This window comes from Paenibacillus apis (genome assembly GCF_018333295.1).
GTDB classification, from domain to species: Bacteria; Bacillota; Bacilli; order Paenibacillales; family Paenibacillaceae; genus Fontibacillus; species Fontibacillus antibioticophila.
Window position 1 is genome coordinate 57,672 of sequence record NZ_BORS01000010.1, and the last position, 172,428, is coordinate 230,099.

A 172,428-nucleotide genomic window follows, 5' to 3' on the forward strand; every position below is an offset into this window, starting at 1 on the left:
TAGGCAGACCCTACATGAGTACCGGACTTCCAGGGTGAACGCAAGATTCGATGCCGAATTAACCACCTGAAACACTTCGTGATCAAAAGCCGACTTTTTGAACTACCTCTTAAAGTTAGTGTGTCAATTCGATTCCTTTTTATTCCTTTGCTCATTTCCCGATTATAAGACAGGAACTTGGGCTTCTCGAGAACATAAGATACAATAGATTTGAAGTATTTTTTTGAAAGGAGCTTTTGCACGGTATGAAAATTATCTTTATTGAACCTACCCCAAGCCCTAACTCCATGAAGCTCCATCTGGATAAGACGCTGGAGCCCGGGATCCGCAGAACATACACGACTGATAACATTCGTTCGGCTCCTCCCTGGATTGCCGACATGCTTCGCATTCCCGGAGTAAAGAGTGTCTTTCATACGGCGGATTTTATCGCTCTTGACCGTAAAGGCGGAGCGGATTGGGCCGCCATTCTTGCTGAGGTTGAGCGCCAGTTCGGCCAGGAGGGCATCTCTTCCGCTTGGGACCCTGAGGCGGCCGAAGCGGCCGGCTACGGCGAATCCGAGGTGCTGGTGCAGTTCTTCCGGGGCATCCCGATGCAGATCCGCGTCAAGTACGGGCAGCACGAGGAGCGAATCAGCCTCGGGGAGCGCTTCGTCTCGGCGGTGACCGAGGTGGCAAGCGCCACGCTCATCAAGGAGCGGAAGCTGACGGATTATGGCGTCCGCTATGGAGAGCCGGCCGAGATCGCCCGCGAGGTCGAGCAGGAATTGGAGGCCGCTTATCCGCCGGAGCGGCTGGAGACGATTAAGACGCAAGCCATCGCTCACGGGCGCAGCGAGGCGGAATTCGTCGAGCAGCGCCGCACGCTCGGGCTTGCGGAGGTCCGCGGGATGATGGAGCACGCGGACTGGCATGTGCGCTACGCAGGGCTCGAGGCGCTCCAGCAGCCGGGCCCCGAGGCACTGCCCTTGCTGGCGGAAGCGCTGCGCGATCCGCAGCTTCAGATCCGGCGCCTCGCGGTCGTGTACCTCGGCGACCTGAAGACGCCGGAGGCGGTGGAGCTGCTGTGTGAGGCGCTCCGCGACCGCTCGCCGGCCGTTCGGCGCACGGCCGGCGATACGCTGTCCGACATCGGCGATCCATCGGTGACACCGGCGATGATCGCTGCGCTGAAGGACAGCAGCAAGCTAGTGCGCTGGCGGGCAGCGCGCTTCCTCTATGAGGTGGGAACCGACGACGCGCTGGACGCGCTCATTGAAGCCGTCGATGACGTTGAATTCGAGGTCGGGCTCCAGGCCAGAATGGCGGTCGAACGAATTCAATCTGGAGAAGAGGCGGCGGGAACGGTCTGGCAGCAGATGGCCAAGCGCAAATAAACCTCAGATACAGTAAACTTCTATGCCATATAAAAGACCGCAGATCCCTCACAGGGCCTGCGGTCTTTCTGCATCTTTTTGCCTAAACGTAACAGCAGCTCTCTATGCTCTTTGCCGGAAAGGCAAGCCTACTGCTTTTTTCTGATGATTCCCAGGTACAAAGCCAATACGACTCCCAGGCCGGCATTACTTGCAACGTTAACGAGCAGCGTGCGGTTGCCTGTACCTGCAAAAAGCAGTCCGTTCACCAGCAAGGAAGCGGCACATAAAATCAGCAGCCATTTCAGTATGGTATTCAGCATCTCATTTCCTCCCCAGCGAGATTAAAGTACGTCGTCACGTTCAACATTACGAATGGAAAAGTAAGCGACAGCCGCACCGAGCAGCGCCATACTCACCGGGACGGCGACAATAGAAAAGAGGTTGAAGCCCTCAACGGTCTGGCAGACAATCGCCGCGACCAGGAACGACGAAACAATGGTTGCTGACACCGAATGCTTGCGCATGCCAACATACAAGGGGATCAGGCTTAAAAAGCTGGTCGCCAACGCACTCATGACGATCGTTGTCAACGTTCTGAACACCATCGACAAGGTCAGCGGCTCCGGGATGATTGAGATGAACTGGTTTAATATATAGATGCTTATGCCCACCGCCAGATTTGTCAGAATATAGGCCGAAAATATAAACACGACGATGACCAGCAGCTTGGCGGCAATAAGCTTTTTCCGGTTAATAGGGTACATAAACAGAACGTTAATAGATTTGCTCCGATACTCTTCTATTACAATCCTGGCGAGAAGCACGGCAGCGAATACGATGTAGGTCCCCCGGACGAGCACATCTAGAATAGTGAACAAATTTTCATAGTTCATTATGGGGAATACTTCTCTCATTTCCGCATTCAAGCTGAAGGTGCACATCAGGATAAAAATAACTGCAGTCGCAAGCAACGCAGCGTAAATATACGAGCTTAAGCGAAATTTACGCATTTCCAGCTTCATAAGCTTAAGCAATAGTGCCACCTCCATTCAGGATCGAAAGGAAGTAATCCTCCAGCGACCCTTTTTTCTGATGGACAGCCTCAAGCTCTACCTCATGCAGCACCAAGCCCTTCATTAGTTCACTTTGAGGAATGGGGCAGTCATAAATACGAAGCTCGGCATCTCCGGTTATCCGGATATTCGTGAGGTTCAAATAGTTCTCCAGCACATAAGCGGCTTTATGGGTTGAAGGGGTAGTGAGTTCGATATATTCCGCGGTCTGCTGAGCGATATGATCCATGGAAACCTCCTGAAGCAGCTTCCCTTCATTCATCACCGCAATCGTATCCGCGATCAGCTCAATTTCGGCAAGAATATGACTGGAAATAAGAATCGTGATTCCATACTGCTTGCACAGCATTTGGAATAAATCCCGAAATTCCTTGATCCCCACAGGATCGAGGCCATTAATGGGTTCGTCCAAAATAAGCAGCTCCGGCTTAGTCAAAATAGCCCTTGCGATGTTAAGGCGCTGCTTCATCCCCAGCGAAAAATCCTTAACAGGCTTCCCTTCAACTCCCTTCAGACTCACCAGCTCAAGCGCTTCAGCAATCGACTGTTTGTTGTAATAGCCCATGTATTCACAGTGAAGCTCCAAATTCTCACGGGCTGTTAATCTTTCGTAAAAAATCGGGTTTTCAATGATCGTACCCATTCGCCCTAACAGGTGGTATGAATGAGGGGTCAGCTTTTTCCCGAAAATTTCAATCTCCCCTGCTGTCGGTTTGACCAGATTGGTGAGCATTTTCATGACGGTTGTTTTTCCCGCTCCGTTGGGGCCGAGCAGCCCGTAGATTTCCCCCTGCCTGATGTTCAGATTTACATTGGAAACGGCCTCCTTGCCGTTATAAGCACGGGTAAGCTGTTTCGTTCTTACCGTATAAGTCATCCTTGGATCCCTCCTTTATTCCCTGCAAGATTTATTCTAAGGATTGGTCTTTCCTTTTTTCTTACTCGTTCCTTACGAATTTCTTACTTTGAAAAGGAGAGGCGTTTTAGCTGGACGGTGAAGACCGTTTTTTCATAGGGCTTGCTGTGGATGCGGATAACGCCTTCTTGCGCCTCCACCAGTCTTTTGGTAATGGTCAGTCCCAGACCGCTGCCTTGAAAAAATTTATTGCGTGAGTCCTCGAGGGTATACATTCGTTCAAACACCCGTTCCTGATGCAGCTCGCTAATTCCCTTGCCCCGGTCCCAAACCTCCATATACACAAAGTCATCATCGGCCCGCAAGGTTAAACCAAGCGTTTTTCCTTCTCCGCCATGCTGGATGGCATTGGAGATTAGATTATTCAGAATCCGCTCCAGCGCCTCCTCATTTCCCCATACGAGAAGCGGGTTGTCCGGAATTTCGATCAACACCTCAAATCCCTTGGCCGTAAGGGTGTCGTAAAAGGCTAATATGTTTTTTCGGGACACTTCATTGATGTCGACGGGCGAAAGCTCAATCCGCTTATCTCCGGACTCCAGTCTGGCCAGATCAAAAAATTTGTGAATCAGCTCCAGAACCTCGTTGGCCTTGGCGTACACTTTGCCCTGCAGCGCCTTCCGTTCCTCCTCGCTGATGTCCGGGTGCAGATCAAGCGTCTCCAGATAGCCAAGCACCACCGTGAGGGGAGTCTTTAAATCATGAGAAATGTTGGAGATCATTTTGCGCATCGCTTGCTCCATCTTCATAAAATCTGCGGCTCTCTGCTGATTATGCTCCAGCAGCCGGTTCATTTCGATCAGAACAGGAATCAAGGCTTGATCCGATGTAAACACGAGCAGCTTCTCGTTAGTCCCTTCCGTGATGATGCTGTTCAGTTGATTCTGAATGTGCTTCAGGTTAGCGCTTCTCACCCGATGGGCATAAAATTGAACCGCAGCAATGACCGCCAGGACAACAACAAGGACAACAAGAATAACTAGAGCAATCACCATGTTATTGACCATCCCATTTATAGCCGATGCCCCACAAGGTTTTTATATAACGGGGGTTAGAGGGCTCGTCCTCTATCTTCTCGCGCAGCCGGCGGATATGTACGTTTATGACATTCTCATCGCCATAATATTCATCGTTCCATATCCATCTGTAAATCTGTGCTTTCGTAAACACACGGTTAGGGTTAGTGGCAAACAGCTTGAGAATTTCAAATTCTTTAGCCGTCAGCTTGAGATCCATCTCGCTCTTCCTGGCTGAGTAATTATCTAAATCTATACATAGGTCACCGAAATTCAAAACCTTAAATTCAGGGGCCTGGTCTTGGAGGACCGAGGTCTCTGGATTGGAATACATGGTAGCCCTGCGGATCATCGCTTTAATCCGGGCCGATACTTCAATCAGGGAGAAGGGCTTCGCAATGTAATCATCCGCCCCGAAGCCGAGTCCAATCGCCTTTTCCACATCGCCGTCCTTGGCAGACATGATGATAACGGGGACAGCGCTTTGATTCCTTATTTGTTTAATGACCTCAATCCCGTCGAGTTGCGGCATCATAATATCCACGATCACCAGATCAAAATGATCCTGTCCAAATCGGATGAGCCCATCCACCCCATTCAGCGCAGCCGTAACGTCATAGCCTTCTTTTTCTAAATAACCTTGGAGCATTTCCACGATTTGTGTATCATCCTCAACCAATAGCACTTTATAAGCCATGAGATTCTCCCTCTTCTATATAAATAAACGTTCTCCTATATGAAAAAGAGGTGTCTCCAAAGTCACTGACTAAGGAACACCCTCTGACTATTATTTGTTTCCTTCGAATCAAAGCTCCCAGGAAATCCATACCTTCAGGTCACCCGTATCCTCGAACGGCTCGGACATATACGTGATCCGTTCGATGGGGAACTGATACAGCTCTGGCAGGTCCTCAAGCAATTGCTCCAGGGTTCCGGCATAACGAATCGTGATATTCATGCCGCCCTCCTTGAGCGTTGCCCCCACTGCATTTTTAAGCTGAGCCTTGGAAGTGATCACGTTCTCCGGCTTATACAAGTCATACCCCAACTCTACTTGAAGCTGCCGATAGAAAGCTGCCCGGTTATCCCCTTTGGATTCCAGCACCTTCAATGCATCCCGATACAGCGTTGAAGCTGCGGGCACACGGACACTCCAGCTATGATCCTTCCCGATCTGCTGATCATTGAGCAGGTAATACTTATAGCTGATGTCATCGGGAAGCGATCCGATCGGATCATCCCACGTCGTGTCCAGGTGGTACCATGCTCCATTGATCTGAACAAGGTTCCAGGCATGCCGCTGGCCTCCGGCCATTCCTTCCACAATTAAATTCTTCATTCCGGCTTGCTCCAGCAGCCTGTAGGTAAGAAGGGCATAGCCCTGACAGACCGCTTCGCCGGAATAGACGGCCTCATAAGCCGTATATTTTTTCATATGAGTGTCATATTTCATATTTTGAACGACATAATCATGTATTGCCTTCACTTTCTCATGCTCATTCATTCCGGCAACCAGAATTTGCTTGAGAATTTCTGCGGCACGTTTGTTCACATAATTGCTCTGGGCCGCATTTTCCCGATAAGTCACCTTTAACGTGATATTCACAATTCCGTTCTTGGTTCCTTCCCAGGAGTAGTTATAACGCTCCACTACATATTTCGTATAAGGGTCGCTTTCCAGGGCTGCATTCATCGCAGTCTGGAGCAGACTCCCCATTGATTTGGTGGAGCCCTTGTATTTGAAGCTGATCGAGGTTTGACGGGCCATCATGCCCGTGACGAACTCCTGCTGAATGCCTTGAGTTGTGGTCACATAAGCCTGCTTTGCTGCCGCTAACACGGTAACATTGTTCCAATTGGCCGGAATACTGCAAAGGAGCACTGTTCCTGCAATTCCCGCTGAAATCCAGAAGTGGCCTCGTCCTTGTCTCATGCTCGCTTCCTCCCTTGGAAAATTCCGCTATCTTTTTTATTGTAGCACAGGATTAGCCGCAAAGGTCTTCTAGTTTTGTCAGGAGGACTCGCTTTATGGAGGTTTCTGTGTTTCAGCCTCCGCAAATAAAACTGACGTCAAATTGACTTATTTTTCAAGCCTAGGCATCCAAAAATGAAATCAGGTTTGGTATAATAAAAAAACAGTTCGATACTGTGATATATGTCATTGCTTAATTCATTTTCAAAGTTGGGGAGCGGTTACTGCCATGACGATTGTTGACCTTTCGGATATTTCCATCGAATTATTTATCGCCGTGATGTTCTTTCTCTTGATTATCGCACCTTTAGTCAGCCTGGGAATTCTACGGTTATTTCAAGGAAAGAAAAAGGTTGGACTAAGCCTGATCGGCAGCGGCGTGATCGGATACTTTATGTTTCAACTGATCGTCGGCTTGCTCGTGTAAGTTACAGACTCGATGAATTCGGCATAAACAGGGCCGCACTCAAGAATCGGAAAATTCCACCTCTTGAGTGCGGCCTTTATTTTACCCCATCATGCTATTCTGAGCTACAGCTTGATGCTCCTGGCTCTCCAGAAATTTCTCGCAATCCAGCGCTGCCATGCATCCGCTGCCTGCTGCAGTAATCGCCTGCTTGTAGCGGGTATCCTGCACATCGCCGCATGCGAACACTCCTGGAATATTGGTCTGCGAAGTGCCTGGCGTAACCAGAATATATCCATTCTCGTCAGTCTCAATCTGACCTTCTAAAAAGGCGGTATTCGGATGATGGCCAATCGCGACAAAAACGCCGGATGCGGAAATGAATTCTTCTTCGTCAGTAGCATTATTGCGAACCTTGAGCCCGGTCACTACACCGTTCTCATTCACCACAACCTCCAGTGGAGTGCGGTTCAGCGCCCATTCCACTTTTTCATTTCGACGTACCCGGTCCTGCATAATCTTCGAGCCCCGCAGCTCATCCCGGCGGTGTACCAGCGTTACCTTGGAAGCAAAGCGCGTCAGGAAGCCGGCTTCCTCCAATGCGGAGTCTCCCCCGCCCACGACAATAATCTCTTTGTTCCGGAAGAAGAAGCCGTCACAGGTCGCACAGGTGCTCACGCCCCGCCCTACATTTTCCTGTTCGCCAGGAATGCCAAGGTACTTGGCTGTAGCACCTGTCGAGAGCACCAGACTCTCTGCGAGCAATTCGCCGATCCCTTCCACTTGCAGCTTAAATGGACGACGGCTCAAATCCACCTGATTGACCCAGCCTGTGCGGAACTCCGCACCAAACCGTTCAGCTTGCTTCCGCATATTGTCCATTAACTCCGGACCCATAATTCCGTCCGGGAATCCCGGAAAATTCTCAACCTCTGTAGTGGTTGTAAGCTGCCCGCCAGGCTGCGGTCCTTCAATCACCAGTGGATTCATATTGGCACGTGCCAGATAGATGGCGGCAGTCAGACCCGCAGGCCCGGTCCCGATAATAATGGATTTATACATGATAAATTCCTCCTCAGAAGCGAAATACGCTCATATACCCATGAATAGAATAAAATTAGCTGAAAAGCTGACTTTTTAAGCTTTCATTATAAGATTAATTATGTGGACTGTCTTCTGTAGTGTCAACAATTCCGGCTGTAAGGTTCGGTGAAGTTTGCATGAAGGAATGATGAACTGCGGTTATACCCCCCAGTTACCGCAGCAAGCGTAATCCGTTCAAGATCACAAGGATGGTACTCCCTTCATGTCCGATGACGCCGAGCGGGAGCGGAATATCCTGAATGAAGTTACTGGTAACAAGCAGCAGAATCACGGCTCCCGCAAAAATCAGGTTCTGCATAACGACGCTGCGGGCTCTTGCTGCCAGCTCCATCGTATCCGCAAGCTTGTCGAGCTTGCCGTTCATAAGCACGATATCTGCAACATCAAGTGCAGCACCGCTGCCTCCCTCACCCATTGCGATTCCGACCGAAGCCGTCGCCAGTGCAGGAGCATCATTAACGCCGTCACCGACCATCGCCACCTGGCCGATCCGCTGTCCCAGCTCTTTGACCCGCTCCAGTTTCTCCTCGGGAAGCAGATCACCATACACCTCATCGATTCCTGCTGCAGCCGCGATGAAGTCCGCCGTTACTTTCCGATCCCCGGTCAGCATGATTGTCTTGATCCCTAACCGATGCAGCCTCGAAATGGCTTCCCTTGCTTCCGGCCTGATTTCATCCCGGATTCCAAGAATAGCTGCATAGCTCCCATTACAGCTAATAGTGGATACCGTATTTCCTTGCTCCGTCAGACCCTGGATTACTCCCCTCAGCTGATCCGGGAACAGCAAATCCTGCTCATTTGCTTTTTCGATGATCCATGTTCTTCCGCCAATTCTGGCCTGAATCCCCCGCCCCGGAAGGGACTGGATATCTTCCGCCGCCGGCAGCTCCAAATTCTCCTTCTTGGCCTCCGCAAGAACGGCGCGGGCCAGCGGATGTCTTGACCATTGCTCTATCGCAGCGGCAGCAGCTAACACCTCGCTCTGCTCCCATCCCTCCAAGGTGATCATCTCCGTGACAACCGGATTGCCCAAGGTCAGCGTCCCCGTCTTATCAAAAGCGGCCACCTTGATCCCTGCCAGCCGATCCATTGAGGCAGCCGCCTTGAACAGCACGCCCCGGCGCGCGCTTCTGGACATGGCCGACAGCATGACCGGCATCACGGAGGAGACCAGAGCACATGGCGAAGCTACCACCAGGAACACCATGGATTTATAGAAGCTCTGCTCCCAGGGCCATCCCAATAATACTGGTGACAACAGCAGCAGAGCTGCTGTAACCGCAAGTACGGTTTTAGCATAAGTTCCTTCAAGCCGCTTAATAAACTGCTGCGTCTTTGGGGTTTCCTTTTCCGCTTGTTCAACCAGCCTGATGATTTTGGCAAAAAGCGTCCCTTCGGCCGGTGACCCGACGGTGACATAAAGCGCGCCATCCTCATTGAGCGTTCCGGCATAGACCTCATCCCCTCTTCCCTTGCGGACGGGAACGGACTCGCCGGTAATAGAGGCCTGGTTGACATAGGAATCCCCGTTTTGAATCACACCGTCTGCGGGAATCACTTCATCGGGTCTGATCAGCAACAGATCTCCAACCTCCAATTCCTCGACCCTTACCTCTCTCCTTACTCCATCCTCGATTTTTACAGCCACCTCTGGGCGAAGCGCCGCAAGCGCCGAGATGTCTTTTTTACTCTGTTCGCTGGCATAAGACTCCAAGGCACCGCTTAGGGCAAAGATAAAGATCAACATCGCTCCTTCATTCCAATAACCGATCGCGGCTGCTCCGGCGGCAGCGGCAATCATCAGCAGATTCACGTCCAAGTCCTTCTCGCGCAGCAATGTCGCGACACCGTCTCGCGCTTTCGTAAATCCGCCCAGCCCATAAGCAGCAATGTACATGCCGGTTGAGAACCATCCCGGGAGAGCCCACTGCCCCGCTATCCATCCGATCAGCATCATAACTCCGCTGCCCAGCGCCATCATCATTTCCCGATGACGCAGCAGCCGGGTGAACGATCTCCGATGCTTGCCCCCGGGATCAGGATTTCCTGAAGTTTTTGCCGCTGCTTCCTTCGGCTTTAGATATGCTTTTGCTTCCATTCTAATCTCCTCCTCGTTGTTCCCTCTGGCTAATTGATAATGAATACCATTGTTAACCCCCTAAAAATGGCACATGCCGCCCCGGAAACTCCGGAGCAGCATGTTATTGAGAATGATAATCATTTTTGTATTGATCCAATAAAATTGCGTGCGGGAAACTTTTAATTTAATTTTATTGTAATCCTAAGTCCCTGCAATGTAAACCATCAATATAGAAATAAATGAAAAAAGTAAGATTACGCCGTGCGTTGCGAAATAAGTGCCGAAAGGCATTAAAATTCCTGACATGGGGGTTCATGCGGCGAAATAAGTGCCGAAAGGCATTAAAATTTCTGGCGTGGGCGTTCATGCGGCGAAATAAGTGCCGAAAGGCATTAAAATTTCTGGCGTGGGCGTTCATGCGGCGAAATAAGTGCCAAAAGGCATTAAAATTTCTGGCGTGGGCGTTCATGCGGCGATTTTAATGCAGAATGTCACTAAAACTTCGAGGCTTGCCAAAACCAGTAAGCTTGGAAGTCGGGTGGATTTCCCTCGCCCATAATTTTGATCAAGCAGGTCGCAGTGGAACGCAAGAAACCAAGGCATCAAGCGCGAGAAGGCCGCTTTGCTCCTTGGTTTCTATATGAATATCACTCTATTTTGTTATTAAGAGGTAGTTTAGAAAGTTAGCTTTTGATCACGAAGTGTTTCAGGTGGTTGATTCAACATCGAATCTTGCGTTCACCCTCGAAGTCCGAGCGGATGCTTACGAGGCATGCTTTCTTTGGAAGCATTTTGCTAATGTAGGTACTGCCTACACTCCGTTCCTCCTTCTTCGGGTTCTCGCAACCTTCTCGGTGCTGAAAAGCCGACTTTTTGAACTTTGCACTTTAAGGCTGTACGGAATTATACTTCGGGACACCCTCTTAATTGTATTAGCTTTGGCTGGCAGCGATCGCCTGTTCCAAATCATAGAGAATATCGTCAATGGCTTCTGTCCCGACAGACAGGCGGATCAGCTCGGGATTGACTCCAGCCGCCTCCTGCTCCGCTTCGCTCAGCTGCTGGTGCGTTGTGCTTGCCGGGTGAATGATCAGGGACTTCGAGTCGCCGACATTGGCCAGATGGGAGAACAGCTTCACGCTTTCAATCAGCTTGCGTCCTGCTTCCAGGCCGCCTTTAATGCCAAAGGTAAGAATCGCTCCCTGACCCTTAGGCAGGTATTTCCGGGCCAATTCATAGGAAGGGTGGCTCGGAAGGCCGGCATAGCTTACCCATTCCACCGCTTCATGCTGCTCCAGGTACTTGGCCACCTTAAGCGCATTCTCGCTGTGACGCTCTACGCGAAGATGGAGAGTCTCCAGCCCTTGAATCAGCAGCCATGCATTGAATGGAGACAAAGAGGCTCCCAGGTCACGCTGCAGTTGAACCCGCGCTTTAATAATGTAGGCGAGCGGACCAACGGCTGCGGTATAGACAACGCCATGATAGCTCGGATCGGGCTGAGTCAGTCCCGGGAACTTATCATTCGCAGTCCAGTCGAACTTGCCGCTGTCGACAATGACACCGCCAATCGAAGTGCCGTGTCCTCCGATGAACTTGGTCGCGGAATGCACGACAATATCTGCCCCATAATCAATCGGCCGCAGCAGATACGGGCTCGGGAAAGTGTTATCCACGATCAGCGGAAGGCCGTTCTCATGAGCAATCGCCGCTACAGCTTCAATGTCGAGCACATCGCCCTTAGGGTTTCCAATCGTCTCTGCGTATACGGCCTTGGTCTTATCGGTTATTGCCGCACGGAAATTTTCCGGATTCGAGGCATCCACGAATTTCACGGTAATCCCCAGCTTCGCCAGAGTAATCGCGAACAGGTTATAAGTTCCGCCGTACAAGGTAGCTGAGGATACGATCTCATCCCCTGCCCCGGCTATATTCAGAATTGAGAAGGTAATCGCCGCTTGTCCGGAAGCTGTTGCCAAAGCACCGACTCCGCCCTCAAGCGCTGCAATGCGTTTCTCAAAGACATCATTCGTCGGGTTCATGATCCTGGAATAAATGTTGCCGAACTCCTTCAGACCAAACAAATTGGCAGCATGCTCAGTATCATTAAATACGTAGGAAGTGGTCTGATACAACGGAACTGCTCGTGAATTTGTTACGGGATCCGGCTCCTGCCCTGCATGAATAGCTAGGGTTTCAGGGGCAAATTGACGTTCTTCGGACATAGGGTAATCCTCCTTTTAATTTGGCTGTAATCGACCCGTCGGTCAAGTTGTTTTCACTATTCTCTCACAGAATGTTCAATTTGGAAATAGTAAATCCGATAATTTTTGTATGAATTAAAAATAAAAAAATGGAGCCGATGAGAATCCCCTGATTCCCGCCGGCTCCGGCCTTACAGTGCTATAAATTATTGATTCAGCGCGCCTGCCGCTGCGCTTTCGCCCCCGAGTCGTCCCGAAGTAAAGGCATATCCAAGTCCGACGCCATTTCCTACATACGTATCGTTGAAGAGGACGCCTTCGGATTCCAATCCTACGGCATACAGCCCCTTCACAGGAACCCGGCTATCATTAAGAACCTGGAATTTCGTATTCACGAGTAACCCGCCTACAGAGCCCAGGTTATTAATTTCAGCAACGACTGCATAGTAAGGGCCTTCATCGCCCATAGGTTCTAGATATTCCTTCGCCTTGCCAAACTCGCTGTCTACGCCGCTCTTCGTTGACTCCACATAATTATTGAACGCATCCTTGAAGACCTCCACATCCATACCCGCGTTAGTTGCAAGCTCTTCAATGGTATTTCCCTTAAAGCCGTCGCCGTTGGCCACCATAGCGTCAAATACTTGCTCCGCATTCGTCCATGGATTCTCCAACGTGAACTGCTCCGCGAAATCAGCATAGAATTCCGGCGGCATGCCCGGAAGCTTAGGCGCATTTACACCTGTCATCCCTTTCGCTGCCAGCGCATCCAGCTGGGACTTCGATACGATCACCAGATGATAGGCTCCATTAAAAGCACTTGTATTGGCAGCCGCAACTGCCTCCAGCGTAGATGCCTCATCCCGGAATCTTGCACCTGATGGTCCAACGTTCATAAAATTCGGCAAATAAGCCGTCATCAGCGGATAGCTGGCCTCATAAGAAGTAAATTCCTTTTTCAGATTGCCGGTTGCTCTTGCCAAGGTCTGGTGGAGCATTTGTCCACCGAAATTATCCGGCACCTTCGCGCCAGCCTCCCAGGACATTTGCAAGCCTTCGCCAATATTCTGACCCAGTCCCCCGTTAATTCCTTCGAAGCCAAAGCTTTCCTTCACCATTTCCTTGTTCCCTGCATAACCGCCTGTCGCCATAACCACGCTCTTGGCCGAGATTTCCAGTGTGGTTCCATCCTTCTTCTCTGCTACTACACCAGTAACAGCACCATCTGTGCCTGTCATTAGCTTCTTGGCTGTTGTCTCTGTCAGGACTTGTCCTCCATGCTGCTCAACCGACTCGGCCAGCATAGCCCGAAGCAAGGTTTCACGTGTCTCATAGGCAGGAAGCATGTGGAGCTGTTCACCGCCAAAATTAATAAAGGTTGTATTGTAGCCTTTTTCGTTCAGCCAATCATAGGTTTCTCCGGATTTAGTCACATACTGCCTAATTGCGGCCGCATCAACTCTCCAGTGATTATTAACGATCCAGTCGGCAATTTCTGTCTCAACCGCAACCTTCACACCATTTTCAAGCGCCACCGAGGAGTTGTAAAACTTCCCTGCCCACGACAGGTTACTTGCCCCTCCGATGACTGCTGTTTTCTCAATAATAATTACCTTGGCTCCCTTATCGGCTGCGCTCACTGCTGCCGAAACGCCCGAAGCACCCGCGCCCACGACAACAACGTCCGCTTCAAGCTGCTCGACCTTGCCTTCTCCGGCCTTAGCTACCGTCCCTGCCTTCAAAGCTGCCAGATCTCCGCCTGCTTGCTTAACCGCAGCTTCAACGGCAGCCAGCATCGCGTTACTTGTCTCACTCGCCCCGCTGATTGCGTCGATGGTCAGAGTCTGATGCGTCAAAATTTGCTCTTTGATCTGCTCGATCGCCGAATCGCCAAGACCCGCTGTCTCTGATTGGCTGACAATCTGAATATCCTTAATCTGATCAGCCTGGTCCATCGTAACCTCAACCTTGATGGTTCCTTCCTTCCCCTCGGCTTCCCCCGTGTAGGTTCCAGCCTTGAAGCCGGTCTCCTGCTGGTTTGATCCAGCTTCCTTATTTCCGTCATTTCCGTTCCCCTGACATCCGGCCAATAGCCCGATGAGCAGGATGAGGCACAGGCCAAGTGCCAGAACCGGTCTGAACCCTTTGCTGTTCCGAATAAACATACTCTCTCCCCCAAATCCTATAGTATGATGGCTACCAATGTGAAGTTTTTCACTTTATACGATGTGATTAAACCTTACTGACTCATTCACCCGGCAGCCTATATTCGGAGTATAAACCTTAGTCCAACACGAAGGTCAAGCGTGCAAAACGCTGTTAAATTGAAATGTTTACCTCCAGATAGGAGCGCTTCTTGCCCCTTTCCTGCTCATTCATAATAATTCTTCCTACGATATCGCCAGTCACCTGATAGCCCAGGGACGTCAATTCTTCAAACATAAACCCCAGCGTCTCCTTCGTAATCGGGCTGGACTGGGACTTTACGATGACTGCGGACAGACACTTGGTTGGGGGAATATATTCAACCTGGTCGTCGAACTCGATGCCGAGCTTCTGCACATCCTCTTCCATCAAGGTTAAGCCCCAGCTATGCTTCCAGTTCTTCAAGCTGTCTGTGAGCAGTTCCTCTTCTTCAATCCGGAAACTGAAAAAGGCGAACGGCAAACAGTCCATCCATTGATTGACCAACCGATTCATGCGCTCATTTTTTAGAAGCCGGTTATTCACCGTCTGCTTCAGTCTATACCATCCCGGCCGCTGCTTGATCCTGCATTGGAACAGCTCCGCATCCAAGGCGCCGATCTCCTGCTCTATCTGATTCATCTTATCAAGCAGCATCGTCTTTCTGCGAATCTCTTCCTCTAATTGCTCCCGGCTCCTCGCTATTTCATGGTTCACCCGCTCGACAGAGGCATGCTTCATAAGCTCAGCAACCTCGGGGAGCGGAATTCCCATGCTGCGGTACCATCGGCTCATCAGCAAATTTCTGGCGTCCAGATCATTATAATAACGATAGCTATTATGATCATCCTTCGCCGGCTCCACAATTTGATGCTTCTCATATAGCCTCAGCGTATCCTTCGTAATCCCCAGAATCGTTGAAAACTCACCTATGCAATATTTCATCTTCTTCCTCCTGGTTCATCTCATTCCTCCAATCATATCATTCTGGCTTCCAGACCAGGTATAACCTGCTTCACATCCCGCCCCGCCTTTTACCCAACTCCATGAAAAAAGCGCCTTCCCTTCATTAGCTGAGGGAACAGCGCTGCTTCATCCAAAATAGCTTCAATTAATAATCGCCCTTGCTCGCAAGCCCTTGGGCAATCGCCACACCGGCGCTCGTTCCAAGCCGGGTAGCCCCCGCCTCGATCATAGCCTGTGCATCCTCCAGACTGCGCACGCCTCCGGAAGCCTTGACGCCGAACTCAGGCCCAACGGTCTTCGCCATCAAAGCCACAGCCTCAATCGTTGCTCCGCCTGAAGAGAACCCTGTTGACGTCTTCACAAAATCAACGCCAGCCTCAACTGCCAGACGGCAAGCGCGAACAATCTCTTCTTCGTTCAGCAGGCAGGTCTCGAGGATGACCTTGACCAGCTTGCCCTGCGCGCTCTTCACAACGCCTGCCATGTCGGAACGCACCGCCTCATCGTCTCCATCCTTCAGCGCCCCGATGTTTATGACCATATCGATCTCACCCGCGCCATCGGCAACCGCTTGTGCGGTCTCGAAGGCCTTCGCTTCAGGAGCGGACGCGCCCAGCGGAAAACCGATTACCGTACACACCTTGACCTCGGAGCCCTTCAGCTGCTCTGCCGCCAGCTTCACCCAGTAAGGATTGACGCATACAGATGCAAAATTGTGCTCCTTCGCTTCCTCTACCAGCTTGAGAATCTCCTGCTTGCCGGCATTCGCCTTCAGAAGCGTATGATCGATCATACCCAGAATTGCTTTCGTGTCCATTCCAATTCCTCCAAAAAAAATATTTTCCATTATTAATATAGGCTGGAAATCTGTACTCCATCCGGCAGCTTGAATGGATGCTCCTTGTTAATCCGGTCATAGAACATGATTCCGTTCAAATGGTCCATCTCATGCTGCATCACAATCGCATCATATCCCTTGAAGCGAAGCTTCAATTCCTTGCCTTCCGCATCATGGGCCTTGATCTGAACCTTCTCGTAACGAGGCACGAAGCCTTGAATCGCCCGATCCACCGACAAGCAGCCCTCGCTTTCCGGCAAATAAGTCATCGCCGCCGAGTGGCTGATGATTTTCGGATTGAACAGGGCCACTTCACGGTCATTGCCCTCATCATCACTGAGCAGCGCGGCGAACATCCGCTTGTTCAGACCGATCTGATTCGCGGACAAGCCTACACCGGGGCGTAATTTGTATTTTTTAGAGAGCTCCGGATCCTGGCTGTTCTTCAAAAACTGCATCATAGCCGCCATCTCCTCGCGGTCTTCCTCGGTCGGAGGAATGCTGACCGGCTCGGTAACGGTTCGCAGAATCGGATCGCCTTCTCTAATAATATCGTCCATTAAAATGATATAGTCACGGTTAAATTTGCCCATGATATGAATCCTTCTTCCACCTTCATCTGAATTTCCAAGCGTTCTTTTTCAGCTTCAAAATACCAGCATCAGCGTAGCATGACGATAGTAAAAAGTCAAAGCCGGCGCACGATACGCCGGCTTCTTTGAAGGTGTTCACACCCAAGGAAATTCAGTTAAAAATTTATATTTTCTATTTGAACTTTTTCCAATCCATGCTGCTGTTTTTCAGCAGATGCTCGAAATCATTATCCAGCCTTTTCTGTTCTGCTTTCCGCGCTTGCTCCGCTTTAAGCCTTGCCTCTTCCTTGCGCTGATCCTCTTCTTGCTGCAGAGCGGCAGCCTGCTCCTTCAGCTTCGCAATCGTTGTCTCCCCAAGCAGATCCTTCAGTGTTGCCGGTTTGTCCGCCGCCGGGGCAGGACGTGTTCCCTGTGTCTTTTTCTTCGCCATCTCTTCATCACCTCGAATTCAAGTGTAAATTATCATGAGTCCCCTGGCTTGTCAACTCATAACCGGACCTTCGAATGAGAATGATGAGAATAAGAAAAAAAGAAGGCCTGCTTGTTTTAACAGCATAGAAATACGTGTAATTCAACATATATACGTCTAAGTCGATTTTGAATCAGGCGAGCCAGGAGGAGATCGATATGAATAAGGAACATGAGCATGGCGGGGCATTCAGGGCCTCTTCCGAGAAGAGAGAGCGTAATTCGCGGACGGAATATGCGAAAAAGCTGAAGACAAAGCAAATCTATGATTGGCTGCCTCTTCAGCTGGAAATGGCGCATCATTGGATTGAGCATGAGAAGACGCAGACAAAACGGAATATGGCAAGAGGAGCCGTACACTTTTGCCAGTTCGGGGAAAATATCGGGTGTGAACAAAATGAAGAGCGTCCTGTCGTGATTATTTCAAATAATACCGTGAATTCAACATCGGGCAATGTACTGGTCATTCCATTAACAAAGAACTTGAAAATCCGTACCTTTCCAAAAACAGGGCAGCCTATCCTGACAAAGGAGGGCAATCCGATTCCGCGATTTCAAAGCCATTATTTTCTGTTCAAAAATAAATATGATTTCCTCGCGTTTGACTCGGCAGCCAAAACGGAAGAAACCACATCGGTAAGTAAAATACGTCTTAAAGATCATTTAGGTTCGCTCGACGAAGAAGATATCAGCCGACTGGAAACCCGGCTTAAATGGTCATTTGGATTGTAGAAACTCCAGAATAAGGTTGACTTTTTCAAATCGACAGGGTAGAATGAATATAAATTGATTCATTACGTCATCCACCCCGTCGTGGATAAACTCACACGTGCCCGCGTGTCGTTGAGTCCGAGAAGGAGCCGAAAGGCTCCTTTTTTATATTTGTTTCACACTTTCTAAGCTTCTTCATCTCTGCGTTGGCATCTTTAAATTCCCTCTTGCTACCATTTACCCGCTGGAACGAACTTTAACCATTTATCCCACCTGTCTATTTTTGTTTTTGTGATACAAGCCTCTCCCGTCGAATAGGATGTACAAGTAACTCATGACGTTGGAGGTGCGGCTGTTGAATCAGATGCTTGGTTATATCGTACTCGGGCTGTCGTTGTCAGCCCCGATCGGTCCCGTCAATGCCGCCCAGCTGTCCAAGGGCATTCGGGGCGGCTTTATGTCAGCATGGCTGGTCGGACTCGGCGCAATGGCAGCGGATGTGATTTATATGCTGCTTGTGTTCTTTGGTGTAATTCATTTTTTGAATATTCCGTTTATGCAGACCTTCCTGTGGCTGTTCGGCGGCTTCCTGCTCATATATACGGGCATAGAAAGCCTTAAGGATGCGGGAAAGTTTCAAATGGCGGATATGCGGGGCCGGGAGCCGCTGCTGAAATCCTTCATGTCCGGCTTCTTTATGTCACTGGGCAACCCGCTGTCCATTCTGTTCTGGCTCGGCATTTACGGCTCCGTGCTTGCCCAGACGGCGGCCCAGTCCGGATTAGGGGATCTGATCCTGAACAGCTTCTCGATTATTCTTGGTCTGCTGATCTGGGATCTAACCATGGCAGGATTCGCCAGTATTTTCCGCAAATATGTGAGCGACCGCTTATTAAAGGGAGTCTCCGTGCTGTCCGGGTTGTTCCTGATCGGATTCGGCCTTTACTTTTTGTTTGAGGCTCTGCAACTGCTGCTGCAAAGGATATAGCCATCAATAAGGCTGGCCTCAGCTCTGTCCGCCCGCCTGCTGCTTGCTCCATACTTTGCGCTGCATGAACCAGGCGACGAGGGCGATTAGCGCCAAGAATCCGAGACTCCCCCAGAAACCCGGCCTTCCCGGCCCCCTTGCCATGGTGCCGAAGACAGCTATTATAATGAAGGCAAGACCGGTCATCCGCTTGATCCGCCCCGTGCTCCCTTCTTTCAGAACTCTGCCTGCGGAGAGCAAAATAAAAACCCAATTATAGAGCAGCAGCAGCCCGGCAGCTATCGTAATCGTCTCGTAGATCGTGCCGGGAATGAGAAGGGATAATACGATGGAAGCCGCGAGCCCGATGGCCGACATGCCCAGAGCATACATAGGTCGGTCTTTCATCGCGGTTCTGGAAAAAACCGCCGGCGCATCGTGTTCTTCCGAGAGGGTGACGAGCATGGTCACGACCGCATACAAGGAAGCAACCATCGTGGAGAAGCCCGCGATGATCAATACCGCGTTGAATACATGGGGGATAAAGGGCAGATGAAATTGGCTCAGCGCCGTGATCAGCGGACTTTCCTTCGGGTTCAGCTTATCCGGTGCGATCAGGGACAGCACCAGTCCGATGGTCAAGCCGTACAGAACCGTCAGGAGCAGCAGCATGACCTTGCCGGCCTTCGGCGCATCCTTGGGCTGCTTCATCCGGAAGGCCATCATGCCCATGACCTCAATTCCGCCAAAGGCATAGAAGGCGAAAATGAGACTGGACCAAGCGCCGATCCAGCCCCCAGGCAGCCAGTTGCGATAGGCCTCGAGCCCTCCCTTCGGCCGCTCCCCGTGGAGCCACCCCATCCAGGCCGCAGCGGCTATGATAATAAACATTACCGTTGCCGCCAGCTTGGCGACAGACAGAATATTCTCGGTCATATCAAATCCCCGGTTGCCCAGAAAAATGATCAGCAGAGCCAGGACCGCGAAGGCTGTCGCGCACATCCAAAGCGGCAGATTCGGCAACCAGAAGCGGGCAAACATGGATATTGCGGTCAGCTGGCTTCCCATGATGAGAATTTCCGATAACCAATAGACCCAGCCGCTGCTGAAGCCGGCCCAGCGTCCGAACGCCTGCTTGGCATAAGTCCGGAAGGATCCTTTCTCGGGCTGCTGGGCCGTCATTTTGGCCAGAGATTCGAATACGGTATAGGTAGCAAAGGAAGCGAGCAGCAGACCTGCTAAATAAGCCGGTCCTGCCGCCTTTAGCCCGATCGCCGAACCGAGGAAGAACCCGGTGCCAACGGTTGACGCAACCCCCAGCAAAGCCAATTGCCACCAGGCTAATCCGCCCTTCTCTTGATCCCCCTGTCTTCCTTTTTCCTTCACCCTTTACTCCTCCAATGATCTCGAAATTTTCCTGATACAGTCCTTAACTCTCTGGGTTTCTATAATTGCACTGGAATTTATATTGTTGGAGGAAATCGGAATTAAAATACGTACGTTTCCTATTGCTGCCGATAAACCGGATTTCTTCTTGTGCCCCGCAGTGGAGAAATCGAGGTTCTATCTTCCCTGGAGGCGACGGGCCCATCTCTTGAGCTCTGTTGCTGTGTTATAATGGCTTAATTAGAACGCTCAGCGGAGGTATAGCTATGGCTTTTGGCATCAGCAGACAAGAACTTAATCAATGGAAACAGGCGGTCTCCCGAGGGGAGATCGCCTATTTGACCCACTACTGGCTCGATCCGCGGTTCCCTGGCATCAAAACCGTGACCAAGGTAGGGTGCAATGATCTTGTGCGCCTGGAGGACTGGTGTCTGCGGCATGACCTAAGCCCGGATTACATTCACCACCGTCCGCCCTTCCCCCACTTCGATCTGCTTGGACACAAACAGCGGGAAATTCTGATTCAGGAACAGCTTTGGGAGCAATTGGAGCGATTCCGCCTTCTTTGATCAAATATATTTCTGAAGTGTCTCGGAGATGATGGTGCTCTTTAACGGCTTGCAAATATAATCATCCATCCCCGCCTGCAGACAAAGGTTCCGATCCTCATTCAACGCATTAGCGGTTACCGCAATAATGACGGGGCAAGCCCCAGGCGCCAGGGTCTCTTTCAATACTCTGGCAGCATCAAGGCCATTCATTTCAGGCATATGCACATCCATGAAAATAATATCAAAGGCTTCATATGCCACCGCTTGAATAACCTCGTATCCATTCGCCACTGTCTTGGTCGTATGCCCTTGCTGCTCTAGCATCTTCTGGAGCACAATCTGATTCACTTCGTTATCTTCAGCGATCAGTATGTGCAGCTTCCTCGCTCCCTGATACTGCTCCATACCCGGATCTTCATCCTCCTGCGGATAGACAGCGCCAAGCGTCACCTCGAATTTAAAGGTCACCCCCGGCCCCTGATGCTGCTCAACCCATATTTTCCCTTCCATCATCTCTACCAGCTTCTTCGTAATCGCAAGTCCTAATCCCGTACCTTCAAACCGCCGTGTCATGAATTGATCCAGCTGCGAGAACGGCTTAAAGAGCAAGGCCACCTTCTCCTCCGGAATCCCGATGCCGGTATCTTTGACGGCGAAGCAAAGACGAAGCTGCTGTGCGGCCTGGCTCAGACAGGAGACTTCAACCGTAATTCCACCGGAGTAAGTAAACTTCAAGGCATTTCCGATCAGATTCATTAAAATCTGCTTGAGCCTGTCCGCGTCTCCGATGACGAGCCCAGGAATTGCCGGATCGGCGTTAAAAGAAAGCGCAAGCCCTTTTTCGTTAGCCCGAACCTTCAGAATATCCAATGTCTCGGATACAGCCAGACGGAGATCAAATGTGCTTTCATGAAGCTCGCTTTTGCCGGCCTCGATTTTTGCGAAATCAAGAATATCATTAATGATGGCCAGCAGGGTATCGCCGCTCTTGCGGATAATCTCCAGATACTCCTTCTGGGTTTCCGATAATTCGTTCATCTCGATCATCAGATCGGTCATTCCGATGATGCCGTTCATCGGTGTCCGAATCTCATGACTCATCATCGCAAGAAATTCACTCTTGGCCCGGTTTGTTCGCTCGGCTGCCTCCTTGGCGATTAACAGCTGCTTCTGTTCCCGGATATCCTTCGCAATAATATAGAATCCGACGTTTTCGCCGCCGATAATGATCGGCGCAACCGTCGCCAGCACCTCTGCCTCCTGTCCATCCTTCTGACGGATACTGTTAATGCTCTTGTCGATTGCCGGCGTGGAGAAATTCGACTTCGCTGCAGATAAAATATCCCGCAGCTTGCTTTCGCCGATGAACATTGAAAAGCGCTGTCCGGTCATTTTCGAAATCTCGTAGCCCGTCAGTTTCTCGGCCATGGCGTTAGCATTGATCACATGGCCCCGCAGATCCAGTGAGAACACCGCGTCATGATTGTATTTTTTCAGGGAATTATACCTCTCTACCGTCTCCTGAAGCTTGCGCTCCACGCGTTTGCGGTCGGTAATATCCTGCACGGTCCCGCTCATTCTTACCGGGGTTCCGCTGTTGTCATAGCTTACGGTTCCCCGTAAATGCAAATACTCCATCTCTGTCTCCGGAATAGTATGCCTGAATTCAAAGTCGAAGACCCCGCTTTCAAGAGCCTCGCCAAGTGATTGGAGAAATCTTTCCCGTTCACGGGGCGAGAACTTGCTTAAGACCTCCTTCGACGTAACCGTATTGTTAGCTTGATCGAACCGGAGCATCCGGAACACATCCCCAAGCCAAATCACCCTGTCGTCAGGCAGACTCCATTCCCAGCTTCCGATCCGCGCCATGCCCATCGTCTCTTTCAGGATATCAATTTCACTTCCGGAGAGAGAGACCTCGCGTCCAACCGCAATGAACAAGGGCCCGTTATCTGCTTCCTCAGCAATCGAGAAGTGAAAATCGTAGGGCAGGTATGCCCCGTTCTTGTGCTTCAGGGTAAGCTGTAATTCTCCGCGCCCATTCCGCACGATGTCCTGCCAGCTGCGCGTCTCTTCCAGCAAGCCCCATTGCGAGAACGGGACACCGATGATTTCGTCCGGCGCATATCCAAGCTTCTTCTCTAAAGACGGCGAGCAATAGACTCCGATCCCTTGCAGGTCGCAGCAATACACCAAATCCTCCATATGCTTCAGAACCATCCGGCTCAAGTCTTCACCAATCGCATATTCCCGCTTGTTGTCCATATTCTGCCTCCGCCCTAGGTTAAATGGATGTAATGGTTCTATCTCTTAAATCATTATAATTCAACAGCTTAAAAGTAAAATTTATGTATATCTCATTTTTCCCTTTTCAATGTGACTTCGTCAAGCTATGATTACTCTGGGAGAAACCGTGTATAGAGATAAATTCATATTGAGGTGACGCATAATGGCTAATTCTGCTTCTGTTCAATCCGCCCCGGTAAGCTTGTTCAAGAACAAGTTCTATCAGACGATTCTGATCTCGAATATCTTTCTTCAAATCGGGATTTGGGTGCGTAATTTTGCAATTCTGATGTTTGTTACTGACCAGACCAACAGTGATCCGCTCGCGATATCCCTGATCTCGGTGGTCGAATTTGCGCCAATCTTTGTCTTCTCCTTCATCGGCGGCGCATTTGCTGACCGCTGGAGGCCCAAGCGAACGATGATCTGGTGCGATTTCTTATCCGCCGTTTCGGTCTTTGCAGTGCTTCTCACGCTTCTGTACGGCTCCTGGGAAAGCGTCTATCTGGCAACCTTTGTGTCCGCCATTCTGTCCCAGTTCTCACAGCCCTCGGTCATGAAGCTGTTCAAGCAGCATGTTCATCCTGATAAAGTACAACAAGGGATGGCGCTGTTCCAGTCTTTGATTGCTATCTTTATGGTGATGGGACCTTCGTTGGGCATATTCGCTTACCATCAATTCGGCATTCATTTGTCCATCGGGGTAATGGGCGTTGCTTTTCTTCTGTCCGCTCTGGTCTTGTTCCGGCTGCCTGCAGATGAAGAGGAGCATAACGCGTCAAAAGAAAAGAAAGGCTCCAGTATCCTTCAGGAGCTGCGTGACGGCTTCCGCTATGTTTGGCAAAGTCCGATTCTGAAGGTGCTCGGAGTAGCCTTTGCGATCGCAGGCTTTGCGATCGGCACCATTCAGACGCTCGGACTCTTCCTGGTAACAGAGCGTCTTGGTCAAGACAAGGAGTTCCTGCAATATCTCCTTATGGTGAACGGCGTAGCGATGTTAATAGGCGGCGGCGTGATCATGACGCTCTCCCGCAAGATTCGCCCGCAAATTCTCCTGGCCTTCGGCACGGCGGTCAGCGCGATATGTATTATAGGAATGGGATGGTCCAATAGCATATCATTAACCTTGTTTCTGCAGTTTCTAAACGGCTTGACCTTCCCATGCATTCAGATCGGAATCAATACGCTGATTCTGCAGTCCACCGAGCAAAGCTATGTAGGCCGGGTAAACGGCGTGCTTAGCCCGATGTTCATGGGCATGATGGTCATTATGATGTCTCTGGCCGGCGTAATGAAAAAGCTCTTTCCGCTGGTCGGCATTTATTCTATGGCCGGGATTGTGATGCTGGTTGGAGCGATTATTCTCATTCCAATCTTCAAATACAAGCCTGCAGCAACAGTGGATTCTTCGCACGGAGCAGCGGCTCCTCAGATACACTAGGCTCTCTAATCAGAAACCAGCTAATACCTTGTCAAGGGTGTCCCAGAAGTGATCATAAGATGAACTGAGGGGCGCCCTCTTTCATTTCGTCAAACATAAAGAAACCGCTCTCTGGAAAATGGAGGTACCACCCAACCCTAAACCAAAAGAAGACGGTTCTTTGTACATTCGAACATTCGATATAGCAGGGATCAACTCTGTTTCCCAATATAAGTAATGCGGTACATTTGGTCTAAGGAAGTAAACACTTGGTATAACGGACATTATGTCTCCTTACGGTCCGTCTTTGGATGAGCCAGAATTGTAACGGACATTTTGGCTGCTAAGAGAGTAGAATCGAGTGAACCAGAGTCGTTTGAGCGTCCTAAGCGCCCGAAATGTCCGTTACCCCTTCGAATCATAAGAACAAGTCTGCTAAGGATCTAAAATGTCCGTTAGGAGTTTAAAGTATCCGGCAGCGAGCAACAGATGGCTAATCAGAGAACCGGTTGCTCACAAATAGGTGTCTGATTAGGAGAAGCAAGCATCACAATGGATTTAGAAGAAGACATCCACGCAAACCACCTCGTCCGCGTAGTAAACACTGCTTGCAATCGTCTCGACGACGCCATCTTTGACGCAGCTTACCCCGGAGGTGGACGAGACATCATGTTCATGTGGATTGCAGTCAGACAAAGACCCGATTTCCGCACCACTAACCGTTTTCGCTCTGAGCGAATAATGACCGTATGGGAGACGGTGTTTACCGCAACAAGAAAGAGTCCTGACAACCCCATGCCTTTGCATGGGAGTTGCAGGACTCTTATTGCTGACTCTTTTATATGAGTTGAACCAACTTATACCGATCAACGTTGATTGAAAATATCGGTAAGAACAGGAACGATTTGAGATTTGCGGGATACAACGCCCTTCAGCACGGCGGTGTTGTTCTCCAGCTTCACCTGATAGGCTGCCTCAACAGCATCAGCTGCTTTTCCAAGTGCAAGCCCTACAGAATCATTGTTCAGAATGTCTGTCACAACGAACAGGAACAAATCCAGTCCCTTGCGGTCCACGATTGCATTCAAAGCCGCCTCAAGCTCGGCCTGGCGCGAGAGAACATCTTGAACGTCTACCGCATTAACCTGCGCGATCTCCACTTTGGAGCCGCCCATATCAAATTCCTTCGCATCCAGCGAAATGAGCTGCTCGATCGTCTTATCGCTGAGATCGGCACCTGCCTTCAGCATATCCAGTCCGTATTCCTCCGCATTTACCCCTGCGATTTCAGCAAGCTCGCGGGCAGCAGCTACATCCTGCTCGGTGCAGGTTGGGGATTTGAACAGCAGGGAATCGGAGATAATCGCAGATAGCATCAGTCCGGCAATATTCGCAGGAACGGAAATTCCGTTTTCCTTGTACAGCTTGTTCAGAATCGTCGCGGTGCAGCCTACGGGCTCGGCACGATAGTACAGAGGTCCGCTGGTCTCGAAATTCGCGATACGATGATGGTCGATAACCTCGACTACGGTAAGCTTCTCAATATCGGAGACGCTTTGCTGACGTTCGTTATGGTCGACCAGAATCACCTTCTTCACTTCATCTGAAGCCGATTCAATAACGCGCGGCGCCTGGAAGCCGAACTTGTCCAGCGCAAATTGAGTCTCGCCGTTCGGTGCGCCGAGAGCCACAGCTTCAGCATCCCAGCCGAGCTTCTTTTTCAGGTCCGCGTAGGCAATAGCAGAACAGATGGTATCCGTGTCCGGGTTCTTGTGTCCGAAAATCAATACTTTTTCCATTCGATTACTCTCCTTTATGATTTCGCTTAGAAAAGTATAGCTCACAACCAGATTTACAATCAAGACCTGTCCCCTGAGCGAAATGAATTTACAGCACCGGATAAACCATGTACCATCTAAGTAATCCGTGCTGCCGCAGGAGTTCGGCTATGAGTGCGTGTTCAAAAGATGACCTTCTGAACAACCTCGATAAGAGTTTCAGTTCCTGCTCAGGCGGCATTCAGCGGATGTTCAGCGATATCGGGCACAATAGAAGTACGAGTTCAAAAAGTCAGGTTTTCAGCACCGAGAAGGTTGCGAGAACCTGAAGAAGGAGGAACGGAGTGTAGGCAAAACCTACATGAGCGAAATGCTTCCAAAGGAAGCATACCTCGTAAGCATCCGCTCGGACTTCGAGGGTGAACGCAAGATTCGATGTCGAATCACTCCCTTGAAATTCTTCGTGATCAAAAGATGGCTTTTTGAACGACCTCTAAAAGTAATTATAGTTTGCGCTGCACTGGAGGCTAGTAACATGAAAAACATCAAGGGTGTCAAAATAATGCTCGTCGATGACGAGGCGCATATTACCCAGTTTCTTGAGCTCGGACTTGTGAATGAAGGCTTTGACATTCGGACTGCCTCCGATGGCATGACTGCGGTGAATCTGGCTGTTGAATACCAGCCTCATGTCGTTATCCTTGATGTGATGATGCCCGGGATGGACGGCTGGGAGGTCTGCCGGCTCCTGAAGAAGACGCTCCACAATGTTGCGATCATTATGCTAACCGCCAAAGACGAGGTGGAGGATCGGGTAAAGGGCCTTACGACCGGTGCGGATGATTATGTAGTGAAGCCGTTCAGCTTTGAGGAGCTGTTGGCCCGAATCGGAGCGCGCCTTCGCAATCAGTTCCCCGCCTTGTTCGGAGAAGTCAGCTTCGGGCCCTTTAAGCTCGATGACCGGCGGAAGGAGATTCAGTATAACGAGGCCGTGCTCGAACTGTCCCCAACAGAGTATGAGCTTTTGAAATATCTTGTCATCAATCACGGCATTGTTCTCAGCAAGAGCAAAATTCTGGAGCAGGTCTGGGGATATGATTTTGGCGGCGAGGAAAATATTGTTGAGGTCTACATCCGTTCCTTGCGCGAGAAGCTGAACGATAGGGAGCATCGGTTGATCCGGACACTCAGAGGCGCGGGGTACCGCGTAGACCTTCCATGAAGCCCGGCATCCGTCGGTGGTCCGGAAGGCTTCGGGACAGCTTTTCCCCCGCTTCTTTACGAACCCAGTTACTATCCAGATCACTCATTATTCTTGCTGTCCTGCTTCTGCTTATCGGTACCGTGCAATTTATTGTCATGAAAAATTTCCTGTACAGTAACCAGGCTGAGACATTGCAATCGCAGATCCGCGGCCTTCCGAAGGAGCTCTTGGGAGAGAACAGCTGGATTTTCCGGAACCGGTTCAAGAATGAGCCAGGTACGGCGCTTGTGCCGCCCTCTGCATCGCCTCCTTACGATACGTCCGAGGCCGGGGAGCGGAGGCCGTTCTTATTTCTGCCGGACACCTCGATTGCATTGATCAATGCAGAGAACGAACTGATTAACCCCTCCTTCAACGAATCCGGGCTTCCCGCCCCGCAGCTGACATCGGAACAATACAGCAAGATCCGGAAGGAATGGGACACCCGAAATATACGGGCTTATCAAATCGCGCATGATCAAAATGGAACTGAGCAGCTTCTTGTGTTCCGTCCTGCCGACGGGCCGCGAGGCTGGGATCTGTTGATTCAGATGGGTATCTCTACAGCGCCGTTGAAGGCTATTGCCTGGCGGCAGCTGACCATCTTCATCAGTCTGTCTCTCATCGCGCTCGGTGCCGGGCTGATGCTCTATCTGTCGATTCTACGCAAAACCTTGACTCCGCTGAATCAGATGGTGAAGACGGTTGAAGAGCTGGATGCCGGCAAGCTGGACCGCCGCTTTGATACCTCTCTCGGGCAGAGCGAGATCGACCGGTTAGCGGAATCGTTCAACGGGATGCTGGAGCGGCTGGAGGCTTCCTTTGAAAATGAGCGGGAGGCCAGGGAGCATATGCAGCGGTTTATTGCGGATGCCTCCCATGAGCTGCGGACACCGCTCACTTCGATTCACGGCTTCCTTGAGGTGCTGCTGCGCGGTGCTGCCGAGAAACCGGAACAGCTGAATGCGGCGCTTGGAAGCATGCTTGGCGAAGCCAAGCGGATGAAGAAGCTGGTCGAGGATTTGCTGATCCTTGCGAAGCTGGACCGAACTCCTGCTGTCAGCAGATCCGAGACTTCGCTGGATACATTGATTGAAGAGATGGAGCCGCAGCTGCGGATGCTGGCCGGAGAACGGAAGGTCATCTTCTCTCTGGCTCCGCATATCCGGGCTATGACGGATCGCGACGGAATCAAGCAGGTGATTCTGAATCTGTTCCACAATGCGGTACAGCACACAGACCCCGGGCTGGGAACCATTCATATTTCCCTGTCTGTCCTTGCAGGCAACTGGGCCGAACTCCGGGTGAAGGACAACGGTCCGGGGATTACACCGGAGCATCTCCCCCATGTGTTCGAACGCTTCTACAGAAGCGAGGTCTCCCGGGTCCGCAACCGTCAGGGCGGGGCAGGCCTGGGGCTTGCGATCACTCAATCGATTGTTGAGGTCCATGGCGGACAGATCGAGGTCGACAGCACGCCGGGTGATGGTGCGGCATTCATCGTGAAGCTGCCTATCCTGGCGGCGGACGCTCCCTCCCATTAATAACAGGGCCAGCCCGTTCCTCCACTTCGGAGGCACTGGGCTGGCCCTGTCTGTTGTTAGCAGATGTTACGCTTCAATCTCAATTGGCTCCACGACATAATGCTCGTATTTGCCATAATCACTCTGTCTGCATTCCAGGGCAAGCCGCGTGCCTTCCTCTTCATAGCTCGTATCCAGAATATTCGCATGCTCATTCAGATAAGAGACGACAGCGCCTTGATCATAAGGAATCAGCATGTCGCAACGGATGTAATCCTTGAAGACTTGCCGGGAGATCAAGCCCGCCAGCTCATCAATGCCGATCCGGCGTTTGGCCGAGAGGTAGATCCGATTGTCCAGCGTTTCGGGGATCGCCTGCTCGGTCAGGTCTGCTTTGTTATAGGCATAGATAACGGGGATATCCTTGATGCCGATGTCCTCCAGTGTCCTGTTCGTAATATCGATCATACGCTCATACTCCGGGTTGGCGTAATCCACGACATGGATCAGCAAATCCGCCTCCGCCACTTCCTCCAGGGTAGACCGGAACGCCTTGATCAGATGATGGGGCAGCTTGCTGACAAAGCCGACCGTATCGGTGAGCAGAAAAGTCTTGTTATCCTCAAGCGGAATACTGCGGACCGAGGTCTCCAGCGTAGCGAACAGCATATCCTTCTCCAGGACCTGCTTCTCCTGCTCCGGATTAAACCGCTCCAGCATCGCATTCATTATCGTGGATTTGCCTGCATTGGTGTAACCGACCAAAGAGACCACAGGAAAGTCGTTCTTCTTGCGCTGCTTCCGTTGCGTCTGCCGATGCAGTGTCAGCGTCTCCAGCTCCCGGCTTAACGCTGTAATCTTCTCTTCGATCCGCCGGCGGTCCAGCTCCAGCTTTGTCTCTCCGGCGCCGCGGTTTTTGGTGCCTACACCGCCGCCTTGACGGCCAAGTGATTCCCGCATCCCGACGAGGCGCGGCAGCATATACTTCAGATGGGCAACCTCTACCTGAAGCTGCGCCTCGCGTGTCCGCGCCCGCTGATCGAAAATGTCGAGAATGAGCACGGTTCGGTCAATAATTTTGCAGTCCAGATCGGCCTCCAGATTTCGAATCTGTGAAGGAGACAACTCATCGTTAAAAATAACGAGATTCCCGTCATTGGCTTCCAGGAGTGCTCGAACCTCTTCTATTTTCCCGGTGCCGATATAGTGGGATGAGTTAATCTTGAGCAGGTTCTGGGCGAGCGTCGCCACGACCTCAATGTCACAGGCTTCAGCCAGATTAGCAAGCTCCTCCATGGAGTATTCAAAATCCTTCTGATGATTCAGGTTCACGCCGACCAAAACGGCATTTTGTTTTAATTGTTCCATATCATATTCCTCCCTAGCGTTCATGAATAGGTTTAACCATTACGGTCATGTTCAATCGCGCGGGAATGTGCCCTGCATAACAAAAAACACAGGCAGCAGCCTGTGTCGGAACAAACGAAACTAAAGGTGAGAAGGCCATGGTCCGCGGCAAATAATGCGCGCTCCCGGCGGTTTCTCCTTTAGTCGGCATATTCTATTCAAAAGATGAGTCCCTTCGTCATAGCATACCAATCCCGTTTGCCCTGCACAGGTGCAGAGCCTTTGAGCACTATTCAATTAGCCGCGCAAAGTGGAAAAACGGAATTTAATATTAATCACGAGGAACCCTCCGTTCGCTTAAGATAGTTCTACTCTAACATAAAGCGGTTCGCCTGACAATTTGCGTGCCTTAAACTTCGATAATAGCTCCTTCTCTAAGCTTCTTCTAGAAATCGAGTATAGCAAGACCCCCATCCGTATCCAGCAATTCAAAGTGATTTTTGGTAAAACGAATTAGTCCATCCTCCGCCATACGCTGCAATTCCCGGGATAACGCGCTGCGGTCCACGTTCAGGTAATCCGCCAGATCGCTGCCGGAGAATGGAATGTCAAAGGCTAGAGCATTGCTCTTCCTGGCTTGCAGACTGAGGTAATGCAAGATTCGATCCCGCAGCGATTTGTGAGAGACGATGTCCAGCTTATGATACATGGAACGGTTATTCTTAACGCATGATATTGACGAGGCCTTGCTGCTGGGCAACGAAATTGTGATCCTCTCGGCAAAATCCCATACCATTACCCAGCGCATTTCCCTGGACTCGCCCCAAAGGGAGTGTTCGCTCAAGGACCTCGATTTAATGAAGGTGCGTGGCGATATTCTGAAGCAGCCCTGCCTGGCCTGATACAATCAGAACCCTCCCTGATCAAGATAAAGCCTGCATATAATCCTTAGCGAGCCTTGCCTTCATCATTAGAGGAAATGTTGTATCCTAATTTAGCTATTTACGGAGATAGAGTCGGCTGCTCTCCTCCCAGATCTCGCCGGGCTCAAGCCCGAACAAGCCGATCTCATCTGCTGCCAGGCCCGTGTTCGGAGCATTCACCAGATTGATCTGCGGCTCCGGACAGAAGAAGCCTTCACGGGCCCCGTTGTTCCAGATCATCCATTGCTTGTACGAGGTGCCTGCATCATAGACCAGTGTCAGCCCGCGGCTCTGGTCGGTGAGCTCCATCCGGCTTCTTCCGTTCTGTGCCGCAGCCGTATAATGATTATCCATGCTTTCGAAGAATGGATAGACGCCTTCGCCCTTCATCAGCTGTTCCTGCTCCGTAAGCGGCTGGAATTTGCCCGTTGGCAGCATCCGTTCATTCAGCTCCCAACGGTCCCCGATCGTCAGCTTCAGACGATAATCCTTAGCCGCGCTTCCCTCCGCGAACGGCGCATTGACCGAGGTATGGAAAGCGAGCAGGCAAGGCATCGCCTCCTCTCCGGTATTCAGCACCAGGACTTGCTGTGAAAGCCCCTGCTCTCCCAGACTGTAACGGAGCCGGATCTTGTATTTGTAGGGAAAGTATTGATAGGATTCATGCCGTTCATCCACGGAAATGGTTACCGATACGTAGCTTTCCGTTCCTGTAGTTCCGTAATCCTCTACCTGCCAAGGAATGTTATACAGAAAGCCGTGCAGATGGTTGCCGGTTGCACTCTCATTTACCGGAAACTGATGAACCTTCCCGTTCCATGGGAATTTGCCGTCCTCATAGCGATTGGGAGGGAACAGTACCGGAATGCCATGAACCATCGGTCTGGCCTTGAACGATTCCATCTCCTCGGCAGTCGGTTCATGCAGCAATTTAAGTCCCCGCTCGATATCACGGAATGCGATCAGGTTCCCGCCGATTTCGGGCAGCAGGGCGGCCTCGTAGTTTCCCGCCTTCAGCCAAATGGCTATCTCACCTTGATACTGTCCCTCGTAAGCCTTCAATTCCAATGCACACATATGCACCTCTCCTTTATCTTCTTCGATTCTATATAAGTTGAACTAATGATTATGCACTGGGGGCAACGTGTAAAGTGTTCTTACACGAATGCACGGGCAGACACGTAAACAAAACGTTCGCCGCGCGCCATCACATGGCATTTCTGCTCGGGATAGTGCTCGTACAAATAATCAACAAAATAACCCGGCTTCTCGCTGTTTCCGGCAAAAACATCATAATGCAGCGGAATCACGGTCTCCGCGCCGATTCGAACCGCTAATTCTGCGGCCTCACGGTAGTTCATATTGCCGATGATTCCTTTTTCTCTGCGGAAATAATCGCGCCCGTTAATCGGCAGCAACGCCACGTCGGGAGCAATCTCGGCAAGCCGCTCCGCCAGTCCGGGATAGATCACGGTGTCGCCGGCATGATAGAGTGTTACTCCATTCAACTCCAGCACATAACCAACGCTGCGTTCATATCCATTCTCATCCTGCTCAAGCTCTTCGTGTGCTGCCGGAATGACAGTCAGGCGCAGCTTGGAGAACAGCTCCCTTGCTTCCCTAGCATCCGCCGTCAGGATACTGGTGCCTTCTACACCCATCCGAAGCAATTCTTGCCGGCAGCACGCAGGCGCTATAATCGGAGCCTCCTTATTCTGGGCATGGAATACCGTCAACGTCCCCTCATCCATATGATCATCATGCTCATGGGTGATCAGGCACAGGTCAGCCCCGGTGATGTCCTCGGGAATGATCGGAGCCGGGTAGGAGCGGACAGGACCGTTCCGGTCCAAGAAGTCGGAGACATAAGGATCGATGTATACCGTAATCCCATCTCCCTTAATGATCACACTCTCCTGACCCAGGAACCAGATCGCCAAGGTGCCGTACGGAACCTCGGTGCTGCGCACCTCCTGGATTAATGCTGTTCCTTTTCTTGCAGATTTCATCTTCATCCTCCCTTCATGCCTATTGTAACAGTTACTGCTGTTAGTGAAGAAGGCCCTTTCGGGCCTTCGCTTCCTACTTGGTTGTCCCAGAGAAGAACAACGGTCTCAAATCGAAGAAATCAAGCTCTGCTTCTCCAGTTCCTTTTGCAAATCGAATCAGGTTGTCGCCGGCCTGCAATTGTACCTTTGCTGTAGATAGTCCCCAATTTTCCCACGCTTTGTGAACAACATACAGCTCATTTGCCCTGCCTTCATTCACGCTCAGCAAGAAGTGAGAGGTCTTTCCATCCATTGCGCCATTAGCTGTTCTGGCCAGTAGCGCATATTCACCCTCTTGATCAACTTTCACACTGAACTCCACATAGCTGTCTTCCTCACTGAAATGACCTGCTTTCTCGCCCCCGGAGCCAGTGCTGCTCTCCAAGGCAGCTGCTCCGCCGCCGAAGGTCCCCTTCTCGGCTTCAAAGCGGACTCTTGCAGGTTCGCCTGCCGGCAGGGAGATCGGCTGATTCGGGTTAACAGGCTCGCCCAAATGAGGGGTGTTATCCTCATTCCAGGTGAAGGTCTGCGCCCGAACCTCGCGGTTCCACCCGGCACCGTCATATTTAGCGGTATGGTAGACGATCCAGTCCTCCGACCCGTCAGGAGATGTTGTAAAGGAGTGATGCCCCGGTCCATGGATGCCGTTAGCCGACTTGAAGATCGGCTCATCCCGCTTCGTCCAGGAGGCCGGATCAAGCAGGTTGCTGCCCGCCTCTGCGGTTATTAACCCCAGGCAGTAGTCATTCGTCCAGCTTCCGCTTGCCGAATACACAAGATTAATGACTCCGTTGCGAATAATCACCTGCGGTCCCTCGTTGACATTCGGGGAATGATTCGTCTCCCAGCTCAGAACCGGTCTGGCAATTTCCACCCGTTCCGAATCGATCGTCCAGGGATCGCTCATATGCGCAATGTATAGAATTTGCCGGATATTAATGTCTTCCTCCCAACCGGACCATATAAAATAAAGCTCATCCTCCACCTGAAGCACGGTGCCGTCAATTGCCCAGCGGTTCGTCTCGTCTGTAATCTGACCCTTCTGCTTCCAGAAGCCCTGGGTCGGGTCCTCCGAGGTGTTCTCCATAACATACATCCGGTGGTTCACGTTGTCCCCGTCGTCCATAGCGTAATAAATGTACCAAGCCCCACGGATATAATGCAGCTCAGGCGCCCAGATGCCGTGTCCGCCCGTTGGGATTACCTTTTTGGCACCGGTATCGAGCGTAGTCAAGTTCGGGGATTTCCAGACTGTGACGTTATCTCCCGTTGTCTTCGTGAAGTAATAAAATCCGTCCGTATGTTTATATACCCAAGGGTCAGCCCCATCCTGCATGATCATATTGAAAAAAAGATTCGTGTTTTCCATCTTCTCCACCTTCCCGCAGCCGATCGGGATCAATAAAAACAGGCAGACCGCCGGCAGCAGTGCTTTTCTGATGATAAGCCTTCTCATGCCCTGCCTCGCTCCTTTCCGGTTTAATCCTCAATCGCTGCTTTTCGTGAGTTAATTTGGCGAATAACTTCCGGGTCGAACTTCGCCTTGCGAGCATAGGTGTACAGGCCGTTCACTTCCTGCTCGACATCATACAGCTGGGTGTAGCAGAAGCCAAACATCTTCGGATGGTCAAGCAAGGTGTCGGTTAAGCCGCGATAGCGCTCGATGAACTCCTCTTCGGATTTCGGCCGGTCTCCGTATCCCCACGATTTCTCATCCTTTTGATCCGGGTTCCACCAAATGCCCCCGTATTCGCTGACGAAGTAAGGCTGGCCTTTATACTTCTGTCGATCGGAAAACGTCACGAACACCTCTCCGTCCCGCTTCATCGGTTCATATCTGGCCTTGAAGGTTTCCGGATTTTGATCATAATCATGGATATCGAAAATATCTGTTACTACGTGGAAATTGCCGCTGGTATCAATAACCGGACGGGTCGGGTCCATCTGCTTCGATACTTCATATACAATTTTCAATACATCGTTATCCTGTTTCGTACCGTTACGATCCCATGTTTCATTGAACGGGCACCAGCCAATCAATGCGGGATGGTTGAAATCACGCCGCATGCCTTCAAGCCATTCCGGCAGGAAAGAGGAGAGGCCCGCCGGTGTCGTAATATCGAGACCCCAGTTGGCATGTTCTCCCCACACGAGATAGCCCATCCGGTCCGCCCAATACAGGAACCGCGGCTCAAACATTTTCTCATGAAGTCTGGCTCCATTAAAGCCCATCTCCAGCGAGAGCTCAATATCCTTCCGCAAGTCATCATCACTTGGAGCCGTGTAAATTCCGTCCGGATAGAAGCCCTGGTCCAGAACCAGACGCTGGAATACCGATTTGCCGTTAATGCGGACGGCCATACCATCAATCGTTATCGTCCGAAGTCCGAAATAAGCACTCACTCTGTCTTCTGATCCTCCATCATGACGAAGGGTCAGCTCAAGGTTGTACAGGCGGCCGTTGCCAACCTCCCATAAATGAACCTCCGAAAGAGGAAGCGTCAGGAAGGCATAGGTTCCCGTAACCGCTGCAGAGACCTCGCCAACAGCCTTTCCTTCAAAGGAAGCTGCCGCGGTAACTACAGCCCCTGCGCTCCCGCCCTTGATCTCCAGCTCCAGATGAGCACAGGCATTGTCCGGGTCAGCCACTAGCTTCATATTAGACAAATAGGTCTCCGGCACAAATTCCAACCAGACGGTCTGCCAGATTCCAGTGGTTCGTGTATAGTCGCAGCCGTGGGAATAAAATCTTTCGCTCTGCTTCCCCCGCGGCTGACGACCAGAACGGACGTCATCCTCGGCCAGAACGGTAACGATATTCTCACCGGCTGCAAGCTGCTCTGTAATATCGAAGCTGAAGGAGGAATAGCCACCGCGATTTGTCCCCACCGATACGCCATTCATCCAAACCTCTGTCTCGTAATCCACTGCACCGAAGTGCAGAAGGACTCTGCCGCCCGTCCAGGCTTCAGGGACTGTAAAGCCTCTTCTATACCAGACAGCAGCCATAAAATCCTTATACTCCACACCTGACAGCTTGCTCTCGGGGCAGAAAGGCACTGTGATTTCTCCTGCAAGATGATGATCCTTTTTGAAATATCCCCGTTCTTTTCCGCTCTTTCCATGATCCATCTCGAACTGCCATGAACCGTTCAGGTTAAGCCACTCGGACCGTTCCCAATGGGGCGCGGGATGCTCGGGACGAGGCTGCGTCGGGGGAAAATTCGCATTCGATAACTTCATATGTGTGCTCCTTTATTAATCTTTATATATCTTATCGTTGGGAAGCTCTATGGCCGACAGTGTAAAAACAGCCCCCGCCAATACTTAGGAGGGGGCATATAAACAAGGGGGAATTATAGATAGTATAAGGAAGCAAGATTAGCCTTTGATGGATCCGACATATACGCCCTTGACAAAATACTTCTGCAGGAACGGATATACCATCAGAATCGGCAAGGTAGATACGACAATGGCACAATATTTCACCAGCTCACGGAAGGCCGTAGAGCTCTCCGCACTATCGATCACAACACCCCCGGCACTGCCGATCGTTGTTGCTGTTGCATCGTTGGCAACGAGAATTTCCTTCATGAGCAATTGCAGCGGGAACAGGCTGCGGTCCTTCAACAGCACCATCGCATTAAACCAGGAGTTCCAGTTCCCTACGAGATAGTACAAGAAGATAACGGCCAGCGTTGCCTTTGAGAGCGGCAAGATCACTCGGATCAGAATGTTCGCCTGACTCGCTCCGTCAATGGTTGCCGCTTCTTCCAGCTCCAGCGGCAGAGCCTGGAAGCTTGTTCTCATAATGATGATATTCCACGTACTTAACGCTGTTGGCAAAATCATGGACCACAGATTGTTGTAAAGGCCGATGTCCTTCATCATGAGGAACCACGGGATCAAGCCGCCGCCGAAAAACATTGTGATGGTAATCAAGATCATAATGAAGTTCTTGAAATACAGATCACGGCGGGAAAGCACGTATGCCCCCATGATCGTCATCACCATGTTGACGAGCGTTCCCAGGCCCACATACACGATTGTATTTCTATAGCCGATAAGCAAGCTGCTATCCTTAAAGACCAGCTTATATCCATCTAGCGTGAAGCCTAACGGCTTGATCAGCGCACCTTTGTGAGCCACTAACTGCACCGGATCACTTACGGAAGCGAACAAAATATGCAACAACGGATATAAGCAAGCGATCGTCAAGGCAATCAGCAAGATGATATTCGTGACATCGAACACGCGGTCTCCGAAGGTGGCCGGCTTCAGTTTGCTTTTCTTGAATCGAACCTGTTGTAATTGCGACATAGCCATACTCCTTTCTACCAAAGACTAACTTCTGAGGTGCGCTTCGCAACCTTGTTGGTAATCCACAGAAGTCCGAAGTTGATAACCGCACTGAATAATCCTACAGCCGTCGAGAAGCTCAAGCTTGCTTCCCTCAGACCACGACGATACACGTAAGATGCAATAACATCGGCTGTATCGTAAGTCAGAGGGTTATAGAGGAGAATGATCTTCTCATGTCCAGAGGCCATGAGTCCTCCGATCGCGAAGATAAAGAGAATGACAATAGTCGGAGCAATCTGCGGCAGGGTAATATACCACATTTTCTTAATCCGCCCTACACCATCAATGTCAGCAGCCTCGTAAAGTGCAGGATCGATGGTGCTCATCGCAGCGAGATAGATAATACTATTCCAGCCTATACTTTGCCAGATTCCCGAGAAGGTATAGATGGGTCTAAAGAAAGAGGAATACCCGAGCAATGAGGTATACTCTTTACCTGTGATCAATTGAAGAATTTGCGTGATAACCCCTTCATCGGCAGTGAAAATATGAATAATACCGGCTACAACGACAAGGGAGATAAAGTGAGGCATGTACGTAATAGTCTGAACCGTCTTTTTAAACTTGCCGTCACGTATTTCATTCAGCATGAGTGCCAGAATAATTGGTGCAGTAAATCCGAAGACAATGCCCCATACGTTCAAGAGCAAGGTATTCTTAACGACCCGCCAGAAATAAGGTCCGGTAAAGAAATCGACAAAATGCTTCAATCCCACCCAATCACTCTCGGCAAAGCCGAGCAATGGCTTGAAATCCTTAAAGGCGATCATAACGCCCCACATTGGTCCATAGCAGAAAATGAGGTACCAGGCTACAACCGGTAAAACCAACAGATAGGCAAACCAGTTCTTCTTGAAGTCCTTTTGAAGGGTATACTTAAGGTTTTTGGACTTTCGAGCAGGGACGATTTTGTCAATGTTATTGTTGCTTGGTGTAATCTCCATTACCCTATCACCTACTTTTCTTATCCCGAGTCAGAATACAAGGATGACGAGGGGACGATTAGCTGCCGCTGAATCCCCCTCGTCATTGTCCTATGCATAAATCTCAGGCTGAATTGGTATTATCTGTTGTTGTAACGATCCAGTGCTGCCTGGTGGAGGCTAAGAAACTCATCCAGCCCCATCTTCTTCGCTTCAGTCAAGAACTTATCATAGCTCTCAACCGGTAATTCTCCCTTGATAATCTTCGCGAAGTATTCGCCGCGCAGCGTAGACAACTGGTTACCCAGTTCTGCTTCGCGTGAGGCCTCTTCTTGTGTAAATGTAATTGGAGGAATAGCCGGGCTGCTATCCATCTTTTCCGTCCAAAATTGACGAATGTCACCGGAATAGCTTCCTCTTGCCACAATGTTCGGGTTAGAGTTGTGCTCGTCGCGAATATTTGGCCAGCTATGTCTACGATATTTATTAAGCGCAACCGAGATCGGCTGACCATCAGGGTCGTTATACATATAACCGTCTTCAGGGAAATAAGGCTTGCCATTTCCGTCAATCAGATGCACTGTACCGTATTCGCCGTAGTTATAAACTTCCCATCCCTTTTTCGAGAAGGCAAAGTCAAGCCATGCCATTGCAGCTTCAACATCTTTGGCCTGTGTAGTAATCGCCGCTGATGTTCCTACTCTCATAAAGTTTTTATACGTCGTTGCCGATTGATCTCCAGGATTCAGAATCGGGTTCAAGGCACCAACGAAATCAATATTGTTCTGTGTCTTCCAATAGCTCCACATCGTGTCCGGGGAATCCATCATAACCGCAGTATCGCTTGAAACGGCACTTGCCATTCTTTGGTTGAAATCGGCTGTCGCCCAGTCAGGATTTAACAGACCTTCTTTGTTCCACTTTTGCATCGTAGCCAGATATTCCTTGGCCTTCGGTTGTGCCGGGCCCCATTGTACCTTGCCATTCTCATCAAGGAAGGTCCAGTCCCATACGCCATAGGCGCCATTAAGAATACCGGTGAAAATCTGACCATAGTTGGAGCCATAGTTCAATGGATGTTTATAGCCCACTTCCTGACATTTCTTGAGGAAGGCATACCATTCGTCGATCGTATTCGGAACTTCCATGCCTGTCTTGTCAAGCGCTTCCTGCTTGATCAGCAATCCGAACCACATCCACTCCGAATAAGGAGCGATACCGTGGAAGCCTAGCAGTCTCCCACTGTCCGTTACAGTCGTTTTTCTCCGCATATCGTCAGAGTTTCTCCAAGCTGTGTAGTTCGGAGCATTCTTCTCCATCAGATCTGTCAAATCCAGGTAAGCGCCATCATTCACGCCCGCTTCCAGACCACCCGGATAACGGCCCGGATCGATGATGATATCAGGCAGATCGCCGGAGGAGATCATCAAAGTAAAGGAGTCAGCCTCTTGTCCAAGCGGCGGTGTAATGAAGTTTACCTTGATTCCGGTCATCTTCTCCACCATCTTCTGAACGCCATGTGCATTTTGATCCGGAATATCGCTGTTAGCTGGCAGCCATACATCCAGCGTTACATCCCCTTTATAGGGGTAATTGGAATAATCACTCGGAATAACTGTATCGAAAATGTCGCCCAGATAAGTGTCATTCAGCGTTGAGTTCACCTGCTCGATTTGCTCCGCGCTAGGGTTCGCATTGCCGCGGATATCGGCACTGATGTCTGTAAAGGTCGTCTCATTGCCTTTGTTCGTCTCTGTAACATTTGTAGAGTTGTTACTAGCATTGTCCTTCGAAGCATTGTTATCAGCGCTTCCGCCGCAAGCAGTAATCGTTGTCATCAACAACACCGAAATTACTGTCAGGCTAACCATACGTTTCGTGAATTTCTTCATCTTCATCCTCCTTTTTTCTTCTCACAAGATCCAACAGCTAGTTGATACTGCCCTGCAAGAGCCATGTCCCCTTTTCCGTTTGTAATTATTAGATACAAACTAATTATGTGTTTTAATACAATTATTTTGTATCTTTATTAAAAGTATAAGTCATAGCTTTCTCCATGTCAACGCTTTCATTGCGATTATTTAATTAATATTTGGTTTGTTCTATGACAAAATTACATCCCTTCCAATTCTTTTGTAACTATTCTCCTGAAGGGAGATCGAGATTTTGCTCCAATCCTGCAGGAGCGCCAAAATCGGGGCTGCCATCCTCATTCCAGCTGATCTTCTGCATACGCGTGCTGCGTCTGGAGCCATCCGAACGTTTCATCTCGGATTCGGAATAGGAATAGGCATGGTAAACGATCCAATCTTCACGATCATCCGGAGAACCCGTAAAGCTGTTATGTCCCGGTGCATAGACACCCTCATCAGGATTTTTAACAAATACAGGGCCCGGATGCTTCTCCCAAGCTAACGGATCCAGCAAATCGCTGCCTTCAGCAATACTCGTCATTCCCAGACAGTAATCGTCAGACCAGGTGGCGCTTGCAGAAAAGATGAGGAATATCCTTCCATTACGACGTAAAAAGACAGGACCTTCATTGATCGCCATTCCGCCTTGCTTCTCCCAAGGCTCCGTAGGTGCAGAAATCAATGCATTTGTTCCGCTCAGGGTCCAGGGATTCTCCATTTTGGCTGCATAGATTGCGGAGCCATAATCCGGAAAGTGTCCATACCCCGAATAAAAGAAATAAAGCTCTCCTTGATGACTAATCACCGTTCCGTCAAGCCCCGGATATGCTGTATTGACAGTTCCCTTGAATACCCACTCGTCCTTCAGTGGATCCTGTCCCTCAAGCTCAAGGACACAGACTCTGCGCGTATCATCTCCTCCGCCGTCATTAGCCGTATAGTAGATATACCAGCGGCCGTCGATATTGTGAAGCTCCGGCGCCCACAGGTTATGAGAATAAGGTCCGGACGGCTCCGGCGTCCAGACCGTTACCGGCTCTGCTTCGGCCAATCCGGTCATGCTGTTGCTTTTCCAGAGTGCAATTCGGTTCCCCAAGGTTACGGTCAAATAATAGCTGCCATCCCTGTCCTTCACCATCCATGGGTCTGCCCCGTCAGGAAGGATCGGGTTTTGAAATTTACGCTGATCCATCATTGTTGCCTCCTTTACTGATCTCAAGATAGATTGATCTCTCGAATGACCTCAATCGGCACCTTCGGTTTGCGTTCTTCCGTTAACAGGCCGTTGATCTCTTGCTGTACATCCGTAATCTGTGTATAGCAGTAGCCTGCAATGTAATCGGTCTTCTTGATCGCCTCATGCAATCCCCGGAAACGGGAGATAAAGGCTTCTTCGGATGCTTCCTGCTTCCCGTATCCCCAGCCCGTATCGGATTGGAAAGCAATGCCTCCGAATTCACTGATGATAATCGGTTGGCCTTGATAAGAATAACCGTCGGCAAATGCATATTTGAAATGATTAAAGGATCTGTCATTGTTGACAATGGCATCCTTGTCCTCAAATCGCTTCAGCAATCCTTCTCCGGTCTCTACATAGTCATGCAGCGTCAGAATGTCCGAGATGGTATGCTCCCATCCGTCATTGGAAATGACCGGGCGATTAGGATCAAATGCCTTGGTCAAATGATAGACAGATTCGGTAAATTTCTGCTGGCGCTTATCCTTGAAGGTATGCATGACTCCCCAGGATTCATTGAATGGGACCCATGTAATAATGCTCGGATGATTATATTGCTGACGGACAACCTCCATCCACTGGTTCGCAAACTTTTGCACCGCATTATCATTAAATTCAAAGGTCGCTGCCATTTCGGACCACACCAGCAGCCCCTTAACATCGCACCAGTACAGGAACCGGGCATCCTCAACCTTCATATGCTTGCGGACGCCGTTATAACCCAACTGAAGCGTAAGGTCGATATCCTGGATGATCGCATCTTCGGATGGAGGTGTAAGATGGCTCTCGGACCAATATCCCTGATCCAGAATCAAGCGCTGGTAGAGCGGGACATTGTTCAATAGAACCTGACCCTTTTCAATCGAGATTTTCCGCATTCCGAAATAGGAATACACATGGTCGATTACCTCTTCACCCTGATACAGAATAAATTGCACATCATATAAGTTAGGATGGGCCGGGCTCCAATACCAGGATTTCCAAGGCCCGTTCGCCTCGTGAACGAGATCGACATCAAGTTGTAGCCAAGGCCGGTCTATCACCAAGCTTGCCTTCTTCACCTGTTGACCTTTCATGCGAATGATCGTTTCTACCCGGATATTGTTAGCCGTCAGATCCCCGTTCACCTGATATTCGAAACGAACGGAACGCGAATCAAGGTCAGGGGTCATCTTCACCGAATCAAGATGAGCCGGATGAACAGCCTCCAGCCAGACGGACTGCCAGATTCCGGTCGTTTGAACATAGAAGCACTCGAAGTTGTGCTCGACCCAACGCTGCTTTCCCCGAGGCTGTGTGGCATCCATACTATCCTCCACTTTTACTGTCAGACTGTTCTCACCCTCCAGATGAATGTATGGAGTGATATCAAAGGAAAACGCTGCGTAGCCGCCCTCATGATGACCGACGTATTGCCCGTTTACCCATACCTTGGCGATGTAGTCTACCGCTTGAAAATGCAGGATCACTCTCTTTCCTTCGTATTCCTTCGCAAGCTCCAGAGAGCGGTGATACCATACTGCAGGATGATGCTCTTCTCTTCCAATTCCACTGGCCTTGGTCTCGTATGTGAAAGGAACCTGGATGGTCAAATCCCCGCCAAATTGTTCATACCAACGCTCGCTCTCTCCTCTGTTATCATCATCGAACCCGAAGCTCCACGCACCATTTAAATTAGTCCAGGATGGTCTAACGAATTGAGGCCGCGGATAGTCTTTGATATACATCTCCGTTGTCATCCATTCCTACTCCTTTGTTTTGTTTCAATTATTTTGTTTATATACAAAATTCTAAAGGGAGAATGATTTTATGTCAACGCTTTCTTATATTTATTTTGTTTTAATACAAAAAAATAACCCTGGGAGCAATGATCCATCATTGTTTCCCAGGGCCTGCCATTTCAATAAGGTCTGATCCTCAATCGTATTCCAATCTCATAATGATCGCCTGCGCATAATCGCCGAATGATTTGCCGAACAGGTTCAGGCCGCCTTGATGCTTGGCGTCGGGCTTGACGCCGATCTTAAATGTGATAAATGGCTTCTGTTCCAGGCTCAAATCCAGAAGAGTCGTGTCCGAGCATTTCTCTTTATCGACGGTGCTCCGAGTATGATCTGTAGCCCAAGTCTTCAGCAAACCGTGCTGCGTGCTCCCGTCAAACCACCAGGAAGGATTCAGCTTGCCGCGATGATCTCCGAAGTCACCAGGGCTAATCCATGAGCCGATTTCAACATCATTGACCCACACCGTGATCTCTGACGGCCAATCGTTGTTATAGTTCGGCGCTTCAGAGCATAATTCGAGGGAGAACTCCAACGAGCGAACCCGTGCTCCAGCGGGAATCTTCTGAGGAAATCGATATTCAATCCAGCCCTTCCGGAACCAAATCAATTCAGCCGTCCTGCTGTCCGGGTGATAGAAGCTGACCGGGTCATCCTCCGGGAAGACCATGCCGAGTGTGTTGGCCATTCCACAGGTGGGAATGATATCGAAATTGCTGAAATGCCCGATCGGCATTTCTACTTCCTGAACCTTGCCCGGGTGCTGTTCATAGGCGCTTGGATTGAGAACCATGCGCACATCATCGAAGTTTCTGCTGCATACCTTCATAGCCCCTCTTGTTGCAGGCTGAAGCTCGGTAACAATCAGCTCCGCTTCCTCCAGCACTTTTACATTGTTTGCCGCTGTTGAGACCGGAATATCCAGCTTCTCGGCGATCTCCAGAATGTTCAGATTCGGATATTCCAGAAGAAGCTTGATAATACCGATTCTGGTATGCGTGCTTAACGCATGGGCTACTTTCACTAACCTGTCGGGGTCGTTTATGGTAAGGTCGAGCATAATTATTCACCTACTTTTCATTATAAACAAAAAAAATACTTAAATATTTGGTTTATATCCTTTTTTATTGTAACAAAACAATCATAGCACAAAATTTGGAATAGTAAAGAGATGAAAACGTCATTTTGGTAGCGTTTTCGAAAGGAAATGACAAAAAGGCCGACAGAAGTCGGCCAAGTAAATTGCTCACAAAGTGATCATTTTAATTAATATAAAATCAGCTGTATCTCACGGTAATATCCAACGGATAACGCCCGCTGTTTCTTCCATAAAGCGTGACGCCGCCTTCTTCAGCCTGAAGCTCCAGACAGAACGATCTGCTGCGATTGAGCTCCATGAGCAGCTGGACCGGAACTTCCAGCTTGCAGAGGTAGCCGTAGGAACCAGCATCATCGAGCTTGTTCGCCACAGGCTGATAGTGCCAGGACAGAACGCCTCTGGCGTCAGCCGGATCATCCGGCAACTCGAAGGAGCCGACCTGAATGCCGTCAATCAGGATATTCAGACGGGACGGATGCTTGCTTTCATCAGTCATATAGTACGTATTGGTGTTATACTCCACTTGCGCGTCTGCTCCATGCATTGCTCCGATTCCCATATCCGTCGATTTTGAGCCTTCTACGTTACGGGCAAGCACTCGTTTAGCGCCTGCTTCAAGCAGAATCTCAAGCTGGTTAATTAGCGGCTTCGTCTCCGCATCCGGTAATTGAATCTCATACACAAAGCTTCCCTTGCCCGCTCCGCTATGCTTAGCTCCTTGCAGCGAGGACCACTCATGCTGGAAGCTATGCTCTGAATAAGCGCCAGGTGCGACAGCAACCACGCCATTCGTATCGTTGCCGCGAACATCAAAGGCAATAAAGTTGCGCATAACCGGATGGCCTGCAGCGTCAGCCAGTGTTACAGCCAATACAGCGACTGCGTCATGCTTCGGCATCTTGACCTCTAGTACACCAAGGTCGGAGACACCATATCCGTTCCAATCCACTGAAATGCTTCCGCTGCTCTCAACCATAGTAGCGCCGAAACGGTCATAGCGAAGCTCCCACTGCACCTGCATTTGCTGACCATGATGCTGATCCGAGTAGCTGGAACCCAGCAACGGAACCTCTGCCACAGCTTCTGCATCCAGTGTCTGGCTAGGCGGAGCGTCCAGTACGATAAAGTCCGGCGAGTGCAGATCCGAAATTGTCATCCCTGGCACCAGATCACCGTACCCGAAATCCTTTCCCGTTCCATCCAAACGATAATAGCCATTAAATTCATTCGTTACATCCCGGAATTCCGTGAACACAAAGCCGCATAACTTATCATGCTTTCTGAACTCATTCATCATGTAGCGGTAATGCCAAGCCAGATCGCTGTCGCCGCCACCGCCGACGATCCCCCAGACATTGCCGCACTCACTGTTCATAAGCGGCGCATCGGATTGAACATGTCCGCCGATGTAGTTGAACGTGGAGCCTGGATAAGTCTTGGCATCCACCTCGTCCAGGTGCGCACGGACCTGCTCATACCCGTTAATATAGAAATGCCAGGTATTCAGATCACTTTCGACATGGTCATAATTGCACGGCGAATTGTCCTCCACAAGGCGCGTCGGATCGAGCTTTTTCGCCCAAAGATATTGTTCCCGCACCCACGCCTGCGTCTCCGGAAGGTAGCTGCTCTGCTGCTCCGCGCCGCCTGTTACATCCATGGTCGCAGGATCGGTCTTCAGACCCCAGGTTTCATTGAACATAACCCATGAGAAAATCGAAGGATGATTGTAATCCCGGTCGATAATCTCCAGCGCTTCGCTCTCATAAGCCTTGCGTGCCTGTTCATCCGGATTGCCCCAGAAGCAAGGCATATCCTCCATCACCAGAATCCCGAGCTTATCCGCCCAATAGAGCTTGCGAGGCTCCTCCGGCTTAATGTGGATCCGGACAAAGTTAAGACCCAGACGCTTCATCTGGTAAATTTCATCATGCATTTCCTCATCCGTAGGATACGTAAAGAAGCCTGTCTGATGGTAGGACTGATCGAGTGTACCGTTCAGGTAGACCGGTTTGCCATTCAAGGTAATCCAGCGATAACCGCGGTCCCCGAAGCGTGCGGTGCCAATCTCCCGGATGCCAAAGTACGTGCTGACCTCGTCACAGCCGGATGTGCTGCGCAGACGAAGCTTCCCTTCATACAGCTCCGGTGTCTCCGGGGTCCACAATCTCGGATGCTTGACTTCGAATGTCGTCGAGATCCGGTTATCTCCTGACTTCAACTCGACTACAATCTGATGCCGGACCTCTCCATCGGCAAAGTCAAGGCTAAGCTCGGCTTGCCCCGCTTGATCTGCATGGATTACTGCCTCAAGCTCTACTTTTCCATCTATAGAAGTTCTGAACTTGGATTGTCCGAGATATTGAGCAGGCCGTGCCTCAAGCCATACCGTCTGCCAAATCCCCCGGACCTCACCATAACCCTGCTTCCCGCGGGCCTGATAGTTATGATCCTGGTCTTCTGTTCTGATCACGATGAGATTCTCGCCTTCCAGCAGCCACTGACTGGTAATCTCAAATTCGAAGGAACCGTATCCGCCTTGATGCGAGCCAACATGTTCTCCATTCACCCATACATGGCATAAGTAATCCACAGCGCCGAAGCGCAGGAAGATCCGGCTGCCCGACTCGGCAGGAGCCCATGACACTATGCGGCGGTACCAGCCAATTCCCTTTACATCCTTGCCAATGCCCGACAACGGACTTGCCCAGGAGAAAGGCACCTTAATCTCGTCTTCAAAAGGAATGCTGCCGTTCTTGCTCCATTCTTGCTGAATTCCTTCATTATCTGTATCAAAACGGAAGGACCAAGCTCCGTTCAGATTATTCCAGTTCTCTCGCTGCCAATGGGGATGAGGAAATTCAGGACGGGGAATCAGTTCAGTTTCTGCGTTTTGAAGTGTTGTGCTCACGCTATACACGACCTCTCAGCTTATATTTGTGCTTAGTTTAGCACTTATATTGTGATAATACAATATATATTGCGATTTTACAATGAGAACGCTTCATTGTAGAATTAGAGTATTGTTAGATTTATGAAAAGGATGGTTTATGAATGAACGAACCCGTGCAAGACATCATCCGTTATCCAGCTTCACGTATTCTTGATGTGGCCAAGGCGCTGTCCGGGGACCTGCGCGTCCGGATTCTGGAGGCGCTTGGCGATAAATCGATGAGCGTCAGCCAGTTAGCGGAGGCACTTGGAGTGGCACAGCCAACCATTTCCATTAATGTGCAGACCCTGGAGCAGGCAGAACTGGTCACGTCCACGCAGGGCGCCAACAGAGAGAAAATCTGCTCCGTTACCTGCCGCTCGATCCAGCTTGAGCTTCCTGCCAAGCCGGGAGATGGCCTCCATGCTATTGAAGCCATCCACATGCCGATCGGCATGTATTCTCATTGCTCCGTCAGTCCGTCCTGCGGAATGGCGGCGAAGGACGGAGCTGTGATCGGTTCGCAGGATGATCCGCGCGTATTCTATATGCCTGAGCGGATTGACGCATCCCTGCTGTGGTTTGCCGGTACCGGATATATTGAATATTATTTCTCCAACCCGCTTCCTCCCGGTGTAGCACTGGATGAGATCCGCATTCGGGCCGAGCTGTGTTCTGAGGCTCCAGCCTGCAATATGGAGTGGGCGTCCGATATTTCCCTTACGGTTAATGGCCACCATGCGGGAACCTGGACCTGTCCTTCCGACTTCGGCGACCGCAAGGGCAAGCTGACACCGGAGCGCTGGAAGAGCGGTACGGAATACGGTATGCTGACTGAATGGCGCATTACGAACGACGGGAGCTTGGTGAACGGGTTTACTGCGGCGGATACTACAATTGATATGCTTCAGCTGTCCTTTAATCAGCCGATCGCGGTTCGTTTCGAGGTCAGGGAGGACACCGTTAACAAGCACGGCCTGAACCTGTTCGGAAGCCATTTCGGGGATCATCCTCAGGATATCGTATTGGAGTTTATTCGACGTGCAGACCAGGAGTAGATGAAACATTTTCTTCCTTCCTGCGTAGAATGATCAGGTTGCATTTTTAGCCTTTTTTTTGATCTGTCAGCTATGCTGTACATATAAGGGGAGGGATCATGGAATGGATTCTGGTTTTGGCTCGTTCAGCTCTGGCCCGGGGGCAGGCTTTGATTTTATGTTCACACTTGTTCCTGTGCTGATCGGGATTGTATTTGTCATCATCATTATTTCTCTGATAGGCAGCGGAGTCCGCTATGCGAAAAATGCCTCGTCGCCTAAAAACACCCATTACGCCCGGATCGTCTCGAAGCGTATGGATGTCAAGAACACCTCGCATAGTCATGGCAATGACAACATGATGCACAGCACCTCGTCGCGTACGTACTATTACATCACGCTGGAATTCGATAACGGGCACCGTCAAGAATACCTGGATGTGAAAAATCTGTACGGCTTGGTCGCGGAGGGGGATGAAGGGTACGCCGCTGTTCAAGGGGACTGGATCGTCGCCTTCGAGCGGAATGTCAATCAGGGACAGAGCTCTTTCCGATAATCGGTTCATGAAGGCGGGGCTGTCCTATAAGGCCACAAAATGATAACCACCCGTTAGGCGGGTGGTTATTTGTTTTGGGGTATAACCCCTTGTTGCCAAACTGGGACCTGCTAACGGACATTTTGAACCACTAGCCGAATTTTTTGCACATTTTTGGAGGGTAACGGACATTTTCGGCATTTAGGAGGCTCAAATGGGTCTAATTCACGCAACTCACCTATCTAAGCAGCCAAAATGTCCGTTACATTTCTGGATTCATCATAGTAGCCTTTAAGGAGACGTAATGTCCGTTGACCAAGCACTTCCCCTCTGAGCAAATGTATCGATTCCACTGCTTGCATGCTGTCTGCAAGGTGTTCCACCCAACAGTATCGTTGCCCTATTTCAACTACTTGGGATTGACTAACATTAACTGGTTTTCATAGCCTTGAGGAGAGGGTGCCCCTCATATCTGCTACTGCTTTCAGGACACCCCAGCTTTAGGCTTAGTTAAGGGGCAGACCAAGCCGTTTGGCATAATTGCCCCAATGAGGTCGTTGACCGTCCACATCGGTAAATCCATATTCGTCCGATAAATCCCAGCTGGTCAATGCTCTTCCTGCCTTCTCCCGCACCAAAGGGTCTGCGGCAAGCGCCGCCACGGCACGGCCGACGAGAAAAGGGGTCTCGGAGGCAATAAAGTGAGGCTCCTGCTTGGCAGCCTCCTGCCAGTTGTTCTCCGTAACTCCGAAGTGATCGAGCATCTGCTCTGAACGGAGAAAACCCGGCGTGACCGCGAGCGCCGTTACTCCATGGGGACCTAATTCCTCTGCCATAGCCTTTGCAAGGTGGATCGGAGATATTTTAGCCAGACTATAATATAGATTCCCTCTGTAGTTGTAAGTCGATCCATCTGTAATTTCGATTAGCAGACCTTCACGCCTTCTAATCATAAGCGGAGCGGCATAATAGCTGGTGATCAGATGAGCATGGACAGCCCGCTCCTGCATGAGCAGCCCGTCCTGCAGCGGTTGTTCCCAGAACGGTGTATCCCAATGCGTCAGATGTTCACCGCCCCAAATGTCGTTCACCAGTACGTCCAACCTGCCTTCTTGCTCCTGATTCACACGCTCAAACAGTGCCTCTACTTCCGTTTCCAAAGTATGATCTGTTCGAACAGCAATCCCCGTACCTCCCCGCGCCGTAACCATTTCTGCCGTATCCTCAATCGTCTCGCTCCGATTTAAATCCGAAGCACTTCCACGAACGCTCCGCCCAGTGCAGTATACGGTGGCTCCGGCTGCGCCAAGCTCAATAGCGATGGCCCTGCCTGCCCCTCGGGTTGCTCCTGCAACAACAGCCACTTTTCCCTTTAACGGTTGCTCCAAATCCTGTTCCTCCTCAGCAAATAAAATTATTGTTCCTGATCCTCAGTTTATCCTGTAAATAAGACATCCTATGTCTTATAAAGAATGATAAAATGCAAGTGAGATGCTCGAAAGGGGATATAGACATGCGTGCTGACCGTCTGCTAAGTATTATGCTGCTTCTCCAGAATGGCGGAAAATTGACCACCCGCGCCCTGGCAGCCAAGCTGGAGGTGTCGGAAAGAACGATCACCCGGGATATGGATGCCTTAAGCGCTGCAGGTATTCCCATCTATGCCGAGCGAGGACCTCTGGGGGGCTGGCGGCTCACGGAGTCTTACCGGACAACCTTGACCGGGCTGGGCAAAGAAGAGCTCCTCGCCTTACTGGTCAATAGTCAGAGCAAGCTGCTTCATGACCTTGGCATCCTGAAGACACATCAGGAAGCGGCCTATCAGAAAATTGTGGCTTCTTCTCCCGCTCCTTTAAAGCAATATATAGATACCCTGCAGGAGCGGATCCATATCGATGGAGCTCCCTGGCACACGCAAGAGGAGCGTTTTCCCTATTTAAGCCTGCTTCAAGAGGCCATTTGGACACAGCGAAAAATCGAAATGAGCTATAGAAAGACCGACGGAAGCGTCAATGAACGAATTGTCCAGCCGATTGGCCTGGTCGCCAAGGGGAGTGTGTGGTATCTCGTTGCAATGGATGGACAAGAACAAGCCGCCAATGACGATACCATGCGGAGCTTCCGCATCTCCCGTATTCTCGATGTGCAACGATTGGAAGAGGGCTTTGAGCGGCCGGAGAACTTTTCATTGGCCCAATACTGGGAACGCTCCACCGCCGAGTTTAAGGCCAGTCTTCCCTCCTTTCCCGCCCGTATATGCATCACTAAACAGCGGTTGACCCGCTTGAGCAGGAACCGCTATGTCAAAGTAATTCAAACTTTCTCATTACAGGAACAGATGGAAGGCTGGATCACCGCGGAAATCCAGTTCGACACGCTGGAATCAGCCCGCGAACTGCTGCTTGGGTGCGGCAGAGAAGCCAGGGTCATCAGCCCGCAGGAGCTCGCCGAAGCGGTGCAGGCTGAAGCCAAGGCAATAGAGGAGCTATACAATGATAAATAAAGATTAAATCTCGATCTCGGTATCCGGGGCAAGAGGTGCAGATGCTGCAAAATAGGCCTGCAATCTACGATTCATCCAGATGGAGGCGCCAATAAAGAGGACAACCCCCGCCAGCTTCAGCGGCTGCTCCATAAAATCGGTCATATTCGTTCCGATATACGAAACACAAAAGACCATAACGGCCTTGCCAAGCGCAACTGCCACTGCAAAGGACGTTATCTGCATTCGAGTCAGCCCCGCCGCCATATTCACCAGCACGAACGGCCCAACAGGCAGAATGCTGAGAAGAAACACGAAATTAAATCCGTTCTTTTGCGCCCAGTTCATCAGCTTCCGAACCTTTGGCTTATTAGCCCACCGCTGCATATATGGCGTCCCCGCCGCCCAGCGGAAGGACAGAAACGTAATCAGGCAGCCTGACACCAGGCCGATCCACGAATACAAAAAGCCGGCCCACATTCCGTAGATCGCGGCATTCGCACCGACAATCACTAGCGTCGGCAGCGGAGGAATAAAAGACTTCATAAAAGTTAACAGAATCCCCGGGAGCGGGCCCAAGGATCTGAAGGATTCAAGAAAGGCTTCCAGTTGCTGTTCCGTAAAATAATCCATCAGGCTAAGTTCTGTGCCTAACATCGCTTCACACCTCTCTGCACAGGGTCACACAATTATACTATAGAAATCCTGTGTTCCCAGCCAGCAATATCAACAAAGTTGGGAAGGAAATGAAATTTCCGCCGCATTACAATTTATATTTTAACCTCACAGTATTTAGTTCTGCTACTACTCTCCCCCTTTTAATCCTATCGATTTTCACTCAATGAATGATAAAAATATCACACTTTTTATTGTATTCTCTAAAATTTCGACATAAAATGACGATATATATTAACGCGAATGCTACTTACGCCCTATTTGCTATTCCTTTCCCCCCCCAATTTTGTCGAATGATATGTCTTTGAAAATTCCGATCAATAATTTCATATTGATCTTTATATATACATATGAATTGATAAAAGGAGCCCACCAATGACCAAAAGAACAAAGTCAAAAATACTTGCCGCACTACTATCCTCCTCAGTTCTTCTTTTTTCAGTCATGCCTATTCCTTGGGTTCCTTCCGCTCATGCAGCTGGAACCTTTAAGGAAGCAACGTCGGCTGCGGAACTCGTTAATGCATTAATTGCGCCAGATGCCGGGATTACGATCATAGGGGCTCCGGATTTTAAAGGAAGCTTGACGGCCGCCTCCACCTATTCTAGTCTTGACCTGGGTTCAATGGATGGGGTCTCCTATTCCTTGCCAGCCGGGATTCTTGTCACTACTGGGGATGGAACCCCTCCGGAGAGTAATACCAAGAATGATTATGGAATAGACCTTTCTTTGAGTGGTGATGCAGACGTAGAAGCTTTTGCAGGAGTATCCAATTCAAAAGATGCCTTTTCCCTAGAGTTTACGTTCACTGTACCTGAAGGTTACCCCTCCATTCAAATGGCGTTCATGTTCGGTTCTGACGAATACCCCGAATATTTGAATGATGTCGTTGATGGAGCAGCGATCATTGTTGATGGGGTCAATTACGCAAAATTTGCTGGGGACATTCCTCTTAAAGTAGTAAGTGAAGCTGAAATGTTGCCTAACAATGGACTTAACATTGAATATGACGGTATTTCCATGCCTAAAAAAATTAACGCTCTGCTGGACAGTACGCGAACAGAACACACTATAAAAATTGTTATTGCTGATACAACCGATGGTGCCTACGACACAGGCCTATTCCTCTCCACCTTGAAGCCAAGCAAGGCAACGACCGGCGGAATCGGTGAAGAAACTCCGGTTCTTAGTGATGTTGCCACAGTCACCTCGGATACTTATACCGTTAGCAAGAACGGGACAAGCCAGGAAACCATTACAGGCATCCCCGCAGGCACAACAAAAGAAGCCTTGCTGGCTGGCTTAAGCAAAGACGAAGAGCACCAGACCTGGAACACGGACGATCTGTCCGATCCAATTGAAACTGGCGATACCCTAATCGTCACAGCTCAAGATGGAGTTACCGTCGTGACTTATACCTTGAGCCTCAAAACCTCAGCGAGTCTAAGCAACATCGCTACCGTAACTTCCGACACTTATCAAGTAAGCACGAACGGGCCAAGTGAAGGTAAAATTACCGGAATCCCCTCCGGTACAACAAAGGAACAATTGCTGGCTGGCTTGACCAAAGGTGAAGAGCATCAAACCTGGAACACCGACGGACTTTCCGATCCTGTCAAAACCGGCGATACTCTGATTGTCACGGCGGAGGATGGGGTAACTGTATTTACTTACACGATTGTATTGAATTCCTCATCCACTACGGACCCGGGAAATACGGATTCCGGCTCGAGCCCCGGTTCGGGTTCAACTGCAACTCCGCGACCCCCGGGAAGCTCAACCGGTTCCCAAGATCAAAATAAAGGGACAATCGTTCTCGTTAATGGAGAAAGAAAAGAGGCCGGCAAGGAAACGGCAACCGTACAAGACGGAGTGAAATCCGTGGAGGTCCTGCTGAATTCCGATGCAATCGCTGCAAAGATTGAAGAGGTTCTGAATAACGAGAAGGAGACCGGCGTTACCGGCGAACATATCGTCGAGGTCCTCGTGTCTTCAGAGGATCCTGACCGCTTAAGCGTGATTTTGGACGGAGATATTGTAGACAATATGACGAAACATCAATTCGATCTCTCCGTGAACGCAGGAAATGTGAAGTATATCATTCCGGCTGAAGAAATTTCCGCCACAGCAGTCATGCATGGTCTTGGCATGAACGGCGGCAACATCAAGAGCTACTCTATTGATTTGAAAATAAACAAGGCCGATGCATCGGTTATTGAACGGATGCAAGGCCAGGCAAGCAGAAATGGGCAGCAACTTCTTTCCATTCCAACAGAATTCGATATTGTTGCAACGGTAACGTTGGACTCAGGAGAGGTTAAAGAGGTATCCCTGAGCAAATTTGCACAATATGTTCAAAGAGTCATGGAGATTCCCTCCACCATCGACCCTAACAAAATTACGACGGGGATTGTGTTCAATAAAGACGGTACCTTTTCCCATATACCAACCGAAGTCTTTAAACAAAATATTTTATACTATGCCAAGCTCAATTCCATGACCAATTCCGCCTATGCGGTCATTTGGAATCCGTTAGAAGTTGAAGCTGTCGAGAAGCATTGGTCCAAAACCGCGGTTAATGATATGGCATCCCGTCTGGTCGTTAAAAATCCGGAAACCTTTACCCCGGACGATGCGATTACAAGGGGAGAATTCGCCGAATATATCACTAAGGCGCTGGGCTTATTCCGCACAGATGTAGCAAATACCCGCCTCTACAGTGATGTAACGGAAGCGGGAGACCTGGCTGATGCAGCTACAATTGCAACCGCATATGGGATTATTACCGGATACCCGGATGGAACCTTCCGTCCGAACGGGAACATTAGCAGGGAAGAAGCAATGACCATGTATGCCCGGGCGATGGATGTCGTCCAGCTGCAAGAGGGCAACGGTACGCAAATGTCTGCGTTTAAAGATGCAGACCAGGTAGCCGGCTGGGCATATGCATCTGTGAAAAAGACAGTCAGTGCGGACATTTTCAACGGCCGTACCTTAACCACCCTCGCTCCTAAGGGAACACTTTCCTTCGCGGAAGCGGCAACGGCTGTAAGGAATCTTCTTCTTGCCTCCAAGCTTATCAATGATTCCTTTTAAATAATAGCCCTCACCAAACAACAAGAGGCTCTTCTCGGCAACCGTTCGGTTCCCGGAAAGAGCCTCTTTAATTTACAGATTAGCCTGCTCTACTTTCTTTGGCGCATCCAGCGGCACTTGTATTCCCTGCAACGATTTGGCTTTTAGGGAGAGCACGAAGCAAAGGATCAATACAATGGCAGCCGCCGCGTACGGATAATTGATATCAAGGTCAAACAAAGCCCCTGCGACGATCGGACCCGCAATATTCCCCAAGCTCGTATAAGCCGAGTTGAGACCTGCGACATACCCTTGCTGCTCACCGGCCATCTTGGATAATTGGGTACCCACCGCCGGACGGAGAATATCGATCGAGAGAAAGACAATAAAGGTAACGGTAACGATCAGCCAGTAGCTGGATACGAACAGAGTCAGTGTAACGAACAAGCCGGCAATGAGCAGACAGATCGCAATCACCCGTCTTTCGCCAAACCGATTCAGGATCCATCCGAAGATCGTCAACTGCACTACCGCGCCCGCAATTGACCCGAAGGTAATAATGAAGGCAATATCTGTTGGCGTAAATCCAAACTTATGATCCACGAACAATCCGAATACCGTCTCATAGTTGGCTAATCCGAATGCCAGCACAAAGACAATAATCAGGTTGAAGAAGTAGCGCTCCTTGCCTGAATTCAGCAGTTGAGTCAACAGACTTTGCTTCTTGGCCACAACTGCTCCGGCAGACGCACGTTGTTCTGCTGTACGGGATTCCGGCAAAATAAATAGAGTAATGACTGCCGCGACAGCCCCGGCAACCGCAGCTGCAAAGAACGGCACGCGAATGCCGAACTCCGCCAGATAGCCCCCGATTCCCGGTCCAATAATAAAGCCTGTCGTAATCGCTGCGTTGATCAGCCCCATGCCCTTGGCTCGTTCCTCATTGGTGGTTACATCAGCGGCATATGCCATAACGGCTGGCATAATCAAAGCGGCCCCCACGCCTCCCAGCATTCTTGCCAGGAAGAGCAATACCGGCGAAACGGCAATCCCGAATATCCATTCCGAGAGCGCGAATACGATCATACCTGCAACAATGATTTTCTTGCGCCCGAGGGAGTCGGACAATCTGCCGGCATAGGGGGAGAACAGTAATTGAGTCAGGGAAAAGGCCGCGACCAGCAGACCAACCGTACTCCCTGTAATGTGAAGCTCATTCATATAAGTCGGCATAATCGGAACAACCAGACCAATTCCTGTGAATACTAAAAAAATATTCAACATCAGCAGGAGCATCGTACCCCTGTTTCTTAATAATAATGACATAAAAATCCTCCTCGATTCTGTAAACCAATCAGCCCGGTGTGTGGGAGGTGGTTCCTGCAGAAATTCCGTATAAAAAAACTTTCATCGCCTGATGATATAATTCGAGCACCGCCTCAGGCTTACGATTGCGCGACATGTGACTCAGACCGAACAGCAGACTTTCAAGGACAACGGCATATTCATCCGCCTGCTCCGCACGATACTCTCCGCGGTCAATTCCTTCCTGGATCAACCGGCGGTTCCACTCCAGGTGTCTGTCCACCATCCCGGTAATTCGTTCTTCAATCTCGCTGGTCTTCTCTTCATTGAAAAATTCATCTGCAGCCTTGGTAAGCGGATGATTCAAATCATCATGCACCAGAACCTCCGCAAGTGCAAAAAGCTTCTCCGAGCTGGTCTTGAACTGGGACTCCCTCGCCTCCCATTTCTCCTCCCATTCCCGGTCCCACTCATCAAGTAGATACAGAAACAAACCCTCTTTGCTTTTAAAATGATAATAGAGGTTGCCTTTACTCGTTCCGGTTGCCGCAATAATGTCTTCGATAGAAGTGGCTTTATAGCCCTTTTGAGCAAACAGCATACGGGCGGCATCCACAATTCGCTTCCTCGTCTGTTCGCTTTGCAACTGCTTCTTATTCACACTTCACCGCTCCAATCCCACGATCAGACCATACATACTGAACGTTCGTTCTGTATCTTAACAGATAAAATTATTCTTTACAAGAGCCTATTTATGAGAGAAAAAAAGAGAGCGCAACCATTACGCGCTCCCCTAACATGCCTGTTATTAACGGACCGGCTCCAAAGGAGCAACCCGTCCATAAGTAGCCTTCGCTCCTTCGCCCTTGACCGCCCAGCGAACGCCATTCATGATCACGCGCTGCACCTCGGCTTGATGATAGACCGGGAAGGTCTCATGTCCGGGTCTGAAGTAGAATACTTTGCCCAGCCCCCGCTTATAGCAGCAGCCGCTTCGGAACACTTCGCCTCCCTCGAACCAGGAGATGAATACCAGCTCATCTGGAGCCGGGATTTCAAAACGCTCTCCATACATCTCTTCCTTCGGAATCTCGAAGTATTCTCCCAGTCCGGCGGCAATCGGATGGGCTGACTCAATGACCCAAACCCGTTCCTTCTCGCCGTCATCCCGCCACTTCAGCGAGCCGGTATTGGTTCCCATCAGAGCGCGGAAAATCTTCGAAGCATGTCCCGAGTGTAGCACAATCAGCCCCATTCCCTCCAGAACACGCTGTCGAACTCTCTCCACAATCTCATCTGCTACATCCTCATGAGCGACATGTCCCCACCAAATCAGAACATCCGTCTCTTGAAGCACCGCTTCTGTCAGCCCATGCTCCGGCTCGTCGAGCACGGCCGTCTGCGCCGTTATTCCTTCCTCTGCATTCAGGAACGATGCGATCGTCGCGTGGATTCCTTCCGGATAGATTGCTTTGACACGCTCATTATTTTTTTCATGCTGAAATTCGTTCCATACCGTTACTTTAATTGAAGACATGGCCCAGCCCCCTGCAGTAATAAATCCCTTACCTTACCTATTCTATGAATGATTCTACGACTAAAAACGGGAATTGTCATGTTGCTTGTTATCCTGTTATGTTATCCACAAAGTTATACAGAAATTATCCCAAGTTATCCACTTATTCAAAGGCTGTCCACAACGGTATTGTGGGTAATGTGTGCAAATCCGCGAAAAATCACTTTATCCCCAGGCCGAGAATTCGGAATTGCTGTCCGCTCAGCTTAAAGCCTGTGGATTGCGGCCCATGATCCGTCTCCAACTGGTGTCCTGTCCACAGGTCAACTACCGTTTTCCCGCTCCATGAAGCTGGCAGCTCAAATTCGGCGGGATGATCCCCCTTATTCAAGGCGACCAGAATCTCCTCATCCCCCGAGCTGCGGCGATAGATGACCAAGCCTTTAGCATCGTCAGTCTTCAGAAATTCCATACGGGCGTTATCTGTCAATGCCGGCGAAGCCTTGCGGATCGCAATCAGGCGCTTCACAAAGGCAAGCAGCTCCTGATTCTGCTTTTCAGGCTCCCATTCCATACATGCCCGATAATAAGCAAAATCATCCCCGTCTCCCGTCAGGCCAATCTCATCTCCGTAATAGATGCATGGGCTTCCCGGATACGTATAGAGCAGCAGGAACGCCAGCTTCAGCTTGTTCAGGTCGTCCCCGCATACCGTGAGGATACGCGGCGTATCATGGCTGCCGAGCAAATTGAACAGCACTCTGCTCACATTTTCAGGATAGAGCTGCAAGTGGCTGGTTACCAGGCTGGCGAAACGTGTCGCCTCGATTTTGTCCTTCGCAATAAAGTCAATGACCGCCTCGCCGAAAGGATAGTTCATAACCGAATCGAATTGATCCCCTTGCAGCCAAGGCATAGCATCATTCCAGATTTCGGCTACCATGTAGACATCGTCCTTGACGCTGCGAACCGCATTGCGGAATTCACGCCAGAAACGGTGGTCCACCTCATTAGCCACGTCCAGTCTCCAGCCGTCGATATCAAATTCCTCGATCCAATGCTTGGCAACGCCGAGCAGATACTCCTTAACTTCCGGATGGCTGGTGTTCAGCTTAGGCATGTAGGGCGTAAACGCAAAGGTCTCATATCGGGGCGCCTCTTCCCCATTGCCATAGCTCAGCATATGGAACCAGTCCGCATAGCGGGACGCCGCCCCGTGCTTCAGCACATCCTGGAACGGTCCGAAACCGTATCCGGCGTGGTTGAACACCGCATCCAGCATAACGCGGATTCCCCGGTCATGGCAGGCCTTTACCAGCTTGCGGAATGTCTCCTCGTCGCCAAACTGAGGGTCCAGTTTCATATAATCAATCGTGTCATATTTATGGTTGGTCGGCGCTTCGAAAATAGGGGTCATATAAATACCCGTAATTCCCAGATCGCTCAAATAATCCAGATGCTCCAAAATCCCTTCGAAATCTCCGCCGAAAAAGCTGTCCGGCCCCGGCACATCTCCCCATACTGCATTCGTGTTGGTCTTGCGCGCCGGATTGCCATTAGCGAACCGCTCCGGGAAAATCTGATACCATACGGTATCCTTTACCCATGCCGGCGCATCAAATACGTCAACCGCGTTTAGATACGGGAAGCGGAAGAACCGGTTCTGCTCGACGTCCGCCGTAAATCCCATCTCTCCGAACACCCAGGTTTCCCGGTCATCACTCACCTCAAACTGATAGACGAACCGCTTATTTTCCGGCTCAATGGCAATGAACCAATAATCATACAGCTCGTCGGATGCCGATTTGACCATCGGCAGCTTGTCGGAAAGCATCCGTCCTTCTGCCCAGCGGTAAGGATCGCCGTGAATCAGTTCGACCCGGGTCAGGTCATCCTTTTTCGCCTGAAGGCGGATATGCAGTGTGTTTGCGTCGTAGGCGTAAGCAAAGTTGTTCTTGGGACGGTGAAAAATCGCTTCTTTAATCAAATTAATCTCCTCCTCAAAAATAAAAATCAGTATTGGATGAACAAAACAAAAAGACGAGCACACCCCCTTTGAATTCGGGGTTGTGCTCGTCGATCCAACATCCAATGGATGATTTCAGATGAACAAGTCAGGCATTGCCCTTATGTTTATAGTTTTAATATAGCCGCGATTCGAAGGAAACGCAACTCCTATTATAGCACATAATGCACGGAGATTAGTTCTACTCGGCTTCTTCCTTGTAATAAACCGTTTGATGAAATCGGGTACGATATTTCAGCGGAGTCGTGCCTACCTCTTGCTTGAACAATTGAACGAAGTAGGAGGAGTTCGGAATACCGACCTCGGCTCCGATCCATTCGACCGACTTGGCCGTCGTCTCCAGCAGTCTGCAGGCCTGCCGAATACGCTTTGCTATGACATAACCCTTCAAGGTGCTGCCTGTTTCTTCATGAAACAGTTTGGATAAGTAGAATTTCGACAAATGCAAAGCTTCAGCGAGATCGTCAAGGCGAAAGGCTTCGTGATAATGCATGTCTATCCATTGCATGGCCTCTTGCACATAGTTCGTCGAATTCCGCTCTACTGCGTCAAACGGAAACGCCGTCTTGGAGGGAAAGCTTTGAACAATCGTATTCAGCAAGCAGAGAACCATCATTGCGATCTCCTCCGTATCCTCTCCCTTGCCCTCCTGTCTCTTCACGTGATAATCCTCATAAATGCATTCAACAGCTGCTTCAGCAGACGACAAATCAAAGGCTTGGATGTGATGCTGTCCGTGCCGCAGCGCTGTAAATAGGCGAAGGCGTTTCGGAAAAGGCCGAAGCAACGCCTCTATGTGCTGCGGGTCAAAATGAATGATCGTCCGCACATAGGGCTGTTCCGTACTTACATTCGCATAGACATGGTGCAGCTGATAGGGCTGGAAGAAGAACAGCATCCCCTGACGGAGCGGGAATGTCTTGCCGCCAATAACGACATGACCCGTCCCTTCATGAACGTATAATATCTCGCAGCATTGATGCCAATGCTGATAGCCTTTGTAATGACTGGTATTATGCAACCGATAGTCCCAGAACAGCTTCGTACTTCCAAAGACGACGGGTTCGAACATGCGCTTCATTGTCATCCCTCCTCATTAGAACTCGGAAGAAGTGATTGCTTTCCACCATGATGTCCTGAACATATCGTAACAATGTTAGCGCTTCCATGCTATCGCACTTTTGCAAGATTACTTGTAGTTTTTGATGAAAGACAACAAAAAAGGAGGGCTGTATTTCCGCTCCTTATTTACTGCAAACTATGGGCACATCGATGATGACGCGAGTGCCTCTTCCCTTTTCCTTGTCGGCAAAACGGATGCCGTTCGGTTCTCCAAAATAAAGCTCCAGCCGTTTCCCGATATTTTGAGTCCCATAACCACTTCCTTGATACTTTACTCTGCGGCCGGTGTTTCCCTTCATCCCGGGGCCATCGTCCTCGACCTCAAGAACCAGGCGGTCTTTCATTAGCCTTCCCTTAACTTTAATCTTTCCATAACCCGTATCATTCTCCAGGATTCCATGCACAATAGCGTTCTCTACCAACGGCTGCAGCGTAATCTTGGGAAGCAGGCAGCCTAACGTTTCCTCTTCCACTTCGACCTCGTAGACTATCCGCCCCTTGTACCGTTTCTGCTGAATTTCCATATAATACAGGCATAAGCGCAGCTCATCCTCGACAGTAACAAAGTCCTCGCCTTTATTTAAAATCAGCTTGTAGTAATCCGAGAGTGAATACACCACCTCTTGCAAATTGCGGCGCTCATCCTTTTGAGCCATCCAGACGATCATATCCAGCGTGTTATACAGAAAATGCGGGTTGATCTGGGATTGCAGCGCCTTCAACTCCGCACCGAGCTTTTCTTGTCCTAGCCTGAATTGCTCGTCCATCAGCTCCCTGACGCTGTTAATCATATAGTTGTAACTGGAAATAAGATGACCCACTTCATCCTCCCGAGGTTCGATGTCCAGCGTATTCAATCTGCCCTGTCTAACCTGAGTCATTTTGTTCATGAGCATGAAAATCCGCGAGGTAATGGACCGGGTAACGGGGAAAATAACCATCAGCAAAAGCGTGCTAATAATGAGATACGTAACGAGCATCTGATTTCGGATCACATTAATGTCCTCAGATAAAGCTTGTTGCGAAATGACAGAACGCAAATAAAGGTTCGAAGAACCCACCTTCATGCTTCGGGCCAAATAATCGCCGGGTGGCAGCTCAATGGGTTTGAATATATCCTGTTGCAGCCCGTCGGAAGGCAGTCGCATCGAGGACAGCTTGTCATCCCGATTGCTTACGATCAGCTCGCCGTCAGCTGTCTCCAAGTAGACCAGCTGATCCCGGATGGAAGCCGACAAATACTGCCGGATAGAGTCCGGATTCATGCGAATCGTCACTAGGCCGACCGGCTCCGAGTAATTATCGCTGTTCCATAAAATTCTCCCCAGAGTTAAATACTTCCTGGCATTCATCCGTTCGTCGGTTTCCGGAACAAGGACCCATACGGACTCTCCGCCGCCGCTTAATATTTTTTGCGCCCAAGTCTCGTTCTCTATGCTCTCTAAAGGACGGTACATAGGAGCGTCTTCGGCAGCGATGACAAATCGGCCGTCGATATAATAAACAATATCTTCATACTCGGAGTCATTTTTCAGGATATTGGTGTATTCTGTAATCTCATCAAACTTAGCCAACTGCTCCCAGACAGCCATGCTGCCCGGATCGCTGGAGAAGACGGCGTTGATGTCCTCGTCAATCATAATCATGGAGGAAATCTCTTCGATGTGCGTAAATTTACTTGATAGCATCGTAAGCGATTGCGTGAAATTCTGGTTTGCCGCATAGTGCTGGTTGTTCAGAACAGAGTTGCGCAATTCCCCATAGGACAAGAAGAATGTAAAGATAAGAGGTCCGATGCCTACCGCCGCCAACAAGGCGATAAGCTTCTTCCTTAATGACAGGTTGCCGATTCGCTTTGTCAGCTTCATCTGTATGTCGACTTTCTGTATTCAACAGGCGTAAGATTGGTGGCAGCCTTAAATGCTTTCGCAAAATAACTTGCGCTTGCATACCCGCATATCTGGGCAACCTCGTTCATTTTGTAGTTCTCGTTCCCGATCAGCTGCTTAGCCAATTCCAACCGATAGCTGTTGATGTACTGCTTAATGGTTATCCCCGTCTCCTGTTTAAACAGCATGCCGAGGTGAGCTGAAGACATATGTAGATGCTCGGCGATCCTCCTGATGTCGAGATCCGCATTACCGCAATGCGCCGCAATATACTTCATCACTGCGCTTACGGTCCGGGAATAGGGCGATGTCTTTCTGATCTCCTCAAGGTAAGTCTCGCACAACTCCAGCATCATTCGACGGATCTCCTCCATCGAATCGGCGCTCTCCAGCAAAGCTCCTACTTCACGGATCTGATAGACTCGGCCGGAGCCCATTAGGATCCCGTTCTTCTCGCTAAGCATGGCGTGAGCGAAGGAGGAGAACATCGACACCACTCGCTCTTTGCTCTGAGTCCCATCCTTGATCAAATCATCGCACAATCCGTTGATCCATATTGGAAGCAGCTCTGGCTCATGCTTCATACAACGAACAAATTCGACCACCACGTCCGTTCTTACTGAAGGAAGCGCAGAGCGGGATCCGTTGAAAACAAAGCGGCGAACCCTTGGCTGGTAAAAGGAACGCTGTAACACGGTCAAGGCGTCTCTGCAGCTTTTGCCCACCTCGCTCAAATCAGCAGAGACACTCCCGATCCCGATCGTTAGTTCGGGGAATTGCCCTAGAAGAGCGCCTGCCAGTAATTCAACGCGCTCCTCCTCATGACGTCGGAAGGCCGTAATGATATGGGCAATGCCCTTGTCCGACCGCTCGCCGACCGATGGAAATCCGTGACGCGCACAGAAGTCAATCATCTCTGCCAAATGATCCCGCTCTTCCCCTTTCTCCTCTCCAAAACGGAGAGCCAAACCTATATAATGCCGATTAACCGGAAATCCGGTCTCCTCGCACAGCCGCCGAATTTCATCCATATCGCCTTCTTTCGTACGCAGCAAATTGGCAAGTTTATACCTCTCCAATTTAAGCTTCTGATCTGACAAGTCATGCTGCATCCTCGATTGAAGAAGGGTATCCACCGTTTTCCGGATCGCCTTCTCCAGTTCCGGGATACGGATCGGTTTCTCGATATAGTCCACCGCAGATAGTTTTATCGCGCTTTTTAAATAATTGACTTCCATATAACCGCTCATGAATAACAGCTTGCTATCGGGAGACGCCCCGGCCAGCTTCTCCGCGAATTCGATCCCGTTCAGACGGGGCATCCGGATATCGGTCAGCACGATGTCCAGCTTGCGAGTCATCGCGATACGCAGCGCTTCCTCCCCATCGCGCGCTTGAATGACCTTGGTGATGCCGTAGCTTGCCCAGTCGATGCTTTCAGCAAGTCCTTCCCGTGTATAATCGTCGTCATCCGCAATTAGTATCCGCATTCCCGTTCCCCCTCGTGCGGCGGTATCTTCCACTCCTTATTTCGATGCGGCGAAGGCATCCAGCTGCTTTTGAAGCTCCTCCAAATAAGCATCCATTCCGGCAAGCTTCAGCTGCTTCCGGGCATTTATCCATTCCTCATCCATATCTTGGGCAATACCGACCGCAAGCGGTTGAATGTATTGCGATCTCACCTTTTCCATGCTTGCAAGTTCCTTAGCAACGACAGCGTTATTAAAGACGAATCCGCCATAAGGACTCTCTCCGCCAAGATTGGCCTGTCTTTTGCCTTCTGCATGTATCCTGTCGTGGAGGGCTTGCCAATTATCCGGGTACTTGGCGGGCAGATTCATTGTACCGTCATTCAGCCCTGTCCAGCCTGATTTGCGATTCTCTGAGGGGATGCCGTCAAAATAAATTCTGTTCTCACTGTCAAGCTTATAATGTTCACCTTCAACACCGTACTGCAGCAAGTTATAGTAGGCTTGATCGGTATGCGCTTTCGCAATGAATTGCAGAGCCTTCTCAATGTGCTTGGAATGCGCGCCGACCGAAATCATCGAAATATTATTCGGTGATAAATAGGGCAAGTAGCTTGGAACATTCCCGAGATAATAATCGAACCACCCGTATTCAAATTCAGGGTACAAGTCCATCAATACACCGATGTAGCCGGAACTTACAGCTCCGAAGTGATTATTGAACTCGAGGGGCTTTTTATCAAGCTTCATCAGTTCAAGGGTTTTACCGGTCGAATTCTCTGGAGCAGCCAGAATACTCGGGTCTACAATGCCATCCTCGTGCCACCTCCTGGCATATTCCAGCACTTGCCGATACTCGGGGGTATCGTACATACTGATTGCTTCATAGGGCTTATCGATCGGTGCCACGACAAAGCCTTGGATCAGGGTATGATACTTGGAACCCGCAAGTAAAGTCCATAGATTGTCAGCGAAGCGTTTATCGTTAATCATAGACACGTCAGGATAGACTTCCTTCGCCTTATAAAGATACTGTTCCGCAGTGGCCAAGTCGGTAATTTCCGGAAGGTTCCACTGTTTGCGCAAATCTTCCCGGTACAGCAAGCCTTCGCTGCCGCCGCCCGGCGTAATGTATTGTGGAATGCCATACAGCTTGCCATCCATTTTTGCGTTCTCAAGCATTCCGTTGTAATGCTCAACCAGGTCAGGCACTTTATCCAGTAAAGGCGCAAGATCGGCAAAAGCATTTTTCGAGGCAAAGGTTATGAAATCCGACCAAGCGCCGCCTGCATAAAGATCATACTTCTTGGCAGCAATAGCGCGGCTGATTTGATTCTTTTCGTCTCCCCACGGTATGAAGTCAAACCGGACCCGCAAACCCAGGTCCCTTACAGTCAATTCATCTAACTGTCTATAGAACGTATCCAAGCCGCCTGCCGGTGCCGCCCCCATCGTGTACCCTCTCAATTCTATGATCTCGTTAGGCGTCTCTAAGGTATTCTGATCTGTAAGTGTACCGTTTGGCGGGTTTTTCGAGCAAGCGGTCAGGAGGAGCGCAAATGAAATTACCGCCAGCAGAACCGCTTTTGCGGGGTTTAGCGCTTTCAACATATTCCCCTATCCCCTCAATATTCATATGCTTGTATTTATTTTAGCTTAGGGAGTCGGTTTCTTCTACCTAGTGATTTGTTATTGTAAGATGGTTTTCTTTATGCCTAATTGCTTCTCTAAGCGATACTCCTAGTTCACTTCTTTTTCCAATTGTGTTATCATACTCATCGATTCGGCTTCCTTTCACGATTGTACTAGGATTCTACTGCGCTTTACTCAAAGGTCACATGCCTTTGATAATCGTTGAGTATGAAATTGCCCGATTCCGCACTTGTAACGAGACGGTCATTTAGACGCAGGTTGCGGAAGTGAACATGGGACACCGTACGGTCTTCATCATACCCCGCTATCACGGATGGATTCGAGCAATCCCCATTGAACGTAATATTTTCGAAGTAAATGTGCTCAACGCAGTTCCCAGGGAACGGATTATACTTCTCGTTCCAGAACACCCGGATATCAAAGAGCCGCCCCAGCTCGAACTGTTCCACGCGAATGTCGCGAAACACAGCATGCCGAACCGTGTTCTTGTCCCCGGCATTGATCGCTATGCAGCCCCAATAGCCGTCCTGAGGCTCATGGTGCTCCAGAATATCGATGTTATGAAAGGAAATATTCTCGATTAAATCCCCCTTCCCTTCATAGTCCCCATGAACGCCGATCATGATCGGATGCGCGACATCCGCCCATAGCACGGCGCCCCTTACCCGCACATTGCAGGTATCGCCTTTAAATTTCCCGCGGCTTCCATAGATGGCGATACAGTCATCGGAGGTGCGCAGAAATACATTCTCAATACTCACATTCTTGCACGACATCATATCAATGCCGTCACACCAGCCTCGCGTACTGAACGACTTGAAATTCCGTATACGGACATTCTCCGATTGCCCGAGATGAATGCTGTAGTGCGGAGGATCAATAGAGATGATATCCTCCACCGTAACATTACGGGAGAAGTCAATCTGGACCGAACGCCAATAGGTCGTCTTCTCGATATCGCGCAAATAAATAACTCCCCTGCCGCGGATCTGCACGTTCTCGGTATGCTCACATACGAGAGAACCCACGACGACTGCTCCGCCTGCAAGATACACCGACGTGTTCGACGGGATATAGAACAACCCTTCTTCAAACCGGTGCAATCCCGGACCAAAATAGATCGTGCTCTCCTGCCTGTGCTTCACTTTCTTGTTAACGGAATAATCTCCAGATTCGATAAAAAGCACATCGGAAGAATGAGGATCCGGCGCGTCAGCCTCCAATGAGTTCGCGAAGAGATGCAAGTTATGAAATCGGTCTCCGTTAGCCTCTATACTCAAGTGGCATGGTTGGAACAATTGAAACACAACCGTATTTCCCTGAATCGAATAGTCAATATGACGGGCTAATGGTCGAAGATCCGCTTTGTAGAGAGGTCCGCGATTGTAAGTAATCTCCACTTCAACCTCGCCCTCGAAATCAAACGTTGCCATTGAGGCCTCACGCACGTCATGCATATCCACCCGCACCAAATAAGTAGACAATTCGCTCCATTCCCCGCCGGGAACTCTGATTTTAACCGAAAAATCAGAGTTAAGGGGAACTCCCTCGGGAACAGGATAATCTACCATAACAGACTTAGAATCATTCATCAGCCGATTCTCCTTTATTAATAAAGAAGGCTGCTAGGATGATCCTCCATCTAGGGCGGAACGGCTCATCTTCACAGCCTTCTTTTCTACTGTTATCCTGGTTATATCCGCTTCGTTCGATTATTTGGCAGCTTCGCGATCCTTATATACCTTTGTTGCTTCATCCAACATTTCTTGACCGCCGGTTTTCAGCCACTGATTTTTGAAACCCTCGAACGCCTTATCTAAATCCTCGTTGCCGATAATCGCTTTGATATAAAATTCGTCCTGAAGCGTCGTCAGCGTCGCCATGTACTTCCCTTTTGTTTCAAGTGCAGTCGGACCAAGTATGTCGCTGGTTGTTTCGATGCCGGCATTCACCTTATCGCGGAACTCCAATTTGTCTGGTGTAAAATGGAACTTCCAAGTACTGGTGTCGCGTTCAATCAACGGGTTGTAGAAGCCGCCAATGCCCATTTCACGAGCCATGTCGGATGTAAATTCCGTTTTCGTTACGGGGGAGCCTTCTACCATATCATAGGATTCGCCCTCGATCCCATACACCGTACGCAGGTATGCTTCATCATTCGTTGCGAGATCCTCCAGCATTTGCAGAATGCGGATTCGTTTCTCATCGTCTTCTTCTACCTGCTTTCCGAACATTAACGGTACTTGCAGCGCACCATTAGACATGACAATCGATTTGCCGGCAGGACCGATCAAACCTTGACCATAGACAGCCGTAATACCGGCTTCCGTGTTGCCATCGATGGCTCCAAAGAGATGATGATACATTTTGTGATCAATATAACCGATCTTTTTGCTGGACCATTTCTGATCGAGCAATTCACCGTCATCCGTCATAAATTCGGGATCGATCAATTCTTCTTTATACCATTTGTTAAGCAATCTCAAGGCTTCTTTTGCTTCATCCGTAACACCGCCCCAAGTCACGGTACCGTCCTCTGCCAGCTTGAAATGGTAGGGGTTCACGCCATAGGCAGCATAGATGGAGTTGAAAAGTTGAACCCGCACATCCTTGCCGCGGCCGCTAATACCGTACGTGTCCTTCTGACCATTTTGATCGGGGTCGTTATTACGGAATTTGGTTAGCACGTCTTCCAATTCCTCAATGGTCTTCGGGGGCTCCGAATAGCCGATTGCTTCCAGCCATTCTCCGTTGTATGTCGGAATAAATCCATAGGCTCCATTGAGCCATATTCTAGGAACACCGTAATTCTTGCCGTCGATGATTCCAATATTCCATGCGTTTGGATCAACCTCTTCAATATGCGAAGTATAGGACGGCATATATTTTTTTATCTCTTCGATATCAATTTCTGCGATAACGCCTTGTCTTGCCCAATTCGTCATGTCAGATTCAGTGATATTGTGCGGAAAAATATCCGGAATTTCGCCGGAAGCTATCATTACCTTGTAGTTTTCATCCGTTCCTCTCATGTTCACGAATTTTACGTTGTAGCGCTCTTCCAGATACTTCTGTGTCGGATTATCGTCGTTCGTCGGAATTTCCCAAGTCGACGCATTGGTTGCGATGGTGATTGTCTTATCCGATGGCTGGCTATTGGACGTGTTGTTAGAAGGCGTGCTTGTACCTGGATTCTCACTTGCATTCTTGTTCGCGTTCCCAGAGCATCCTGCAGCAACCAGCGAAACAGTCAGCACAAGCATCAGGCTTAGCTTTTTCCATTGTTTCATTTTGTAGATCCTCCCTTTTGTTTGTTCAAAGCATTGTATATAATCAGGCAGCAAATAAGCCGCCCGTTTATAACGGTTAACCCTTCAATGAACCAATCATCGTACCTTTGACAAAATATTTTTGAAGGAACGGATACACAATCAGAATCGGCAGCGCAGCGAACATGATTGTGGCGGCCTTGATGGACGGAGCATACTTGAGATTTCCCACTATCGTCCGCCCGAAAGTCTCTGCATCCGTATTGGTGATGACGATCTCGCGGAGGAAGAACTGCAGCACTTGCTTATTTTGATCTGTAATGTATAAGACTGCATCGAACCAGGCGTTCCAATGTCCGACAGCCGTCCATAATGCAAGTGTCGCAAGCACCGGTTTCGATAGCGGCAATATGATGCTGAACAAAATACGAATGTCGTTCGCACCATCGATTTTGGCTGATTCCTCGAGTTCAGTCGGAATCCCCATGAAGAAGTTGCGCAGCACCAGCATCGAGAACGTTGGAACAAGGCCCGGTACAATATACACCCATATGCTGTTCATCAAATGCAGTTCTTTCATTAACAGGAAAGTCGGGATGATCCCGCCGCCGAAGAACATCGTGAAAAGGATGATCATCGTGTAGAAGCTGCGGTGGGGCAAGTATTTTCGCGACAGCGGATAAGCGCAGAGCGACATGGCGATGAGTGTAAGCAGCGTCCCTACGATCGTGCGGAACACGGAGTTGCCGAAGCCGGTCCATATTTTCGTTTGACTCAGCACTTGTTTCCAAGCATAGAAGTCCAGCTCTCTCGGATATAAATGGAACCCGAAGCGGCTCGCCTCGTTGGGGCTGCTTAATGAAATGGAAGTAATATGAAGAAACGGGTATATCGTCGTGATACAAAGCATTGAAATCACAATGACGAGAATGGCTTGAAAGATATGTTCGCCGATCGTCGGTTTCATTGCGTAACTCTCCTTTCGGGAGGGATTCTTGTTAAAGAACCCCTTCTTGGCCCATGCGTTTCATGACATAGTTCGTGCCTAGAACAAGCGTAATGCCGATGACATTTTTGAATAACCCGACAGCCGTCGTTAATCCAAACTGGGACTGCTGGATACCGGCTCGGTATACATAAGTGTCTATTACATCGGCGACCTCGTAGACAGCCGGGCTGTACAAGTTGAAAATCTGGTCGAAGCCGGCATTCAGAATGCCGCCGAGCGAAAGAATAAACATAATGGACACGACTGGCAGTATCGAAGGAATGGTAATATGCCAGATCCTCTTCCACCGGTTGGCTCCGTCGATTGTGGCGGCTTCGTATAAGGTGGGATCAATGCCGGACAAGGCCGCCAAATAGATGATCGTCCCCCAACCAATCTCCTTCCAAATCGAGGTGAGGACGAGCGTAGGCCGGAAATAGCTTGTATCCGTCAGGAAGTAGATCGATTCGCCGCCGAACAGCTTGATGATGTAGTTAACCGGGCCTTCGGAAGGCGACAGCATAACGATGATGATCCCTGACAGTACTACCCAAGAGAAAAAGTGCGGAATGTACGTAATCGACTGTGCAAGCCGCTTAAACAGCTTCGAACGCAGCTCGTTCAGCATAAGCGCCAGAATAACAGGCGCCGGGAAACCGAATACAATGTTATAAAGGCTGATTAGAATCGTATTCCGGAATATTCTTGCAAAGTCAGGCGATTGGTAGAACAAAAATCTAAAATGCTCCAAGCCCACCCAATCGCTTCCCCAGATTCCTTTGACCGGGCTGAACTCCTTGAAGGCTAATTGGACACCGTACATAGGTCCGTAATGGAAGATGCCATACCAGACCAGAATCGGAATAAGCATGAAAAACAGGTATTTATTTTTTTTATACTCCTTCCATGTAAGCCTCCATTTCGGCACCTTCCCCAAGGGAGGGATGTTACCGTTTTCATTTCGCGCAGTACTTGCGGTATTTGAATTGAAATGGCTCACTGCCTGCACTTCCTTTCTTCAATCCCAGGTTGTTTCGAAAGCCCTTACAAGCCTAATTGTATCTGCATTCGAACGGCCATAATGACAAAACAATGCGAGGAAATGTTTATTTCTTGGTGTAAAAATGATTTCTACGAAGAGCGGCTGCATCACCTGATTACTATCATTTTTTTGCTCTTATATAAAAAAAAGAGGGCGCCCCAAAAGTACACTTTGGAACACTCCTACCAACAAAATAGGATGATATTCATAAAAAACCAAGGGGTTAAGCGGTCTATCTTCGCTTAGCTCTTTGGTTTTTATAGTCTATGGCTGCTTTCTTTAGCAGATTTTGAGCAAGGGAAAGCCCGTCAAAGATGGCGTCGGCAGATGATTTATAGCGGCGTTAACCACGCAAATGGATTAGTTTCTTTTTGTTTAACGAAATGAATGTGGGTGCCCCTCAGTCACCTAAGATGACTTTTGGGACACCCTTGACAAGGTATTAGCTGTTTTTTCGGAATGCTGCTTGACTCTCCTTATCTGACTCCTCTTTGGGTGCAGCCGATGCTCTGATTAGCCATCTGCTGCTCGTCGCCGGATATGTTAAACTCGCCAACGGACATTTTAGACTCTTAGCAGACTTGTTCTCATGATTCGAAGGGCTAACGGACATTTCGGGCGCTTAGGACGCTCAAACGACGCTGGTTCATTCCATTCCACTCTCTTAGCAGCCAAAATGTCCGTTACAATTCTGACTCATCCAAAAGCGGACCGTAAGGAGACATAATGTCCCTTAGACCAAGTACTTCCTTCCCTTAGATCAAAGGTACCGCATTGCTTATATTGGGAAACAGAGTTGATCCCGGCTATATCGAATGTACAAAGAAACCTAGTCAACAAATCACTTTATAAAGGTAATATTGCGTGCGTACTCATTCACATCGAGCGCCGGATGATTGATCGTGTCCACCTGCTCGTCTCCGATCCACAGATTATCGAAGATGAGACCCGTAGTAATCCTTTCGTTATCAAAACCATAAATTCGAGACGGATTCGCAGAGCCTCCCGCATAATAAATGTTGCGAAATACGACTTGTTCAATGCGTTGGCCGGGCATTGGATTATAGTCCTTATTATGGATGACGCGAACGTCAAACAATTGTCCCTGTTCGATTTCCTCAACTCGTATGCTTTCAAAGACAACGCTTCTCACCGTATTCCCATCGCCAGCGTTAATCGCCATGGCTCCCCAATAATTCGGCTGCGGCTCATGATGCTCCAAAATGTCGATATTCTCGAAGCGCAGTGCTTCGATGGTATCCCCGTTCTTTTGATGATTTCCGTGCGTGCCGACCATAATTGCATGCGCAACGTCCGCCCATAGAACCGAATTGCGCACCGTTACATCCCGGGCATCGCCATAAAAATCCCAGCGTGACCCATATACCGCGATGCAATCGTCCGAATTCCGCATAAACACATCGTCGATGTCAATTCCCTCGCTTGCCATCATATCGATGCCATCCGACCAGCCCCGGGTGCTGAACGATTTGAAGTTGCGGATAGAGATACCTTGCGACTTACCGATAAAGATACTGTAGTGCGGCGGGTCGACAATAGTGATGCCATCAACGGAAATATTTTTGGAGAATACGATCCGAATGCCCCGGAATGCCGAGAAACGGTGAAAATCAGCCAAATAGAGAAGCCCTCGCCCCCGGATCGCAACATCCTGCACATGATCACATACCAAAGACCCGACGAAGACCGCTCCGCCAGCAATATAGACGGTTTTGCCGGAAGGAATCGGCAGTAAGGTCTCCTCCAGATAATGCATGCCCGGCATGAAAAAAAGAATATCCGCCGAGGATACCTTCTTCAAAAGATCCGGCAGACGATGAATTCCTGGGCGAATAGCCGCAACGTTCGGGTCATCGAAATTCGGAGCGTCCGTCTCGATCGGATTCGCAAATAAATGAAGATTGCCGAAGCGATCGCCGTTACATTCAATAGAGAGCTTTCGCGGGCGGTCCAGCGTAAGCAGGATCGTATCTCTTTCTAGCCGGAATGGAACCGCATAAGACAAGGGCCGAATAACTGCTTCCTTCAGCTCTTGTCGCCTGCATGTTACAGATACCTCGACGGCGCCTTCCATATCGAAATATACCATGGATGCTTCTCGCACATTGTGCATATCGACCCGTACTTCGTAGACAGCAGCTTGCTGCCATTCACCGTTCGGCACCCGTACCTTCACTTCATAATCATCACGCAGGACAGCGCCTCTCGGCGCCTCGTATGTCACTAGCCGATTCATCTGTTATCCCCCTTGCCTTTAATAGATTGAAGAAATCCTGTCCGGTATTTCAAAGGCGTTGTTCCAACCTCTTGCTTAAATACTTGGACAAAATAAGAAGCGTTGGGAACTCCAACCTCATTTCCGATCCATTCGACCGGCTTGGTTGTAGTCTCGAGCAAACGGCACGCATGCCTCATTCGTTTTGCCGTAATATACTCCTTCAACGTGCTGCCCGTCTCCTCATGAAACAATTTGGATAAATAGAACTTAGAGATATGCAGCGCATCAGCCAGGTCATTCAGATGAAAGCTTTCCTGATAGTGCTCATCAATCCACTGCATCGCCTCCTGCGCATAGCCCACCGACTTACGCTCATTCGCCCAGGCCGGAGCCTTTAGTCCAGACGTCGAGCTGCGAATCATATAGTCCAGGAGACGAAGAATCATCATCGTAATTTCCTCGATATCCTCGCCTTTTCCTGCTTTTCTTGAGCGTTGGTAGTCTTCCAGATTATGCTCGATCACCGTTTTAAACTCCGCCAGGTCATAGGCCTGTATCTTGTTCTGACCCCGCCACAGAGCTGCAAATAGGGCGTGTCTTTTGGTAAATGAGCGCAACTGCACATCGATATACTGCGGATCGAAATGGAAAATCGTACGCGTGTAAGGCTGTTCAGGACTTACATTCGCATAAACATGGTGGAGCTGATACGGTCTAAAGAAGAATAACATGCCCGGCCGAATGGGAAAGGTCTCTCCTCCCAGAACAACCCTTCCCGCGCCCTCATAGACGTAAATGATCTCGCAGCATTGATGCCAATGATAATAACCCTTATAGTGATCCGTGTTATGCAGGCGGTAATCCCAAAACAACTTACCGCCCCCAAACACGACCGCCTCAAACATTCTCTTCATAACCTTCCCCCATGCATCCAGTTGGATTACCAGAGATAAAGATCATTGCCCTTCATTTTAAAAGCAGCCTCCATAAAGAAGAAATCCCCGTATATGATCGGATGATGGTGCCTGGCCACACTGTAAGCCGAAGAGCCCTTCTGAATAATAGCATCGGAATGCTCCGTCCAATCGCTCCTCCTTTCAAGCGCCTGCATGAGCTTTAGCGCCGCTCCGACATAAAGCGGTTTTTCGTATGCTCCGACGATCTTGGCAATCTCGATCAGCCCGCATGCGGCAATAGCCGCTGCCGTATCGTCCTCCCGCTTCGGCTCCGACGGTTGACGAAAATCAATGGGTATGACGCCGTCCTCCGGTATATTGGCTAAGAAGTAATGTGCGACCCGTTTAGCGGTCTCCAAATATTCTGTTTTGCCAGTATGGATATAGCTTAATATGAAGCCGTATAACGCCCACGCTTGGCCACGCGTCCAGGAGGAGCCTTCGCCGAAGCCCTGACCGCCGTATGTCCGAACGATACCGCCGCTGGACGGATCAAACTCAACGATGTGATTCACCGAACCGTCCGCTCGGACGAAGGAAGTCATCGCCATGTCCGCATGCGCCACCGCAATATGCTTGAAGCGCGGGTCACCCGTCTCCTCAGTCGCCCAATACAACAGCGGCAGATTGAACAAGCAGTCGATAATCGCCCATCCCCGGGTGTCTGCAGAAGGCAAATCGTTCCACGCCCGGATGAAACCGCCCGCAAGATTGAAGCGCCCGGCAAGCAGATTGGCGGCATGAAGAGCTCTTTTACGGGACTCCGGATTTCCGGTTATTTTGTAATTGGCTACGCTTGTCGGCAACCACATAAATCCGACGTCATGGTGCAGACCGTAAAACTGTTCGAAGCACTGATCCAGCTTGGCCTCGGATAGCACGGCAATTTCCTTATATTTTTCATGGCCCGTCTCGTGATACATCAGCCACATCATCCCGCCCCAGAAGCCGTTCGTCCACCAGTTAATCCCGTCATCTGTGCCTCCGGACGGATTGCAGGAGGAACGGTCATCATGGGTTCCATCAATTGTCGTGTACGGGATTTTATCCCTCGACTTCTCGCTGACCCAGTCCATCTTCGCCGTTATGCCTGCGATCAGGCTGTTCAGCCATTTTTGCTCTTCGATACCTAACATGTGCACGAACCTCTTTCCTTTTCAAGAGTTGTTCCTGATCCTGTCATTCAGTGTAACCCCCGTCCAAGGCAAAAAGTTTGCTATTTGAGGCACAAAATGTTGAGTTTTTGCTGATATGATAATGGTACGACTGGAGTCAACAGCTCAATTTTCCAGCTAAAAAGCCTCCCGGGGCGGGAGGCTTTTTAGCTGTTCATTATTAAACTAATACCAGCCTTTATACAGGATCGCATGGAGCAGGTCTGGTATTCATCGGATCAGAAAAACGGCGCCGGCGCACTTCAAATCAATAACCGGCTGAATCCTCAAACCGGATGGTTTCCCCGCTTTTCCCTTCCGTTTCAAATAAAACGACCTCATTCATGCCATGCTTTAGCAAGGGAGCTGGAATGTACAGTCTTTTTTGCGGACCAACTTCCCAGAACCGTCCTAAATTAAAGCCGTTTATGAAGGCCACGCCTTTGCCCCATCCCGTAAAGTCCAGGAATGTATCGCCCTTTTCCCCAATTTCCAGTTCAAACCGGTAAAATGCCGGAGTACCTTTAAGGTATCCCTGGGTAAAGTCCAATGTCTCCAAATGATCAAGTGAAAGCACATATTGCTTCCAATCGCTTTGGAAAGCGCCGTTGACGATAACCCCGCCCTTAATCCCTTTGTATTGGCTGTTCATCTTTACGGAATAGTTGACTCTGCCCATATTTTCAACCAGTACCATTAGTTCATTTTCCGGATCCGGTAAATCAAAAGATTCTTTCTCTTCCATATCAAGATCGTACTTGGTGAATATATGCTTCTTATTGATAAAAACTTGGGCCCGATCAGCGCATTGGATCAATCGAAAATCCTCGACACGTCTTTGCTTTCCTAAATCCGCCTGATACAACACATATCCGGAAGGCTGGTTCAACGCTTCCATCGTTAATGGATACGGAGATTTTACCGGTTCAGCCAGTTGACCCGCCACGGAAAATAGGGATACCTTCTGCTTCACGGGAATTTCACCGTAGGCCTTTTTTTGAATATCCGTTGAAAATTCCACCTTCGGCAATTCGGTAAAACGGGCAATCACTTGCTGAAAGGCTTGATATTTTGGCGTAATATCGCCCCACTCTGTCAACAGCGCATCATAATCGTATGAAGTTGTATCGGGTGACAGCTTGTCATAATAATTAGCTCCGCTTGTAAAGCCGAAGTTGGTTCCGCCATGGAACATGTAAATATTCACGCTGCCCTCACTCAAAATATCGCTCAGCTCCGCTGCGGCACTCTCGGCATCGCGAGTATGATGCTCTTTATCGCCCCACGCATCAAACCATCCGATCCAGAACTCCATGACCATAAGCGGCCGTTCTTCGCCGTGAAATTCTCTTAGCCGTGCAAAATACTCCTTGGTTCCCGAACCGCAGTTTATCGTAGGCAACGCTGCATCCTGGACCGAACCGTTGTCCAGCATATCGTGCCACGGGCCGTCGGAGGTAACTAGAGGCACCGTTGCGCCATGCTTTCTCAATAATTCGATCAAAGAATAGAGATAATTTTTATCATTGCCGTAGGAGCCGTACTCATTTTCAACCTGCATCAGAATAATAGGTCCGCCGTCGCTTATTTGCAGATCCTTGAATTCCTCGAACAAACGTCGATAGTAGCGATCGATTTTCTCTAAATAGGGAGGGTAACTGAAGCGCAGCTTCATCTCCCCGTCCCGCAGCAGCCAGAAGGGCAGACCGCCGAATTCCCATTCGGCGCAAATATAGGGAGAAGGTCTTAAGATCACATACAAACCGAGCTCTTCGGCCGTTTGAATAAACTTTCTGACATCGTACATGCCCGAAAAATGATACTCGCCTTCCCTTGGCTCGTGCATATTCCATGGAACATAGGTTTCCACCGTATTGCAGCCCAAGGCTTTAAGCTTTTCAAGGCGATCCTGCCAATATTCCGGAACAACACGAAAGTAATGAATGGCCCCGGAAATAATCTTGAACGGCTCTCCATTCAAATAGAATTGGTCTGTAACAGTAAACGAACGGTCAGGTTTCGACATGACATTGGCTCCTTCAATTATTGATGGTAATAGATAGATATATACACTATCTTTATCCTTTGCACAATAAATGCAAGCTGGCAGGAAACTGACCTTTCATGCTCAGTTTGTCTCAAGACTCTATCCGGACAGTGCCTAGCGGGCATCTCCGCAACCCGGATTTAATAGAAGATCGCAGAAATATAATCAATATCCTCTGAAATTGGCCGATCATCTCCTTGCCGAAGTGAATAAAGCCGCTTGTTTGCTTCTTCTAAAGGTTTAGTAACCTCCGGATACTCCCGGTTGCATACATCAACCAGGCCTATATTGTAATTTTCTCCATCAAAACGCCCCAGAAAGGGCTGGTCATTCAATTGAAAGTAATGAATGCCAAGGCAATACGGCACGACAGCGGCCGCTTCTATATATCGGCGTATGGCTTTGCCACGGTTCTCCTGGTCCCTTACCCCGCGGATCCCGGTAGCCGGCAATCCCCGATCAATGGCACCAAAGTGAAACTCTCCCACCATAATTGGCATGCGAGCATGAGCAAACACTTCTTCCACCGCAGCGTTGCATGTCCGTTCATAGCAGTTAATCGAAAAAATATCAAAATACTCGCTGCCGCTATATAAGTCCGGGCTGGAGACATACGCATAGCGAATTCCCAAATTCAAGTGATGAGGGTCTGCTTGCTTAAGCGCCTGTGCAGGAACCCGGATATATTCGCTGATGAGTATTCGAGAGAAAGCCGCTAAATCCGCCATTCCGACTTCGGTTATATCCGGAAATTCTCCGAGCATGAACAGATCTTCAAAGGTACCCGCTTCCGTTCCCCAGCTGCGATTGAGCTCAGCCAAATCAGAGTAACGCCCCATCAGAAATTCGATCAGTTTCTTCTTGGAGGCCAACTGTCTCTGACTGCGAAGCAGTTCGTATCCCAGATTCAAATCATTCACAAAAGCCCAATTAGGTTCGTTCGACATGAAGTAACCAATCAACCAGCTGTCATCCCGGTACTCGTGAAGTTGCCGGGCATAATTGACAGAACGCTCCCTATATTCTTCAGAAAAAACATCTGGAAAATCGCGATAAATCGGTGTGGTGGTTGCAGGAAATTGATTCAGCATAACGACGTAAGGAATTTTTGATTTGCGGGCAAAATCAAGATCGCTCCAAGCGGCAATCGTATTGATGCCCCAGCGAATCAGACGGTATTTGGTAATGTCGCTCCATGCATCATACCATTCCTGACCGAAGGCGGACCTGAGATTTTCAACCGGATAATCTCGCATGGCGCCCTCGTTGTTCACCGGCCCTGGCGATTGTGGAGTCACACAATCCAGCCCGCTGCTAAAGAAACCATATCCATCAGGAGTGACTAGCCAGTAACAGTCGCCCACCCGTTCCAGACGGAAATAACCTGTAGCCTCAAATCGGATGGTCTCAGTCCCATAATAACTATCCGTATACCTCTGTAAAAACTGACGAGCCTCCTCTCGCAGCGACTCCAAGTATTGCTGACTTGCCTCGGCATGCTTTGTTTTGCCTAGCCAGTCTTTCCCGGTGTACTGTCCCAGGTCATCAATTAGAAAAGCGTGTTCCGTATTTATCACCGGCTCTTCCCTGGAAAGGCGAACGTTTTTTATCGCAAGGGTCGTCTGGCGATGAGAGGGGGGCTGACTAATGGCAAAAGCCTTTAATCGGTCAAGACTAATCCGATTGCCCTTGACAACGGTCTTCAGAATGCCGGGTCGGCGCGGACCGAATAAGGTCTGTCCGTCCAAATACTGCAGGGGCATGCATATGGTCGTTTCCAAACGTGGCAGAATTCCCACGGCAATAAACAAATCGCTATTCTTGTCCGTGTGATCCTCCCAAAAACCGAAATTAAAACATACAGCGTAATCCTCCTTATTTTCTACATCCGCCAATAGATACGCATATCCCTCCAGCCTCTTTCCGTCGAGTTGATAGAGGAGGCCGCCTCCTTCCTCATCAAATCTGAATAAGGCTTCCTCTAGTTGGCTGCATCCCCGAAGATTAGGCTCTTTAAGCAGATCATCCATTCAACGCTTCCCCCTTTTTCTGTTACGTATAAAAGGGCAACCCTTCCTTCTGCCAGAATTCGGTTGCCCTGGAAAAACTGTTATTTAAGTCCCATCAAAGACATTACGTCCGTTTTTTTGGCGTTTTCGTACCATGCGTTGACTTCTTCCGTAATAGTATCGCCGCCCTTCTCAGCCCATTGCTTGACAAAGGTATCAAACACCTCAAGCGGTTCATTTCCGTAAATGATTTTGGTGAACGTTTCCTGCTCCATCGTAGTCAACTGTTCCCATACGTTCTGCATCGTGGGGGTAGGCGGGCCGTTAAATGGATTCGGCAGCAACGTGTCGCGGTTTTCATAGGAGATGGCAAAGCCGTCCTTCGTCGTTTGGCTGGCTGCAGCCGCAGCCAATAACGGACCGCTGTCAGGCGAAGCGCCGTTGGCCAGGTCATAGTAGTTTTTACCTGCCGGGCTGACACTCGGCGTGTTTTTGGTGAAGGCCATTTTACCGACAGATTGAATCGCTTCCATCGGCTTATTGAATTTGACAGGATCGAAGACAATCTCGCCATCGACAATATCAAAGTCATAGCCTTGGGCATAGCCGTATTGGAAGTCCCCAGTACCGAACGCTGCATCGTACAGCTTGTCGTAGTACAGGAAGAAGCCCTCCATATATTTGAAATCCTTATTGAACATGAACACCCCATCATTTAACTGGGCAGACTGATACGTTTTATCACCGCTTACGCCCAGAATCGTAGGATAAGCGCTGACCTTGGCGCCGGGCACGTTCTTCTCCACGTCCTTCACACTGTCATAAAGCCAGGGGCGGCCGATAATGATGCCTGCCTTCCCTTCCGTAAACCCGGACAACGCGTCCCAGGCACCCTGAGTAGCCAATTCTTTGTTCAAATATCCTTTAGCATACCAGTCGCGGAGCTTGGCAAGAGCATCCTTGTTTCCGGGATGTATCGAGCCGTAAGTAAGCTTGCCATTGTCGTCATACCACTGCCGCGGAAGATGCTTGCCTGTAAAAGCGCTGAAAATCATGACCGGATCGCTCACCCAGCCGGTATTATAAGAGTCCTTACCCGAAAACGTAAAGCCGTACGTATCCTTTTTGCCATTACCGTCAGGATCGTCATTGGTAAATGCGACGATCACCTGCTCAAATTCCTCGACCGTGGTAGGCGCCTTGAGTTGCAATTTGTCCAGCCAGTCCTGGCGAATCAGCATCACTTCGCCTTCCGTTAAATTCGGCGCAATCGCCATTCCGTAAACTTTACCGTCCTTGATCACCGGGTTAAAGGTGGTCGGATATTGTTTGTAAATTTCTTTAATACGTTCAGGCATATAGGTTTTGATGTCTTCCGTGATCTCTTTGACCCGCCCTGACTCGATTAGGTCGTTCATAATCATGGTGTCGTATACCGGCAACACATCCGGCAATACCTCGGAACCTGTCAGCGCCAGCCGCAGCTTGGTGTTATATTGAGAAGCGTCGCCGCCCAGCAGGGTGGTTTCAATTTTGATGCCCAAGTTTTGCTCGCCCCAACGGGTCAGCACATTATCGTTCAAGCTTTCGCCATTGATGTATTTGCCGGCATTTTCGTCCTGCTGCTTTGCAATCGTAATTGTAATCGAAGGATCGTATTTGCCGTCCTTGAGCTCCGCTTCCGGAGCGCTGCTTCCGGGGCTCTTTCCGGAGCCGCAGCCGGCCAGCAGGCCCGCCGCCAAAATGACCGCCATTCCCACAGCCAATATATTTCTATTCCTCATGGAATCATACCCCTTTGCTATTTTTTCCTTATCCCGCCGCTATTCCTTCACCGCTCCAAGAACAATCCCCTTGACAAAATATCTTTGTAAAAAGGGATAGACCGAAATAATCGGCAGTGTGCTGATAAAAATTTGCGCCGCTTTGATGCTTTGTTCCGCCATCGCTTCGGCTTCGGATTGACTCATTGCCATACTTTGAGCGTTGCTTTGCACCACCACAGTCTGCAGGAACGAAGCCAGCGGGTACCGGCTAGTATCCGACATATACAAGATTCCGTCGAACCAGGAATTCCAGTGCCCTACCATAATAAACAAGGCTACTGTAGCAAGTCCCGGTAAAGATAACGGCAAATAGATTTTTTTGAGGATGGCAAAAAAGGAAGCTCCATCAATAAATGCCGCCTCTTCCAGCGCTTTCGGAATCGTTTTGAAAAAATTGACCAGAAGGATCAGGTTGTAGGCTCCGAAAGCGCCCGGTAATACCAGCGCCCAAATGGTGTCCTTAAATCCAAGACTTGTTATCAAGATATAAGAAGGAATCAGTCCCCCGGAGAAAAGCATGGTAAAGATGAAAAACCACATCAGCGCGTTACGGCCGCGAAACTCCTTGGACAAGGCGTATCCGGCACAGGTTATGACAAACATGCTGATAGAAGTCCCCAAAACGGTCCGAATCACGGAAATCAGCATGGAACCGGTGAAATTGGAATTTCTAAATGTTTTCATGTAAGCGTCCACGTTAAAATTCACCGGCCAGAAAGACACCAGATTGCCGTTGACAGCCGCCTTGCTGCTGAACGATTGCGCCCATAAATGAATCAGCGGCAAAAAACAAGACAATCCCGCCAAAATCATAAAGGTGTAATTAAAAATAGAAAAGACCTTATAGCCCGTCGTCTTATGGTACATTCTCCTCCTCCTTCCTGACTAGAATATTTTGTAGTTGGCATACTTATAGGCCAGTCGGTAGGATACAACGATCAGGATCAGGCTGATGCCCGATTTAAACAGCCCCACCGCCGTCCCGAACCCGTACTGTCCATTCAGCAAGGAGGAACGATAGACGTAAGTGTCAATAATATCTCCTGTACTGTATACAAGCGGGTTGTACAAATTGAAAATTTGATCGAAGCCGGCATCCAGAATGTTGCCCAGGCTGAGCGTTGCAATGACGATGATCATCGGCATCATACAGGGCAAGGTCACGTGGAGAATTTGCTGCCGACGCGTGGCTCCGTCGATTTCTGCCGCCTCGTAATACGAGGGATCGATCCCCGTAATCGTCGCCAGATAGACAATCATGCCGAAGCCGAAATTTTTCCACAAATCACTGATGATGACCGTAGGCCGAAATAATCCGGGATCACCCAGAAAGAAAATCGGCTTCATCCCGAAAACCTGGGTCAGCACATGATTTACGCCGCCGTCCAGCCCGAGAATGTCGATCATCATCCCGGCGACGGTAACCCAAGACAAGAAGTGCGGCAGATATACGAGTGTCTGCACGCTTTTTTTCACCCCGATATTTCGGATTTCGCTGAGCAAGATCGCCATAACGATCGGCACGATAATGCCGACGATAATTTTGGAAACTGCGATAATCAGCGTATTGGAAATCGCCTGCATCGACTCCTTGTACTCGAAAATTCTTGCAAAGTTCTCTAGTCCAATCCACTCGGAACTTCCAATGCCAAGCCATGGCTTGTAATCCTGAAATGCCATGACAAGACCAGCCATGGGACCATACGAAAAAATACATACAAAAAGGAACGCAGGAACGCACAGCACATACAAGGGCCAGTTTTTCTTGATCTCCTTCTTCCACGGGGTCGGTTTAGGCATCCCCGGACTGGCCCTTTTTGCTGATTTTGCAGTCACGATCTGGCTAATTGCACTTACCCCCTTTATGCAAACTCTGAGAAAGTCTTCCTCGAACTCAAGCTTAACAAAAGCGCTTTCATACAAAAATGCCAAAGTCTTAACATCATAACCTCATCCTGAAGCAATTTAATAGCGCTTTCATTTTTATGCTCGAAAGCGCCTTCCGCTTTCCGGCGGTTTGACTTATGATAAAGCTAATTCCTGGGTGAAAGGAAATCAACATGATAAGAAGAATGAACATGAAGCGCTTCATTTATTTCTTTGTTTTTTTCCTGTTGCTGACATTGAGCTTATTTTTCATTATGAACCAGTTGAGTTCAAAGACGCTGGAAGAAAGTCTGATCGGCGCTTCCAAAAAACAGCTTGAGTATACCAAAAGCATTCTCGACGGAATCATGTACGAAGCGAATATGTACGGAGTACAGTTTGCAGCCGACAACGATGTGCGCTTCTATCAGAACCAGGTTCTCGAGCTTAGCAATTACGAATCCCAAATGAAGAAGAACGAAATTGTCGAGCGACTGGAGAAGCCGCTTCTTTCCAGCCGATCAATCGACACAATAGGGATCTACTGGAAATCCGAAGGGACCTTTTTCTCTACTAACCGTGATCCTCAAGCCAAACTCCCATTCATCCAAGTCGAGAGCAAGGGGTGGCAGACCATCGACAACAGCCTCTATTATTTTGCCGTCTACCCCTACATACAAAAACCAGGACATCCCGAGCCGGTCCAATATGTCGTTGGCGTGAAGCTGAATACCGACTACTTAAAAAACCTGTTGAAGAAGGCTGTAAACGACGATAGCTCGAACGCCTTTTTTCTGATTAATGGCAGCCAACTGCTCTGGAGCGAGCAAGAAGTGGATCATGACCTGCTGAAAGCCGTGAGCGATATGCTGCTGCCCGATCCAACAGAAACTTTAAAGTATGACTATCATAACTATAAGGACGATTATTATATTCTATCCCGATACATTAAGCCGCTAGACACTTACCTTATCGCCTATACGCGAACAAATACTTTTTTGCAGCCGCTCGAACGCAGCCGGAAGGTTTTCCTTGCCAGCATTTTGGCGGTGTTGGGGCTTGGTCTGTTCGTCATCTTTACGTTTTACCGGAATTATTACCGTAATATCCGTCTGCTGGACAAAAAGTTTTTGCAGGTCGAACAAGGCAATTACAGTACCCGAATTACCGAAAACCCCGACAATGAATTTTACAATCTGTTCAGAAGCTTTAACCATATGGTTTCCGAAATCCAGGGGCTGTTTGCCTCTCTAAGGACGGAAACGGAGCTAAGGCGAAGCGCGGAGTTGAAACAACTGCAGGCCCAGATCAACCCGCATTTTTTATACAACAGTTTATTCTTTATTATGTCGATGGCTCGGTCTTCTCCGGACGCCGTTATGAAGATGAGCAAGCATTTGGCAGAATATTACCGTTATATAACCAAATTGGATCACTTCGTTGTCACCCTGGGCAGCGAGCTTAAGCTGGCCGAACATTTCCTGGCTATTATGGCGCTCAGCAAAAGGGTCGAATACGAGATTGGTCTTCCGCCCGAACTTGCTTCTCTGCCGATGATGCCTCTGATCATCCAGCCAGTGGTGGAGAACGCAATTCAACACGGGATTGAGGGACTGCAAGGAGCCCATAGGGTATCTATTGACATAACACAGACCGAAGCCTCGATCGTGATCAGGGTCTCGGATGACGGCAGAGGACTGGCGCCGGATGAAATCCGCAGGCTGAAGTCCCGGATCGCATGCAGCGCCCCGCCTGAGGGAACAGGAGGAGTTGGACTCTGGAATGTCAATCGGCGGTTAAAAAATACGTACGGCGAATCTAGCGGACTGCAATTTTCCGCCAATCATTGGGGGGGACTATCCGTCCTGCTGCTCATCCGTTACCCCCTTGAGAAAGGAGAGGCTCATGCAGCTTTTAATCGTTGACGATGGGCATTATGTAGTGGAATACCTGAAGCACTTGCTTGACTGGAAGGCTTACGGCATCGATCATATCGAAACCACGACCAATTCGATCAAAGCCAAGGAAGTGCTGACTCGAAGCCCTGTAGATATTCTGATCACGGATATCCGGATGCCCGAGATTTCGGGAATTGACCTGCTTCAGCATATCCACGAAACCGGTTTGCCGACCAAAGTCATCTTTCTCTCAGGCTATTCCCAGTTTGACTATGCGCAAAAAGGGCTCCGCCTGGGTGCGCTTGACTATTTACTCAAGCCTGTGGACAAAGACGATATGGAAAAAGCCATAGCCAAAGTCGTCGAAAAAATTCAGGAGAAGCGCAAGGTCCAGACCTTGGGGAATTCCGATGACAGTATGCCGAATCCGATCGACGACATCGACCGGATTCGGCATAACAAATATTTATGCAATAAAAGTATTGTAGACAAGGTGCAAACCTTTATCGAGAACCATCTTGATCATAGTCTTAGTCTGGATGAACTGGGCAAGATCGCACACCTTCATCCGGTCTACCTCTCCAAGCTTTTTAAACAGGAAACGGGAGAGAACGTGTCAAGCTATATTTCCAGAAAACGATTGGAAAAGGCCTCCCGCCTGCTGCTGGATTCTGATCTCCGCATAGCAGATATCTCGCGAATGGTCGGCTACAAAAAAGACCAGTATTTTATCCATTTGTTCAAGGAAGAATACGGAGTCACACCGCGCCAATATCGGAGATCCCGGTTGACGTAGTTCTGAAAGTGACTCTTCCGGCGTTGTGCATTACTATTCTCGGTTGCCGAGATTGCAAAGTTGTGCGGATACGAAAACGATTCCATGCGCCTCCATGCTGCAGATTTTATCGGCGAGCACATAGATTATGTATATTTTTTAGAAGAAAACAAGGTATAGCCGCAGTGCAATTGCAGCGAAGTAGAGAAGGAGGGAGCACTAACGCTGGCGAGAGCGTCCCTCCTGCATAATTGTCCGGCGCACAGCCGGAGTAAAGCCGATGCAAGGCCATGTCTCCAGCGACTATTTTTATCGGTCTAAGCCTGCTTCTGCTTGATTTCCGATACGATTCGCGCGATCAGTTCTCTGGTCTCTATAAGCCCTAAATCGCCCTCCCCGCGCTTTCTTACAGATACGGTTCCCGCCTCGGCTTCCTTATCGCCAATGACGAGCATGTACGGCACCTTCTCCAGTTGAGCTTCACGGAGCTTATAGCCCAGCTTCTCCTGGCGGATATCCAGCTCGGTCCGTATGCCGGCTTCTGCCAGCGACCGTTTGACCTCCAGCGCATATCCCAGCACCTGATCGGATACCGGGAGCAGCTTCACTTGCACGGGCGCTAGCCATAGCGGGAATGCTCCTGCATAATGCTCGGTCAGCATGCCGATGAAGCGATCAATGGAGCCGTAGACAGCACGGTGAATGACGACCGGCCGATGCTTCAGTCCATCCTCCCCGATATAGCTCAGCTCAAATTTCTCGGGCATCTGGAAGTCCAGTTGAATCGTGCCGCATTGCCAGCTCCGTTTCAAGGCGTCGAGAATATGAAAATCAATCTTGGGTCCATAGAATGCCCCGTCCCCCTCATTAAGCACATAATCAATTCCCCGCCGCTCCAGCACGCTGCGCAGTGAGGCTTCCGCCCGCTCCCAGAGCTCCTCCGAGCCCATGGAATCCTCTGGCCGGGTAGACAGCTCGATCTTGTACTCGAAGCCGAAAACCCGGTACATATAGTCGATCAGATCCATGATCTGTCCAATCTCCTCTTCAATCTGCTCAGGCAGTACAAATAGATGGGCATCATCCTGACAGAAGGTACGAACCCGCATCATGCCTCCCAAAGCACCGGACATCTCGTGCCGATGAACCTGGCCGAATTCCGAAATCCGAATCGGCAGCTCGCGATAGGAGCGCAGACTGTTCTTATAAATCAGCATATGCCCCGGACAATTCATCGGCTTCAGAGCATACTTGGTCTCATCCACCCAAGTAAAGTACATGTTGTCTTTATAGTGATCCCAGTGACCCGACTGCTCCCAAATCCGGTTGTTCATCATCAGCGGGGTACGAACCTCTTCATAATCGCGCTGCCGCTGAATTTCACGGGCAAAGTCCTCAAGAATCGTCCGGATCGTCATTCCCTTTGGAAGATAGAACGGCATGCCGGGAGCTTCCTCCGAGAACATGAACAGCTCCAGCTCTTTGCCAAGCTTGCGATGATCCCGGCGCTTGGCTTCCTCGAGAAATTGCAGATGCTCCTTCAACTGAGCCGCACTTGCAAAGGCAGTGCCATAGATACGCTGAAGCATCTCATTGTCGGAGTTCCCCCGCCAATAGGCTCCCGCAACACTCATTAGCTTGAACGCCTTGATCCGTCCAGTTGTCGGCACATGCGGACCCCGGCACAAATCAACAAATTCACCCTGCTCGTAAAGCGTGATCACTTCCTCTTCCGGCAGATCATGAATAAGCTCTACCTTGAATCTTTCGCCCTGCTGCTCAAATAATGCGAGGGCCTCCCCGCGTGAAACCTCTCTGCGGGTAATCGGGAGGTTCTCCTGAATAATTCCATTCATTTCCCGCTCGATCGAAGCAAGATCCTCCGTCGATAGCGGCCGCGGCAACGCCATATCATAATAGAACCCGTCCTCAATAACGGGACCGATACCCAAGCGGACCGCTTCTTCTCCGAAGATCCGTTTGACTGCCTGCGCCATGACGTGGGTACAGCTATGTCTCATGATGTCCAGTCCATCCCGGCTGTCCAAAGTCAAGATCTCCAAATGGCTGTTCTCCACAAGAGGACGATCAAGGTCGGCTATTCTGCCATCAAGCTTGCCAGCCACGGCCTGCCTAGCTAATCCGGTTCCGATCAGACCTGCCATTTCCCGGATCGTCGTCCCTTGCTGCACCTCCTTTACAGTCTCATCCGGCAATGTGATTTGAATTACCATGATCATCCTTCCTCCATTCTTCGATAATTGAATTTGAACGCCTGGCTATTTGGGACAAATGCACGCAAAAAAGCACTCGTCCACTTAGGGACGAGTGCATTCGACTCGTGGTTCCACCCTGCTTCGGTCTTGACCTGCAATTCATCTCTTCCCTTCAGCCAATCATAGCTAAGCAGGAGGATTCAGAAGTCAAAGACCCTCATCAGTATCTGTTAACGGGGATCAACCGGTGACGCTTACTCACCGTCTGGTGCTAGGAAGGTTTACCGTCTTCACACCAAACAGGTTCAACGCCACAGCTCCAAAGGGGTAATCGCCGATCGTTGCCGGAGAAGCTTGCAGCCAGTGCTCCTCTCTCTGTGCAGCCCGTATGTCGGAAATCATGTCTTCGGTCATCGCCTGAACTATTGATATTGTGTACTACAATAATCCAACAATGCGTCCGAAGTCAAGCGACATTTAACTTAACCGTTCCCCTCGCGATGCCATTCCGCTACAACAAGCTCTACGATACGCTGGGCAGTATCCTTCCGGTACGGCAGGACATGACCGTGATAAGGATAATACATCAGATAGCTGTATAACGTTTCATAGCCTCCCTTTTCCCACTCCTCGCGATGAGGCAGATAGCCCGCGCAGCCATTCGTGTAGCCATTAAGGAACAGCAACTGCGACTCGACTCTGAGAGAGGCTTCAAGCGAGATTTCACAAAAAATCTCATCCGGCAAGCCGCAAAAGCAACCTTCATTCAGGAAGAAGAACTGGACACTCGTCTCCTGGATTTGACTCACAATGCCAGCCTGTCTAAGCCGTTCGCACTCGTCCAGCCAGGACGCCCCCTCTATTCCAAACCGAGCGCGCGCCTCATCGGCGATTTGCAGCGCCTGCTCCTTTGAGGGCACGTCAGAATGAAATTCAATCTTCCTGCTATACAGGGAGAGGCGCTCCACTTGGCTCGGTTCAAATTGAAGCCGCTTAGCATCTTGCAGGATCAGGTCGGAAATTCGCTCCACATCCTGCAGCGTACCTCCGTTAATCGTGTTTACTCCTCTAGGCTTGAGATTTCCAGACGCTCCTTGAAGCAGCATGACCGGACATCCGAATTCATCCGACAGCTTGTCTCGGGTCATCCCGAAATAATCGCTGGATATATCCGTATGCTCCATCAGGATATTGGGATGTGCACCGACCCTTAGAACCAAAGCCAACGGGCGGGCGTTAGCTGCATTAACGATTTGGAGCGCTCCGAGGCGCTTATCTGCAAGCGAGCATCCATCCCTCCGATTTTCGGCTAATTCCGAATACGTGACCGACCAACCGATCAAGCAGGGCTGCAACTGGAGCAGCGCTTCCCGGGTCGCCTCAGCTACCTTGCTGCACAGCAGGGTGAAATATCTCTGTCCATTTAACGGTGATAACGGAGCGGGAGCAGAATGGGTATGTGAGAAATTAAGCATTATCCTGGCTACAGGAATGCCTAGTGCTTTCGCTGTTAACGAACGCAATTCATCCGATAGCTTCGCAGTCAGTCCAAGACTGTCTATCGCGATCAAACAGCTGCGCTCCTGTCCAAGCTCGAACAGAACGATCTGTACGCTTAGGCGATGCAGAATGCCTCTCGCTTGGCCGTCTCCCCTATAGCCGCCAATCAACTCAACCGGAAAATCGGGGGTAATGTCTTTTTGCGAAAATGCGGCTTTGCAATGATGGGTTAGATTCATTGAGCTCTCTCCTTAGTTATTCTTTGGATGGATCAAGCCTGAATCAGGGCCCCTTTTCTATCCTCTTCATGCATTCCCGGCCCTGTCAGGCTATGCATGAAGATTTAACAATAGCTAGGTTCATACCTCTCACTCCCGGATAATTTCTGATTTTCATTCCTCATATTACCATAGGGACATCATCTTTCCGGGGATAAAAGATCACATGCGAGTCATTCACTCCGTACTCAGCACCTCTAAAAGCCCCATCTCAAGACAGACGCGGAGCGACAAGGTTCGAAGCTCCTGTGCAAACCGGATATCGACCAGATCTCCATTCACCCCGGTCACCTCGCCCGTTCCGAAGCTGCGGTGCTTTATACTGTCTCCAGGCCGGATGGCGGGCGAATTGACGCTGCCTTCTGCCGATGACGCTGCCTGCTCCGGCTGCAACAGCGAGCGGACATGAGAGACGAAGCGGGACTCACCCGTCTTCTCTCCGCCCCGCTCCCGGCAGGAGATCAGTTCAAGTTGTTGCTTTGCCCGGGTCATACCGACATAAAATAAGCGAACCGCCTCCTCCATCCGACTCTCATCTCCGGATGAATAGGCTTTAATATCCTCGGAGGATGGAATCATGCCGTCCATCAGATCAATCATGTATACTCTCTCGAATTCAAGACCTTTCGCACTATGAAAAGTAGAAAGGGTTAACAGTTGTTGATCCTGCCGGTGTCTCTTAGAGGTCTTTAAAGCTGCCTCCAGCTCCTTCAACCTGGCCGCAAAGGCCTCCATCGACTCCTGCGTTCCGGCTATTTCCTCCAAGGTGCCCAGAATCTCATTCAAGTTATCCTTCCGGTGGCCTTGCCACTCGCACAGCTTGTCCAGCCCCTTATCGTACCCGAGTCTCTCACGGATCACCCGAATAGCCGGCAGCGGCGGCATCCCTTTCATCTCCCGCAAGGTATCGCGGACAGCTTCCAGCGGCTTGATTTGATAGTCCTTTAAGGGAACATGCCGGAGTAAATTATCGAACACGGATTCCTGATTGTCGATGCTCAGCAATTCTGCCATCTGTTGCTTGCTGATGTACCCGTTCATTTTCAAGTGTATTTTGTGGAGCAGGTCTGCACGTTTGTCCGTAAAGGTCATCCGCATGAAATTCAGAATATCCTCGACAACCCAATGGGAGAAGAAGCGATTATCCATATCCTTGATGTAAAACGGAATCGCTGCCTGATCCAGCGCATGAACCATGGCAATGGAGGAAGCATTGTTCCGATACAGAATCGCCGAACTCGCGAGCTGATCGCTATCCAAGGAGCGAAGCTCCTCCACCAGATAGGCTGCCTGTGCCCTTGAATCCGCGGCCGTATGGATATGGATGGTGCCCTCGTCTTCATTTTCCGTGTACATCTTCTTGTCATAGCGCTGCTTATTGCGCCGGATAAACCGGTCGGCTGTATTGACGATAACAGGGACTGACCGGTAATTTTGTTCCATGAAAAGCACTTCGGCGGAAGGATAGTAATCTCGGAAATGAAGCAGATATTCCGGTTCTGCGCCGCGCCAGCTGTAGATCGACTGGTCATCATCGGCCACGACGAACAAATTGCCGTGACGCTTCACCAGCTTGGAAATGAGCTCGTGCTGCACTAACGAGGTATCCTGACTTTCGTCTGTCAGCAGATAATCATATCTTTCCTGATAAGCTGAAAGCAGCGCAGGATGACGATCCAGCAAATCGTTAGCGAGCGTGAGCATATCATCGTAATCAACAAGCAGACAGGAATGGCTCGTACGCTTAAAGCGCTCATATTCTCTTAAGACCCGTTCCGCCTGAGCAACACTAACCTTGACCGCTCCCCATTGATCCTCGGATAGCATTTTATTCTTTACATAGCTGATATAAGTCGTCAGTTCCTCCATTTGGTCGTCTGTCAGCGGTTCTCCATTTATGGATTTATAAATATGCCGCAAGATGGCCTGCTTATATAAAGGCGGCTGATCCGGGGATGCGGAGCGGACTCCAGCCTGATCCATGCTCCCCTCGATAATCTGGAAGGAATCCGGCTCCCCCCGGTAATGCTCCCGAACAATCTCAAAGCAGAGGCTGTGGATCGTAGAGAACTGAACCTGTGCATGCTGACCCGGGAAATACCGGCTAAACCGCTCTTTCATTTCATTTGCAGAAGCACGGCTGAAAGTTACCGCCTTAATCCGGGACGGGTGGACCCCAAGTTCACGTACAAGATATCCGATTCGCATCAGCAATGTGGTTGTCTTACCCGAGCCTGGAGATGCAAGAAGCAGGACGGCTCCCTCTGTTTGGGTGACCGCCTGCTTCTGGATTTTGTTCAAAGATACGCCCAGTTCATTCTGGATATATGCAAAATAGTTCAACGGTAAATCAATGATCGTATCTGTGGCTGCTTCTGTAGTCATCATTGTCTATCCTTTCTACCCACAGGTATTCAAGATAGGATTATATCAGATTTCAGCCTTGGGGGCGTTGCCGGTCCAAATAAAAAAAACCAAGAATTCGTCTCCGAATCTTGGCTAGATCAAATTTTCGTTAATTTCAGCTATAGGAGTGGTTCTTGGTGTTACATAATTTCTGCATTTTTCAAGGCATGCTCCCAACTGGGAAAGTAGAATAAAGCGCTCCGCATTAACTGGGGATCCTTCTGCTTTACCTGCTTCTTGTTCACAGAGTTCCCCTCTGAATGAAGCTGTCTGATCCGGGCAAGAACCTGATCTGCATCAAGTGTAATATCCATCCCATCACCCCCCTTGGCTCCATCATTGCCATGAGCAGGGGAATCTATGCAGCAGGATTGGATTTTCCTTCCAATTCTTATTTAATTCCAATCCGCATCCGATATCCAAATCGCATGGTTCTACTACCTTCGCCGAATTCCTTTTCTACACGGATTCTAAAAGCTTCAATTGCCGGGGCAAGCGCCTCCGGCTGCAGCTTTAACACGGTCTGCAACCCGCCTTGGCTGAGTGCCAAGCCGATAAAACGCTCTGTAGTGCAGTCCTCCTGATGATGAAATACAATTTCCCGTGTATAACGAAATACTCCGCTCTCCCGAAGGGTCGCAAGATGCTTTTCTTTATCGCGCTTAACCGCACCGCTGTCTGGCGCCTCAAGCCGCTCCAGAAGCTCATCCCCGGCTGCGATCAGCCGCATATATTCCTGCTCCAGCTGCCACCCGATCACAGGAGGCCAATCGCAATCAAAGGCAGCGAATACACCCCCTGGCTTCAGCACCCGATTTACTTCCTGCAACGTGCTGATCGGCTCCATCCAGTGGAACGACTGGGAGCAGGTGATCAGGTCAACCGACTCGTCCGCAGTATCCAGCCGATTAGAAAATCCCTTGACGAAGGTAATTGCATCTGCACCGCTGCTGCGTAGCTTGGCCTCCGCCTGTTCTCTCATCCCGTCATTAGGTTCTACTCCGATGACACGCTCCGCATGTCCAGTCCAGATCATGGTCGAGAGACCCGTTCCACACCCGATATCCATAACGAGCTGCGGCTTCCGTCCCAAATAGCCTTCAAGAATCTCAAGAACTGCCTTCGGCGCCTCTGGACGATGCTGATCATACAGGGCTGCAAAGCCGGTGAATCTCTCCACATTTTCTTGTCTGTTTCCCGCAGGTATATTCATCTTCCGCTTCTCCTCTCCCGAATTGTTATCATTATACCATTTCAGGAAGGAGGTTGAAGCTGGTCGCCAGGCTCGGCATTGGTTTCTATTCGGATTTCATCCGGCATACGCTTCGGCTTGGAGACACCCGGAACCTCCCGAGGATAGAATTCGATCATCTCCGAAGAATACACCGTGATTTGGACCCTGCCCTGACCCGAGAATGTCCGCAGCAACACAGGCTGATTATACGGATTGCGAAAAGCAAAATCAGGACCTCCCCAGCTGACCGTTGCATCCCGTCCGGAAGGGACATAAGGAACGTGCCTGCTGTGCGAATAACGATGGACGACCTGTAATCCGGCACGGTCAATCGCATTAAACAGAGTGGAGGAGACTTGGCAGATACCGCCCCCAATGCCTTCGGATAATTCTCCCCGTACGATTACCGGCGCCTGCTTATAACCTTTCTCCTGGGTTCGGATTCCTACCGTTTCGTTGAAGGAAAACGTCTCTCCGGGGAATACAACAGTATTGTCGATGGCCTTTGCCGCCAGATGGATATTATGGGAGCGGCTCTGATTGCGGGAATTATAATAAGTCACATAATAACCGATCGCCTTTTCTCGCAGCGGAGCCAATATTTCACTGTCTACCCGCGGATAAAGCGCCCTTCGAGGAACCTCAACCGCTGGCGAGCCTTCTCCATACATAAAATCATAAAACAGCTCAGCAAAACGCTCTTCATCCAGCGTATAGCCAATAACCTCCGGAATAATCGCACCGGAATTTCCGAATCGGGCGTTCTCCGGCTGCTTGTGCACCACGGGAACAAGACTTTTCATCAGCGAATCCAGTTTGGCTTGATCCACAAGGGGCCAGACCGGCTGCTCATATTCCTGTCTCTCCACATTAGCTATCGTCTGTTCTTTGAAGTTAATTGATAAATGATCCGGCACTGCAGGCTGTAGCGCCAGTATTGTTGATACCGCTGTGGCTGCAATCCATTTCAAAGCGTATACACCTTCGATCCAAGTCCAATTTTTGATTAGCTTGACCTGAATCCCTATATCTCATACCACCCTGAAGACATACAACCTATGAAGCAGCAAAAGACACAGGCTGGAGCTTTGTCCCACCGTAACGGGTGGGTTGCAACATGATTAGCACAGCCAACCACAAGCGGTTCCCCATTTGGCCGGAAGACAACAGCATGTGGGGGGACGAGGGAGGCCCGCTATTCGCTCATGCGACAAAACAAGTGACATATGGCATTAAAATTGCTGGGTCACATGAATAGCCGCTCGGGAACGTAAAATTGTCCCAGAGCGGCTGCGGCTGCGGCTGTTCCATTTCATTCTACTATTCAGAGGAAGTATAAATAAGATATTCCCAAGGCTCCAAGGTGACATGCTGCTCAGCTGCTAAGGCTACAGAGGCTCCATCCTTGAAAGATCTGTATTCTCCGGCAAAGGAACCTATCTGAACCTTGTCCTCGACTGCTTCAGACGATAGGTTGGCCACAACGATCACCTTGCTGTCTCCCTTTTCCCTGGCAAAAGCCAGTACTGGGTCTCCCCCGGTGTCAAGACGTTCAAAGCTGCCTCCTGCATCCCCGTTCCACAGCGCTGGATGGGTATGCTTCAGCTCCGTTAATTTCTTGTAAAAATCCTGCATGCCGAGATCATCCCAGACAATCTCATCCTTCTCAAAAAATTGCAGTCGCTTGTTCAGTCCCGCCTCTTGCCCGGAATAGATCAGAGGCATCCCCGGTATAGTGAACGTGAGAACCGCCATCGGCTCAACGGCCTCGCCCAGCCGTTCGAATTCTGTCCCGGTCCATGAATTCTCATCATGGTTCGAAGTGAAGTGCAGCGGATAGGTGCCGCTCGGATAGCCGGTGCTTATCCGTTCGCCATAGCGAAGCACTTGCTCCACGCGGCTCTGTCCCTGTTCCTTTGCAATGCTGTTCATCAGATTGTAGAACTGCCAGCCGTAATTGGCATTGAAGGCATAGCTAAGCAGCTTGATCTGCTGATCGTCTTCAGCGAGCATAAAGACCGGTTTGATCTGCTCCAATTGCTTGCGGGCCTCTTCCCAGAAATCCGCCGGCACCCCGCCTGCATAATCACAGCGGAATCCATCGATATCAAATTCCTCGACCCAGTATGTCATGGCATCCAGCATGGCGGCCCTCATCTCGGAGTTATCGAAGTTCAGGTCCGCCACATCCGACCAGTTCGTTCCCGGCGGTTGTACGACATTGCCCGCTTCATCGGTCGTGTACCAGCCGGGATTGCCCAGCCATTCATGATCCCATCCGGTGTGATTGGCGACCCAATCCAGCACGACCTTGAAGCCCATGTCATGGGCCTGCTCCACCAACGCCCTGAAATCCTCTTCACCCCCGAACTCCGGGTTAATTCCCTTGTAATCTTGCACGGCGTAATACGATCCCAGCGAGCCGTTGCGCTTCGCTTCCGAGATCGGATGAATCGGCATCAGCCAAAGAATATCGACGCCAAGCTCCTTGAGCCGGGGCAGATGCTCGGCGAAGGCGCGGAACGTCCCCTCCTTTGTATATTGCCGTACATTGACCTCATACATCACGGCTTGATCCGCCCACTCCGGAACCGGAGCAGACCGGGATATCGGCTCCTTCTCTCCTTGCGGCTTCTTGTCACCTTCCCCTGTGTCTCCGCCGGAAGTCCCTCCACAGGCACTGAGCCCCAGGATTGAAATCATGAGCGGAACGGCAACGAGCCATTTCTTCGGTTTATTCAAAGCATTAACCTCCCGGTTATTTCTGGTGAATCCGAATTTCCATGTCTGACGACGGGCGGGAGATCCATAACGTCAATTCCTGCTCGGCTTCGTCGTAATAAGTTTCAGGGCTGTTTGACCCTTCAAAGGCTCCGTCCGCTGAAATTGCGCCTACGGCGATTTCTCCCGGCAAGAAGGACAAATGCTTGAACCGCAGCCGCCAGGTATCCTGTGAGGTCCCATAGCCGGAATGCAGCGTATCGATGCGCAGCTTGATCACGCTCGCCTCTTCCCGAAGCCGGAAGCGGTGCAGACTGTAGGCGCCAGCTCCGTAATCCAGGGTCAGCCCGTCGTCCTCATACAGCTCAAAATGACCTGCCGACTCGTCCCCCGAATACACATCGATCGTCAACTCCCTCTGTGCTTCAAGGGCCGTCGACTCTACAACCGGTTGATGCGGCACGATCGCTCCTGCCTTTACGTAGAGCGGCAGACGTTCGAGCGGAGCCTCCGCCAGAATATGCCGCCCGCCTTCGTATCGCTGACCGGACCAGTAATCGATCCAGGTCCCCGCCGGCAAGTAAACGGCCCGGCAGGTCGTCCCCGGACGATATACCGGTGCGGCAAGCAATTGCTCGCCCAACAGGAACTGGTCACACAGATTCGTGACATTCGGATCCTCCGGATACTCCAGCACCAGCGGGCGAAGGACCGGAAGCCCGGTTTCGGCCGCTTCCCGGAACACCGAATAGATCAGGGGCAGCAAGCGATATCTCAATCCGATATACTCCCGGCAGATCTCCTCCACCTCCGGGCCAAAGCACCACGGCTCCTGGCGGATCGAACGAAGCTCGCTGTGATTGCGGCAATACGGGAACAAGGCTCCCATCTGCGTCCAGCGGACAAGCAATTCCCCGCTCGTATGGTGAGCGAAGCCGCCGATGTCGGGCCCGGCAAATGCCACGCCCGACAGCCCCAGGTTCAGCACCATCGGTATGGACATCGCCATATGCTCCCAGAAGCTGCGGTTATCTCCTGTCCATACCGCGGCGTATCGCTGAATCCCGGCGTAACCGGCTCGCGTCAGCACAAAGGGACGGTGTCCGTTCAGGTTGCGCTTCATGCCTTCGGCGGTCGCCTCGGACATTAACAGTCCGTACAGATTATGAATCTCTCCGTGGCTGACAGGCTCCCCGTTATTGCCGTGCATCGTATCCAGATCCATCGTCATCGACGGGTTGAATACCGCCGGCTCGTTCATATCGTTCCAGATTCCTTCGATACCCATCTCCGTGTAGAAGCGGTGCAAATCCCCCCACCATTCCGAGGCGCGATCCTCCGTAAAATCCGGAAAGACGCTCATCCCCGGCCAGACCGGCCCGACGAAGGGCTGACCATCCGGCTTCAGGCAGAAATAGCCGTTCATTGTCCCTTCCTTGAACACCGGGTAGTTCATGTCCAGCTTCACGCCGGGGTCGACAATCGGCACGATCCGGATGCCCAGCTTCTTAAGCTCCGCAATCATTCCCTTGGGGTCGGGGAACCGTTCCGGATCAAAGGTAAAGACCCGGTATCCTTCCATATAGTGAATGTCGAGATAGATGGCATCACAGGGAATCTGCTTCGCCCGGAACGTGCGGGCCAGCTCCAGCACCTCCTCCTGCGACATATAGCTATAGCGCGATTGATGATACCCCAGCGCCCAGTGGGGCGGCAGCTCCATCCGTCCCGTCAGGGATGTATAGCGCGAGACGACGCCCTTCATATCCGGTCCCGGAATGAAATAGTAATCCATGCTCCCTGTTTCGGTCTGCATCAGAAAGCTGTCCGTGTTGCTTCGCATATCAAAAAACGTTCTTCCCGGATTATCCAGGAACAAACCGTACGTGTAGTCTTCCTCATGAACGACGAGCAGCGGAATAGATTGATATAATGCCTCGATCTCCGGAACATGCGGAGCATAAACATCGCTGTTCCACATTTCATAACGCTCGCCCTTCTTATCGAGAGCCCCTGTCTTTTCACCAAGACCGTAGAAATGCGCCGATTTCCCAGCCGTAAACAGTCCGGTGACAGCCTGGCTCTCATCCCATGCCAGCGGAGCCTGATCCGCAATGAATTGGCGGCTGCCGCTCATAAACGAAATCCCGCCATCCTGCTTGCTGATAGACAGAATCGCCTCGCTGGTCGCAAGTGTATACTTATCTCCCTCTTCCGTAAGCCGCGCCTCCGGCAATGTCCCCCCTGAATTCTCCTGCGGTACAACCGCAACGGTAGATTTCATCGAGAGAACTGCATCCTCGCCGGCAGCCCCCGGGAAGAGCTTGAACCGAATCATCCCGCGCGGAAGGATCCGGATCACCAGACTCCCGTTTTCTGCGCTGATGATCAGGTCCTGTTCCTGCCTTCGAACAGACTGAACCGGGCCGAGGGTCATAGACCCGATCGTTCGGCCAACGGCCTGCACCTTATCAGGACTGATTGCTTCACTTGTCAGCATGTCTCTGCTTCCTCCTGCCAATTACGCTATAAATTTGATGATAGGCAAGTACGTAAAATGCTCCCTTGCTTTTATCTAAATCTCAATCATTTATCAATATTAGAAAATGAAGCCGCACACTCAACCCTTGACCGATCCGAGCGTGATGCCTTTGACGAAATATTTTTGCAGGAACGGATAGATGACCAGCAGCGGCAGCATGGAAATAAAGATTTTCGCCGCATTCAAGGTCTGGTTCGATAGATTGGACATCCGTTTCACCGATTCCTCGTCCATCTTGGTCGGGTCGATGACGACGGCTACCTGCCGGATATAGGATTGCAGCGGGTAATGATCCGCCTTGTTCATCAGCACGAGCCCTTGGAAAAATTCATTCCAGTGGTACACGATGGTGAATACCAGCACCGTAGCCAGCACCGGCATCGCCAGCGGCAGCAAAATGCTGAACAGGATCCGCCAAGGCCCTGCGCCGTCGATCAAGGCCGATTCCTCCAGCTCCTTGGGCATATTACGGATATAGTTCATGACCAGAATGACGTTAAAGACCGGCAATCCTCCGCCTAATACAAGCCCCCAGATGCTGTTGATCATACCCAGCGATTTCATCGTCAAATACCATGGAACAAGTCCGCCGTTAAACAGCATGACGAAGATCAGCAGCCACATGATGACGTTTCGCGGGCGGAATTCCTTCGACGTCTTCGAAAGCGGATACGACATTAACAGAATCGCAAAGAACGAGATGGCCGAGCCATACGCGACCCGCTGCACCGAGATGAAGAAGGACCTCAGAAACTGGCTGTCATTCACAATGGTTCTGTACGAATCAAAGGTAAAGCCCTTGGGCCATAAAAATACACTCCCTGCCGCAGCCGCAGCTTTGTCGCTGAGTGAGATGGACAGGGTATACCACACCGGTAAGAGGCACAGCAGCATGGTCAGAATCAATACAACGACATTCAAGCCGTTAAATAATCGGGATAACGCCGAACGTTCGGTAACCATATGACTTCATCCTTTGTCTTAAAAAATCCGGTAGTTGGCGAACCGGTACGCCAGACTGTAAGAGAGCGTAATCAGAACAAATCCGACCACCGATTTCAGCAAGCCTACTGCGGTGGCAAGCCCGTATTGCATGTCGATCAGGCCTGCGCGGTACACCCAGGTGTCGATAATGTCTCCTGTCGAATAGACGGACGGGTTGTAGAGGTTGAAAATCTGGTCGAACCCGGCATTCAGAATGTTGCCGAGACTCAGCGTAGCGAGCAGAACGGCAACCGGCAAAATGCTCGGGATCGTAATCTTCGTCAGCCGCTTCCATTGAGAAGCCCCGTCGATGGCGGCCGCCTCGTACATTTCCGGATTGATCGAGGTCAGCGCCGAGAAGAAAATGATCGCATTGAACCCGAATTCCTTCCACACATCGCTTCCTACCAGAAGGGCCGGAAACAGTCTTTCATTTGTGAAGAACATCATCGGCTGTACGCCTAACACTTCCAACAACGAGTTAACCGGGCCGTTATAAGAGAAAATATCCAGCATCATTCCGGCCACGATGACCCAGGAGAGAAAGTGGGGCAAATACACTGCAGTCTGTACCGTCCGGGTAAAAAGCTTGTGCTTCACTTCATTCAGCATCAGCGCAAAGGCGAGCGGAACGAGCAGGTTGCCTACCATTTTCGAAAAGGCGATCAGGATCGTATTTCTGAAAATCAGCTTGCTATCGTCAAGCTCGAACATATATTGAAAATTCTCCAGCCCGACCCACGGCGACTTCAGAATACCAAGGCCCGGATTAAATTCCTTGAACGCCGTCAGAATGCCGTACATGGGCAGCAGATTGTAAAAGAAAAGCCAGATCAGACCCGGCAGCAGCATCAGATAATAATGTCTGTTAAAGCCTTTGTTCAGCATGCTTCATATCTCCTTATTAGGATGTCAAGACGAGTACCAGGTACCCGTCTTGACGAAGAATCAACCTATTTAAGTTCGTTCACTTCTTCAGTGATTTTGTCGCCGCCTTGCTCCTTCCATTTCTCCACAAAGGTATCAAACGAATCCAGATCGGCGCTGCCCATAATAATCTTCAGGAATGTCTCATCCTCGAGCTTCTTCAGATTGGTCCATCTGGACTCCATCGTCTTGGTCTGAGCCGTGGCGATACTGCGTACCCAGTTGATATCGGCATCCACGAAGGCGGAACCGCCATTCAAGTGGGCGTACAGGTGAGTGAAGAATCCGGCATCGGTCTCTTGATCCCAGTATTCGATATCATAGTTATCCATCGGATCTTTCTTGACATTCAGTGCATGGTTCGCCATTTCATAAGCCCAGCCATAGTTGTTATTGTCGAAGTCTTCCAAGGTCATTTTGCCTGCAAGGTAGTCGCGAAGCGAGTTCACAGCATACTCAAGCTGGTCGCCGGCACCCAGAATCAGGAACAACGGCACCTCTTGCGAGGTCATTTGCTTGCCTGCGGTCAGGGTCTGATATTCTTCATCCTTGCCCCATTGATGGAGTGTCGTCATCTTGATGACGGTCTCCGGATGCTTGTAATTCTTGCTGACTACGAGATAGCTGCTGCCTGTGGCCGAGTTGGAATTAAACTTGCCGGAAGCATCGAGAGGAGCGGCATAGGCTCTCCAGTTGGCCTTCGGATCGTTCTTGATATTGTCAGGAATGTTGTTATAGGCGGACCACCAAGGCCCGAAGAAAATACCGGTCTGGCCGCTTGCTACAACCTCGCCTGTGCTCTTGCGTACGCCCAGCTCTTTATCAAGAATGCCCTTGGCATACCAATCTCTCATCAGGGCAAGCGTCTCCTTCGTCTCTGGTGTTATGGAGCCGTACACGGCATTGCCGTCTGCATCCTTCACCCAAATCCCCGGATAGGCGCCGTTGGCAAAGAAGATCGAGGAGAAGTTATACCAATGATCCGTCGAGTTCAGGAAGGTAGAATAGAGTGTTCCGCCTTGCTGCGTGCCGACGATGCCGATCGTATTTTCGCCGCCCATTTTATTGTCGATGAACGCTTGGGCGATTTTCTCAATGTCCTCGAGCGTCTTCGGCGGCTCCAGGCCCAGCTGGTCGAGCCAGTCCTTACGAATCCAGGTCAGCGGAGCGGAAGGAAGCGTCGTCTCCGGAAGGGCATACAGCTTGCCGTCGAAGGTTACGCTGTCCAGCAGCCCAGGGTTGGAATCGTAAACCGCTTTCAAAGCCGGGCTTGCGTATTTCTCATATACTTCCTTCAGGTCGGCCAGTTGTCCGGCTTTCACCATTTGTCTCAGCTGAGTTTCGTTGACGATCATTGCATCCGGCAGATCATTACTGGAGATCGCCAGACTGACCTTTTGCTGGTAATCGGTGCCGTTAGCCGCTTCCCAGGCATGCTTGACGACGATATTGTATTTGTCTTTGAGCCAGCGGGTGTAGACGTTATCCTCTGACGTATCTGTGCCGTCAAACTTGTAGTTCGGGTCGATGCCCCGGCCGACGGAAATCTCGGTAGGCTCATCGAACTTCGCGAACGGGTCCGCCACTTCTTCCACCACCGGCGTGTTCGTTCCGCTATTGCCGCCCGATGCATCGGGACTGTTCGAGGCGTTGCCCCCGGCATTCTTATTACCGCCGCCGCAAGCGGACAGGCTCATCGCTACGAGAATGACCGAAAGCAATAACAACAAATGCTTTTTCATTTTGCTCCCCCTTTAGGATGGTTACTTCTTGTGACGACTTCACTATAGCACGGGCTTCCCGCTGCGCGGGATAGAGAGCTTTCGCTGATCAGGGTAGAGAATTTGATGCTTTCTGGATTCAACCCTGCGGATACTGGCGATAGATTTCATACCTCGTCCTGTGTGACAAAATACCTTCAACCCGTTGATAGAACACCAAGTCCAGGTTGACAGGAGATGAGTTCCGCTTACGCTGGAATTTGCTGATTTTGTGCGGAATTTCGTATAAAAGCCTTCGTCTAAAGGGCCTTATCGGTGCCTTTGTACGAAAAACCATACAAATTCCTTTATGCATGGCTGGTACGCGCAAATTTTGTGCGAAAAACCGTACAAATTCCCTCAGGTAAGAGCTAATCACGCTAGATTTGTACGAAAAATCCTACAAAGCCTTATTGCCTTGTTGCGCCTGCCCGCATCCATCCCTGTTCAAGCGCTCTATCAGCGCTCTATCGCTGCAAAAAAGCTCCGCGCGCGTTATTCGTCTCTCAATTCAGGAGAAAAAAAGCGCACGAAATGTCTACCTACATTTCGTGCGCCCTTCACCCCCTTGGCCTATTGCCCGGAAGAAGAAGCTTGCTGCCTGTATTCGCTCGGCAGCAGGCCGACCTGCTCGCGGAATAGCCGGCTGAAATATTTCTCATCGTTATAACCGCATTGCTCGGCAATCCATTGAATTGTTCGGGACGTATTACGCAGCAAGCTCTTCGCCTGCTCCATGCGAGTGACACGGACGTAATCCGCAAAGGACTGGCCCGTGTACTGCTTGAAGCATTGGCTGAAATAGCTGCTGCTCATATTCACCAACTGAGCGATCTCACCAGTGGAGATCGATTGGCTCAGATTCTGACGCGCAAGATTCATCGCTTTATCCAGGCTGCTGCGGATCTCAAGCGAAATTTGCTGTTTCGCTCCTGCCAGCCGAATCTGATCCCGTGCCCCTGCCAGCCACAATTCAAAGCTATACCAGCTAGGATAGTAATCCTCCATCGTGATGGGTTCCTCCAAGGTTGGCCTGTACAGCCGGTTCCATTCATCCGAGAGTGAAATGAAAATCCGGATCAATCGCACCGACGGGAGTCTCATTCCCTTCAATTCCAGCAACAGCTTATAAAATAGCTGGTCCTCATAAATCCATTCCGTTCCGCTCCAACGGTCTCTGATGGAATCCATGGAAGGACTCTGCTCCGCGGAGTCCCGATTCACCAGTTCCCTTGCATCCACATAACGAACCGGGGAGGAAGGTTCATAGTCATAGAACAAGTCGTGCTTCTTATAGGAACGAATGACCTGAAGAATCGTCTTGCGATCGAGCCCCTCCAGCCCGGTCAGCGTGACCCGGGCCACACCAGGTCCAGGCTGATATTCGGCATCGGCATCGGCATCCGTATCCCCAGCTTTCTCGTCATGCCAATACCAGACCCCGGGCTCCGCTTCAACAGCGGAGGGCGGCACCTGGCCTGACTCCGCCACATCCCCGGATGAATTTAGAGTGTAGCAGAGCTGCAGGGCAGCTATGCCCTCCCTCTCCCAGCCGCTATCCGGATCCGGCCTGGTTGAGCCTGACTCCTTCTGCTTCATCAACCGGCTGACCCGGCCAAGCACCTCCTCGAACTGCTCCTTCTCCAGCTGAATTTTTGCAATGTAATCAATCGCCCCGAGCCTCAGCGCTTCTTGAATGTATTCGAAGTCTTGATGGAGCGTCAGGACGACAATCCTGACTTGACGATAGCGCTCCCGGACGATCCTCATCAGTTCAATCCCTGACATCACCGGCATGGAAAGATCGGTCATCAAAAGATCCACCGGATTGGATTCCATGAATTTCAAAGCGTTCTCGCCATTGTTCGCTTCTCCGACAACCTCCATCTCAAATTGCTGCCAGGGCATCGCGGAGATAAGTCCCTTCCGAACCAGCTTGTCATCATCTACAATCAGGACCCTGATCATCCTGTCAGTCACCCCCGTTCTGTTCCCTGCCGTTGATTGGAAGCCGAAGTGTAACTACCGTTCCTTTGCCCAGGTCACTCTTGATGAACAACCCTGCCGAATCGCCGTAATTGGCTCTCAAAATTCTCTTCACATATTTCATGCCGATCCCCATCCCGACCTTATGACTTTCCTTGCTGTCGTCATGCAACAGACTGGCTATCTTCTCGGGAGTCATGCCTTCCCCGTTATCCTGAATGACAATGACAAGGACATCCCCTTGCAGCCTTGCGCTGACATTGATATATCCATCATCGCTAACCCCGTGATATAAGGCGTTCTCGACCAAAGGCTGCAATAAAAAGCGCGGGCTAGGCAAAGCCAGACACTGCTCATCAATATCCAGGTCCACATCGAACTGGAAGTCGTACCGGATCTGCTGCAGCTGCAAATACTCCCTAAGCGCCTCTATCTCGTCTCCGATCGTCGAGACCTCTCCCATTTTGCCCAGATTATAATAGAGCAGCTTGTTCAGACTGAGCACCAGCTTGTCGATCTCGGTCTGGCCGTTCATAAGTGCGAGCCAGTGCACCGTATCCAGCGTGTTCATCAGGAAATGAGGATTGATCTGGTAAAGCAGCTTCTCTACCTCAAGATCAGCCCGTCGCTTTTCCTTCTGCTCGATTTCATTATAAAGAGCCCATATTTTCCCCTTCATGCTGCGGGTCTGATAGAGCAAATAGTCGAATTCCGGGATAAACGTCTGCTCCGTCTGTACCGTTGCATCGGAATGTATTAATGACTTAATCTCCCGGTGGAATTTATCCAGCGGCCGGTAGACCATCTTCCATAACACCCAGGCCATAAGTACCGTCACCAGAAGAAAAATGAGAAAGATGCCGGTAATCTGAATCAGCCAGCGGTTCCGCTCCTGCTTCAGCTCATGCTCGGGCAAGACGGATACGATACTCCAGCCCTGATTGCTGGTCTCCCGGTTCCAGAAGTACTTACCGGAGTAACCGGAGGTCATCTCGGGATTCTCCCCGGGAAACATCGTGCTCACCGGGAATTTATCCGGCACCTCACTGAAAGCGATTTCACCATCATCATTAAGAAGCAGCAGTCTTCGGGAGCTGTCCTTCTGATTCTGCGGCGCGAACAACGACTTAAGCGCATTACGCCCGGATTCAATATAAAGGTAAACATTCTGATCCGGAAGATTCACCTTGCGCATGATGCTGAAGACATATTGGTTAATCGAGCCATTATAACTGGTGTGCGGGCCGAAGTAGGTGATCTCCGGATACGTGGACAGCACCGGCAGACTGTCAGGCTCAAAGCTCCCTCGAACCCGGAAGTTCTCATATTGATAGGTTTGTTTGTCGGGATAATAATACAGCACCAAGCCCACGTTGGGATTAGAAAAGGTAATGATATTCAGCTCGCTGCGCAGCTCGTTAGTAAGCCTCAACCGTTCGTAGGGCTCCTGCCCGGCCGCAAGCTGCTCGAACAGCCGGTTCGTTCCGACCCCGTATGCAAGCTGCTGGGAGACATGGCTCATATTGCTCAGCGCATTCTCAAGCGTCATCAAATCCTGCTTCAGATTACTCTGCAAGGCACTCTCCACTTTATTGCCGATAATCGAGTCAATCGTATAAAAGGAGATGAAGCCCAGGCAGATGAACGGCGCCAAACTGCTGATAAGAAAGATGAAGATGATCCGGTTTTTGAATGTTATATTTTTCAGCCGCCTAAGGATTCTGTCCGTAAGTTTCACCCTTTCTTGATTGCTTCACCTGTAAATGCGAGTTCAAAAAGTCAGGTTTTCAGCACCGAGAAGGTTGCGAGAACCCGACGAAGGAGGAACGAAGTGTAGGCAGAACCTACATGACTCCTTGCAATACTTCGTGATCAAAAGGTGACTTTTTGAACTACCTCTGTAAGATTCAGGAGCCTGGAGAGCCCCCATTTATACATCATAGCGCGAAATACGATCCAGCAGGGGGGGAAAGTTCACCGGGATCAGGGTAGAAGATTTAACAGGAAAGAACCGTTTGACATTCCTTCCAGATCGAGGTATATATCAGACAAAAACAAGGAGTGATCTGAGAACATGGAGGAAAGGGTCCCGGCACGCGAGAAAGTATTCTATTCCGGCGGTTTGCTCGGGCAAAACATGCTTTACAGCTTCATGTCCGCCTATATCCTCTTCTTCTACACCGACCTGCTCGGCATAAAGGCTACCACCGCCAGTCTCATTCTCGTCGTTGCCAGCATCGTCGATGCCTGTCTGGACCCGGTGATGGGCATGATTGCCGACAAAACGCGAAGCCGATGGGGAAAATTCCGCCCTTACCTGCTGTTCGCCCCCTGGCTGATTGCTGCGGCAACCGTCCTTTGTTTCTGGGACTTCGGTGCTTCACCTGGCGCTACACTCGCAATTTCCGCAGCGGCTTATTTGCTCTGGGGCATGCTCTACACCGTCTGCGACACCCCATTATGGGCTTTATCCTCCGTGATCTCCACGGCGCCTAAAGAGCGGAATCTGTTGGTGACTCTAGGCAAAATCGGCGGGATGCTCGGGGTTGTCGTGATCACGATTGGCGGGATCCAGCTCCTGCTTTCTTTTGGCGGGGAACGGAACTCGCGCGCTTATTTACTCTCTGCCATCCTTATCGGCGTTTTCGCGGCAGTCCTGATCTTTCTTACCGGCTATACTTCCAGAGAGCGGATTGCCCCTCCGGTGGAACGCATCTCTTTTCGCCGTAATATTCAGACCGTCTATAAGAACAAACCTCTGCTCGTCCTGCTCTTCTCCCTGCTCGTCATGAATCTGGTCATTAATTTAATGCAAGGGATTCAGCTGTATTACGTTATTTATGTGTGGCAGGATGCCGGCTTTGTAATGAAAATCGGTATTAGTCTGGTGGTTGGAATGATTCTGGGGATGGGAGCTACACCGAAGCTGCTTCATCGTTTTCCTAAAAAAAGGCTATATATTTTCTCCTGTCTTTTCGGTTGTCTTTCATGTACGATCACATTTTTGTTAGGTCAGCAGAATCCCGTTCTTATTCTGATTATGCTTGGCTTCAATTTTTTCTTCTGCGGAATGGCGACCGTGGTCAGCACCTCCATGCTGCTTGATACGATTGATTATTCCGAATGGAGACTCGGCTTTCGCGGGGAGGGCATCGTCTTCTCGACCAATACCTTCATCTCTAAATTTAGCGGGGCTGTGTCACGGATGATGATCGGCGCAGGCCTGGGTCTGCTGCATTATGTGGAAAATCAGCCCGTTACCGCACAGCTGCAAAACGGACTTAGCTTCATGATGCTGATGCTCCCCGCCCTGTGCTTTGCCGCCGCCATCATTCCTGTACTGTTCTATGGAATTACCGAGCAACAAAGGATCCATGTCCAGCACGAGTTGGAGAAAAGGAGAACTACCCTTTCAGGGTGATCCATGAGCAGGTCATGAGAATTGTACGTCCCATCCACCCATTTCTATACAAAGGAGCGATCTTACGATGAACTTATCGCTGAACGAAATCAACAAGCTATTGGCCCCGCCTGACATTACCGACTGCCGGAAAATTCTGTGCATTCAGCCTCACCCCGACGACAATGAGATTGGAATGGGGGGAATTATCGCCAGCTACGCTGCAAGAGGCTGCGAGATCCACTATTTGACGATCACAAACGGGGATCTCAGTTCACTCGATCCCGGTCAGTCTCATGAACAGATTGCCGAAGCAAGAGTACAAGAGACGGAATTGGCGGGCAGACATCTGGGGGCATCCTTCTTTTATACACTTGGCTATGAGGACGGGACTCTGCAGGATGTTCCTTCTCTCTCTCAAAAAATAGCCGAGGTTATCCGTCAGGTTCAGCCGGAAGCCGTATTCTGTCCTGATCCCTGGTTGAATTACGAAGCGCATTATGACCATATCGTTACCGGAAGAGCAGCGGCACACGCAGTCATTAGCAGCTCTCTGCCATCCTACCCAAAGGGCACAGAGACAACGCCATGGCAGCCCGCCGCCATCGGCTTCTATTTCACTTCCAAACCGAATACCGTCATTGACATTACCCCGTATTACGAGCAGAAATTTCATGCTATGCGTCTGCATAAAAGTCAATTGTCGGAAGAAATGCTCGGCCTTTACTATATTTATTTCAAGGAACTAGGGCAACAACTGGCGGCTGAACTGGATTTTGAAATCGGCGAAGGGTTAAAGGTGCTGTCCCCGCTTCACCTGCACTGCTTCGTCAATGCAGAGCACATCTAAATGCAAGCGACGCCGTATCCTGTCTTGACTGCAGACAGAATACGGCTTCTTGCTTTTCATAGATATGAACCTTATTTCTTCCCGGTATTTATCCCGGCAGACCATCATTGCTTCAGGCTTTACCATCGATGCGAAGCAAGACAGCCTCTCGTGCCGCTTTTGTGAGTGAGTTGAGCACCAGTTCATAGGAATGATCGATCATGTCCTGCAGATCACTCATGGGCAGACTTCCGTCCGCCACTACGGTATTCCAGTGCGTCTTGTTTAAATGGTATCCCGGCTGAACGCAAGGATGCTGCTCCCGCAAATTCGCGGCAATTACAGGATCGCATTTTAAGGATATATGGGTCTCGCCAGCATCAGTCTGGCTCAGCAGCGCAAACATCTTGCCGCCAACCTTCAATACTAGCGTTTCAGGACCAAACGGATAATCCTCGACAGCTCCTTTTTTCGAAAGACCATAACCTGTCAGCTGCTCTAGCAATAGAACCACTCCTTAAAGGATGTTGTCGACACTGTTGCCTAACGGACTGCGGCAAATCCCCATAGAAATGCCCTTGGACTGGATGGCTGCCTTCAAATGAAGGAGTGGAGCTCCTGAAAAGACCTCATCAATCCGCTTGCTCATTTGCTCTCTCTCAGCCTGGGTAACGGGCTCGCCAGAAAGCAGCTTTCCGAACCAATTTGCTATTTCAACAGGATATACATTACCCGCCATAGAGGACAGCCGATTAAATCCGAGCTTAACCTTATCCTCCAAGCCCGTATCCCCGCCGGCATAATAGTAAAACTCTTTATCGATCTTGCTTCGTAAAAACTCGACCGTCGACGGATCGCCTGCTTCTTTTATTCCAATTACCTGTTCCAAGCGGCTTAATTGCAAAATAGCATCCACGGACAGATCAAATCCGGTTCTTCTGGGATTGTTATAGAGGATCACCGGCTTATTGCTTGCTTCCACGATCTTCTCTGAATATCGCACCGCTTCCGCTTGAGAAGGAAGAATATAGGGCGGGTAGCCTAATAGAATTCCAGCCACTCCCGTGCCCCTGATCGCTGCCGCCAGCTTCACAGCTTCGATCTCCCGGATGGAGGCGACCCCAAAGATGATCTCCATATGACCACACAGCTTCTGGTCCTCCGTTACGGCTTGAAGCAGCATCAGCTTCTCTTCAAGATTCATACTATGCTGCTCTCCTGTTGAACCGCTAACAAGCACAGACTGAGCACCTTGACGATGCAAATCATGGATATGCGCGAGCGTCGCCTCCACATTTAACGATTCATCCTGATTAAAAGCCGTTGGAACTGCGATATGCACCGTTGCTTTAAGCATGGCCCGCCTCCTTCATCTCTAACATGTTCCTCTTCAACATATCAGAATTTGGCGGAGACGGAAAGAGTGTCAGGAGCGCAACCCGTCAGCCCAAGCCGCCAATTCCTCCCGGAGTCTATTGCCCAACAGATCGACTTTGGAGAAATCCATGGCAGACACATAAATTCCCTCCAACTCGTCGCGGTACCGCTTCGCTTCCGCCAGATGGCTTATAGCGTCCTTCATGCTCTCCTTATACCGGGAGCTCACTTCCGCAAGCTGCTCAGCATAACGTTCATCCGTTCCCGGCTTCACGCTGGCAGCATAAGTGTCAATGACCTCATCTCCTTCCCGCTCCGGGAAGTATTCATGCGGACTGGTGCTGTCAAAAATCGCGAAATTCAGCTCGCGGACAATAACCATATCCAGGCTGTTCGGATCAAATCCGCAATGATAGATTTCAACGTCAAAGCCGCGGTTCTCCGCCTCAGCTGCAATCTTCTTCAGCATGGTCGATTTGCCGGTGCCTGCCCGGCCCTTTATAAAGTAACGGCGCGTCAGGCCCTCCGTCAGATTCGGCACAAAGTCAACCGCTCCGGCAGGCGTAGCCGCCCCCAGAAACCGATGCTTGACGATAGAGCGCTTTTCAAGCCGATGATCCCCGAACAATTGCTCCACCATGCGATGGGTCAATTGATCCGCCTGCTCAAAATCCATCTGGGCATAATAAATCCGCTCCCATTGGTCATGAATTCGGAGCGCCTCGGCAAACTTGCTGTAAGCTGCAGCATAGGCATCGGCAACCTTTTGATTGATCAGAAAAATCTGTTCCTTTTGTCCGATCAGAGCACGGGAATCCCATGCTTCTCCAAGATTCACATACTCTTCAACGGCTCCCGGAGCCTTTGGCTCGATTACATGAGGTGCCGTACCGTCCACTACGCCGGCTCCCAATGCCGGAATGATCACCGCGTCAAGAGATTCAGCGTCGGAGGAGCAATGGACCAGTTCAACATCATAGCCCCGCTCATGCCACTCCTTGCCGATGCTCTTCATCAGCGTGGACTTCCCGGTGCCGGGACCTCCCTTCAAAATGAATAAACGCTGGAGATCCTTCAGATTGGATTCAAACAAAGAGTAAAAGCCCCTAGCCGTATTCCCGCCGGCAAAATATCTCAATTCTCTTGCAGTCACACATCCACTTCCTTTCCGATTCTTCCCTGAATACTGTCACCTTACAATATGCGTCAGGTATTGGGTAGGTGCCTAAGGGGAGATGCCCACGGCCGATACCAGCAGGTACAGCGCCGTCCCCCAGATAAAGACGGCAGAGCACTTGTTGAACAGTACAAATACGCTGTCAGGGAGATTCATCTTCTTAAACGCAGCCCCCGTCATAATGAGTCCAAGAAACCAGAGCCAGGAGACGGCTATGCATGCCAGCATAAAGGACACTTGGGCCTGACCGCTGTATTGGACTGCGCTTGTTCCGATGACGCCAACCGTATCCAGCAGTGCATGCGGATTCAAGATCGAGACGGAGCAGGCAAATAAAATCTGCTTCTTTAGCGGCAGCGCCTCTTTATCATCTAGACCTGTCACCGCATTCGAGCTCCAAATCATTGTCCCCATATAGAGCAGAAATATAATTCCGCCGATAAGCAGCATAAGCCTGAGCCACTCAAACTGCATCACTACAAGAGACAGTCCCATAACAGACAGGACAATTAATACCGTATCACAGACCGCTGCGGCGATCATCGCCGGGAATGCCTTGATCAGCTTGGGTTGCATGATGCCTTGCGAGAATACAAATACATTTTGCACGCCTAAAGGTAAGATCAGCCCCAGCGCTAAAATAATGCCATGGAATACCGATTCCATTCCTTCAACTCCTTCCTTCTCTATCATAGTCATGATATAAATAGAGAACAGGTCCAATTGGATGGGTAGTTATCCAGCCAATTTTGCAAGGAGGGATCGCTATGAGCTGGCAGCCTGACCGCTCGCTGCATCTAAGCTTAGCTGCTCAAATCAAGGATTGGATGATCGGACAAATTCAAAGCGGGGAATGGCCGGCGGGAACCAAGCTGCCTCCGCAGCGCAAGCTGGCGCTATCGTTAGGCGTCAATCGCAGCACGCTTCAAGAAGCGGTCGATGAGTTGAAGGCGGACGGATTGCTGAGTTCCCGGACAGGATCGGCTACCTTCGTCGCGAACGATTCCTGGCATCTTCTCGTCAAGCAAAGGCTGCCCAATTGGCAGCAATATATCGAAGCAAGCATTCATAAATCCAATTACCAGACCATCCAGCTGATCAATGAATTCGAGCAGGACGCTTCCGTAATTCGATTAGGAACAGGCGAGCTGAGTCCTTCCCTGCTCCCGGTTAACGAGATTCAAGCCTCGCTCGGCTCGCTGCCTCTGGACGGAAAGACGCTCGGATATTCTTCTCCTCAAGGCAGTGAGACTTTGAGACAAGCCATCTGCGACTATGTGAAAAAGAGAGGGATCACTACCACGCCCGAAAATATTTGCGTTGTCTCGGGAGGGCTTCAAGCCTTGCAGCTGATTGCGCTTGGCCTGCTGGAGCCCGGATCGCTAGTCCTTCAACACGAATATTCTTATTTGAATTCCGTGAGGCCCTTTCAATCCTTCGGCATGAATTTGCACGGACTTTCAGCTGATCAATACACAGCCGAGCATATCCGGAAGGTTCGCGGACGCAGACAAGCCATCCTTTATACGATTCCGACCCTCCATAATCCCACAGGGGAATGTATGACCTGGGAGGATAAGAACGCCCTGTTCCAGTTATGTGCAGCAGAAAAGCTCCCCGTCATCGAGGATGACGTCTATTTCGAGCTGAGCTTCGAGCCTGCGGCTCCCGCTATGAAGTCCCTCGACCGCTCCGGGCAGGTGATCTATATCGGCAGCGTGTCCAAGACGCTCAGTCCCGGACTGCGAATCGGCTGGGTCATCGCCTCGGCGCCGGTCATTCAGCGAATCTCGGACATTAAAATGCAGATGGACTACGGCTCAAGCGCCCTTTCCCAGCTCGTTGTCGAGCACTGGCTGCGCACGGGCTTATATGAAAATCACGTGCGGCGATTAAGAGCTGAGCTGCAGTCGCGTGCAGAGCTTATGGAGATTTTGCTAAAGCAATATTTTGAGAGCAAAGCTTCCTGGGAAAGTCCGCAGGGAGGGTTCTACATCTGGTTGAGATTTCATGAACCTGTCATTACGAAGGAACTGTTCATGCGGCTTCTGAAGAAGAAGGTGCTTATTCATCCCGGCTATATTTACGGAGCACAGGATGCACATCATCTTCGGCTATCCTTTGCCTACGGCTCGGAGGAGGAGTTAAGAAAGGGGATGGAGATGCTGTATCGCGAGATTTGATTCTAGTGAAAAGGGTGTCCCTCACCATCGACGATGGATCCAGGACACCCTTAGGCTATCTGCAGCATTGCGGCTTCTGCTATATTCGATTCACACGTTGCCCCGGCACATACAATCATCAATTTAACTTGGATGAAGCTATTAATTCGAGTACTTCTCAAGCGTGCGCCGCACGGCCCCAGGACCGGCGAGCATCTCATGGAACATCGCTTCAATCTTCTCGCCAAGGCCAATTTCATATAATTGCACACCGAACAGTCGGGCATCTTCTAGAATATGGCGAACTCCCGGGGCATGCGAATCTCCCAGACGAACGCCGTGCAGATGATCTTGCAGAGATTCAAGCAGCGGATCCGGACTAAGCGCAAACGGCTGCCCCTCATCATCCACTCCGAGCAAATAACGGCACCAGGCAGCAATCGCCAGCGGAATAGCTGTTAATCCGGCAGGGTTCAGGTCCGCTCTTCGCACATAAGCCTTGATGGTCTCCCCGAAGCGGATACCTACCTTTTGCGAGGTGTCCGTGGCAATCCGCTGGGGCGTATCCGGAATGTACGGATTCGCGAACCGCTCCTGCAATACCTCATCAAGAAATGTCCTTGGATTAATAATGCCGGGGTCTACCACGACCGGCAGCCCTTCCTCATAGCCGATGATTTCAACGAACCGCCGCAGCACGGGGTCCTTCATCTCATCCGCAATCAACCTATAGCCGAGCAGGCAGCCCGTAACGGCAAGCGCGGTATGCAGAGGATTGAGGCATGTGGTCACTTTCATCGTCTCGATCTTGTTAACGGTGTCCCGGTCCGTAAAAATCACTCCGGCTTCCTCCAGAGGCGGACGTCCATTCGTAAATTTATCTTCAATAACCAAGTACTCGCTCACTTCGGCATTTACGAATGGCGCTGTATACGTATGCTTGGACGTCACCGTAAGCTCCATATCAGCCAGGCCGGATTCGCTCAGTATCGCCTGAACCTTCTCCGAAGGACGCGGCGTAATCTTGTCGATCATGGACAGCGGAAACGTAATTTTAGCTTCATCCTGAAGATAGTCGACAAACCCGGCTTCCACCAGTCCCCTTGCGGCCCAGGCTTGAGCCATAGCCACCACGCTGTTCTTCAGCTTGTCCCCGTTATGGGAGCAGTTGTCCATGCTGACGAAGGTTAATGGATACTGTCCCTTCAAGTAACGGCGATAAGCAAGCGAAGCGGCAATGCCCATGGCATGGACAGGCTGCTCGGGGCCATTCTTGAAGTCCTCCTTGACCCTATCGAGGTAATCGCCGTCAGGTCCGGTCAAGGCATAACCCTTCTCTGTAATCGTAAAGCTGACCATCTGCAGGCTCGGGTTCTCGAAGATCTCAATCAGCCGGCGATCATCCTCCGGCCGTGCTTTATTCGCTACAAGCGCTTCCGCGACGCTTCCAACCACACTTTTCCGGAACTCGCCCTTCGCATTCATCAGAACCAGCAGCGTCAGATTGTCATACAGCTTGTTAAGCTTATCGGCCTTTTCAAAGTCGTAAGTCTTTACCGTAATAATCCCGGTATCCGTCCGTCCGGTATTCAGCAGCTTCTGATGGGCATTGGCTACAAAGGCACGAAAAATATTGCCCGCACCGAAATGCACCCATTGCGGCTTAGCCCGCGTCCGATCCGCGACGGCCTCAAGATCAAATTGCGGCAATTCGATGCCGGCTGCCTCCCAAGCTGCCCTGTCCGCAAGCCCTGTCCGGTTGAGTTGCAGCATTTACTCCACCCCTTTGGAGGTCGCATTGTCCAGGCTATCCCAAACGCCAAGCAAATACATAATCCCTAAAGCCCGGTCATACAACCCGTAGCCAGGACGGCAATTCTTCTCCTCGCCCCACAGATGACGACCGTGATCCGGACGGACATATCCTTTAAATCCATTCTCGTGGTAGGCTCTGACAACTTCGGCTATATCCACACTGCCGTCCTTTCCCCGATGCGAAACCTCGATGAAATCTCCGTTATCGAATACCTTCACATTGCGGATGTGGGCAAAATGAATTCGATCATGGAATTCGCGAATCATGGCCGGGAGATCATTCTCCGGATTCGTGCCGAGCGAGCCTGTGCAAAAGGTCAGACCATTATAGGGACTGTCCACCATATCCAGCATGCGGCGGATGGTATCCCGGCTGCGGATAATCCGCGGCAAACCGAAAATCGGCCAAGCCGGATCATCCGGATGAATCGCCATCTTAATATCTACTTCCTCGCAAACAGGAATGATCTGTTCCAGGAAATATTTCAGATTATCGAAGAGCTTCTCTTCCGTCACATCCGCATAAGCAGCAAACAGTTCATCCAGCTTCGCCAACCGCTCCGGCTCCCACCCCGGCATGGTGAAGCTGCCCGCACCTTGAAGAATTCTGTCGACCATCTGGCGAGGATTCTCTGAAATAGCAGCCTTTTCGTAGAACAGAGCGTTGGATCCGTCCGGCAGTTCCTTATAAAGCTCTGTTCTCGTCCAGTCAAATACAGGCATAAAGTTATAGCAGATCACCTTGACGCCTACCGTCGCCAGCTTGCGGATGGTGTCGATATAAATATCGATATATTTATCGCGGGAAGGCAGCCCGATTTTAATATCATCATGAACGTTGACGCTCTCCACGACCGCGGTGCTGAAGCCTTTGCCGGTAATCTGATCAGCGACTTCCCGGATTCGCTCCATCTCCCATACTTCACCGGCGACTTTTTCGTGCAAGGACCATACAATCCCGGTCACCCCTGGAATTTGCCGAATGTGATCCAGCATAATGTTGTCATTATCTTGTCCATACCATCTCCAAGTCATGTTCATACCGGAGCCCTCCCAAAGTAAATTTGATTATCTTGTATACAAGTTTTTCTTGATCATATGGCAGTTCCATTCATTTGTCAATCGCATAAATTAACACTTATTTTCAGCATTTTAAGCTAGCATCGGTTTAGAGGCTTTGCTCAAACTGAAAGTAGTTGTATACTAGTATTCAATTCAATCCATGCAAAGGTAGGAGCGGAATGTATACAAAGGAAGAAATCCTGAAGCAGCTAAAGAACGATATTCTGTCGCTAAAAATAAAGCCCGGTGTAATCCTGAGTGAAACCGTCCTGGCGGAGCAGTTCCAGCTATCAAGAACACCGCTGCGCGATGTGCTGAAGCAATTGTCGCTGGAATCCTATATTGATGTCTATGCCAAGAGGGGAAACTTCGTCTCCTATATTGATCTGGAATCCGTCGAGCAGATGATTTACTTGCGAAGCGCGCTGGAAAAGGAAATCATGAAGGACTTATGCTCCCAGCTCTCGCTTAAGGACATCCAGGAATTGAAGAAAATTCTGGACAAGCAGAAGGCGTGCGCCAGGGATGAAGAGAAGATTGATCTCTTTCTGGCTCTGGACGATCAATTTCACAGCTCTATGTTCCGATTGGCGGGCCGAGAGTTTCTATGGGATTTAATCCAGCAGTCCAACGTGCATTATATCCGGTATCGCAAGCTGCACATGCTGGAAAGAGGGAAGCTGCTGCAGATTTGGGGCGAGCATCAATTCATGCTGGAGCATATTGCGAACAAAAATACAGAGGAGATCGACGCCCTGGTTCGGCATCACCTTAGAGATGATATGAATTCCCTGGAGTTTCTCGACAGGTACTCGGATTACATCAAGAAATAACACCACAATGCTAACTCTATATGCCAAACCCGACTAAAAAACCGGGCAATTCAGCACTTTCTCCTGAATTGTCCGGTTCCGTATTTAAGCAAGCTTCGTTACAAACGCTTCATAAGGCTGCAACTGCAGCTGTTGAAAATCTGCGGCATCTCGCGCATAGTTTCCGATCATGAATTCACTGACCAAGCCGATCTCCGGCATTTCCAGCGTGACTGGTGCGGGACTAAAGTTAGCGGTAACCAGCCAGGTCTCGCCTTTATAGCGGCGGAAGTACATGAACACTTCCTCGGGAACGTCCTCCACCAGTTCAAATTCACCCCATACCACGATCGGGTTATTTTTCCGCAGCTCAATCAATTTACGGTAACAATGAAAGACTGAATCCGGGTCCGCAAGATTCGCTTCCACATTGATCTCCGCATAATTGGGATTCACGTGCAGCCAAGGCTGTCCGCTCGTAAATCCGGCGTTCGGTGTCGCATCCCACTGCATCGGGGTTCGCGCATTGTCTCTCCCCTTGGCATTAATCGAAGCGATAATGTCCTCCTTAGCATAGCCTTGGGCAAGACGCTCATGATACATATTGACCGTCTCAATGTCTTGCGCCTCGCTGATATCTTTAATCGGATAATTCGTCATGCCGATCTCTTCGCCCTGATAAATATAAGGCGTGCCCTTCATCAAATGCAGCAGAATCGCAAACATCTTAGCGCTCTCCACCCGGTATTTGCCGTCATCGCCCCACCGGGATACGATTCTCGGCAAATCATGATTGTTCCAGAACAGGCTGTTCCAGCCCTCATTTCCCAGCTCGATCTGCCACTTGGCCAGCACCTGCTTCAATTCGTTGACGGACAGAGGCTTCAAATCCCACTTGTCCTTTCCTTCCTGCTGATCCAGGCCGATGTGCTCGAACTGGAACACCATCGACAGCTCCTTCCGGTCCGGATTGGAGTAGAGCTTCGCCACCTCCGGCGTTGCTCCCCAGGTCTCCCCGACCGTCAGGACATCATGCTTGCCGAAGGTCTCCCGATGCATCTCCTGCAGGTATTCATGAAGCTTCGGCCCATTTCCCGTAATCTCCTGATCGGGAATCTTGCCGACCAGATCAATGACATCCATGCGGAAGCCGCCGACGCCTTTATCCAGCCAGAAATTCATCATATCCCAGACCTCTTGCCGAACCTTGGGGTTCTCCCAGTTCAGGTCGGGCTGTCTTCGGCTGAACAGATGCAGGTAATATTGGCCGCTCGCTTCATCAAACTCCCAGGCCGAGCCGCTGAACGAAGAGCGCAGCGAATTGGGAACCCCGCCGTTTACCGGATCGCGCCAAATATAGTAGTCTCGGTACGGATTGTCCTTTCCTTGACGGGCCTCGATGAACCAGGGATGCTCATCCGAGGTATGGTTCACGACCAGGTCCATGATGATCCGGATGTTCCGAAGCTTGGCCTTTTCAATGAGCTCGTCCATGTCGGCCATCGTTCCGAATTCGGTCATAATATCCCGGTAATCGCTAATATCGTAGCCGTTATCGTCGTTGGGCGACTTGTATACCGGACTGAGCCATATCGCCGTAATGCCAAGCTGCTCCAAATAGTCCAATCGGTTAATCATTCCCCGAAGATCGCCGATGCCGTCACCATCGCTATCTTGAAAGCTCCGGGGATAAACCTGATAGATGACGGCGGTCTGCCACCATTTCGTATTGTTCATAGCTATCCCTCCTGTTCGCTATATTTTACTACGATCATGGGCCAGATTTCCAGGCAAGGCAAAAGGGACCACCGCAAGGCAGCCCCTTAAAAAGGTTTATTCATTGTACCGCAGCAATTCCATGACTTGGATCATTCAGATGTATAAAATACACCTATCCCTCATGATCTCAATAAAACTCGCGAATTAGCTGCATAAAGGACAACTAAACTCCCAAAAATTCGCCATTTTAATGAAAATGAGTACTTTGGGATGTACTTTCTACACTTAAATCTTCTCATTCACTAAATAGCCAGAAGAATAAACGCAGTTAATGCAATTATGTTAAATCCATGGCTACAGCCAGAAACGGCACTAACAACAATCGTGTGCAATCGCGCTACTCCTTAACGCCCCCAAGCGCAACGCCTGCGATAATATACCGGGACAGCAGGAAGTAAACCACGAACAGCGGCAAGGCCGTCAGGGCCAGCCCCATGTAGATCGAGCCGAACTCCGTCTTGTAGATATCGCCGCGCAGCAAGCTTACCATGATCGGCATGGTGTATTTTTCCTTCTGGGTGAGGAGAATCAATGGCATGAACAGGTTGTTCCAGTTCGCTACAAAAGCAAAGATCGCCTGCGTTGCAACCGCCGGCGTCATCAATGGCAGGATGATCCGGTTAAACGTCTTGAACTCGCTGGAGCCGTCCACCCGGGATGCCTCCACGATCTCCAATGACAGTGTAGCCAGCAGGTATTGCCGCATGAAGAACACAACCGCCGGAGCCGCAATGGCGGGCAGGATCAGCGGAAGGAAGCTGTTCGTCCAGCCCAGTTTGTACATGAATTGATAGAAGCCGATCGCGCTTGCCTGAGAAGGAATCATCATGACGCACATGATGAACGTAAAGAACGGCTTGCGCAGCTTCCAGTCATAGGTCACCAATCCGTAAGCCGCCAGTGACGAGAAATATACCGTCAGAATGGTTGCCGAACCCGAGATAATGAAGGAATTCATAAAGCCTTGAATCGGATCGAAGCTCTTATCAAGCAATACTTGAAGGTTATTCATAAAATGGGTCGAAGGCAGCAGGGAGAGTCCGCTTTGGATTTCCGCCGTGGAACGCGTAGCGTTGACGAACATAATCCAGAAAGGAAGAATACTGAGGAGCGACAACAGGATACAGATGATATAGATGATCGTCCGGCTGAATTTCAGACCGAAGGCTCCTTCGCTTTTCAGTTGTTTATCCATGTGTTACACCTCTCTCTCTACTGCTGTTGCTTTGAGTGATTTTTTGTACAGTTTCTCCGCCTTCTTCACTTGCGCCGCATCGCGGTCCCGCATCACGTAGAACAGAACAGCGGACAGCGCTGCAGCAATCAGGAACAGGATCATACTTGCCGCTGCTGCGCGATTGTACAGGTAACTTCCCTTGAAGGCCTGCCCAAAGATGAACATCGACGTTGTCAATGTAGCGTCATCCGGTCCGCCCAGAAGGAACAGCTGCGGAATATCGAACATGGTCAGACCGCCGATCATCGACGTAATCAGGGTGAACAGCAGAATCGTGCGGAGACTCGGCAAGGTGATTCGGAAGAAGGTCTGCCACCCGTTGGCTCCGTCAATCGCTGCGGATTCGAAAAGTGCCGGGTTAATTCCCATCACACCTGCAACGAGAATGATCATGGTATTGCCGTACCACATCCAGAACTGGATGAACGCCACAATTCCCCGTGCGGTCGTCTTATCCTGGAGGAAGAAGATCGGTGCGTCAGACAAGCCCAGCATTTGAACTAAGCTGTTGATCGGCCCCATCGGATAAGCGAACATCGTGCTGAACAGAATGGCGATTGTACTGGCCGTAATAATGTTCGGCATATATAGCAATACCTTAAACGCGCCTTGCCCCTTGATATTGAGCCGCTTATTCGTGAACCATGCCGTAAGCAGCAGCGCGAGTGTAATCTGAGGAACGAAGTTGACAATCCAGAGAAGCCCCGTGTTTAACAGAGATTTTTTAAAGGACGCATTTTCAAAGATAAGATCCTTGAAATTTTGAAACGGGTTATCCAGAATATGAATCGGCTTTGGAATGAGTCCCTTCATATCGGTAAACCCGATGACTGCGGTATATAGGATTGGGTATAACGAAAAAATCAAAAATGCCAAGACGAACGGAAAGGTAAAAATATAGCCGTACTTCGAGTAGTTCACACCTTTGCGGCGCATGCTCTCACCCCAATTGTTGATATGAAGAGGCGGGGTAGCTCCCCCGCCCCTTCTATTCCTAATTATTCGCTGTCGATATCAAGCTGGTCCTTAACCTGCTGCTTGAAGGTGGCGATCGCATCGTCGCGGCTCTTGTTGCCTGCAGTGTACTCGCGTACTTGATCCCGCCACAATCTGTTGATCGTCTCATCATATTGCGTCAGGTTCTTACCGGAAGCGTTCGCATTGGCCGGTACGAAAACGTCGAACATGTTTTGTCCGCCGAGCAGCGGAACCTCACCATTGGAATTGCTCATCACTACGGAGGAGGCAACGCTGTCCTTCGTGCCTTGCTCGCCATCCTTCATCGTACCGTTTGCCCAGAAATACTGAAGGCCGGTCTCGGAGGAATCAAGCGTTACCCAGTTGATGAAATCGGCAACCGCCTGCTTCTTGGCTTCGTCCTTCGTCACGTCTTTGTGAGCGAGGAGCCAGGTACCGCCCCAGAAGAAGCCTGTCGGCGGCTCGGTAACAGCCCAGTCACCGTCCGTGTCTTTCACTTGACCGTTCATAACATAGTTAATCAGCCATGCCGGACCGAAGAATCCGAAGATCGGCTGGGCGCCGGAGCCGGACATATCCGCATACCAGGCCTCCGTCCAGTCTTGCGTATCATTGTGGTATCCGTTATCCTTCAGCTTCTTGGAGAGATCAAGGAACTCTTCGCGCTTCGGATCAATATGAAGCTTGCCGTCAACGATCCAGCCCTTTTCCGAACTGTTCTCGATAGCATGCCAGATATCGCCGTCACCGGATACAATGCCGTAGCCTTTGGCTTTGAGCTTGGCGGCTGCTTCGTAGAATTTATCCCAGCCTGGGCCAACTTCGCTCTTCACCGTTGCCGGATCGTCCGTACCGAACACATCCTTGGCAATCGAGCGGCGATAGATAAAGGCTCCGCCAGTGGCCTGGTAGCCAAGAGCCTTTAATTGACCTTCTTTGCTGCCGATATCCACGGAATACTGTGCGATGCCTGCATCCTTCACTTTTTGGTCATCCAGACCAAGGTCCGCATAGTTCGCAGCATAGTCGGATGCATCGCCCTGGGTATATTTCAGGACGAACGCGGCTTCAGCTGCGTAAATGTCCGGAGCATCCTTGCCGCCGGCAGCAAGCGCCTGGTCAAGCGCCGGTTGATAAGCACCGTCCGTTGTTGCAATGATCGTAGTCTTGAACTCTACATTCACTTCCGGATGGACCTCCAAATATTTTGTCGTCATGTTCGGAATTTCGTCCGTAAAGCTCCAGAGATTAATGGTAACCTTCTCGCCGCTCGTGTTGGACGGTGTCTCGGCCGCGTTGTTCGTCGATGGGGCTGGAGTGGAATTCGGGCTGGACGCATTGTTGGAGTTCCCTCCGCACGCCGCAAGCAGCGATGTCATCATGAGGATTGCTGAAATTCCGGCTAATACACGTTTCATACCTTTCATACGTTTCATACTTTGCCTCCCCCTATTTATTGAATCCTCGGTATTTTGTAACCGCATACATATTATAAATCCGGTAATATGCAGGCATAAGGAGACAGGTATTGGATATAATTCTACTTTTATTAGATTGTGAGCGAGGCGAAAATTTTAATGCAGAATGTCACTATAATTGCTGATGGGGGGCTCGCGCGGCGATTATAATGCAGAATGTCACTATAATTGCCGATGCGGGGGCTCGTGCGGCGATTTTAATGCAGAATGTCACTATAATTGCCGATGGGAGGGCTCGTGCGCCGATTTTAATGCAGAATGTCACTAAAATTACTGGTGGCGGGGCTCGTGCGCCGATTTTAATGCAGAATGTCACTATAATTGCTAATGCGGGGCTCGTGCGCCGATTTTAATGCAGAATGTCACTATAATTGCTGATGTGGGGGCTCGTGCGGCGATTTTAATGCAGAATGTCACTATAATTGCCGATGCGGGGCTCGTGCGGCGATTTTAATGCAGAATGTCACTATAATTGCTGATGTGGGGGCTCGTGCGATGATTATAATGCAGAATGTCACTATAATTGCTGATGGGAGAGCTCGCGCGGCGATTATAATGCAGAATGTCACTATAATTGCCGATGCGGGAGCTCGTGCGCCGATTTTAATGCAGAATGTCACTATAATTGCTGATGGGGGGGCTCGTGCGGAGATTATAATGCAGAATGTCACTATAATTGCTGATGCGGGGCTCGTGCGCCGATTTTAATGCAGAATGTCACTATAATTGCTGATGTGGGGGCTCGTGCGGCGATTTTAATGCAGAATGTCACTATAATTGCTGATGCGGGGCTCGTGCGGCGATTATAATGCAGAATGTCACTATAATTGCTGATGTGGGTGACTAAAAAGCTTCGAGGCTTGCCAAAAGTAAGTTTGGAGGTCGGTTGGCTTTCACTCGCTCATAATTAATCAAAAAAGCCGCGGTGGACGCAAGAAACCAAGGGGACTAAGCATGAGAAATCCCCTTGGTTTCAATATGTTTATATGAATATCACTCTATTTTGTTATTAAGGATGACTGAATTTTACTTTTGAGACCCCCTCTTCTCGATGAAAGAAAGCTGCTCAACACATGAGTAGTAGCCTTGCTACAAAATCTCCAGCGTCATGCTGTACGTATAGATGCCTCTCTTAATTTTGTATTCGTCATGAATTGTCTTCGTCCAACCGTTATCCCCGCCCAGACCGGCATGCTTGTGATCGAGATTCAAGTACACCCTATCGGAGAGGCCCAACTCCTCAGCATAAGACGCACTGTCAATCTGATCTACGCTGTGCCGGTGAATATCGAAATGGAAATGACCTGCCGCGGCCAGTTTAACCTTCCGGCCATCCAACGCGGATACATACAAATAACGCACATCTTCCTTGCCGCCGCATTCCACCGGAAGAATATAAGGAACATGCTGCTGCTCGACCGTGCTCTCATAAAGCCCGATCAGTGCTGACGTCTTGCGGTCCGCATAGTTCTCCCACGGGCCGCGCCCATACCATTGAATCTGATTCCAGTCCTCTGAAAATGCGAAGCTCAGACCGATCCGCGGAATTGAATCGACCTTGGCATTATTCACCACGGTATTGGTAATCTCAATCCCTTTCCCGCCCACCGCATAGCTTGTTATTGCTTCAATGCAGCCATGGTAAAGACTGCGCACTTCGATAATTACGCAAGCGGATGCTGCATACACCCGGATATGCTGGATTTCTTTTTGCCGATGATGAAGCCCGATTGCTCTCCATTCATCTGCATAGTTGGGAGACTCCAGATGGATTCCGGCATCGATCCCTGTAGGTGGACGATAAAACTGATTGGCACCGCCCGTGAAGTAACTCCGCTTCTTATAACGCACTGCGGTGAATTCTGCCGAGTATTTCGAGAAGGCGACCTCCAGATGTTCATTGTGAATCAGCACTTGCTGCTCCGTCTCCTCGCAGGTCAAGCTGCCCTGCTCAATCTCTCCGGTATGAAGACGACGGACCGAATCCTTGATCTCGAACTGGCAGGCATAAATACGAGAGCCCCTATCCGCATAAAACGTGTCTTCGTCCAGTAACGCATAAAAGTTAAGAAATGCTTCCCCGTTCACTTTGGAGTCATCATAAGGCGGTTCAATCCATTCTGTTGTCCCGGGCGGCGTGTTGAATTTAGGGAAGAGCCCGCTGTCAACAACCGTCCCGTCGCATACCAATTCCCAACAGATATTCAGATGCCTGAGGTCCCGATGCGTGTAATGGTTGAATAGCCGATACTTTTTTGTGCCTTGAGGATGATATGGCGACTCGAAATCATCGATCAGGAGCGGCGAATGCACATTCCTGATTTCATAAGCTGCAGGCTTCGGCGTCAAGTTCGGAAAAACAATGCCGTTCAGGCACATATCCAGCGCCGGGTCCACAATTTCTTCGCCAAAAGCTCCGCCATAGACATACTTCATGCTGCCGTCTTGAGCCGTTTTAACAAGTGCTTTGTCCTGAAAATCCCAAATGAATCCTCCCTGGAAGCGAGGAAACTTATGAATAAGATCCCAGAATTCCTTGAAGTTCCCGTTGCTGTTGCTCTTTGCGTACGCATATTCGCACATGATAAAGGGTCTCAAGTCCTCGCTGTTAGCCATGATATCCAGAATCCAATCCTTGGGAGGATACATCGGCGCGATGATATCCGAGACATTGGCCGGCGGATTTCCAGATTCATACTGGACGTATCGGGTCTTGTCATATTCCTTGATCCAGCCGTACATGGCCGCATGATTCGCCCCGTATCCTGATTCATTGCCGAGGGACCACAAAATAATCGACGGATGATTCTTGTCCCGAAGCACCATCCGGGTCGCCCGCTCCATGTATGCATGAGTCCACACCGGCGATTCGCTCAATTGACCGCCGATGCCATGGGTTTCGAGATTCGTCTCGTCCACCAAATAGATACCCAGCTCGTCGCAGAGGTCGTACCATTCGATTGCATGAGGATAATGACTCGTTCGGACAGCATTGATATTCAGCGATTTCATCAGCTTGATCTGCTCGCGCATATAGTCGGTTGACACCGTACGTCCGGTTTCCGGGCAAAAAGCATGCAGGTTTACGCCCCGGATCAGGAGGCGCTTGCCATTGATCTTAAGGATTCCGTTACCGTCGATTTGGACCTCGCGGAAGCCAACATTTGCGCTCTCGATATCGACGATGTTGCCATCTGGGCCGATCATTTCCAGCACCAATTTATAAAGATAGGGCGTCTCGTCGCTCCATAAATGGGGCTTAGAAATAGCTTGCTGGACCTTCGCCACGTATTTCTCTTGCAGATAGAATCCACAATCTCCGAATGTCGGCGTTTCAAACTGCGTAATCAGCATGAAATCGGCATCGTAAAGCGAAAGGCGCACATATGCTTCCCCGTAGCGGTCCGCCTGGTTGTTAGGATAGACCTTTACAACTAATTCCGCATGCTCATAATTTCCCGAAAAAAGCGTCTCGATCTTGTAATCCTGGATGCGCATGCGCGGCTTGGCATAAATCGACACATCCCTGAAGATCCCGGACAGATGCCAGTAGTCCTGATCCTCCAGATACGTACCGGCTCCGAAGCGCATCACCTGGACGGCTACCCGGTTGTGTCCCTGTTGGAGGTAATCCGTAATTTCGAAGGCGGCATTCAGCTTGCTGTCCTGCGAAAAGCCCGCCCATTTCCCGTTAATCCACAGATAGAAGCAAGATTCCACGCCGCCGAAGTCTATAAAGACGTCACGGCCAATAAAGTCCTCGGGTAGGTCAAAGCTCCGGACATAGCATCCGGTAAGATTATCATCCTCCGGAACAAAGGGCGGATTCAGGACGAACTCATCCTTCTTGAGCCGAATTTCATGGCGGGAGTTCTCCCCCTTCTTGCCGAAGGGATACAAAATATTCGTATAGACAGGTGTGCCATAGCCTGACAGCTCCCAATTTGACGGAACGGAAATCGAATCCCAACCGGACACGTCATACTCTGGACTAAAGAATTCATCGGTTACCCGATCCGGAGAAGGGTACAGCTTAAACTTCCATGATCCGTTTAGGCATTTTACGTATTTGGACTCTCTGCGATCCCCGCGCAAGGCCTGCTCGACGGACTCGTATACCCCATAAGGCTCGTGCATAGGCATCCGGTTCACTTGCGTAATTTGCGGGTTCTCCCACTCTCGATTCAGCTTCATTTCCTGGAATCACACTCCTTGTTCTAATTGGTGTTGATTCAATGTCCCACACCCTAATAATATAAGGGTATACCGTGTCTTGAAATGTCAGTAATGGTATTTCATTTATCCACTTTGGCAGGAGTGATCCTCTGTGAATTACGAAGAGATCAAGGAGAACGATGTCGTCTATCGGTGCATCGGCGACAATTTTGATCAAGGCATTTTATCCTGCGGCTTTATGCGGAAAAGAACGGCGGAACGTTCCCAGTATGATTTCAAAATCGGGTACTACAGCTGCATTTTGATCCTGCAAGGAAGCGGACGTTACCTATCCGAGGACGGCATCGTGACGCCCATGCAAGCAGGCGATCTCGTTCAACGGTTTCCCGAACGCATGCACTCTACCGAAATCGAACCGGATGGAGCCTGGATTGAGTTCTACATCAGCGTCGGGTATCCGGTGTATGACTACTTGACATCGTTGGGACTTCTCAGGACCGACAAAGAGGTGCAAGTGACGACACTGCATCCTAGCGAATTTACTCATGAATTCGCGGGGTTGCTTGACTCCCTTAAGGAGGCGACCGATGCAAGCCTGCCCTATCTTTTGATGAGTGCCCAGGAGCTACTGATCCGCCTGCATAACAGCGTCCAAAGCCCGCCAAGCGATCCTCAAGAAGCGATAATAGCTAAGGCCTGCCAGCTCATCAGCGGGTCTACCGATATCCATTTTGAGATAAAGGAAGCAGCAGCTGCAGTAAATATGGGTTACGAAAATTTCAGGAAGCTGTTCAAGCGGATCACCGGGATCTCCCCCCAGCGCTACCACACCAGACAACTGATGAAGCAGGCCAAAATGATGCTGCTCTCCGGGCTCACCATTAAGCACGTTGCCTTAAGTCTGGGCTATGGCGATATTTATTCCTTTACGAAGCAATTCACGAAGTCGGAGGGGATGCCGCCAGGACGGTATGTGCGCAGCCGCCAGCGGGACAATACAAAACGGCCTTAGTCCAACATGAAGGACCAAGGCCGCTGTTCAAATAAATGATGCTGCTGTGCGAGCAATTGAAGCACCTATCCCATAGGCTGGCAATCAGCCTTTTACGGCGCCTTCAATCATGCCTGCGATTAATTGCTTCTGGAAGATCAGGACGATAATCAGCAGCGGTACGACACTGATCACCGAACCGGCCATAATCAGATGATATGGCGTATTGTTGCTGTCCTCCAGCGCTTTAAGCGCCACGGACAAGGTCATGTTCTCCTGGGAACGGAGAATGACCGATGGCCACAGGAAGTTATTCCATTGCTTGACGAACAGGATAATCCCCAATCCGGCAAAGCCGGACTTCAGGTTGGGCAATACGATCCGCCGGAACAGCTTAAATTCGGTGCAGCCGTCCATGCGGGCCGCCTCCAGCATCTCTTCCGGAAGTGCCGAACAGTACTGGCGCATAAAGAAGATGCCAAATGCGTTCGCTAAATCCGGCAGGATGACACCCCAAATATTATCAATAAGGCCCATTCCTTTATATATGGAGAACAAAGGAACCATGGTCGCTTCATGCGGGATCATGAGGGAAGCCAGGACCATAATGAACAGGAAGTTCTTCCCCTTGAAATGATATTTGGCAAATGCGAAACCGGCCAAGCTGCAGAAAACGAGGGCAATCACCGTAGAAGTGGTTGCGAGCAGGAAGCTGTTCCAGGTTATGATGCCGAACTTGCGGTTTACAAATAGCTCTGTGAAGTTCTCCCAATGAAATACCTTGGGTATCCACATCGGCGGATTGACGAAAATCTCGCTGATATCCTTGAGCGAAGAGCTGAATAGCCAGAACAAGGGAAACATGGTCGCAAGAGAGACCAGGGTCATGATGATAAAGGTGGTTACGGACAGGATTCCGCGCTTCCCCTCGTGATGCTTCACACGCTGCAATTTCATCGCTTTTTCCATCTCACTCCCACCTCCTATTCCTTATCATCGAATACGCGCATCTGGATTAACGAGACTGTCATCATCAGAATAAAGAAGCAGACGGCAATCGACGACGCGTAACCGAAGTTAAAGTTTTGGAAGCTTTCCGTATACAGCATCAGAACGGGAGTTAAAGTAGAATTGAGCGGTCCGCCCTGCGTTAAAATGAACGGCTCCGTGAACAAGGAAAAGGTTCCAATGGTGGACAGTACCGTGCAGAACAACAGCATTTTTTTCACCAGCGGAATCGTTATGAAGAAGAAACTTTTAATCTTTGTCGCTCCATCCACGTAAGCCGCCTCGTAAAGATCCTTTGAAATATTTTGCAATCCCGTCATTAATAGCAGCATATTGTAGCCAAGCCAACGGTAGAGCACCATGATCGACACCGAGATTCTGGCCCACCACGGCGATTCAAGCCATGGAATCGGATTATCGATGAGTCCGATATTTCGAAGCACGCTGTTGAAAAGCCCATTTTGCGTATTCAATAACAGAACGAACACGAAGGATACCGCTACGACGGATACAAAGTTCGGAACAAACAAGGCCATCCGGAAAAAGCCTTTGCCTACCATCCAGTTGGAATTCAGCATCGATGCAAATATAAGTCCGAGGAACAGCATCAAGGGCACATACATTAAAAAGATGATCGAGCTGTTCCACAAGGATAACCAGAAATTTTTGTCCCCGAACAATTGGACATAATTCTCAAAGCCTATGAACGTCTTCTCGCCTGACCCATTCCAGTCCGTAAAGCTGATGTAGATGGAATAAAGAATGGGATAAAGGGAGAAGACGAAGAACAGGATGAAATAAGGCGAGATGTAAATATAGGGAGCTATTTTCAACTGCTTATTTAATCTGGATGTCATATCGTCCCCTCCAATCCTATCAGAAATATGCGCTATTCTCTTTTTGTTTTGCTGCGAAGCTCATCCGCCATTTCCTTTAATGCCTGCTCAAGGCTTGAATTGTTAAGGAATACCTTGGCCCATACATCAGTCATCAGCTTGTTAGCCATTGGGAAATCGGAAGTATAGGCGAGCGGATAGGTATTTGCCAGGGACTCGGCATAAACCTTGCGGATCGCTTGGTTGTTAAAGTAGGTTGAAGGCTCATCAATAGCCGGGTTATTATCGATCATCATCGCCGGGAACAGGCCTGCATCGGACATCATTTTCACCTGGTTCTCTTCACTGCCCAGCATAAATTCGATGAACTGCCACGCTTCTTCCGGATGCTTGGAATTTTTGTTAATAGCCAGGTTTGATCCGCCTTGGTTGGCGCCCGAATACTTGTCGTCCTTGGACCACTTCGGCATCATGGCTACGGACCATTTTCCGCTGTCGGACGGAGAATATTGATTCTCGATAATGGCGTCATGCCACGATCCGCCTACCACAGTTGCAACCTGTCCGTCACGGATTCCGTTGCCCCATTGGTCCGTATTGGCACGGGCATCGTACACGAGATTTTCCTGTTGCATCTTAATCAAGTAATCCGCGATTTCTTGAATTTCCGGGGAATCCACGGCTACCTTTCCTTGGTCGTCAAAATACCACAGCCCCCGCTGCCACATCATGGATTCAAATACCCGGTTGCTGGAGTTCGTTTTGGAGTCTCCGTACATGAATGCACCGGTCTTTTCCTTCACCAGCTTGGCAGCCTCGTAATAATCTTCCCAGGTCTGGATTGTCTGGGATACCTCAACCGGATCGGTTGGAAGTCCTGCCTGAGCAAACAAGTCATTCCGGTAAAACATGACGACCGGGCCGCTATCCCATGGCATAGCGTAGGTTTTGCCGTCCTTCGTCGCATCCTCCCACTTGTATGGGCTCATCTTGTCTTTGTAAGGCGCTACTTTATCCGTAATATCCAGCAAGGAATCAATCTGTACAATTTGCGCCAGGTTGGTGGATTCTACGGTAATGATATCTGGCACGGCATCTCCCGTGTTCGAGGTGATCAAGTATTTGGAATACAAATCCGTGGATTTCATATTCTGAAATTCAACCTCAATGTTCGGATATTTCGCCTGAAACGCTTCCATATTCAGGTCAAGTCCATCCTTGGCCGTTTCCCAGGTCCACACTACCAGCTTGACCTTCTCGTCGCCATTGCCTTGTCCCGCCGCCGAGGAATTGTTGTTCTTATTGCCTGAGCAAGCCGTAGCCAGCAAAGAAATCATTAAGCAAGCAATAAGCAAATAGGCTATACTTTTCTTTCTCATTATTTGTAACCCTCCTTAGATGTGTACCGCTTCTTTCATTAGTATCTTAGAATGTCTGAAAGGGCTTTCATACTGACATATGTTTTATATTAGTGTCCTCTTTTCCGATAAATAAAAAAATGCCCGAAAAGGCAGGGCATTGGAGTATTTTTGTTGGAATCCGGCGTCATTTTGTTTGAATTCTGTACTGGCCAGGCGTAAGCTCGGCTCTTTTCTTGAACCATTTGGAGAAATATTTGACGTCCTGAATGCCGACCTTCTCAGCCACTTCCTCTGTACGGATCGTAGTTGCGCTTAGCAGCTCCTTGGCCTTTTCCAGCCTGCGCTCAGAAATAAAGGAAATGATGCTGCTTCCTGTAGCCTCCTTAAAAATCGTGCTGAAATAGCTGCGGCTCACGCCGATTTGCGAGGCCACATCCGCCGCACGCAGGTCGTCCTGCAGATGTTGATCAATGTAATCGATCGCTCTGATAATGTCCTCCTTATGGGTATCCTGCAGCAGCTCCAGGCTGGCTTCAATTCCCCATAACCGGAACAAGGCTTCGGCCTGACGGAGCCATTCGTCCTCACCGTTGATTACCGTGCTTTGTCTCCACGCCAGTCCGCTATGCTTCAGTTGCATCTCTACCAATGAGGATTGAACGAGCGATAAACAGGACTGATGCGCGACCACTATAGCAGTGCGGTCACCGGTCTGCAAAAAATCGATTTGGCCAGCGCCGGCAGCCATAATATGTTTCCATGAATTTCGAAGGGATTGCATGCCTCCCCCTTCTTCTTCAGGAAAATATAAAAACAGGATATAGCACTTCTTGAGCATCCAATGCCATTCGGCTCTGAGCTTCTGGAGTAATTGCTGCTTGGCCGTGTAGTCGTTTTGATGCAGCCAGGTGCCCAGTGCTTCCTCTCCATCGCTTTTCATTTCTGAAGAAGGGGAATCTCCTGCCCTCGCGGCAGTCTGGCGAGCGAGTACCTGTTGATCAAATTGCTGACGAATCCGCTCAAGAGCAAGCTCCATATGCTCATCATCCATGTCTGTCTTTACGATATAATCATGGACACCGATCTGAATTCCACTCTTCGCATACACGAAATCCCGATGGCAGCTTAATAAGAGAATTGCCGTATCCGGCGCCTCTTCTTTAATTTTTTTGGCCAACTCAATCCCATCCATCTCTGGCATAACGATATCTGTAATTACCAGCTGCGGCCGATACTGCACAAACTTTTGCCAGCCTACGCTACCATTAGGCGCATCGTCTACAACCACCATGCCATACTTCTCCCAATCCGTTGTCATACGAAGACCCTTACGCACCAACTGCTCATCATCGACGATTAGCACTTGAATTAGGGATGCATGTCCACCGTTGTCTTTAACCATGATAAAGTCACCTTCGTTCCCTTATTTCTGTCAGATTCTATCGAGAGACCGTAGCTATCGCCATAGTGCTGTTTAATTCGTTCATCCACATTCCTAAGTCCAAGTCCGCCTTGCTTGCCGGGAATCTTGCGGCCCGACGCTATATATGCCAAATGCTCCGGCTTCACGCCGATCCCGTCGTCCTCCAGCACCATAAACAGCTTATTTCTCTCCGAATACACCTTCATCGTAATCCTTCCTTGTCCATCACGGAATCCATGGAAAAAGATATTCTCAAGCAAAGGCTGAAACACCATACGTGGAATAAGACATTCCTCCAGCCCCGGCTCCACTTCCAACTCGAAGGTAAATGCATCGTCATAGCGATATCGCTGAATTTCAATAAAATGATAGGCGATATCAAGCTCTTTTTCTAATGGAACCAGCGTCTGCTTAAAATTGAAGCTCCCCTCAAGCACCACAATCAAATGCTGCAGCATTTTATGGATTTCCGGCTGATGCGCCAGCTTGGCCTTCCATTGGATCGAATTCAGCGTATTGAACAATAGATGCGGATTAATCTGGTAATGAAGAATTTGTAATTCAGCCTCACTCTTAAGCTTTTCGGTACGAGTGATTTCATGCATCGAAGCAATAAGCCGTTCCGTCATTTTATTAAAGCTCTCGCTTAAAAAACCCAGCTCATCCTTCGACATGACCGGAGTTCGGATCAATAGATCGCCTTCCCCGAATCTGCGCATGGAATGAGCTAATTTCTTGATTGGCATTGTAAAGCGGAATGAAAAAAAGCTCGCCATAGCGATACCAAGCAAAATAGCCAGGGCTGAAATAAGAATGGAATATTGTAAAATCACTGTGGAGGATTCATAAAAATCCGCATATTTGATTCTGGCTTCCACAATCCAATCTTCCATTTCCAAGGAACGGGACCAGACGATGTCATCATCGTGGTGATCATAGTCTGTTGAGGTCTGAAGCAGCGTTTGCCCTGACAGGTCCATGATCTGCAAATGGGAGCGGGTATCTTTTTCGAACGACTTAATGACCTCGATCACTGTATCCGCTTTCATATCGATTAATATTTTGCTGCCATGGGGTAAGCCGAATGCATTCTTTAAGGGCATCATCAGACTGATCACATATTCATCGTTCTGTACTGAATAATAATCTGGAATGTGGATGGACACGTGTCTTCGCTCATAGGCAGAGATGGTGGTCCAAAATGGCGAATTCGCCAGCTTCTCGCTGACGATCAGGTCGTTGCCTATGATTCTTCCGGAAGGAGTTACCACGGCCACTTTATACAGGTTATTGCCTAATGAGTTCAAGTAATTTTGAAAGTCCCGCTCTTCAACGAATCGGGTATAAGTTGCAGGCGGCTTATCCTCAATATAAATGGAGGAAGCTATTAAATACGTTAATATATTGCCGGTAATTTGATCCATCTGCCTAATATCGTTATCGATATGAATTTTCAACTGCTCCACCGCGTACATTCCGTAACTGCCGAACTGCGTATTCACGACCTCGGAGGACTTATGAAACGAGAAGTAGCTTAGTGCTCCCACAGGCAATACGGCTGCGATGAAAAAGGCAAGCAGCAGCTTGGTACGCACGCTCCCGTTATTTCTAAGCAGCTGTAATCTTCTCCAAAAGTTCTTCATTCTTGTACCTTCTTGCTGCGAATAGAGCCGCCAATTTTTTTAACCAGTATATCAAAAGTACTCGCTAATTTGAACAAATGGTGTCCCCATGAAATCATGGAGACACCTGGTCCGTTCGTTTATTCATCTTCCTTGAACACTGGAGTTATTGCGATTTCAAAGGAGAATTCCTTCTCGTCCAGACGGTAAATATCCAGAAGCTCCGGTCCGCAGGAATTGGAACCTACGCCGCTCATTTTATAATCGACATGAACAATGGTTTCCTTCCGCGGCTTCAATTCGTACGTATGCTGCGCCTCGGTCAGATCCTCCGGCGTGAAATGGGAGGCGTTGAACGAGAACGGCTGCGGCCCCGTAAATTTCAAGCCCATACCTTGCTCATTGGTTACGCTCACCCATTCCGTCCCGTCATGGGAGCCGTTCTCCTGAGGCATGACATACGGTACGAACAAGCTATCGACCGTAGCCAAATACCTTCCTTTTCTGGTGCTATGATTCTTGTCGATATAGCTCTCATGAGGGCCATTACCGAAATACTCCACTTCCTCGGTCCCGGACGGCATCGTGACCTGCAGCCCGAAGCGCGGCAGGAAGATCAGATCTTCACGTACGCGCACATCCACCTTTAAGTCCACCCGGCCATCTCCGGCCACGCGCCAGTAAGCAGTCCCATGCAATAATGGGGGCTTAATGTAGGCGCCAAGAGAGAACTCTACGCTGATCGCTATCTTAGTCGCGGCCTGCTCGGTGACTTCTACCTTATACACATGCATAGTTGCCCGGTCATACCCCTCTTCGTACCATTGCCGTTTGACCTTCCGGTCATTATCGATCGGGGCACGCCAAATATTAAAACCGAGCGGTTTGTTCAGCATCTCTACTCCATGCTTGGTCAAGGAGACAAACGTGCCTTTGTACGTATCAAAGACATGCCTGAAATCAAAGCCTTCAATGATAAGCTGATCCTTCTGCTTCATCATCTCGATGTCGTTGTTTCTGAGGACCGCAGCTTCCTTCGCAAGCCGTGCCACCGGGAGCTCAAACTGCTCGAAGGTCACTTCATGTCCAGCCGGTACAAACCGCTGATCCTCCTTCAATCTGCAGGACAAGGTCAATATATACGGTGCCGCCGCAGCCTGCGGGAGGTGGTACGGTATTTCCACGTTCTCTGAGGTGTGGGCCTTAATATCGCCCAATTCAAGATACCCCTGCTCCACAGGCACGCCTTCCTCTTCAACCTTCCAAAAGAGTCTTAGATGTGATAGGTCTATAAAATCATATAGGTTGTTGATCTTAATCATGCCTTTGGCCAAATCTACCGCTTCAAAGGAAACAGGCGCGATAATTTTTTTCAGCTCCAGCAGACCGGTATGCGGAATTCGATCCGGGGACACCAATCCATCGATACAGAAGTTTCCGTCATTAGGCTCATCTCCAAAATCACCGCCATAAGCGTAGTATGGAATACCGTCTTCCGTGGCCGTCAAAATACCGTGGTCAGACCATTCCCATACGCAGCCGCCCATCAGCTTCGGATATTTATAAATGACGTCCCAATATTCTTTCAGATCGCCGGGACCATTGCCCATCGCATGACTGTATTCACACATGAACATCGGCTTCGTGCTGTTCTCGTTCTTGGCATACTCTTCAATGTAGGCTGGAGAGGAGTACATCCGGCTCTCCATGTCCAGCACCTCGACATCCGGGCTTCCGAAATGCCGCGGATCCGAGCCTTCATAGTGCACTGGTCGGGAAGCGTCGCGCGATTTCGTCCACCTGGCCATGGCCATATGGTTCTCGTCATAGCCGGATTCATTGCCCATGGACCAGATAATGACGGACGGATGGTTCTTGTCCCGTTCAACCATACGGATCGCACGCTCCACAAAAGCGGGCTTCCACTCGGGAAGACGGGTCAGCATGTTAAAATCTCCGACAGCATGGAACACGCCGTGACACTCCAGGTCCGCCTCATCGATGACATAGAAGCCGTATTCGTTGCACAGCTGCAAAAATCTCGGATCATTGGGATAATGGGAAGCTCTGATCGTGTTGATGTTATGCTGCTTCATCAGCTTTAAATCGGCAATCATATGATTGATCGGAACCGTCTGCCCTAATACCGGATGAGAATCATGCCGGTTAACCCCTTTGAGCTTCACCGGAACCTGGTTGATATAAAATACGCCGTCCGTAATCTCTATTTTTCTGAATCCGACCGAGAAGCAGAAGACCTCTTCCCCCGCCGAAATAGTCAAGTGATACAGATTAGGCGCTTCAGCGGACCACAGCTGGGGCCGTTCGACCTCAAGCACGAGGCTGCCCGTACCGTCTACCTGGCATGCTCCGCTTGCTATGACTTGTCCTCCGGCATCCGTCAGCTTGACTTGAGCTTCAATGTGCCCGATCGACTCCAGCTCACAGGTCACCGTTGCATGATCCAGTCCGGTGTTTAATTCCGTACGATTAAATACGTCCCGAACATGCTGCGGACTTCTGGCGAGTAAATAGACATCCCGGAAAATCCCCGAGAATCTCCAAATATCCTGGTCCTCGATATAGGAGCCATCACACCACTTCAGCACCATCACAGCGATTTTGTTCCTGCCGGCCTGAACATAAGGCGAAATATCGAATTCGGCCGGGACACGGCTGCCCTGACTATAACCAACCCATGTGCCGTTGATCCACAGATAGAAGCAGGAGTTCACGCCTTCGAAGACGATGTACTTTTGTTTTCCTTCCCAATCCTTGGACAAGTTAAACTCTCGGACATACAGCCCCGCCGGGTTCGCATTGGGTACATATGGCGGATCACAAGGAAAAGGGTAATTCACATTCGTATAATGCAGTTGATCATACCCATTAACCTGCCAGCAGGATGGAACCAGCAGATCATCCCACCCGCTCACATCCGCATCTGCATCATAAAACCCGTCCTCAACCTGTTGAACCGACTCGTGATATTTAAACTTCCAATTCCCGTTCAGGGTTCTATAAAAAGGAGAGCGCCCTCTTTGCTGCTGCAGTGCCGATTTTTCGTCCGCAAAAGGAATGTAGTAAGCTCTCGCAGCCTCTCTGTTCTTATGCAGCACGTTCAAGTCTTCCCAGTACTTAGGCAGATCGATCATCATCATGCTCCTCACTCATCATTCAGCTTAGTCTGTTACACATTCATTCTACTGGATGTGAAAAGGCTTTCAACCTGATTCTTGTTTGAATTAAGGGTTATTTTGTTTGAAATCGATGATAAGTGGAAATTACCACTCGGCCACAGAACCGTCACGATGACGCCAGATCGGATTTCTCCAACGATGCGGAGCTTCAAGCGCCATTTGGATCACATACTCTTCATTCACGGTGATGCCAAGCCCAGGTCCTTGGGGAATTTGGACATAGCCATCATTGTATGCAAATACATTCGGATCGACGATATAATCCAGCAGATCATTGCCCTGATTGTAATGAATGCCGAGACTTTGCTCCTGAATGACAGCATTGTGCGCCGTGGCATCCACCTGAAGGCAAGCCGCCAGCGCAATCGGTCCGAGCGGACAGTGAGGGGCAACCCCTACATCGAAGGCTTCGGCCATGGCAAAAATCTTCTTACATTCTGTGATTCCGCCCGCATGAGACAAATCAGGCTGAATGATATCTACATAACCGTCCTGCAGAAGCGATTTAAAGTTCCAGCGCGAGAACATTCTTTCTCCTGTAGCGATCGGTGTGCTGGTATGCTTCGCGATTTCCCGAAGGGCTTCATTATTCTCAGGGAGCACGGGCTCTTCAATGAACATCAGACGGAACGGATCAAGCTCCTTGGCCAGTATCTTTGCCATCGGCTTATGGATGCGGCCATGAAAATCAACGCCGATTCCGAAATCCGGTCCCACCGCGCTTCGGATTGCAGCTACTCTCTCAACAACCTTGTCCACCTTGTCATGGGTGTCAATATATTGCATCTCTTCGCTAGCATTCATCTTGATGGCTGTGAAGCCGGCGTTCTTCTTCTCCAGTGCAGCCAGCCCTACTTCTGTAGGTCGGTCTCCCCCGATCCAGGAATAGACGCGCATCGAATCTCTGCAGGCCCCTCCAAGCAACTGATACACCGGTGCGTTGAAGTATTTGCCCTTGATATCCCATAGCGCCTGATCGATTCCTGCAATCGCACTCATCAAAATCGGGCCTCCGCGATAAAAGCCTCCGCGGTACATGACCTGCCAATGATCCTCAATGCGAAGCGGGTCCTTGCCGATGAGGAAGTCCATCAATTCGTCTACGGCCGCTTGAACCGTATGGGCCTTGCCTTCAATAACCGGCTCACCCCAGCCTACAATTCCCTCATCCGTCTCAATTTTGAGAAACAACCAGCGCGGCGGAACGATAAATGTCTTGTAATTCGTAATTTTCATATGATTCTCTCCTTATCCTCTAGCCCTTGTAATTGCTGCTTTAAATCTGCGAGCCAATTCCGTTATATCATCGTATCTTTCTTCTGCAATCGCCGCCTTGTTCAGCAGAGAGCTGCCCAGGCCTACAGCCACTGCCCCTGCGTGAATAAATTCGGCTACATTGTCCAGTGTCACGCCGCCCGTCGGCATCATCGGAATTCCCGCCAGCGGTGCCGAGACCTCCTTGATATAGCTGGCACCTAGTGTTGCTCCCGGGAAAATCTTCAGTACGTCCGCCCCCCATTCATAGCCCTTGGCAATTTCGGTAGGGGTCATCACGCCTGGAATGGAGATACGTCCATACCGATTCGTTATTTTAATCGTCGCTTCATCCAGGATCGGCGAGAAGATAAAATCCGCTCCTGCTTGAAGCGCCTTCTCTGCTACACTCGCATTCATTACGGTACCGGCACCGACCAGCACCTGCCCGCCGTATTTCTCTTTCAGCAAAGGAATAAGCTCGAAGACTCCCTCGGAATCCACCGTAATCTCCAAGGCTTCCACTCCGCCGGCTACCAGCGCATCGGTAATAAGCTGCACCTTATCGCTTGGCGGTCTTCGCACAACAGCTACGATGCCTGAATTCATCAATTTGTCCAATTGCTCTTGCTTCGTCACTTCCCCCACACTCCTATCGTTTTACATTTTGATAGTCTTGATCACCCTTCATCATATCCAGCAGCTCCGCTTCATTGGGGAGTCCTTCCACATCACCATTAACACTTACTGCGATCGCTCCCATGGCACTGGCTCTGCGAACGGCCTGTTCAAGTGTTTCTCCATGCAGAAGCCCGCTGATGAAGCCCGCAGCAAACGCATCTCCTGCTCCTACGGGGTCCACCTCCTCTGCCGGAAAAGGGGCCATATAACCGCTATCCTGCTCCGACTTGAAGTACGCCCCTTTGCTGCCAAGCTTCACGACAACGCCCGCTGCCCCTGGCTTTAACAAAGCTGAGGCAATATCCTCAGGCTGCGTGCAGCCTGTCAACAGCTCACCCTCGTCCAATCCGGGCAGGATGTAGTCTGCCGAGCCAGCCAGCTCCAGCAATACTTCTTTGGCCGCTTCCTCACTGTCCCAGAGCTTCCAGCGTACATTGGGATCAAAAACGATTTTCAAGCCAAGCTTCCTGGCTGATGCAACGGCCTTGCGCGTGAGTGCCAGGCAATCCGGGCTCAGCGCAGGAGTAATTCCTGTAATATGCAAAATTTTAAACCCCGCCAGATACGCTTCATCCAGCTCATCCGGGTGCATCATACTTGCCGCAGAATGACGCCGGTAATAATAGACCTGTGTCTTCCCCTTGGTGCGTTGCTCCTTAAAGTAAACGCCCGTAGGAGCATCGCCGGTATGCCGGCATCTTGATATATCGATGCCATATCCCCTAATTTGGTGAAGCACATAACGGCCGAAAGGATCATCCCCCAGCTTGCTGAACCATCCCACGCGATGTCCCAATTTGGCCAACCCGATCGCAACGTTGGATTCGGCCCCGGCCATTTGCTTGTTAAATTGGTGAACATACTCCAGCGGCAGGTTCTTATCCGAGCTGAACAGCACCATGGATTCGCCAAAGGTTACTACCTCCACCTTTATCCCTCCTTCTAGTTATAGATCATATCTTTGCTTATTTTTCATGTATAATCGTATATAGATATGATCAATACTTAATAAAAATGAGAAATTGAACATATTTTACGAGTTTCAGCTATAATAGATATGATCTTTTTGAGGTAATGATATTATCTTTGGTTTTGTGTGTCAATCTTTATTTCTATGAGGAGAAACAGAATAGGTTATGCTAAAATGAACATGACAGAGTAGACCAAACAGGGGAAATGGATGAGATGAAGAAGACAGCCTTTACAGCTACAATAGATCAGATCAAAGAGAAGATCATTGGCGGGGAATGGCCCCCCGGCTCCCGCATTCCGACCCTTCAACAGCTTTCGAAAGAGCTGGGGGTAGGTGTCTCTACAGTCAGAGAGGCCTTGCGAACCCTGGAAAGTCAGGGAAACATCAGTATTGAGCATGGCCGGGGAATGTACGTGAGGAACGATCCCTTGTTACTGGAGGATCCGACTGCAAACCTGAAGGAGCTTGGAGATATTTCGCTAGTTAAGCTGCTCGAAGCAAGGATCCTTATTGAACCTGCTCTAGCGGCATTAAGTGCGGAAAGGGCAACACTCCCCGAGGTTAAACAATTAAGAGAGCTTGCTGATAATATGGTGCTGCAAATGGAGGAGGGAGGTCCTTTTCTGGATACCGACCTTGCCTTTCACCGCCTAATTGCAGAGTCTGCCCAACAGCCTGTCTTATTCCGGATGATGGAGTCCATATTCCCGCTGCTCTCTGAAGGCCGCAAGTATACAAACACCCTGCCTCATATGAGAACAAAGGCTTCCAACTACCATGTCCTGATTGCTATTGCAATAGAAGAACGGCACAGTGAACAGGCAAGACAGCTTATGTATCACCATATCAACGATATGCTGGAAGCGCTAAAAAAATAAGCAGGAAGCAGAAGCGTTCGCCTTTATGAGCGGAAGTGAAGAGAAGGAGATTACACCATGTACGATTATTTGATTGTCGGTGCGGGCCTGTTTGGCGCTGTATTCGCTTATGAAGCACGCCAGCGGGGCAAACGCTGCCTGGTGATCGACAAGAGAGAGCATACCGGAGGCAATGTCCACACCGAGCACATCGAAGGAATCCATGTTCATAAATATGGCGCCCATATTTTCCATACCAATAGCAAACTGATCTGGGACTATGTCCATCAGTTCGCTGAATTCAACCGCTACACCAATGCCCCCTTGGCCAATTACCGGGGGGAGCTCTACAATCTCCCCTTCAATATGAACACCTTCCACCAGCTCTGGGGAGTGGTTCGTCCGGAGGAGGCAAAGCAACGGATTGAGGAGCAAAGACAGGCCGCCGGCATTACGGACCCTCAAAATCTGGAGGAACAGGCGATCTCGCTGGTCGGTACGGATATTTATGAGAAGCTGATTAAAGGATATACCGAGAAGCAGTGGGGACGCTCTGCCAGGGATCTGCCAGCCTTCATCATCAAGCGGCTGCCGGTTCGCTTCACCTATGATAACAACTATTTTAATGATCAGTATCAGGGCATACCAAAGGGCGGCTATAACGTCATCGTAGACAAAATGCTTGAAGGGACTGAAGTCCGTCTGCAGGTTGATTTCTTCGAGCAGCGCGAGGAGCTTGTGAAGTCGGCGAAGAAGATTGTCTTCACGGGGATGATCGATCAGTATTACGATTATAGATACGGCGTACTTGAATACCGAAGCCTGCAATTTGAGACCAAGGTGTTAAGCCAGACCGACAACTATCAGGGCAATGCCGTGGTGAATTATACCGATCGGGAGACACCTTACACCCGGGTTATTGAGCATAAGCATTTTGAATTCGGCACCCAGGCCGGCACGGTGATCACAGAGGAGTATCCGACCGAATGGAAGCCTGGTCTGGAGCCCTATTATCCGATTAACGACGAGAAGAACAATGAGATATACAAGCAGTACAAGGCGTTGGCTGATCAGGAATCGGACGTTATTTTCGGCGGCAGATTGGGAGGCTACAAGTATTACGACATGCATCAGGTCATCGCGGAAGCCTTGACGGCTGTTGAAAGAGAATTAGGGAAATAAACACAGTCCCGGTGATCTCATCAAAGGATCATCGGGACTGTTTCATATAAGTATCTGAACAAAAGCTCACTCATTAATGGCGTTCTATCAGGGGAAGAATGTCGCTCGGATGCTCAAATTTATACTTCGCAGGAATAGCGTCGGGCTGCCTGCATCCCCACAATGCCAACCCAAAATCTACACCGGCATCTCTCGCACATTCATAATCGTAAATCGTATCTCCGATATAGATGGACGCTTCCGCCCTCGCACCCGACATCTCGAGAAACTTAAGCAATGGCTCAGGATGCGGCTTATGCAGATTCGTATCATCCGCACAGATAGCATAGGTCAAATCGTGTACGAGACCAAAGGGGACGAAATCGTCCAAAAATTCCTGGTAGGTCTTCGACGTTACTACTCCGGTAAGAGCCGATTGCTCTCTAAGATCAGTGAGCAGCTGCCGGACACCTTCGTAGACATGAACCGTATGTCGATACTCTTCCATCAGATCATTCCATCTTTTATTGGCAAGATCAATGTACTCAATCCCAAGCCGGCGCAGGGAGACGGCCCCTGGAATCCCGAGAACAAAGGTAAGATCTTGCTGGCTCATTTCCAGATCATAATTTTGCTTCAGAAGCTTCTGCAGAGATCGTAACACAGCTTGCTCCGTATGGATCAGCGTGCCGTCAATGTCAAAGATGCAGGCAGTGTACATGAATGTTCCTCCTTTAGCATGATTGGTGATTAGAGAATATCTCCATGCTAAAGTATGAAATGCATTTCAAGTCAATAGCTAGATCGATTGCCGCGTAATAATGCGATATGGAATCTCCACCTTATCCTTGGATTTCCCGATCAATAGATCAAAGGCTTGTTCACCGACCTGTATCAGTTGATGATCAACCGTAGACAGGTGCAATCCGATCCCGACAGGCTGATTCTCTTGGCCAATGATCGCCAAATCTTCCGGCACCCGCAAGCCAAGACTCGATGCATATCGATAGATCCCTGCCGCAACCTCATCGCCATTTGCATATACAGCAGTCGGCTTAAGATCAGAATCGAGCAATAGCCGGGCTGCTCTCTCCCCGTCATCCATGCTGTAACAATCCGTAACATGATACGCCGGCGGCAGAGCCCCAAATACATGGTGATAAGCCCTGATGATCAGCTGCGTACTATTGCTCTCTGTTCCTCTGGCCGTCGTAAATGCGACTCGTTCGTGTCCTCTGCTCCTTAGCAGTTGAAAAGCGTCCACGAAGGAGGCATATCGATCCATATAAGCGCAGCCGAGATCAGGGTGATCGGTATATTCACATACGACGATTTCGCCATATTTCGTGTAGGGGATAATCGCATCCCAGTCGTTCGAACGCGAGGTGATAATAATTCCGTCCAGCTGTTTATTTTTGAGCATGGCCAAGCAGCTGAGCTCTTGAGCCGGATCGTACCTTGTAGGCAGAACCATCACGGAGTAACCCTGCTCAACCGACCGATTAAGTACCCCGTGAAGCAGTTGATCAAAGGCCTGATTGTTGTTGTATGGCATGATAACGCCGATCGTTCTCGTTTCCTGGCGGATTAGATCGACTGCCAAGCGGTTTGGCGTATAGTCCAGTTCGTCGATCACGCGCTGCACGGCTATCCGCTTCGCTTCGGATACGTAAGGATTGTGATTTAGAACCCTTGATACGGTAGACACGGATACCCCCGCAAGCTTTGCAATATCACTTATATTGGCCATTGCAACCTTCCCCTGAACCTCAAGCTTGTATTTTTTCTGCTTCCTATTCGCAGATTCTTATAACTAAGATACCATAAAATGGTCTACCTCATGCTGCCGGTCATTCATACTAAATCTAACCGATAAATTCAAATGTTTTCAGTGGATCACTCCTTCATGAACTCCTTGGTGCTTCTTACCGTATCAATTGGACGAACCAATTTCTCGATTTGCGCGCGCTTGGGCTCCAGGAAGGGTGGCAGCGATAATTTTTCGCCTAAGGTTTCATAGGGCTCATCCCCCATAAATCCGGGCCCGTCCGTGGCGAATTCAAACAGAATTTGCGGTGCGACTCTGGCATATAAAGACTCAAAGAAGTGGCGGTTGACATACCCGGAGGTCGGGAAGCCAAAGCTGCTCATTCGCTCAATCCATTCATTCAATACGGAGCGATCCTCCACCCGGAATGCCGCATGGTGCACCGTGCCATAGCCTTGACGCGCCGGAGGCAGGAACGTGTTGTGCTCTACGATCACCGAAGCCCCATTGCCGCCGTCCCCGACCTCGAATAAATGATAGGACCCTTCCTTAGCGGCTTCTCGGAACAACAAGACCTTCTCCAGGACTTCTTTAAAGTCATCAAAGCTTGCAATCCGGACAAAGACCGGTCCCAAGCCGGTAATCGCATATTCCAAAGGAACAGGGCCTTTCTGCCATGGTGTTCCGGATTCCACGCCGGTATTGTGCTCATCAGAAATCAACTGATAATGCTGGTCATCGAAATCGGTGAACGCGAGCACTTTTTTGCCAAACTGCTCCTTTATCCCGTTGTGATTGACCTTGAGCCGATCGAAGCGCTGCACCCAGTATGTTAGCGCTGCATCGCTTGGTACGCGGAAGGAGGTCTTCGAAATCTCGTTGGTTCCATGCGTGCCCTTTGGAATGCCAGGGAAATCAAAGAATGTCATGTCCGTTCCCGCACTGCCTTTATCATCGGCAAAGAATAAATGGTACGTCTGAATATCATCCTGATTCACGGTCTTCTTGATTAGCCGCATGCCTAATACATAGGTGAAAAATTCATAATTTTTTTCTGCGCTGCTGGTAATAGCCGTTACGTGGTGTACTCCTTTAAGATGGTTCATTATATTCTCCTCCTATTAATCCTCAAGCGGGATCAGGTTATTTTCAATTTCTGCTCTGCGCTCTTCCAAAAAAGGCGGCAAATCCAGCTTTTCACCAAGTGTGTCTACATCCCCATCCACGGTAAAGCCGGGTTCATCGGTTGCAATTTCAAATAGAATGCCGTTCGATTCCCGGAAATACAGGCTCTTAAAATAGAAGCGGTCCACAATGCCAGATGAACGGAAGCCGCGTGCCCGCACTTGCTCTTCCCAGTAGATCAGTTCCTCGTCGTTCTTCACGCGAATGGCCAGATGATGAATGCTGCCACGACCGGGCTTTTCCGAAGGGCCGTCCAGATATTTCACGACGATTTCTCCAAAGGCCTCACCTTTAATGGATTGAAAGATGGCTTCATCATCCGTCCGGCTGACCTCTGTATAACCAAACATGTCCGTAAGTGTGCTCGCCAGCTTATCCAGTCTTCGAACCGTGATTTCCACCGGACCCATCCCTTGAATCTGATGCTCGGCAGGGACCTCTGACTTCTCCCAGGTCTGCCAGTGCGCAACCTTCGCACCATGGGAGACGAGAAGCGCCATCCGCAGCCCTTCTGAATCTTCAAAGAGTATAGCGGGGTGATTGGCATAAGTCGTGATCTCTCCGTGCTCCACACCCAACTCTTCAAAGCGCGCTTTCCAATACAACAGACTGGCTTCGGAGGGTACGAGCAGCCCGATCTTTGTGATCGCATTGGTGCCACGATAAGTATTCCCTACCGGCGGAATTTCAAAGAAGGATAGCTCAGTACCCGGGCTTCCCGTTTTATCTCCATAAAATAAGTGATACATCGAGGGCTCATCCTGGTTTACGGTTACTTTCACACGCCGCAGGCCAAGCACATCCCGGTAGAAGCGGCTATTTTGATTGGCGTTTTTGGTAATCATAGAAATGTGATGATGTCCTGGAATTTTAAACATGGATTACTCCTCCTCGGTTTCAGTTTTCGGTTTACTAGTCAAGTGATAGGGTTGAAAAAAATGCACAGCTTAGCTTGCCTCCGGCAATGCAATGCTAAGTGTCCATTTTACTTTCCGTATGCTTCTGCAGCTTGGACATCAGCTTATATAGTGATTTCTGCTCTTCCTCAGTCAAGCATTCATTGAATAACGACGTTTGAAAGGCAAGCTGGTGCTCAAAGACTTCCTTCATCTTATCTTCTCCTTTACCCGTGAGATAAATCCATTTCGTCTTCCATTCTTGCTTACGCTGGATATATCCCTCTTGCTCAAGCCGCTGGAGCATACGGGACATTCCGCCCTCCGTCACCGTTGCCTTCATCGCTAATTGACTCTGCATGATGGGCTGATAACTGGCGATCTGATTCAATACATCAAATTGAGCGGCAGTGATATGAAATGGCTTCAGGAATTCATTGGACAACAAATTGCTTTGATGGGTAAAGCGGGCAATGCGCAACCAATTCAGTGAACTAAGCGTATTCTTTTTCAATCGAGCTCACTTCCCTTCGTTACTATCACTTTACACCTCAAGTGACAAAAAAGCAAGGCTTCCATTAGCGTAATGATAAATTTTGATTTATTTCCCGTATCATGTAGTCAGCAAATGCTAACAGAGACTGTAGATCAACAATACTATGTTCTGTCTCTCCGCAGCCTGTCCCGGTATATTCATGCAGGCATTGTCTAATCAGCGGGTGAAATGCCTGGGGCAAAGCGTTTAATCCCCAATCTCCTCCCTCTTGCTTGGATGATACCTTCCCTTCTTTTATGAAATACAAAACTCTGCAAAGATTTAAGGTGAGGTACATAGGAGTTAGATATGCAGGAGGATTGTCAGCAATCTCCTCAGCACATCCCTCCACATCCTGTAAAATGGAGGCAAGGTAGTATTTACTGTCGATCGGCTCATAAAGCTCGCTTAATGGTTTTCCATATAGAGCTATCCCTCTCTCATATGCAACAACAATCTGAGAAGCCAGGTCTTCATCTTCAAATCCCCCGCAAAGATAATTCTCATCTGCACGATATTTCTCCCTGTGATAATCAGAGTAATGAAACTCAAAAGGTGTCGGATAAACAAAAGACGTTAAGTAATTTTCCAAAATGATGGTAAATTCTATTCCGCGCTCATTAGACCCTTTAGACATTTCGTCATGCAAAGACAACGCTATTTGTGCAATCCTGGAGTTATTTGCTGGCATCAGCTTTTCTTTAACCACAATTAAAAAATCGATATCACTTTTAATGGGATTAAAACACCCCATGGCTAGTGATCCATGCAAATAAATCCCTAACAAGTTCTCCCTAAGTTCATCTTTGAAAAGAGTAACCATTTTATCTAAAAAAGCCTGGGTATCCACATCAATCACCTTCCAGATTATCTCGTAACAGCACTCTAAGTATAATTTAACTGCTATTTATATCAAGGTAACACTCATTTATAACTGAGATGTGCGTTGGTTTAATTAAGCTACTCAATCTGATAGGGATATAAAAAATGAATCCTGCGAGAGGAGGATGCTCTCCCGCAGGACTTGCTGCTTTCTATGGTTCCGCCAGCCAGCCTAAGACATGTTTCCCTATTTATTGGCCAACTTGATCTCGAACATATCTCCCGCCTGACCACCGAACACGATAACGCCATTCTCCGGCAGAAGCGCGGCCCGATTGCCGCTGGCTACCGAGAACTCCACAAGTGCTCCATCTGCCGTATAGACGGCGAATCCCCCGCCAGCCGGAAGCTGTACACTCATCATTTTCCCAGCAGCCTCACTACCCACCTTAAACCAGCGCACATAACCCGATTCAGGAATCGTGACTCGGGAGGCCGTCCCGCCATAAATGGCGCCCACTGCCGCTTCACTTACGTAAGTGCGGGCATCTGCCAGCAGGTACTCTACTCCGTCTTGCTGCCGGAAGCTAAGATCAAAAGCATCGCGGCCGTTCATCACCGGGATTTCAGCGATATTAACAGCATGATTGGCATCCTTGATCTGTGTTCCATTGGCATAGCTGCCTCCCTCATCCAGCACGATTGGCTTCCACAGGATGGATGGAGGAGCGAGATAAAAGAGGGAATTGATTTTCTCGTCCAATGCATAATACGTTTTTCCGTCTCTTTGCTGCCACACCTTGGATACCTCTGGGCTCAGGACGTTCTCGCCCAGCTTTTGATATTCATAGTAAGCCATAAGCGTCTGGCCAAGCCCCGGAAATTCCAGGTTGGCCCGGGTACGAATATACGTATGTCCGTTAGTTTGTTCATCAAAGCTGATCAAGGTGTGGCCATCTTCACTGGTGAATTCTCCATCACCTGTATATACATAGTTCTGTTCGGGAATCATGCCGCTTAATAATCCAGGCATAGCAATTTCACCGTCTTTTATGCTCACCTTAAGGGTTGAACCTACCGTTCCGTATAGACCAGAGAACTCAAGCAGTTCGCTTGGCATATCTACTTTCACAGGCGCTTCGAAGGTTGGCGGAGGCAGCACTTCAGCAATTCGCCCCGTCTCCTGCAAGTACGCCAGCATAATATTGGATGCCGCCAACGTGTTGAAGATCGAAGAACCTCCCGAGGTCAGCAACGCGATAGACATGCCTTCTTCCGGCAAGGAAACCAATGCCGAATGATAGATAATCGTGTCTCCCCCCTTGGTCACGGCCTTAATGCCGTATTGGTCAAATGGACTAAGATCCACGGAATCCCATCCCAGGCCGTAGCCATACGTATTGGTCTCGTCTTCAACCCAGACGCCCTTGCGATACTCCTTGGCTTGCATGGCCAGCGCAGAAGCAGCAGACATTAGCTCGGGACGCTTGCCTGTCAATACCTCCGAGAACAAGGTCACTTCTTCAGCAGTAGAATAGAGACCACCCGTCCCCAGTATATTGGCATTCTCATCCGGCAGATCTCCGGTAATTCCCGGGAAGCGCGCTGAGCTCAGCGAAGCCCGATTAAATGTATCCAGCGGTGTCTTGGTGAAGGTTAACCCAAGGGGGGCGCTGATATAGCGGTCCAGATATTCGCTATAACCTAACCCGCTTACCCGTTCCACCAGAAGCTGCAGCAATTGAAATCCATCATTCGCATAGACGGAATACTCTCCCGGATCGGATTTCAGCCGCTCGTTCCGCAGATTTTCCAACAATGTATCATAGGTTTGCGAGTCATTATCCGCCATCAGCATACTGTTCTTATAATGGCTCCCGTACAATCCGGCCGAATGATTCATGAGCATCCGGGTTGTGATTTGCTTGTAGCGTTCATCCGCCATTTGAAAATCAGGAATGTAGTCCGTGAGCGGACGGTCAATATCCACTTTCCCTGCCTCAGCCAACATGAGTACGGCTGCGGTGGAGTATACCTTACTTACGGAACCAATTCCGAACATGGTGTCCTTGGAGACGGCCTCCCGCTTCCCATCGGCGGTGACTCCAAGTCCCCCCGACAACACAACCTTTCCTTGATCCCGAATCGCATATTGCACGCTATTCACGCCATAATCCCGAACGAGCACTTCGGCGGCTTCCCGCGCTTTGCGATCAGCCAGTCCGGCATCCTTAGGATCTGCTGCACCAACTCCAGCTACCGGCAGAACGAGCATCAGGGCTGCAATCGCAGCTGCCCCTAGCCTTTTTAATGTATTCATACGGTGATCTCCTCTCTTCTACAACCAAATTCCTTAACTGAATCTGATTATACGGATGGATTCCTAAGAGAAGTACGGAAAGACCCCGAAACGAAAAAAAAGACCCCTGAACAGCACTTTTAAGCTGAGGAGTCTTGGGTTGAAAAAGGGATCATCACCATGTTGTCAAACGTGTGATTAGCAGATTCAATCGTCATATGCCCGCCGTATTTCTCACAAATTCGCTCAATATTGACCAAGCCAAAGCCGTGATAACCGGAGCTTGCCTTCTGGGTACTCAGATCGCCCACCTCACGGTCTACATAATTGCGGACGCAAATCAAAAGTGCAGATTTATTGGATCGAATCTGAATCCGGATATGCCGATCCTGCGCGACCCGTACCTTCTTGGAAGCCTCTACGGCATTATCAAGCAGATTCCCCAGTACGACGCAGAGATCATAACGTTCAAGGCCAAGCTCCCGATCATGCAAGCGAAGCTCCGTGTCCACGCGAATACCGTTCTCCTGACCAATATTCAGCGCATTCGTCACCAACGCATCGACGACCAGATTCCCGGTGTTCACTCGGTGATAGGCATGCTCCACCTTATTCAAGATGACCCGGATATGCCGGTTCGCCTCATCCACCTGTCCCTGTTCAATGCATTCCGCGACATAGAGCAACTGCTTGTTGGTATCATGAATGATGCTTTTGATCTTCTTGAAGCTATGCACCGTCTTCTCGTAGTTGGCGTCCTGGTAGTCCATCTGCTGCTGGAGCCCTGCATTCTCATGCAACAATTGGAATCTGGCAATGACGGTGTCCAGTATATAAACCACCAGCACATTCAGCACGATGGAACCGATAATGGAGATGATATAATGAATGTTCTTCTCGCTGTAGACAGACAGCACGTTCACTTGATAGATGCTGATGATCGGCACGCTTAGAAACATCAGGTAATAGCGCGAATGAAGGGGGAAGTTGCGGCGTTTGGCAACGAACCGGATAATCTGGACGACGGCAAACATGATCATACAGCTTAGCAAAAAACTCATCTTGACATATAACATCTCTTCCCGTTCCGGCACGATCTCCCAATTGTCCAGAGCCACAGAGGTCGAAGGATTGAGCAAATACATACAGAGTAAGTTAATGAGGGAGATCAGAACAGCGTACAGCACCGAGAAGATCACCCTCATGCGCATCTCCACTTCATACCCCATCGCCAGACAGAAGATGACGAATAGGGCGATCAAGGAGGACAAAAGTGGTGTAAAGTAGGCGCTCATATACCAAAAATTCAGCAGAAGAAAGAGAAGAACAAACCATTTCTTCGTCGGTTTACTCTTTTCCTTGCCAAACACGGAGTTAAAGTAGAAGTTCACCTGCACGGCCATAACCAGCACCACACTCAAATTAAGAAAAAGCAGCATACCGTCCATCTTCACTCCGCCTTCAAGACCATAAATTTTGTACAGGCATCCTTGACTTCCTTCATCTTGGACCTGCCGATCGGTAACTGCATGCCGTTCGACATCACCACCTGTCCCCCTGAAAACTTATGCACATGCAATAAATTAATCAAAATGGAGCGGTGGATTTGCAGGAAACGTTCCGCCTTGAGCGCCGAGGCATAGCCAGAAATGAGTCCCTTGCCTTCGTATACGGCATGTGTGGTCGTGAATTTGAGTTTATTCTTGACCGTTAAGCTCTTCACGACCTCAATGGCAATAATGTCATCTTGTCTAAGCACAATTTCTTCATGCGCAGATTTGATAATCAGAATATCCGATTCACTTTCCTGGAAGAAACGGCATACCTTCAACATTTTCTCTTCAAATACCTCAGGCTCCACCGGCTTGATCAGATACTGAAACGTGATGACATCGAAGCTCTCCAGCATGTACTCCGGGTAGCTGGTCAGGAAGATGATCTGCTCACTCTGCCGCTTCATCTCCCGCAGTCTCCGGGCCGTCTCTATTCCATTCCGTCCATTCATTTCAATATCCAGAATAAAAATATGGAACGGTTCACCACCACGCTCATAATACTCGATCAATTGCTCGCCAGCCTCAAATGCCGTGACTTCAAAATCAATTCCGCTCTTGACCGATAGGGCCAGCAGCAATTGCCGGACCTGCTCCCGCTGCCGCTCTTCATCATCGCAAATCGCAATACGATACAAGAAGCCGCCTCCTATCCCGCTTGATTAAATCAGTTCCCCGCGTCTTTTGAGATAACGATATAAAATAAAGCTGCAAAGCGTACAAAGAAGGGCGCACAGTCCAATAAAAGCATAACCCGCCTGTAGCCCGCGCAAGAGACCGATCTGTGTCGCTTCTCCATATATTTTCTTCACCGTCTCAATCACAAAACCAATCAGATAATTACCAATCACACTACCAAGCCCCATCAAAGTAACGGTAAAGGTGATTGCCGTGTCGCTCCCTCGCGGATAACGCTTGGCAATAAAGGCCATGACCGTTGGATAAATCATAGCGATACCCAGCCCCGAGGCGGCAAACAGGAAGGACCACCGTTCCCCTCCGGCAATTGCGATAAATGTGCATACCGCCGAGAAACCGGAGAATATAATCAGAGACAGGGTAAAGCCAATTTTGTCCGTCACTGGGCCAAGCACAAGCCGCCCCACCGAGAATAGCAGGAAGAAGATCGATAATAGGCCGGATGCCTTGACGGTATCCCAATGGTACGCCTTCTCCAGGAAATTGACCAGCCAGCCCCCAACCGCAAGCTCGGATACTACGCCAAAGGACAGGATGAGCACCATCCACCATAATGCCGGGTCACGTGTCAGCTCCTTGAACGGGGTTCGGCTCTCCAGTGGCAAATCGTCTCCCGGAAACTTACTGTACAATGCGCTCAGGATGGGAAGCAAGGATAAGGAGAGCATCACCAGATACATGCCCCTCCAATCCAGCGTATGTCCAAAGACTTGGATGGACATGACACCGGTAGCCAGCAAAGGCGCAACGGTCGAACTGATTCCATAGAAGAAGTGCGACAGGTTCATCATCGTACCGACATTTTTGACAAAGATGCGAGCCCCCAGAATAGCCAAAGCAATTTCCAGCATGCCGTTGCCAATGTACATCAGGAAATAGGAACCGGCAAATAACGGATAGGTGTGGGACAAGAAAATGAAAACCCCGGAGAGCAGCATGGAGGCGAAGGACATGATACTTGTCGCCTTGATCCCCCATTTTCGTACCAGGATAGCTGTAAAGGAACACGCAATAAGATAACCGAGTGCATTCAAGGACAATAAGCTGCCTAGCTGTTCTTCGTTCAGATTGAAATCAAACTGGATTCGCGGAATGGCTGGTCCCTTAATATTTTCCGAGATGCCAAAAATAATAAAGCCTGAAAAAATCGTGACAAGCTGCATGATGTACAGCTTGTTTTTGGTTATGTATCCGGTACCTAATTTCAAGTGAGTAATGCCTCCCGCAATAATTATTCATTGCCAATAGATGTTGCGCTTCATATTACAATGCCTATTTTGACTACAATTCAGTTTGAATCTTTTCTAGCACACCTTCATCAAAACTAGCCCCCGTTATATTTGCACCTGCCCAAATCACATCATCCAACTTTGATCAGCTATAAGTTCAGAAAGATCTGCAAAAGTAAGATCTATTTCTGAAATATCCATTGATTTGATAATATTTTTCTCATGTATAGAAAGTGATATTTTCAAGAGTATTTCATCTCTTTCGCTTCTTTGACTAGCCATTCATATTTTAACTACCTCCAAACCTATATTTTTGGATATTTAGAAAAAAACACAATACGAATGGAACTCGCATTGTGCAATTCTACGTATTACTCAAAGCCAATAACAATCCATTCATCAACGTGATCCCAAAAATGAATATTATATCTAGGTTGCAATTTTGCTGACCAAAAAGTTGCATTCCGATTATTACAGTTGTTGTAATCAATAGCTATATAAGAACCCATTCCGTTACTAAAAAATCCAAACGAGGTGTTTAAATCGATTTGAATAGGTTCTTTAAGATCGTCGATAATACTCCAATCCAAATCATCATCACCTAGAAATGTTACAAATTCCAAGGGTACTAACCCCATCGATACACTTGCATAATAATAAAATCCATTATGAACATTTTCATAAAATTGTTGAATGGTTACAGGAATCTTATCCCAATTCTGTTCCAATTCATCATTATGAAATTCTTCTTGCGGGTTTCGCCCTTCATAGTAGGTTACCCCACCATTTGGTTTTTTTATAGTGTATAGAATTGAATATCTTTTTGAATCACTATCTTCTATTTCCAATAATTCAATATCATCAATATTTTCAGTCAAATATAATATTAAATTGCTCAGTTCCCTTCCAACATATTTTTTCCAAATCTCCAGAAGCATATCGATTCTTACTCTAATGTCTTGCTCCCTAAAAAGTCTATGCCAAGAATCTGGTATCAATTTTTGTTTACTTTCATCTAGGTCCTTAATGGTTATTAAATTAGCACTTGTATCAAATTTCCTTAAATAGTGAATCTTCTGTTCCATATTATCAATAAAAGCTTTATGCTTATCTTGATAATCTTTTGATTGTTTTTCAATAATATTTTTCAATAATTGGACTACTTCTTCTTTTTTGGACGGTGAGATCAGACTAAGTATATCTATAAAGGGTTGTCTTAAATTCCTTGAGTCAATAATACTCTTAAACAGTCTCTCCATACACTTTTGCGCATGTGGCTTCATGGTTTCCATTCCTTCAATGACTTTCAATAACCCTTCCCTGATCCCATGGCGTTGAGCAATATAGAATATAGTTTCCATTAAATCGCTGATAATTGCTGGTTCAAATATCTCATCATGGAAAAGTTCACACAATGCAATGATGGAGTTATTATCTGCTGACTCTCCTACTTCATTTAATAATCTCACGATGTCTTCGATCTCATAATCTTCATGATCTAAAAATCGCATTTTTTTAATAGCAGAAATTTTGTTTCCAATAGTACTCACACTACTCCTCCTTCTTGCCTAAAATTTATATGTTCTCGTCTTCCATTTAACAGCTATCTGGAACTATAAATTTACAATTATTTTATTTTCAATTATTGTCCTAAAGTTGGAGTAATTTCTCATCATGTTTCTACCATAGGCACTGACTGGATCGTTGCCCTGTATCATACTTTCATAATTCTTTTTGAATTCATGCTTGATTGGTTCTTCCAGACTCTCATACAATCTTTTCGTTGCCTCTTCCGCTAATTCCCTTGAACCATACAGCAAAATAAAATGAATATCTATTTTATACCCACCTAAAGGATAAAAGCCTTCTGCAACAACTTGACGAATAAAGTTCTCCAGATTGTTTGTGCATTCATGAACAATGGGCATAAATACCTCATCTAACCAAGCAGTAAACTCTGCTATGGCTCGACTCCAGCTTTCCTGGTCTGCAACATTCCAGTAAAGTTTGCCCTCCGGGATATTGCATTCATGAGTATTGATATGAAAGATTTTATTTTTTGATTTATTCAAAATAATAGCACTTTCTCCGTAGAAACCTACATTCCTATCAGACACATTATTCCAGTTCGTATAGAAATAAATCTTATATGTTAGATTTTTATCTTTCTTGGTAAGCCAGTGCCTAGATTTTGCATACTTCCAACCGTTACTTGTATACTTTGAAGAAATCCGTTCACAAACAGCATGAAATGCTTCGCTTGATTGCATACCTTACACCTCGTTTGGGATTTTAGGGGAATATAAGCTGCGCTATCCTAGGATCTGCCATGCAGTTTCCTCCCTTTTATTGAAACAACTCCCCATGCTTGTTAGGAATATATTCAGGGTAGTTTTTACGATAAAATTGATCAATCTGTTTAAGCACCGGGTCCCATGCAGGATATGGCTCTCGATCTCCAAACATCACTTTAGCTTCTGGAGTATTCATTAGTAAATTGTCCAGCTTATTAGGCACTGGTAATCCTTGTTTTCTCCTAACATGAAGTAGGAATAAGATTTCAAAAGGATAAAATCCGTATCTAAAATCGCCAAATTCACCTAGCTGTCCAATTTCAGAAGCTAACACAGAATGAAACCGGGACATTTTTGAAATTAATTGTTCTATTTCCTCTATATGATCAGTCGTCCAATGCTTCAATACTTCATCATAGATGTCCAGGTCTTCCGGGATTGAGCCAAATCGTAAATTCGCTTCTTTTAGCTTCCTTCTAACCGTTAAATACAACCCTTTATTAGTTCCCATGATTGTTTTATTTTTATGCTGTAAGTACAGCTCTAACAAAAACCAAATATGCCTGTTCTCTTCATTGGCATTTATTAAATGTTCGCCGAAATGATGAGACATAAAATCATATAATATAGCTTCTTCCTTTTCCCAGCCATACATAGCAAAATGGATTAATGTTATCACGACTTCTCTAAACGAGTATAGCAATATCATTTCAGGATACTTAATTGTATAAAGCTTCTGCGCCATGCATTGGTAAAATACAACCTTCTGCATCTGCTTTAATTCTTCCGTACTGTTTTTATGATCAATTAGTACATTCTTTTTCCACAGTGATAAATAGTACGAGAAGATTTTGCTTAGATTTATTAACAATATGTGGTCCTTTTCTGTATCATTTTGATCAATAATTTTCTCAATCTTGCTTCTACTTATATTATATTTTTCTTTAACATCTTCAAATTTAATTCCTTCGACAAAATTATTTATGTATCTTTTAAATGCTACTTCAAACTTTTTTGAATTTATCATCGCAAGCTCCTACTAGGTTAGCATAGATTTTCTCCAGTCCATATCGACAACATTACCTATCTACTCTTATTCATCATCTAGATGGGGTGCGACCTGATAACCCGATGGATCAAACATATATGCAACACATGCTTGTTCATCAGAAAGAATCAGACTCACCGTATCTCCTCCACCAAAAGGCGAAGGTGGTACTTTCATGTTAACAGCCCAAGTGTATCCCTCAACACCTTCAAATCTCTCATAAAAAGCTATTGACTCCCCATGATTGAAGTTGATTACTCCCTCTATTTGATACTCATCATTTATAATTTCGAGAAATTTCAAGTACTCGCTCTATAGTTAATAGAGTATTTATTTCAGATAATTTACTTCTTTTAATTCCGAATATTAGAAAAGAAATGCCTTTTTCTTCATCAGAAATAACTAATAATTTATCAAAATCCACAAAATCGATCTCAACAACCCAAGCACCACCATGCAATGCAAAAAACTTCTCATAATACTGAATAGATTTGTTTATGTCACTTTGAATTGTCCAAGGAACAAAGTACTTGTTGCGCTCGTTGATGTACTCATGTGCAATATTTATGGCTTCCAATGCAGTAAGTTGAGACCTATTCATGTAAGCACTCCCTGTTACCAAAGATCAAATCCCCTCGGCTTCAATATCCAACGGCCTCTCTGATCAAGGTATCCCCATTCCCCGTTGTAATTCACATATGCCAGGCCATCCCGAAAGGACTTAGCTGTCAAAAACACATTATTAATAACGTACTTTCCCTTTTGATTAATAAAACCTGTTTTGTCTTTATTCACCACATCTGCTAAACCACCATAAAATGGTTCAATACTTTGAAATTGGGGCTTGATCACTACCCCACCTAAAAAATTCAAGTACCCCCATTTCCCCCCACTTTTTAATCTAAACCCTGCGAGTCCCTCACTAAATCCTTTCAACTGATAGTATTTTGGTTCAATAACAAATGCACCAGTTGAGTCGATAAATCCATAATGTTCCCCATCGAGAGTAGCTACAGCAAGACCTTCAGAAAATGGACTAGCGGAGTGAAACACAGGTTCAATAGCCATAGTACCCATAACATTTATGAAGCCAACTTTCCCGTCTTTTCTTACAGCTGCTAAGCCTTCTGAAATCGTCCCTAAGTAATCCCATTCAGGACGAATAATATACTCATTGATATGATTAATCAGCCCCATTTTTTCATCTACTTCAACAACGATCGTTTGGTCTGCATTAATCCCATGAATCTTGTTATATAATGGCAAGGTAACAACTTCTCCATATTTATCAATACAATAATCAGTTCCATTTTTAGATATCTGAGCTAAACCGTTATGAAAATCCCCATAAAAATCAGCTTCTACTTCTATTATCATCTTGTTATCTTTATTTATATATCCCTTCTTGCCATCGAATGTCCGTACCCAAGCAAGTCCATCGCTAAAATCGTAAGCATCTTTGTATTGAGGTTCAATAATGTAGCGCCCAATCCTATCAATAAAACCATATTTATTATCGACCTTCATTCTATACATAGGTATCACAACCTTATTATTAGTTAAAAGGTTCTCTGTCTTTACATCCTGCGGCAGCTCCCATGCCAAAGTGCAGCTTGAGACATGCTGCTTCCTTCCAATATATCACAGACCACAACTGCTTGTAAGCGGCTCGCCAGACGCTGCAACAGCTCCCAATCCGTCTCCTCATATTGCAAAATCGGCTCCCCGACCGCCTCGCCGCCCCCGGTGTAATAGATCATATCACTGCCCGGATAGGCCTGCAGCACTTTCCCGATCAAGGCGCTACATGTCTGCTGCTCCTCTGAAAAAGTCCGCTTGCGCTTCTCGATATCCAGCGTATACGATGCACTCACGCCTCTCCCATCCGATTCATGCTCCTTTCTTTTGGAGGTAGGGTGCATAAGTATTTTGTTTAATGAGCGCAAAAAAGCTTATCCCAACTCTCTGGGATAAGCTTCTTTGAATGATTGAATCGAAACAAATTTTCGGAAAATGAATATGAATATTCATTCGCATAGCATTTTGCAAAAATAACTCACTTAGCTTTGTGTTACCGGATGTCCGTTAGGGTCTAACATACCCATTACTGCTTTATCTCGGTCCGATACAATTAAAGTATACTCTTCAAACAAAAAAGGATTTGGTTGTAAATCTACATTAACTCTCCAAGCAGGTCGAATATCATCATTCTCTCTATTTTCTGGATCTACTTTAAACGTATAGGCTTCATCAAAAAACAAATTTTCTATTTGTTCATTAATCGTGCCTTCCAATTCATTTTCTTGATGGTACTGTTTGGCTATTTTAATAACTTCCATTGGTGCTAATACTGTTTCTATTGTAATTTCCTCTAATTTACGATAATGTCTTGGAATATCTTCTTTCTTCAATTTTAAATATTCATTAAATTCTTCATCACTTAAATTTTTAAACTCTTCACTTGTCATTTTCTCATATTTGTCTAATGACATCTCATCATTTCCTTTTATCTTAATTTTATCCTTAATCCTTCAATATAACTTAGTGAATGACTTAACGAAGCTTCATCAATACTCCGTTCAATGTCGTCGTCACCAAGAAATGTTACTGACTCTAGCGGGACCAAGCCCATTGATTCACTGGCATAATAGTAAAAACCATCATTAGTATTTCTTATAGTATATAAAACAGAATAAACATTTTCTGCCTTCATTATACAAAAAGCTTTTTCCATACTCACAGTCTTAAGTAGGAAAAGCTTTTTTGATGTCAAAGTCTTTTTTTCAAAAATATTCCTTAAGTAAATCAACAATTTGCTCTCGATTTGAGTGTTTTGCAAGAGTATAAGCGTCCATATTTTTCATGAATTCATTCGTATATTTTAGATTAGCATTTATCCCGTTCTCCAACAGAAGCTTAGATGCTTCATAGTTGCCTTTACGAATAGCAGTAAAAAGTGGATTTAGTTTTGGTGTACTTACATTTATCATAATTTTATGTGATAACAACAATTGTACAACTTCATTCTCTAACTCAAAAACTGCATTATTCAACTCAATTCCGCTGAACTTATTCAAATCAGCTCCCAACAAAATCAAATCCTTGGCCAATTCTATATGTTTTGATTTAATTGCAACATTTAATAATGAGCCATCTCTTGTAATGATGTCGCAGTAAGTAGAATTATCATGTATTAAACTTCTGTTATTATTCAAGGCGCCGATTCTTAATTTCTCAGATATAATTACTGTTTCATCTGATTCTCCCCATAAAGACTCAATATTGTAACGTTCTTCATATGCTTGATATTCACTAGATCCTGGTTTAGGTCCGTTAATTACAGCCTTTATAAATTCCTCTGGAGGGCAATAGCCATGCTCACTTATATAATGAAGCATTATACTGGGAGCAGCATATTTCTGTTCGCCGGTCTCACTAATCACTCGAATTTCTGATAATCCTAGTTTGGAAAGCTCCACTGAATCCGTTAATGTAGGAAAATGAACCTTCTCACCATTACACAGGCAACAATTCAAATTTCCTCTGATTTCATTAAATGGTCTTTTAACATACAACCATAAATTATCGATAAATTCACTTGGAACACCTCCCTTATTGTGTTCATTCACTTCATTTATCCATCCAATATTTTGCGCATTTTCAAAATGATGAAGAGAATAATAAGTTAAATCTTTATAATACTCAGTCATCTATAACTCTCCATTTCATTTAATATATTAATCAATCAAATCCATAGCTTTTAATATATTCTTCGAGCGTTCACTATAACACCATGCACAAATAATCGTGCCTTCACCATTTACTATTTCACTTAATTTTTCTTTCGGTATATCATTAATATCAAATATATTAACATTGGCATGATCTCCCCATCTCGCTAAATCCTCATCGAAAAATTTGGGGTTCACGAATAAGAGTGCCATCTATTGTGCCATGTGCCCCAGTTAACAGATTAATTTTCCTATTTGCTTCGTCAAGAATACTAGAAAAATGCTTCTGTAGTATTTTATCAGTAGATACATGCACAGTTCCACCAGATTCATTTATAACAGAGTAAAATGTTGGTGGATCAAAACCTCTTTCGATCCCTTTATCTGCTCCTGACTTACTATTCCCATCAAAGGGTACATCCAGTACCTTAGGGAAGCCTTTCATCTTCTTCCCAAGCACACTGCCTGCATCACTGAGCTTCTCCAGCGCCTTCTGGTATCCTACTGCCGCTTTATCCATACCCTTCGATATCCCGGACTTAATGGAAGCGGGGCTGATCTTATTTCCAATCTTCCCAATAAAACTGCCCAGCTTCTTGGCATACTTGTTATCCAGCACGCCTAAGGTCACCATACCAATCCCGGCATCCATCGCTACGGTCTTCCAGTTAATCTTCTCCCCGCGCAGCACCTGATCCATAATGCTACTGAACGCGCCTTCCGCCCCGGCCATACCCACCTTAAGGGCAAACGCTGTTCCGATGGCGGCTCCAGGTCCGAAGATGGCACCACTTACCGCTCCTAGAAACTTTCCTTTAGCCCATTCAACGCATAGGCAACAGAATCGAACAGAAAAAAAGCCTATAGCCAATTCGACTATGAGTTAGCTTAGGCCTTAGCAAATTATATGCATACATTAAGTCGGCAACTCTGTACACAAAACATTTGTCCAAAAACTGTCGCGATAAGTTTTTTACAATCCGCCATATAGCTTTTATAATTCTGCACTTTGATTATCATCCAATAAAACAAAAACATGATTTCCAGTTTTAATCTTTGAAAAATCTTCTGAATCATAAATAGTAATTCCAATATTGATCATCCCAGATATAGAAGTTGAAACATTCATCTTCTTCACTTTAAATTGCAATTCTTCGTTTGTAGTTTTAACCATAATATATTTATCCACAAGATAAGGCAGCTTCGTGTTATTTGAGGAAAATATTGGGTCAGCTCCCCCTACAATAATACATCCTAGTTTGTCATGGCTCTTGCTATAGCCAATTTCCATAATATGTGTATAGGACATTTTGTATCCTCCTTACCTTTCAAAAATATCAAGTAACTGTTTAACATCTTTCAGCTTCAATCCTTCATTTCTTAACCTTTGAATACCGCTGATGCTCATTCCTCTTTGCTCTAACAGATTCCCAAGGGTTATCCTCACTTGTTTCATTTTCAATCCCCCATTCCATTTATGCGTTGACTGTACTCGTAAGCGTACGATCTAATTCAATTAGATGACGTACGCTTATACGTACAGTGAGCATATTTATTCCTATTTTTTATAGAAAGGTGACTTCCTCGTGATACAAAGTATTTGTATTGTTTTAGGTCCCTATGATGAGAAGGATTTAGAATATGCTGTAACACTTGGCTATCTTGTTCATGAGCGTTAGGCTGTATATGTGACAGATAGCTACTTGTGGTTGCGTAAAGTCCTAAAAGCCTCTCATCTTTCTTATTTATACTTTGGTGATCCACACAGCGCGGGACTTGTTCTAGCTACAAATATTACTTCATCTCATTTGAGTTGAAATAGGCTTTTTAGCTCAAAAGAAAGACTAAAGATACGAAACTCAACAAAACATTTTCGGGATGGGGAAAGTCAATATTACATCTCCTGAAAGATTTCACGCTTAGCTTGATAATTTACCAATTATCCCGGTAGATGTCATACTTCATATTACAATCCGTCTAATAAAAAAATTAATTAAATAGCTAGCTAGTTTACACAGTGTAAACTAAGATTCCCCCCACGGAGTTCCCCCATTGCCACTAATTAAATTCTCCCATGCTTCCATCGCAGAGTCCCCCAGTTTTCCAGTACTACAATACACTTTTCCACTTTCAGAAACAAACAATATCAAATAATCACTGTCAATTTTCCCTACAGGAACTAATCTTTCTTGAGCATAATTTTCCTCTGATTTGAAACTACCGTTAGCATAGTAACTAGTAAACTTCACACTTGTATCATGAACTTCTTCATTTATAGTGTCCTTTAAAACTAAATCTCCAAATTCTTCAATAAAATCCTTTACTGATTGAAAAACGGTATAACCATTTTCCTCTAAATTATTTTTGAATTCTTTTATATCAATTTTCCTTCCTTCATACCATCCTGAATCAGTTAAAATCTTCAAAGTTTCATTGCTTATGTTCAACTAAATCTCTCCTAATCCATTGAGTTCATAAAATCTTCAAACATTATTCTACAATTATTATTACAAAAGGCTTTAACAAGCCCCGTACCAACAGTTACGGATCTCAACACAAGATTTTTAATTTTTGCACCTTGGAGAATAGCATCTCTAACCGCCCATACCTCAGCACAATTTTCCACAAGCCAGTTCTTTTGCATGCTCGGTTCTAACTCATTATTCTTGAAATATTTCCCCTTAGAAGCTGCCTCATCTTTTGACTTTTGAATTAAATCTCTTAATTTCCCCATCTCTTCTTTAACGGATTTTATATTCTTTCCTGAAAAATATGATGGATTATAAGCCACTAGTTCATCTATATAGTCATCAGTTAACTTTTGCCTATAGAATTCTACATATTCATTTGGACTCTTCAGTTCAATGTTCACAATACTTGGATTATTTTGATAGATTCCGAGACGTTTTAGTAGCATCAACTGCAACACTCGCCACGGCTGGTTTAAAATCCGGTCCATATCTACTTCCATCTCTTATTGATTTTGTATAATCATCTAACAGTTCTGGCGCGAGTTCAAAAGCATCCTTTTTCTTCAGTTTCTTCCCAAGCTTGCCTAATGCCAAATTCCATTTGTGTAAGATCCGAAATCGTGGCTTGAATATCCGATTTATACCCTTCAGCGCTACGTGGACGAGCATAATCCGTATCCAGGTTGCGAAGATACTCAGAGTCGTTGCTCCAGTCTGCGTAAATCTCCGCATCTTGTTCCGTTAATGCTGTTAACTTAACCCTATTACCTTGGAATAGGTTCACTTGACCAACACCTCCGCCAATGCTTGCTTAAGCTGTTCCTTATCAAATAGAGAATTGTCGATAATCATCTTGTTGATCTGCAAGCAGCTCAAAATTTCTTTTTCCAATGTTGCTCTGCCCAATGTAATTTCCTCCGTTCATCATTTAAGAGGATAGCAGACTAAGCGTAAAAGTGAAGAGATGCGGTTTTTTCCTCCATTAAAAAACGGATACCGTCAGGTATCCGCAGAATAGTGGTCGTGGTCGTCACCATGGCTGTCTGCATACCCTGTAATTGAATTTAGAATACATGCCTAACAAAACGGTGTTAACGCCGCTTCATTAAAAACATGCTCTCCCATCATTCATCCCTGCGGGGCAATCAACATTAGGCCAGGCTCCTTCATATGCATCTCTACAGCTAGAATAGCACCCGTCTCAGGTTAGGGCATATGAATTTTGCCGCTGTTATACCATAACGCATCATTCGTTCCTGCCTTATGAAGATCGATCAATGTGTTGCTTGATGCTTGATAATCTACGCTTGGCTTGGAGGAGCTTCCAGAATCCCAAATATAATTGTGAACCCATTCGATCGCATTTCCCCGAATTTCGCCAATGTTGTACCAAATCAAGCCGGTGTTCTCACTGGTATGCAGCTCAATGACCTTATCGTTGCCTACGAATGCAACCGTCGGATCATTACCATTTTGCCCTTGCATATCTCCTGTCGTTCCCCAGGTTATTGAACCATCTTCATTCCAGGTACCCAGTGTGTAGTTCAGGCGCCCATTATTCTGATAGGCCACGACAAGCTGATCATTCTGGAAAGCAACATCCGGTCTTTCCGCTCTTTGATCAAGGATGGAGCCTGTATGCTGCCACGCGATTTGGTAGTTGTCCGGGTTGATCAATCCTGCCTGATATTGCAGCTTGCCCCCGTTCAGGTAAACGAGTACGATACGATCACCGTCGATTGCCACATGAGGCCAGGAGCCCTCGGTGTGCTGGCCGCCTATGGCAATGCGCTCATTAGTCATCCATGTCATCGTTGAGTCCGCTTCCAGTCGCCCGATATTAGCCCATAAACCTGAGCCAGTCCCATCCGTTTGATTCACTTGCACTACGATGTGCTGGCCGTTAACCTCAGTCACATCACTATGCGGCTGAATACCGTTCTTGCTGCTGCCGTTTGGATCAATCCGCTTGTTCGTCAACCACTGGATATATCCATCGTCCTGAATGCTGCCGACAGAGTACCACAGGTTATTGTTCAGCAGCCCTTCCGCCTTGTGTACCTCGACCACGCGATTGTCGCTCGTTAAGGAGACGGAGACATCAGTGCCGCTTTGCGTGCCTCCTGCCTTTTCGACCCTATGATTATAATCTCTTAGAGGCACAAGGAAGCGGTCGAACACCTTGGTTATCGCTTCATAGGAATCTGTGGATACGAAGTGACGGGTACCCAGCTTATGATTCATATAAGCAAATTGTGTCCAGCGCTGTGCAGCATCCCCATCGCCATTCGGGAACTTATAGTGCCAAGCCCCCTCATTGCCGTTCAAGCTGTAGAAGCGGAGTGTATATCCTTTGTCCGTGGCCATCCGCAGCATCTCCTCCAAACGTTCCTCCTCATCCTGAGACCAGTTCCCTGGAGTTAGCAGGTCGAAGCCGCTCTCAATATGCTTCCAGTGGATAGCGTAGAAGCGATGATAGATATCCGCATCGTTTGGAAAATAATCAGCAGGATTCCCCCGCCGCCCGTCCGTCAAACTGTACACCTCGTCCTTGAAGGCCAGCAGTTTACCCGTCGTGCCGGAGATATAATCAAAATAAGCACTCTTCAAACCCTCAGAGCCGGAAAGGCAAACGGTGATAGCATGTTCGGTAAAGCTGCCCGCATCCCCAACATTCCCGGAGGTCATCAGCGCGTCATAATGCTCCAGTATCGCTTGCAGCGAGCGGGCAATTTGCGCATAATCAGGATTGTTAGCAGTCTTCATATCCAGATTGATAACGATACTCTGCCCATCACCATGTACGCTTCCACCATTACGCTCAATCTGGGCTACAACCTCTTCGAAATATTGATAAAGATTCCGTGTATTCGGCTGTGCAGCAGCATCGTGCTTAACGTACAATTTGATCTGGCCTTGCAAATAGTCGGGATATTGCGGACCGGAGTAAGTGCTATGGCCAGAGTCGACCATGATATCAAGTTCCACATTGTAGAAACGGGTATCCAGCGCTCGAAGAAACTTGCGGTCCGGGTCTTGTTCATCATAAGTATCATGAAATGCCTTATACGAGTTGGAGTTGATCGAAAGGGGGGCTTCCGCCATAACGCCGGCCGAAATCGGAGACCATAAGAGAACTGCCCCCATGAACGCCGTTAATGCCGCCCTTCCCCAAATTAGCTGCTTGCTCATGATAACCACTCCTTCGGATTAAAAGGTTGTCATTTCCGTTCCCTGCGAATCCAGAAATTGAAAATATCATTTCTCAAATAGTCAAATGAATACAAGACTTCCCGGTTCCGCTCGTCATAGTGCAATTGCTTCATTAAAATAACGGGGGTGTCGACTTCCTCATCCATCTGCAACCGTCTGACATACTTATCCTGCTTGAGAGGTACCAGCAACTCCGTATCGGCTCTGGCAATGTGAATCTTGCAGGTCTCCTCCAGAAATCCAAATAAAGATCCGGAGAAATTCACACGCTCGAAGGCGTCTTCCACCAATTCCTTCGGCATAATGTTAATGGAGTAAGCGACCGCCTCTCCATCGGCATAACGAACCCGCTCCAGCTTCACTACACTGGAATCCTCCGCAATATTCAAAGCATCGGCCCATTCTTTTTTGCACACCACCTCCCCGATCATTTCTTTTGTATCCGCCTCGGTCAGCCCGGCTAGCTTAATCATCGTACCCGTGCTCTGAAGGACCTCCAGACGGCTTGGAATGACGGGCAGGGGCTTAATGACAAAGGTGCCAATGCCATGCTTCACCAACAGCTTGCCCTCCTGCTCCAGCAGCTTGATGGCGGCGCGCAGCGTTTCTCGACTTACATTGAAATACTTCGCCAATTCGTATTCAGAGGGCAGTCTTTGCCCTACTTTCCATAACCGGTTGTCGATCATTTTCTCGATCTCTTGTTTGATGTGTTGGTAGCCAATCAATAGGTTCGTCCCCGATTCCTTCAAATTTCCTTGGGTTCCAATAGTTCTCTCTGTAAAGCTTCCAAGAGCTTTGGATATTTGTACTCCTTGTTACTGGCTTCCCCGAATGGAACGCAGGATATAAGCGATGGAGAAGGCCAGCACGAGCAGCACCATAATGATGGAAGCCGCAGCGCTATATCCAAACTGCAAATTGTACACCCCATGCCGGTAAATATATTGCGTAACTGTCGTGGTCGAGTTGGCAGGCCCTCCGCCTGTCAAAATGTTGACTTTGTCGAACAACCGGAAGGTATCGATCGTCCGCAGCAGCACGACAAGCAGCAAGCCCGGCCATAAGTGGGGCAATGTAATATGAGCGAATACCTTCCACCCGCCTGCTCCATCCACCCTTGCCGCCTCATATTGCGACCTGGGGATGGCTTGCAATGCAGCATATAGCAGCAAGAACGCAAACGGAGTCCATTGCCAAATATCGATGAGCAAAATCGCATTAAAGGCCAGCCTAATATCCATCAGGAAATTAAAGGGACCCATGCCGAAAATCGACAGCAAGTGGTTAATGATCCCGTTATGATTGCTGAGCATCATTTGCCACACCAGCGCCACCGTAACCGGCGGCAGCAGGGACGGCAATAGCAATGTCACTCTCAGCAGCCGCAGGCCCCGCTTCATGCTCTCCACAAGCAGCGCAATACCGAGCCCCAGAGCCGTTTCAATCGAAACGGCCAGGAGCATAAATTTTACTGTATTCCAGACGGCCCGCTGGAACAGGTCATCGTTCAGAATCTTCATATAATTGCTTAAGCCAACAAACTGCTTGGACTCCGCGGCCAGGTAATAATAATCGGTAAAGCTGTTCGCCACCGTATAGATGAAGGGAAACACGGTCAAACCGATCAAGAGCACGATGACGGGAGCCAGCATCGCTGCTTGAAACCGCCGCTTACTAGTCAAAGGTATACCGCTCCTTTATATCCATCAATATCTTCGCTCCTTATTGCATAACCTGGTCCATCGCTTGATTGGCTGCTGCTAAAGCATCCTCTACCGATTTGGTTCCAGCGATAGCCGCCGACAATTCGGCTCCAAGCGCTTCTTCTGCCAAAGACCATTTTGGTGTTCTGGGCCGGGCTTGCGAATTTTGCAGAGCTTCAAGCTGGACCGGGAAATGCTTATACTTGGCAGCAAGCTCACTATCCAGATAAACGCTCTTGCGAGTAGGCACACCGCCATGCTCTACCATGGTCTTCTGACTTTCCGCGCTGGTAATAAAGGTGAGGAACTGGGCCGCAAGCTCTGGATTCTGGGAATTAGCTGCCACACCCATCATCCAGTTCCCGATCATCCCGGTGGACATCGATTCTCCACTAGCGGTTGCTTTGGATGGAATGGGGGCATAGTCCGCTTGGGCCGTCTCTCCAGAGATGAACCACGAAGGCCAGCCTAGTGCCATCGCCCCGCGTCCTTCCGCTAAGGAGCTGACGATGTCCGTCGTCTCGTAATTCTCGCCCACAGCCAGCAGACGGATATAAGTATTCAGCGCATCACGCCCTGCCTCGGAATTCACTTCTGCTTTCCAGTTCTCGTCAAAGACTTGTCCGCCGTAAGCCCAGAAGATAGGCAGGAAATCGGAAACGATCGGGTTGCCCTGTTGGCCGCGAATAACGTAACCTGCGACACCATCTGCCGCATGGGCTTCCTCAGCCATATTCAGCACTTCCTCCCAGCTTCCTGGCACGTTATAGCCGTGCTTGTTGAACAGTTCCTTGTTATAGAAGAACAATTGAACATTGCCCGCAAACGGCAGGGCATACAGTTCCCCGGTGTCGTAAGGATGTTTGCCAAGAGCCAGTGAGGATTCCTCAAAATCGGCATCCGCCTCTACATCCAGCTCAGACAGATTAGCGAATAGACCAGCTTCACTGAATTCAGGCATCCACGGATCATCAGCCATAATCAGGTCGTAAGCGCCCTTCTTGTTCTTGGCGTCCAGAGATACCTTTTGCTTCAGGTCCGCTGCTTCCAGTCCAACAATTTCAACGGTGACGTTATGCTCCTGTTCAAACGCTCCCTTCACCGCTTCCATCGCCGTGACATGCGAACCGCCCCTTGCTGCGATCACCAGCTTGTCCGATCCGCCAGACTGACATCCGGCGAGCAGACCAACCGCCATAACGGCACTAAGCACGATTCCTAAACTTTTCTTCATTTCTCTCATCCTCCTATTCTTTAATCGCACCGGCCGTAAGGCCGCTCATTAAATGCTTCTGCATAAATACCGCTGTCAAAATCACCGGCACCATGGATACAATTCCACCGCTCGCAACTTTTCCCCACTCCGTCAGTTCCTGTTCACTGTTCAAGGTGGCTAACTTGAGCGGAATGGTGAAGTCACCCGGACTTTGAATGAAAATAACGCTGTACAAATACTCATTCCATGAATCCATAAACGATAGAATGGTCACTGCGGCAATCCCCGGCAATACCAGGGGCAATACCACCTTATAGAACACAAGAAAATCGGAAGCTCCGTCAATCCTGGCACTTTCTTCAATCTCCTCCGGCACGGTATAAAAGAAGGTCACCATAAACCAGATGACAAAGGGTAGATTTACCAGCACATGCGCCAGGATGACCGGAATCTTCGTATTCAGCAATCCGGCATCATTCATTAGTATGTAAAGCGGGAGCGCGAAGGCGATAGGCGGAAGCACCCGGACTAGCAAAATCCAAATGAGCAGCGTTCGCTTGAACGGGACCCGAAAGGCTTTTCTCCCCAGTACATAGGCGCTCGATAGCCCAAAAGCCAGCACAATGAGCAAGGACACCGCCGTCACTATAAAGCTATTGATAAATGGAATGAAGTAATGATCCTCTGCAAAAATGTTGATGAAGTGCTCCAAGGTGATGGATTTCGGCCAAAGCGTGACGTCAGTGAGCACATCCGCCGACCGCTGCATCGCCATAACGAGCATCCAATAGATCGGGAACAATGTCACCGTTAATACCAGAGCCAGCAAACCATATTTGGGCATTGCCCTTAGCCTGTTCAAGTGTTCAAATAACCTCCTTCCCTTTAATGGTCTAGACGTCTATACCTTTCACTATATGGGCCGTTTGTTATCGGGATATTAGTGCTGTTTTAAGCGGAGATGAAATAAATTTGGAGAGCAGGTTGTTTTTAAGTGGGTAAAAACATCTTTATAAGTGAAGGCCTTCATCAGGGCCAACCAACTTGAAAGGAGAAACAGCACATGAAAAACGTATTGTATGTCCCTCTGGATGATCGTCCCGTCAATTTGGATGATGTTGTCAGACAAGGCTGCTCGGCCGGTTTGAACTTGATTACCCCAAGCAGCGCAGACCTCCGAAATGGCCTGGACACCGTGGCTATCACCTCAGGCTCCGAAATTCTTGGCACCCGCAAACCGATCTATGGGAACACGGCAAACCTTCGGCAGTTCATTCTAGACCGTGCGGCATCGGTGGATGGATTTATTATCTCTACGGATATGCTGGCTTACGGGGGCCTCATCGGCAGTAGACGCCTGCGTGAATGCGATAGCGGTGATTATCCAGACTATGATCGATCGGTAACCCGTCTGCTCGATGTCATTCGCCGGATTAAGCAGCGATACCCAAGCAAGCCTGTGTATGTTCTCGATACCATCATGAGACTGGCTACCACGACTTATGTGGAAGGCTTGACTTATGACGCATATGTGGAATCCCGTGAGTTGATGGGGCGGCCGCGCCGCTCATGCACCCGCTTTGACGATATTCTGTCAGACTACAACATTTCAGACACGGGTGAGCCTTACGGAAGCACAACCCATTTTGATAAAGAGGCGTATTACAACACCCGGCGGCATAAGTTTAAAACCAATCATTACATTCTCGATCAGTTAACCCGTCCAGGGTTTATCGATTTTCTCGCTATTGGTGTGGACGATGCCAACACGCAGGGGGTACAAATCAACGAAATCCGCTTCGTGGAACAATTTATTGATCATGCGCTGGATGGACGGGGCGGACAAAATCCGGACCGCGCTGTCATTCTGCCGGATGCGGATGGATTAGGCCACGCTCTCGTCGCCCGAATGGCGAATCAATTGTATCGAAATGGAGGAAAGCAACGATTCTCGATTCAATATTACGGTCCGGACGGCTCCACAATCATCAACCCATATGAATACATGAGTGTACATGATAATCTGCTTCGCCACATCGATATGGTCGGTGGCAGGCACGTGGCCGAAGCACCGGACATCGAGATTATCGCCATTACGGGCGCTGATGAAGCAAGCAACGCCGTTCACCGAATACAAACCAACGGCGATAATTCGCAGGCCACGCTTGCCATTGATTTTGTGGGACAAGGGGCGGCGAATGCCGCCGTGACAGATGCTCTGCTGGAGCAACCTGTAACCGGGCGGCTTCTGGGCTATAGCGGCTGGAACACCGCGGGTAACAAGATCGGCATCGCCTTGGGCATGGCTCAAGCGAGATATGCCTTCCTCGTTACGGAGACGCAAGAATCTGCTTTGGAGAAGGCACTTCAGGCCCACGGGTCCCTATTGTTCAAGCGCTTCTTGAAGGATTACTACTATAAGGCGGTGACGATCGCCGAGATCAGAGCGTATTCCAGAAGCCATGCCCGATACAGCAACATACCTCAGAATTTTGCGGACCAGCATATGCTGCTCTTTAATTCACCGGAGGATTACAGCCATTTGCTTACGATGCTGCGAGAGCAGATGCAAGCTCATACTCCGGCTCTGGCGAGCAGGAAGGCCTTCGTTGGAGCCGACAGCACCTCGGCAGCGGCTAACGTGAAGCAAATTCATGGCTCAACCTGGACTCTGGCCGCCTATACGGGTGCAGACTTAGAGCTGAATGATCCGAATTTCAAATGGGGCCGGGCGTTTGAGATTACGTTACAGCCGAGCGTGATGTTCTGAATATTCTTATTTAGTAAGTAGTTGGTCCAACGGACATTATGTCTCCTTACGGGCCGCCTTTGGATGAGCCAGAATTGTAACGGACATTTTGGCTGCTTAGAGAGTAGAATCGAGTGAACCAGAGTCGTTTGAGCGTCCTAAGCGCCCGAAATGTCCGTTAACCCTTCGAATCATGAGAAAAAGTCCGCTAAGAGGCTAGAATGAGACTGTCTATTTTCTGTGTAAAAATGTACTACCCTGTCCTTTAGTTCTGCAAACAAACCGCAATTCGGGTACTTCAAAGGTGATTTTGGGGAGCAATTGCCCAGTCATTCGCTTTACATGGT

At 49.0% G+C, this 172,428-nt stretch carries 142 protein-coding genes and 2 pseudogenes; 25 read left to right on the top strand and 119 right to left on the bottom strand.

Features of this window, described 5'->3' with window-relative positions; all coding sequences use genetic code 11:
- Nucleotides 1–245: 245 nt before the first annotated feature.
- Entirely contained in the window at nucleotides 246–1,376 is a 1,131-nt protein-coding gene (locus KI362_RS15200) for a virulence factor (protein ID WP_301628290.1), read from the top strand.
- A gap of 128 nt (nucleotides 1,377–1,504) precedes the next feature.
- On the opposite strand, the gene KI362_RS15205 is transcribed toward KI362_RS15200, so the two are convergent.
- The 6 genes from KI362_RS15205 to KI362_RS15230 all read right to left on the bottom strand — a co-directional run bounded on the left by KI362_RS15205 (nucleotide 1,505) and on the right by KI362_RS15230 (nucleotide 6,296).
- Nucleotides 1,505–1,678: a hypothetical protein gene (locus tag KI362_RS15205; RefSeq protein ID WP_301628292.1), complete on the bottom strand. Its 174-nt coding sequence runs from the start codon at nucleotides 1,676–1,678 to the stop codon at nucleotides 1,505–1,507.
- 21 nt (nucleotides 1,679–1,699) lie between these two features.
- Complete coding sequence (locus KI362_RS15210) at nucleotides 1,700–2,392, bottom strand: ABC transporter permease (RefSeq protein WP_301628294.1); 693 nt, start codon at nucleotides 2,390–2,392, stop codon at nucleotides 1,700–1,702.
- On the bottom strand, nucleotides 2,385–3,308 hold the full coding sequence (locus KI362_RS15215; protein WP_301628295.1) for an ABC transporter ATP-binding protein: 924 nt from the start codon (nucleotides 3,306–3,308) through the stop codon (nucleotides 2,385–2,387). Before KI362_RS15215 ends, KI362_RS15210 begins: the two co-directional genes overlap by 8 nt.
- 83 nt (nucleotides 3,309–3,391) lie before the next feature.
- On the bottom strand, nucleotides 3,392–4,342 hold the full coding sequence (locus KI362_RS15220) for a sensor histidine kinase (protein ID WP_301628297.1): 951 nt from the start codon (nucleotides 4,340–4,342) through the stop codon (nucleotides 3,392–3,394).
- Nucleotide 4,343: 1 nt separating this feature from the next.
- Nucleotides 4,344–5,060 carry a response regulator transcription factor gene (locus KI362_RS15225; RefSeq protein ID WP_301628299.1) on the bottom strand — a complete coding sequence of 239 codons (717 nt, stop codon included), beginning with the start codon at nucleotides 5,058–5,060 and terminating at the stop codon, nucleotides 4,344–4,346.
- Nucleotides 5,061–5,168: 108 nt separating this feature from the next.
- Nucleotides 5,169–6,296, bottom strand: a complete 1,128-nt coding sequence (locus KI362_RS15230; protein WP_301628301.1) for a transglutaminase domain-containing protein — start codon at nucleotides 6,294–6,296, stop codon at nucleotides 5,169–5,171.
- Between the two features lie 268 nt (nucleotides 6,297–6,564).
- Between KI362_RS15230 and KI362_RS15235 the strand changes: the two genes are divergently transcribed.
- Nucleotides 6,565–6,762 (top strand): membrane protein, encoded by a 198-nt coding sequence (locus KI362_RS15235; protein ID WP_044482263.1) that lies wholly within the window; start codon nucleotides 6,565–6,567, stop codon nucleotides 6,760–6,762.
- 81 nt (nucleotides 6,763–6,843) lie between these two features.
- On the opposite strand, the gene trxB is transcribed toward KI362_RS15235, so the two are convergent.
- From trxB to KI362_RS15275, 8 genes are all read right to left on the bottom strand, one after another.
- On the bottom strand, nucleotides 6,844–7,803 hold the full coding sequence (gene trxB, locus KI362_RS15240) for a thioredoxin-disulfide reductase (protein WP_301628303.1): 960 nt from the start codon (nucleotides 7,801–7,803) through the stop codon (nucleotides 6,844–6,846).
- 193 nt (nucleotides 7,804–7,996) lie between these two features.
- The gene (locus tag KI362_RS15245; protein WP_301628305.1) at nucleotides 7,997–9,946 is read right to left on the bottom strand and encodes a heavy metal translocating P-type ATPase; all 1,950 of its coding nucleotides are present in this window, start codon (nucleotides 9,944–9,946) and stop codon (nucleotides 7,997–7,999) included.
- A gap of 914 nt (nucleotides 9,947–10,860) precedes the next feature.
- A complete protein-coding gene (locus KI362_RS15250; protein WP_301628306.1) occupies nucleotides 10,861–12,153 on the bottom strand; it encodes a homocysteine synthase in 1,293 nt (430 codons plus the stop codon).
- A 185-nt stretch (nucleotides 12,154–12,338) separates the two neighbouring features.
- A complete protein-coding gene (locus tag KI362_RS15255) occupies nucleotides 12,339–14,297 on the bottom strand; it encodes an FAD-binding protein (RefSeq protein ID WP_301628308.1) in 1,959 nt (652 codons plus the stop codon).
- A gap of 154 nt (nucleotides 14,298–14,451) precedes the next feature.
- Entirely contained in the window at nucleotides 14,452–15,261 is an 810-nt protein-coding gene (locus tag KI362_RS15260; RefSeq protein WP_301628310.1) for a MerR family transcriptional regulator, read from the bottom strand.
- Nucleotides 15,262–15,427: 166 nt separating this feature from the next.
- Nucleotides 15,428–16,099 carry a deoxyribose-phosphate aldolase gene (gene deoC, locus KI362_RS15265; RefSeq protein ID WP_301628311.1) on the bottom strand — a complete coding sequence of 224 codons (672 nt, stop codon included), beginning with the start codon at nucleotides 16,097–16,099 and terminating at the stop codon, nucleotides 15,428–15,430.
- A gap of 32 nt (nucleotides 16,100–16,131) precedes the next feature.
- Entirely contained in the window at nucleotides 16,132–16,713 is a 582-nt protein-coding gene (gene def, locus KI362_RS15270; protein WP_301628313.1) for a peptide deformylase, read from the bottom strand.
- A gap of 172 nt (nucleotides 16,714–16,885) precedes the next feature.
- A complete protein-coding gene (locus KI362_RS15275) occupies nucleotides 16,886–17,143 on the bottom strand; it encodes a YqkE family protein (protein ID WP_044482276.1) in 258 nt (85 codons plus the stop codon).
- Between the two features lie 197 nt (nucleotides 17,144–17,340).
- On the opposite strand from KI362_RS15275, the gene KI362_RS15280 reads away from it, so the two are divergent.
- Nucleotides 17,341–17,913 carry a type II toxin-antitoxin system PemK/MazF family toxin gene (locus tag KI362_RS15280; protein ID WP_301628315.1) on the top strand — a complete coding sequence of 191 codons (573 nt, stop codon included), beginning with the start codon at nucleotides 17,341–17,343 and terminating at the stop codon, nucleotides 17,911–17,913.
- Nucleotides 17,914–18,247: 334 nt separating this feature from the next.
- A complete protein-coding gene (locus tag KI362_RS15285; RefSeq protein ID WP_301628316.1) occupies nucleotides 18,248–18,880 on the top strand; it encodes a LysE family transporter in 633 nt (210 codons plus the stop codon).
- 18 nt (nucleotides 18,881–18,898) lie between these two features.
- Here KI362_RS15285 and KI362_RS15290 read toward each other — a convergent pair whose 3' ends face one another.
- Nucleotides 18,899–20,245 (bottom strand): amino acid permease, encoded by a 1,347-nt coding sequence (locus KI362_RS15290; RefSeq protein ID WP_301628318.1) that lies wholly within the window; start codon nucleotides 20,243–20,245, stop codon nucleotides 18,899–18,901.
- A gap of 266 nt (nucleotides 20,246–20,511) precedes the next feature.
- On the opposite strand from KI362_RS15290, the gene KI362_RS15295 reads away from it, so the two are divergent.
- Nucleotides 20,512–20,814 carry a hypothetical protein gene (locus tag KI362_RS15295; RefSeq protein ID WP_044482283.1) on the top strand — a complete coding sequence of 101 codons (303 nt, stop codon included), beginning with the start codon at nucleotides 20,512–20,514 and terminating at the stop codon, nucleotides 20,812–20,814.
- Here KI362_RS15295 and KI362_RS15300 read toward each other — a convergent pair whose 3' ends face one another.
- Nucleotides 20,815–23,061 (bottom strand): ATP-binding protein, encoded by a 2,247-nt coding sequence (locus KI362_RS15300; RefSeq protein ID WP_301628320.1) that lies wholly within the window; start codon nucleotides 23,059–23,061, stop codon nucleotides 20,815–20,817.
- Between the two features lie 184 nt (nucleotides 23,062–23,245).
- On the opposite strand from KI362_RS15300, the gene KI362_RS15305 reads away from it, so the two are divergent.
- Together KI362_RS15305 and KI362_RS25610 are read left to right on the top strand one after the other, a co-directional pair.
- The gene (locus tag KI362_RS15305; RefSeq protein ID WP_301628322.1) at nucleotides 23,246–24,523 is read left to right on the top strand and encodes an MFS transporter; all 1,278 of its coding nucleotides are present in this window, start codon (nucleotides 23,246–23,248) and stop codon (nucleotides 24,521–24,523) included.
- A gap of 531 nt (nucleotides 24,524–25,054) precedes the next feature.
- Nucleotides 25,055–25,273, top strand: a pseudogene (locus KI362_RS25610) (IS1182 family transposase); the annotation flags it as partial.
- Between the two features lie 95 nt (nucleotides 25,274–25,368).
- On the opposite strand, the gene KI362_RS15310 reads toward KI362_RS25610, so the two are convergent.
- Nucleotides 25,369–26,301, bottom strand: coding sequence for a manganese-dependent inorganic pyrophosphatase (locus KI362_RS15310; protein ID WP_301628324.1), 933 nt, complete (start codon nucleotides 26,299–26,301; stop codon nucleotides 25,369–25,371).
- A 514-nt stretch (nucleotides 26,302–26,815) separates the two neighbouring features.
- On the opposite strand from KI362_RS15310, the gene KI362_RS15315 reads away from it, so the two are divergent.
- A complete protein-coding gene (locus KI362_RS15315; protein ID WP_301628326.1) occupies nucleotides 26,816–27,502 on the top strand; it encodes a response regulator transcription factor in 687 nt (228 codons plus the stop codon).
- Complete coding sequence (locus tag KI362_RS15320; protein WP_301628328.1) at nucleotides 27,499–29,067, top strand: sensor histidine kinase; 1,569 nt, start codon at nucleotides 27,499–27,501, stop codon at nucleotides 29,065–29,067. Before KI362_RS15315 ends, KI362_RS15320 begins: the two co-directional genes overlap by 4 nt.
- A gap of 66 nt (nucleotides 29,068–29,133) precedes the next feature.
- Here KI362_RS15320 and hflX read toward each other — a convergent pair whose 3' ends face one another.
- A complete protein-coding gene (hflX, locus tag KI362_RS15325; protein WP_301628330.1) occupies nucleotides 29,134–30,414 on the bottom strand; it encodes a GTPase HflX in 1,281 nt (426 codons plus the stop codon).
- Nucleotides 30,415–30,838: 424 nt separating this feature from the next.
- Nucleotides 30,839–31,102 carry a Crp/Fnr family transcriptional regulator gene (locus KI362_RS15330; protein ID WP_301628332.1) on the bottom strand — a complete coding sequence of 88 codons (264 nt, stop codon included), beginning with the start codon at nucleotides 31,100–31,102 and terminating at the stop codon, nucleotides 30,839–30,841.
- Between KI362_RS15330 and KI362_RS15335 the strand changes: the two genes are divergently transcribed.
- The gene (locus KI362_RS15335) at nucleotides 31,101–31,295 is read left to right on the top strand and encodes a hypothetical protein (protein WP_301628334.1); all 195 of its coding nucleotides are present in this window, start codon (nucleotides 31,101–31,103) and stop codon (nucleotides 31,293–31,295) included. The genes KI362_RS15330 and KI362_RS15335 overlap by 2 nt on opposite strands.
- A 96-nt stretch (nucleotides 31,296–31,391) precedes the next feature.
- On the opposite strand, the gene KI362_RS15340 is transcribed toward KI362_RS15335, so the two are convergent.
- The 11 genes from KI362_RS15340 to KI362_RS15390 form a co-directional block, all read right to left on the bottom strand.
- Complete coding sequence (locus KI362_RS15340; RefSeq protein ID WP_301628335.1) at nucleotides 31,392–32,393, bottom strand: aldose 1-epimerase; 1,002 nt, start codon at nucleotides 32,391–32,393, stop codon at nucleotides 31,392–31,394.
- 80 nt (nucleotides 32,394–32,473) lie between these two features.
- The gene (locus KI362_RS15345; RefSeq protein WP_301628336.1) at nucleotides 32,474–33,325 is read right to left on the bottom strand and encodes an MBL fold metallo-hydrolase; all 852 of its coding nucleotides are present in this window, start codon (nucleotides 33,323–33,325) and stop codon (nucleotides 32,474–32,476) included.
- A gap of 73 nt (nucleotides 33,326–33,398) precedes the next feature.
- The gene (locus tag KI362_RS15350) at nucleotides 33,399–34,820 is read right to left on the bottom strand and encodes a family 43 glycosylhydrolase (protein WP_301628337.1); all 1,422 of its coding nucleotides are present in this window, start codon (nucleotides 34,818–34,820) and stop codon (nucleotides 33,399–33,401) included.
- A gap of 23 nt (nucleotides 34,821–34,843) precedes the next feature.
- Nucleotides 34,844–36,607 carry a glycoside hydrolase family 2 protein gene (locus tag KI362_RS15355; RefSeq protein WP_301628338.1) on the bottom strand — a complete coding sequence of 588 codons (1,764 nt, stop codon included), beginning with the start codon at nucleotides 36,605–36,607 and terminating at the stop codon, nucleotides 34,844–34,846.
- A 138-nt stretch (nucleotides 36,608–36,745) separates the two neighbouring features.
- Nucleotides 36,746–37,684 carry a carbohydrate ABC transporter permease gene (locus KI362_RS15360; protein WP_044482304.1) on the bottom strand — a complete coding sequence of 313 codons (939 nt, stop codon included), beginning with the start codon at nucleotides 37,682–37,684 and terminating at the stop codon, nucleotides 36,746–36,748.
- Nucleotides 37,685–37,698: 14 nt separating this feature from the next.
- On the bottom strand, nucleotides 37,699–38,670 hold the full coding sequence (locus tag KI362_RS15365) for an ABC transporter permease (RefSeq protein WP_044482305.1): 972 nt from the start codon (nucleotides 38,668–38,670) through the stop codon (nucleotides 37,699–37,701).
- A 119-nt stretch (nucleotides 38,671–38,789) separates the two neighbouring features.
- Complete coding sequence (locus KI362_RS15370) at nucleotides 38,790–40,541, bottom strand: extracellular solute-binding protein (protein WP_044482306.1); 1,752 nt, start codon at nucleotides 40,539–40,541, stop codon at nucleotides 38,790–38,792.
- A gap of 247 nt (nucleotides 40,542–40,788) precedes the next feature.
- On the bottom strand, nucleotides 40,789–41,757 hold the full coding sequence (locus KI362_RS15375; protein WP_374705673.1) for a glycoside hydrolase family 43 protein: 969 nt from the start codon (nucleotides 41,755–41,757) through the stop codon (nucleotides 40,789–40,791).
- 20 nt (nucleotides 41,758–41,777) lie between these two features.
- On the bottom strand, nucleotides 41,778–43,538 hold the full coding sequence (locus KI362_RS15380; protein WP_301628344.1) for a glycoside hydrolase family 2 protein: 1,761 nt from the start codon (nucleotides 43,536–43,538) through the stop codon (nucleotides 41,778–41,780).
- A 178-nt stretch (nucleotides 43,539–43,716) separates the two neighbouring features.
- The gene (locus KI362_RS15385; protein WP_044482309.1) at nucleotides 43,717–44,640 is read right to left on the bottom strand and encodes an ArsR/SmtB family transcription factor; all 924 of its coding nucleotides are present in this window, start codon (nucleotides 44,638–44,640) and stop codon (nucleotides 43,717–43,719) included.
- Nucleotides 44,641–44,857: 217 nt separating this feature from the next.
- Nucleotides 44,858–47,590 (bottom strand): glycoside hydrolase family 2 protein, encoded by a 2,733-nt coding sequence (locus KI362_RS15390; protein WP_301628347.1) that lies wholly within the window; start codon nucleotides 47,588–47,590, stop codon nucleotides 44,858–44,860.
- 143 nt (nucleotides 47,591–47,733) lie between these two features.
- On the opposite strand from KI362_RS15390, the gene KI362_RS15395 reads away from it, so the two are divergent.
- Both KI362_RS15395 and KI362_RS15400 read left to right on the top strand, forming a co-directional pair.
- Nucleotides 47,734–48,669, top strand: a complete 936-nt coding sequence (locus KI362_RS15395; protein WP_301628349.1) for an ArsR/SmtB family transcription factor — start codon at nucleotides 47,734–47,736, stop codon at nucleotides 48,667–48,669.
- 103 nt (nucleotides 48,670–48,772) lie between these two features.
- Nucleotides 48,773–49,204 carry a DUF2500 domain-containing protein gene (locus KI362_RS15400; RefSeq protein WP_044482312.1) on the top strand — a complete coding sequence of 144 codons (432 nt, stop codon included), beginning with the start codon at nucleotides 48,773–48,775 and terminating at the stop codon, nucleotides 49,202–49,204.
- Between the two features lie 485 nt (nucleotides 49,205–49,689).
- Here KI362_RS15400 and KI362_RS15405 read toward each other — a convergent pair whose 3' ends face one another.
- Entirely contained in the window at nucleotides 49,690–50,571 is an 882-nt protein-coding gene (locus tag KI362_RS15405) for an SDR family oxidoreductase (RefSeq protein ID WP_301628351.1), read from the bottom strand.
- Between the two features lie 125 nt (nucleotides 50,572–50,696).
- Here KI362_RS15405 and KI362_RS15410 point away from each other — a divergent pair, with 125 nt between their 5' ends.
- Nucleotides 50,697–51,686, top strand: a complete 990-nt coding sequence (locus KI362_RS15410; protein WP_301628353.1) for a helix-turn-helix transcriptional regulator — start codon at nucleotides 50,697–50,699, stop codon at nucleotides 51,684–51,686.
- A 3-nt stretch (nucleotides 51,687–51,689) separates the two neighbouring features.
- Here KI362_RS15410 and KI362_RS15415 read toward each other — a convergent pair whose 3' ends face one another.
- Nucleotides 51,690–52,298, bottom strand: coding sequence for a TVP38/TMEM64 family protein (locus KI362_RS15415; RefSeq protein WP_301628355.1), 609 nt, complete (start codon nucleotides 52,296–52,298; stop codon nucleotides 51,690–51,692).
- Nucleotides 52,299–52,715: 417 nt separating this feature from the next.
- Here KI362_RS15415 and KI362_RS15420 point away from each other — a divergent pair, with 417 nt between their 5' ends.
- A complete protein-coding gene (locus KI362_RS15420; RefSeq protein WP_301628357.1) occupies nucleotides 52,716–55,436 on the top strand; it encodes an S-layer homology domain-containing protein in 2,721 nt (906 codons plus the stop codon).
- Nucleotides 55,437–55,508: 72 nt separating this feature from the next.
- Here the strand turns inward: KI362_RS15420 and KI362_RS15425 are convergent, their stop codons facing one another.
- The 20 genes from KI362_RS15425 to KI362_RS15520 form a co-directional block, all read right to left on the bottom strand.
- On the bottom strand, nucleotides 55,509–56,741 hold the full coding sequence (locus KI362_RS15425) for an MFS transporter (protein WP_301628359.1): 1,233 nt from the start codon (nucleotides 56,739–56,741) through the stop codon (nucleotides 55,509–55,511).
- Between the two features lie 28 nt (nucleotides 56,742–56,769).
- Nucleotides 56,770–57,381: a TetR/AcrR family transcriptional regulator gene (locus KI362_RS15430; protein ID WP_301628361.1), complete on the bottom strand. Its 612-nt coding sequence runs from the start codon at nucleotides 57,379–57,381 to the stop codon at nucleotides 56,770–56,772.
- Between the two features lie 147 nt (nucleotides 57,382–57,528).
- Entirely contained in the window at nucleotides 57,529–58,257 is a 729-nt protein-coding gene (locus KI362_RS15435; protein WP_301628362.1) for a ThuA domain-containing protein, read from the bottom strand.
- A 199-nt stretch (nucleotides 58,258–58,456) separates the two neighbouring features.
- The gene (locus tag KI362_RS15440) at nucleotides 58,457–60,223 is read right to left on the bottom strand and encodes an alpha-glycosidase (protein ID WP_301628364.1); all 1,767 of its coding nucleotides are present in this window, start codon (nucleotides 60,221–60,223) and stop codon (nucleotides 58,457–58,459) included.
- A 220-nt stretch (nucleotides 60,224–60,443) separates the two neighbouring features.
- Nucleotides 60,444–61,343, bottom strand: a complete 900-nt coding sequence (locus tag KI362_RS15445) for an AraC family transcriptional regulator (protein ID WP_301628366.1) — start codon at nucleotides 61,341–61,343, stop codon at nucleotides 60,444–60,446.
- Between the two features lie 163 nt (nucleotides 61,344–61,506).
- Nucleotides 61,507–63,252 (bottom strand): cache domain-containing sensor histidine kinase, encoded by a 1,746-nt coding sequence (locus tag KI362_RS15450; protein WP_301628368.1) that lies wholly within the window; start codon nucleotides 63,250–63,252, stop codon nucleotides 61,507–61,509.
- Nucleotides 63,249–64,763, bottom strand: a complete 1,515-nt coding sequence (locus KI362_RS15455; RefSeq protein WP_301628369.1) for a response regulator — start codon at nucleotides 64,761–64,763, stop codon at nucleotides 63,249–63,251. Before KI362_RS15455 ends, KI362_RS15450 begins: the two co-directional genes overlap by 4 nt.
- 36 nt (nucleotides 64,764–64,799) lie before the next feature.
- Nucleotides 64,800–66,353, bottom strand: a complete 1,554-nt coding sequence (locus KI362_RS15460; RefSeq protein ID WP_301628371.1) for an ABC transporter substrate-binding protein — start codon at nucleotides 66,351–66,353, stop codon at nucleotides 64,800–64,802.
- Nucleotides 66,354–66,565: 212 nt separating this feature from the next.
- Complete coding sequence (locus KI362_RS15465) at nucleotides 66,566–67,987, bottom strand: glycosyl hydrolase family 28 protein (protein ID WP_301628372.1); 1,422 nt, start codon at nucleotides 67,985–67,987, stop codon at nucleotides 66,566–66,568.
- Between the two features lie 120 nt (nucleotides 67,988–68,107).
- Nucleotides 68,108–69,685: an extracellular solute-binding protein gene (locus tag KI362_RS15470; RefSeq protein WP_301628374.1), complete on the bottom strand. Its 1,578-nt coding sequence runs from the start codon at nucleotides 69,683–69,685 to the stop codon at nucleotides 68,108–68,110.
- Between the two features lie 76 nt (nucleotides 69,686–69,761).
- Nucleotides 69,762–70,631, bottom strand: a complete 870-nt coding sequence (locus KI362_RS15475) for a carbohydrate ABC transporter permease (RefSeq protein WP_301628376.1) — start codon at nucleotides 70,629–70,631, stop codon at nucleotides 69,762–69,764.
- A gap of 31 nt (nucleotides 70,632–70,662) precedes the next feature.
- A complete protein-coding gene (locus KI362_RS15480; RefSeq protein ID WP_301628378.1) occupies nucleotides 70,663–71,523 on the bottom strand; it encodes an ABC transporter permease in 861 nt (286 codons plus the stop codon).
- 1,012 nt (nucleotides 71,524–72,535) lie between these two features.
- Nucleotides 72,536–73,951: a glycosyl hydrolase family 28 protein gene (locus tag KI362_RS15485; protein WP_301628380.1), complete on the bottom strand. Its 1,416-nt coding sequence runs from the start codon at nucleotides 73,949–73,951 to the stop codon at nucleotides 72,536–72,538.
- Nucleotides 73,948–74,847 (bottom strand): AraC family transcriptional regulator, encoded by a 900-nt coding sequence (locus KI362_RS15490; protein WP_301628382.1) that lies wholly within the window; start codon nucleotides 74,845–74,847, stop codon nucleotides 73,948–73,950. The genes KI362_RS15485 and KI362_RS15490 overlap by 4 nt, the downstream gene beginning before the upstream one ends.
- A 26-nt stretch (nucleotides 74,848–74,873) precedes the next feature.
- Nucleotides 74,874–76,025: a glycoside hydrolase family 88 protein gene (locus KI362_RS15495; protein ID WP_301628383.1), complete on the bottom strand. Its 1,152-nt coding sequence runs from the start codon at nucleotides 76,023–76,025 to the stop codon at nucleotides 74,874–74,876.
- 286 nt (nucleotides 76,026–76,311) lie between these two features.
- Nucleotides 76,312–78,069: a glycoside hydrolase family 35 protein gene (locus KI362_RS15500; RefSeq protein ID WP_301628385.1), complete on the bottom strand. Its 1,758-nt coding sequence runs from the start codon at nucleotides 78,067–78,069 to the stop codon at nucleotides 76,312–76,314.
- A 161-nt stretch (nucleotides 78,070–78,230) separates the two neighbouring features.
- Nucleotides 78,231–80,120, bottom strand: coding sequence for a beta-galactosidase (locus KI362_RS15505; protein ID WP_301628386.1), 1,890 nt, complete (start codon nucleotides 80,118–80,120; stop codon nucleotides 78,231–78,233).
- A gap of 80 nt (nucleotides 80,121–80,200) precedes the next feature.
- Complete coding sequence (locus KI362_RS15510; protein ID WP_301628388.1) at nucleotides 80,201–81,883, bottom strand: hypothetical protein; 1,683 nt, start codon at nucleotides 81,881–81,883, stop codon at nucleotides 80,201–80,203.
- Nucleotides 81,884–81,922: 39 nt separating this feature from the next.
- Nucleotides 81,923–82,792, bottom strand: coding sequence for a carbohydrate ABC transporter permease (locus KI362_RS15515; protein ID WP_301628391.1), 870 nt, complete (start codon nucleotides 82,790–82,792; stop codon nucleotides 81,923–81,925).
- Between the two features lie 18 nt (nucleotides 82,793–82,810).
- Nucleotides 82,811–83,725 (bottom strand): ABC transporter permease, encoded by a 915-nt coding sequence (locus tag KI362_RS15520; RefSeq protein ID WP_301628526.1) that lies wholly within the window; start codon nucleotides 83,723–83,725, stop codon nucleotides 82,811–82,813.
- 260 nt (nucleotides 83,726–83,985) lie between these two features.
- Between KI362_RS15520 and KI362_RS15525 the strand changes: the two genes are divergently transcribed.
- The gene (locus KI362_RS15525) at nucleotides 83,986–85,716 is read left to right on the top strand and encodes a sensor histidine kinase (protein ID WP_301628392.1); all 1,731 of its coding nucleotides are present in this window, start codon (nucleotides 83,986–83,988) and stop codon (nucleotides 85,714–85,716) included.
- A complete protein-coding gene (locus KI362_RS15530; protein WP_301628394.1) occupies nucleotides 85,697–86,485 on the top strand; it encodes a response regulator transcription factor in 789 nt (262 codons plus the stop codon). Before KI362_RS15525 ends, KI362_RS15530 begins: the two co-directional genes overlap by 20 nt.
- A gap of 296 nt (nucleotides 86,486–86,781) precedes the next feature.
- Here the strand turns inward: KI362_RS15530 and thrS are convergent, their stop codons facing one another.
- From thrS to KI362_RS15600, 14 genes are all read right to left on the bottom strand, one after another.
- The gene (gene thrS / locus KI362_RS15535; RefSeq protein ID WP_301628396.1) at nucleotides 86,782–88,698 is read right to left on the bottom strand and encodes a threonine--tRNA ligase; all 1,917 of its coding nucleotides are present in this window, start codon (nucleotides 88,696–88,698) and stop codon (nucleotides 86,782–86,784) included.
- A 240-nt stretch (nucleotides 88,699–88,938) separates the two neighbouring features.
- Entirely contained in the window at nucleotides 88,939–89,082 is a 144-nt protein-coding gene (locus tag KI362_RS15540; RefSeq protein WP_301628398.1) for a hypothetical protein, read from the bottom strand.
- An 80-nt stretch (nucleotides 89,083–89,162) separates the two neighbouring features.
- Nucleotides 89,163–90,419: a hypothetical protein gene (locus KI362_RS15545; RefSeq protein WP_301628399.1), complete on the bottom strand. Its 1,257-nt coding sequence runs from the start codon at nucleotides 90,417–90,419 to the stop codon at nucleotides 89,163–89,165.
- A gap of 216 nt (nucleotides 90,420–90,635) precedes the next feature.
- Complete coding sequence (locus tag KI362_RS15550; RefSeq protein ID WP_301628400.1) at nucleotides 90,636–92,843, bottom strand: ATP-dependent helicase; 2,208 nt, start codon at nucleotides 92,841–92,843, stop codon at nucleotides 90,636–90,638.
- A 161-nt stretch (nucleotides 92,844–93,004) separates the two neighbouring features.
- Complete coding sequence (locus KI362_RS15555; RefSeq protein ID WP_187375193.1) at nucleotides 93,005–93,178, bottom strand: hypothetical protein; 174 nt, start codon at nucleotides 93,176–93,178, stop codon at nucleotides 93,005–93,007.
- A 77-nt stretch (nucleotides 93,179–93,255) separates the two neighbouring features.
- On the bottom strand, nucleotides 93,256–94,077 hold the full coding sequence (locus KI362_RS15560; RefSeq protein WP_301628402.1) for a class I SAM-dependent methyltransferase: 822 nt from the start codon (nucleotides 94,075–94,077) through the stop codon (nucleotides 93,256–93,258).
- 41 nt (nucleotides 94,078–94,118) lie between these two features.
- Entirely contained in the window at nucleotides 94,119–95,069 is a 951-nt protein-coding gene (locus KI362_RS15565) for a VanW family protein (RefSeq protein ID WP_301628404.1), read from the bottom strand.
- A 349-nt stretch (nucleotides 95,070–95,418) separates the two neighbouring features.
- Nucleotides 95,419–96,840: an alpha-amylase family glycosyl hydrolase gene (locus tag KI362_RS15570; protein WP_301628406.1), complete on the bottom strand. Its 1,422-nt coding sequence runs from the start codon at nucleotides 96,838–96,840 to the stop codon at nucleotides 95,419–95,421.
- Between the two features lie 16 nt (nucleotides 96,841–96,856).
- A complete protein-coding gene (locus KI362_RS15575; RefSeq protein WP_301628408.1) occupies nucleotides 96,857–99,319 on the bottom strand; it encodes a glycoside hydrolase family 31 protein in 2,463 nt (820 codons plus the stop codon).
- Between the two features lie 120 nt (nucleotides 99,320–99,439).
- Complete coding sequence (locus KI362_RS15580) at nucleotides 99,440–100,324, bottom strand: carbohydrate ABC transporter permease (protein WP_301628410.1); 885 nt, start codon at nucleotides 100,322–100,324, stop codon at nucleotides 99,440–99,442.
- 18 nt (nucleotides 100,325–100,342) lie between these two features.
- Entirely contained in the window at nucleotides 100,343–101,233 is an 891-nt protein-coding gene (locus KI362_RS15585; RefSeq protein WP_301628412.1) for an ABC transporter permease, read from the bottom strand.
- Between the two features lie 65 nt (nucleotides 101,234–101,298).
- Nucleotides 101,299–103,014 carry an extracellular solute-binding protein gene (locus KI362_RS15590; RefSeq protein ID WP_301628415.1) on the bottom strand — a complete coding sequence of 572 codons (1,716 nt, stop codon included), beginning with the start codon at nucleotides 103,012–103,014 and terminating at the stop codon, nucleotides 101,299–101,301.
- A gap of 591 nt (nucleotides 103,015–103,605) precedes the next feature.
- Complete coding sequence (locus KI362_RS15595; protein WP_301628417.1) at nucleotides 103,606–105,000, bottom strand: response regulator transcription factor; 1,395 nt, start codon at nucleotides 104,998–105,000, stop codon at nucleotides 103,606–103,608.
- A gap of 4 nt (nucleotides 105,001–105,004) precedes the next feature.
- Nucleotides 105,005–106,756, bottom strand: a complete 1,752-nt coding sequence (locus KI362_RS15600) for a sensor histidine kinase (protein WP_301628419.1) — start codon at nucleotides 106,754–106,756, stop codon at nucleotides 105,005–105,007.
- A gap of 336 nt (nucleotides 106,757–107,092) precedes the next feature.
- On the opposite strand from KI362_RS15600, the gene KI362_RS15605 reads away from it, so the two are divergent.
- Together KI362_RS15605 and KI362_RS15610 are read left to right on the top strand one after the other, a co-directional pair.
- Nucleotides 107,093–108,439, top strand: a complete 1,347-nt coding sequence (locus KI362_RS15605) for an MFS transporter (protein ID WP_301628420.1) — start codon at nucleotides 107,093–107,095, stop codon at nucleotides 108,437–108,439.
- A gap of 67 nt (nucleotides 108,440–108,506) precedes the next feature.
- The gene (locus KI362_RS15610) at nucleotides 108,507–109,268 is read left to right on the top strand and encodes a PIG-L deacetylase family protein (protein WP_301628422.1); all 762 of its coding nucleotides are present in this window, start codon (nucleotides 108,507–108,509) and stop codon (nucleotides 109,266–109,268) included.
- Nucleotides 109,269–109,380: 112 nt separating this feature from the next.
- Here KI362_RS15610 and KI362_RS15615 read toward each other — a convergent pair whose 3' ends face one another.
- The 4 genes from KI362_RS15615 to KI362_RS15630 all read right to left on the bottom strand — a co-directional run bounded on the left by KI362_RS15615 (nucleotide 109,381) and on the right by KI362_RS15630 (nucleotide 112,467).
- The gene (locus tag KI362_RS15615; protein WP_044482336.1) at nucleotides 109,381–109,752 is read right to left on the bottom strand and encodes an MmcQ/YjbR family DNA-binding protein; all 372 of its coding nucleotides are present in this window, start codon (nucleotides 109,750–109,752) and stop codon (nucleotides 109,381–109,383) included.
- A gap of 12 nt (nucleotides 109,753–109,764) precedes the next feature.
- The gene (locus KI362_RS15620) at nucleotides 109,765–110,604 is read right to left on the bottom strand and encodes a dihydrodipicolinate synthase family protein (RefSeq protein WP_301628424.1); all 840 of its coding nucleotides are present in this window, start codon (nucleotides 110,602–110,604) and stop codon (nucleotides 109,765–109,767) included.
- 69 nt (nucleotides 110,605–110,673) lie between these two features.
- The gene (locus KI362_RS15625; RefSeq protein WP_301628426.1) at nucleotides 110,674–111,777 is read right to left on the bottom strand and encodes a PRK06851 family protein; all 1,104 of its coding nucleotides are present in this window, start codon (nucleotides 111,775–111,777) and stop codon (nucleotides 110,674–110,676) included.
- 72 nt (nucleotides 111,778–111,849) lie between these two features.
- Entirely contained in the window at nucleotides 111,850–112,467 is a 618-nt protein-coding gene (locus KI362_RS15630; protein WP_301628428.1) for a LysE/ArgO family amino acid transporter, read from the bottom strand.
- A gap of 101 nt (nucleotides 112,468–112,568) precedes the next feature.
- Here KI362_RS15630 and KI362_RS15635 point away from each other — a divergent pair, with 101 nt between their 5' ends.
- On the top strand, nucleotides 112,569–113,984 hold the full coding sequence (locus KI362_RS15635; protein ID WP_301628430.1) for an aminotransferase-like domain-containing protein: 1,416 nt from the start codon (nucleotides 112,569–112,571) through the stop codon (nucleotides 113,982–113,984).
- A gap of 141 nt (nucleotides 113,985–114,125) precedes the next feature.
- Here the strand turns inward: KI362_RS15635 and KI362_RS15640 are convergent, their stop codons facing one another.
- Nucleotides 114,126–115,736 (bottom strand): mannitol dehydrogenase family protein, encoded by a 1,611-nt coding sequence (locus KI362_RS15640; protein WP_301628433.1) that lies wholly within the window; start codon nucleotides 115,734–115,736, stop codon nucleotides 114,126–114,128.
- A complete protein-coding gene (gene uxuA, locus KI362_RS15645) occupies nucleotides 115,737–116,819 on the bottom strand; it encodes a mannonate dehydratase (RefSeq protein WP_301628434.1) in 1,083 nt (360 codons plus the stop codon).
- Nucleotides 116,820–117,019: 200 nt separating this feature from the next.
- Here uxuA and KI362_RS15650 point away from each other — a divergent pair, with 200 nt between their 5' ends.
- The gene (locus KI362_RS15650) at nucleotides 117,020–117,673 is read left to right on the top strand and encodes a GntR family transcriptional regulator (protein ID WP_301628436.1); all 654 of its coding nucleotides are present in this window, start codon (nucleotides 117,020–117,022) and stop codon (nucleotides 117,671–117,673) included.
- Nucleotides 117,674–117,757: 84 nt separating this feature from the next.
- On the opposite strand, the gene KI362_RS15655 is transcribed toward KI362_RS15650, so the two are convergent.
- The 4 genes from KI362_RS15655 to KI362_RS15670 all read right to left on the bottom strand — a co-directional run bounded on the left by KI362_RS15655 (nucleotide 117,758) and on the right by KI362_RS15670 (nucleotide 123,082).
- Nucleotides 117,758–119,389, bottom strand: a complete 1,632-nt coding sequence (locus KI362_RS15655) for a glycoside hydrolase family 13 protein (protein ID WP_301628438.1) — start codon at nucleotides 119,387–119,389, stop codon at nucleotides 117,758–117,760.
- Nucleotides 119,390–119,768: 379 nt separating this feature from the next.
- Complete coding sequence (locus tag KI362_RS15660) at nucleotides 119,769–120,626, bottom strand: carbohydrate ABC transporter permease (protein ID WP_044482347.1); 858 nt, start codon at nucleotides 120,624–120,626, stop codon at nucleotides 119,769–119,771.
- Nucleotides 120,627–120,629: 3 nt separating this feature from the next.
- Nucleotides 120,630–121,604 carry a carbohydrate ABC transporter permease gene (locus KI362_RS15665; protein ID WP_301628441.1) on the bottom strand — a complete coding sequence of 325 codons (975 nt, stop codon included), beginning with the start codon at nucleotides 121,602–121,604 and terminating at the stop codon, nucleotides 120,630–120,632.
- A gap of 62 nt (nucleotides 121,605–121,666) precedes the next feature.
- Nucleotides 121,667–123,082: an ABC transporter substrate-binding protein gene (locus tag KI362_RS15670; protein ID WP_301628442.1), complete on the bottom strand. Its 1,416-nt coding sequence runs from the start codon at nucleotides 123,080–123,082 to the stop codon at nucleotides 121,667–121,669.
- Nucleotides 123,083–123,273: 191 nt separating this feature from the next.
- Between KI362_RS15670 and KI362_RS15675 the strand changes: the two genes are divergently transcribed.
- Entirely contained in the window at nucleotides 123,274–123,477 is a 204-nt protein-coding gene (locus tag KI362_RS15675) for a hypothetical protein (protein ID WP_301628444.1), read from the top strand.
- Between the two features lie 736 nt (nucleotides 123,478–124,213).
- Here the strand turns inward: KI362_RS15675 and KI362_RS15680 are convergent.
- The gene (locus KI362_RS15680) at nucleotides 124,214–127,318 is read right to left on the bottom strand and encodes a glycoside hydrolase family 2 TIM barrel-domain containing protein (RefSeq protein ID WP_301628445.1); all 3,105 of its coding nucleotides are present in this window, start codon (nucleotides 127,316–127,318) and stop codon (nucleotides 124,214–124,216) included.
- 133 nt (nucleotides 127,319–127,451) lie between these two features.
- Between KI362_RS15680 and KI362_RS15685 the strand changes: the two genes are divergently transcribed.
- Nucleotides 127,452–128,312: a helix-turn-helix domain-containing protein gene (locus KI362_RS15685; RefSeq protein WP_301628447.1), complete on the top strand. Its 861-nt coding sequence runs from the start codon at nucleotides 127,452–127,454 to the stop codon at nucleotides 128,310–128,312.
- A gap of 84 nt (nucleotides 128,313–128,396) precedes the next feature.
- Here KI362_RS15685 and KI362_RS15690 read toward each other — a convergent pair whose 3' ends face one another.
- From KI362_RS15690 to KI362_RS15730, 9 genes are all read right to left on the bottom strand, one after another.
- Nucleotides 128,397–129,260: a carbohydrate ABC transporter permease gene (locus KI362_RS15690; protein ID WP_301628449.1), complete on the bottom strand. Its 864-nt coding sequence runs from the start codon at nucleotides 129,258–129,260 to the stop codon at nucleotides 128,397–128,399.
- Between the two features lie 14 nt (nucleotides 129,261–129,274).
- Nucleotides 129,275–130,156, bottom strand: coding sequence for a carbohydrate ABC transporter permease (locus tag KI362_RS15695; protein ID WP_044482354.1), 882 nt, complete (start codon nucleotides 130,154–130,156; stop codon nucleotides 129,275–129,277).
- A 32-nt stretch (nucleotides 130,157–130,188) separates the two neighbouring features.
- A complete protein-coding gene (locus KI362_RS15700) occupies nucleotides 130,189–131,514 on the bottom strand; it encodes an ABC transporter substrate-binding protein (RefSeq protein ID WP_044482355.1) in 1,326 nt (441 codons plus the stop codon).
- Between the two features lie 166 nt (nucleotides 131,515–131,680).
- Entirely contained in the window at nucleotides 131,681–132,898 is a 1,218-nt protein-coding gene (locus KI362_RS15705) for a response regulator transcription factor (RefSeq protein WP_301628453.1), read from the bottom strand.
- Nucleotides 132,865–134,562 (bottom strand): sensor histidine kinase, encoded by a 1,698-nt coding sequence (locus KI362_RS15710; RefSeq protein WP_301628455.1) that lies wholly within the window; start codon nucleotides 134,560–134,562, stop codon nucleotides 132,865–132,867. The genes KI362_RS15705 and KI362_RS15710 overlap by 34 nt, the downstream gene beginning before the upstream one ends.
- Before the next feature lie 119 nt (nucleotides 134,563–134,681).
- On the bottom strand, nucleotides 134,682–137,696 hold the full coding sequence (locus KI362_RS15715; RefSeq protein ID WP_301628457.1) for a glycoside hydrolase family 2 TIM barrel-domain containing protein: 3,015 nt from the start codon (nucleotides 137,694–137,696) through the stop codon (nucleotides 134,682–134,684).
- A 129-nt stretch (nucleotides 137,697–137,825) separates the two neighbouring features.
- Entirely contained in the window at nucleotides 137,826–138,977 is a 1,152-nt protein-coding gene (dgoD, locus tag KI362_RS15720) for a galactonate dehydratase (RefSeq protein WP_301628459.1), read from the bottom strand.
- A gap of 12 nt (nucleotides 138,978–138,989) precedes the next feature.
- Nucleotides 138,990–139,634 carry a bifunctional 4-hydroxy-2-oxoglutarate aldolase/2-dehydro-3-deoxy-phosphogluconate aldolase gene (locus tag KI362_RS15725; protein ID WP_301628461.1) on the bottom strand — a complete coding sequence of 215 codons (645 nt, stop codon included), beginning with the start codon at nucleotides 139,632–139,634 and terminating at the stop codon, nucleotides 138,990–138,992.
- Between the two features lie 13 nt (nucleotides 139,635–139,647).
- Complete coding sequence (locus tag KI362_RS15730) at nucleotides 139,648–140,604, bottom strand: sugar kinase (RefSeq protein WP_301628462.1); 957 nt, start codon at nucleotides 140,602–140,604, stop codon at nucleotides 139,648–139,650.
- A 257-nt stretch (nucleotides 140,605–140,861) separates the two neighbouring features.
- Between KI362_RS15730 and KI362_RS15735 the strand changes: the two genes are divergently transcribed.
- Both KI362_RS15735 and glf read left to right on the top strand, forming a co-directional pair.
- Complete coding sequence (locus tag KI362_RS15735; RefSeq protein WP_301628464.1) at nucleotides 140,862–141,527, top strand: FadR/GntR family transcriptional regulator; 666 nt, start codon at nucleotides 140,862–140,864, stop codon at nucleotides 141,525–141,527.
- Nucleotides 141,528–141,584: 57 nt separating this feature from the next.
- A complete protein-coding gene (gene glf / locus KI362_RS15740) occupies nucleotides 141,585–142,688 on the top strand; it encodes a UDP-galactopyranose mutase (protein WP_301628466.1) in 1,104 nt (367 codons plus the stop codon).
- A 73-nt stretch (nucleotides 142,689–142,761) separates the two neighbouring features.
- Here the strand turns inward: glf and KI362_RS15745 are convergent, their stop codons facing one another.
- From KI362_RS15745 to KI362_RS15905, 33 genes and pseudogenes are all read right to left on the bottom strand, one after another.
- Nucleotides 142,762–143,388, bottom strand: coding sequence for an HAD family hydrolase (locus KI362_RS15745; protein WP_301628468.1), 627 nt, complete (start codon nucleotides 143,386–143,388; stop codon nucleotides 142,762–142,764).
- Between the two features lie 78 nt (nucleotides 143,389–143,466).
- A complete protein-coding gene (locus KI362_RS15750) occupies nucleotides 143,467–144,417 on the bottom strand; it encodes a LacI family DNA-binding transcriptional regulator (protein WP_301628469.1) in 951 nt (316 codons plus the stop codon).
- A 146-nt stretch (nucleotides 144,418–144,563) separates the two neighbouring features.
- Nucleotides 144,564–145,541 (bottom strand): ring-cleaving dioxygenase, encoded by a 978-nt coding sequence (locus tag KI362_RS15755; RefSeq protein WP_301628471.1) that lies wholly within the window; start codon nucleotides 145,539–145,541, stop codon nucleotides 144,564–144,566.
- Between the two features lie 15 nt (nucleotides 145,542–145,556).
- A complete protein-coding gene (locus KI362_RS15760) occupies nucleotides 145,557–146,498 on the bottom strand; it encodes a ring-cleaving dioxygenase (protein WP_301628473.1) in 942 nt (313 codons plus the stop codon).
- A gap of 94 nt (nucleotides 146,499–146,592) precedes the next feature.
- Entirely contained in the window at nucleotides 146,593–147,030 is a 438-nt protein-coding gene (locus KI362_RS15765; RefSeq protein WP_301628475.1) for a MarR family winged helix-turn-helix transcriptional regulator, read from the bottom strand.
- Between the two features lie 64 nt (nucleotides 147,031–147,094).
- Entirely contained in the window at nucleotides 147,095–147,910 is an 816-nt protein-coding gene (locus KI362_RS15770; protein ID WP_306432844.1) for an aminoglycoside adenylyltransferase domain-containing protein, read from the bottom strand.
- Nucleotides 147,911–148,120: 210 nt separating this feature from the next.
- The gene (locus KI362_RS15775) at nucleotides 148,121–150,193 is read right to left on the bottom strand and encodes a serine hydrolase domain-containing protein (protein WP_301628477.1); all 2,073 of its coding nucleotides are present in this window, start codon (nucleotides 150,191–150,193) and stop codon (nucleotides 148,121–148,123) included.
- Between the two features lie 119 nt (nucleotides 150,194–150,312).
- Nucleotides 150,313–151,620, bottom strand: a complete 1,308-nt coding sequence (locus KI362_RS15780) for a sensor histidine kinase (protein WP_301628479.1) — start codon at nucleotides 151,618–151,620, stop codon at nucleotides 150,313–150,315.
- 2 nt (nucleotides 151,621–151,622) lie between these two features.
- On the bottom strand, nucleotides 151,623–152,363 hold the full coding sequence (locus KI362_RS15785; RefSeq protein ID WP_044482374.1) for a LytR/AlgR family response regulator transcription factor: 741 nt from the start codon (nucleotides 152,361–152,363) through the stop codon (nucleotides 151,623–151,625).
- A gap of 24 nt (nucleotides 152,364–152,387) precedes the next feature.
- The gene (locus KI362_RS15790) at nucleotides 152,388–153,587 is read right to left on the bottom strand and encodes an MFS transporter (protein WP_301628530.1); all 1,200 of its coding nucleotides are present in this window, start codon (nucleotides 153,585–153,587) and stop codon (nucleotides 152,388–152,390) included.
- Between the two features lie 192 nt (nucleotides 153,588–153,779).
- A complete protein-coding gene (locus KI362_RS15795; protein ID WP_301628481.1) occupies nucleotides 153,780–153,935 on the bottom strand; it encodes a hypothetical protein in 156 nt (51 codons plus the stop codon).
- Between the two features lie 89 nt (nucleotides 153,936–154,024).
- Entirely contained in the window at nucleotides 154,025–154,738 is a 714-nt protein-coding gene (locus tag KI362_RS15800) for an SMI1/KNR4 family protein (protein ID WP_301628532.1), read from the bottom strand.
- A 528-nt stretch (nucleotides 154,739–155,266) separates the two neighbouring features.
- Nucleotides 155,267–155,923, bottom strand: coding sequence for a hypothetical protein (locus KI362_RS15805; protein ID WP_301628483.1), 657 nt, complete (start codon nucleotides 155,921–155,923; stop codon nucleotides 155,267–155,269).
- Nucleotides 155,924–155,999: 76 nt separating this feature from the next.
- Nucleotides 156,000–156,974 (bottom strand): hypothetical protein, encoded by a 975-nt coding sequence (locus KI362_RS15810; protein ID WP_301628485.1) that lies wholly within the window; start codon nucleotides 156,972–156,974, stop codon nucleotides 156,000–156,002.
- A gap of 66 nt (nucleotides 156,975–157,040) precedes the next feature.
- Nucleotides 157,041–157,298 (bottom strand): hypothetical protein, encoded by a 258-nt coding sequence (locus tag KI362_RS15815; RefSeq protein ID WP_301628487.1) that lies wholly within the window; start codon nucleotides 157,296–157,298, stop codon nucleotides 157,041–157,043.
- Nucleotides 157,273–157,596, bottom strand: a complete 324-nt coding sequence (locus tag KI362_RS15820) for a hypothetical protein (RefSeq protein WP_301628489.1) — start codon at nucleotides 157,594–157,596, stop codon at nucleotides 157,273–157,275. The genes KI362_RS15815 and KI362_RS15820 overlap by 26 nt, the downstream gene beginning before the upstream one ends.
- A gap of 14 nt (nucleotides 157,597–157,610) precedes the next feature.
- A complete protein-coding gene (locus KI362_RS15825; RefSeq protein ID WP_301628491.1) occupies nucleotides 157,611–158,600 on the bottom strand; it encodes a WG repeat-containing protein in 990 nt (329 codons plus the stop codon).
- Nucleotides 158,573–158,869 carry a hypothetical protein gene (locus KI362_RS15830; protein ID WP_049895206.1) on the bottom strand — a complete coding sequence of 99 codons (297 nt, stop codon included), beginning with the start codon at nucleotides 158,867–158,869 and terminating at the stop codon, nucleotides 158,573–158,575. The genes KI362_RS15825 and KI362_RS15830 overlap by 28 nt, the downstream gene beginning before the upstream one ends.
- A gap of 186 nt (nucleotides 158,870–159,055) precedes the next feature.
- Complete coding sequence (locus tag KI362_RS15835; RefSeq protein WP_301628496.1) at nucleotides 159,056–159,487, bottom strand: hypothetical protein; 432 nt, start codon at nucleotides 159,485–159,487, stop codon at nucleotides 159,056–159,058.
- Between the two features lie 92 nt (nucleotides 159,488–159,579).
- A pseudogene (locus tag KI362_RS15840) lies at nucleotides 159,580–159,669 on the bottom strand (SMI1/KNR4 family protein); the annotation flags it as partial.
- Between the two features lie 109 nt (nucleotides 159,670–159,778).
- Nucleotides 159,779–160,705 (bottom strand): ankyrin repeat domain-containing protein, encoded by a 927-nt coding sequence (locus KI362_RS15845; RefSeq protein WP_301628498.1) that lies wholly within the window; start codon nucleotides 160,703–160,705, stop codon nucleotides 159,779–159,781.
- Nucleotides 160,706–160,732: 27 nt separating this feature from the next.
- Entirely contained in the window at nucleotides 160,733–160,924 is a 192-nt protein-coding gene (locus tag KI362_RS15850) for a hypothetical protein (protein WP_301628499.1), read from the bottom strand.
- The gene (locus tag KI362_RS15855; protein ID WP_301628501.1) at nucleotides 160,902–161,426 is read right to left on the bottom strand and encodes a hypothetical protein; all 525 of its coding nucleotides are present in this window, start codon (nucleotides 161,424–161,426) and stop codon (nucleotides 160,902–160,904) included. Before KI362_RS15855 ends, KI362_RS15850 begins: the two co-directional genes overlap by 23 nt.
- 294 nt (nucleotides 161,427–161,720) lie before the next feature.
- On the bottom strand, nucleotides 161,721–162,035 hold the full coding sequence (locus KI362_RS15860) for a hypothetical protein (RefSeq protein ID WP_044482387.1): 315 nt from the start codon (nucleotides 162,033–162,035) through the stop codon (nucleotides 161,721–161,723).
- Between the two features lie 12 nt (nucleotides 162,036–162,047).
- Nucleotides 162,048–162,182, bottom strand: a complete 135-nt coding sequence (locus tag KI362_RS15865; RefSeq protein ID WP_262362720.1) for a hypothetical protein — start codon at nucleotides 162,180–162,182, stop codon at nucleotides 162,048–162,050.
- A 568-nt stretch (nucleotides 162,183–162,750) separates the two neighbouring features.
- Nucleotides 162,751–163,173, bottom strand: coding sequence for an SUKH-3 domain-containing protein (locus KI362_RS15870; RefSeq protein WP_301628504.1), 423 nt, complete (start codon nucleotides 163,171–163,173; stop codon nucleotides 162,751–162,753).
- A gap of 11 nt (nucleotides 163,174–163,184) precedes the next feature.
- A complete protein-coding gene (locus KI362_RS15875; RefSeq protein WP_301628506.1) occupies nucleotides 163,185–163,697 on the bottom strand; it encodes an NAD+--asparagine ADP-ribosyltransferase in 513 nt (170 codons plus the stop codon).
- Between the two features lie 44 nt (nucleotides 163,698–163,741).
- Nucleotides 163,742–163,981 (bottom strand): hypothetical protein, encoded by a 240-nt coding sequence (locus KI362_RS15880; RefSeq protein ID WP_301628507.1) that lies wholly within the window; start codon nucleotides 163,979–163,981, stop codon nucleotides 163,742–163,744.
- Between the two features lie 422 nt (nucleotides 163,982–164,403).
- On the bottom strand, nucleotides 164,404–166,389 hold the full coding sequence (locus KI362_RS15885) for a hypothetical protein (RefSeq protein WP_301628508.1): 1,986 nt from the start codon (nucleotides 166,387–166,389) through the stop codon (nucleotides 164,404–164,406).
- A gap of 29 nt (nucleotides 166,390–166,418) precedes the next feature.
- On the bottom strand, nucleotides 166,419–167,138 hold the full coding sequence (locus KI362_RS15890) for a GntR family transcriptional regulator (RefSeq protein WP_301628510.1): 720 nt from the start codon (nucleotides 167,136–167,138) through the stop codon (nucleotides 166,419–166,421).
- 90 nt (nucleotides 167,139–167,228) lie between these two features.
- Nucleotides 167,229–168,095, bottom strand: coding sequence for a carbohydrate ABC transporter permease (locus KI362_RS15895; RefSeq protein ID WP_301628512.1), 867 nt, complete (start codon nucleotides 168,093–168,095; stop codon nucleotides 167,229–167,231).
- A 40-nt stretch (nucleotides 168,096–168,135) separates the two neighbouring features.
- Nucleotides 168,136–169,350 (bottom strand): extracellular solute-binding protein, encoded by a 1,215-nt coding sequence (locus KI362_RS15900; protein WP_301628514.1) that lies wholly within the window; start codon nucleotides 169,348–169,350, stop codon nucleotides 168,136–168,138.
- 13 nt (nucleotides 169,351–169,363) lie between these two features.
- Nucleotides 169,364–170,176: a carbohydrate ABC transporter permease gene (locus tag KI362_RS15905; protein WP_301628516.1), complete on the bottom strand. Its 813-nt coding sequence runs from the start codon at nucleotides 170,174–170,176 to the stop codon at nucleotides 169,364–169,366.
- A 219-nt stretch (nucleotides 170,177–170,395) separates the two neighbouring features.
- Between KI362_RS15905 and KI362_RS15910 the strand changes: the two genes are divergently transcribed.
- Nucleotides 170,396–172,102, top strand: coding sequence for a DUF4127 family protein (locus KI362_RS15910; RefSeq protein ID WP_301628518.1), 1,707 nt, complete (start codon nucleotides 170,396–170,398; stop codon nucleotides 172,100–172,102).
- Nucleotides 172,103–172,428 lie beyond the last annotated feature (326 nt).

Bases quoted from the DNA above. Each gene is read 5' to 3' on its own strand.
- KI362_RS15215 (WP_301628295.1), bottom strand. From the start codon at position 3,308: ATGACTTATACGGTAAGAACGAAACAGCTTACCCGTGCTTATAACGGC.
- KI362_RS15575 (WP_301628408.1), bottom strand. From the start codon at position 99,319: ATGCTGACAAGTGAAGCAATCAGTCCTGATAAGGTGCAGGCCGTTGGC.
- KI362_RS15605 (WP_301628420.1), top strand. From the start codon at position 107,093: ATGGAGGAAAGGGTCCCGGCACGCGAGAAAGTATTCTATTCCGGCGGT.
- deoC (WP_301628311.1), bottom strand. From the start codon at position 16,099: ATGGACACGAAAGCAATTCTGGGTATGATCGATCATACGCTTCTGAAG.
- KI362_RS15255 (WP_301628308.1), bottom strand. From the start codon at position 14,297: ATGTTTATTCGGAACAGCAAAGGGTTCAGACCGGTTCTGGCACTTGGC.
- KI362_RS15680 (WP_301628445.1), bottom strand. From the start codon at position 127,318: ATGAAGCTGAATCGAGAGTGGGAGAACCCGCAAATTACGCAAGTGAAC.
- KI362_RS15705 (WP_301628453.1), bottom strand. From the start codon at position 132,898: ATGGTTAAAGACAACGGTGGACATGCATCCCTAATTCAAGTGCTAATC.
- KI362_RS15640 (WP_301628433.1), bottom strand. From the start codon at position 115,736: ATGCTGCAACTCAACCGGACAGGGCTTGCGGACAGGGCAGCTTGGGAG.
- thrS (WP_301628396.1), bottom strand. From the start codon at position 88,698: ATGGTAATTCAAATCACATTGCCGGATGAGACTGTAAAGGAGGTGCAG.
- KI362_RS15885 (WP_301628508.1), bottom strand. From the start codon at position 166,389: ATGAGCAAGCAGCTAATTTGGGGAAGGGCGGCATTAACGGCGTTCATG.
- KI362_RS15595 (WP_301628417.1), bottom strand. From the start codon at position 105,000: ATGATCAGGGTCCTGATTGTAGATGATGACAAGCTGGTTCGGAAGGGA.
- KI362_RS15860 (WP_044482387.1), bottom strand. From the start codon at position 162,035: ATGTCCTATACACATATTATGGAAATTGGCTATAGCAAGAGCCATGAC.
- KI362_RS15810 (WP_301628485.1), bottom strand. From the start codon at position 156,974: ATGATAAATTCAAAAAAGTTTGAAGTAGCATTTAAAAGATACATAAAT.
- KI362_RS15590 (WP_301628415.1), bottom strand. From the start codon at position 103,014: ATGAAAAAGCATTTGTTGTTATTGCTTTCGGTCATTCTCGTAGCGATG.
- KI362_RS15220 (WP_301628297.1), bottom strand. From the start codon at position 4,342: ATGGTGATTGCTCTAGTTATTCTTGTTGTCCTTGTTGTTGTCCTGGCG.
- KI362_RS15225 (WP_301628299.1), bottom strand. From the start codon at position 5,060: ATGGCTTATAAAGTGCTATTGGTTGAGGATGATACACAAATCGTGGAA.
- KI362_RS15305 (WP_301628322.1), top strand. From the start codon at position 23,246: ATGGCTAATTCTGCTTCTGTTCAATCCGCCCCGGTAAGCTTGTTCAAG.
- KI362_RS15350 (WP_301628337.1), bottom strand. From the start codon at position 34,820: ATGAGAAGGCTTATCATCAGAAAAGCACTGCTGCCGGCGGTCTGCCTG.
- KI362_RS15900 (WP_301628514.1), bottom strand. From the start codon at position 169,350: ATGAAGAAAAGTTTAGGAATCGTGCTTAGTGCCGTTATGGCGGTTGGT.
- KI362_RS15710 (WP_301628455.1), bottom strand. From the start codon at position 134,562: ATGAAGAACTTTTGGAGAAGATTACAGCTGCTTAGAAATAACGGGAGC.
- KI362_RS15365 (WP_044482305.1), bottom strand. From the start codon at position 38,670: ATGGAGATTACACCAAGCAACAATAACATTGACAAAATCGTCCCTGCT.
- KI362_RS15380 (WP_301628344.1), bottom strand. From the start codon at position 43,538: ATGACAACGGAGATGTATATCAAAGACTATCCGCGGCCTCAATTCGTT.
- KI362_RS15545 (WP_301628399.1), bottom strand. From the start codon at position 90,419: ATGAATCTAACCCATCATTGCAAAGCCGCATTTTCGCAAAAAGACATT.
- KI362_RS15205 (WP_301628292.1), bottom strand. From the start codon at position 1,678: ATGCTGAATACCATACTGAAATGGCTGCTGATTTTATGTGCCGCTTCC.
- KI362_RS15340 (WP_301628335.1), bottom strand. From the start codon at position 32,393: ATGTGTGCATTGGAATTGAAGGCTTACGAGGGACAGTATCAAGGTGAG.
- KI362_RS15435 (WP_301628362.1), bottom strand. From the start codon at position 58,257: ATGTCTTCAATTAAAGTAACGGTATGGAACGAATTTCAGCATGAAAAA.
- dgoD (WP_301628459.1), bottom strand. From the start codon at position 138,977: ATGAAAATTACGAATTACAAGACATTTATCGTTCCGCCGCGCTGGTTG.
- KI362_RS15750 (WP_301628469.1), bottom strand. From the start codon at position 144,417: ATGGCCAATATAAGTGATATTGCAAAGCTTGCGGGGGTATCCGTGTCT.
- KI362_RS15375 (WP_374705673.1), bottom strand. From the start codon at position 41,757: ATGATGGATCAGCGTAAATTTCAAAACCCGATCCTTCCTGACGGGGCA.
- KI362_RS15465 (WP_301628372.1), bottom strand. From the start codon at position 67,987: ATGAATGATTCTAAGTCTGTTATGGTAGATTATCCTGTTCCCGAGGGA.
- KI362_RS15280 (WP_301628315.1), top strand. From the start codon at position 17,341: ATGAATAAGGAACATGAGCATGGCGGGGCATTCAGGGCCTCTTCCGAG.
- KI362_RS15515 (WP_301628391.1), bottom strand. From the start codon at position 82,792: ATGTACCATAAGACGACGGGCTATAAGGTCTTTTCTATTTTTAATTAC.
- KI362_RS15275 (WP_044482276.1), bottom strand. From the start codon at position 17,143: ATGGCGAAGAAAAAGACACAGGGAACACGTCCTGCCCCGGCGGCGGAC.
- KI362_RS15475 (WP_301628376.1), bottom strand. From the start codon at position 70,631: ATGAAACCGACGATCGGCGAACATATCTTTCAAGCCATTCTCGTCATT.
- KI362_RS15695 (WP_044482354.1), bottom strand. From the start codon at position 130,156: ATGACATCCAGATTAAATAAGCAGTTGAAAATAGCTCCCTATATTTAC.
- KI362_RS15230 (WP_301628301.1), bottom strand. From the start codon at position 6,296: ATGAGACAAGGACGAGGCCACTTCTGGATTTCAGCGGGAATTGCAGGA.
- KI362_RS15345 (WP_301628336.1), bottom strand. From the start codon at position 33,325: ATGAAATCTGCAAGAAAAGGAACAGCATTAATCCAGGAGGTGCGCAGC.
- KI362_RS15660 (WP_044482347.1), bottom strand. From the start codon at position 120,626: ATGGATAAACAACTGAAAAGCGAAGGAGCCTTCGGTCTGAAATTCAGC.
- KI362_RS15745 (WP_301628468.1), bottom strand. From the start codon at position 143,388: ATGTACACTGCCTGCATCTTTGACATTGACGGCACGCTGATCCATACG.
- KI362_RS15670 (WP_301628442.1), bottom strand. From the start codon at position 123,082: ATGAAACGTATGAAAGGTATGAAACGTGTATTAGCCGGAATTTCAGCA.
- KI362_RS15795 (WP_301628481.1), bottom strand. From the start codon at position 153,935: ATGGCTAGTCAAAGAAGCGAAAGAGATGAAATACTCTTGAAAATATCA.
- KI362_RS15675 (WP_301628444.1), top strand. From the start codon at position 123,274: ATGCAGAATGTCACTATAATTGCCGATGCGGGGGCTCGTGCGGCGATT.
- hflX (WP_301628330.1), bottom strand. From the start codon at position 30,414: ATGGAACAATTAAAACAAAATGCCGTTTTGGTCGGCGTGAACCTGAAT.
- KI362_RS15665 (WP_301628441.1), bottom strand. From the start codon at position 121,604: ATGCGCCGCAAAGGTGTGAACTACTCGAAGTACGGCTATATTTTTACC.
- KI362_RS15700 (WP_044482355.1), bottom strand. From the start codon at position 131,514: ATGAGAAAGAAAAGTATAGCCTATTTGCTTATTGCTTGCTTAATGATT.
- KI362_RS15775 (WP_301628477.1), bottom strand. From the start codon at position 150,193: ATGAATACATTAAAAAGGCTAGGGGCAGCTGCGATTGCAGCCCTGATG.
- KI362_RS15320 (WP_301628328.1), top strand. From the start codon at position 27,499: ATGAAGCCCGGCATCCGTCGGTGGTCCGGAAGGCTTCGGGACAGCTTT.
- KI362_RS15790 (WP_301628530.1), bottom strand. From the start codon at position 153,587: ATGCAGCTTGTCACGATTTTTTCAGGCTTTATTATTTTTGGCATCTCG.
- KI362_RS15820 (WP_301628489.1), bottom strand. From the start codon at position 157,596: ATGAATAGGTCTCAACTTACTGCATTGGAAGCCATAAATATTGCACAT.
- KI362_RS15490 (WP_301628382.1), bottom strand. From the start codon at position 74,847: ATGAAGAGAATGTTTGAGGCGGTCGTGTTTGGGGGCGGTAAGTTGTTT.
- KI362_RS15580 (WP_301628410.1), bottom strand. From the start codon at position 100,324: ATGGTTACCGAACGTTCGGCGTTATCCCGATTATTTAACGGCTTGAAT.
- KI362_RS15655 (WP_301628438.1), bottom strand. From the start codon at position 119,389: ATGAACAATACGAAATGGTGGCAGACCGCCGTCATCTATCAGGTTTAT.
- KI362_RS15525 (WP_301628392.1), top strand. From the start codon at position 83,986: ATGATAAGAAGAATGAACATGAAGCGCTTCATTTATTTCTTTGTTTTT.
- glf (WP_301628466.1), top strand. From the start codon at position 141,585: ATGTACGATTATTTGATTGTCGGTGCGGGCCTGTTTGGCGCTGTATTC.
- KI362_RS15620 (WP_301628424.1), bottom strand. From the start codon at position 110,604: ATGCTTAAAGCAACGGTGCATATCGCAGTTCCAACGGCTTTTAATCAG.
- KI362_RS15835 (WP_301628496.1), bottom strand. From the start codon at position 159,487: ATGTCATTAGACAAATATGAGAAAATGACAAGTGAAGAGTTTAAAAAT.
- KI362_RS15560 (WP_301628402.1), bottom strand. From the start codon at position 94,077: ATGAATATACCTGCGGGAAACAGACAAGAAAATGTGGAGAGATTCACC.
- KI362_RS15400 (WP_044482312.1), top strand. From the start codon at position 48,773: ATGGATTCTGGTTTTGGCTCGTTCAGCTCTGGCCCGGGGGCAGGCTTT.
- KI362_RS15855 (WP_301628501.1), bottom strand. From the start codon at position 161,426: ATGGATCAGGTGCTGCGCGGGGAGAAGATTAACTGGAAGACCGTAGCG.
- KI362_RS15250 (WP_301628306.1), bottom strand. From the start codon at position 12,153: ATGTCCGAAGAACGTCAATTTGCCCCTGAAACCCTAGCTATTCATGCA.
- KI362_RS15370 (WP_044482306.1), bottom strand. From the start codon at position 40,541: ATGAAGAAATTCACGAAACGTATGGTTAGCCTGACAGTAATTTCGGTG.
- KI362_RS15235 (WP_044482263.1), top strand. From the start codon at position 6,565: ATGACGATTGTTGACCTTTCGGATATTTCCATCGAATTATTTATCGCC.
- KI362_RS15805 (WP_301628483.1), bottom strand. From the start codon at position 155,923: ATGCAATCAAGCGAAGCATTTCATGCTGTTTGTGAACGGATTTCTTCA.
- KI362_RS15445 (WP_301628366.1), bottom strand. From the start codon at position 61,343: ATGAAGCGCATGTTCGAACCCGTCGTCTTTGGAAGTACGAAGCTGTTC.
- def (WP_301628313.1), bottom strand. From the start codon at position 16,713: ATGGGCAAATTTAACCGTGACTATATCATTTTAATGGACGATATTATT.
- KI362_RS15760 (WP_301628473.1), bottom strand. From the start codon at position 146,498: ATGTTTAAAATTCCAGGACATCATCACATTTCTATGATTACCAAAAAC.
- KI362_RS15520 (WP_301628526.1), bottom strand. From the start codon at position 83,725: ATGCCTAAACCGACCCCGTGGAAGAAGGAGATCAAGAAAAACTGGCCC.
- KI362_RS15735 (WP_301628464.1), top strand. From the start codon at position 140,862: ATGAAGAAGACAGCCTTTACAGCTACAATAGATCAGATCAAAGAGAAG.
- KI362_RS15845 (WP_301628498.1), bottom strand. From the start codon at position 160,705: ATGACTGAGTATTATAAAGATTTAACTTATTATTCTCTTCATCATTTT.
- KI362_RS15530 (WP_301628394.1), top strand. From the start codon at position 85,697: ATGCAGCTTTTAATCGTTGACGATGGGCATTATGTAGTGGAATACCTG.
- KI362_RS15300 (WP_301628320.1), bottom strand. From the start codon at position 23,061: ATGGACAACAAGCGGGAATATGCGATTGGTGAAGACTTGAGCCGGATG.
- KI362_RS15260 (WP_301628310.1), bottom strand. From the start codon at position 15,261: ATGAAATATTGCATAGGTGAGTTTTCAACGATTCTGGGGATTACGAAG.
- KI362_RS15865 (WP_262362720.1), bottom strand. From the start codon at position 162,182: ATGAAACAAGTGAGGATAACCCTTGGGAATCTGTTAGAGCAAAGAGGA.
- KI362_RS15355 (WP_301628338.1), bottom strand. From the start codon at position 36,607: ATGAAGTTATCGAATGCGAATTTTCCCCCGACGCAGCCTCGTCCCGAG.
- KI362_RS15905 (WP_301628516.1), bottom strand. From the start codon at position 170,176: ATGCCCAAATATGGTTTGCTGGCTCTGGTATTAACGGTGACATTGTTC.
- KI362_RS15460 (WP_301628371.1), bottom strand. From the start codon at position 66,353: ATGTTGAAAGCGCTAAACCCCGCAAAAGCGGTTCTGCTGGCGGTAATT.
- KI362_RS15415 (WP_301628355.1), bottom strand. From the start codon at position 52,298: ATGGATTATTTTACGGAACAGCAACTGGAAGCCTTTCTTGAATCCTTC.
- KI362_RS15200 (WP_301628290.1), top strand. From the start codon at position 246: ATGAAAATTATCTTTATTGAACCTACCCCAAGCCCTAACTCCATGAAG.
- KI362_RS15585 (WP_301628412.1), bottom strand. From the start codon at position 101,233: ATGCTGAACAAAGGCTTTAACAGACATTATTATCTGATGCTGCTGCCG.
- KI362_RS15485 (WP_301628380.1), bottom strand. From the start codon at position 73,951: ATGAATCGGCTAGTGACATACGAGGCGCCGAGAGGCGCTGTCCTGCGT.
- KI362_RS15505 (WP_301628386.1), bottom strand. From the start codon at position 80,120: ATGGATGATCTGCTTAAAGAGCCTAATCTTCGGGGATGCAGCCAACTA.
- KI362_RS15495 (WP_301628383.1), bottom strand. From the start codon at position 76,025: ATGTTAGGTATCGAAGAGCAAAAATGGCTGAACAGCCTGATCGCAGGC.
- KI362_RS15330 (WP_301628332.1), bottom strand. From the start codon at position 31,102: ATGTATCATAAGCTGGACATCGTCTCTCACAAATCGCTGCGGGATCGA.
- KI362_RS15420 (WP_301628357.1), top strand. From the start codon at position 52,716: ATGACCAAAAGAACAAAGTCAAAAATACTTGCCGCACTACTATCCTCC.
- KI362_RS15910 (WP_301628518.1), top strand. From the start codon at position 170,396: ATGAAAAACGTATTGTATGTCCCTCTGGATGATCGTCCCGTCAATTTG.
- KI362_RS15410 (WP_301628353.1), top strand. From the start codon at position 50,697: ATGCGTGCTGACCGTCTGCTAAGTATTATGCTGCTTCTCCAGAATGGC.
- KI362_RS15715 (WP_301628457.1), bottom strand. From the start codon at position 137,696: ATGATCGATCTGCCTAAGTACTGGGAAGACTTGAACGTGCTGCATAAG.
- KI362_RS15425 (WP_301628359.1), bottom strand. From the start codon at position 56,741: ATGTCATTATTATTAAGAAACAGGGGTACGATGCTCCTGCTGATGTTG.
- KI362_RS15875 (WP_301628506.1), bottom strand. From the start codon at position 163,697: ATGGAAGTAGATATGGACCGGATTTTAAACCAGCCGTGGCGAGTGTTG.
- KI362_RS15610 (WP_301628422.1), top strand. From the start codon at position 108,507: ATGAACTTATCGCTGAACGAAATCAACAAGCTATTGGCCCCGCCTGAC.
- KI362_RS15630 (WP_301628428.1), bottom strand. From the start codon at position 112,467: ATGGAATCGGTATTCCATGGCATTATTTTAGCGCTGGGGCTGATCTTA.
- KI362_RS15755 (WP_301628471.1), bottom strand. From the start codon at position 145,541: ATGAACCATCTTAAAGGAGTACACCACGTAACGGCTATTACCAGCAGC.
- KI362_RS15310 (WP_301628324.1), bottom strand. From the start codon at position 26,301: ATGGAAAAAGTATTGATTTTCGGACACAAGAACCCGGACACGGATACC.
- KI362_RS15335 (WP_301628334.1), top strand. From the start codon at position 31,101: ATGGAACGGTTATTCTTAACGCATGATATTGACGAGGCCTTGCTGCTG.
- uxuA (WP_301628434.1), bottom strand. From the start codon at position 116,819: ATGAACATGACTTGGAGATGGTATGGACAAGATAATGACAACATTATG.
- KI362_RS15800 (WP_301628532.1), bottom strand. From the start codon at position 154,738: ATGGAACAGAAGATTCACTATTTAAGGAAATTTGATACAAGTGCTAAT.
- KI362_RS15360 (WP_044482304.1), bottom strand. From the start codon at position 37,684: ATGTCGCAATTACAACAGGTTCGATTCAAGAAAAGCAAACTGAAGCCG.
- KI362_RS15450 (WP_301628368.1), bottom strand. From the start codon at position 63,252: ATGAAGCTGACAAAGCGAATCGGCAACCTGTCATTAAGGAAGAAGCTT.
- KI362_RS15550 (WP_301628400.1), bottom strand. From the start codon at position 92,843: ATGACTACAGAAGCAGCCACAGATACGATCATTGATTTACCGTTGAAC.
- KI362_RS15635 (WP_301628430.1), top strand. From the start codon at position 112,569: ATGAGCTGGCAGCCTGACCGCTCGCTGCATCTAAGCTTAGCTGCTCAA.
- KI362_RS15510 (WP_301628388.1), bottom strand. From the start codon at position 81,883: ATGAGGAATAGAAATATATTGGCTGTGGGAATGGCGGTCATTTTGGCG.
- KI362_RS15480 (WP_301628378.1), bottom strand. From the start codon at position 71,523: ATGCTTATTCCGATTCTGGTCTGGTATGGCATCTTCCATTACGGACCT.
- trxB (WP_301628303.1), bottom strand. From the start codon at position 7,803: ATGTATAAATCCATTATTATCGGGACCGGGCCTGCGGGTCTGACTGCC.
- KI362_RS15455 (WP_301628369.1), bottom strand. From the start codon at position 64,763: ATGCGGATACTAATTGCGGATGACGACGATTATACACGGGAAGGACTT.
- KI362_RS15650 (WP_301628436.1), top strand. From the start codon at position 117,020: ATGTATACAAAGGAAGAAATCCTGAAGCAGCTAAAGAACGATATTCTG.
- KI362_RS15780 (WP_301628479.1), bottom strand. From the start codon at position 151,620: ATGGACGGTATGCTGCTTTTTCTTAATTTGAGTGTGGTGCTGGTTATG.
- KI362_RS15395 (WP_301628349.1), top strand. From the start codon at position 47,734: ATGAACGAACCCGTGCAAGACATCATCCGTTATCCAGCTTCACGTATT.
- KI362_RS15295 (WP_044482283.1), top strand. From the start codon at position 20,512: ATGGCTTTTGGCATCAGCAGACAAGAACTTAATCAATGGAAACAGGCG.
- KI362_RS15555 (WP_187375193.1), bottom strand. From the start codon at position 93,178: ATGGATATTACACTTGATGCAGATCAGGTTCTTGCCCGGATCAGACAG.
- KI362_RS15385 (WP_044482309.1), bottom strand. From the start codon at position 44,640: ATGCTCGACCTTACCATAAACGACCCCGACAGGTTAGTGAAAGTAGCC.
- KI362_RS15690 (WP_301628449.1), bottom strand. From the start codon at position 129,260: ATGGAAAAAGCGATGAAATTGCAGCGTGTGAAGCATCACGAGGGGAAG.
- KI362_RS15245 (WP_301628305.1), bottom strand. From the start codon at position 9,946: ATGGAAGCAAAAGCATATCTAAAGCCGAAGGAAGCAGCGGCAAAAACT.
- KI362_RS15540 (WP_301628398.1), bottom strand. From the start codon at position 89,082: ATGATTTCCGACATACGGGCTGCACAGAGAGAGGAGCACTGGCTGCAA.
- KI362_RS15315 (WP_301628326.1), top strand. From the start codon at position 26,816: ATGAAAAACATCAAGGGTGTCAAAATAATGCTCGTCGATGACGAGGCG.
- KI362_RS15500 (WP_301628385.1), bottom strand. From the start codon at position 78,069: ATGTCGAAACCTGACCGTTCGTTTACTGTTACAGACCAATTCTATTTG.
- KI362_RS15470 (WP_301628374.1), bottom strand. From the start codon at position 69,685: ATGAAACAATGGAAAAAGCTAAGCCTGATGCTTGTGCTGACTGTTTCG.